The organism is Cyanobium sp. T1G-Tous, from assembly GCF_024345455.1.
Classification (GTDB): domain Bacteria; phylum Cyanobacteriota; class Cyanobacteriia; order PCC-6307; family Cyanobiaceae; genus Cyanobium_A.
This window is the reverse complement of the sequence record NZ_JAGQBD010000001.1, coordinates 1-223,364: the sequence shown is the minus strand read 5'-3', so window position 1 is coordinate 223,364 and position 223,364 is coordinate 1. Positions and strand designations below refer to the sequence as shown.

The 223,364-nt window shown below is 64.4% G+C and carries 209 protein-coding genes, 4 tRNA genes, 1 other RNA gene, 4 pseudogenes and 1 riboswitch (1 of these 219 running past the window's edge); of the genes and pseudogenes, 124 read left to right on the top strand and 94 right to left on the bottom strand.

The genetic code is table 11. The features are described from left to right. The 3 genes from uvrA to recN form a co-directional block, all read right to left on the bottom strand. Nucleotides 1-715, bottom strand: partial view of an excinuclease ABC subunit UvrA gene (uvrA, locus tag KBY75_RS01090; protein WP_255022626.1) — the beginning only. It extends 2,312 nt beyond the left edge of the window; the window shows 715 of its 3,027 coding nt (coding positions 1-715); it begins with the start codon at nt 713-715; the stop codon falls past the left edge of the window. A 147-nt stretch (nt 716-862) separates the two neighbouring features. Continuing rightward, entirely contained in the window at nt 863-1,474 is a 612-nt protein-coding gene (locus KBY75_RS01085; protein WP_255022625.1) for a hypothetical protein, read from the bottom strand. Continuing rightward, nucleotides 1,471-3,159 (bottom strand): DNA repair protein RecN, encoded by a 1,689-nt coding sequence (gene recN, locus KBY75_RS01080; protein WP_255022703.1) that lies wholly within the window; start codon nt 3,157-3,159, stop codon nt 1,471-1,473. The genes KBY75_RS01085 and recN overlap by 4 nt, the downstream gene beginning before the upstream one ends. A 108-nt stretch (nt 3,160-3,267) precedes the next feature. Between recN and KBY75_RS01075 the strand changes: the two genes are divergently transcribed. From KBY75_RS01075 to purF, 7 genes are all read left to right on the top strand, one after another. Then, nucleotides 3,268-5,142 (top strand): AarF/ABC1/UbiB kinase family protein, encoded by a 1,875-nt coding sequence (locus tag KBY75_RS01075; protein ID WP_255022624.1) that lies wholly within the window; start codon nt 3,268-3,270, stop codon nt 5,140-5,142. A 31-nt stretch (nt 5,143-5,173) separates the two neighbouring features. Further along, nucleotides 5,174-5,779, top strand: coding sequence for an alpha/beta hydrolase (locus KBY75_RS01070; protein WP_255022623.1), 606 nt, complete (start codon nt 5,174-5,176; stop codon nt 5,777-5,779). Nucleotides 5,780-5,864: 85 nt separating this feature from the next. Beyond that, nucleotides 5,865-6,923 (top strand): threonine synthase, encoded by a 1,059-nt coding sequence (thrC, locus tag KBY75_RS01065; protein ID WP_255022702.1) that lies wholly within the window; start codon nt 5,865-5,867, stop codon nt 6,921-6,923. Between the two features lie 425 nt (nt 6,924-7,348). Continuing rightward, on the top strand, nt 7,349-8,494 hold the full coding sequence (gene dnaN, locus KBY75_RS01060; protein ID WP_254935320.1) for a DNA polymerase III subunit beta: 1,146 nt from the start codon (nt 7,349-7,351) through the stop codon (nt 8,492-8,494). A gap of 2 nt (nt 8,495-8,496) precedes the next feature. Next, complete coding sequence (locus tag KBY75_RS01055; RefSeq protein WP_255022622.1) at nt 8,497-9,207, top strand: RNA methyltransferase; 711 nt, start codon at nt 8,497-8,499, stop codon at nt 9,205-9,207. Nucleotides 9,208-9,279: 72 nt separating this feature from the next. Continuing rightward, nucleotides 9,280-11,634 (top strand): phosphoribosylformylglycinamidine synthase subunit PurL, encoded by a 2,355-nt coding sequence (gene purL, locus KBY75_RS01050; RefSeq protein WP_255022621.1) that lies wholly within the window; start codon nt 9,280-9,282, stop codon nt 11,632-11,634. 36 nt (nt 11,635-11,670) lie between these two features. Then, nucleotides 11,671-13,131: an amidophosphoribosyltransferase gene (gene purF / locus KBY75_RS01045; protein WP_255022620.1), complete on the top strand. Its 1,461-nt coding sequence runs from the start codon at nt 11,671-11,673 to the stop codon at nt 13,129-13,131. Nucleotides 13,132-13,154: 23 nt separating this feature from the next. On the opposite strand, the gene KBY75_RS01040 is transcribed toward purF, so the two are convergent. The 3 genes from KBY75_RS01040 to queG all read right to left on the bottom strand — a co-directional run bounded on the left by KBY75_RS01040 (nt 13,155) and on the right by queG (nt 17,629). After that, nucleotides 13,155-15,683, bottom strand: a complete 2,529-nt coding sequence (locus KBY75_RS01040; protein WP_255022619.1) for a DNA topoisomerase (ATP-hydrolyzing) subunit A — start codon at nt 15,681-15,683, stop codon at nt 13,155-13,157. 65 nt (nt 15,684-15,748) lie between these two features. After that, nucleotides 15,749-16,657 (bottom strand): tetratricopeptide repeat protein, encoded by a 909-nt coding sequence (locus tag KBY75_RS01035; protein WP_254935315.1) that lies wholly within the window; start codon nt 16,655-16,657, stop codon nt 15,749-15,751. Between the two features lie 24 nt (nt 16,658-16,681). Further along, nucleotides 16,682-17,629, bottom strand: a complete 948-nt coding sequence (queG, locus tag KBY75_RS01030) for a tRNA epoxyqueuosine(34) reductase QueG (protein WP_255022618.1) — start codon at nt 17,627-17,629, stop codon at nt 16,682-16,684. Between the two features lie 47 nt (nt 17,630-17,676). Here queG and KBY75_RS01025 point away from each other — a divergent pair, with 47 nt between their 5' ends. The 7 genes from KBY75_RS01025 to KBY75_RS00995 all read left to right on the top strand — a co-directional run bounded on the left by KBY75_RS01025 (nt 17,677) and on the right by KBY75_RS00995 (nt 24,855). Then, nucleotides 17,677-18,327, top strand: a complete 651-nt coding sequence (locus KBY75_RS01025) for an HpsJ family protein (RefSeq protein ID WP_254935313.1) — start codon at nt 17,677-17,679, stop codon at nt 18,325-18,327. A gap of 56 nt (nt 18,328-18,383) precedes the next feature. Next, nucleotides 18,384-19,109, top strand: coding sequence for a DUF502 domain-containing protein (locus tag KBY75_RS01020; protein WP_106632521.1), 726 nt, complete (start codon nt 18,384-18,386; stop codon nt 19,107-19,109). A 15-nt stretch (nt 19,110-19,124) separates the two neighbouring features. After that, nucleotides 19,125-19,763, top strand: coding sequence for a transcription antitermination factor NusB (nusB, locus tag KBY75_RS01015; protein ID WP_254935312.1), 639 nt, complete (start codon nt 19,125-19,127; stop codon nt 19,761-19,763). Between the two features lie 8 nt (nt 19,764-19,771). Beyond that, a complete protein-coding gene (gene ftsY, locus KBY75_RS01010) occupies nt 19,772-21,253 on the top strand; it encodes a signal recognition particle-docking protein FtsY (protein ID WP_255022617.1) in 1,482 nt (493 codons plus the stop codon). An 84-nt stretch (nt 21,254-21,337) separates the two neighbouring features. Continuing rightward, on the top strand, nt 21,338-22,729 hold the full coding sequence (locus KBY75_RS01005) for a PP2C family protein-serine/threonine phosphatase (protein WP_254935310.1): 1,392 nt from the start codon (nt 21,338-21,340) through the stop codon (nt 22,727-22,729). Between the two features lie 32 nt (nt 22,730-22,761). Then, nucleotides 22,762-24,156 carry an argininosuccinate lyase gene (argH, locus tag KBY75_RS01000; RefSeq protein WP_254935309.1) on the top strand — a complete coding sequence of 465 codons (1,395 nt, stop codon included), beginning with the start codon at nt 22,762-22,764 and terminating at the stop codon, nt 24,154-24,156. Nucleotides 24,157-24,246: 90 nt separating this feature from the next. Then, nucleotides 24,247-24,855 (top strand): RNA-binding protein, encoded by a 609-nt coding sequence (locus tag KBY75_RS00995; RefSeq protein WP_255022616.1) that lies wholly within the window; start codon nt 24,247-24,249, stop codon nt 24,853-24,855. On the opposite strand, the gene dusA is transcribed toward KBY75_RS00995, so the two are convergent. Further along, nucleotides 24,852-25,898 carry a tRNA dihydrouridine(20/20a) synthase DusA gene (gene dusA / locus KBY75_RS00990; RefSeq protein ID WP_255022615.1) on the bottom strand — a complete coding sequence of 349 codons (1,047 nt, stop codon included), beginning with the start codon at nt 25,896-25,898 and terminating at the stop codon, nt 24,852-24,854. The two genes, KBY75_RS00995 and dusA, sit on opposite strands and share 4 nt — an antisense overlap. On the opposite strand from dusA, the gene KBY75_RS00985 reads away from it, so the two are divergent. Further along, entirely contained in the window at nt 25,884-27,152 is a 1,269-nt protein-coding gene (locus KBY75_RS00985; RefSeq protein WP_255022614.1) for an NAD(P)/FAD-dependent oxidoreductase, read from the top strand. The two genes, dusA and KBY75_RS00985, sit on opposite strands and share 15 nt — an antisense overlap. Here the strand turns inward: KBY75_RS00985 and KBY75_RS00980 are convergent. The 3 genes from KBY75_RS00980 to KBY75_RS00970 are packed head-to-tail and all read right to left on the bottom strand — an operon-like array spanning nt 27,140 to nt 31,340. Continuing rightward, nucleotides 27,140-28,399 carry a type II secretion system F family protein gene (locus KBY75_RS00980; RefSeq protein ID WP_255022613.1) on the bottom strand — a complete coding sequence of 420 codons (1,260 nt, stop codon included), beginning with the start codon at nt 28,397-28,399 and terminating at the stop codon, nt 27,140-27,142. The two genes, KBY75_RS00985 and KBY75_RS00980, sit on opposite strands and share 13 nt — an antisense overlap. A 24-nt stretch (nt 28,400-28,423) precedes the next feature. Beyond that, nucleotides 28,424-29,503: a type IV pilus twitching motility protein PilT gene (locus KBY75_RS00975; protein WP_255022612.1), complete on the bottom strand. Its 1,080-nt coding sequence runs from the start codon at nt 29,501-29,503 to the stop codon at nt 28,424-28,426. Nucleotides 29,504-29,510: 7 nt separating this feature from the next. Next, nucleotides 29,511-31,340, bottom strand: a complete 1,830-nt coding sequence (locus KBY75_RS00970; protein WP_255022611.1) for a GspE/PulE family protein — start codon at nt 31,338-31,340, stop codon at nt 29,511-29,513. Nucleotides 31,341-31,428: 88 nt separating this feature from the next. Here KBY75_RS00970 and grpE point away from each other — a divergent pair, with 88 nt between their 5' ends. From grpE to rsgA, 4 genes are read left to right on the top strand one after another with little or no spacing between them, the layout of a single operon-like run. Next, nucleotides 31,429-32,118, top strand: coding sequence for a nucleotide exchange factor GrpE (grpE, locus tag KBY75_RS00965; RefSeq protein WP_255022610.1), 690 nt, complete (start codon nt 31,429-31,431; stop codon nt 32,116-32,118). Further along, nucleotides 32,118-33,233 carry a molecular chaperone DnaJ gene (gene dnaJ, locus KBY75_RS00960; protein WP_254935301.1) on the top strand — a complete coding sequence of 372 codons (1,116 nt, stop codon included), beginning with the start codon at nt 32,118-32,120 and terminating at the stop codon, nt 33,231-33,233. The genes grpE and dnaJ overlap by 1 nt, the downstream gene beginning before the upstream one ends. After that, on the top strand, nt 33,230-33,490 hold the full coding sequence (locus KBY75_RS00955; protein ID WP_254935300.1) for a sulfurtransferase TusA family protein: 261 nt from the start codon (nt 33,230-33,232) through the stop codon (nt 33,488-33,490). The genes dnaJ and KBY75_RS00955 overlap by 4 nt, the downstream gene beginning before the upstream one ends. Further along, nucleotides 33,480-34,577, top strand: a complete 1,098-nt coding sequence (gene rsgA, locus KBY75_RS00950) for a ribosome small subunit-dependent GTPase A (protein ID WP_396097745.1) — start codon at nt 33,480-33,482, stop codon at nt 34,575-34,577. The genes KBY75_RS00955 and rsgA overlap by 11 nt, the downstream gene beginning before the upstream one ends. Here the strand turns inward: rsgA and KBY75_RS00945 are convergent. From KBY75_RS00945 to murC, 3 genes are read right to left on the bottom strand one after another with little or no spacing between them, the layout of a single operon-like run. Further along, a complete protein-coding gene (locus KBY75_RS00945) occupies nt 34,552-34,893 on the bottom strand; it encodes a YbaB/EbfC family nucleoid-associated protein (RefSeq protein WP_254935299.1) in 342 nt (113 codons plus the stop codon). The two genes, rsgA and KBY75_RS00945, sit on opposite strands and share 26 nt — an antisense overlap. A 35-nt stretch (nt 34,894-34,928) precedes the next feature. Next, complete coding sequence (gene murB / locus KBY75_RS00940) at nt 34,929-35,840, bottom strand: UDP-N-acetylmuramate dehydrogenase (protein WP_255022609.1); 912 nt, start codon at nt 35,838-35,840, stop codon at nt 34,929-34,931. Between the two features lie 5 nt (nt 35,841-35,845). Further along, nucleotides 35,846-37,306, bottom strand: a complete 1,461-nt coding sequence (murC, locus tag KBY75_RS00935; protein WP_255022700.1) for a UDP-N-acetylmuramate--L-alanine ligase — start codon at nt 37,304-37,306, stop codon at nt 35,846-35,848. A 191-nt stretch (nt 37,307-37,497) separates the two neighbouring features. Here murC and gap point away from each other — a divergent pair, with 191 nt between their 5' ends. Next, nucleotides 37,498-38,520: a type I glyceraldehyde-3-phosphate dehydrogenase gene (gene gap / locus KBY75_RS00930; protein ID WP_254935297.1), complete on the top strand. Its 1,023-nt coding sequence runs from the start codon at nt 37,498-37,500 to the stop codon at nt 38,518-38,520. A gap of 67 nt (nt 38,521-38,587) precedes the next feature. On the opposite strand, the gene KBY75_RS00925 is transcribed toward gap, so the two are convergent. Next, nucleotides 38,588-39,691: a peptidylprolyl isomerase gene (locus KBY75_RS00925; protein WP_255022608.1), complete on the bottom strand. Its 1,104-nt coding sequence runs from the start codon at nt 39,689-39,691 to the stop codon at nt 38,588-38,590. A 114-nt stretch (nt 39,692-39,805) separates the two neighbouring features. On the opposite strand from KBY75_RS00925, the gene efp reads away from it, so the two are divergent. Both efp and accB read left to right on the top strand, forming a co-directional pair. Beyond that, the gene (gene efp / locus KBY75_RS00920; protein WP_106632504.1) at nt 39,806-40,366 is read left to right on the top strand and encodes an elongation factor P; all 561 of its coding nucleotides are present in this window, start codon (nt 39,806-39,808) and stop codon (nt 40,364-40,366) included. Between the two features lie 5 nt (nt 40,367-40,371). Continuing rightward, nucleotides 40,372-40,851: an acetyl-CoA carboxylase biotin carboxyl carrier protein gene (accB, locus tag KBY75_RS00915; protein WP_254935295.1), complete on the top strand. Its 480-nt coding sequence runs from the start codon at nt 40,372-40,374 to the stop codon at nt 40,849-40,851. Between the two features lie 18 nt (nt 40,852-40,869). Here accB and pdxA read toward each other — a convergent pair whose 3' ends face one another. Together pdxA and KBY75_RS00905 are read right to left on the bottom strand one after the other, a co-directional pair. Further along, on the bottom strand, nt 40,870-41,895 hold the full coding sequence (gene pdxA, locus KBY75_RS00910; RefSeq protein ID WP_255022699.1) for a 4-hydroxythreonine-4-phosphate dehydrogenase PdxA: 1,026 nt from the start codon (nt 41,893-41,895) through the stop codon (nt 40,870-40,872). 108 nt (nt 41,896-42,003) lie between these two features. Beyond that, a complete protein-coding gene (locus KBY75_RS00905) occupies nt 42,004-42,930 on the bottom strand; it encodes an SDR family oxidoreductase (protein ID WP_254935294.1) in 927 nt (308 codons plus the stop codon). A gap of 153 nt (nt 42,931-43,083) precedes the next feature. Between KBY75_RS00905 and KBY75_RS00900 the strand changes: the two genes are divergently transcribed. Continuing rightward, on the top strand, nt 43,084-43,296 hold the full coding sequence (locus tag KBY75_RS00900; protein WP_254935293.1) for a hypothetical protein: 213 nt from the start codon (nt 43,084-43,086) through the stop codon (nt 43,294-43,296). Here the strand turns inward: KBY75_RS00900 and KBY75_RS00895 are convergent. Then, entirely contained in the window at nt 43,242-43,664 is a 423-nt protein-coding gene (locus KBY75_RS00895) for an HNH endonuclease (protein ID WP_255022607.1), read from the bottom strand. The genes KBY75_RS00900 and KBY75_RS00895 overlap by 55 nt on opposite strands. Nucleotides 43,665-43,738: 74 nt before the next feature. On the opposite strand from KBY75_RS00895, the gene KBY75_RS00890 reads away from it, so the two are divergent. Beyond that, a complete protein-coding gene (locus KBY75_RS00890) occupies nt 43,739-45,328 on the top strand; it encodes a DEAD/DEAH box helicase (RefSeq protein WP_255022606.1) in 1,590 nt (529 codons plus the stop codon). A 6-nt stretch (nt 45,329-45,334) separates the two neighbouring features. Here the strand turns inward: KBY75_RS00890 and KBY75_RS00885 are convergent, their stop codons facing one another. Together KBY75_RS00885 and KBY75_RS00880 are read right to left on the bottom strand one after the other, a co-directional pair. Further along, a complete protein-coding gene (locus KBY75_RS00885) occupies nt 45,335-45,715 on the bottom strand; it encodes a hypothetical protein (protein ID WP_255022605.1) in 381 nt (126 codons plus the stop codon). A 70-nt stretch (nt 45,716-45,785) separates the two neighbouring features. Continuing rightward, complete coding sequence (locus KBY75_RS00880) at nt 45,786-46,223, bottom strand: DUF6554 family protein (RefSeq protein WP_255022604.1); 438 nt, start codon at nt 46,221-46,223, stop codon at nt 45,786-45,788. An 87-nt stretch (nt 46,224-46,310) separates the two neighbouring features. Here KBY75_RS00880 and KBY75_RS00875 point away from each other — a divergent pair, with 87 nt between their 5' ends. The 3 genes from KBY75_RS00875 to KBY75_RS00865 all read left to right on the top strand — a co-directional run bounded on the left by KBY75_RS00875 (nt 46,311) and on the right by KBY75_RS00865 (nt 47,349). Continuing rightward, nucleotides 46,311-46,649: a hypothetical protein gene (locus KBY75_RS00875; protein ID WP_315859034.1), complete on the top strand. Its 339-nt coding sequence runs from the start codon at nt 46,311-46,313 to the stop codon at nt 46,647-46,649. Nucleotides 46,650-46,693: 44 nt separating this feature from the next. Then, the gene (locus KBY75_RS00870) at nt 46,694-46,951 is read left to right on the top strand and encodes a hypothetical protein (protein WP_254935287.1); all 258 of its coding nucleotides are present in this window, start codon (nt 46,694-46,696) and stop codon (nt 46,949-46,951) included. A gap of 203 nt (nt 46,952-47,154) precedes the next feature. Beyond that, nucleotides 47,155-47,349, top strand: coding sequence for a hypothetical protein (locus tag KBY75_RS00865; RefSeq protein ID WP_254935286.1), 195 nt, complete (start codon nt 47,155-47,157; stop codon nt 47,347-47,349). Between the two features lie 75 nt (nt 47,350-47,424). Here the strand turns inward: KBY75_RS00865 and KBY75_RS00860 are convergent. Together KBY75_RS00860 and KBY75_RS00855 are read right to left on the bottom strand one after the other, a co-directional pair. Further along, nucleotides 47,425-47,496: transfer RNA gene (locus KBY75_RS00860), tRNA-Gly, on the bottom strand. 71 nt (nt 47,497-47,567) lie between these two features. Continuing rightward, nucleotides 47,568-48,722 carry an alanine--glyoxylate aminotransferase family protein gene (locus tag KBY75_RS00855; RefSeq protein WP_255022603.1) on the bottom strand — a complete coding sequence of 385 codons (1,155 nt, stop codon included), beginning with the start codon at nt 48,720-48,722 and terminating at the stop codon, nt 47,568-47,570. 90 nt (nt 48,723-48,812) lie between these two features. Between KBY75_RS00855 and cbiD the strand changes: the two genes are divergently transcribed. From cbiD to mrdA, 5 genes are all read left to right on the top strand, one after another. After that, complete coding sequence (gene cbiD / locus KBY75_RS00850) at nt 48,813-49,970, top strand: cobalt-precorrin-5B (C(1))-methyltransferase CbiD (protein WP_255022697.1); 1,158 nt, start codon at nt 48,813-48,815, stop codon at nt 49,968-49,970. A 34-nt stretch (nt 49,971-50,004) separates the two neighbouring features. After that, entirely contained in the window at nt 50,005-51,624 is a 1,620-nt protein-coding gene (guaA, locus tag KBY75_RS00845; protein ID WP_255022602.1) for a glutamine-hydrolyzing GMP synthase, read from the top strand. A gap of 94 nt (nt 51,625-51,718) precedes the next feature. Then, nucleotides 51,719-52,300, top strand: a complete 582-nt coding sequence (locus tag KBY75_RS00840; RefSeq protein WP_255022696.1) for a hypothetical protein — start codon at nt 51,719-51,721, stop codon at nt 52,298-52,300. Between the two features lie 52 nt (nt 52,301-52,352). Further along, nucleotides 52,353-52,715: a hypothetical protein gene (locus KBY75_RS00835; RefSeq protein ID WP_255022601.1), complete on the top strand. Its 363-nt coding sequence runs from the start codon at nt 52,353-52,355 to the stop codon at nt 52,713-52,715. A 2-nt stretch (nt 52,716-52,717) separates the two neighbouring features. Next, nucleotides 52,718-54,475 (top strand): penicillin-binding protein 2, encoded by a 1,758-nt coding sequence (gene mrdA, locus KBY75_RS00830; RefSeq protein WP_255022600.1) that lies wholly within the window; start codon nt 52,718-52,720, stop codon nt 54,473-54,475. A gap of 1 nt (nt 54,476) precedes the next feature. Here mrdA and KBY75_RS00825 read toward each other — a convergent pair whose 3' ends face one another. The 3 genes from KBY75_RS00825 to KBY75_RS00815 all read right to left on the bottom strand — a co-directional run bounded on the left by KBY75_RS00825 (nt 54,477) and on the right by KBY75_RS00815 (nt 57,739). Further along, on the bottom strand, nt 54,477-55,613 hold the full coding sequence (locus KBY75_RS00825) for a glycosyltransferase family 1 protein (protein ID WP_255022599.1): 1,137 nt from the start codon (nt 55,611-55,613) through the stop codon (nt 54,477-54,479). A gap of 17 nt (nt 55,614-55,630) precedes the next feature. Next, the gene (locus tag KBY75_RS00820) at nt 55,631-56,827 is read right to left on the bottom strand and encodes an NAD-dependent epimerase/dehydratase family protein (RefSeq protein ID WP_255022598.1); all 1,197 of its coding nucleotides are present in this window, start codon (nt 56,825-56,827) and stop codon (nt 55,631-55,633) included. Nucleotides 56,828-56,908: 81 nt separating this feature from the next. Continuing rightward, on the bottom strand, nt 56,909-57,739 hold the full coding sequence (locus KBY75_RS00815; RefSeq protein ID WP_255022597.1) for a thiazole synthase: 831 nt from the start codon (nt 57,737-57,739) through the stop codon (nt 56,909-56,911). A gap of 105 nt (nt 57,740-57,844) precedes the next feature. Between KBY75_RS00815 and KBY75_RS00810 the strand changes: the two genes are divergently transcribed. Continuing rightward, nucleotides 57,845-58,393 (top strand): hypothetical protein, encoded by a 549-nt coding sequence (locus tag KBY75_RS00810; protein ID WP_255022596.1) that lies wholly within the window; start codon nt 57,845-57,847, stop codon nt 58,391-58,393. 19 nt (nt 58,394-58,412) lie between these two features. On the opposite strand, the gene KBY75_RS00805 is transcribed toward KBY75_RS00810, so the two are convergent. Genes KBY75_RS00805 through rpmI form a run of 3 tightly spaced genes read right to left on the bottom strand, consistent with a single transcriptional unit; the run spans nt 58,413 to nt 59,566 of the window. Then, a complete protein-coding gene (locus KBY75_RS00805; protein WP_254960548.1) occupies nt 58,413-58,955 on the bottom strand; it encodes a tetratricopeptide repeat protein in 543 nt (180 codons plus the stop codon). Nucleotides 58,956-58,974: 19 nt separating this feature from the next. Further along, nucleotides 58,975-59,322: a 50S ribosomal protein L20 gene (gene rplT, locus KBY75_RS00800; protein ID WP_254960547.1), complete on the bottom strand. Its 348-nt coding sequence runs from the start codon at nt 59,320-59,322 to the stop codon at nt 58,975-58,977. A gap of 46 nt (nt 59,323-59,368) precedes the next feature. Continuing rightward, nucleotides 59,369-59,566, bottom strand: coding sequence for a 50S ribosomal protein L35 (gene rpmI / locus KBY75_RS00795; RefSeq protein WP_254960546.1), 198 nt, complete (start codon nt 59,564-59,566; stop codon nt 59,369-59,371). 221 nt (nt 59,567-59,787) lie between these two features. Between rpmI and KBY75_RS00790 the strand changes: the two genes are divergently transcribed. Continuing rightward, nucleotides 59,788-61,245, top strand: a complete 1,458-nt coding sequence (locus KBY75_RS00790; protein ID WP_315859032.1) for a SpoIID/LytB domain-containing protein — start codon at nt 59,788-59,790, stop codon at nt 61,243-61,245. 24 nt (nt 61,246-61,269) lie between these two features. Beyond that, nucleotides 61,270-62,622, top strand: a complete 1,353-nt coding sequence (locus KBY75_RS00785; RefSeq protein WP_255022594.1) for a glycosyltransferase family 2 protein — start codon at nt 61,270-61,272, stop codon at nt 62,620-62,622. A gap of 30 nt (nt 62,623-62,652) precedes the next feature. On the opposite strand, the gene KBY75_RS00780 is transcribed toward KBY75_RS00785, so the two are convergent. From KBY75_RS00780 to tig, 5 genes are all read right to left on the bottom strand, one after another. Then, a complete protein-coding gene (locus tag KBY75_RS00780; protein ID WP_255022593.1) occupies nt 62,653-64,410 on the bottom strand; it encodes a DNA polymerase III subunit gamma/tau in 1,758 nt (585 codons plus the stop codon). A 17-nt stretch (nt 64,411-64,427) separates the two neighbouring features. Beyond that, entirely contained in the window at nt 64,428-65,039 is a 612-nt protein-coding gene (locus tag KBY75_RS00775; protein ID WP_255022592.1) for a lecithin retinol acyltransferase family protein, read from the bottom strand. 14 nt (nt 65,040-65,053) lie between these two features. Beyond that, nucleotides 65,054-66,433: an ATP-dependent protease ATP-binding subunit ClpX gene (clpX, locus tag KBY75_RS00770; RefSeq protein ID WP_255022591.1), complete on the bottom strand. Its 1,380-nt coding sequence runs from the start codon at nt 66,431-66,433 to the stop codon at nt 65,054-65,056. Between the two features lie 78 nt (nt 66,434-66,511). Further along, nucleotides 66,512-67,171: an ATP-dependent Clp endopeptidase proteolytic subunit ClpP gene (gene clpP, locus KBY75_RS00765; RefSeq protein WP_255022590.1), complete on the bottom strand. Its 660-nt coding sequence runs from the start codon at nt 67,169-67,171 to the stop codon at nt 66,512-66,514. A 46-nt stretch (nt 67,172-67,217) separates the two neighbouring features. After that, the gene (gene tig / locus KBY75_RS00760; protein WP_255022589.1) at nt 67,218-68,642 is read right to left on the bottom strand and encodes a trigger factor; all 1,425 of its coding nucleotides are present in this window, start codon (nt 68,640-68,642) and stop codon (nt 67,218-67,220) included. Nucleotides 68,643-68,855: 213 nt separating this feature from the next. Between tig and KBY75_RS00755 the strand changes: the two genes are divergently transcribed. From KBY75_RS00755 to KBY75_RS00745, 3 genes are read left to right on the top strand one after another with little or no spacing between them, the layout of a single operon-like run. Continuing rightward, complete coding sequence (locus tag KBY75_RS00755) at nt 68,856-69,950, top strand: aspartate-semialdehyde dehydrogenase (RefSeq protein WP_255022588.1); 1,095 nt, start codon at nt 68,856-68,858, stop codon at nt 69,948-69,950. After that, on the top strand, nt 69,947-70,852 hold the full coding sequence (gene dapA / locus KBY75_RS00750; RefSeq protein WP_255022587.1) for a 4-hydroxy-tetrahydrodipicolinate synthase: 906 nt from the start codon (nt 69,947-69,949) through the stop codon (nt 70,850-70,852). The genes KBY75_RS00755 and dapA overlap by 4 nt, the downstream gene beginning before the upstream one ends. A 59-nt stretch (nt 70,853-70,911) precedes the next feature. After that, nucleotides 70,912-72,942, top strand: a complete 2,031-nt coding sequence (locus KBY75_RS00745; protein ID WP_255022586.1) for a ribonuclease J — start codon at nt 70,912-70,914, stop codon at nt 72,940-72,942. 17 nt (nt 72,943-72,959) lie between these two features. On the opposite strand, the gene KBY75_RS00740 is transcribed toward KBY75_RS00745, so the two are convergent. Both KBY75_RS00740 and tilS read right to left on the bottom strand, forming a co-directional pair. Beyond that, nucleotides 72,960-73,640, bottom strand: a complete 681-nt coding sequence (locus tag KBY75_RS00740) for a hypothetical protein (protein ID WP_255022585.1) — start codon at nt 73,638-73,640, stop codon at nt 72,960-72,962. Further along, nucleotides 73,637-74,719: a tRNA lysidine(34) synthetase TilS gene (gene tilS / locus KBY75_RS00735; RefSeq protein WP_255022584.1), complete on the bottom strand. Its 1,083-nt coding sequence runs from the start codon at nt 74,717-74,719 to the stop codon at nt 73,637-73,639. The genes KBY75_RS00740 and tilS overlap by 4 nt, the downstream gene beginning before the upstream one ends. Between tilS and KBY75_RS00730 the strand changes: the two genes are divergently transcribed. The 3 genes from KBY75_RS00730 (at nt 74,718) to uvrB (ending at nt 78,037) form a co-directional block, all read left to right on the top strand. Beyond that, on the top strand, nt 74,718-75,518 hold the full coding sequence (locus KBY75_RS00730) for a DUF561 domain-containing protein (RefSeq protein WP_255022583.1): 801 nt from the start codon (nt 74,718-74,720) through the stop codon (nt 75,516-75,518). The two genes, tilS and KBY75_RS00730, sit on opposite strands and share 2 nt — an antisense overlap. Nucleotides 75,519-75,585: 67 nt before the next feature. Next, nucleotides 75,586-76,014 carry a phage holin family protein gene (locus KBY75_RS00725; protein WP_106632469.1) on the top strand — a complete coding sequence of 143 codons (429 nt, stop codon included), beginning with the start codon at nt 75,586-75,588 and terminating at the stop codon, nt 76,012-76,014. 16 nt (nt 76,015-76,030) lie between these two features. Beyond that, a complete protein-coding gene (gene uvrB / locus KBY75_RS00720; protein WP_255022582.1) occupies nt 76,031-78,037 on the top strand; it encodes an excinuclease ABC subunit UvrB in 2,007 nt (668 codons plus the stop codon). On the opposite strand, the gene KBY75_RS00715 is transcribed toward uvrB, so the two are convergent. Genes KBY75_RS00715 through KBY75_RS00705 form a run of 3 tightly spaced genes read right to left on the bottom strand, consistent with a single transcriptional unit; the run spans nt 78,034 to nt 81,676 of the window. After that, nucleotides 78,034-79,887 (bottom strand): aspartate kinase, encoded by a 1,854-nt coding sequence (locus tag KBY75_RS00715; RefSeq protein ID WP_255022581.1) that lies wholly within the window; start codon nt 79,885-79,887, stop codon nt 78,034-78,036. The genes uvrB and KBY75_RS00715 overlap by 4 nt on opposite strands. 36 nt (nt 79,888-79,923) lie before the next feature. Next, nucleotides 79,924-80,916, bottom strand: a complete 993-nt coding sequence (holA, locus tag KBY75_RS00710; RefSeq protein ID WP_254935259.1) for a DNA polymerase III subunit delta — start codon at nt 80,914-80,916, stop codon at nt 79,924-79,926. Nucleotides 80,917-80,932: 16 nt separating this feature from the next. Next, nucleotides 80,933-81,676: a hypothetical protein gene (locus KBY75_RS00705; protein WP_255022580.1), complete on the bottom strand. Its 744-nt coding sequence runs from the start codon at nt 81,674-81,676 to the stop codon at nt 80,933-80,935. 172 nt (nt 81,677-81,848) lie between these two features. On the opposite strand from KBY75_RS00705, the gene KBY75_RS00700 reads away from it, so the two are divergent. After that, nucleotides 81,849-82,556 (top strand): precorrin-8X methylmutase, encoded by a 708-nt coding sequence (locus KBY75_RS00700; protein WP_255022579.1) that lies wholly within the window; start codon nt 81,849-81,851, stop codon nt 82,554-82,556. Here the strand turns inward: KBY75_RS00700 and mutS are convergent. Next, complete coding sequence (gene mutS, locus KBY75_RS00695) at nt 82,505-85,207, bottom strand: DNA mismatch repair protein MutS (RefSeq protein ID WP_261347139.1); 2,703 nt, start codon at nt 85,205-85,207, stop codon at nt 82,505-82,507. The genes KBY75_RS00700 and mutS overlap by 52 nt on opposite strands. 174 nt (nt 85,208-85,381) lie before the next feature. Here mutS and psbZ point away from each other — a divergent pair, with 174 nt between their 5' ends. After that, the gene (gene psbZ, locus KBY75_RS00690; protein ID WP_106632462.1) at nt 85,382-85,570 is read left to right on the top strand and encodes a photosystem II reaction center protein PsbZ; all 189 of its coding nucleotides are present in this window, start codon (nt 85,382-85,384) and stop codon (nt 85,568-85,570) included. Between the two features lie 3 nt (nt 85,571-85,573). Further along, a complete protein-coding gene (gene ribH, locus KBY75_RS00685; protein WP_254935255.1) occupies nt 85,574-86,053 on the top strand; it encodes a 6,7-dimethyl-8-ribityllumazine synthase in 480 nt (159 codons plus the stop codon). A gap of 138 nt (nt 86,054-86,191) precedes the next feature. On the opposite strand, the gene KBY75_RS00680 is transcribed toward ribH, so the two are convergent. Then, complete coding sequence (locus KBY75_RS00680; protein ID WP_255022577.1) at nt 86,192-86,677, bottom strand: GNAT family N-acetyltransferase; 486 nt, start codon at nt 86,675-86,677, stop codon at nt 86,192-86,194. Between the two features lie 29 nt (nt 86,678-86,706). Between KBY75_RS00680 and rfbA the strand changes: the two genes are divergently transcribed. From rfbA to secA, 5 genes are all read left to right on the top strand, one after another. Further along, entirely contained in the window at nt 86,707-87,591 is an 885-nt protein-coding gene (gene rfbA, locus KBY75_RS00675) for a glucose-1-phosphate thymidylyltransferase RfbA (RefSeq protein WP_255022576.1), read from the top strand. Further along, nucleotides 87,581-88,162, top strand: a complete 582-nt coding sequence (gene rfbC / locus KBY75_RS00670; protein WP_255022575.1) for a dTDP-4-dehydrorhamnose 3,5-epimerase — start codon at nt 87,581-87,583, stop codon at nt 88,160-88,162. Before rfbA ends, rfbC begins: the two co-directional genes overlap by 11 nt. Further along, entirely contained in the window at nt 88,159-89,064 is a 906-nt protein-coding gene (rfbD, locus tag KBY75_RS00665; RefSeq protein ID WP_255022574.1) for a dTDP-4-dehydrorhamnose reductase, read from the top strand. Before rfbC ends, rfbD begins: the two co-directional genes overlap by 4 nt. Beyond that, complete coding sequence (gene rfbB / locus KBY75_RS00660) at nt 89,061-90,164, top strand: dTDP-glucose 4,6-dehydratase (protein ID WP_255022573.1); 1,104 nt, start codon at nt 89,061-89,063, stop codon at nt 90,162-90,164. The genes rfbD and rfbB overlap by 4 nt, the downstream gene beginning before the upstream one ends. 69 nt (nt 90,165-90,233) lie before the next feature. After that, nucleotides 90,234-93,020 (top strand): preprotein translocase subunit SecA, encoded by a 2,787-nt coding sequence (secA, locus tag KBY75_RS00655; protein ID WP_255022572.1) that lies wholly within the window; start codon nt 90,234-90,236, stop codon nt 93,018-93,020. Nucleotides 93,021-93,038: 18 nt separating this feature from the next. Here the strand turns inward: secA and cysE are convergent, their stop codons facing one another. Continuing rightward, nucleotides 93,039-93,797: a serine O-acetyltransferase gene (gene cysE, locus KBY75_RS00650; RefSeq protein ID WP_396097730.1), complete on the bottom strand. Its 759-nt coding sequence runs from the start codon at nt 93,795-93,797 to the stop codon at nt 93,039-93,041. Between the two features lie 105 nt (nt 93,798-93,902). Between cysE and KBY75_RS00645 the strand changes: the two genes are divergently transcribed. Next, a tRNA-Gly gene (locus KBY75_RS00645) sits at nt 93,903-93,974 on the top strand. 21 nt (nt 93,975-93,995) lie between these two features. Here KBY75_RS00645 and KBY75_RS00640 read toward each other — a convergent pair. From KBY75_RS00640 to miaA, 3 genes are all read right to left on the bottom strand, one after another. Next, the gene (locus KBY75_RS00640; protein WP_254935248.1) at nt 93,996-94,985 is read right to left on the bottom strand and encodes a GntR family transcriptional regulator; all 990 of its coding nucleotides are present in this window, start codon (nt 94,983-94,985) and stop codon (nt 93,996-93,998) included. 221 nt (nt 94,986-95,206) lie between these two features. Then, nucleotides 95,207-95,806: a translation initiation factor IF-3 gene (infC, locus tag KBY75_RS00635; protein ID WP_254935247.1), complete on the bottom strand. Its 600-nt coding sequence runs from the start codon at nt 95,804-95,806 to the stop codon at nt 95,207-95,209. A 35-nt stretch (nt 95,807-95,841) separates the two neighbouring features. Beyond that, on the bottom strand, nt 95,842-96,762 hold the full coding sequence (miaA, locus tag KBY75_RS00630; RefSeq protein WP_255022571.1) for a tRNA (adenosine(37)-N6)-dimethylallyltransferase MiaA: 921 nt from the start codon (nt 96,760-96,762) through the stop codon (nt 95,842-95,844). Nucleotides 96,763-96,902: 140 nt separating this feature from the next. On the opposite strand from miaA, the gene gyrB reads away from it, so the two are divergent. Both gyrB and KBY75_RS00620 read left to right on the top strand, forming a co-directional pair. After that, nucleotides 96,903-98,873, top strand: coding sequence for a DNA topoisomerase (ATP-hydrolyzing) subunit B (gyrB, locus tag KBY75_RS00625; RefSeq protein WP_254935245.1), 1,971 nt, complete (start codon nt 96,903-96,905; stop codon nt 98,871-98,873). Between the two features lie 14 nt (nt 98,874-98,887). Next, entirely contained in the window at nt 98,888-99,196 is a 309-nt protein-coding gene (locus KBY75_RS00620) for an SH3 domain-containing protein (protein ID WP_255022570.1), read from the top strand. Nucleotides 99,197-99,205: 9 nt separating this feature from the next. Here KBY75_RS00620 and KBY75_RS00615 read toward each other — a convergent pair whose 3' ends face one another. Then, complete coding sequence (locus KBY75_RS00615) at nt 99,206-99,676, bottom strand: glutathione peroxidase (RefSeq protein ID WP_254929218.1); 471 nt, start codon at nt 99,674-99,676, stop codon at nt 99,206-99,208. 87 nt (nt 99,677-99,763) lie between these two features. Between KBY75_RS00615 and mgtE the strand changes: the two genes are divergently transcribed. Both mgtE and KBY75_RS00605 read left to right on the top strand, forming a co-directional pair. Further along, nucleotides 99,764-101,146 carry a magnesium transporter gene (gene mgtE, locus KBY75_RS00610; RefSeq protein ID WP_254935242.1) on the top strand — a complete coding sequence of 461 codons (1,383 nt, stop codon included), beginning with the start codon at nt 99,764-99,766 and terminating at the stop codon, nt 101,144-101,146. A gap of 165 nt (nt 101,147-101,311) precedes the next feature. Continuing rightward, on the top strand, nt 101,312-102,280 hold the full coding sequence (locus tag KBY75_RS00605) for an RpoD/SigA family RNA polymerase sigma factor (RefSeq protein ID WP_254935600.1): 969 nt from the start codon (nt 101,312-101,314) through the stop codon (nt 102,278-102,280). Here the strand turns inward: KBY75_RS00605 and KBY75_RS00600 are convergent. After that, nucleotides 102,265-104,001, bottom strand: a complete 1,737-nt coding sequence (locus tag KBY75_RS00600) for a dihydroxyacetone kinase family protein (RefSeq protein WP_255022569.1) — start codon at nt 103,999-104,001, stop codon at nt 102,265-102,267. The genes KBY75_RS00605 and KBY75_RS00600 overlap by 16 nt on opposite strands. A gap of 51 nt (nt 104,002-104,052) precedes the next feature. On the opposite strand from KBY75_RS00600, the pseudogene mutT reads away from it, so the two are divergent. Next, a pseudogene (gene mutT / locus KBY75_RS00595) lies at nt 104,053-104,522 on the top strand (8-oxo-dGTP diphosphatase MutT); the annotation flags it as partial. Between the two features lie 50 nt (nt 104,523-104,572). Here mutT and tsaE read toward each other — a convergent pair. Next, nucleotides 104,573-105,010, bottom strand: a complete 438-nt coding sequence (tsaE, locus tag KBY75_RS00590; protein ID WP_255022568.1) for a tRNA (adenosine(37)-N6)-threonylcarbamoyltransferase complex ATPase subunit type 1 TsaE — start codon at nt 105,008-105,010, stop codon at nt 104,573-104,575. A gap of 137 nt (nt 105,011-105,147) precedes the next feature. Between tsaE and ahcY the strand changes: the two genes are divergently transcribed. Together ahcY and KBY75_RS00580 are read left to right on the top strand one after the other, a co-directional pair. Beyond that, nucleotides 105,148-106,587: an adenosylhomocysteinase gene (gene ahcY, locus KBY75_RS00585; protein ID WP_254935239.1), complete on the top strand. Its 1,440-nt coding sequence runs from the start codon at nt 105,148-105,150 to the stop codon at nt 106,585-106,587. A 10-nt stretch (nt 106,588-106,597) separates the two neighbouring features. Then, nucleotides 106,598-107,257 carry a DedA family protein gene (locus KBY75_RS00580; RefSeq protein WP_255022567.1) on the top strand — a complete coding sequence of 220 codons (660 nt, stop codon included), beginning with the start codon at nt 106,598-106,600 and terminating at the stop codon, nt 107,255-107,257. Nucleotides 107,258-107,284: 27 nt separating this feature from the next. On the opposite strand, the gene KBY75_RS00575 is transcribed toward KBY75_RS00580, so the two are convergent. Beyond that, nucleotides 107,285-107,686 carry a single-stranded DNA-binding protein gene (locus tag KBY75_RS00575; RefSeq protein ID WP_255022566.1) on the bottom strand — a complete coding sequence of 134 codons (402 nt, stop codon included), beginning with the start codon at nt 107,684-107,686 and terminating at the stop codon, nt 107,285-107,287. Between the two features lie 129 nt (nt 107,687-107,815). On the opposite strand from KBY75_RS00575, the gene KBY75_RS00570 reads away from it, so the two are divergent. From KBY75_RS00570 to KBY75_RS00540, 7 genes are read left to right on the top strand one after another with little or no spacing between them, the layout of a single operon-like run. Next, nucleotides 107,816-108,862, top strand: coding sequence for a rod shape-determining protein (locus KBY75_RS00570; protein ID WP_255022565.1), 1,047 nt, complete (start codon nt 107,816-107,818; stop codon nt 108,860-108,862). A gap of 5 nt (nt 108,863-108,867) precedes the next feature. Then, on the top strand, nt 108,868-109,608 hold the full coding sequence (gene mreC / locus KBY75_RS00565) for a rod shape-determining protein MreC (RefSeq protein WP_255022564.1): 741 nt from the start codon (nt 108,868-108,870) through the stop codon (nt 109,606-109,608). Next, on the top strand, nt 109,605-110,108 hold the full coding sequence (locus tag KBY75_RS00560; RefSeq protein ID WP_255022563.1) for a rod shape-determining protein MreD: 504 nt from the start codon (nt 109,605-109,607) through the stop codon (nt 110,106-110,108). Before mreC ends, KBY75_RS00560 begins: the two co-directional genes overlap by 4 nt. A 4-nt stretch (nt 110,109-110,112) precedes the next feature. After that, nucleotides 110,113-111,450 carry an ABC transporter substrate-binding protein gene (locus KBY75_RS00555; RefSeq protein ID WP_255022562.1) on the top strand — a complete coding sequence of 446 codons (1,338 nt, stop codon included), beginning with the start codon at nt 110,113-110,115 and terminating at the stop codon, nt 111,448-111,450. 54 nt (nt 111,451-111,504) lie between these two features. Beyond that, nucleotides 111,505-112,314: a response regulator transcription factor RpaB gene (gene rpaB / locus KBY75_RS00550; protein WP_396097724.1), complete on the top strand. Its 810-nt coding sequence runs from the start codon at nt 111,505-111,507 to the stop codon at nt 112,312-112,314. Nucleotides 112,315-112,353: 39 nt separating this feature from the next. Continuing rightward, entirely contained in the window at nt 112,354-113,898 is a 1,545-nt protein-coding gene (gene lysS / locus KBY75_RS00545; protein ID WP_255022561.1) for a lysine--tRNA ligase, read from the top strand. 43 nt (nt 113,899-113,941) lie between these two features. Beyond that, on the top strand, nt 113,942-114,205 hold the full coding sequence (locus KBY75_RS00540; RefSeq protein WP_190388593.1) for a hypothetical protein: 264 nt from the start codon (nt 113,942-113,944) through the stop codon (nt 114,203-114,205). Nucleotides 114,206-114,574: 369 nt separating this feature from the next. Here KBY75_RS00540 and KBY75_RS00535 read toward each other — a convergent pair whose 3' ends face one another. Genes KBY75_RS00535 through egtB form a run of 4 tightly spaced genes read right to left on the bottom strand, consistent with a single transcriptional unit; the run spans nt 114,575 to nt 117,402 of the window. After that, on the bottom strand, nt 114,575-115,045 hold the full coding sequence (locus KBY75_RS00535) for a hercynine metabolism protein (RefSeq protein ID WP_255022560.1): 471 nt from the start codon (nt 115,043-115,045) through the stop codon (nt 114,575-114,577). Then, the gene (locus KBY75_RS00530) at nt 115,042-115,278 is read right to left on the bottom strand and encodes a hercynine metabolism small protein (protein ID WP_254935230.1); all 237 of its coding nucleotides are present in this window, start codon (nt 115,276-115,278) and stop codon (nt 115,042-115,044) included. Before KBY75_RS00530 ends, KBY75_RS00535 begins: the two co-directional genes overlap by 4 nt. 17 nt (nt 115,279-115,295) lie before the next feature. Next, nucleotides 115,296-116,261, bottom strand: coding sequence for an L-histidine N(alpha)-methyltransferase (gene egtD, locus KBY75_RS00525; RefSeq protein ID WP_255022559.1), 966 nt, complete (start codon nt 116,259-116,261; stop codon nt 115,296-115,298). Next, on the bottom strand, nt 116,251-117,402 hold the full coding sequence (gene egtB / locus KBY75_RS00520; protein ID WP_255022558.1) for an ergothioneine biosynthesis protein EgtB: 1,152 nt from the start codon (nt 117,400-117,402) through the stop codon (nt 116,251-116,253). Before egtB ends, egtD begins: the two co-directional genes overlap by 11 nt. 81 nt (nt 117,403-117,483) lie before the next feature. Here egtB and KBY75_RS00515 point away from each other — a divergent pair, with 81 nt between their 5' ends. Next, nucleotides 117,484-118,485, top strand: a complete 1,002-nt coding sequence (locus KBY75_RS00515) for a cysteine synthase A (protein WP_255022557.1) — start codon at nt 117,484-117,486, stop codon at nt 118,483-118,485. Continuing rightward, on the top strand, nt 118,485-120,473 hold the full coding sequence (locus tag KBY75_RS00510) for a protein kinase domain-containing protein (RefSeq protein ID WP_254935226.1): 1,989 nt from the start codon (nt 118,485-118,487) through the stop codon (nt 120,471-120,473). The genes KBY75_RS00515 and KBY75_RS00510 overlap by 1 nt, the downstream gene beginning before the upstream one ends. 52 nt (nt 120,474-120,525) lie before the next feature. Here the strand turns inward: KBY75_RS00510 and smpB are convergent, their stop codons facing one another. Continuing rightward, nucleotides 120,526-121,023, bottom strand: coding sequence for an SsrA-binding protein SmpB (gene smpB / locus KBY75_RS00505; protein WP_254935225.1), 498 nt, complete (start codon nt 121,021-121,023; stop codon nt 120,526-120,528). Between the two features lie 62 nt (nt 121,024-121,085). On the opposite strand from smpB, the gene ruvB reads away from it, so the two are divergent. The 7 genes from ruvB to katG all read left to right on the top strand — a co-directional run bounded on the left by ruvB (nt 121,086) and on the right by katG (nt 128,914). Further along, complete coding sequence (gene ruvB / locus KBY75_RS00500; protein ID WP_255022556.1) at nt 121,086-122,168, top strand: Holliday junction branch migration DNA helicase RuvB; 1,083 nt, start codon at nt 121,086-121,088, stop codon at nt 122,166-122,168. Nucleotides 122,169-122,181: 13 nt separating this feature from the next. Continuing rightward, a complete protein-coding gene (locus KBY75_RS00495; RefSeq protein WP_255022555.1) occupies nt 122,182-122,940 on the top strand; it encodes a tetratricopeptide repeat protein in 759 nt (252 codons plus the stop codon). Between the two features lie 14 nt (nt 122,941-122,954). Next, nucleotides 122,955-124,187, top strand: a complete 1,233-nt coding sequence (locus KBY75_RS00490; RefSeq protein WP_255022554.1) for an amidohydrolase — start codon at nt 122,955-122,957, stop codon at nt 124,185-124,187. Next, the gene (locus KBY75_RS00485) at nt 124,184-124,402 is read left to right on the top strand and encodes a DUF3188 domain-containing protein (RefSeq protein ID WP_255022553.1); all 219 of its coding nucleotides are present in this window, start codon (nt 124,184-124,186) and stop codon (nt 124,400-124,402) included. Before KBY75_RS00490 ends, KBY75_RS00485 begins: the two co-directional genes overlap by 4 nt. Then, nucleotides 124,399-124,989 carry a HEAT repeat domain-containing protein gene (locus tag KBY75_RS00480; RefSeq protein ID WP_255022552.1) on the top strand — a complete coding sequence of 197 codons (591 nt, stop codon included), beginning with the start codon at nt 124,399-124,401 and terminating at the stop codon, nt 124,987-124,989. The genes KBY75_RS00485 and KBY75_RS00480 overlap by 4 nt, the downstream gene beginning before the upstream one ends. 101 nt (nt 124,990-125,090) lie before the next feature. Beyond that, nucleotides 125,091-125,198, top strand: a riboswitch (TPP riboswitch). Between the two features lie 42 nt (nt 125,199-125,240). After that, on the top strand, nt 125,241-126,623 hold the full coding sequence (gene thiC / locus KBY75_RS00475) for a phosphomethylpyrimidine synthase ThiC (RefSeq protein ID WP_255022551.1): 1,383 nt from the start codon (nt 125,241-125,243) through the stop codon (nt 126,621-126,623). Between the two features lie 95 nt (nt 126,624-126,718). Further along, nucleotides 126,719-128,914, top strand: a complete 2,196-nt coding sequence (gene katG / locus KBY75_RS00470) for a catalase/peroxidase HPI (RefSeq protein ID WP_255022550.1) — start codon at nt 126,719-126,721, stop codon at nt 128,912-128,914. 90 nt (nt 128,915-129,004) lie between these two features. Here katG and tkt read toward each other — a convergent pair whose 3' ends face one another. The 3 genes from tkt to acpP are packed head-to-tail and all read right to left on the bottom strand — an operon-like array spanning nt 129,005 to nt 132,544. After that, on the bottom strand, nt 129,005-131,011 hold the full coding sequence (gene tkt / locus KBY75_RS00465) for a transketolase (RefSeq protein ID WP_255022549.1): 2,007 nt from the start codon (nt 131,009-131,011) through the stop codon (nt 129,005-129,007). A 34-nt stretch (nt 131,012-131,045) separates the two neighbouring features. Beyond that, a complete protein-coding gene (fabF, locus tag KBY75_RS00460; protein WP_255022548.1) occupies nt 131,046-132,293 on the bottom strand; it encodes a beta-ketoacyl-ACP synthase II in 1,248 nt (415 codons plus the stop codon). Nucleotides 132,294-132,301: 8 nt separating this feature from the next. Then, the gene (gene acpP, locus KBY75_RS00455) at nt 132,302-132,544 is read right to left on the bottom strand and encodes an acyl carrier protein (protein ID WP_106632933.1); all 243 of its coding nucleotides are present in this window, start codon (nt 132,542-132,544) and stop codon (nt 132,302-132,304) included. A 151-nt stretch (nt 132,545-132,695) separates the two neighbouring features. On the opposite strand from acpP, the gene psaC reads away from it, so the two are divergent. Further along, the gene (psaC, locus tag KBY75_RS00450) at nt 132,696-132,941 is read left to right on the top strand and encodes a photosystem I iron-sulfur center protein PsaC (protein ID WP_006042515.1); all 246 of its coding nucleotides are present in this window, start codon (nt 132,696-132,698) and stop codon (nt 132,939-132,941) included. A gap of 82 nt (nt 132,942-133,023) precedes the next feature. Then, nucleotides 133,024-134,943 carry a glutamine--fructose-6-phosphate transaminase (isomerizing) gene (gene glmS / locus KBY75_RS00445; protein ID WP_255022547.1) on the top strand — a complete coding sequence of 640 codons (1,920 nt, stop codon included), beginning with the start codon at nt 133,024-133,026 and terminating at the stop codon, nt 134,941-134,943. On the opposite strand, the gene KBY75_RS00440 is transcribed toward glmS, so the two are convergent. Then, nucleotides 134,930-136,414, bottom strand: coding sequence for a mannose-1-phosphate guanylyltransferase/mannose-6-phosphate isomerase (locus KBY75_RS00440; RefSeq protein WP_255022546.1), 1,485 nt, complete (start codon nt 136,412-136,414; stop codon nt 134,930-134,932). The two genes, glmS and KBY75_RS00440, sit on opposite strands and share 14 nt — an antisense overlap. 72 nt (nt 136,415-136,486) lie before the next feature. Then, on the bottom strand, nt 136,487-137,059 hold the full coding sequence (rimM, locus tag KBY75_RS00435) for a ribosome maturation factor RimM (RefSeq protein ID WP_255022545.1): 573 nt from the start codon (nt 137,057-137,059) through the stop codon (nt 136,487-136,489). A 52-nt stretch (nt 137,060-137,111) separates the two neighbouring features. On the opposite strand from rimM, the gene KBY75_RS00430 reads away from it, so the two are divergent. Continuing rightward, complete coding sequence (locus KBY75_RS00430; protein ID WP_106632954.1) at nt 137,112-137,291, top strand: NAD(P)H dehydrogenase subunit NdhS; 180 nt, start codon at nt 137,112-137,114, stop codon at nt 137,289-137,291. Here the strand turns inward: KBY75_RS00430 and KBY75_RS00425 are convergent. Both KBY75_RS00425 and rnpB read right to left on the bottom strand, forming a co-directional pair. Continuing rightward, nucleotides 137,269-137,988, bottom strand: coding sequence for a ribonuclease III family protein (locus tag KBY75_RS00425; protein ID WP_255022544.1), 720 nt, complete (start codon nt 137,986-137,988; stop codon nt 137,269-137,271). The genes KBY75_RS00430 and KBY75_RS00425 overlap by 23 nt on opposite strands. Nucleotides 137,989-138,005: 17 nt before the next feature. After that, nucleotides 138,006-138,416: RNase P RNA component class A (gene rnpB / locus KBY75_RS00420), an RNA gene on the bottom strand. 20 nt (nt 138,417-138,436) lie between these two features. Here rnpB and KBY75_RS00415 point away from each other — a divergent pair. From KBY75_RS00415 to KBY75_RS00405, 3 genes are all read left to right on the top strand, one after another. Further along, nucleotides 138,437-138,510: transfer RNA gene (locus KBY75_RS00415), tRNA-Arg, on the top strand. 133 nt (nt 138,511-138,643) lie between these two features. Continuing rightward, on the top strand, nt 138,644-138,916 hold the full coding sequence (locus KBY75_RS00410) for a hypothetical protein (RefSeq protein WP_255022543.1): 273 nt from the start codon (nt 138,644-138,646) through the stop codon (nt 138,914-138,916). Between the two features lie 36 nt (nt 138,917-138,952). Next, nucleotides 138,953-139,429 (top strand): hypothetical protein, encoded by a 477-nt coding sequence (locus KBY75_RS00405; RefSeq protein WP_255022542.1) that lies wholly within the window; start codon nt 138,953-138,955, stop codon nt 139,427-139,429. A gap of 13 nt (nt 139,430-139,442) precedes the next feature. On the opposite strand, the gene KBY75_RS00400 is transcribed toward KBY75_RS00405, so the two are convergent. Together KBY75_RS00400 and KBY75_RS00395 are read right to left on the bottom strand one after the other, a co-directional pair. Then, a complete protein-coding gene (locus KBY75_RS00400) occupies nt 139,443-141,965 on the bottom strand; it encodes a glycogen/starch/alpha-glucan phosphorylase (protein ID WP_255022541.1) in 2,523 nt (840 codons plus the stop codon). Beyond that, nucleotides 141,962-144,382, bottom strand: a pseudogene (locus tag KBY75_RS00395) (phosphoketolase). The gene KBY75_RS00400 and the pseudogene KBY75_RS00395 overlap by 4 nt, the downstream one beginning before the upstream one ends. Before the next feature lie 131 nt (nt 144,383-144,513). Here KBY75_RS00395 and KBY75_RS00390 point away from each other — a divergent pair. Continuing rightward, a complete protein-coding gene (locus KBY75_RS00390) occupies nt 144,514-145,869 on the top strand; it encodes a cation:proton antiporter (RefSeq protein ID WP_255022540.1) in 1,356 nt (451 codons plus the stop codon). Beyond that, nucleotides 145,850-146,383 carry an isoprenylcysteine carboxylmethyltransferase family protein gene (locus tag KBY75_RS00385; RefSeq protein ID WP_255022539.1) on the top strand — a complete coding sequence of 178 codons (534 nt, stop codon included), beginning with the start codon at nt 145,850-145,852 and terminating at the stop codon, nt 146,381-146,383. The genes KBY75_RS00390 and KBY75_RS00385 overlap by 20 nt, the downstream gene beginning before the upstream one ends. On the opposite strand, the gene KBY75_RS00380 is transcribed toward KBY75_RS00385, so the two are convergent. Beyond that, nucleotides 146,343-146,690, bottom strand: a complete 348-nt coding sequence (locus KBY75_RS00380; RefSeq protein ID WP_241518349.1) for a hypothetical protein — start codon at nt 146,688-146,690, stop codon at nt 146,343-146,345. The genes KBY75_RS00385 and KBY75_RS00380 overlap by 41 nt on opposite strands. A 15-nt stretch (nt 146,691-146,705) precedes the next feature. On the opposite strand from KBY75_RS00380, the gene KBY75_RS00375 reads away from it, so the two are divergent. Further along, nucleotides 146,706-147,665, top strand: coding sequence for an alpha/beta fold hydrolase (locus KBY75_RS00375; protein WP_255022538.1), 960 nt, complete (start codon nt 146,706-146,708; stop codon nt 147,663-147,665). Here the strand turns inward: KBY75_RS00375 and KBY75_RS00370 are convergent. Then, entirely contained in the window at nt 147,577-148,767 is a 1,191-nt protein-coding gene (locus KBY75_RS00370; RefSeq protein ID WP_261347105.1) for an FAD-binding oxidoreductase, read from the bottom strand. The genes KBY75_RS00375 and KBY75_RS00370 overlap by 89 nt on opposite strands. A 17-nt stretch (nt 148,768-148,784) precedes the next feature. On the opposite strand from KBY75_RS00370, the gene KBY75_RS00365 reads away from it, so the two are divergent. After that, on the top strand, nt 148,785-150,122 hold the full coding sequence (locus KBY75_RS00365; RefSeq protein WP_255022537.1) for a four-carbon acid sugar kinase family protein: 1,338 nt from the start codon (nt 148,785-148,787) through the stop codon (nt 150,120-150,122). On the opposite strand, the gene KBY75_RS00360 is transcribed toward KBY75_RS00365, so the two are convergent. From KBY75_RS00360 to KBY75_RS00350, 3 genes are read right to left on the bottom strand one after another with little or no spacing between them, the layout of a single operon-like run. Beyond that, nucleotides 150,119-151,507, bottom strand: a complete 1,389-nt coding sequence (locus KBY75_RS00360; RefSeq protein ID WP_255022536.1) for an APC family permease — start codon at nt 151,505-151,507, stop codon at nt 150,119-150,121. The genes KBY75_RS00365 and KBY75_RS00360 overlap by 4 nt on opposite strands. Then, nucleotides 151,504-152,802, bottom strand: coding sequence for a (Fe-S)-binding protein (locus KBY75_RS00355; RefSeq protein WP_255022535.1), 1,299 nt, complete (start codon nt 152,800-152,802; stop codon nt 151,504-151,506). The genes KBY75_RS00360 and KBY75_RS00355 overlap by 4 nt, the downstream gene beginning before the upstream one ends. Continuing rightward, entirely contained in the window at nt 152,799-154,244 is a 1,446-nt protein-coding gene (locus KBY75_RS00350; RefSeq protein ID WP_255022534.1) for an NADP-dependent isocitrate dehydrogenase, read from the bottom strand. The genes KBY75_RS00355 and KBY75_RS00350 overlap by 4 nt, the downstream gene beginning before the upstream one ends. Before the next feature lie 83 nt (nt 154,245-154,327). Between KBY75_RS00350 and KBY75_RS00345 the strand changes: the two genes are divergently transcribed. The 6 genes from KBY75_RS00345 (at nt 154,328) to kdsB (ending at nt 161,107) form a co-directional block, all read left to right on the top strand. Beyond that, nucleotides 154,328-154,786, top strand: coding sequence for a hypothetical protein (locus KBY75_RS00345; RefSeq protein ID WP_255022533.1), 459 nt, complete (start codon nt 154,328-154,330; stop codon nt 154,784-154,786). 77 nt (nt 154,787-154,863) lie between these two features. Then, nucleotides 154,864-155,577: a heme oxygenase (biliverdin-producing) gene (locus KBY75_RS00340; RefSeq protein ID WP_255022532.1), complete on the top strand. Its 714-nt coding sequence runs from the start codon at nt 154,864-154,866 to the stop codon at nt 155,575-155,577. Between the two features lie 33 nt (nt 155,578-155,610). Further along, the gene (locus KBY75_RS00335) at nt 155,611-156,660 is read left to right on the top strand and encodes a glycosyltransferase (RefSeq protein WP_255022531.1); all 1,050 of its coding nucleotides are present in this window, start codon (nt 155,611-155,613) and stop codon (nt 156,658-156,660) included. 10 nt (nt 156,661-156,670) lie between these two features. Beyond that, nucleotides 156,671-159,067: a UvrD-helicase domain-containing protein gene (locus KBY75_RS00330; protein WP_255022530.1), complete on the top strand. Its 2,397-nt coding sequence runs from the start codon at nt 156,671-156,673 to the stop codon at nt 159,065-159,067. Then, entirely contained in the window at nt 159,068-160,285 is a 1,218-nt protein-coding gene (locus tag KBY75_RS00325; RefSeq protein WP_255022529.1) for a CCA tRNA nucleotidyltransferase, read from the top strand. A 42-nt stretch (nt 160,286-160,327) separates the two neighbouring features. Further along, nucleotides 160,328-161,107, top strand: a complete 780-nt coding sequence (gene kdsB / locus KBY75_RS00320) for a 3-deoxy-manno-octulosonate cytidylyltransferase (RefSeq protein ID WP_255022528.1) — start codon at nt 160,328-160,330, stop codon at nt 161,105-161,107. Here kdsB and KBY75_RS00315 read toward each other — a convergent pair. The 5 genes from KBY75_RS00315 to galE are packed head-to-tail and all read right to left on the bottom strand — an operon-like array spanning nt 161,104 to nt 166,684. Further along, nucleotides 161,104-161,664 carry a KdsC family phosphatase gene (locus KBY75_RS00315; protein ID WP_396097710.1) on the bottom strand — a complete coding sequence of 187 codons (561 nt, stop codon included), beginning with the start codon at nt 161,662-161,664 and terminating at the stop codon, nt 161,104-161,106. The genes kdsB and KBY75_RS00315 overlap by 4 nt on opposite strands. After that, nucleotides 161,661-162,491, bottom strand: a complete 831-nt coding sequence (gene kdsA, locus KBY75_RS00310) for a 3-deoxy-8-phosphooctulonate synthase (RefSeq protein ID WP_106632223.1) — start codon at nt 162,489-162,491, stop codon at nt 161,661-161,663. The genes KBY75_RS00315 and kdsA overlap by 4 nt, the downstream gene beginning before the upstream one ends. Further along, a complete protein-coding gene (locus KBY75_RS00305) occupies nt 162,488-163,516 on the bottom strand; it encodes an SIS domain-containing protein (RefSeq protein WP_255022527.1) in 1,029 nt (342 codons plus the stop codon). The genes kdsA and KBY75_RS00305 overlap by 4 nt, the downstream gene beginning before the upstream one ends. A gap of 53 nt (nt 163,517-163,569) precedes the next feature. Next, complete coding sequence (gene selD / locus KBY75_RS00300; protein ID WP_255022526.1) at nt 163,570-165,651, bottom strand: selenide, water dikinase SelD; 2,082 nt, start codon at nt 165,649-165,651, stop codon at nt 163,570-163,572. Beyond that, nucleotides 165,641-166,684 (bottom strand): UDP-glucose 4-epimerase GalE, encoded by a 1,044-nt coding sequence (gene galE / locus KBY75_RS00295; protein ID WP_255022525.1) that lies wholly within the window; start codon nt 166,682-166,684, stop codon nt 165,641-165,643. Before galE ends, selD begins: the two co-directional genes overlap by 11 nt. Before the next feature lie 52 nt (nt 166,685-166,736). Between galE and KBY75_RS00290 the strand changes: the two genes are divergently transcribed. From KBY75_RS00290 to KBY75_RS00270, 5 genes are read left to right on the top strand one after another with little or no spacing between them, the layout of a single operon-like run. Next, complete coding sequence (locus KBY75_RS00290) at nt 166,737-168,140, top strand: nucleotide sugar dehydrogenase (RefSeq protein WP_255022524.1); 1,404 nt, start codon at nt 166,737-166,739, stop codon at nt 168,138-168,140. Nucleotides 168,141-168,143: 3 nt separating this feature from the next. Continuing rightward, nucleotides 168,144-169,088, top strand: coding sequence for a UDP-glucuronic acid decarboxylase family protein (locus KBY75_RS00285; RefSeq protein WP_255022523.1), 945 nt, complete (start codon nt 168,144-168,146; stop codon nt 169,086-169,088). Beyond that, nucleotides 169,085-170,104, top strand: a complete 1,020-nt coding sequence (locus KBY75_RS00280) for an NAD-dependent epimerase (RefSeq protein ID WP_254935190.1) — start codon at nt 169,085-169,087, stop codon at nt 170,102-170,104. Before KBY75_RS00285 ends, KBY75_RS00280 begins: the two co-directional genes overlap by 4 nt. A gap of 39 nt (nt 170,105-170,143) precedes the next feature. Further along, nucleotides 170,144-171,442 (top strand): histidine--tRNA ligase, encoded by a 1,299-nt coding sequence (hisS, locus tag KBY75_RS00275; protein WP_255022522.1) that lies wholly within the window; start codon nt 170,144-170,146, stop codon nt 171,440-171,442. A 47-nt stretch (nt 171,443-171,489) separates the two neighbouring features. Then, nucleotides 171,490-172,323 (top strand): LpxI family protein, encoded by an 834-nt coding sequence (locus KBY75_RS00270; protein WP_255022521.1) that lies wholly within the window; start codon nt 171,490-171,492, stop codon nt 172,321-172,323. Here KBY75_RS00270 and hisB read toward each other — a convergent pair. Continuing rightward, nucleotides 172,320-172,910 carry an imidazoleglycerol-phosphate dehydratase HisB gene (gene hisB, locus KBY75_RS00265; protein ID WP_255022520.1) on the bottom strand — a complete coding sequence of 197 codons (591 nt, stop codon included), beginning with the start codon at nt 172,908-172,910 and terminating at the stop codon, nt 172,320-172,322. The genes KBY75_RS00270 and hisB overlap by 4 nt on opposite strands. A gap of 209 nt (nt 172,911-173,119) precedes the next feature. Then, nucleotides 173,120-173,554 (bottom strand): annotated as a pseudogene (locus KBY75_RS00260) (transposase); the annotation flags it as partial. A 563-nt stretch (nt 173,555-174,117) separates the two neighbouring features. Here KBY75_RS00260 and KBY75_RS15360 point away from each other — a divergent pair. Together KBY75_RS15360 and KBY75_RS00250 are read left to right on the top strand one after the other, a co-directional pair. After that, nucleotides 174,118-174,306 (top strand): annotated as a pseudogene (locus KBY75_RS15360) (DUF305 domain-containing protein); the annotation flags it as partial. Between the two features lie 85 nt (nt 174,307-174,391). Beyond that, a complete protein-coding gene (locus KBY75_RS00250; RefSeq protein WP_255022519.1) occupies nt 174,392-174,640 on the top strand; it encodes a DUF305 domain-containing protein in 249 nt (82 codons plus the stop codon). 146 nt (nt 174,641-174,786) lie between these two features. Here the strand turns inward: KBY75_RS00250 and KBY75_RS00245 are convergent, their stop codons facing one another. Continuing rightward, nucleotides 174,787-179,166, bottom strand: a complete 4,380-nt coding sequence (locus KBY75_RS00245; protein ID WP_255022518.1) for a DUF5801 repeats-in-toxin domain-containing protein — start codon at nt 179,164-179,166, stop codon at nt 174,787-174,789. Nucleotides 179,167-179,538: 372 nt separating this feature from the next. Here KBY75_RS00245 and KBY75_RS00240 point away from each other — a divergent pair, with 372 nt between their 5' ends. Continuing rightward, the gene (locus KBY75_RS00240) at nt 179,539-179,937 is read left to right on the top strand and encodes a TA system VapC family ribonuclease toxin (protein WP_255022517.1); all 399 of its coding nucleotides are present in this window, start codon (nt 179,539-179,541) and stop codon (nt 179,935-179,937) included. Nucleotides 179,938-179,947: 10 nt separating this feature from the next. On the opposite strand, the gene fabI is transcribed toward KBY75_RS00240, so the two are convergent. Beyond that, on the bottom strand, nt 179,948-180,730 hold the full coding sequence (fabI, locus tag KBY75_RS00235; RefSeq protein WP_255022516.1) for an enoyl-ACP reductase FabI: 783 nt from the start codon (nt 180,728-180,730) through the stop codon (nt 179,948-179,950). A gap of 26 nt (nt 180,731-180,756) precedes the next feature. Between fabI and KBY75_RS00230 the strand changes: the two genes are divergently transcribed. Beyond that, nucleotides 180,757-181,590, top strand: a complete 834-nt coding sequence (locus tag KBY75_RS00230) for an FAD-binding domain-containing protein (protein WP_255022515.1) — start codon at nt 180,757-180,759, stop codon at nt 181,588-181,590. Beyond that, nucleotides 181,584-182,048: a hypothetical protein gene (locus KBY75_RS00225; protein WP_255022514.1), complete on the top strand. Its 465-nt coding sequence runs from the start codon at nt 181,584-181,586 to the stop codon at nt 182,046-182,048. Before KBY75_RS00230 ends, KBY75_RS00225 begins: the two co-directional genes overlap by 7 nt. Here the strand turns inward: KBY75_RS00225 and KBY75_RS00220 are convergent. Next, complete coding sequence (locus tag KBY75_RS00220; protein ID WP_315859028.1) at nt 181,957-182,478, bottom strand: hypothetical protein; 522 nt, start codon at nt 182,476-182,478, stop codon at nt 181,957-181,959. The two genes, KBY75_RS00225 and KBY75_RS00220, sit on opposite strands and share 92 nt — an antisense overlap. A gap of 165 nt (nt 182,479-182,643) precedes the next feature. Between KBY75_RS00220 and KBY75_RS00215 the strand changes: the two genes are divergently transcribed. Beyond that, nucleotides 182,644-183,852: a DegT/DnrJ/EryC1/StrS aminotransferase family protein gene (locus KBY75_RS00215; RefSeq protein ID WP_255022513.1), complete on the top strand. Its 1,209-nt coding sequence runs from the start codon at nt 182,644-182,646 to the stop codon at nt 183,850-183,852. Here the strand turns inward: KBY75_RS00215 and KBY75_RS00210 are convergent. The 3 genes from KBY75_RS00210 to folK are packed head-to-tail and all read right to left on the bottom strand — an operon-like array spanning nt 183,831 to nt 186,518. Then, nucleotides 183,831-185,303: an FAD-binding domain-containing protein gene (locus KBY75_RS00210; RefSeq protein WP_255022512.1), complete on the bottom strand. Its 1,473-nt coding sequence runs from the start codon at nt 185,301-185,303 to the stop codon at nt 183,831-183,833. The genes KBY75_RS00215 and KBY75_RS00210 overlap by 22 nt on opposite strands. 26 nt (nt 185,304-185,329) lie before the next feature. Further along, the gene (locus KBY75_RS00205; RefSeq protein ID WP_255022511.1) at nt 185,330-185,890 is read right to left on the bottom strand and encodes an NUDIX domain-containing protein; all 561 of its coding nucleotides are present in this window, start codon (nt 185,888-185,890) and stop codon (nt 185,330-185,332) included. Nucleotides 185,891-185,933: 43 nt separating this feature from the next. Then, the gene (gene folK / locus KBY75_RS00200; protein WP_255022510.1) at nt 185,934-186,518 is read right to left on the bottom strand and encodes a 2-amino-4-hydroxy-6-hydroxymethyldihydropteridine diphosphokinase; all 585 of its coding nucleotides are present in this window, start codon (nt 186,516-186,518) and stop codon (nt 185,934-185,936) included. Between the two features lie 23 nt (nt 186,519-186,541). On the opposite strand from folK, the gene KBY75_RS00195 reads away from it, so the two are divergent. Then, nucleotides 186,542-188,689, top strand: a complete 2,148-nt coding sequence (locus KBY75_RS00195; protein ID WP_254935175.1) for a magnesium chelatase subunit D family protein — start codon at nt 186,542-186,544, stop codon at nt 188,687-188,689. Here the strand turns inward: KBY75_RS00195 and KBY75_RS00190 are convergent. Together KBY75_RS00190 and KBY75_RS00185 are read right to left on the bottom strand one after the other, a co-directional pair. Then, nucleotides 188,686-189,612 (bottom strand): MlaD family protein, encoded by a 927-nt coding sequence (locus tag KBY75_RS00190; protein ID WP_254935174.1) that lies wholly within the window; start codon nt 189,610-189,612, stop codon nt 188,686-188,688. The genes KBY75_RS00195 and KBY75_RS00190 overlap by 4 nt on opposite strands. Nucleotides 189,613-189,616: 4 nt before the next feature. Continuing rightward, the gene (locus KBY75_RS00185) at nt 189,617-190,375 is read right to left on the bottom strand and encodes an ABC transporter ATP-binding protein (protein WP_255022509.1); all 759 of its coding nucleotides are present in this window, start codon (nt 190,373-190,375) and stop codon (nt 189,617-189,619) included. Nucleotides 190,376-190,600: 225 nt separating this feature from the next. On the opposite strand from KBY75_RS00185, the gene yvcK reads away from it, so the two are divergent. After that, nucleotides 190,601-191,932, top strand: a complete 1,332-nt coding sequence (gene yvcK, locus KBY75_RS00180) for a gluconeogenesis factor YvcK family protein (protein ID WP_255022692.1) — start codon at nt 190,601-190,603, stop codon at nt 191,930-191,932. Here the strand turns inward: yvcK and KBY75_RS00175 are convergent. From KBY75_RS00175 to ndhC, 3 genes are read right to left on the bottom strand one after another with little or no spacing between them, the layout of a single operon-like run. Continuing rightward, a complete protein-coding gene (locus KBY75_RS00175; RefSeq protein ID WP_254935172.1) occupies nt 191,929-192,504 on the bottom strand; it encodes an NAD(P)H-quinone oxidoreductase subunit J in 576 nt (191 codons plus the stop codon). The two genes, yvcK and KBY75_RS00175, sit on opposite strands and share 4 nt — an antisense overlap. 20 nt (nt 192,505-192,524) lie before the next feature. Continuing rightward, nucleotides 192,525-193,247, bottom strand: coding sequence for an NADH dehydrogenase subunit K (locus KBY75_RS00170; RefSeq protein ID WP_254935171.1), 723 nt, complete (start codon nt 193,245-193,247; stop codon nt 192,525-192,527). Nucleotides 193,248-193,251: 4 nt separating this feature from the next. Further along, complete coding sequence (gene ndhC, locus KBY75_RS00165) at nt 193,252-193,614, bottom strand: photosynthetic/respiratory NAD(P)H-quinone oxidoreductase subunit C (RefSeq protein WP_106632246.1); 363 nt, start codon at nt 193,612-193,614, stop codon at nt 193,252-193,254. Nucleotides 193,615-193,706: 92 nt separating this feature from the next. On the opposite strand from ndhC, the gene KBY75_RS00160 reads away from it, so the two are divergent. From KBY75_RS00160 to KBY75_RS00105, 12 genes are all read left to right on the top strand, one after another. Beyond that, entirely contained in the window at nt 193,707-194,162 is a 456-nt protein-coding gene (locus tag KBY75_RS00160; protein WP_255022508.1) for a rubredoxin, read from the top strand. Next, a complete protein-coding gene (locus KBY75_RS00155; protein ID WP_396097701.1) occupies nt 194,162-195,184 on the top strand; it encodes a photosynthesis system II assembly factor Ycf48 in 1,023 nt (340 codons plus the stop codon). The genes KBY75_RS00160 and KBY75_RS00155 overlap by 1 nt, the downstream gene beginning before the upstream one ends. A gap of 110 nt (nt 195,185-195,294) precedes the next feature. Next, the gene (gene psbE, locus KBY75_RS00150; RefSeq protein ID WP_254935168.1) at nt 195,295-195,543 is read left to right on the top strand and encodes a cytochrome b559 subunit alpha; all 249 of its coding nucleotides are present in this window, start codon (nt 195,295-195,297) and stop codon (nt 195,541-195,543) included. A 3-nt stretch (nt 195,544-195,546) separates the two neighbouring features. Continuing rightward, entirely contained in the window at nt 195,547-195,684 is a 138-nt protein-coding gene (gene psbF, locus KBY75_RS00145) for a cytochrome b559 subunit beta (protein ID WP_106632249.1), read from the top strand. 21 nt (nt 195,685-195,705) lie between these two features. Next, on the top strand, nt 195,706-195,825 hold the full coding sequence (locus KBY75_RS00140) for a photosystem II reaction center protein L (RefSeq protein ID WP_094559111.1): 120 nt from the start codon (nt 195,706-195,708) through the stop codon (nt 195,823-195,825). A gap of 30 nt (nt 195,826-195,855) precedes the next feature. Continuing rightward, nucleotides 195,856-196,056: a photosystem II reaction center protein J gene (locus KBY75_RS00135; RefSeq protein ID WP_094559112.1), complete on the top strand. Its 201-nt coding sequence runs from the start codon at nt 195,856-195,858 to the stop codon at nt 196,054-196,056. 82 nt (nt 196,057-196,138) lie between these two features. Beyond that, entirely contained in the window at nt 196,139-196,795 is a 657-nt protein-coding gene (locus KBY75_RS00130; protein ID WP_255022507.1) for a lysophospholipid acyltransferase family protein, read from the top strand. Then, on the top strand, nt 196,792-198,060 hold the full coding sequence (locus KBY75_RS00125; protein ID WP_255022506.1) for a glycosyltransferase N-terminal domain-containing protein: 1,269 nt from the start codon (nt 196,792-196,794) through the stop codon (nt 198,058-198,060). The genes KBY75_RS00130 and KBY75_RS00125 overlap by 4 nt, the downstream gene beginning before the upstream one ends. Nucleotides 198,061-198,064: 4 nt before the next feature. After that, nucleotides 198,065-199,084 carry a tetraacyldisaccharide 4'-kinase gene (lpxK, locus tag KBY75_RS00120; RefSeq protein WP_255022505.1) on the top strand — a complete coding sequence of 340 codons (1,020 nt, stop codon included), beginning with the start codon at nt 198,065-198,067 and terminating at the stop codon, nt 199,082-199,084. Then, on the top strand, nt 199,077-200,210 hold the full coding sequence (lpxB, locus tag KBY75_RS00115) for a lipid-A-disaccharide synthase (RefSeq protein WP_255022504.1): 1,134 nt from the start codon (nt 199,077-199,079) through the stop codon (nt 200,208-200,210). Before lpxK ends, lpxB begins: the two co-directional genes overlap by 8 nt. Then, complete coding sequence (locus KBY75_RS00110) at nt 200,207-201,955, top strand: ABC transporter transmembrane domain-containing protein (RefSeq protein ID WP_255022503.1); 1,749 nt, start codon at nt 200,207-200,209, stop codon at nt 201,953-201,955. Before lpxB ends, KBY75_RS00110 begins: the two co-directional genes overlap by 4 nt. Then, the gene (locus tag KBY75_RS00105) at nt 201,952-203,475 is read left to right on the top strand and encodes a carotenoid oxygenase family protein (RefSeq protein WP_255022502.1); all 1,524 of its coding nucleotides are present in this window, start codon (nt 201,952-201,954) and stop codon (nt 203,473-203,475) included. Before KBY75_RS00110 ends, KBY75_RS00105 begins: the two co-directional genes overlap by 4 nt. On the opposite strand, the gene rdgB is transcribed toward KBY75_RS00105, so the two are convergent. Together rdgB and KBY75_RS00095 are read right to left on the bottom strand one after the other, a co-directional pair. Then, nucleotides 203,476-204,084, bottom strand: coding sequence for an RdgB/HAM1 family non-canonical purine NTP pyrophosphatase (gene rdgB / locus KBY75_RS00100; RefSeq protein ID WP_255022501.1), 609 nt, complete (start codon nt 204,082-204,084; stop codon nt 203,476-203,478). 4 nt (nt 204,085-204,088) lie between these two features. Then, complete coding sequence (locus tag KBY75_RS00095; protein WP_255022500.1) at nt 204,089-205,558, bottom strand: phosphoglucomutase/phosphomannomutase family protein; 1,470 nt, start codon at nt 205,556-205,558, stop codon at nt 204,089-204,091. A gap of 83 nt (nt 205,559-205,641) precedes the next feature. Between KBY75_RS00095 and KBY75_RS00090 the strand changes: the two genes are divergently transcribed. Then, nucleotides 205,642-207,129 (top strand): TM0106 family RecB-like putative nuclease, encoded by a 1,488-nt coding sequence (locus tag KBY75_RS00090; protein ID WP_255022499.1) that lies wholly within the window; start codon nt 205,642-205,644, stop codon nt 207,127-207,129. 32 nt (nt 207,130-207,161) lie between these two features. Here KBY75_RS00090 and KBY75_RS00085 read toward each other — a convergent pair whose 3' ends face one another. After that, nucleotides 207,162-208,115, bottom strand: a complete 954-nt coding sequence (locus KBY75_RS00085; RefSeq protein ID WP_255022498.1) for a folate-binding protein YgfZ — start codon at nt 208,113-208,115, stop codon at nt 207,162-207,164. Further along, nucleotides 208,112-208,669, bottom strand: a complete 558-nt coding sequence (gene pyrE, locus KBY75_RS00080) for an orotate phosphoribosyltransferase (RefSeq protein ID WP_255022497.1) — start codon at nt 208,667-208,669, stop codon at nt 208,112-208,114. Before pyrE ends, KBY75_RS00085 begins: the two co-directional genes overlap by 4 nt. A gap of 216 nt (nt 208,670-208,885) precedes the next feature. Here pyrE and KBY75_RS00075 point away from each other — a divergent pair, with 216 nt between their 5' ends. From KBY75_RS00075 to KBY75_RS00060, 4 genes are all read left to right on the top strand, one after another. Continuing rightward, on the top strand, nt 208,886-209,371 hold the full coding sequence (locus KBY75_RS00075; RefSeq protein WP_255022496.1) for an Occludin/ELL family protein: 486 nt from the start codon (nt 208,886-208,888) through the stop codon (nt 209,369-209,371). A 12-nt stretch (nt 209,372-209,383) separates the two neighbouring features. Next, nucleotides 209,384-209,456 (top strand) — tRNA-Ile (locus KBY75_RS00070). Nucleotides 209,457-209,548: 92 nt separating this feature from the next. Then, entirely contained in the window at nt 209,549-210,850 is a 1,302-nt protein-coding gene (locus KBY75_RS00065; RefSeq protein WP_255022690.1) for a hemolysin family protein, read from the top strand. Between the two features lie 55 nt (nt 210,851-210,905). After that, complete coding sequence (locus tag KBY75_RS00060) at nt 210,906-211,898, top strand: Gfo/Idh/MocA family protein (RefSeq protein ID WP_255022495.1); 993 nt, start codon at nt 210,906-210,908, stop codon at nt 211,896-211,898. Here the strand turns inward: KBY75_RS00060 and KBY75_RS00055 are convergent. Continuing rightward, nucleotides 211,895-215,155, bottom strand: coding sequence for a glycoside hydrolase family 15 protein (locus KBY75_RS00055; RefSeq protein ID WP_255022494.1), 3,261 nt, complete (start codon nt 215,153-215,155; stop codon nt 211,895-211,897). The two genes, KBY75_RS00060 and KBY75_RS00055, sit on opposite strands and share 4 nt — an antisense overlap. Nucleotides 215,156-215,215: 60 nt before the next feature. Between KBY75_RS00055 and KBY75_RS00050 the strand changes: the two genes are divergently transcribed. Continuing rightward, a complete protein-coding gene (locus KBY75_RS00050; RefSeq protein ID WP_255022493.1) occupies nt 215,216-215,941 on the top strand; it encodes a WecB/TagA/CpsF family glycosyltransferase in 726 nt (241 codons plus the stop codon). A gap of 8 nt (nt 215,942-215,949) precedes the next feature. Here KBY75_RS00050 and KBY75_RS00045 read toward each other — a convergent pair whose 3' ends face one another. Continuing rightward, entirely contained in the window at nt 215,950-216,093 is a 144-nt protein-coding gene (locus KBY75_RS00045; RefSeq protein ID WP_254935149.1) for a photosystem II reaction center protein K, read from the bottom strand. Between the two features lie 29 nt (nt 216,094-216,122). Beyond that, nucleotides 216,123-217,256, bottom strand: a complete 1,134-nt coding sequence (gene tgt / locus KBY75_RS00040; RefSeq protein ID WP_255022689.1) for a tRNA guanosine(34) transglycosylase Tgt — start codon at nt 217,254-217,256, stop codon at nt 216,123-216,125. 49 nt (nt 217,257-217,305) lie between these two features. Here tgt and KBY75_RS00035 point away from each other — a divergent pair, with 49 nt between their 5' ends. Next, nucleotides 217,306-218,085, top strand: coding sequence for an adenosylcobinamide-GDP ribazoletransferase (locus KBY75_RS00035; RefSeq protein ID WP_255022492.1), 780 nt, complete (start codon nt 217,306-217,308; stop codon nt 218,083-218,085). Here KBY75_RS00035 and KBY75_RS00030 read toward each other — a convergent pair. Then, nucleotides 218,042-219,178: a sensor histidine kinase KdpD gene (locus KBY75_RS00030; RefSeq protein WP_255022491.1), complete on the bottom strand. Its 1,137-nt coding sequence runs from the start codon at nt 219,176-219,178 to the stop codon at nt 218,042-218,044. The two genes, KBY75_RS00035 and KBY75_RS00030, sit on opposite strands and share 44 nt — an antisense overlap. Before the next feature lie 431 nt (nt 219,179-219,609). Here KBY75_RS00030 and KBY75_RS00025 point away from each other — a divergent pair, with 431 nt between their 5' ends. Continuing rightward, nucleotides 219,610-219,981, top strand: a complete 372-nt coding sequence (locus KBY75_RS00025) for a DUF3155 domain-containing protein (RefSeq protein ID WP_106632267.1) — start codon at nt 219,610-219,612, stop codon at nt 219,979-219,981. Between the two features lie 43 nt (nt 219,982-220,024). Here the strand turns inward: KBY75_RS00025 and KBY75_RS00020 are convergent, their stop codons facing one another. Then, complete coding sequence (locus KBY75_RS00020) at nt 220,025-220,654, bottom strand: alpha/beta hydrolase (protein ID WP_255022490.1); 630 nt, start codon at nt 220,652-220,654, stop codon at nt 220,025-220,027. Nucleotides 220,655-220,708: 54 nt separating this feature from the next. On the opposite strand from KBY75_RS00020, the gene purH reads away from it, so the two are divergent. Both purH and KBY75_RS00010 read left to right on the top strand, forming a co-directional pair. Further along, nucleotides 220,709-222,280 (top strand): bifunctional phosphoribosylaminoimidazolecarboxamide formyltransferase/IMP cyclohydrolase, encoded by a 1,572-nt coding sequence (gene purH / locus KBY75_RS00015; RefSeq protein WP_255022489.1) that lies wholly within the window; start codon nt 220,709-220,711, stop codon nt 222,278-222,280. A 95-nt stretch (nt 222,281-222,375) separates the two neighbouring features. Beyond that, nucleotides 222,376-222,840, top strand: coding sequence for a DUF4079 domain-containing protein (locus KBY75_RS00010; RefSeq protein WP_106632269.1), 465 nt, complete (start codon nt 222,376-222,378; stop codon nt 222,838-222,840). 45 nt (nt 222,841-222,885) lie between these two features. On the opposite strand, the gene KBY75_RS00005 is transcribed toward KBY75_RS00010, so the two are convergent. Next, nucleotides 222,886-223,364: DUF1997 domain-containing protein (locus KBY75_RS00005; RefSeq protein ID WP_255022488.1), on the bottom strand; the 479-nt coding region annotated here is incomplete at its 5' end.

Below are 223,364 nucleotides of genomic sequence, written 5' to 3'. Positions count from 1 at the left end.
GGTTTTTATCTAGCTCGATGTTGTCGGCGAGCTCACGCACTTCGCCATTGATGCGCACCCGCGCAAAGCCCTCGGCCACCAGGCCGCCCAGCAGCTTGACGTGGCTGCCCTTCTTGCCGCGCACCACCGGCGCCAGCAATTGGTAGCGGGTGCCCTCGGGCAAGGCCAGGATCTGATCCACCATCTCATCGATGGTTTGGGGCCGAATCGAGCGATCGCACTGGGGGCAGTGGGGTTCCCCAGCCCGGCCGAACAGCAGACGCAGGTAGTCCTGGATCTCCGTCACCGTGCCAACGGTGGAGCGGGGGTTGTGGCTGGTGGATTTCTGATCGATCGAAATGGCCGGTGAGAGCCCCTCGATTGCATCCACATCAGGCTTATCCACCTGGCCCAGAAACTGGCGCGCATAGGCCGAGAGGCTCTCGACGTAGCGGCGCTGGCCCTCGGCAAAGATCGTGTCAAAAGCCAGCGAACTCTTACCGCTGCCGCTCACACCGGTGAACACCACCAGGCGATTGCGCGGAATGGTGAGGTCGACGTTTTTGAGATTGTGCTGACGGGCGCCCCGCACCCGGATCACATCCTCAAAAGAGCCGCCGCTGAGCACACGGCTCGGGTCAAGGGCCTTTTCGTGAACGGTCTGGGCGAGGGTTCTGCTGGCGGCTGCACCATTGGTGGCAGAGCTAGAGGCTGCAGAGCTCTTGGCGCGGGGCATCCTGCAGGTTCAGCAACGATGCACTCTAGGAGCAGTGCCCGGCTAGCTGTCAGCCGAGGGTGTTGATGGCACGAGCCAGGATCACGATGAACACGAGAATCATTGAAGAGCTATGGATCAGCTGCAGAGTCTTGAGTTTGGATCCGATTAACAGATGCCCCTCAGGTGCTGCAAAACAGTTACTGGATAATGTTGTGAAGTAGAGATAATCGATTGGCCCGGGGATCCAGTCGGTCGAATTGAAGCGCACATCCTCGATCGCCTCTTCCGGAAACAGAATTCCCAGCGGTAGCCTGGGCTGCTCGGCGGAGTGAGCATCAGCGCTGATAAGGCGCAAGGGGTAATCGAAATACCAGTACCAGAAAAAAAACTCAGATTCACCGAGACATACAACAGCAGACCATCCAGCAAAAGTGCATAGGAAGCGATTCCTAGGCGAACGATGCCAAGGTTCAACGAAGCCAGATTGGCTATCACCTCAGCCGAGCCGAGGGCTCCCAGCAGTGCCAGCAGACGGCGCAAACAGGCTGCGTTTCGGCGCAGCCTGGGTAGATAGGCCCACAACAACAAAGCCAGGTACAGCACCAGGCTGAGGGCGTAGGCCAGCATCAGCCCGTAGATGCATGTTACGAGCCAACTGGAGTAGGCGATCTCCCGGTGCAGAAGATGCTGCAGCAGTTGCCAGCGGATCAGCGCGCCGATCAGCACGGAAGCCAGCAACGCGCTCACATAGGGCAACGCGGCACGGGCGCTACTCATAAACCGTGGGCCTCCAGCAAGCTGGCGGCATAGCTACGGGCCTCGCCGGAATCGCCACCCGCCAGTTCGGCCAGCTCCGCCTGACGGGCCTGGGTGTCCCGCAGCTGGGACACCCGCGTATGGGTGACCCCCTCCAACACCTGCTTGGAGACGCGGAAGTGGTGGTCTGCCGCCGCGGCCACCAGGGGTTGGTGGGTGACGCAAAAGACCTGGCGCTGCTTAGCCAGGCGGGCCAGCAACTCGGCCATGGCACCGCTCACCCGGCCACTCACGCCCGTATCGATCTCATCGAAAAGCAGGGTGACGTGCTGGTCTGCCGCCGCCAGACAGGTTTTCAGAGCCAGCAGAAAGCGCGACATCTCACCGCCTGAGGCCACCTCAGCCAGGGGCGCCAGGGGCACACCCGGGTTGGCGGAAAACTGAAATTGCACCGCATCGGCTCCCTCCTCCCCCGCTGGCGCCGGTGCAATCGCCACCGCGAAACGCACATTGGCCAATCCCATCGGCCGCAGCGCCTGCATCAGTTGCTGCTCCAGGGCAGTGGCGGCCTGGCGGCGAGCGGCGCTGAGCGAGGCATTGGCCTGATCGCGAAGCTGGCGGGCTCGCTGCTCCGCCAACTCCAGGGCCTCCAGGGAAGCTTCGCCACCGCCGGGGGCCAGTTGCTGCCGCAGGCGATCGCGCAGGGCGATCAAACCAGCCAAATCCTGGCCATGGCGCCGCTCCAGGGCCTTGAGCTGGGCCATGCGCTCCTGCAGCTCCGCCAAGCTTTCTGGGTCGCTATCAAGTCCAGATCCGTAGCGATCCAGATCGCGAGCCAGATCCTGCAAAGCCGCCAAACCATCGCTGCAACAACTGCGCAGCTCCCTGACGCCGCCATCTAAGGCCTCCATCTGCAGCAGCTCCTGTTCGCAAGCTGCCAGGTGGTCCAGCACCGAGGGCGCCTGCTCTGCACCCTCCAGCAAGCGGCCCAGCAAAACCATCACCCCCTCCTGCAGCCGCACCCCATGGGCGAGGCGGTTTTCCTCGTTTTGGAGCTGCTGACGCTCCTGGGAATCTTGCAACTGGGCCGCCTCCAAGTCGGCCAGCAGTTGCTCCTGAGCCGCGCGCTGCTGCTCTAGCTGATCCCAGTCGCTGCGAGCCTGCTCCAGCGCCGCCGCCGCCTGTTTCCAATGGCGCCAGGCCGCCGCCACCGGCTCCAGCAAAAGCGGAAGGCTTTCACCGCCAAAGCGATCCAGCCAGCGGCGCTGCTGACCGGGCCGCGCCAGCTGCTGGGTTTGGCCCTGAACGGTGAGATCGAGCAGCAGGGGGCGCAGCTCCTGGATCTGGGCCCGGCTCACCACCACGCCATTAAGCCGATTGCGGCTGCTCAGACGCTCCTCCGTGAGGCGCCACTCGCGCGAAAGCAGCAGTTCGTCCTCCTCAACCTCCAGCTCCTGCTGCTGCAACCAGGCCTGCAAAGGGGGCGAAAGGCTGAAACTGGCCTCGATCGTGCCGCGCTCAGCGCCGCGGCGCAGCAGCCGGGCGCCGGCGCTGCCCTGGGCACCACCCAAAAGGGCATCAAGGGCATCAAGCAGGATCGATTTACCTGCTCCCGTCTCACCGGTCAGCACCGTGAAACCCTCGCTGAAGCTGAGCTCCAGCCGCTCGATCAGGGCGATGTTGCTGAGGCGCAGTCCCGTGAGCACGTCGGCCTCCGCTAACCGGACTGGGGTACCGGCCAGACCGTAGCGGCTGTGGGATTCGTTTAGAAGGGGGTTGGTGCGCCTTAGCGGTGCTTCGCCCGCCCAACTCCCATGGATCCCGACAACAACCAAGCCGAGTTGGGTGACTTTCTGGAGGCCGCTGGCCTGCTGAGCTACGACCCGGCAGCCATCACCAGGATTTACACCGGCCACCCGCAACGGCTATTCCGGCGCCTGTGGCAAACCCTCGTGCCGATCTGTCTCTACCTACTTGGTGTGGGCTTTGATTGGCTCACCGGGCGGCTCAAGGCTACGGAGGTAGCCAGGTGCCGCGCCAAGGAGGCAGCGGATCTAGTGGCTTCGCTCGGCCCCGCTTTCATCAAGGCCGGCCAGGCCCTCTCCACCCGGCCCGACATCGTGCCACCGCTGCTGCTGGAGGAACTTGCCCAGCTGCAAGACCAGCTGCCTGGCTTCGACTCCGCCCTGGCGATGGCCTGCATCGAAGAGGACCTGGGCGCGGCAGTACTCGATATCTACGAGCAACTCGACGCCGAGCCAATCTCGGCCGCTTCGCTGGGCCAGGTGCACAAGGGCGTGCTCAAGGGGGGTCAGGCGGTGGCCGTAAAGGTGCAGCGCCCAGGCCTGCGGGAGCAGATCACGCTCGACCTCTACATCGTGCGCAACATCGCTTCCTGGCTTAACCAAAACGTCGGCCTAATCCGCTCAGACCTGGTGGCCCTAATCGATGAACTGGGCAAGCGGGTGTTTGAGGAGATGGACTACTTCAACGAAGCCGCCAACGCCGAGCGCTTCGCCGAATTACACGCCCACAATCCCCGGATCACCGTTCCACGCATCTACCACCAGGCCACTAGCCGCCGGGTGCTCACCATGGAATGGATCGAGGGGGTGAAACTCACCAATCTCGAAGCGGTGCGCGGCATTGGCGTAGACCCCGACGACATGGTGAACGTCGGTGTTAATTGCAGCCTGCAGCAATTACTGGAACACGGCTTTTTCCACGCCGACCCCCACCCCGGCAACCTTTTAGCTCTGGCAGATGGCCGGCTCGCCTACCTCGACTTCGGCATGATGAGCGAGGTGAGCCGCGAATCACGCACCGGCCTGATTCAGGCGGTTGTACACCTGGTAAATCGCAGTTTCGGCAAGCTGAGTAAGGATTTCGTCAGCCTGGGCTTCCTGGCCGAAGACGTAAACCTCGAGCCAATAGTGCCCGCTTTTGAAAAGGTGTTCGGTCAAGCGATCGAGCAGGGAGTCAGCCGCATGGATTTCAAAGCGGTCACTGATGACCTTTCCGGCGTGATGTATCGCTTCCCCTTCCAGGTGCCGCCCTACTACGCCCTAATCATCCGCTCGCTGGTGACCCTGGAGGGCATCGCCCTCAGCGTTGATCCCGAGTTCAAGATCCTTGGCGCCGCCTACCCCTACTTCGCCCGGCGGCTGATGGAAGACCCCGATCCCACCCTGCGCCAGAGCCTCAAGGAGATGCTCTTCGACGGTGACATCTTCCGCTGGCAACGGCTCGACAACCTGATCGCTAGCGCCTCCCAAGGAGCCCAGCTCGATCTCGAAGGCCTGCTAGATCAGGTGCTGAGCTTTCTTTTCTCAGCAAACGGCGGGCTGCTACGCCAACAGCTGGTAGAGGCCATGGTTGGCCGCATGGATGCCATGGCCTGGCAAACCACCCTGCGCATCGGCAAACGCTTGCCAGAGCGGTTCCAACCTCCAGGTCTGCGCCGTCACCGTTTGAGCGAAGCGGGTGAACCGCTGCTCGACCTCGAGCCAGTGCGCCAGTTGATGGGCATATTGAAAGCCTTGCCCGGCTTTGAACCCCAGATGCTGCTGCGCCGCCTGCCACGCCTTGTGGGAGAACCGGAACTGCGCCAGATGGGAGTTCAACTAGCCAAAGGGCTGGCCGAGCGCAGCATGGTGCGCCTGGTGCGAGATGTGCTCGTCGCAGCCTGAATTTGAAAGCAATCGCCGTAGGCTTATCGCCATGCAAAAAGCGTCGATAGGCCGAAAACGTCAGGCCCTTGTTGCCATCGCCCTGGGCTTAAGCCTGGTAGTTCCTTGGCCTGCGGTCAGTCTGCCGCCAGCTGGTGCTGCTGAAAATCTGGTTTTTGTAAGCGGTGCCTTTCGCCGCTCCATTGCCGTTGCCGACCTGGAGCATCTGGCTAAGACCGGCCAGGCCCGAGGCCTGCTAGCCGATGTTTTGAGCTTCAGCCGCCAAAATCCCCAGGAGATCGCCAAGCTGCTGAATCAGTCGGTGAGCTTGCCTGTAGCACTTGTGAGCAGGCTGCTCAACACCCGAATCGGCGAGGCAATCCTGCAGCGCCTAGCTGTAGTTGTGTTCCCGCTCAAGGCATCCCAGGCCGGGATTCCAGCCATGCGCTCCGCCATGGTACTGGGGGTAGTTGAAGGCAACGGTTCGATATCTGCCCTTTCGTTCTTGCGCGCTTATCCCGCCCAGGAGATGGAAGTGAGCATCCCCGCCTTGATGAACCTGCTCAGCAAAGCCAGCTCGATTACCGAGCTGGTGCGCTTCTTCTCCGAATCACCGCTTGATGGGTTGCGCGGCGACGCGCCAGCAGCTGCGCCGTAGATTCACTGAAGTCACTGTCTAAATCGTGTCCTTGCTCCGTTCTCTGCAGCGTTTGAGCAAGGTCCCCTTTGCTGCCCGTCCCACCATGCAGGACTGGCCTGGCCTGATCGAGGCCTATCGGCGCTGGCTGCCAGTTTCAGAGCGCACACCCGTAATCACCCTGCGGGAAGGTTCCACACCTCTGATCCCAGCCCCTGTGATCGCCGAGCGAATCGGCCGCAGCGTCAAGGTCTATCTGAAATACGACGGCCTCAACCCCACCGGCTCCTTTAAAGACCGGGGCATGACCATGGCGATTTCCAAAGCCAAGGAAGCCGGTTCTGAAGCAGTGATCTGCGCCAGCACCGGCAATACCTCTGCTGCTGCGGCCGCCTATGCCCGCCGCGGAGGCATGCGGGCCTTTGTGCTGATCCCAGATGGCTATGTAGCCCAGGGAAAGCTGGCCCAAGCCCTGCTCTACGGCGCCGAGGTAATCGCCATCCAGGGCAACTTCGACAAAGCCCTGGCGATCGTGCAGGAAGTTGCCAACAAATATCCGGTCACCCTGGTGAATTCGGTGAACCCCTACCGATTGCAGGGCCAAAAAACCGCCGCCTTCGAGGTGGTGGATGCCCTTGGTGAAGCGCCGGACTGGCTTTGCATCCCGGTTGGCAACGCCGGCAACATCAGCGCCTACTGGATGGGATTCAACGAGTACTTAAAAGAGGGCCATTGCCGCAAGCTGCCCCGAATGATGGGCTTTCAAGCGGCTGGTTCTGCTCCTTTGGTGCTGGGACACACGGTTGAGCAGCCAGACACCATCGCCACGGCGATCCGCATCGGCAACCCGGTGAATCGTGAAAAGGCCCTAAACGTGCGCACCGAAAGCGGTGGCAACTTCATGGCCGTCACCGACGCTGAGATTATCGATGCCTACAAGCTACTGGGCAGCGGCGAGGGCGTGTTCTGCGAGCCAGCTAGTGCCGCCTCGGTCGCAGGCCTGCTCAAGCACCACCAGGAGGTGCCTCAGGGAGCCACGGTGGTTTGTGTGCTCACCGGCAACGGCCTCAAGGATCCAACTACCGCCATCGAAAACAATGACGCCCGCTTCCATACCGGTCTGGAGGCGGACACCGCCAAGGTGGCCGAAGTGATGGGTTTCTAAGCAATCCCAGGCCAGGCCCAAGCCCAGGCCTAGCCAAAAGCTTCAACCAATCAGCAAAGCGTCTGCTGAACAGCTGGGGAAAAGTCGCCAGAAACCGCGGAGAAGCTCTCGCCTTAGCCAAGTCCCTCGGCCTCAAAGTTTTCCCCAGCCCCTGGAAACGGCGGAAAGGCTGATTTTTACCCCAGCTGGCCCAGGCCACACCCCAGGGCTGATCCAGACTAAAGCCAGCTGCAGCAAAGAGATTTTCGGTTTTCCCCGGTTTCCTCAACCCCTACTAAAACGGTTTTAATTTCTTTCTTGAGCTTGATCAATCAAACCTTTAGAAGAACGCAGCAAGACGGATCACCGGCGTTGCGGAATCAGCCGCCCTGTGGAAGCGTGGGGTAGCCCTTGATCAAGCCGTCAGGCTCCCCGGCACAAACGCCATGAAGCTGGTCTGCTCCCAGTCTGAACTCAGCTCCAGCCTGCAGCTGGTGAGCAGGGCCGTGGCAAGTCGTCCCACCCATCCGGTGCTGGCCAACGTGTTGCTCACCGCTGATGCGGGCACGGGACGACTCAGCCTCACCGGTTTTGATCTCAGCCTGGGCATTCAGACCAGCATCAGCGCCAGCGTTGAGACCAGCGGCGCCATCACCCTGCCCGCCCGGTTGTTTGGTGAAATTGTTTCGCGCCTCTCGAGTGATAGCCCGATCACGCTGAATTGCGCTGAGGGTTCCGAGCAGGTGGAGCTCACAAGCCTTTCGGGCAGCTACCAGATGCGGGGCATGCCTGCCGATGATTTTCCCGACCTGCCCCTAGTGCAGAGCGGTACGCCGATTCGCTTGGAAGCGGAAGCCCTGGTTAAGGGTCTGCGCGCCACCCTATTTGCCAGTAGTGGCGACGAAGCCAAGCAACTGCTCACTGGTGTGCACCTGGGCCTTGATCCGGCCGGGCTGGAATGTGCGGCAACGGATGGCCATCGTCTGGCCGTGCTCCGGCTTGCCCATGCGACCGCCTCTGGCCAAAACGAAGCCGAGGAGCCTTTTGCCGTCACCGTGCCAGCTCGCTCGTTGCGGGAGCTGGAGCGTCTGCTCTCAGGACGTCAATCTGAAGAGCCCTTAAGCCTGTTCTGTGATCGCGGCCAGGTGGTGTTCCTCTGGGCCGACCAGGTGCTCACCAGCCGCAGCCTTGATGGCACCTACCCCAACTACCGCCAGTTGATTCCAGAGAGCTTCACTCGCACGATCAATCTCGAGCGCCGCGCTCTGGTGTCGGCTCTTGAGCGAGTGGCTGTGCTTGCTGATCAGCACAACAATGTCGTCAAGCTCAGTGCCGAGCCCGCCACCGGTCAAATATTGATTCAGGCCGATGCCCAGGACGTGGGCAGTGGTTCTGAAGGACTCGCTGCCACCATCGAGGGTGAAGCGATTCAGATTGCCTTCAACGTGCGCTACCTGCTCGATGGCCTCAAGGCCATGGCCTGTGATCGGGTGCTGTTGCAGTGCAACGCCCCCACCACGCCTGCGATTTTGACTCCTGCGGAAGGGGATCAATTCACCTACCTGGTGATGCCCGTTCAGATCCGCAGCTGACGGTGACTCCCCTTCCGGAGCAGGTGCTGCTGAGTGAGTTGCTGCGCCGGCATGTCCGCTGTGATCAGGGGCTCGATCACGGTGCCGGCGTGCAGGTGTGGATGCATCCCCTTGTTCACCGGGTGCTGGGTTGGGTTTCAAAGCCGTCGGCTTTTGGCAATCGCCGCGAGGTGTGGCGTCTCAACCAGTTGCGGGGCATTGCCGAGCTGGAAGTACTGGTGCAGGGCGAACCAGCCGAAACCGAGCTTGGTGTGTTGGAGAAGTTGCCGACTTTGATCGATGCGGCTGTGCTGGATCGCCGTCAGCAACCGATCGGCACCCTGGCTGATGCCGCCATCGATTTGCGTAGTGGCCGTATTCGTCATTATTTGGTGAGTCGCAGTGATCCACGTCTGCCGGGCAGTAGCCGTTGGCGATTGAGCTTGGATCGCCTGCTGGATCAGCAGCCAGGCCAGGTGCTCACCGCCCTGGAGAGCATCGACGACCTGCCCCTAGCCCGGGCAAGTGTGCGGCAAGAGTTTTTGCGTCGTTCAAGGCGCTGGCGCGATCAGGTGCAGGAGGCGGGCAACCGATTTGAGGAGAGGCTGGAGGGTTGGCTTGAGGAGCCGCCTTGGCAGGAGCCGGAGGGGTTAGATCAGCCCTACGAAACCGATGCCCCCCCTCGCCGCCGCCGTTCTGAACCTCCTGCTGAAGAGGAAGATCCCTGGATTTGAACCCCGCCTAGACCAGTTCCAGTTGCATTGAGGCCCGCTCGGCGAGACTGCAGTGATCTTGCCCAGCTGCACGTGGTTGCCGCCTCTTTCGAAGCACCGGCCTATTCGGTTCCCGATGCCCTCAAGAAGGAGAACCTCAGCCAGGCCGACTACGACGAGATTTGCCGTCGCCTCGGTCGCGCTCCCAATCGGGCCGAACTGGGCATGTTTGGGGTGATGTGGTCGGAGCACTGCTGCTACCGCAACTCGCGCCCGCTGCTGCAGGGATTCCCCACCACTGGCCCGCGCATCCTGGTGGGCCCCGGTGAGAACGCCGGCGTGGTGGATTTGGGCGAGGGCCAGCGCCTCGCCTTCAAGATCGAGAGCCACAACCACCCCTCGGCGGTGGAGCCGTTCCAGGGGGCGGCCACGGGTGTGGGCGGCATCCTGCGCGACATCTTCACCATGGGCGCCCGGCCGATCGCCCTGCTCAACGCCCTGCGTTTCGGACCCCTGGAGGACGAGCGCAATGTGGGCCTGATGGAGGGCGTGGTGGCCGGCATTGCCCACTACGGCAACTGCGTGGGCGTGCCCACCGTGGGTGGGGAGGTGGCGTTTGACCCCAGCTACTCCGGCAATCCGCTGGTGAACGCCATGGCCCTGGGGCTGATGGAAACCGAGGAGATCGTCTGCTCCGGCGCTGAGGGGGTGGGCTACCCGGTGATCTACGTGGGCAGCACCACCGGCCGCGATGGCATGGGCGGTGCCAGCTTCGCCTCGGCTGAGCTCACCGAGGCCTCTCTCGATGATCGCCCCGCCGTGCAGGTGGGTGATCCCTTTTTGGAGAAGGGCCTGATCGAGGCCTGTCTGGAGGCCTTCCAGAGCGGTGATGTGGTGGCCGCCCAAGACATGGGTGCTGCCGGCCTTACCTGCAGCTGCTCGGAGATGGCCGCCAAGGGCGGCTTGGGCATCGAGCTCGACCTCGACAAGGTGCCCGCCCGCGAGGCCGGCATGACCGCCTATGAGTTTTTGCTGAGCGAATCCCAGGAGCGGATGCTGTTTGTGGTCAAGCCCGGCCGGGAGGAGGCGCTGATGGCGCGCTTCAGCCGCTGGGGCCTGCAGGCCGCCGTGGTGGGCCGGGTGCTGGAAGACAACATCGTGCGGGTGCTCCAGCACGGCGAAGTGGCGGCCGAGGTGCCCGCCAGCGCCTTGGCGGACGACACCCCGATCAATCACCACACATTGATAAGCGAGCCACCGGCTGAGATCCAGGCCCACTGGCGCTGGAGCGAGGCCGAGTTGCCCTCCGAGTTGCCGTTCAGTTGGAACGACGCCCTGCTGGCGCTCCTCGACGATCCCACCATCGCTTCCAAGCGCTGGGTGTACCGCCAGTACGACCATCAGGTGCAGGCCAACACGGTGGTGCTCCCCGGCGGCGCCGATGCGGCCGTGGTGCGGCTGCGGCCCCAGCAGGGTGAGGGCGCCATGGCGGCCGCCAGCCGTGGCGTGGCGGCGGTGGTGGATTGCCCCAACCGCTGGGTGGCCCTCGACCCCGAGCGCGGCGGCATGGCGGCGGTAGCCGAGGCGGCCCGCAACCTCAGCTGCGTGGGGGCCGAGCCCTTGGCCGTGACGGACAACCTCAATTTCCCTTCGCCGGAAACCCCCACCGGTTACTGGCAGTTGGCGATGGCCTGCCGCGGCCTTTCGAAGGCCTGCAGTGCCCTGGACACCCCGGTCACCGGCGGCAACGTCTCCCTCTACAACGAGACCCGCCTGCCCGATGGCCGCATGCAGCCGATCCACCCCACGCCGGTGGTGGGCATGGTGGGCCTGGTGCACGATCTGGCCCAGGTGCGCGGCCAGGCCTGGCGAGCGGCCGGCGATGCCATCTGGCTGCTGGGGGTGCCGCTGGAAACGGGCGAGGCTCCAGCCGATCCACGCTTGAGCCTGGCCGGCAGCAGCTATCTGGAGCGGCTGCATGGAGCCGTCACCGGGCGCCCGCCGGAGATTGATCTGCAATTGGAGCGCGCGGTTCAGGGCTTCCTGCGCCAGGCCATTGCCCAGGGCTTGGTGGCCTCCGCCCACGACCTCAGCGATGGCGGCCTGGCGGTGGCTGCGGCCGAGTGCTGCATCGCCACCATTTCTGTAATGCCTCTGGGGGCCGAGCTGGAGATCCCGGCTAGCAGCGCCCGGTTGGATCGGCTGCTGTTTGCCGAGGGTGGTGCCCGCATCCTTGTGAGCGTGCCCGCAGGCCAGGATGCCTCCTGGCAGCAGGCTCTTGCGGCTGCTGCAGTGCCGGCCGAGCGGCTAGGTGTGGTTACGGCCGCTGCCAGCCTGGTAATCCGCCAAGCAGGCCAGCCTTTGCTTGAGCAGAGCCTGGCGGCACTGGAGGCCTGCTACGAGCAGGCCATCCCGCGGCGAATGGGCGAGGGCGCTCGTGCAGAATGAAATTTCACCGTGATTGTTGATGGGCCTGTGCTGGTGATGCGTCCGGACAAGCCCGAGGAAGCCTGCGGCGTCTATGCCGTGCTGGCGCCGGGGCAACCGGTGGCCAACCTCACTTACTTCGGCCTATACGCCCTGCAGCATCGCGGCCAGGAATCGGCCGGTATCGCTGTGTTTGATGCAGAGCGCAAGGTGCGCCTGCACAAGGACATGGGCCTGGTGAGCCAGGTGTTTGATCAGGCCGTGCTGGAGCGCCTTACTGGCGATCTAGCCATCGGCCACAACCGCTATTCCACCACCGGCAGCAGCAAGGTTTGCAACGCTCAGCCGGTGGTGCTCAACACCCGCATTGGCCCTTTCGCCCTTGCCCATAACGGCAATTTGGTCAATGCAGCCGAGCTCCGCCACGATCTGGCGTCCATTGCCAGCGAGCTCACCTCCACCACCGACTCCGAACTGATCGCTTTTGCGATTCAGCAGGCCGTGAACCGTGGCTTGGATTGGGATGGGGCGATTCGGGCCGCTGCCGAGTGCTGCCGCGGTGCCTTCAGCTTGGTGATCGGCACGCCTGATGGGCTTTTTGCCCTCCGGGATGGCCATGGCATCCGGCCTTTAGTGTTTGGCCATATCGGTGAAACGGAGCAAGCCCAGTGGGTGGTGAGCAGTGAGTCGTGCGGGCTCGACATTATCGGTGCCGCCTTTGATGGCGATGTGGAGCCCGGCGAAATCATCCACTTCCGTCCAGGCCAAGCCGAACCCAGCCGCAGCCGTTGGTGCGAGCAGCCCACCAAGCTGTGCGTCTTCGAGATGATCTATTTCGCCAGGCCTGATAGCCGCTTCTTCGGCGAATCCCTCTATAGCTACAGGGTGCGAATTGGCGAGGCCCTGGCCCGGGAAACACCGGTTGAAGCCGACATAGTCATTGGCGTTCCCGATTCCGGTATTCCGGCAGCGATTGGCTATTCCCAGCTCAGCGGTATCCCGTTTGCTGATGGCTTGATCAAGAACCGCTATGTAGGCCGCACCTTCATCCAGCCCACCCAGGCGATGCGGGAGGCCGGCATCAGGGTAAAGCTAAACCCCCTGCCAGATGTGCTTGCCGGCAAGCGCGTTGTGGTGATCGACGACTCAATTGTGCGGGGCACCACCAGTCGCAAGTTGGTGCAAGCCCTGCGGGATGCCGGTGCCACCGAGGTGCATATGCGGATTAGTTCGCCGCCGGTTACCCATCCCTGCTTCTACGGCATCGATACCGATACCCAGGACCAGCTGATTGCTGCCCGCCTCACCCTGGAAGAAATTGCCGCCCATCTTGGCGTCGATTCGCTCGCCTACCTGAGCAAGCAGGGCATGGTGGATGCGGCCCATGCCAATTCCGCCCACTTCTGCACCGCTTGCTTTGACGGCGCCTATCCCATCGAAATGGACGAGCAGGTGAGCTCCAGCAAGTTGATGCTTGAGCCGGCCGGTATCGCTGCCAAGGTGCTGCAAGAGCTCTAAGGGCTGCCTGGTGCCCTCCGTAGTTAGTTGATAAGAGGTATTAGCTCCTGAATCTGTTGGCCTTGGGGCAGCTTCAAGTTGATGCCTATGCCGCTGGTGTCTTCGCCTTCCAGCTCGTTTAAGTCGATGCGGCAGCTCCAGCCCTTATCGGTCAATAGTCCCAGTACGGCGCTTCCAACCGCAGCACTTGTTGGGCTTTGCAGGTCGACCAGGTAATCGCCCCGCTGTTGCAGCCGCAGGCCGATCTGACCCATGTCGCCCCGCTGACAGGGCCGCAGGCTCGACACCAGCAGCCGCTTCAGTTGACCACTGGCAGTGGCCAGCACCACTGCGCTTTGGTTTGCGCCGTTGGTTTCCCCTTCCGTTGCAGGCAGGCAGGCGGCACCCACCAGCTGCTCTCCGGGCAACAGGCGCATCAATAGGGGGCCTTGGGCAGCGCGCCCCATCAGGGGCAGCTGGCTTTCATCGAGGCTTAGCCGCAGCACGCGGCCGCTGCTGGTCGCCACTACCAAGGTGTCTCCTTCCTGGCCGGCCACCACCCGCCGCAGGGTCACGCCCTCCTTGAGCTTGAGCACGGTGGTGGCCCGGCCAGACAGTTCCTGAAACTCCTCAATCGGCAGCCGTTTGAAGCGCCCGTCGCTGCTTAGGAGTCCCAGGCTGCCTTGGTCGGGTAGGGGAAGCACCTGCACCACCGCTTCGCCTTCGATGCTGTCGGGAAGGAAGCGCTCCAGCTTCCCCGGCTGCTGGCCGGCGAATTCCCAGCGCAATAAGGCCACCCGGCCACTACCCGTGAAGGCCAGCAGCAGCGGTTGCTCGGCGATCGGCAGGATCAGCCGGGCTGGGGCCGGATGCTCTCCTAGTTGGATGGGTTCATCTAGGTGCAGGCGCCCCAGCATTTGGGCGCTGAGGATTTTCACGGCTCCATCGGCCTGGATCAGTAGCCGGCTTTCGGGGGCCAGGGCGCCAAAGGCTTGCTGGCGCTGCAGTTCGGCGTTGGGGCGGATGGCTGCAGCTCGCTGGGCCACCAGGGCATCGCCGCCCTCCACCAGCCGGGTGCGCCGGGGCGTGGCAAAGCGCTTGCGCAGGGCTTTGAGTTCGGCCACCAGGGTGTCAAGCAGCACGGTGCGGTCGTCCAGCAGGTGGCGCAGCCGCTCGCGTTCCACGGCCAATTCGGCAGCTTCCTTGCGCAGGCTTTCCTGTTCAAGGCCCGTGAGGCGCCGCAGTGGCATCGACAACACCGCATCGGCCTGACGCTCGCTCAGGTCGAGTTGCACCTGCAGGGCCGCTCGGGCACTGGCGGCATCGGGTGCTGCGGTGATCAGGGCGATCACCTGCTGCAGGGCATGGAGCGCCTTGAGCAGGCCTTCCACGACCTCAAGGCGGTCTTCGCAGCGCTTGAGGGCGTGGCGGGTGCGGCGGATCAGGGTCAGTTCCCGATAGTCCAGGAATTCCTGCAGTAGGCGACGCAGGTTCAGCTGAACCGGCTGGCCGTTTACCAGGGCCAGCATGATGGCGCCGAAGTTGCTTTGCAGGGCGGTGCGGCGCTGCAGGTCGGCCAGCACGGTTTCGGCGTTGGCGTCGCGGCGGAGTTCAACCACCACCCGCATGCCTTCACGGTCGCTTTCGTCGCGGATATCGGCGATGCCGCCGATCTTGCCGTCATTTACCTGTTCGGCCAGTTTCTCAATCCAGCCGGCTTTGCTGAGCTGGTAGGGCAGCTCGGTGATCACCACGGCGCCGCGGCGATGGCGTCCCTTTCCTGGCTGTACCTCCTCGATGTGGGCGACGCCCCGCATCGGGATGCTGCCGCGGCCCACGAGGTAGGTATCGCGGACCCCTTGCCCCACCAGTACTTCGCCACCGGTGGGAAAGTCGGGGCCGGGCACTAGCTCCAGCAGCTTTTCGTCGCTCAGCTCCGGTTTGCGCACCAAGGCGATCAGGGCATCCACCACCTCGCCCAGGTTGTGGGGCGGGATGTTGGTGGCCATACCCACGGCGATACCGGTGCAGCCGTTTAGCAGCAGGAAGGGCAGCTGGGCTGGCAGCACCGTCGGCTCCTGCTGGGAGCCATCGAAGTTGGCCGCGAAATCAACGGTGTCGGCGCCGATTTCATCGAGCAGCGCTTCGTTGGCGATTGGAGCCAGACGGGTTTCGGTGTAGCGCATCGCCGCCGGCGGGTCGTCGTCGACGGAGCCGAAGTTGCCGTGGCCATCAAGCAGGGGATGGCGGCTGGCGAAAGTTTGCACTTGGCGCACCAGGGCGTCGTAGACGGCCTGATCACCATGGGGGTGGTACTTGCCGAGTACGTCGCCGACGACCCGGGCGCATTTGCGGTAGGGACGATCAGGGGTGAGCCCCAGCTCGTGCATCGCAAACAGAATGCGGCGCTGCACTGGCTTGAGGCCGTCGCGTGCATCCGGCAGGGCCCTACCAACGATCACGCTCATGGCGTATTCGAGGTAGGAGCGCTGCATCTCCAGGTGCAGCGCAATCGGCTCGATGCGGGCGTCGTTGCCCGGTCCGATGGATTCGCCTGGTCGCTCCTCGGCCATCCGGTGTTGGGGTCTGGGGCAGCAAGCTGGGGCTCAGCCTACAGATGCTGTCCAGGCCTCCCCATTTACTCCTCGTCGCTGCTTTCGCCCTCCGGGCTGGCATTGGCAAGGGCCCGATCCACCACCGGTTTGAGTTCGGCCAGCTTGAAGAGTTCGGCGGTGGTGCTGCGCAGCTTCGGACCCCAGAGCTGCTCCTTCTGGTGGCTGTCGAGCACGTAGTTGGGTTCGGTGTCGAGGGCCTTGCCAACCAATTCGACAGCTTCGCTGCGATTTTCCGGACCGTTGGCAAACAGACTGGCTGCCAGGGCCAGGGTTGGTTCAGCCGCATCTGGCTTGATCTTCAACACCTCGCGCCAGCGGCTGATGGCCGCCTTTGTATTGCCCTGCTCGAACAACACCAGCCCCTGGTTGTTGAGGGCTTCCCAGAAGCCTTTGCGCAGGGAAGAGGCCCGCTCAAAGGCAGCCAAGGCTTGGCCGCTCTGGCCTAGCAGGATGCGGGCGTTGCCCAGGTCGAAATAGGCGCCGGCGTTGCGCTTATCCAGTTTCAGGCCCTGCTCCAAAAGGCCGATGGCCTCATTGGGTTTGCTGGCCCGCAGGGCTAGGGAACCCTCGGCAAACCAGATTCCAGGGTTGCGTGGATCGAGTTGCTTGGCCTTGGCCAACGATATGCCGGCCTGTTCAAGCTGGTTGCTGCGCAGCTGGGCCTCGGCCAGCAAGACCCAACCACGAGGATCTTCTGGTAGCAGCTGCACCGTCAGGGCAGCCAGCCTGGCGGCGTCCCTGGCTTGACCAAGTCGCAGCAGCCGGGCCGCCGCCTGGGCGATGCCCAGACCTGCAGCTTCGAGTTCCTGCCGTTGGGGCACGTACACGTAGGGCACCAACGCCCGGGCGGGCAGCCCCGATGTCAGCAGTAGCCCGAGGGCAGCGGGCAGCAGGGCAGTTCTGAAATCAGGGCGCGACCAGCGCGGAGCCATTACGGGGAGACGGGTTTGGCCAGCCTAGGCAGTGCCGCTCCGGCTGGCCCGCAGGTTGCGCCGCCACATCCAGGGTTTGAGTCGGCGCAGGGCCGAGGCTCGCAGCTTGGTATCCCAGTCGGAGTCGCTCCATCCCAGGGCTTCCTCGGCCTGCAGGTTCAGCAGCCAGGGCCGGGGCTGCAAATCTGCATCTTCACTGCTTCGCAGCGGCTGTTGATTCCAGGGACACACGTCCTGGCAGATGTCGCAGCCGGCGACCCAGCCCTCCAATTTGCTGGTGATCGCTTGCGGCAGTTCGGGATCGCGGTTTTCGATGGTGTGAAAGGCCAGGCAGCGGCGGCTGTCCACCACGAAGGGCTCGCTGATGGCGCCGGTGGGACAGGCAGGCAGGCAGCGGCTGCAGCTGCCGCAAAGGGGTGTGGCGGCAGCATCGGCAGGCAGCTCCAAGGTGGTGAGCAGGTGGCCCAGCAGTAGCCAGGAGCCCCGCTCGCGATTGATCAGGTTGCCGTTTTTGCCAATCCAGCCCAGCCCGGCCTGCTCGGCCCAGGCCTTATCCATCAGCGGTGCACTGTCGACGCAGGCCCGCCAACCCACCCCAGGCACCTGCTGCTCCAACCAGCGACCCAGCTGGCGCAGGCGGCCATCGATCACCCGGTGGTAGTCCCGCCCCCAGCCGTAGCGGGCCACCTTGAGCGCCCCCGGTGCCCGATCGGCCTCCACGTAGTAGTTGAGGCCCACCGCCAGCAGGCTGCGCACCCCGGGCAGCAGTTGCTCCACCGCGCGCCGGCGCGGGTCGGCCATCCAGGCCATGTCGGCTTGATAGCCCGCTGCCAGCCAGCGCTCCAGGGCCGCCGTTCGCAGGCCTAGGCGCTCTCCGGCTGGCACGGCGGCGAGGCCCACAGGGTCAAAGCCAAGCTGCTGGGCTTGCTGTTTTAAACGGAGTGCAAGGTCGTGATGGGCGTGCAGCGTCATCGCCCGTACAGTTGCGCCGTTGTCTAAATCTGCCGCGAGACCCTTCTGTGAGCACTGCTTCCTTCGGCCGCCTGGGCCACCTGTTGCGTTGGCTCGGCCTCACCCTGGTCGTGTTGCTGGCCCTGCAGTTGCTGGTGCTGCTGGGCTCTTGGAACTGGGCTGAAGAGGGATATCGCCAGCTGCTGATGGATCGGCTGGTCAACCAGTCGCCGATGGCCTTAGTTGGTTTGTTGCTGATGCTATTTGGCAGTCGCATCGACCATCCGGCCGCTGGCCGCACCCCGCTGCGCTGGCTTGTGGCCGTAGTGAGCATCCTGCTGGCCCTTGCCCTGGTCGTGGCGGTGCCGGTTTCAATCAGCGGCGACCGCAGCCTCTCCGAACAGGCAGACCAGCAGCTGGCTGCTCGCAAGGGTCAGCTGGAAATGGCCCGCGCCCAAATGGACAATCCCCAGGTAATTAACCAATTGATTGCCCAGGCCGCCCAGGCCGGCCAGATCCCCGCTGATGCCACTCCGGAGCAGCAGCAGGCGGCTGCTAAGAGTTTCATGCAGCGCCAGTTGCAGCAGGCCGAAGGTCAGCTGCAGCAGCAACAGCGCGCTCGCGATCTCACGGTCAACCAGCGTCGTTATGGCGGCACTGGTACAGCAGTTGTGCTGGCCATTGGCTTCGTGCTTCTGGCCTTAGTGGCCCTGCTGTGAGGCCGGCTGGCTAAGTTGAAAGCAGATTGCTGAAGGCCGGATCTCCGGATTGTCACTTGGTTCAATCCAGCCCCAGATCGGATCAGCCCCTAGGGGATCGGCTTCAATCCGATCTCAAGAACGATTTGATCGCTGGTTTGCTGGTGGTGATTCCACTGGCAACCACGATCTGGCTGGGCACCACGGTGAGCCGTTTCGTGCTGGCGTTTCTCACCTCTATCCCAAAGCAGTTCAATCCCTTCAACACCCTCAATCCGGTGTTGCAGGAGCTGATCAACCTGGGCGTTGGCCTACTGGTGCCCCTGCTCGGCATCCTGTTGATCGGCCTGATGGCCCGCAACATTGTTGGTCGCTGGCTGCTTGAGTTTGGCGAAGGGACCCTGCTGCGCATCCCCCTAGCTGGCTCGGTTTACAAAACCCTCAAGCAGCTGCTCGAAACTTTTCTCCAGGGCAACTCCAGCAAGTTTCGTCGGGTCGTGCTGGTCGAGTATCCACGCGAGGGTCTCTACGCCCTGGGCTTTGTGACTGGCGCGATCGGCTCTGCCCTGCAGGCAGGCTTCACCGAGCCAATGCTGAGTGTGTTCATTCCCACCGCGCCGAATCCAACCACCGGCTGGTACACCGTTGTGCCAGAGGGTTCTGTTAAGGATCTCGAGATCTCGGTGGAGGATGCTTTCCGCACAATCATTTCCGCCGGCATCGTCAACCCCGACGAGCGCTCCACCCCCAATCGCAGCTTCTCCAGCCTGCTGGCCCAGCTGCGCACTCCCCAACTTTCCTGAGGCAGAACCCACCTGATGCAGAGCCGCACCCTCTCCCGTGAACTGGCCCTGCTGATGCTTGGTCAGACCAGTGATCGCGGTTCGTCTGCCCCGGCCCTGCCAACTGGCATGGAGGGCCTGTTGCAGCAGGTGCTCGCCACCCTCAGCCAGGACGTGCGTGAGTCTCTGGATCGCTCCGCTGAAGACCTGCAGACCGCCCAGCAGCAACTGCTTGATAGCGAGTTGCAGGAGCAGGGTGAGCAGCAGTTGCCCCGGGTGCGCCAGCACCTCAACGCCGGCCTAGTCGCGGCTGAACAGGCCCTTAACCGCCTCTCTGCAAGTCTGGAGTTGCCCCGGCTGCTGATGCTGGCCGACCAAGAAGAGGTGCGCCTCGGCGCCATTGCCCGGGTTGAGGCCGTGCTGCGCGACCGTCAGGCGATCGATGAGCGGCTCGATCGTGTGATGGAAGGGTGGCGTCTTACTCGCCTGCCCCGCATCGATCGGGACATCCTGCGGCTAGCCGCCGTAGACCTCGAGAGCTTCCGCACCCCTCCTGCCGTGGCCTGTAACGAAGCTGTGGAGTTAGCCAATCGCTATAGCGATGAGCAGGGCCGCCGCATGATCAACGGGGTGCTGCGGCGCTTCACGGCAGCTCGTTCAGCGGCGGAGGCCTGAGCAAAGCCATGGTTTACGACTGGTTTAATCGCACCGGCCCATCTCCAGCTGACCCATCAGCAACCCCGGCGCCAGCTTCTGAACAGGTTTCGGGTCAGGCTCCACACCAGGCTCCAGAACAGCCGCTTGAGAGTTCGTCCGATCCCAACGCTGAGGCGCTGGAATGGGCCCGCCAGGCCTATGCCCGCCTCAAAGCCCAGCAGGAGGAGCAAAAGCGGCTGCAGCTTGAGGCCGAATCTGCCGCTGAGTCCCCTCTCCCGGATTCTGTACAGCCTGTACAGGTCAATTCACAGCAACCCGAACAGGTACTTGAGCAGGATCTTGAGCAGGTTGCCCAAGCGGCCACTCCAGTGGCAGCGCCCCTTTCCCTGCTGGAGCAGGCAGCGGCCCAGCGGGCTGAACGCCAACAGGCGATCACCGCGTCAGAGGCTCCTGCCCTTGAAGCCCCTGCAGCGCCAGAGCTAGCTGAGCCCAGCCTGGGCGCTTTCGACACCACCTTCACCTGGTCGGCTGAGGTGCTCGCGGCCCAGGGCAAGCGGGTTGATCAGGTGTCGCTTGAGGAGATCGACTGGCTGGCTCGTTTGCGCCAGGGCCTCGAGAAAACCCGCCAGGGCTTGGTCACCCAACTGCTCGACAACCTCGGTGATGACCCGCTCACGCCAGAGGTGGTTGATGGTCTGGAAACCACCCTGCTGCGGGCAGACGTTGGGGTGGAGGCCACCGACCGGGCCCTTGGCGCCCTTCGCCAGCGGCTCAATCAGGAGGTGGTGGATCCCGCCGAAGGCCTGCGCTTCCTTAAGGAGCAGCTGCGCGCCATCCTCGACCAACCGATCGAGGCCAGTGGCCAGCCCCTGCTAGCCCCCCGCCGCGAGCAGCTCAACGTGTGGCTGTTGGTGGGGGTAAACGGCGTTGGTAAGACGACCACGCTCGGCAAGCTGGCCAACTTGGCGGTGCGCAGCGGCTATAGCTGCCTGATCGCTGCTGCTGACACCTTCCGGGCCGCGGCGGTGCAGCAGGTGCAGGTGTGGGGTGAGCGCAGCAAGGTGCCGGTGATCGCCAATCCCAGCGCCAATGCCGATCCAGCGGCCGTCGTTTACGACGCCATCGGTGCTGCCCAGGCCAAGGGCACTGAGCTGGTGTTGGTGGATACGGCTGGCCGGCTGCAGACCAAGCACAACTTGATGGAGGAGCTCAGCAAGGTGCGCAGGATTGTCGACAAGCTGGCGCCGGAGGCGGTGGTGGAGTCGCTGTTGGTGCTGGATGCCAGCCAGGGTCAAAACGGCCTGCGTCAGGCGATGGCTTTTGCCAAGGCCGCCGGACTAACCGGCGTGGTGCTCACCAAGCTCGATGGCAGCGCCCGCGGTGGTGTTGCTCTGGCCGTCGCCTCTGAAGCCGGGCTGCCAATCCGTTTCATTGGCGCTGGTGAGGGTATTCGCGACCTGCGGCCCTTTAACAGCTTTGAGTTTGTTGAGGCCTTGCTGGCTCGCTGAGGTCCTGCTTGCCTTGGCCGGTAGGTCACTTGCCTGCGTCGCCGCTATCTTGCGAAACCGCCGCGGCCGCACCGTGCCCAATCGGTGAGCAACAAGCCGCCCCCCCATCCGGTTTCTCCCCAGGGTCCGGCCCTGTTGTCGGCTGCAGCCTCGCTGCGGCAGCTACTCGACAGCCTCAGCCGGGAGCAGCGGCGCAACCAGGAGCTGCTGGCTTCCCTGGCTTTTGCCCTGCGCAGTTTCACCAATCTGGGCCGCTTTCTGGAGCTGGTGCCGCTGGTGGCGGCCCGGCTGGTGGAAGCAGAGGGGGCTCTGCTGGTGGTGTTCCACGAGGATGGCCGCCTCTGGCGCGAGTATCTGCAGGCCACGCCGGCGGAGCCCTGCGCCGAGCTGGTGCGCCAGTTGGCGGCGTTGGCGGATGGGGAGTTGGCAGCTCTCAGCGGTGATGCGGCCGTGGCGGCCTTGCTTGATCAGCGGGTGGGCCGGCTGCTGGGTGGAGCCCAGGTGGTGGCCACATCGGTAGTTTCCCGCAGCCTGCAGCGAGGCCGCCTCTATATCTTCAGCAATCGGCAGGGCTTTGCCTGGAGCGAGGTGCATCGCCGCCACCTGCAGCTGGTGGCTGATCTCAGTGCCGTCGCTCTGGAAAACGAGGCCCTGCTTCAGACCATGCGGCGCCATGAGCGGCTCGATCGCCAGCTCAGCATCGGTGCTGAAATCCAGGCCCAGCTGCTGCCCGACCACTGCCCGGTGATCGATGGCGTTGAGCTGGCAGCCCGTTGCCGCCCTGCCTTTCAGGTGGGCGGTGACTATTACGACTTCATCCCCACCCGCCCCCAGCTGCTGGGCCGCCGCCGCGAACAGGCTCGCTGGGCGCTGGTGATGGGCGATGTGATGGGCAAAGGGGTGCCGGCAAGTCTGCTGATGACCATGCTGCGCGGCATGTTGCGGGCCGAGGTGCTGAGCGGCCACTCCCCCGAGCGCATCCTTCACGACCTCAACCAGCTGGCCCAGGAAGACCTGGCCCAGTCGCACCGGTTTGTGACCCTCTTTTATTCCGATTACGACCCCCGCACCCACCTGCTGCGCTACGCCAATGCGGCTCACAATCCGCCCTTGATCTGGCGGCGCCAGCGCAACCAGGTGGAGCGCCTTGACGCCCCAGGCCTGCTGATTGGTTTGCAGAGCGAAGCCGATTACGGCCTTGAGCAAATCGTGCTGGATCCAGGCGATGTGCTGCTCTATTACACCGACGGGGTGACCGAGGCCACCGGCTTCAGCGGCGAGCGCTTCGACGAGGAGCGGTTGGTGCGCCAGTTGCAGGCGGCCTGCCGCTCCGGCATCGGCGCTCAGGGGATTCTCGACCAGCTGTTTGCCCGCTTGGATCGCTTCGTGGGGGCAGACCGGCAGCTCGACGATGACGCTTCGATGGTGGTGCTCAAGGTGAAGGAGGAGCTGATGCTGCCCTCCCTGCCAAGCTGATTCCCTGCCTAGCGCCGCCCGCCGAGCCCCGAATGGCTGTTGATTCCACCGCGTCTACCTGGAGCCAGCGCTTCGAGCAGGGCCTGCATCCGGCGATCGAGCGCTTCAACGCTTCGATCGGTTTTGACATCACCCTGTTGCAGCAAGACCTGGACGGCTCCATCGCCCATGCCCGCATGTTGGGCAGTTGCGCTGTGATCAGCGAGAGCGAGGCGGTTCAGTTGATCGAGGGCCTGGAAAATGTCAGAGCCGAGGCAGCCAGGGGCGAGTTCAATCCCGGCCTGGAGGCTGAAGATGTGCACTTCGCCGTTGAGCGGCGTCTGATTGAGTTGCTCGGCCCCCTGGGCAAGAAACTGCACACTGGCCGCAGTCGCAACGACCAGGTGGGCACTGACCTGCGTCTGTGGCTACGCGGCCAAATTGATGCCATTGACGGGGGCTTGCTGCGCTTCGAGCGGGCCCTGCTGGCTCAGGCTGAGCTGCACAGCACGGTCTTAATCCCCGGCTACACCCACCTGCAGCGGGCCCAGCCGGTGTGTCTAGCCCACCACCTACTGGCTTACATCGAAATGGCCGAGCGGGACCGGGCCCGTTTGGCCGACGTGCGCGGTCGGGTGAATATCTGTCCCCTAGGGGCTGCGGCCCTAGCGGGCACGCCGGTGCCCATCGATCGGCGCCAGACCGCCGCCGAGCTGGGCTTTGACACCATCTACGCCAACAGTCTTGATGCGGTTAGTGACAGGGACTTTGCGGTCGAGTTCATGGCTGCCGCCAGCTTGGTGCTGGTGCACTTAAGCCGGCTCAGCGAGGAGGTGATTCTCTGGGCCAGCGAAGAGTTTGGCTTTATCGGCCTCACCGACCGCTGTGCGACTGGCAGCAGCCTGATGCCCCAGAAAAAGAACCCTGATGTGCCCGAGCTGGTGCGGGGTAAGAGCGGCCGGGTGTTTGGCCACCTGATGGGTTTGCTGACCATGATCAAGGGCCTGCCCCTCGCCTACAACAAGGATTTCCAGGAAGACAAGGAGGCCCTGTTTGATGGGGTGCGCACCTGCCTCGATTGCCTGGAGGCGATGGCGATCCTGTTTGAAGAGGGGCTCGAGTTTCGGCCCCAGCGCCTGGAGGCGGCAGTGGCGGCGGATTTCTCCAACGCCACCGATGTGGCCGACTACCTGGTGGCTAAAGGGGTGCCCTTCCGCGAGGCCTACCAGTTAGTGGGCGGCCTGGTGAAGGGCTGCCTGGCTGAGGGAATCCTGCTCCGCGACCTGCCCCTGGGGCGCTGGCAGCAGCTGCACCCTGCCTTTGAAGCCGACATTTATGAGGCCATCACTCCCCAGCAGGTGGTGGCGGCCAGGCGCAGCGAGGGCGGCACGGGCTTTGACCAGGTTCAGCGGCAGTTGCAGCGAATTCGGATGCGACTTGCCTGCTGAAAGCAGCCAGCTTTGGTTAGTCGTCTTAGGGTGGATCGGTTAGTGGCCCACTGGCCCACATGCATCGGTCCCGCGGCCGATCTTCAGTTCGTGAGTATTTTTGTCGGCAACCTTCCCTTCCGCGCTGAGCAGGAAGACGTGGCGGAATTGTTTGCACCCTTCGGTGAGGTGTCTAGCTGTTCCCTACCCCTCGAACGGGATACCGGGCGCAAGCGCGGTTTCGCCTTTGTTGAGATGGGCGATGAAGCAGCCGAGGCAAAGGCCGTTGAGGCATTGCAGGGTGCTGAGCTGATGGGTCGTCCCCTGCGCATCAACAAAGCCGAGCCCCGCACCGGCGGCGGCGGTGGCGGTGGCGGTGGCGGCGGAGCTGGTGGTGGTGGTCCGCGCCGGGGTGGTTATGGCGGGGGCGGTGGTGGTTACGGAGGTGGAGGAGGTGGTGGCTACTCAGGTGGCGGCGGAGGTGGCTACAACCGCGGCAGTGGTGGCGGAGCAGGAGGAGGTGGTGGTTACGCAGGTGGTGGCGGCGGTTATGCGGGTGGCGGCGATCGGGGATCCGGTGCTCGCGGCTGGGAAGATCGCAGCTATGGCGCCGGCAATCCTGCTGGTGGCGACAGCTTCGATGCTGGGCGCACCCGCCGCCGCCGCAGTGGCGGTGGCGATAGCGGTGGCGGCGACTTCTACGGTGGCGCCGAGGGCTAGTAGCCCCGCTCCGCCAGGGCCAGGGCCGCGGCTGCCAGCACGCCAGCATCCGCGTCCCTTGTCCCTGCTTTTTCGGTGAGTTGCTGGCGCCAGCGTTTGGCGCCGCTCACCCCCTCCACCACATGCACTAGGTGGCGGGCGATAGGCCACAGCCGCCCGCCCCGACTGCGCCATTGCTCGGCGTAGGCAACCAAACCTCCCACCACGCTGGAGGCTGTGGCCAGCGGCTGGCTGTCGTCGGCGTAGATCTGCTGGTCCACCTGCCTCCATTGGAGGGGATGGGCATAAGCAGCCCGACCCACCATGGCCCCGTCCACCAATTCGAGCTGCTGCACGCAGGCGTCCAGGCTTTCCAGACCGCCGTTTAATTCGATGCTCAGATGCGGTCGATCGCGCTTGAGGGAGTGCACCAGGTCGTAGCGCAGGGGCGGGATCGTGCGGTTCTGTTTGGGATCGAGCCCCTCCAGCCATGCTTTGCGCGCGTGTACTGCAAATCGCTGGGCCCCCGCTGCCGCCACCGCATCCACGAAGGCCAGCAACTCGGCGTAGGAGTCGCGCTCATCAATGCCGATGCGGTGTTTGACCGTTACTGGCAAAGGGCAGGCGGCGGCCATGGCGGCAACGCAGCGGGCCACCTGGTGGGGATCGGCCATCAGACAGGCCCCAAAGCGGCCTTTTTGCACCTTCTCGCTGGGGCAGCCCACATTCAGGTTGATTTCGTCGTAGCCCCATTCAGCCGCCAGGGCAGCGGCCTCAGCCAGCAAGCCAGGATCGTCGCCGCCCACTTGCAGGGCCAGGGGTTTTTCGATCGGATCGAAGCCCAGCAGGCGCTCCAACCGCCCCCCCGGTGCGCTGGCATCGGGTGCTTGCCTGGCGTGGTGTAGGGCCTGGGCTACCACCATTTCGGTGTAAAGCAGGCTGCGCCTGCTGATCTGCCGCATCAGCACCCGGAAGTGCCGATCGGTGCAGTCCATCATCGGGGCCACACTGAAGCGATAACTGGCTGGATCGATTTGGCCCATCTCCCCATGCTGCCAATTCATGCTGCCGTTGTCGTGGCCGGTGGCGGTGCCGCCGGCTTCATGGCCGCCATCTGTGCTGCTGAGGCCGGCCTTGGCGACATCGCCCTGCTGGAAGCCACCACCGAGCCGTTGCACAAGGTGTTGATCAGTGGCGGTGGGCGCTGCAATGTCACCCATGCCTGCTGGGATCCTCGGGCGTTGGTGGGGCACTATCCCCGGGGCGGCCAAGCCCTGCGGGGTCCCTTTTCGCGCTTTGCTCCTGGCGATTCCGTCGCCTGGTTTGCTGACCATGGCCTCGAGCTGGTGGAGGAGCCGGACGGACGCCTATTTCCCCGTTCAAACCGTTCCGAATCGGTGGCAGCCACCCTGCGCCGAGCGGCCCTCCAGGCCGGGGTGCAGCTGCACACGGGGGTGAGCTTGCAGCGGGCCGCGGCTGCTGCTGCCGGTGGTTTTGACCTGCTGGTACGGGGCGGCGGGGCGATCAGAGCTGATCGGTTGGTGCTTGCCACCGGCAGCCATCCCAGCGGCCGTCAGCTGGCGGCCGCTTTAGGCCACGGGCTGGTGGCGCCTGTGCCGTCCCTATTCACGTTGGCTTTGGCCGGCGATCCCCTGCTGGAGCTGGCCGGAGTGGTGATGGATCCGGTGGAGCTGGCTTTGCATCTGCCCCAGGAGCCCCAGGCCGCTCGGGCTGGCCAGCCTTTTCGCCAGCGGGGCCCGGTGCTGATCACCCATTGGGGGCTGTCCGGTCCAGCCACCCTGCGGCTCACGGCTTTTGCTGCCCGCGCCCTCAAGGCCAGCGGCTATCGGGGCGAGCTGCGCCTTGATTGGAGTGGCGGCCTGTCCCAGCAGGATCTTGAGGGCTTGTTTGCCGAGGCCAAGCGAGACCAGGCCAAGCGGCAACTAGCCAACTGGCGCCCCTGGCCCGCCCTTAGCCGGCGCCTGTGGCTGGCCCTGTTGCAGCGCCATGGCTTAGACCCTCAGCAGCGCTGGGCTGACCTTGCTAAGCGGCACCAGCAGCTGTTGGTATTGGCGTTGCGTGATACCCGGCTGGCCATTACCGGGCGGGGCCCCTTCGGCGAAGAATTCGTGACGGCAGGGGGCATTCCTCTTGGTGAGGTGAACCTGGCGACGATGGAGAGCCGCCAGCAGCCTGGTCTTTATTTGGTGGGCGAACTCTTGGATGTGGACGGGGTGACGGGGGGGTTCAACTTCCAGCACTGCTGGAGCAGCGGCTGGCTGGCTGGCCAGGCTTTGGCTGAGAGTTATTTGATCTGATCAAATACCGAGAACATCGGTAGATACATAGCCAGTAGGATTGAGGCTACGATGCCGCCTACAAGCACGATCATGGCGGGCTCCAGCATGGAGGTGAGTGCCTTGACGGTGGCTTCCACCTCGTCTTCATAAAAGTCAGCCACCTTGGAAAGCATGGCGTCCATCTCGCCTGTTTCTTCGCCGATAGAGAGCATGCTGATAGACATATCTGGAAAAACGTTCATGCGTCCAAGCGCTACACTTAACGGAATTCCTTGCAATACATCTTGGCGGCTGTTGGTTATTGCATCTGAGATAATTGAATTGTTGGTGATTTCTCGAACGATTTCAAGTGACGATAAAATGGGAACCCCCGCTCGCGATAGGGAGCTAAATGTTCGGCAGAACTGGGCAGTTGCTGTTTTTTGAATTAATTCGCCAAACAGAGGGAGCTTGAGTACAAGAGCGTCTACACGCCGTCTTCCAATCGGTGTGGCATAAAATTTGCCAAATAGGAATATCCCGGCAATAAGTCCTAATACTAGATACAGAGAAAAGGTTGAGCGCAGTAGGCTGCTTAGGTCAACCATCATCTGGGTGAACCAGGGGAGTTCGGCTCCTAGGCCATCAAAAATACCCGCAAAGGTGGGAATGATGAAGATAGTCATTCCCAGGAAGACTGAGATGGCGATGAACAACACAGCCACCGGATAGCCCATCGCCCCTTTGATCTGGTTTTGAAGCTTGGCGTTGTCCTCAAGCAGCTTGGCCAGTCTCTTTAGGGAGTCATCCAGCACACCGCCGGCTTCCCCCGCCTCCACCATGGCGATGCTGAGCTTGTCAAACACTTTCGGCCAGCGCCGTAGGGCTTCGCCCAGGGAGATTCCCTGATTTACTTCTAGGCTGATCGATTGCAGGGCCCGTTTGAACAGGGGCATCTTTTGTTGAGATGCCATTAGGTCGATGCTGCGCACAATTGGTACGCCAGCATTGACTAGGGCCGACATCTTGCTGGCAAATACGGCTTTATCCTTGATGCCAGGCTTGGCCTCTAGCAGCTCATTGAGTTTAGAGAATTTGAGTTTTTCACTTAGTTGGGCTGCGGCACTCGATCCCGTTGCCGTGGCTTTTGGCTTGGCCTTGATTTCAATGGCTCTGATGCCTCGCAGCCTCAAGCTGCGCTTGGCCTGGGCTGGATCGGGCGCCTCAATATCCACAAGCACTGACTTGCCTTGAGGATTGACGTAAGTGGCAACGAAGGCAGGCATGGCTTAGGAGTTCCTAGTAGTGAATCAGCCCAGTTGGTTGACTAAGCGTTTCAGCTCTTCAGGCTTTGAGGTTTTTACTAGGGCTTCATCCATCGTGACTTGGTTGCTGAGCACCAGATCCCCTAGGGCTTTTTCCAGCGTTTGCATTGATAGTTGACCGCCTGTCTGAATTGCAGAGTAAAGCTGGGCGGTTTTACCTTCCCTGATCAGGTTTGCGGTGGCTGGTGTATTGATCATGATCTCCTGGGCCATGACGCGTCCAAATTGGCCGGGGCTTGGATTGTGCCGTTTGCACAGGGTCTGGGCAAAAACGGCCACAAGGCTGCTGCTTAGCTGGACCCGAATCTGGGTTTGCTGGGTGGGAGGAAAAACATCCACCATGCGGTCCACGGTCTGGGCGGCCGAACTGGTGTGCAGCGTGCCGAATACCAGGTGACCGGTCTCAGCTGCCGTAATTGCTAATTGGATGGTGTCCAGATCTCGGAGCTCACCCACCAGGATTACATCGGGATCTTCCCGAAGGGCTGCCTTTAGGGCATTGGCAAAGCTGCGGGTATCATCGTTGAGCTGGCGCTGATGGATGACACTTTTTACCGGTTTGTATGTGAATTCAATTGGATCTTCAATGGTCAATATATGTTCTGCCCTGGTTTGATTTATATGTTCGAGTATGGCCGCCAAGGTTGTGGTTTTGCCTGAGCCGGTAGGGCCTGTTACCAAAACCAGCCCTTTGGGCATATGGCTTATTTCCTCCACAATCGGTGGTAGTCCCAGGCTTTCTAGGGTGGGCACGTTGTTGCCAAGGGCTCGCAGGCAGGCGGCGTAGGTACCCCTTTGGCGATAAACATTAACCCTGAAGCGGGCGATCCCTTTAAGGCCATAGGCGCAATCTAATTCCCAGGTTTGTTCTAGCTGCTTGCGCTGGGCATTATTTAGCATCGAGAAGATTAGTTTATTGCAGCTTTCTTCGTCCAAGGAATCATCATGTATAGGCCTGAGTTGACCGTTGAACCTTCCATAGGGAGGTAGGCCTGCACTGATATGGAGATCACTGCCGCCATCCTTCACAAGCTGGGTCATCAAGTCTTCAATCATCACGGCCATGGGGCGCTCAGCGGCTGGTTAGACAGTAGGGACATTCGAGCCAATCGTCATGGAGCCCGGCGCCGCAGCTGCTGCAGGTGAGGGTGCTCAGTGACTTGGAGCGGCGTTCTGATTCCAGCCCCGAATCAGTGAGCAGCATCCGTTCGACCTCGGCCAGGGTTGTGTGACCTTCGCGCACTAGCTGCAGCCCGTAGCCCAAAAGGGTTTTCATGCCGTTTTCAAGCGCCATTCGCCGCAGTACATCGGTGGTTTCCCTCTTGGCGACAGCTGCTGCCAAGGTGTCCGTCATGCGTAGGATTTCGTAGACACCGATTCTTCCTTTGTAGCCGGCTCCGTTGCAAGCAGGGCAGCAACCTTCCTGGTTGCGGTTCTGGGTGTTGGCCTTGAAGAAGGTCACCGCGGTTTCGTGGCTACTCAGCAGACCAAAACGGGCTAATTCTTCCGGATTGGGGGTGTAACTGATTCGGCAGGCCGAGCACACCCGTCGCAGCAGCCGCTGGGACACGATGCCCAGTAGTGATGCGCTCACCATGAAGGGCTCCACACCCATTTCATCGAGGCGGGCGATGGCGCTGGCTGCGTCGTTGCAGTGCAGGGTTGTCATCACTAGGTGGCCAGTAAGTGCGGCCTCGATCGCTGTTTTGGCTGTCTCCAAGTCGCGGGTTTCACCCACCAGCAAAACGTCGGGGTCCTGGCGCATAAAGGCACGTAGCGCCGTACTGAAATCGAGCCCCTTCTCCCGATTTACTTGGGTTTGGGTGATGCCATGCAGGGTGTATTCGATCGGGTCTTCAACCGTCGAAATGTTGATGCCTGGATCGTTGCGCTCAGCCAGTAGGGCGTAGAGGGTGGTTGACTTTCCCGAGCCGGTCGGGCCCGTCACCAGAATCATTCCGTAGGGCTTAGATCCCAGATCTCGCAGGGTTCTCCGGGCATCCGCATCGGTGATCAGGGTTTCCAGGCCGAGCTGGGTGGCGCCGCTGTCGAGTAGGCGCAAGCATATTTTTTCACCGTTACGGCTGGGTAAAGTACTAACCCGGAAATCCATTTTGCGGCCGCGGAACATCCGCCTGATGCGGCCGTCTTGAGGCAATCGCCGTTCGGCGATGTCCAGCTCCGCCATGATTTTGATGCGTGATGTGACGGCTGGCGTCAGGCTCTTTGGCAGATCCTCAAAGTGCTTCTGCAGTACACCGTCGAGGCGAAAGCGGATTTCCAGGGTGTTTTCCTGGGGTTCCACGTGAATATCACTGGCTCCAGAGGTAAGAGCCTCGATCAGGATCCGGTCCACCAAGCTGACGATTGGTGACGCATTGGCACTGCTGCTGGCAGCTGCCGCATTGATCTCCAGATCTTCGACATCGGCGACCTCTTGCAGCTGTCCTTCGGAGGTGCCCGGGATGCCTAGGTCTTTGGTTAAGGAGCGGGGGGCGTTAAAGCTTGCAGGTGGTCGTGGTTGGGCTGGTCTGGAGGCTGCGGGAGAAGGAGTTGGTGCTTTTGGCGTGAGCGCAGTTGTGAGATTTGTCGCTAAGGCCAACTTCAGCTCCGCGTTGAAGCCGGCACGTTGCAATTCCTCACTTAAATTCTGGCGTTGCTGGGGCCCCCAGTTGCTCGGTACGGCAACTACCAATCTTCCATTGGCTTCTTGAAGGGGCAAGGCGCCCAGTTCGCGCCAGCGCGCCTCTGGCAGCCCTTTGCCCGTAAAAAGTAAGTCTTGACCAAGGGCCTGCAACTCGATTGCTTGCAGCACCGGCTCACCAATCAGTAGCTCAACCTCTAGACGCTGCTGCTCTTCGCTGCTGGCTTCAGGGACGGGGCGGGAAGGGGTGAGGGTCATGGAGCCAGAAGGTGCGGGCTTCCGCCGCTTGTGGGAGGTAGGCCTTGAGCTTCAACATGTCTAGAACCAAAGTCCGACCTTGTCAGCCATGAGCGGTGACACCTCGATGAGCGGTGACAGCAACCTGGGAGCTGGGGCGCCCCAGGCAGCTGATCCCAGCGAGATTCCGGCTACTCCGGAGATGGAGGCAGGCCAGGAGGCAGGCTCTGACCAGATTTCTGATCAGGGTTCCGATCTGGCTGGCCAGCTGGCCGCACTCAAGGCAGAGCATGAGGCCCTCAACGGCCAATACATGCGCCTGGCTGCCGACTTCGACAACTTCCGCAAGCGCCAAAGCCGCGACAGCGAAGACCTACGCCTCCAGATCACCTGCGCCACCTTGGGTGAAATTTTGCCGGTGGTCGACAACTTCGACCGGGCAAGGCAGCAGTTGAATCCCCAGCACGAGGAAGCTCAGGCGTTGCATCGCAGCTATCAGGGCCTCTACAAGCAGCTGGTGGATGTGTTCAAGCAGCTGGGGGTTTCACCAATGCGTGTAGAGGGTGAACCCTTCGATCCCAATTTGCATGAGGCGGTTTTGCGTGAACCCAGCGAGACCCATGCCGAAGATGTGGTGATCGAGGAGTTGCAGCGCGGCTACCACTTAAATGGTCGGGTGCTGCGCCACGCCCTGGTCAAGGTATCGATGGGGCCTGGTTCCGGCGCCGTCACTGCAGGCTCCCAAGCTGCTGGCTGCCAAGCAGCTGAGAATGGCCAGGCTGAGGAGCAGGACGGCTGATGGCCGACTACTACGACCTGCTCGGCACCGCCCGCGACGCCGATCCAGACACTTTGAAGCGGGCCTACCGGCGGATGGCCCGGCAGTACCACCCGGATGTCAACAAAGATCCTGGGGCTGAAGACAAATTCAAGGAGATCGGCCGGGCCTACGAGGTGCTCAGCGATCCCCAGACTCGCGCCCGTTACGACCAGTTTGGTGAGGCGGGTCTAGGTGGCGGCGGCGCGCCTGATATGGGCGACATGGGCGGCTTTGCCGACCTGTTTGAGACCTTCTTCAGTGGCTTTGGGGGGGCGGGTGCTGGAGCAGGTCCGCGGCGGCGTGGTCCCCGTCAAGGCGATGACCTGCGCCTCGACCTCACCATCAACTTCCAAGAGGCGGTATTTGGTATCGAGAAGGAGGTGCAGATTCGGCATCTCGAAACCTGCAGCACCTGCCAGGGCTCCGGTGCCAAGTCGGGCAGTGGACCCACAAGCTGCGGCACCTGTGGCGGCGCCGGCCAGGTGCGTCGGGCCACTCGCACCCCATTCGGCAGTTTTACCCAGGTGGCGGCTTGTCCCACCTGTGAGGGCAGCGGCCAGGTGATTGCCGACCCCTGCGGCGCCTGCGGTGGCCAGGGTCTGCAGCAGGTGCGTAAAAAGCTGCGCATCAACATCCCAGCTGGGGTTGATTCCGGCACCCGGCTGCGGGTGGCAAATGAGGGCAATGCGGGCCAGCGGGGTGGACCCGCCGGCGATCTCTATGTGTTCCTAAGCGTTCAATCGGCTGCCGGCTTGCGCCGCGATGGCATCCACATCCACTCGGAGGTGACGCTCAATTACCTCCAGGCCATTTTGGGCGACACCATCGAGGTAGACACGGTGGACGGCCAGGAGTCGTTAGAGATTCCAGCTGGCACCCAGCCCGGAGCGGTTCTCACCCTGCAGAGCAAGGGGGTGCCCAAGTTGGGCAATCCGGTGGCCCGAGGCAACCACCTAGTCAGCATCAAGGTGCAGCTGCCCACCAAGCTCAATGCTGAGGAGCGGGAGTTGCTGGAGCAGCTGGCCGGCCACCACACCAGCAAGGGCCACAAGCATCCCCATAAGAGCGGTTTGTTTGGGGGCCTCTTCGGTTGAGCGCCGGTTGGGCAGACGGCAACCCAGATGCCCAGCTTGATCTGCGTGGCATTGCTTGTCCGCTCAACTTCATTCGCACCAAGCTGGCCCTGGAGCGTTTGCTTCCTGGCCAGATCCTGCAGGTGGACCTAGATCGGGGAGAGCCCCAGCAGCAGGTGACCCAGGGGCTGGAGAGCTCAGGTCATGGAGTTACCTGTTGCGATCACCCGGAGCAACAAGGAGCCGTGCGGCTGCAGGTTCGTTGTCATGGGGGTTGAGCCTGGGCGATTGCGCCTAATGGGGCAGGTGGTGGCTCTGCTGGCCAATTACTGCTGGGTGGAACTGGATCAGGTAGGGCCCACCGGCCTGAGTCGACTTTTGTGCACCCGGCGCACCCGCCTTGGCAAAAGCGGCCAAACCATCGCCGTGGGCGATCGCGTCTGGGTGGATGGCATCGACTGGCCTGCTGGCCGGGCGGCTGTGGCGGCCCTGGAGCCGCGTCAGAGCCTGCTTGAGCGGCCCGCCGTGGCCAACGTGGCCCTCGTGGTCGTGGTGGTGGCGCTGGCGGAGCCAGAGCTGGACCTGCTCCAGCTCACACGCTTTTTGTTGACGGCTGAGGCGACGGGCCGGCCGGTGCAGTTGCTGTTCTCCAAGGCGGATCTGGTTTCGCCTGACGAGGTGGCCAGTTGGTGCCAGCGAGCTGCTGCCTGGGGTTACGACGCCCTGGCGGTATCTACCAGTAGTGGCGAGGGCATGGAGCCTTTGCTGCAGCGGCTGGCCCAGCCAGGTATCGCGGTGCTTTGTGGACCTTCTGGGGTGGGGAAGAGCAGCGTGCTCAACGGTCTTTGCCCCGAGCTGGGCCTGCGGGTGGCGGCGGTGTCAGGGCGGCTGCAGCGGGGCCGCCACACCACCCGCCACGTGGAGCTTTTCCCCTTGGCACCCGGAGCCCTGCTGGCCGACACGCCTGGATTCAATAGGCCGCGGCTGCCTTCCGACCCCTTTGCCTTAGGCCCCCTGTTCCCGGAGATTCGGCAACGCCTGGGCTTGGGCTGCTGCCGCTTCAGCAATTGCTTGCACCAGGGCGACCCCGGCTGCGCCGTTGGCTCCGATTGGGAGCGGTACCCCCTTTATGCCCAGTGCCTGAGCGACCTGCTGCTGGATGGCGAGCGAACGGGCTGGGTTGCGGACTCCCCAGACGGGTCGGGGCTGCGCCGCCGCGGTCAGGGTCTAGAGCCCCGCCTGGCGCCCGGATTGCGGCAGCTCTCCCGGCGTCGCCAGCGTCAGCAGCTGCTGGATGGGGAAGAGGACGGCCAGGCTGGCACTGGAAAAACGACGGATTTCAGCCGCCCAGACCTGGCAGATTGAGATTCAGGCCACCGGTGAGCTCTTCCATGCGGCCTTTCATCGTGCCGGTGGACAGCTCGTAGGCGGCTTGCAATGCATCCAGCACGGCGGCCTCGCTGGCGGCAGCCCCTTCGGCGATCAGTTCGGGGGCCAGTTGTACTCGCAGCGGTTGCTGGTTGCCCGTGAGCCAGATGCTGGCCCGGCCGTCGGCGCTGCGGCCCTCCAGTTCCATTGCATCAAGTTCTTCCTGGAGCTTCTGGGCGTTTTGCTGCAGCTCCTGGGCCTTCTTGAAGGCCTCGGTGAGCTGACCGAAGTTGGGGAGTCCGAAGCCAGCCATGCCCTAGAAATTGCTCGGCTCAGGCTAAGGGGCAGCTAGTGCTCCGGGCCGAAACCCAGCCGCTTTACCTCAGGGTGGAGGGTCAGGCCGTGGCTGGCCAGCACCCGGCGTTGCACTTCTGCGATTAAGGCATCGATGTCACTGGCGCTGGCCTGGCCAATGTTGACGATGAAATTGGCGTGGATTGGCGAAACTTGGGCATCACCGATCTGCAGTCCTTTTAGGCCCAGCGCTTCGATCAGCTGCCCCGCTTTCTGTGGTTCTGGGTTGCGAAAAACACTGCCGCAGCTGGGCTGTTGATAGGGCTGGGTGCTGGTGCGGCTGTGCAGATTGGCACTGGTGCGCGAGGTGATGGCTGCGGGGTCGTGGCCGGCCTCCAGCTGGAAGGTGGCTGCCAGCACGATCCAGGTCTCCGCCTGGAGGCGGCTGTGGCGATAGGCGAAGTCCAGTTCCCGGGCTTCCAGCTCGAAGGGCGTTGCGGGATTGGCCGGGTCCAGCACCCGCACCGAGTGCAAACATTCGGCCGTGCAGCCGCCTTGAGCGCCCGCATTCATCACCACCGCGCCCCCCACGGTGCCTGGGATGCCCACGGCCCACTCCAGGCCGCTCAGGCCAAGCCGGGCTGCTTTGCGGGCCAGGGTGGGGATCGGTTCTCCGGCTTCCGCTTCCACCAGGCCGCTGGCGGCGTCGAGCCGGCTCCCCTGTAGCCGCCTGTTGCAGATGGTGAGGCCGGGCAGGCCGCTATCGGCGATCAGCAGGTTGGAGCCTGCGCCGATGCAGCGCAAGGACAGGCCCTGGGCCCGGGCCCAGGCCGCCAGAGAAATCAGCTCATCGCGGTCTCCAGGCTCGGCAAACCACTCCGCTGGACCTCCCACCTTCCAGGTGGTGAAGGGCTGAAGCCCAACCCCTTGGCGTAGGCCAGGGTGGCAGCTAGGGGCCGCAATCATCAGGCTCAGGCCGCCAGGGGGGCTGCAGAGGCAGCGTTGGCGCTGTCAACTGCTTGCTGGTGCTGTTCGAGGCGTTCCCAGAGGCTGTTGACGTCCCCTGCACCCATGGCGATCACCAGATCACCCTCTTGACTCTTGGCGGCCACCTGGGCGGCGAGCTCGTCGAGAGTGTTTGCCACCGCTACCGGCAGGTTGGGTGCCAGCTGCCGCACCGCCTCGGCCATGGCGGCGCTGGAGATGCCTGGAATCGGCGCTTCACCAGCGGCGTAGAGGGGCGCGATCAGCACGGAATCGGCTTCCGACAGGGCCGCTGCAAAGCCATCCAGAAACTGGGCTGTGCGGCTGTAGCGATGGGGCTGAAACACTGCAACTAAACGCCGTGGCGCCACGGGCAGGCCGCTGCGGCCGCTGTCCACCATCAGCCTGGCCATGGCCAGGGTTGCGGCCACCTCGCTGGGGTGGTGGGCGTAGTCGTCGACCACCAGCCGGCCCTGCCACAAACCGCGGAAATCAAAGCGCCGTCCTGGGGCCTGGAGGGCGGCTACCGCTTCGCTCAGCTCGGCAAATGAAACCCCCTCCAGCCGGCAGGCGGCCATGGCCGCAACCGCGTTGCTGAGGTTGTGACGACCGGGCAAGGGCAGTTCAAAGCGGCCCACCAGTTCACCGTTTTCAAAGAAGTCGGCAACGGTGCCGTCACCCCTTTGCTCTTGGGCAATCGCTGCAAAGGAGACGCCTGCGGCGCTTTCGATCGACCACCAATGGCTGGCTTTGAACCGCTCGCGCAGCACCGGGTCGTCGTGGTTTGCCAGGAGCCTTGATGTGTTGCCGGCGAATCTTTGCAGGGTGGTGATCAGGGCTTCGAGGTCGGGGTAGTGGTCCGTGTGGTCGAGTTCGACGTTGGTGAGCACGCCGAGGGATGAGCGGAATTTCACCAAGGAGCCGTCCGATTCATCCGCCTCCGCCACCAGCAGCCTGCCCTCGCCATGGCGACCGTTGCTGCCAAAGGCGGGCACGATCCCGCCTATCACTGCGGTGGGGTCGTGTTGGGTGGCCGCTAGCAGGGTGGCGATCAGGGTGCTGGTAGTGGTTTTGCCATGGCTTCCGGCTACGGCGATGGAGTCCTGGCTATTGATCAGGGCGGCCAGCACGTCGGAGCGGTGGCAGATCGCCAGGCCCATGTGACGGGCCTCCAGGAGCTCCGGGTTGGTCTCTGGTACGGCGGAGCTAATCACCACTTGAGGTGAGACCGAGGTTCCACTGCGAATAGCAGCAACCGTGGCGGCATTCTGCTCTAAAAACACCCGCACCCCCAGACGCCGCAAGCGGTCGATCACGGCGTTTTCCCTGGGGTCGGAGCCACTTACCGCGTAGCCCCTTTCCGCCAGGATCCCCGCTAGGGCAGACATGCCGATGCCGCCAACCCCAATGAAGTGGAGCGGTTGGTGACGATCGAGCAGGGGCGCCAAACGCAACTCCAAATCAGGGTTCAGGTGATCACAAAATTAAGCTGACAACAGCCCGAAAACCTTTACGAGATGCTGCGCGTTTGCGCATGGTCCTCGGCGTGCGCCCTTCCTGCAAGAGGGGAGACCGGATCAATTTCTGTATGATCTGCAGCCAAAACCACCTTCGCTAGCGGCTTTTGCCGTGATCGGCCATGACTCTGCGCGTTGCGATTAATGGATTTGGCCGGATCGGTCGCAACTTCACCCGCTGCTGGCTGAGCCGTGGGGCCAACACCGGCATCGAACTGGTGGGCATCAATGGCTCCGGTGACACCAACACCATGGCCCACCTGCTCAAGTACGACTCCATGCTCGGCCCCCTGCGGGGCGTGGAAGTCACCACCACCGAGGACACGATCGTCCTCAACGGCAAGACGATCAAAACCTTCTACGACCGCAATCCCGCCAACCTTCCCTGGAAGGAATGGGGCGTTGATCTGGTGATTGAGTCCACCGGCGTGTTTAACGACGATGTTGGCGCCAGTAAGCACTTCGAGGCTGGTGCCAAAAAGGTAATTCTCACGGCACCTGGCAAGGGCGCAAAAGTTGGCACGTTTGTGGTGGGCGTTAACGCCGATCAATACCGCCACGAAGATTGGGACATTCTCAGCAACGCCAGCTGCACCACCAACTGCATGGCTCCTGTGGTGAAAGTGCTGGATCAAGCATTCGGCATCGTCAAGGGCACGATGACGACCACCCACAGCTACACCGGTGACCAGCGCATCTTGGATGCGGCCCACCGCGACCTGCGTCGTGCCCGGGCCGCTGCGGTCAATATTGTGCCTACAAGTACCGGCGCGGCCCAGGCTGTGGCGCTGGTCTATCCGCCGATGAAGGGCAAGCTCAGCGGTATCGCTATGCGAGTGCCAACCCCGAACGTCTCGGTGGTTGACATGGTGCTTGATATCAGCCGCGACACCACCAAGGAGGAGGTGAATGCCCTATTGAAGGCTTCATCGGAAAATGCCATGAAGGGCATCATTAAGTATTGCGATCTACCTTTGGTTTCCAGCGATCATGCCGGTACCGACGAATCAACGATCATTGATTCTGAGCTCACTCTTGTAATGGGCGGCAACATGTTGAAGGTTATCGCCTGGTACGACAACGAGTGGGGTTATAGCCAGCGGGTTGTTGATCTGGCTGAAATTGTTGCCAAGCAATGGAAGTGAGCTGAGCCAAACGTCCAACTCTTAGGCCGCCCTCAAGGGCGGCTTTTTTAATGCTGAGATTGCAAGTTCAGCTATGGGGCTGGAGATTTTCGGATCCTGATAGCACTCGTGCTTTGACGATGCCGTCGTCAGCGGTGAGTTCTTCAAGAACATCAAAGCCATCCACCACATAACCGAAAGCGGCGTAGCGGCCGTCGATCAGGTTTAGGCCGGCAGGGGTCAGTTCAGGTTCGAACAGGAAGAGGAAGAACTGGGAGGAGCCGTCGTTTAGCACTTCATCGGAGTGGGCCCAGCCCAGGGTGCCCTTGGTGGAGAAGGGCAGTTCTGGTGCGGCCTTGAACATGCCGAGGTCTTCGAAGGTTTGGTTGTAGAAGGGCTCGCTCTGGCCTGGCACCTTGATCTCTAGCGGCACCTTGCGCTCCGTTTTGGTTTTCGGGTCGATGTAGCCATCATTTGGGCCTTCCGGATCGCCGGTTTGCAGCACGTAAAAATCTTCGGCGCGAATGAAGGGCAGTCCGTCGTAGAAGCCGCGTTGCACCAGATCAACAAAGGCGCCGGCGGTGAGGGGCGCGTTGTAACCGTCCACAACTGCGGTTAGGTCGCCTTTAGTGGTGGTGAGCTGCACGGTTGCCCGGCCCAATAGCCTGGGCAAATCGGCAAATTCAGCCGGAATTTGATAAGGGAACGGCCCCACCAGCAGGTCTTCGGCTTTGCCGATGCTGTTGAGGGCCTCACGGCGGGCTGCCAGGAAGGGGTCGCGCTCCTGGCTTTCGGTGGCGGCGGCGAGCACTTGCAGTTGCTCTCCGACCTGCTCCAGCAGAGCTGTGGCCTCGGTTTTCGCTGTGGCATCGAAGCCTTCGAGCATGGCTGCCTTGCGGCTGCCCAGTAGGGAAATGCAGCGCCGCACGGAGCTGGCTAGGGCTGGCCAGCGCTTAGCGCGCAGGTCGTCGCTGGTGGCCTCGAGGCGATGCTGAAGCTCCTGCAGGTCGGGGGCCTTGATTGGCAAGGCATTGCGCAGCAGCGCTGCCGGGTCGGTTACGGCGTTGCCCTGGGGCAGGGCAGCCCAGGCGGTGGGGGCAGCGAGCAGCACAACCAGCATCAAGCTGGCCACACCAGCAAACCAGCGCGCCCACGTTGAGCCATTCGCCCAGCTGGATTGGCCCCGTGCCATGGCAACACCCTGTCGTTGAGCGGACTTTGGCACAACTTCAGGGCCTCCGGAATGGTCCCGTAGAGGCCCGTTCCGGTAGCCAGCCTTACAATCCCCCAGATCTGAACCGCCGGAATGATCTCCAGCAACGACTTTCGAACCGGTACCTCAATTGAGCTGGATGGCCAGGTCTGGAGGGTCGTTGAGTTTTTGCACGTCAAGCCCGGCAAGGGATCGGCGTTCGTGCGCACCAAGCTCAAGGCGGTGCAGAGCGGCAACGTCGTGGAGAAGACCTTTCGCGCCGGCGAGATGCTGCCCCAAGCCATTCTCGAAAAGAGCACCCTCCAGCACACCTACATGGAGGGTGACGACTACGTGTTCATGGACATGGGCAGCTACGAGGAAACCCGGCTGACGGCCAAACAGATTGGTGACAGCCGCAAGTACCTCAAGGAGGGCATGGAGGTGAACGTGGTGGCCTGGAACGGCAAACCCTTGGAGGTGGAACTACCCAACTCGGTAGTGCTGGCGATCACCCAGACCGATCCGGGCGTCAAGGGCGATACGGCCACCGGCGGCACCAAGCCTGCGATCGTTGAAACGGGAGCCCAGGTGATGGTGCCCCTGTTCCTGTCGATCGGCGAGAAAATCAAGATCGATACTCGTACCGACAGCTATCTGGGCAGGGAGAACTGATCGCCATGCAGCTCAACCACGACCAGCTTCAGCACCTTCTCGCCTTGCTTGGCGAGAGCGACATCCAGGAGTTGAAGCTCGAAGGAGACGACTTCCGCTTGGAGGTGCGTCGCAACCTTCCCAGTGCAGCTCCCACGACTGTTTTTCAGGCCAGTGCCGCACCGGCCCAAGTGCTGCAGGCAGCGGCCCCCCTGCCCGTTGCACCCTCGGCTCCACCGCCACCGGCTGCTGCCAGCCGCGGCGACCTGCTTGAGGTCACAGCACCGATGGTGGCCACCTTCTATCGGGCTGCGGCCCCTGGCGAAGCGCCATTTGTGGAAGTTGGTGCCCGCATCAAAGTCGGCCAGACCGTCTGCATTCTTGAGGCAATGAAGCTGATGAATGAGCTGGAGTCTGAGGTGGGCGGTGAGGTGGTTGAAATCCTGGTGGAAAACGGTACCCCCGTGGAATTCGGTCAGGTGTTGATGCGGGTGCGGCCGGCCTGATCGGTTGCGCTGGAATCCTCAGCCCAGATCCCTTGCCGTAACCAGGGCAGCCGCCATGCTGTCGGCCCTGGCTAGGCCTTGGCCAGCGATCGCGAAGCCTGTGCCGTGATCTGGTGAGGTGCGCAAAAACGGCAACCCCAAGGTCGTGTTGACGGCGGCATCAAAGGCCAGCAATTTCACCGGGATCAGTCCCTGGTCGTGATATAGCGCCAGGTAGCCATCAGGGCCTGGTCTGGGGCCCTGCCAGGCGGCGGCTGCGCTAAGCCAGCAGGTGTCTGGTGGTAACGGCCCCTCGAGCTGCACCTCTGGATGCTGGCGGCGCCAGGCTTCCAGTGCTGCCTCCAACCAGGCGCTCTCCTCCTGCCCCAGGCGCCCCGCCTCGCCGGCATGGGGATTGAGTCCTGCCACCACTAGGTGGGGGGCTGGGTTAAAGCGCTGGCAGAAGGCCAGGAGCTTATCCAGCTTGCGTTGCACCAAGGCTCCATTGAGATGTTGGGGTACGGCGGCTAGCGGAATGTGGGTGGTTGCCAGCAGGGTGTTGAGGCGCCAGTGGCCCGCGGGTGCTAGCGCGGTAAACAGCATCGAGGCTTCGGGGCTGCCGCTGAGTTCCGCCAGCCGCTCGGTTTGGCCCGGGTAGGGGTGGCCGGCATCGTGCCAGCTGGCCTTGGCGATTGGCGCTGTCACCAAGGCCCGGCAGCGGTCGCTTTGCACCAGCTCGACGGCGGCGGTGAGCCAGTTGAAGCTCGCTGCTCCGCAGGCCGGGGTGCTGCGTCCTTGCTGGCAGCTCTCCATTAGGGGTAGATCGACAATTTCCAGCTCTGCCGGATCCCGCAGCGGTTCCCTGCTGCTGGGCTTGAGCAGCTGATAGCTGGTTTCCAGCCAGCGGCGGCAACCCACCAGTAGGGGCTGCTGGGAGCGCCATTCCTCTCTGGCCAGGGCCTTGAGAGTTACCTCAGCGCCGATGCCGGCAGGATCCCCTAGGGCAATGGCAAGCCGGGCTGGGGTGGGGTTGGATGGGGCCTGGCCGCTTGTGGTGGAGCCCATGCTGCGCTGGTTGTTGCTGGGGGGTCTGTTGCTGGGTCTGGGCACGGGGCTCAGCAAGGGCTGGATCGAGCTGCGTTGGGGGCGGTTGCTGGCTGATTTCGGCCTGCCCTACGTGGTTGATCCCGGGGATCTGCGGGACTGCCCGCCACCTAGCTCCTCCACTAAGCAGGCCCGGTAGCCCTCCCGGTAGTTGGGATAGCGCAGCTCGTAGCCCAGCTGATGGGTCAGCAGCTGGTTGCTGACTCGCCGGTTTTCGCTCCAGAAGCTGCGGGCCATGGGGCTCATGCTGCCGGCGATCTCGGTGTAGTGCTCCATTGCTGGCAGTTTGTGCCCCAGCAGGTGGGCCGCATAGCCCAGGGTCTCGCTGGAGGGGCAGGGGCAGTTGTCGGTCACATTGACCACGGTCGGGCGCTCCCCCTGCGGCCGGGCCAGGCAGTGCAGCAGGCAGCCGACGATGTCGTCGACATGTACCCGGCAAAACACCTGACCGGGCTTGTGAATGAGACGGCTCTGCCCCGCTTGCAGGGCCGCAAATGGCGAGCGGTTGGGTCCGTAGATGGCTGGCAGCCGGAATATTTGCACGGGTAGCCCTGTAGCCAGCCACGCCTGCTCCGCCGCCAGCCGGGCCTGACTACGGCCGGCTCTGGCTGGGGTTGGGGCGGTTTCGTCAACCCAGGCCCCAGCGGTGTCGCCATAGACGCCGGTGGTGGAGAGATAGCCCAGCCATTGCAGGGGCAGCTCTTGCAGGCTTGGTCCTAGTAAGCGCAGCACCGGATCGCCCTGGTCTGGATCCGGGGGCACGCAAACCACCACATCCGTGATGCCGGCCAGGGCGCCAGGGGCTGGCAGGGAGACGCCGTCTGAAGAGCTGTTGAAGGGGAGCCACTCCAGGCCGCCGCTGCTGGAACGTGGTTGGCGGCTGGTGAGGCGAACCGCCATGCCGCTGCGCTGGGCGGCCTGGGCAAGCCGCAGGCCCGTGAATCCGCCGCCGATAACCAGCAGTTGGCGGGCGGGCTTGACAAGTGCCCGGATCATGAGTACACCTGTATTATTCCTGAAGTGATCGCCATGACGGTCTCGGTTTTCACGGTCCCAGCTTTTACGGTCCCAGTTTTCACGGTCTCAGCTTTTCCGGTCTCAGCCTTTCCTGGTACAGGTTCTCGTTCCGCAAGCTCCATTGCGCCAGGCTTGCGGGCTGCTCTTGACTTCCCGGCACCAATCTCTAAGACGCCGGTCTCCCCAAGGCAACGGTCCCGCTCCAGTCGTCGTGAGATCGCCGTGCCGGCGGTGTTGGCGGGGGTGCTGCTGCTGCTGGCTTTGGTGGTTGCCCCTGAGGGACCCCAGGTTCAGGAGGCCATCTGCCAGCGCCACAACGGCGCCGAGGCCTGCCGGGTCTGGTGAGGTTCCACCAGTTCTTCCAATTGGCCGGGATGTACCCACTGCAGCAGCCGCATCGCTAGGCGCAGGTCTCCATCGGTCCAGGCACGAATCGCCATGGAGCGGCGGGGGTCGTAAAAGGTCTGCCGCCGATACCAGGCAAAGGCATCCGCATCTCCCTTGTCGCCATTACAGGCCAGACAGGCTGGCACGCAGTTCTCGGTGACACTGAGCCCGCCCCGACTCTGGGGGTGCACGTGGTCGATTGATTCCGAGCGCTCACCGCAGTAAATGCAGTGTTGGTCGGTGATGCGATGTAGGGATTGGCGCCAGCGTCTGACGCGCAATTTGGGACAGAGATCCTCTAGGAACACCCCATCCCTGGTCTGCATCAGCGCGACTCGGTTGACCAAAGTTTGCCCCCACCACATGGGGTGTCAATGTGTCGACGATTGCACTTCCGCGGATGCGCTGTCTGCTGCGGCTGGGGGCGACGGGTTTGATTGAGGTAGTTAGCCCCTACGACGCGGTTACCCAGGCCCAGTTGCGGGCGATCCGCCCCCGGGGGAGTTGGTCGGGTCGGCAGCGTTGCTGGTCATTTCCCCTAGAAGCTGCCGTCGCTTTGCAGCACGCTCTGGCAGGCCGGTTTCCTGTGCAGCCCGAGCTGGCCCAGTGGCTCGCCTGGCTGGAGCAGCCCCTGCCCCCCCTGCCGCCCCATCGGCAGTTGGTGGCGTCGGCAGATTTGGAGCAGCCCCTGCTGGATGGCCGGCTCCTCTTTGCCCATCAGCGGGCCGCGGTGCGCTGGCTGCTGGCCCGTCGCGGCGCCGTGCTGGCGGATGCCATGGGCTTGGGTAAGACGCTCACGGCCCTGATGGCGGCCCGGGCCATGGTGCGCCAAGCCGATTGCCGCATCCTGGTGATTGCCCCGGTTGGTCTGCACGACCATTGGCAGGGTGAGGCGGCCAGCCTTGGCCTGCATCTGGAGCTGCACAGCTGGGCCCGGCTTCCCGACGCCTTGCCGCCCGCCGGCACCGTGCTGATCGCCGATGAGGCCCACTTCGCCCAAAACGGCCATACCCGCCGCAGCCAGGGGCTGCTGCGCCTGGCCCGCCACCCCCGGCTGCGAGCCATCTGGCTACTGACCGGCACGCCGATGAAAAATGGCCGCCCAGCCCAGTTATTTCCCCTGCTGGCGGCGATCGGCCACCCCCTGGCTCGCGATCAACGGGCCTTTGAAGAACTCTTCTGCCAGGGTCATTGGCGCGAGCAGGGCGGACGGCGCCTCTGGCAGGCGAATGGGGCCAGCCACTTGGAAGACCTGCAGCGGCTGGTGCGGCCCTTGGTGCTGCATCGGCGTAAGCAGGATTGCCTCGACCTGCCCCCCAAGCGGCGCCAGCTCTGGCCCGTGGAGCTGGATGAGCCCTCGGCTCGAGGCTTTCAGCACCGCTTGCAGGTCAAGGTTGACGACTATCGCCGTCGGGCTGCCCTCGGTGAGGTGCGCCGCGATGCCGAGCTGCTGGCCGTGCTCACGGCCCTGCGCCAGATCGGCTCCGATTACAAACTTCCAGCCACCCGGGCCCTGGTGGCACCGTTGCTGGCCAAGGGCGAGGCGGTGGTGGTGTTTACGGCCTTCGTGGCTACGGCCGAGATGTTGCACCGCAGTTTCGAAGACAGTTGTGTCCTCACCGGCGCCCTGCCGCCGGCCCAGCGCCAGGCGCAGGTTGATGGTTTTCAGCGCGGTGACCATTCCCTGCTGATCGCTACTTATGGCACTGGGGGCCTGGGCTTCACCCTGCACCGGGCGCGGCATGTGGTGCTAGTTGAGCGCCCCTGGACCCCAGGGGATGCGGAACAGGCAGAAGATCGCTGTCACCGCATTGGCATGGGGGCCTGCCTGACCAGCCATTGGCTGCAGCTGGGCGTTGCCGACCAGTTGGTGGACGGCTTACTGGCCAGTAAGGCCGAGCGCATCTCCGTGTTGTTGCAGCGCCGCTCCCAGCTGCTGGAGCGCCGCAGTTTGCCGGCCATGATGCGAGATCTGATGGGTCGCTGGTGAGGCTGCTCAGGGTTGGGGGCGGGCTTTGCCACTGTCCACGGCTTTGGTACTGCCTTCCCTGCAGAGCTGTTGACGCAGATTCAGATCGGTGCGCAGTTGGGGATCCAGGCTGGCAGGCGGTTTAGAGCGGGCAAGGGCTGCAGCCCGGTTGATATCAGCGCAGGCTGCTATCTCGTTGCCCGCCAGGCTGTGCAGCAAGTAGCGGTCGTTGAGAGGGCCTGGGTTGGTTGGAAATGCCGCCACCACGGCATCGCAGCGGCGGATCTGCTCCTTTAGTTGGTCGAGCTGCACGGTTTGCAGGCAGTCATCGCTGCGTACCTGGCGCTGGGGTAGGGGCTCTTCAGCGCAGCCACCTGCAAGCAGCAGCAGTCCGGCCAGGGCGGCCAAGCTGCCCCCCGCTCGGCATCCGCTTCGGCATCCGTCTTGGCATCCGGCTCGGCATAAATATTGGCGCGCCTTATTGGCCCAGCCGCTCACTGCGGGAGGTGCCGCTAGGCGCTGGGCTGGTGCTTGCTTCGGGCTTGGCTTCGGGCTTTGCGAACAGGTCACCTAGGTAGCGGCCGCAGTCGGGAAACACGCTGGGGTTCTGCACCACAGCTTCCGTGATCATCACCGCGGCGTGCTCCGGGGAGGTCTTGAACAGTTTGTCGTTTTGGCGTTTGATCACCGCGTAGGCGGCATCCCAGCTCACCTGGTGGTTGTTGCCGCTGTTGCGCATAAAGCAATAGATCTGAGCCCCCTTGCCGCCTGAACCGGTGTTGGCGGCGGCGGTGTTGGCCTCAGCTGTCTGGGCCTGGCCGGGTAGGGCGAGGCTGAATCCAGCCGCGCTGCAAACCAGGATCAATAGGGCACGGCGCAGCCCGGGAATCTGCTGCGAAGTAATTTTTAGTGCCATGGCCTGGGGCGTCAACGGGGATACCGGGGCCCAACGTATCGATCTCTTTGGCCTAAGTCGAGTCTGGGGCAGGGAAGAGCCCTGGCCTTGGCTGCTGCTGGTTTGTGTGTTGTGATCGGCTCCCATGCCCTGATTGCCATGGCTTACGAGTCGGTTTCCTTCCGCATCAGCCGTAATGCTGAAGATTTGGCCCAAACCGTGCACGCCCTCTCCCAGCGGCTGGTGAGGCTGGAGCAGCGTTTGGAAGCCACGGAGCTGCAACTTGATCGCCACGAGGAGTGTGATCCCCAGGAGATCACCAGTCTCGACAACGTTGAACGACTGCTGGTTGACTGTCGCGCCTTGCTCGAGCTCACCGACAACAACGAGCTCACTGATCAAGATGAGCTCACCGACCAAAACCACGAAATGGCCGCAGCGGCTTGATCCCGGGGGCTGGCCAACGGTGTCAGAATGGGAAGAAAGCAGTTATGGCATACCCCACACCCTCCCAAAACAGTTCCACCAATCGCTGCTCACAAGCCTCGGGCTTAGCTCCGTCAGTTACCAACCAGGCTCCTTCCGGCCGCAGTGGCTACCCACCTACCTCTGGAGAGGGGGAGCATCAGCTGGAGAAGCTGGAGTTTGCACTTGCAGTGGCCCTCACCCGGGGTGATGAGCAGCGATCCCAGGCTTTGCGTGATCAAATTGCCGCGTTGGGTGGCAATCGGGAAGAGCCAGGAACCTGAAGCGCGGAGGTGGCCTGGGTTGGCTAGGTGATGTTTTCACTGGTCATGTTCGGCCTGGCGTATGATCAAAAGGAATGCTTTGATCTTGCAAGGGATATATCAACCCTTGTCAGGATGGCTAAAACCGATTTTGCGTGGGCCATTTCCGTTCAGATACCGTTGAAATGACTGCCATTTTTGCTAGTCCTGCGCGTACTTCTTCGTTGGCCGCACCCTCGGCTGATGCGCGTGAACAATTCCTTGTTTCGATTCGGGCCGATGAGGCTCGGGCCCGCCTTGCCGCTGAGCAAGGAGATTTGCCCCAGGCCGCGCGCTTCATCATTGCGGCTTTGGATGGCGAGCGTCGGATGGCGGCCACCGGCCCCCAGGTTTTGCAGCTGATCAAGCCTCGTGGCTGAATTAGGCTAATTTCTCTGGCCTAATTCGCCTCTGATCCAATTCGGCTCTGTTCCAATTCGAGGGCCTACGAATAAAGCGGGTGACCGGACTCGAACCGGCGACGTTCAGCTTGGGAAGCTGACATTCTACCACTGAATTACACCCGCAAGGTGTATAAATCAAATTAGCAGAGTCTTGGGGAGAACGGCGCAAAGGCTTGCTCTCCCCTGACGTTTGCTCAGCCCTGGGCCAGGGCTGCTGCACAGGCGGCTACGCCAGCACCGGCGCTGCCTTTGTGTAAGCCCAGATCCTGCAGGGTTGCTTCGATGGCAGCTACGGCTGTGAGCACGTCGCGATCACAAACAAAGCCCAGGTGGCCGATGCGGAACACCTTGCCCTTGAGGTGATCCTGGCCACCAGCCAGCAGAATGTCGAATTTTTCTTTCACGGCTTTGCGCATCGCTTCGGCGTCGATGCCTTCTGGTGCCACAGCGGTGATGGCCGGGCTGCCACAGCCCTCCGCGGCATAGAGGGGCAGACCAATCGCCTGCATGCCTGCTTGGGCCGCCGCCCGATGACGGGCATGGCGGGCGAAGATTTTTTCAAGACCCTCTGCCTGCATCATTTCCAGGGCTGCTTCGAGGGCGAAGTAGAGGTTGATGGCCGGGGTGAAGGGGTTGCTGTCGGCGTGGGCCGATTTGCGGTATTTGGCCAGATCCAGATAAAACTTCGGCAGATCGGAGTGCTTGCAGGCTTCCCAGGCCCGGTCGCTCATGGCCACGAAAGCCAACCCCGGCGGCATCATGTAGCCCTTCTGGGAGCCGGAGCCGATCACGTCGATGCCCCAGTCCTCCATGGGCACATTGCAGGCGCCCAGGCTGGTGACGCAGTCGGCGATGCAGAGGGCGGTGCCGTGGGCCTTGACGTGCGAGGCGATGGTCTGCAGATCGTTGATCACCCCAGTGGAGGTTTCCGAGTGGGTGAGGATCACGGCCTTGATCGCTTTGGCAGTGTCGGCTTCAAGGGCAGCGCGGAAGGCCTCCGGATCCAGGGGCTGGCCCCATTCGGCCTGGACCACCTGCACGTTCAGGCCATAGGCCTTGGCCAGCTTTACCCAGCGCTCGCCAAACTTGCCGTTATCGCCGCAGAGCACTGTGTCGCCCTTGCTCAGCACGTTGATGATTCCAGCCTCCATGGCAGCGGTGCCGCTGCCCGTGATCACCAGCACGTCGCCCTTTGTCTGATGCAGCCACTGCAGTTGTTGGGTGGTGCGTTTAACGATTTTCTGAAAGTCGGCGCTGCGGTGGCCGATCGGATGGCGGCCCATGGCAAGCAGGACGCGCTCCGGCACCGGGGTGGGGCCGGGGATCATCAGGCTGAGTTTGTCCTGCATGGCTAGGGGGTACAGCGGGCGGCGGCGGACCGCACAATCAACCACCATAAAAAACCAGTGTTCTTTCGCCCGTTGCTTGAGCTGACCCAAATCGAGGCTTCTTCGGCGGATGCCACTGCCGGATACACCGTGCCGGTGTGGCTCACGGCAGCAGCCCGGGCGGCCCTGGTGACCCTGCTCGGCCAGCCTTGGCAGCGTTACCAGCCCCTTTGGCTCCATCCCGAAGCCGAGGCAGCCGGCGAGCTGCCCGCCCAGGTGCCGGTGCAAGCGGCCGCGCCCTTGGCCGATGGCTGGGTGCTGGCCATGGCCAGCTGTGATCCGGGGCCGGAGGTGCTCGACCTCACCCGTGGCCTGCAGCTATGGGTGCAATTGCGCTGGCTGGAGGGGCCAGGCAAATGGCTCGAGTTGAGGGCTGGCGAGGGGGTGGGGGTGCTGCAGGCCAGTGGTGAGGCGTGTGTGTCGGCCTATGCCGAACAGCTGCTCGAGTGCAACCTGCGGCCCCTGCTGCCGCAGGGACGGCGTTTGGAGTTGCAGGTGGTGATTCCAGAGGGCAGGCGTCTGGCCGAGCGCACCAGCAATGCCGCCTTTGGCGTGGTGGATGGCCTGGCCTTGATCGGCACCCAGGCTGAGGTGCAGCGCAGCGCCGGCCCCGACCAGCTGGCCCAGGCCCTTGCGGCTCTGCGCGAACGCGCCGCAGCGCCTGCTTTCTGCGGCGATCTGGTGCTGGTGATCGGTGAGAACGGGCTAGATCTGGCGCCCAGGCTGGGTTTGCCGCCTGAGCTGCTGCTCAAGGCGGGCAACTGGCTCGGACCGCTGCTCGTGGCGGCGGCTGAGGCCGGTGTGCGCCGCCTGCTGCTGCTGGGTTATCAGGGCAAATTGATCAAGCTGGCGGGCGGCATCTTCCACACCCACCACCACCTGGCCGATGGCCGCGCCGAGGTGCTTACGGCCCTGGCGGCCTTGGCCGGGCTGGGCGGGGAGGCCCTGAAAGCCCTCCACGACGCCCCCACCGTGGAGGCGGCCCTCGCAGAGCTGGCCCAGCGGGACGCTCCGCGAGCCGAGCGCCTGCGTCAGGCCATTGCTGCGGCGGTGGAGCAGCGCAGCCTGCGCTACTTGGCCCGCTATGGCCAGGAGTCGATGGCGGTGGGGGCCGTGCTGTTCGATCGCTCCCGCCAGATCTGCGGCCAGGGCCCGGTTGGCTTGGAGTTGCTCACGGCTTTACGCAGCCCTGCCCGGAGCGACGCCTAGGCTGGTCCGAATGCTCCAGGGTCCAGCGTTGTCGATGTCTTCCACCGCTTCCCCTACCGCCCCAGTGCCCCAGCTCGACGCCACCTCCCAGTCGACGCGCTATCCGGCGATCGTGATTCTTGATTTCGGCTCCCAGTATTCGGAGTTGATCGCCAGGCGGGTGAGGGAAACCGAAGTCTTCTCCCTGGTGATGGGCTACACCACCACGGCCGAGGAGCTGCGGGCGATTGCCCCCCGGGGCATCATTCTCAGCGGCGGTCCCAGTTCGGTCTATGAGCCGGGGGCTCCCGTGTGCGACCCGGCTATCTGGGAGCTAGGAATTCCGGTGCTGGGCGTTTGCTACGGCATGCAGCTGATGGTGCAGCAGCTGGGGGGCTCGGTGGTGGCCGCCGGTCGGGCGGAATACGGCAAGGCTCCGCTGCACGTTGACGACCCGATCGATTTGCTCACCAACGTCGAAGACGGCTCGACGATGTGGATGAGCCACGGCGACTCGGTGGAACGGCTACCCGAGGGCTTCTTGCGGCTGGCTCACACCGACAACACCCCAGAGGCCGCCGTCGCTGATCACCAGCGGCGCTTATACGGCGTGCAGTTTCATCCCGAGGTGGTGCACTCCACCGGCGGCATGGCCATGCTGCGCAATTTCGTTTACCACATTTGTGGTTGTGAGGCCGATTGGACCACAGCAGCTTTCATAGACGAAGCGGTGGCTGATGTGCGCGCCCAAGTCGGCGATAAGAAGGTGTTGCTGGCTCTCTCGGGAGGCGTTGATTCCTCCACCCTCGCCTTTTTGCTGCACAAGGCGATTGGCGACCAGCTCACCTGCATGTTCATCGATCAAGGCTTCATGCGCAAAGGCGAGCCTGAGTTTCTGGTGGAGTTTTTCGACAAGCGCTTCCACATCAACGTGGAATACATCAATGCCCGCGAGCGCTTCATCAGCAAGCTCGATGGCATCACCGACCCGGAGGAGAAGCGCAAGCTGATCGGCACGGAATTCATCCGGGTGTTTGAAGAGGAGAGCAAGCGCCTCGGCCCCTTCGACTACCTGGCCCAGGGCACCCTCTATCCCGATGTGATCGAGAGCGCCGGCACGGGTATTGATCCCAAAACCGGTGAGCGGGTGGCGGTGAAGATCAAAAGCCACCACAACGTCGGCGGCCTGCCCAAGGATCTGCAGTTCAAGCTGGTGGAACCCCTGCGTCGTTTGTTTAAAGACGAGGTGCGCAAGGTGGGCCGCAGCCTGGGCCTGCCCCAGGAAATCGTTGGCCGGCACCCCTTCCCCGGTCCTGGTCTGGCGATTCGCATCCTCGGTGAGGTCACCAGCGAGAAGCTCAACATCCTCCGTGACGCCGACCTGGTCGTGCGCGAGGAGGTGAAGGAGGCGGGCCTCTACAACGAGATCTGGCAGGCTTTTGCCGTGTTGCTGCCGGTGCGCAGCGTGGGGGTGATGGGTGATAAACGCACCTATGCCTTCCCGATCGTGCTGCGCTGTGTCTCCTCGGAAGACGGCATGACGGCCGATTGGTCTCGCCTTCCCTACGACCTACTCGAGAAAATCTCCAACCGCATAGTCAATGAGGTCAAGGGCGTGAACCGGGTGGTGCTCGACATCACCAGCAAACCGCCGGGCACCATCGAATGGGAGTAGCCCGGGACGCCGACTTTCGATACCATCGGCTCCCAGCCCATACGTCGTGACTGCCGCCTCCGCGCCCCCCAGCCCGACACCCCCCGATCCCGACATGCAGCGACGGCTGCAGCAGGACAGCATCGTCCTGGCCGGCAAAACCATCTATCTCAATCCCTTTCTGTATTGGCGCCGTTTCGATGCCAATACGGACCGCTGGCTGCGGGAGCCAGGCCAGTTGATGGAAGAGCAGATCGCCAGCAACCGGCTGCGCTTCTATCCCGAGGTGGACTGGGAGCTGCTGGAGGAGGGCGAGCGGGCCGCCAAAGATGGCGCCGTCGAGATGTTCCTCAAGAGCCTGGAGCTGATCAGCACCTTCAACCCTGAGCTCTCGGCCGGCCATCTGCTCGAGGTCGAGCGCAAGATGGCCGTTACCAAGAAGAAATCATTTGAGCGCTGGGTGACCCGCTCCCTGCGCCGGCGCCAGCAGGAGGAGGAGAAGGCCCGGCGGCGCTTCGACCGGGAGCGCACCCTGCGGGGCTGGGGCGAATGGCTGACCCTTGACGTCACCCGCCAGGCCTTGGTGCCGTTGGCCTCGCTGCTGGTGATCGCCGTGGCGGCGGGCTGGTGGTGGGGTAGCCAGCAGAACTGCCGCCAGGTGATCCTTGATCCAGGGATCCAGCGGCTGGCTCCCTGAGCACCGGGCTGCAGGCAGGTCAGACTGTGGTTCCTGAGCCAGGAACGCCGCCATGGCCACCGACCCCTTTGATGCTCTCCGGCTCACCTTGATGCAGGACGTACTGCCCGTGGGTTTGGCGGTGGTGGAGCGGGCCCGTAAGGGCGGGGCTCGCGAGGTAATGGCAGCCTTTGACGGCCAGGAGGCCGATCCCCTCGGCAGCCTGCGGCAGGAGGGCGAGCCCGCCGCTAGTCAGCTGCGCCAGGGTTTGGATCGGGTCAGCCCCGGCCTGGGCAACCCGGTGATGAAGGTGGAGGTCCACGATGTGGCCACCGAGATGGCCGATCCCCAGGATGCCTTAGAGCTGCAGCAGGGTCTGGCCCGCATTGCTGCTCGACTGGAGCAGCTGGAGCAGCGACTCGAGCCCAACGCCTGACCATGGCATTTGGTCCAACCACCTCCCGTCACACCGGCATGGGCCGTCAGTCGGCCCTGCTGCTGGCTGTGGTGTTGCTGTTCAGCGGTGCCATGGTGGCGCGGTTGGCCTGGTTGCAGTTGCTGCATGGCGCTGAGAACCGCGCCAGGGCCGATGAAAACCGAATCCGGCTGCTGCCCCGCAACCCGATCCGGGGTCGCCTTTTGGATCGTCATGGCCAAGTGATGGCCACCAGCCGGCTCACCTACAACCTCTACATCCAGCCGCGGGAGGTGGGTGATGCCCAGTGGCCGGCCCTGCGGGACCGTCTGGCGACGGTGGTTGGGTTGCCTGCGGCCCTGCTGGACGAGAAGCGCCGCAGCGGCGCCAATGCGCAGGGGTTCCGCATCGCGTTGGCCAGTGGCCTCAAGTCGGAGCAGGTGCTGCGCTTCCGGGAGCAGGCCGCCGGGCTCCAGGGCGCCGAGGTGGATGTGGACATCCTGCGCAGCTATCCCCACGGCCGCCTAGCAGCCCACGTGCTCGGTTACACCAGCGGAATCACGGAAGAGGAATACACCCAGCTCCAGCCCAAGGGCTACCGGATCCAGGATCGGGTGGGCCGTAGTGGGGTCGAGAAGCAGTTTGAGGGGCACCTGCGCGGCGAGTGGGGCGGCCAGCAGGTGGAGGTGAACGCCGCCGGCCAGGTGCAGCGCATCATTGGGGAGAAGTCTGCTAAGGCTGGCCAGGATCTGCGCCTCACCCTGGACCTAGCCCTGCAGCAGGCGGCAGAGAGGGCCCTCGATGGGGTGCGCAAGGGGGCGATCGTGGCGCTCGATCCCCAAACCGGTGCAATTCGTGCCCTGGCCAGTCGGCCCACCTTTGACCCCAATGTTTTTTCGCCAGCGCCAAGTTCAAGCCAGTGGAGCAGCCTCAATTCCCCCGATGCTCCCCTGCTGAATCGCGCCTTTCAGGGCTTTCCACCGGCCAGCACCTTCAAGATTGTCACCTCTGTGGCGGGCCTGGAGTCGGGCCGCTACACGGTCGACTCGAAGGTGATGACGATGAATTCGTTCTGTTATGCGGGCCTTTGCTACAGCGACCATGGCGCCCATGGGGCCATCGGTTTTCCTTTCGCCCTGGCCGTGAGCAGCAACACCTTCTATTACCAGGTGGGGCTGAAGGTGGGCCCCGATGAGCTGTTCAAAGCCGCCCGGCGCATGGGCTACGGCCAGGTCACCGGCATTGAGCTGGTGGAGGAGGAGACCCCGGGCTTGCTGGGCGATCAGGCCTGGAAACAGGAGGTGCTGGGTGAGGGCTGGACACCCGTGGACACCATCACCTCGGCCATTGGCCAGGGGGCCCTGCAGGTGACCCCGATCCAGATGGCGCGGCTTTATGCCGCGGTGGCCAACGGTGGTTGGCTGGTGACGCCCCACCTGGTGGAGCGCCCCACGAAACGCACCTGGATCGGCCTTAAGCCGGCCACCCTGCAGGTGTTGCGGGATGGGCTGCGCCAGGTGGTGACCATCGGCACCGCCAAGCTCCTCAATGATCCCAACCTGCCTCCGGTGGCTGGCAAAACCGGCACTGGCGAGGATCCACCCCGGCCGGATCACGCCTGGTTTGGTGGTTATGCCCCAGCTGATAAGCCCACCTTGGTGATCATCGCTTTCGGGGAAAACTCCGGCGGCTATGGCGGCACGGTGGCAGCTCCCATGGTGAAGGCTTTGATGAATACCTGGTTCCGGGGCAGCCTGCCGGGGCAGCCGCCCCAGTCCTGATTCAGGCCACCAGTTGCAGGTCGGGCTTGGCCAGCAGGCGCTGGTAATAGCCGCGCAGTTGTTCGGTAGCTCCAGCCCAACCCCAGCGCTCGGCCTCCTCGCGGGCGTTGTTGCGCAGTTCGGCCCGCTGACTGGCATCGCCAAGCAGGCGCTGCACCGCTGCAGCCAGGCTGCCTTCCTGGTCTGGTTCGTAAAGGCAGCCATTGATCCCATCGCTGACGATGTCGGGGATGCCACCGCGGTTGGCACCCACCACCGGGCAGCCGGCCGCCATGGCCTCCAGCAGCACCAGGCCCAGGGTTTCGGTGCTGGAGGGGAATAGAAAAGCGTCGCCGCTGGCATAGGCAGCCGCCAGCTCTTGCCCGGCTAGGTAGCCCACGAAATGAGTGGGGGTGCCGGCAAAAATCTTCTCGAGTTGCAGGCGGTAGGGACCATCTCCTACTAGGGCCAGCCGGGCATCGGGCATTGCTTCAAGCACGGGCCGGATCCGCTCGATCTGTTTTTCCGCAGATAGCCGGCCGATGTAGAGCAGCAGCTTGCCGGTGTCGCTCTGGCCATTAAGCAGCCGCTGGCGCATGGCATCGGAGCGCAGCGACGGCTGGAACAGCTCAGTGTCTACGCCGCGTTGCCACAAATCGGTGTGCTGGATTCCTTTCTCACTTAGCTCTTGCACCATGGCGGTGGAGGTGCAGAGGTTGAGCCGGGCCTGGTTGTGGGCAGCTTTGAGCAGTTCCCACAGCAGCGGCTCCAGCATGCCCATGCCGTAGTGCTCGAGGTATTTGGGCAGATGGGTGTGGTAGCTGGCTACCAGTGGATAGGCCTTGGTTTTGGCCAGCCAGATGCCGCCGAGCCCGAGGACGGCGGGATTGACAACGTGGACAAGATCGGGCTTGAAGCGATCCAGGGCTTCTGCCACCGCCGGACGAGGCAGGGCGAGTTTGAGTTCGGGGTAGAGGGGCAGGGGCATGGCTGGCACCCCCACCACCTGGGCTCCCATGTAGGTCTCCGGGGCGCCTTCCGGGCAGAAGATCAGCACCTCATCGCCAGCCGCCACCAGATGCTGCACCGTCTTGGTGAGCCGGGTGACGATGCCGTCCACCTTGGGCAGAAAGGTTTCGGTGAAAAAGGCGATCTTCAAGGGTCTGGAGTCGCGCCTCAGGCCGTCTTTTGGATGGCCTGAGCCTGGGTTTGGGTCCAGGCGGATTGGCAGGGGATGCGACTGCGGTCGCAGCGATCAGCCCAGCGGCGGGCCACATCAACCACTTCAGCCAGCAGGCCGTCATCGAGGGTGGTGGGGTTGAGACCCAGTTCGATGAAGCAGCGGTTGTCCACGATCAGATCGTTTTCGACGGCTTCATTGCGCGGATTGGGCAGGTAATTGATCTGGGCGTCGGTGAGAGCCGCCACCTTGCGGGCCAGTTCACCCACCTGGTGGCTTTCAGTCATCTGGTTGAAGATCTTCACCCGCTCGCCCCTGGCCGGCGGATTTTCCAGGGCCAGCTGCACGCATTTCACCGAATCGCGGATGTGGATGAAGGCGCGGGTCTGGCCGCCGGTGCCGTGCACCGTGAGCGGGTAGCCAATAGCTGCCTGCATCAAAAAGCGGTTGAGCACTGTGCCGTAGTCGCCGTCGTAGTCGAAGCGGTTGGTGAGGCGTGGGTCGCGCTCGGTGGCCTCGGTGTTGGTGCCCCAGACGATCCCCTGGTGCAGGTCGGTGATGCGGATCTGATCGTTTTTGTTGTAGTAGAGGAAGAGCAGCTGGTCCAGCGTCTTGGTCATGTGGTAAACGCTGCCCGGGCTGGCCGGGTGCAGGATCTCCTCCTCGAAGCGGCTGCCGTCGGGCTGGGGCACTTCCACCTTGAGGTAGCCCTCGGGGATGGTGGCGCCGCGGTGGGAGCCGTAGCCGTACACACCCATCGTGCCTAGATGCACGATGTGGATGTCGAGGCCGCTCTCCACGATCGCGGCTAGCAGGTTGTGGGTGCCGTTGACGTTGTTGTCGACGGTGTAGCGCTTGGTGGCGCTGCTTTTCATCGAGTAGGGAGCTGCGCGCTGCTCGGCGAAATGAACCACCGAATCGGGTCGCTCGTGGCGTAGCAGCTCCAGAAGCCGGTCGTATTCCCTGGCGATGTCCAGATGGACAAACCGCATTGGCTTGCCGCCCACCTGTTCCCAAGCCTTGAGACGGTCGCCCATGGTGGCGATCGGCGTCAGCGACTCCACCTCCAGGTCGACGTCGATCTTGCGCCGGCTGAGGTTGTCAATGACCACCACCTCATGGCCCGCATCTGCCAGGTTCACCGCGCAGGGCCAACCGCAGAAGCCGTCGCCACCGAGAACGAAGACCTTCATTGCAACGCCCATTCCGAAAACCCCAGACCCCTGCAGGACGAGCGGATGCTCCGCTTCGCAAGCTACTACAGGCGTTCAGCTTCAGCTCCCTACCCGGCCAACCTCGGGTGAGCTGGAATTGGCGTTTGCCCGTATGGGCAGCCGACCGGCGTGGAAGGCGCTGCGGCCGGCCTCACAGGCCATGGCCATGGCCCGCGCCATCGCCGGGGGGTCTCCTGCCAGGGCAATGGCGCTGTTGATCAGCAGGGCGTCTGCGCCCATTTCCATGGCCTGGGCGGCCTCGCTGGGCACGCCGATACCGGCGTCTACCACCACGGGCACCTTGGCGTTTTCGATGATCAGGGCGATGTTGGCGGCGTTGCGGATGCCCTGGCCCGAGCCGATCGGCGAGCCCAGGGGCATCACGGTGGCGCAGCCAGCCTCTTCGAGTCGCTTGGCCAGGAGTGGATCGGCATTGATGTAAGGCAGCACCGTGAAGCCCTCCTTCACCAGTTGCTCAGCAGCTGCCAGGGTGCCGAATGGATCGGGCAGCAAATGACGAGTGTCTGGAATCACCTCCAGCTTCACGAAGCAGTTGTCCTCCTGGCCTGCCAGCTTTGCCAGCTCCCGTCCCAGGCGGGCCACCCGGATCGCCTCCTCGGCGGTGGCGCAGCCGGCCGTGTTGGGCAGCATCCAGATGCGCTGCCAGTCGATGGCCTCCAGCAGGCCTGCATGGCCGGCAGCCTGGCTCTGCACCCGACGCACGGCAACGGTCACGATTTCGCAGTCGCTGGCGCTCAGGCTGGCCTGCATGGCCGCCAGGCTCGGATATTTACCGGTGCCGGTCATCAGGCGGCTGCGGAAGCTGCGCCCACCGATCACAAGTGGATCCTGGTGGGTGTGCGGTTCGCTGGTGGGAGCGGTGGTGACCACGGGGCAGGGCCAGATCTCGGCAACGGTCCTAGCCTCCCACTAGTCGGTTTTGTTGTTGTGTCTTTCGCCGTTCTTCGTGCTGCCCTGCCTCTGGCGCTGTTGCCAATGGGTTTGTTCCCGGCGCAGGCTGCTACACCCCTGGCCAGTGAGGCCTTTGTGCCTTTTACTGCTCCCGCGGCTGCCAGCGTTGGTGGTGAGTCGCTCAGTGGTCTGGGAGGTGCGGAGACCTTTGATCCAGTTGGCCGGGCCCAGCTGCTGGCCGGGGAGATGCCGCTCGTATGGAGTGGTACTTATCAATCCTTTGATAATTCCCAGATTGTGAGTGCTGAGCTGCGGCTTGCCTCGGTTAAGCCGATGGGCCAGATGATCGACCTGCGCGGCGAACTTACGGTGGGTGGGGTTACCACTCCCGTGCAGGGCAACCTCAATGCCGAATCAGACCAGCTTGACCTGCTGATGCTCTGCCAGTGCGAGGTGTCGGGCCTGGAGATGGGAGGGGTATTTACGGGTCTGCAGGGCCTGCAGTTGTCAGGCTGGCAAGCCCCCCGTCTCACCAGCCGTGGCGGCCGCCTGGATCTGCGCCCCCTATCAAGTGCAAGTGCTAGCCGCGTCGTTGCACCAACCCGCGGTGCTGCAGTGCGCGGGCTTTGGTGAAGGTTGACTAGATAATCGCTTAGGCCGCCCGATTCAGGCCGGCCTTGCGATCGAGAAGTTTTAGACGTTTGCGGGCGGTTTTGTTGTTGGCGTCAAGGGCAATCACCTGCTCATAGGTCTGCTTGGCCTCTTCCAGCTTCAGCTGCTTTTCTAGGGCGAAGGCAAGATTATTGAGCGCTACCGGGTAGGCGGGCTTGGCTTCCAATGCCAGCCGGTAATGGCGAATTGCCGTTTTGTAGTTGTTTTGAGCGGCCAAGGCAAAGCCCAGGGCGTTTTGAATCACTGCTTGGGCTTCAGCCGGTTCTTTAGCGGCTTCGGCTTTCTTTAGAGCTTGCTTGAGTGATTCGGCGGCTTGGCCGTACAAGCGCTTACGTAATTGCACTGAGCCAAGCTCGTACAACGTGGCCGCGTTTGAGGGTTTAGGGCCCTCGCTACGCTCAAGCTTGGCCAGGGTGACTTCATCTGAGCGCACTCGCCAGATTTGACGGGCCACTACAACAGCAGCGACCCCCAGCAGAACGATCAGCCCAATTAGGTAGGCCTGGGGAAGGAGGGCGTCCAAAAAGACCTACCAGTGGAACTCAGTTTGAAGCAGCACCCACGACGCTGGTGAAGCTGCCGGGGTCGACCACGGCAAGCTGGGCCAGCATTTTGCGGTTGATGCGGACGTCTGCTTTCTTTAGGCCACCCATAAAGCGGCTATAGCTCAGGCCATTGAGCCGAGCTGCTGCGTTGATCCGGGCGATCCAGAGACGGCGGAAGTCGCGCTTGCGACGACGGCGGTCCCGGTAGGCATTGCAAAGCGCCTTCATCACCCGCTGGTTGGCGGTGCGGAAGAGGGAGCCATTGCCGCCGCGGAAGCCACGGGCTAGGCGAAGAATCTTGTTACGGCGTTTGCGGGCAACATTGCCCCTCTTGACGCGTGACATAGCAGTAGATCAGGAAGATAGAAGTGAAAATCGGCCGAGGTCGCGCTCAGGCGTAGGGGAGCATCGCCCTCACGTTGTCCGCATCGCGCTCATCAACAAGAGCCATTGTGCCCAGATGACGCTTGCGCTTCGGGCTCTTGTGATCGAGCAGGTGGTTGAGGAAGGCCCGGCGCCGCAGAAACTTGCCGGTGCCGGTGGCCTTGAACCGCTTGGCGGCTGCTTTGCGGGTCTTGAGCTTCGGCATTTCTCGGGTTGCGGCGGGCACAAACAAGCAGAGTACGACGTGGCAGTGCCCTCCTCCAAGACCCCTCTTTTTAAGCAATGTTTTCAGTCCGGTCCTCTTCGGCCCAATCGTTGTTGCCGTTAGCCGTTTGGGCCAGCACGCTGCTGCTCGCGGGGGGATGTCGGGCCGCCGCACCTCCCAGTTCACCTGGATCCGGCCCTGGTTCCGCGCTGCATTGGCCCGTGCAGCCTCCGCCGGCAGTGGCGGCCACAGCGCCGGTGCTCTGGGTGGCCCTGGCAGCCCATTTGGGTCCGCCTACTCCCTTGGAGCTACGCAGCGCGGCTGGAAACCTCACCCTGCTGAGTGCGACGGGCCAGCGGTTTCAGGCGCCCCGGTTGCAGTTGCACTGGCGCAGGCTGCCGTTGGCCCAGCCCTTAGCGCTGCGCCGTCAGGTGTGGGGGCCCTTTGCCAGCTACGAGAGCGCCCAGGAGGCTGCTGGCCGTTGGCAACTGGCCGGTGCTACGCCAGTGATTGCCCACCCGGCCGAGTGGGAAGTGTGGGCCGCGCCCGATGCCCATGCGCCCGCTGGAGTTAGGCCGCGGCTGGTGGAGCAGCTGCAGCGCGATCGCCTGGTTTTGGAGCTGCGGCGCCCGGATGGCCCGATTCGCCTCGAGGGCCCCTTGCGCTTGGAGGCCCCGGGGGGGCTGCGCTGGCAGGGGGGGGTGTTTGCAGGTCCGTTCCGGCTGAAGGGAGATGCCTACGGCAGCTGGTCATTGGTGGAGGAGGTGCCCTTAGAGCGCTACCTACTTGGGGTTGTTCCCCATGAGATCGGTGCAGGCTCCCCCGCGGCGGCCCTGGCTGCCCAGGCGGTGCTGGCCCGCACCTGGGCCCTGCGCAACCAGGAAAGATTCGTGGTGGATGGCTACCACCTATGCGCCGATACCCAATGTCAGGTGTACGCAGACCCCCGCCAGGCCGGAGCAGCCGTACGCCAGGCGATTGCCACCACCCAATATCAAGTGTTGAGCTGGCAGGGTGCGCCGATTCACGGCGTGTATCACGCCACAAATGGGGGGATTGCGGCCGGGTTTGAGGAGGTGTGGAGTGGGGATGCCCTGCCCTACCTGAGGCCGCGGGTGGATGGTCCGCCGGCCGTTGCAGCCGCTGTGGTTTTGCCGTTGCAGCCGGCCCGGCTCGGAGCGGCCCTGGCGTCTACCGCCCGCGCCTATGGCTTCGACCATCCCCGCTTCCGCTGGTCTCGCCAGCTCAATTCGGCCCAGATTCAGCAGGCCTTGAGCCGCGCTGCCCTGCCCTTGGGCCTGCCGCCCACCCGGCTGGCGGTGCTGGAGCGGGGCCCTAGTGGACGGGTATTGGCGCTGGAAATCCAGGCGCAGGGAGCCGGCGGAGTTCGGCAGAGCGTGGTGCTGCGCCGTGATGCGATTCGCCGCACCTTGCGGAAGTTGCCCAGCACCCTGTTTCTGTTGCGGCCCGACGGCCCGGGTCGCTGGATTTTTGAAGGGGGAGGGTTTGGCCACGGCGCCGGCCTGTCCCAAGCTGGAGCTATCGACTTAGCCCGGCGTGGCTGGAGCCTGGCTCGCATCCTCGATCACTACTATCCGGGCACCAGCCTCCAGTCCCTCAGGGCGTTGCCAGCCATCAGCCCCCTGTCCCAGCCCGGCTCGGCCGCCAGTTCCCCTTAGAGTTCGGCGACTTTCGGGATCGCCATGGCTGCGGGTGGCCGTACCACCGATCACCGTCGCGGCAAGTCGGCCCTGTTCCTGATCGGCTGCGGCTGGGCGGGAATAGCTCCCCATTGGCTGCATGAGTCGCTGCGCCTGCTCCCGGCTCTCACCCTGGCCGTGCTGCTTGGGGGCTACAGCCTGCGCACCGTGTTGCGCCAGGTTTTTGGTTCGGTAGGCAGCTCAGAGCCAGCTCAAGCCGCCGCTGCTCAAGGGGCTGAACCCCTGCCCGCAGTGGACGTGGTGGTGGCGGCCCGCGATGAGCAGGCAGTGATCGGCCGCCTGGTGGAGCGCATTGCTCAGTTGAACTACCCGAAGGGGCAGATGCGGCTCTGGGTAATTGACGATGCCAGCAGCGATCGCACTCCCCAGGTTTTGGCTGAGCTGCAGGAGCGTCATCCTTTTCTGCAGGTATTGCGGCGGGAGCCTGATGCCGGTGGCGGCAAATCGGGCGCTCTGAATTTGGTGCTGCAGCAGCTTCAGGGCCGCTGGATGTTCGTGCTCGACGCTGATGCCGATCTTCAGAGCGACACCCTGGAGCGGCTGATTCCTTTTGCTGAAGCTGGTGGCTGGTCGGCGGTGCAGCTGCGCAAAGCTGAGGTGAATGCCACCGCCAATTGGCTGACCCGGGCCCAGGCCATGGAGATGGCCCTCGATGCCGTGATCCAGCAGGGTCGCTTAGCGCTGGGAGGCGTAGCCGAGTTGCGCGGCAATGGCCAGCTGCTGCGCCGGGAAGCCCTGCTCAGTAGCGGTGGTTTCAACGAGGACACGGTCACCGACGACCTAGACCTCAGCTTCAGGCTGCTGCTCGACGGCCAGCCGATTGGCATCCTCTGGGATCCGCCGGTGCAGGAAGAGGCCGTGCTGAGCGTGGCTGCCCTGTGGCGCCAGCGTCAGCGTTGGGCTGAAGGCGGTTTGCAGCGCTTCTTCGATTACTGGCCCGGCCTGATTTCGGAGCGTCTCAGCGCCAGCCAGAAGCTTGATCTAACCAGTTTCTTCCTGCTCCAATACTTTTTGCCGGTGGTGGCGATTGCCGATTTGATGGGCGCCGTGATTACGGGCACCAGCCCAACCATCTGGCCCCTTTCCTTTGTTGCCTTTGGGCTCTCTGGAGGAGCGATCCTGGCCGGTTGTCGTCGCCCTAGCGAGGGCCCGGCCCTGCCGGCCATGAACGTCTGGAACCTGCTCCTGGGCATTGCCTATTTGAGCCACTGGTTTGTGGTGATTCCCTGGACCACTCTCCGCATGGCCCTGCTTCCCAAGAGCCTGGTTTGGGCCAAAACCATGCACCTCGGCGAGGAGGAAGAGTCCCAAATCGAAGATCCGGCCACCGCCTGATTACCCGTTCCACAATTGTGCTGGCCCCGCTCAGGCAGCCGCCTCCTCTGCATCGCCAGTCAATGCATCGCCAGTTAATTCATCGAGCGGCCCATCAAGTTCAACTACTTCGCCATTGAAGAACTCCGCCAGTCTTTTGGCCTTGTCATCGAGGGGCGCGGCTAAGGGGGGCGCAGTTGCGGCTGGGGCTGCTGGTGTTGGTAGGGGTGCTGGGGCTGGTGCTGGCGTTGGCGGTGGTGGTGCCGGTCTGGGGGTGGCGGCACTGGGGGCGGTGATCGTTGGTGCGGAGCTCTCCCCACCCCCTTCCAATGTGAGCTGGCGCGGGCTGCCTAGGGCCTTAGCTACCGCTGCTTCCAGCAGGGGCAGGCGGCTCTGCACCATGGCCATCCAGTTGCCGGCAACCTGCACCACGGCACGGCGCTCATCGAGGCGCACCAGCCGGGCTTGTTGGGAAAGCAACATTCGCGTAGAAGGCAGCTCCAGGCCCGCCAGGATTTGCTGCCAGAGCTCCGGCAGGTTGGCGGAGCTGGTGGGCTCGACGCTGACTGGAGTTGCAGCTGGAGCCGGCGCTGGAGCTGGGATTGGGGCGGCGGCTGGGGGGGCAACTGCCGCGACCGCCGGTGCAGCTGCGGTGGAGGCTGCGGCAGGCGCTGCGGCAGCGATTGGCTGGGCGGCAGCTACCGGCTCGGCCAGCAGGCCTAATAGCAGCACCTCTAGCCACAGGCGCGGGTTGACGCTGTGGCGCAGCTGCTGCTCGCTGCCCCTTAGCTGGGCCTGCCACTGAAGCAGGCGGGCTTTGCCGAGGGAGCGGGCCAGATCGGGTAGGGCTTGGCGGAACTGGGGCGACACGCTGGTGAGCTCTAGGCGGTCGGGCGCCGTGCCAGCTAGCACCAGATCCCGCAGCAGGCTCACCAACCCCTGCAGCACGGCGGCGGGCTCCCGGCCCCGCTCCAGCAGCTCGCGGCAACCCTCCAGCAGGGCGAGGGGATCGCAGCTGGCTAGGGCACCAGCCAGGGCCAGTAGCTCCTGCTCGGGCACCGCTCCCAGCAGCTCCCACACCGCCGTGGCCTCGATCGGCGCCGGCAGCAGGCTGAGCTGATCGAGCAGGCTCTCCGCATCACGCAGGCCCCCCTGGGCCCGCTGGGCCACCACGTGCAGGGCTTCTGGAGTGATGCCGATCCGCTCCTGCTCGGCGATCCAGCTGAGGTGTTGCTCGAGGGCCTGCAGGGGGATGCGGCGGAAATCGAAGCGTTGACAGCGGCTCAGGATCGTGGCGAGTACCCGCTGGGGGTCGGTGGTGGCCAGCACAAACACCACTCGCGGCGGTGGCTCCTCCAAGGTTTTGAGCAGGGCGTTGAAGGCGGCGGTCGAGAGCATGTGGCACTCGTCCACCACGTACACCTTCCAGCGGGCCTGCACCGGAGCGAAGCGGGAGCGCTCGATCAGCTCGCGGATGTTGTCGACACCGGTGTTGGAGGCGGCGTCGATCTCGATTACATCGAGGGCATTGCCGGCGGCGATGGAGGTGCAGAGCTCGCAGACGCCACAGGGCTCGGGGGTGGGCCCATCGCTGCCGATGCAGTTGAGCGAGCGGGCCAGGATGCGGGCGCTGGAGGTTTTACCCGTGCCGCGAGGGCCACAAAACAGATAGGCCGGTGCAATCCGGCCGGTGCGCAGGGCGTTGCCCAGGGTGGCGGCGATCGCCTCCTGCCCCACCAGCTGGTCGAAGCGCTGCGGACGGTATTTGTGGTGGAGGGGTTGGTAGCTGGAGATCGCCGTTGGGCTCATGAAGCTGAGGCTTGAGATTAGTGGCCCTGGTCCGGTTCAAGCTGGCGCCTTAGCCGCTCTTCCAGTTCTTCCACGGCCGTGAGTTGGTCGGCCAGTTTCTGGGCTGCTAGCCGCAGGCTTTCGAAGCGGTCTTGGCCCCAGCGCGCTTCAGCCTTACCAAGCTCCTGCTCCAATTTCTGCTGCAGGCCTTGGCGCAGCTTGTCGAGTTCGGCCAGGTTGCCCTGGCGCAGCAGCATTCGGGCCGCACTGAGCATGGCCGCTGGCACCCACTGACCGATGGCCAGGGCCCCGAGGCTGCCGGTGTGCAGCAAATCCTCGACCTGGGCGCTGCGATGCCGGCCGGTCTTGCACCAATGGGCGAAGTGTTCGCAGTTGTTGAAAAGCAGGTTGTAATTCTGTTCGCCCAGGCGCCCCATGGCCCGCCGCAGGGTCACGCCGGCCGGGGAGCAGTCGCCTGCTGCATAGGGAACCACCGCTACAGGTTCGCCGCGGCTGAAATCGACCAGGGGGCTGCGCAGGATTTCGCGCCCTTCCAGGTAGTGGGCCACGCTGCCGTCGCCTAGATCGATGCCGTGGTGCAGGAACAGACCGTGCTGGCGCGGCACCTGCAGGTGGTCAGCTGCGGCCATCGTTTCGCGCCCGATCAGGCGCTGGCCTGCTGTGGCGAATCCAGGCTGGTGCTGCCGAGGGGCACCACCTTGCCCTTGCTGCGCTGCTCCACCAGCTCCCGGGTCACGGTGAAGCTCTTGACGTCGTTGCGGGAGGGCAGGTCGTACATCAGGTCGAGCATCAGCTCTTCGACGATGCCGCGCAGGGCCCGGGCGCCGGTCTTGCGGCGATGGGCTTCGATAGCAATCGCTTCAACAGCGCCGGCTTCGAAATCGAGTTGCACGTTGTCCATGCTCAGCAGGGTTTGGAACTGCTTGATCAGGGCATCCCGGGGCTCGGTGAGAATGGCCTGCAGGGCCGGCGTATCGAGGGGCTCAAGCACCGCACTAACCGGCAGCCGACCAATGAATTCGGGGATCAGGCCGTAGCGCACTAGATCTTGGGGCTCTAGATGGCGCAGCACCTCGGCCCCATGGCGATCCTTGCCGCTGCGGGGCCGGCTGCTGCCATCGGCACTGAGGAAACCGATGGAGTTGCGGCCCAGCCGCTTCTGCACCACATCTTCGAGGCCGACGAAGGCACCACCGCAGATAAACAGGATCTGACTGGTGTCGATCTGAATGCATTCCTGGTAGGGATGCTTCCGGCCTCCCTGAGGCGGCACGTTGGCCACGGTGCCTTCGAGCATCTTCAGCAATGCCTGCTGAACCCCTTCTCCGGAGACGTCCCGGGTAATAGAGGGGTTTTCGCTCTTGCGGGCGATCTTGTCGATTTCGTCGATATAGATAATGCCCCGCTGGGCCTGTTCCACATCCTGATCCGCTTTCTGCAGCAGCCGCAGCAGGATGTTTTCCACGTCTTCACCGACGTAGCCCGCCTCAGTGAGGGTGGTGGCGTCGGCCACCGCAAAGGGCACATCGAGCATTTCGGCCAGGGTCTGGGCCAGGAGCGTTTTGCCGCAGCCGGTGGGGCCGATCAGCAGGATGTTGCTCTTGTGCAGCTTGGTGGCTGTCTGGTCGGTTTCGCCCTTGCCATCGCCTTGCCAGGCGAGGCGTTTGTAGTGGTTGTAAACAGCTACGGAAAGATTTTTCTTGGCTTCGTTTTGGCCCACCACCTGGCGGTCGAGAAAGGCCTTGATCTCTTGAGGCTTGGGCACCTCCGCCAGGATTGGAGCTGGTTTGGTTGTTTTTTTGCTGGGGGCCTTACCGCGGCTGGAGTCGGCGGCATGGCGGCCGCTCCCGCCGCCGCTGGCTGTGCCGCTGTGGCCGTCTACCAGCTCCTCATCAAGGATCTCGTTGCAGAGATCGATACATTCATCGCAGATGTAGACACCCGGGCCGGCGATCAGCTTGCGCACCTGTTCCTGCGACTTGCCGCAGAACGAGCACTTCAGGTGGGCGTCGAACTTGGCCATGGGCAGGGGAGTCCTGATTCCAGGATCGACAGGAAATAACGGATCGTCAGCTGACCTTAAGGATCAAACCGGAAGGAATCACTCAGCAGCGGTGGCTGCAGGGGATTCGGTAACGACCCGATCGATCAGGCCGTATTCAACCGCCTCTGCGGGGGAAAGGAAGTAGTCGCGGTCGGTGTCTTCGGTGATTTTTTCGAGGGGCTGACCGGTGTGTTCAGCCATCAGACCGTTGAGAGTGTCCTTGAGAAACAGGATCTCCTTGGCCTGGATTTCAATGTCCACCGCCTGGCCCTGGGCGCCGCCGAGGGGTTGGTGAATCATGATCCGGGCATTGGGCAGGGCTAGCCGCTTGCCCTTGGTGCCACCCGAGAGCAGGAAGGCACCCATGGAGGCGGCCAGGCCGTAGCAGATGGTCACCACGTCTGGGGACACCTGCTGCATCGTGTCGTAGATCGCCAAGCCGGCGGTCACCGAGCCGCCTGGGGAGTTGACGTAAATCTGGATGTCCTTCTCCGGATCCTCGGCTTCGAGGAACAGCAGCTGGGCGACTAGGGAATCGGCCACCTGATCGTCGATGCCGCTGCCCAGGAAGATGATCCGCTCGCGCAGCAGGCGCGAATAGATATCGAAGGCGCGGTCGCCCTTGCCCGACTGCTCCACCACCGTGGGCAGCACCCCGGGGGAGCCACTGGGGCTCCAGCTGCTGTGGACGGGATGGCGAAGGGTGGCGTCGATCACGCGCGGGGAAGCTCTCGGAGGACCAATCTATTGGTCCTGGCTGTGGCTATTGGGCCTTGGCCGGTTTGGCCTTGGCTTTCGCTTTGGCCTTTGCCTGCTCCTCGCCTGCAGCGTCAGGGTCGGCGTCGGCTGGGGTGGCAGCCTTTTCGGTGATGATGCTGTTGGACTCAAGCCACTCCAGCAGCTTGTCGCGCAGCAGGTCGTCAGCAACGGCCAGACGCAATCTTTCAGGATCGATGTTGCCCTGCTGGCTCAGGCCGCGGCTGATCTCCTTGATCTTGGCTTCAAGCTCCTTGGCTTCCACCTCGATCGCCTCGGCGGCGGCGAGGGCCTTGAGGGCCAGGCTGCGGCGCAGGCGCTCCTCAGCCTCGGGCCGGGAGGTGTCCATCAATGAGCGCACCAGGTCGGGGGTGAACAGCTTTTTGACGTCCATGCCCTGCTGGGCGATCTGTCCTGCTGTCTGCTCCACCAGGTTGCGGATTTCCTGTTGAACCAGGGTTTCGGGCAGCTCCACCTCGAGCTCCTCGACTAGGGCGGCGAGCAGGGCGTCGTGGCGGCTGGCCTTAGCCCGGCGCTCGGCGTCGTCCTTGAGCCGGGTTTCCAGATCGCTGCGCAGTTCGGCCAGGGTGGCTTTGTCGCTGGCCTGCTGGGCAAAGGCGTCGTCGAGGGCGGGTAGTTCCCGGCACTTGAGGTCTTTCAGGCTGATCTCGAAGCGCGACTGGCGGCCAGCGGCATCTTCTTGGGGGTAGGTATCGGGGAACTGGCAGTCGATGGTCTTGCTAGCGCCGATAGCCATGCCGATTACGCCCTCGACGAAGCCAGGAATCATCCGGCCCTCCTCCAGCTCGACTTCCATGGCATCGCTGCTGCCACCACTGATGGCCTCGCCGCTATCGACGTAGATACCGCTGAAGCTGAGCACCGCTACATCGCCGCTGGCCGCAGGGCGGCCCTCTACGGGCACCAGGGTGGCCAGCTGCTTGCGCGACTGCTCGATCAGTTCATCGATGCGGGCCGGATCGAAGCTGATTGCCTCGGCTTCAGCCTTTAGCCCTTTGGTGGACTTGAGTTTTGGTGTGGGCTCAACGTCGAGCTCCAGGGTGATGGTGAGGGCGCTGCCGGGCTCAAAGCGTTCCAGCACTACCTCGAAGCCTTCGGTGAGCTCGGGCCGGCCGATGGCTGCCACCATTTCTTGGCTAACAGCATCCCGGAAAGCGGCCTCCACCAGATCCTCTAGGGCGGTGGCCCGGATGCGTAGGGGGCCGATCTGCTGGAGCAGCACGGGCCGGGGCACCTTGCCCTTGCGAAAGCCGGGAAGCTTGATGCTGCGACTCAGCTTGTCCACGGCGGCGTCAAAGCTGGCCTGGCTGCGGCCGCCGGGGATGGCCACCTCGAGGGCCACGCGGCTGCCCGGACGGGGACTGGCCTTTATCGATAGCGGGCTGGCGGCTGGGGCGGCGGCAGAGCTCATGGAAAACAGTTGCAGACCCCGATCCTAGAAAGCGGCCGTTCCGAGCTCTCAGCGCGTATTGTCGTATCGGCGCACGACGAAGGCGATAGGTCCCAAATCAGCAAAGAACGGCTTCGACGACGGCCGGCCTCTTTGTTGCAGCTTTCCGCCCCTAGCTGGCTTGACGTTTGACCCCCAGCTCCGCCACCAATTTTTGATTCCTTTTCCGCTCCCTTGACCGCCGCCCAGACCGTCCCTGCCCCGCCATCTGCCTGCCTGCCCAGCCGCCCCTTGCGGGTTGTGGTGCTCGGTGCGACGGGCGCAGTTGGCCAGGAATTGCTCGAGTTGCTCGCTGAGCGCAACTTTCCTGTGGCCGAGCTGATCCCCCTGGCGTCACCCCGCTCCGCTGGCCAAAGCATTGCCTGGCAGGGCACATCGCTGGCGATCCGCCCCGTGGAGGCACCAGCTTTTGAAGGGGTGGACGTGGTGCTGGCTTCAGCCGGCGGCTCGGTGTCGCGCCAGTGGGCTCCGGTGGCGGCCCGGGCTGGTGCGGTGGTTATCGACAACTCCAGCGCCTTCCGAATGGATCCGGAGGTGCCGTTGGTGGTTCCAGAAGTGAACCCCGAGGCTGCTTTTGCCCATCGGGGCATCATTGCCAACCCCAACTGCACAACAATCCTGCTCACCCTGGTTTTGGCCCCGTTAGCGGCCCGGCGGGCAATTCGGCGTGTGCTGGTGAGCACTTATCAGAGCGCCAGCGGCGCCGGTGCCCGGGCGATGGAGGAGCTGCGCCAGCTCAGCCGCACCGTGCTCGATGGTGGTGAGCCCGTCAGTGAGGTGCTGCCCCACTCCCTGGCCTTCAACCTTTTTCTGCACAACTCGCCGCTGCAGGACAACGGTTATTGCGAGGAGGAGCTGAAGATGCTCAACGAAACCCGCAAGATCATGGGCACGCCGGAGCTGCGACTTTCGGCTACCTGTGTGCGGGTGCCGGTGCTGCGGGCCCATTCAGAGGCCGTAAATATTGAATTTCATGAGCCCTTCCCAGTGCAGGAGGCCAGAGCCCTGCTGGCTGAGGCCCCCGGTGTGGAGCTGCTGGAAAACTTTGAGGCCAACCGTTTTCCGATGCCCACCGATGTGACGGGCCGCGATCCGGTGGCGGTGGGACGTATCCGCCAGGACCTCAGTGACGCCAATTCTTTGGAGCTGTGGCTCTGCGGTGATCAGATCCGCAAGGGTGCGGCTCTCAATGCGATCCAGATTGCCGAGCTGTTGATCCAGGGACCGGCCGCTGGAACTGGACCGGTTTTGCCCGGAGGTGCTGCTTGATCCCTATCCAGCCAGCCACTCCGCCATTTGGCCGCGTGCTGACGGCGATGGTGACCCCCTTTGCCGCCGATGGTTCGGTGGATCTGGGCCTTGCGGCCCAGCTGGCAGAGCACCTGATCAACCAGGGCTCCGATGGAATCGTGGTGTGCGGCACCACCGGCGAATCACCGACCCTCAGCTGGGACGAACAGCACGCGCTTTTAGTTGCCGTGAAGCAAGCGGTTGGGCATCGGGCCAGCGTGCTGGCGGGCAGCGGCAGCAATTGCACCGCCGAAGCGGTGGAGGCCACGCGGCAGGCGGCGGCCCTCGGTGCCGATGGCGCCCTAGTGGTGGTGCCCTACTACAACAAGCCCCCCCAGGACGGCCTTGAGGCCCATTTCCGCGCTGTGGCAGCGGCGGCACCCCAGCTGCCCTTGATGCTCTACAACATCCCGGGCCGCACCGGCACCAGCCTGGAGCCAGCCACCGTGGCCCGGCTGCTCGACTGCCCCAACGTGGTGAGTTTCAAGGCTGCCAGCGGCAGCACCGAAGAGGTGAGCGCCCTGCGGGCCCTGTGCGGCGACCGTCTGGCGATTTACAGCGGTGATGACGCCCTCACCCTGCCGATGCTTGCCGTTGGTGCTGTGGGAGTGGTGAGTGTGGCCAGCCACCTGGCCGGCCCTGAGATCAGCGCCATGGTGCGCGCCTTTTACGCGGGGGATTTGGCCCAGGCCCTGGCTCTGCACGACCAGCTGCTGCCGCTGTGCAAGTCCCTTTTTTGCAGCACCAATCCGATCCCCGTCAAAGCCGCCTTGGAGCTCAGCGGCTGGCCCGTGGGTGCACCCCGTCTTCCCCTGCTTTCCGCCACCACCGACGTGCGACAACGCCTCTCCGAAACCCTGGCCGCCCTGCGTCCTACCTGACGCCAAGGCTTGAGACCAGATCGATTCAGTTTGTTCCTTTTCCCTAAAACTCCTTCTCCATGACCAGTTCCAACGGCAGAGCCCAGGGCACCAGTCAGAGCGCCACCAAGCCGCCCCACCTGAGGGTGATCCCCCTGGGCGGCCTGCACGAGATCGGCAAGAACACCTGCGTGTTCGAGTACGGCGACGACATCATGTTGGTGGATGCCGGATTGGCCTTCCCCAGCGATGGCATGCATGGCGTCAATGTGGTGATGCCGGATACCAGCTATCTGAAGGAAAACCAGAAGCGGATTCGCGGCATGATCGTGACCCACGGTCACGAAGATCACATCGGTGGCATTGCCCACCACCTCAAGAACTTCACCATCCCCGTGATTCATGGGCCGCGCCTAGCGCTGGCCATGCTCACCGGCAAGATGGAGGAGGCCGGTGTGATGGATCGCACCATCCTTCAAACCGTCGCGCCTCGCGATGTGGTGAAGGTGGGCCAGCACTTCTCGGTGGAGTTCATCCGCAACACCCACTCGATGGCAGACAGCTTTTCGCTGGCCATCACTACCCCTGTGGGCACGGTGATCTTCACCGGCGACTTTAAATTTGACCACACGCCGGTGGATGGCGAGACCTTTGATATGGCACGCCTAGCCCATTACGGCGACAAGGGCGTGCTTTGCCTGTTCAGTGACTCCACCAACGCTGAGGTGCCGGGCTTCTGCCCGCCTGAACGCTCGGTTTTCCCCTGCCTGGATCGCCACATCTCCCAGGCTGAAGGCCGGGTGATCATCACCACCTTTGCCAGCTCGATTCACCGCGTCTCGATGATCCTGGAGCTGGCCCTCAAGAACGGTCGCAAGGTGGGTCTGCTGGGCCGTTCCATGCTCAACGTGATCGCCAAGGCGCGGGAGTTGGGTTACATGCGCGCCCCCGATGATCTGTTTGTGCCGATTAAGCAGATCCGCGATCTGCCCGACCGCGAAACCCTGTTGCTGATGACCGGTAGTCAGGGTGAGCCCCTGGCAGCCCTAAGCCGCATCTCCCGTGGCGAGCATCCCCAGGTGCAGGTGAAAAGCACGGACACGATTATTTTCTCGGCCAGCCCGATCCCTGGCAACACCATCTCGGTGGTCAACACGATCGACCGGCTGATGATGCAGGGAGCCAAGGTGGTTTATGGCAAGGGCGAGGGTATTCACGTCTCTGGCCACGGCTTCCAGGAAGACCAGAAGCTGATGCTGGCCCTCACCAAGCCCAAGTATTTCGTGCCGGTGCACGGCGAGCACCGCATGCTCATTGCCCACAGCAAAACTGCCCAGTCGATGGGCATTCCGGCCGACAACATCTTGATCATCGACAACGGCGACGTGGTCGAGCTCAGCCCCGACTCCATCCGCACCGGTGATCCGGTGAAGGCAGGCATTGAATTGCTCGATGCCTCCCGCAATGGCATCGTCGATGCCCGGGTGCTGAAGGAGCGCCAACAGCTCGCTGAGGATGGGGTGATCACCCTGCTTGCGGTGATCAGTACCGATGGTGTGATGGCGGCTCCACCCCGGGCCAACATCCGGGGAGTGGTCACCACTGCTGATGCCCGCAGGCTTTCGATGTGGGCTGAGCGCGAAATCGGCTGGGTGCTGGAAAATCGTTGGAATCAGCTCTGCCGCAACACCGGTGGCAAGGCCCCTGAGGTGGATTGGGTGGGTGTGCAGCGAGAGGTGGAGGTGGGTCTGCAACGCCGCCTGCGCCGCGAGCTGCAGGTGGAGCCGCTGATCATTTGCCTGGTGCAGCCAGCCCCTGCCGGTACGCCGGCTTACAAGGGCCGCGCCGACGCCGAACCCGACAGCCGACCCGCTCCCCGGGGTCGCTCTGCCCGTGATGGAGGTGGCCGTGGCCGCGACGGCGCCGTGCCGGCACCCCAGCGTCAGCTGGTTGCCGTTGGAGCCGCCGCCCCTGCCGCCACGCCTGTGTCTGCTCCTATTGCCGCTGCAGTTGCTGAGGTTTCGGCCCCAGCAGTCCCAGCCCCAGCAGAGCTCGAGCCGGAACCCGCCGGCCGTACCCGCCGCCGCCGTTCAGCCGCTATTGCGGGCTGATCGGCCCCAGCACCAGCTCAGCGGATCACCACTCGCAGCAGCCCCTTGGAGAGTTCGGCTAACTCCTCGGGGCTTGGTCCGCCGACTGGCTCGGCAATCCGTTCTTCACGCCCAGCCAGGGTCTCTTCACTCAAGTCGAACCACAGTTCTTCGGCGGAAGCAGCATCTGCCTGGGCCACCTCGATCAGCTCTGGCTCATTGACCACTTCAACTACCAGATTCGGCACCGGCGCCTGAGCCTCCGCCGCCTCGATGCCGCCAAGTTGCTCCATCCAGGGCATGGCTGAGCCAGCGCTGGTGATTACTGTTCCGCCCGCTACTGGCTCATTGCCGAAGGGGAAGGCTTGGCCTCCACTGCTTGGCGCATTCGAGGCTTGTACCGGTGCAACTTCCAGTTGTGCTGCCTGGCTGGCGCATTGCTCCAGCCCCTGGTCGGCGATATCCCGAAGTACGGGTTCTTGGGTGGCTGCGCGAACGCGGCTGTAAAAACCGGTTGCTGTAGCTCTGTCTTGGTAGCCGTAGAGGTAGGTGTGGCCTAGTAGAAGCTGCAGTCTTTGGCGCAGGGGGTCGGCGGGTTCGTTGGGCAGCTCGAGCAGCAGCTCCTCGCTTAAGCGGGCCACATCGTCCCATTGGCGTTCGCTGTAAACCCGCTCAATGGCCTCATAGCGCTGTTGTAGCGAGTGCGGCGAGGTTGTCATTGCGGCAGCTGGGCGGCGGGATGGTGCAGCCACAGTGTGCAGCGATCCCAGCGCAGCTGCCAACCCGCTCCTAGGTCTGCCTGGCCTGGGGGATGGCCCGGTTGCAGCCGCCGCAATAGTTCTTCGAGTTGCCTGGCTGGGAGCGCCAGCCCGGTGCCTTGCTCAAGCCAGTGATGCAGCAGTTGGCGCTGGTTGGCTACGGCTAGGTCGCCCAACTCCTGGCGCTGCAGTCCTGGTGCCGCATCGTGGCTGGCGACTGTCTTTAGAGATTGCAGGGCCAGATTCACCAATTCGTTGCTGCTCTCCACCTCCTCCACCAGCCTCTCGGCTTGGGCGCTGATCCTCTGGGCAGCGCCGGGATGGAGCTCCTCGAGCACGGGCACCACCTCGGCCCGGATTCGGTTTCGGCTGTAGCGGCGGTTGGTGTTGCTCGGGTCTTGCCACACGGGCAGCTTCAGTTGCTGGCAAAGCCGGGCGGTGTCGGCCCGGGAGAAGGGCAGCAGCGGCCGCGCCAGCGCGATTGGCTCGCATGGATCGGTGGTTGGGCTCGATGGGATGCTGAGGGGGCGAAGGCTGCGCAGGCTGGCCAGGCCGCGGCGATGGCTGCCTCGGGCTAGGTGCAGCAACAGGGTTTCGGCTCGATCGCTGGCGGTGTGGGCGGTCACCACATGGCCCACCCCCAGACATCCGGCCTGCTCAGCCAACTGGCCATAGCGCCAGTGGCGGGCGTCAGCTTCGCTGGTTGCCTCCGGCGGCCTCAGCCAGGGGGAAACGTGCAGCTTGAGCCCTTGGTCGCTGCACCAGCCGGCCAGCTCCGCTGCCACCTGGCCCGACTCCGGTCGCCAGCGGTGGTCGCCGTGCCAGAGGTGCAGGGGCCACTGGTGCAGGCGCTGCAGGTCGCGCAGCAGGGCCAGCAGGGCCATGGAATCTTGACCACCCGAGATGGCCAGCAGCAACGGCGCTCCTGCTGGCAACAGCTCGGGATGGTGCCGCAGGTGGCGATGCAGCCGCAGGTGGTCCGGGCCCCAGCGCGGCCTGGGTGGGAGAATCGATTCACTATTCAAATCTTGCGTTTCCATGGTTGCGAAGTCGCGTCTTGAGCAGCTGCCCTCCGCCCTGCAAGCCGCGCTTGCTGATCGCCGCCTGCTCAAGGTGATCGCTGGCCTCACCAATTTTGATGCTGCCAGTGTGGAGCGGATCAGCCGGGCCGCTGGCCAAGGCGGTGCCGATTTGATCGATGTGGCCTGTGATCCGGAGCTGGTGCAGCTGGCCGCTGCAGTGAGCGGCTTGCCGATCTGCGTGAGCGCAGTTGAGCCCGAGCTGTTTGCCGCTGCTGTGGCTGCCGGGGCGGCAATGGTTGAAATTGGCAACTACGACGCCTTTTATCCCCTCGGTCGCATCTTCGACGCCGCTGAAGTGCTTGAGCTCACCCGCCGCACTCGCAAGTTGCTGCCTGAGGTAGTGTTGAGTGTCACCGTGCCCCATGTGCTGCCCCTCGATCAGCAGGAGCAGCTGGCGGTGGATCTGGTGGCCGCCGGTGCCGACATCATCCAAACCGAGGGCGGCACAAGCGCTAAGCCCTTCAGCGCCGGCAGCCTCGGCTTAATTGAGAAGTCGGCTCCAACCCTGGCCGCTGCCCACAGCATCAGCCGCGCCTTGGCTGCGGCGGACAGTGTTGAAGCGGGTAGTGCTGCACCGGTGCTGTGTGCCTCTGGCCTCTCCGCTGTAACCGTGTCGATGGCAATCGCCGCCGGTGCCGCCGGTGTGGGGGTTGGTTCAGCGATCAACAAGTTGAACGACCCCCTGGCCATGGTGGCCGTCGTGCGCGGTCTACGCGAGGCCCTTGGTAAGCCTGTAGGCGCAATCGTTGTTGGTTGACGCCAAGCTCAGTGGTTTCTGCCTGAACCCATGACTATTTTGCGGCAATGATCACCGCATCTTTTTCATGGGTTCTCTGATGTGGCTATTGCAGTGGCCGATTCGGGCCATTGTGCTGTTGATTGTGGCCTGGCTTCCCTTGGGAGTGGAGGTGAGCAGTTTCCCGATCGCCATGCTTTCCGCTGTGGTGATTGGCTTGCTAGGCACCCTGTTGATCTGGCCGCTGAAACTGCTGCTGGGGCCGGTGTGGGCGGTCACCAGCCTGGGAGGACTGATCAGTCCAGTGAGCCTGCTGTTCAACTGGGCGATCACGGTGGTGCTGTTTGGCCTGGCAGCTTGGTTGATCAAGGGATTCCGCCTCAAAAACGGAGTGGTGAGCGCAATTCTCGGCGGCGTTGTCTATGCCGTGTTGTCGGCCGTGATCCTGCGGATCCTTGGCCTTGATGTCGACTTCACTCGCGCAGCTGCCCTGATCACCACAGCTCCGGTGGTTTGACCCCGAGAATGGGGGCATGGTTCCGTTTGAACTCCACGCCCCTTACCAACCAAAGGGAGATCAGCCCACGGCCATTGCCGGGCTGGTGCAGGGCGTTGATGGGGGCGAGCGCTACCAGACCCTGCTAGGCGCCACCGGCACCGGCAAGACCTTCACGATCGCTAACGTGATCGCCCAGACCGGGCGCCCTGCTTTGGTGCTGGCCCACAACAAAACCTTGGCGGCCCAGCTCTGCAATGAGCTGCGGGAGTTCTTCCCGAATAACGCTGTTGAATATTTCATTAGCTACTACGACTATTACCAGCCGGAGGCATATGTGGCTGTCTCCGACACCTACATCGCCAAAACAGCTTCGATAAACGAAGAGATCGATATGCTGCGCCACTCGGCGACCCGCTCGCTGTTTGAGCGCAACGATGTGATCGTGGTGGCCTCTATTAGTTGTATTTATGGTTTGGGTATCCCCAGTGAATATCTAAAGGCTGCAGTCAAGTTTAAGGTGGGCGAGACCCTGAATTTGCGAGGCTCTTTGCGGGAGTTGGTAAACAACCAGTATTCCCGCAACGACCTGGAGATTTCCCGCGGTCGTTTTCGGGTGCGGGGGGATGTGCTGGAGATCGGCCCTGCCTATGAAGACCGGCTGGTGCGGATTGAGCTCTTTGGTGATGAGGTGGAGGCGATCCGCTACGTGGATCCCACTACTGGGGAGATCCTGCAAAGCCTCGACACAATCAATATCTATCCGGCTAAGCACTTTGTGACGCCAAAGGAGCGGCTGGCGGACGCGATTTTGGCCATCCGCAATGAGATGCGTGAACGGCTCGATGTACTCAACGGTCAGGGGCGGCTCTTAGAGGCCCAACGGCTGGAGCAGCGCACCACCTATGACCTGGAGATGCTTGAGCAGGTGGGCTACTGCAATGGCGTGGAGAACTACGCCCGCCATTTGGCTGGCCGAGAGGCGGGCACGCCGCCGGAATGCCTGATCGACTATTTCCCTAAAGACTGGCTGCTGGTTGTGGATGAGAGCCACGTCACCTGCTCCCAGCTGCAGGCGATGTACAACGGCGACCAGTCGCGTAAGCAGGTGCTGATTGAGCACGGCTTCCGCCTCCCTAGTGCTGCCGACAACAGGCCGCTCAAGGGTTCGGAGTTCTGGGAGAAGGCCCAGCAGACGATCTTTGTGAGTGCCACTCCTGGTAACTGGGAGATGGAGCAGAGCAGTGGCCAGATTGTGCAGCAGGTGATCCGCCCCACCGGGGTGCTCGACCCGATTGTGGAGGTCCGTCCTAGTGAGGGTCAGGTGGATGACCTGCTCGGCGAGATCCGGGTGCGGGCGGAGAAAAACGAGCGAGTGCTTGTAACCACGCTCACTAAGCGCATGGCCGAAGATCTCACCGATTATCTGGCCGAAAATGGCGTGCGAGTGCGCTATTTGCACTCCGAGATTCATTCGATTGAGCGGATTGAGATCATCCAAGATCTCAGGAATGGTGAATACGACGTGCTGGTTGGCGTTAACCTCCTGCGGGAAGGATTGGACTTGCCCGAGGTATCGCTAGTGGCGATTCTTGATGCTGACAAGGAGGGCTTCCTGCGGGCCGAGCGCTCCTTGGTTCAGACCATTGGCCGGGCTGCCCGCCACATCGAGGGCAAGGCCATCCTCTACGCCGACAATCTCACCGATTCAATGGCTAAGGCCATCTCTGAAACCGAGCGCCGCCGCGCCATTCAGCATGCCTACAACGTTGAGCACGGCATCACCCCCACCCCTGCAGGCAAGCGGGCCGGCAATTCGATTCTCACCTTTCTGGAGATGTCACGGCGGCTCAACGACGACCAGCTGGAGGAGGCCACCGAGCAGGCCGAGCACAACAATGTGCCCCTGGATGCCCTGCCGGAGCTCATCCAGCAGCTTGAAGAGAAGATGAAGGGTGCCGCCAAGAACCTTGAATTTGAGGAGGCCGCCAACCTGCGCGACAAGATCAAAAATCTGCGCCAGAAGCTGGTGGGAAGGGCTTAATCAGGGGCCTCGGTCTTGACAGGTGACTCAGTTTCGCCAGGCGACTCAGTGCCCTCGGCCCGATGTTGCGCGATGCCACCCAGTGCAAATGCGGCGTGCACCGCCCGTAGAGCTGCTACCCCATCGGTTTCGGCTACGACGCAGCTGGTGCGGATCTCGCTGGTGGCGATCAGTTCAATGTTGATGCCTGCGTCGGCCAGGCAGCGGAACATGCGGGCCGCGGTGCCCGGGGTGAATGGCATGCCGGCCCCTACGGCGCTGATTCGGGCTATGGCGGGCCCCTCCTCGAAGCTGGAGCCGGGCCATTGGCGCAGTAGGGGCGCCAGGGTCTGTTGCGCCCGCGTCAGATCGTCGCGTTTGAGCACGAAGCTCATATCGCGGCTTGGCCCGACGTGGGTGCGCTCGGATTGCACGATTGCGTCGAGGCTGATGCTGGCGTCGGCCAGGGTGCGGCAGACGGCCGCGGCGGTGCCGGGGCGATCGGGCAGGCGCCTAACTGCGACCTGGGCTTGATCGCGGTCGAGGGCAACGCCGCGAACAGCCGGATCCCCCTGATGGCAGGGCCTGGGATTGCGGCGCAGCTGCTGATCAGGCAGCTCAAAGGCTTCGGCTGCGGCCCGCAGGGCCCGATCCGCCTGGTCTCCAGCCACCAGGCAGCTCACCTTCACCTCGCTGGTAGCAATCAGGCGCAAGTTGATGCCCGAGCGGGCCAGGGTGTCAAACAGCCGGGCAGCTACCCCTGGCCTGCCCATGATTCCGGCGCCCGAGATGCTCAGCTTGGCCAAGCCGGCTTCGGCGCTCAGCTGGGCGCCGCCATCGTTGAGGGTCGCGCCCATGGCGGCCAGCACCTCGCGGCACACCAGCTGGGCCCGGTCGCATTCAGTGGCGGCCAGGGTGAAGGCGATGTCGTTCGAGCTGCCCTCGTGGGTGGCTTGCACGATCAGATCCACGTTGAGACCGGCGGCACCGAGGGCCTCGAACAGCTGGGCTGCCACTCCGGGCCGGTCGGGCACGTGGGCGAGGGCCAGCACGGCTTGGTCTGTTTCGAGTTCGGCGCCATCCACTGGTTTGCCCAGCTCCAGACCTTCATGGCGAATCGGCCTGGGGGCGCCACTGGTGAGCAGGGTGCCGGTCTTCTCGCTCCAGCTGGAGCGCACCACTAGGGGCACGCCGTAGTTGCGGGCGATCTCCACCGCCCGCGGGTGCAGCACCGAAGCCCCCAGGCTGGCCAACTCGAGCATTTCATCGCAGCTCACCTGTGCCATCAGCTGGGCGTCGGCCACCTTGCGGGGGTCGGTGGTTAAGACCCCAGGAACATCCGTATAGATCTCGCAGGTATCAGCGCCCAGGGCTGCTGCCAGGGCCACCGCCGAGGTGTCGGAGCCACCGCGGCCCAAGGTGGTGATCTCGGGGGTGCCGCCAGCGCCACTGCTGGTGCCCTGGAAACCAGCCACCACCACCACCTGACCATCAGCGAGTAAGCGCCGCAGCCGTTCGGTGCGGATCTCCAGGATGCGGGCGCGGCCATGGGCCGATTCGGTGACGATGCCAGCCTGGGTGCCTGTCATCGACACTGACGGCACGCCCTCGGCGTGCAGTGCCATGGAAAGCAGAGCGATCGACACTTGCTCGCCGGTGGCTAGCAGCATGTCCATCTCCCGCTGGGGTGGGTTGCTGCTGATGGCGCGCGCTAGGCCGGTGAGCTGGTCGGTGGTGTGGCCCATCGCTGACACCACAATCACCAGCTCGTGGCCCTGCTCACGGCTGCGGGCGATGCGGCGGGCCACTGCCTGAATGCGCTCCACATCGGCCACCGAGGTGCCGCCAAACTTCTGAACCAGCAGGGCCATGGCGGGGTGCGGCGGTGAGCGTCAGTGAAAGAACGGCTAATTATCCGTCCTGGTTCCTGAGGGGTTGAGCAGGAAGCCGTCGCGGAAGGCATCGCCGGCTTCACTGCCCCGCTTGAGGGCAGCCTCCACTGAGAGCAGCTGGCTGAGCAGGCGCAGAAATACGGCGGGCTGGCGGCCGCGGATCTGCTTTCGCATCACGTAGATCCGTTTTGGATTGCCGATGCCGGCCGCTTTAGCGATCACGGCTACGTCGCTTTCACCTTGCTGGTCGAGCAGGGTGACCCAAAGCCAGCCGCGGATTTGGCTGCTGAGAGCGGCAACGATGCGCAGGGCCGGTTCGTTGGCCTCCAGCAGGGCATCGAGCCGGGCAATGGCGTCGGCTGGCTGGCCAGCCAGCAGGGCATCGCCCACGGCGAGGGAGCTGGTGGCCTGACCGCCCACCAGGGCTTGCACGGCGGCGAGGCTGATGGGATTGGCGTAAAGGCTGAGCTTTTCAAGCTCGCTGGCGAGGCGGGCGCTGTCGTTGCCGATGGCATCGGAGAGGGCTGCAGCTGCGGCTGGCTCGAGCTTCAGCCCCAGCTCCCGGGCCGTGCTGCTCACCAGCTCCACCTGGCCGGCGCCGTCCCAGATGGCTGGCAGGGCAAAGCTTTGCTCGCTGGCCTGGCCAGCCTTCACCAACTTCTGCAGGGCCTTGGTGGTGCGCAGCCGGGCATCCGGCTTGCCGGAACTCACCAGCACCAGATGGCAGCCATCCGCCACCTGGGCTAGGGCGGCCTCGAAACGCTCGGCCAGCTCAGCTGGGCACTGGCTGCAAAACGGACTGCGTTGCAGCACCACCATGCGGCTGCCGGCGCCAAAGGGCGGCGTGCGGGCCTCCTCGAGGGCCTGGGCCGCCTGGCCGGTGTCGTTGCCATCGAGGCGGCTGAGGTTGATGGTGGCCCAGCTGGGATCCACCTGCGCCTGCACCAGCGCCTCTACGGCACGGGTGCGGGCAGCTTCGTCGTCGCCCCAGAGCAGGTGAATGGGCATGGGTGGTGTGCGGGGCTCAGATCCGCAGGGCGCTGAGCACCGGATGCAGCCCAGTCTGGGCCAGGGCCGGATGGTCGGTGACTAGCACCACTGCGCCGGACTGGATGGCAGTGGCAAGTTCGATGGCGCAGCTGTCGTCGAGCTGGGGTTCCTGGCGGCGCAGACGCACGGCCGCAGCAGCGATGGCGCCATCGCTGGGGATCAGTTGCCAGTGGTGGGGATTCTCGAAGGCCTGGATGTAGCGCTGGGCCAGGGCCTCGTCGCCCCGGGCCAGGGGCCCCTCGAGCACTCGCATCAGGCTCAAGCTGCTAACAACCCCAATCCAATACCCAGCCCCTATTCCCTGCATCAGTGGCTCGAGGTGTTTGCCGGCGCCCTTGGCGTCTGCCAGAAAGGCCACCAGCGCGGTGGCATCGAGGGCGATTCGGGAGCCGTGGGCTAGCAGGCGGGGGTTGAAGGCCTCTGTGTGGGGCAGGTTCTGTACAGGTTGTACAAAAGCTGGCGGTGGTGGTGCTGGCCGGGCTGGTTGGCGTTGCTGGGGATCCCAGCAGCCCCTGCCGCTGCCTTGTAGGGCCATCAGGCTCTGGATTTGACGTTGGCGGAGCAGGGGATCAACCGGTGCCCGCCCTGCCAGCGGCACCAGGGCGGCCATGGGGGTGCGGTGGCGCTGGATCACGATTCGTTCGCCGGCCGCCGCTCGCTCCAGCAGTTCCGGTAGGCGGCGCCTGGCCGCTTCGACGCCCATGGTGGTGTCAGGCATGGGTGTGCACGAATCTGTACAGACCGTACATGCTGTACAACCTGTACAGAATTAAGGACAGCGCTGCTGGTGATTGATGCACCGCTCAGAAATGGGTCAACAGACATGGGTCATGAGAAATGGGTCATGAGAAATGGACCAAGAAAAATGAACAAAAAAAATGAATCGAACCATGAGTAATGCTGAAACTGCGGCCTTTCGCGGAGTGCCTTCCCTGGATCACCCGATTTTTTGCGAGAGCTTGCGGCTGATCCGGCAGTTGCCGGGCACGGCGGCGGCGCTGGCGGCGCTCAGCCCCCTGCAGCAGGACGTGTTGCTGCGCCTGATTCACAGCAGCGGCGATCCGGGCCTGGCGGCCGATCTGGTTTGCCCCGCGACCGCCTGTGGCGCCGGCTTGGCGGCCCTGGCTGCTGGGGCGCCAATCCTCACGGACACGGCAATGGCGGCCGCGGCGGTGGCGCCGATGGCGCGGCGCACCTTCGCCAATCAGGTGCGCCGCGTGCTCGATTGGGCCCCCGCCGCGGCCCCGGAGGGTTCCACGCGCACGGCGGCCGGGATGGCGGCGGCGCTGGCCGGGCAGGGTGAGCCAGGCGTGGTGTTGATCGGCAGCGCCCCCACGGCCCTGGAGGTGCTGCTGGAGCTGGTGGCATCAAAAGCGGTGCCGGCGCCGGCCCTGGTGATCGGCATGCCGGTGGGGTTTGTGGGGGTGGCCCAGAGCAAGCGTCACCTGGCTGACAGTGGCCTGGTGCATATGCGGCTCGAGGGCTCCAAAGGCGGAGCTGGACTGGTGGCAGCGGCCTGCAATGCCCTGCTGCGGGCTGCCTGGCTTCAGGCGGCGAGCGCCCCGTCTGGCCCGACTCCCGCCTCCTCTGGCTCCTGATTCACTCGCACGACGCTGTTGGATTCGATGCGGCCCAGCACCTGGCGGGCGCGCAGCACCACCGCGGCGGGTACGCCGGCCAGGCGGGCGGCCTCGATGCCGTAGCTGCGGCTGGCGCCCCCCGGGGCCACCCGGTGCAGGAACACCAGGGCGTCGCCGGTTTCCTGCACCAGCACCTGGGCGTTGGCCACGTTGGGTAGCTGGTCGGCTAGGGCATTGAGCTCGTGGTAGTGGGTGGCGAAGATCGAGCGGGCGCCGATGCCGCCGCCCTCGGCTGGGGTGGCCAGGTGCTCGGCCACGGCCCAGGCGATCGAGAGGCCGTCGAAGGTGGCGGTGCCGCGGCCGATCTCGTCGAGCAACACCAGGGAGCGCGGCGTGGCGTGGTGAAGAATGTTGGCCGTCTCGGCCATCTCCACCATGAAGGTGGACTGGCCGGCGGCCAGGTCGTCGCCGGCGCCGACGCGGGTGAAGATCCGATCGGCGATGCCCAGGCGCGCCGAAGCCGCTGGAATCCAACTGCCCATCTGGGCCATCAGCTGCAGCAGGCCGCTCTGGCGCAGGTAGCAGCTCTTGCCGCTGGCGTTGGGGCCGGTGAGGATGATCAGGTCGGGGCGGGGATCGGAGTCGGGGGCTGCCTCGGGGATGGCACCTAGCACCACGCTGTTGGCGGTGAAGGGCTCTTCCACCAGCAATTGCTCCACTACTGGGTGGCGGCCGGCTTCGATCTGCAGCAGGCGGGCCTCGGGACTGGCGGGGTCGGTGATTTCGGGACAGCAGTAGCCGCTGGTGGCGGCCACCTCGGCTAGGGCCCCGAGGGCGTCGAGCTCGGCCACCAGGCGCGCAGCTGTGCGGATGGCGGCAGCCTGCTCGCCGACCCGGGTGCGCAGGCCGCAGAACAGTTCGTATTCGCGCTGGGCGGCGCGGGCTTTGAGCTGCTGGATGGCGCCCTCGCGGTTGCGCAGGGCTGGGGTGACGAAGCGCTCCTCGTTGGCCAGGGTTTGGCGGCGGATCCAGTGCTGTGGCACCGCCGCCGCCTTGGCCTTGGACACCGCTAGGAAGTAGCCGAAGGTGCGGTGGTACTGGAGTTTGAGGCTGGCGAGGCCGCTGAGCCGGCGCTCCTCGGCTTCCTGCAGGGCCAGCCAGGCGTCCTGGTCGTCGAGTTGGTTGCGCAGCTCATCGAGGTCTGGATCAACGCCGTCGTGGATCAGGCCGCCCTCGGTGAGGGAGAGGGGCGGGGTGTCGAGCAGGGTGTGGCGCAGGTCGGCGGCGAGGGTGTCGAGCTCGGGCCAGGGGCGGGCCAGGGCCTGCAGGGGGGCGCTGCTGGCTTGGGCGAGCTGGCCAGCCAGCTGGGGCAGGCGCTCCAGTCCATCGGCCAGGGCCACCAGATCCCGGGCCGAGGCGCTGCCGGCGCCGGCCCGGCCCGCCAGGCGCTCCAGGTCGCCCATCGGGCGCAGCAGGCGGCGCAGGGCCAGCCGTAGGCCGCGATTGGCCACCAGCTCACTGACGCCGCCCTGACGCTCGAGGATCGCCGCGCGCTCCACCAGCGGCGCCTGCAACCAGCGGCGCAGGCAGCGGCCGCCCATGGCGGTGTGCGTGCGATCCAGCGCCCAGAGCAGGGAGCCGTGCACGCTGCCGCCCAGCTGGGTTTTGGTGAGCTCCAGGTTGCGGCGGGTGGCCGCATCGAGCACCAACTGGTCGCCCGCCTGCCAGGTGGTGGGCGGATCTAGGGGCACCCGGGCCTGGCTGGTGTCGTCGAGGTAAGCCACCAGGCCGCCCGCCGCGCGCAGGGCCAGCGGCGCTTCGCCGAGCCCCAGGCCATCGAGGCTGGCCAGGCCGAAGCGCTGCTTGAGGGTGGCGGATGCTTCCGGTGCCTCAAAGGGGGTGCGGGGCAGGGGCGTCAGCCGCAGGGCCTCGGGGCACCAGGTGGGGCTGGGGCTGGCGCTGGCACTGGCGGTGGGCCAGAGCACCTCGGCGGCCTCCACCTGCAGCAGCTCCTGGTGCAAGCCGGCGCTGCCGGCCCGCTCGGTGACCCGGAATTCACCGGTGCTGACATCGGCCACCGCCAGGCCCCAGCACGCGCCCTCCATCACCACGGCGCAAAGCCAGTTGTTGAGGCGGGCCGCCAGCAGGCCCTCTTCAAGCACGGTGCCGGGGGTTAGCACCCGGGTGATGCCGCGCTTGAGCAGTTCGCCTTTGGCCGGGGTGCTTTCCAGTTGGTCGCAGAGGGCGACGCTGAGGCCGCGGCGCACCAGCTCAGCGCAGTAGCGCTCGGCGGCATGGTGGGGAATGCCCGCCATCGGCACCCGACCGACCGCTTTGCCGCCCTCCTTGCCGGTGAGGGTGAGCTCCAGGAGGCGCGAGAGGGTGATGGCGTCTTCGAAGAAGCACTCGAAGAAGTCGCCGAGGCGGTAGAGCAGCACCCGATCGGGATGGGTGGCCTTGAGCTCCACGTAGTGACGCAGCATCGGCGTCAGCTGCTCGGCGCTCACCAGGCTGTGGTGGTGCCAGGGGGGCAGGTCGGAGTCGGGGCTTGAGCTTGCTGTGGTTGCCGCCGGTGGGGCAGCTGGGGCGGCTTGGCGCTGACGGCTGCGGGGCCGGGTTGGGCCGGGCTCGGGTGCGGGTTGGGGTTGAGGTTCCTCGGCCAGGCCCAGGGCGGCGGTGAGCGAAAGCTGTTGTTCGGCTTCCGCGGCCACGGCCCTTTCCTGGTGAGGTTGGATCGTAGGTCGACTTGCCGGTGGGCTTCATGTTGTGAAGCGGGGCCCCGGCTGACCTGGGTCTGCGTGTGAGAATCTCGCAACCGATCGGCGTGTAGCCGCTGCTAATCCATGCAGATCCTCAACACCCTCACCGTTTTGGCTCTGGTGGTGCTGTCGTTCGCCTTGATTGTGGCGGTGCCGGTGCTGTACGCCAGCAGCGAAGATTCAGGTCGCTCCAATCGCCTGATCCTGCTTGGCGGCCTCGCCTGGGTGGCCCTGGTGCTGCTCAACTGGGGCATGAGCATCTTTGTGGTCTGAAGCGTGGCGATTTTTGAAGGGCGGTTCACCGACACTGCTGGTCTGCGTATCGCGGTGGTGGTTGCCCGTTTCAATGACCTGGTTACCGGCAAGCTGCTGAGCGGCTGCCTCGACTGCCTCTCGCGCCACGGCGTTGACACCAGTGATGCCAGTGCCCAGCTGGATGTGGCCTGGGTGCCCGGCAGCTTTGAGATCCCCCTGGTGGCCCAGCGCTTGGCGGCCAGCGGTCGCTATCAGGTGGTTATCACCCTGGGTGCGGTGATTCGTGGCGACACCCCCCATTTCGATGTGGTGGTGGCCGAGGTGAGCAAAGGCGTGGCTGCCGTGGCCCGCGACACCGGCGTGCCGGTGATCTTCGGGGTGCTCACCACCGACACCTTGCAGCAGGCCCTAGAGCGGGCCGGCATCAAGAGCAATCTGGGCTGGAACTACGGCTTGCAGGCCCTAGAGATGGGCAGCTTGATGGCGGCTATTCCCGACTGAGAGTGCCGGGTAGTTGGTTTTGAGTTGGACGACTTTGCGATGGTGCGCCACCGCCGGCGCTATTCGCCTGGCATTGCCGCCCTGCCTCTTTTGTTGGAGCTCCATACGGGATCTGGCTGAGGCTGCTGGCGCGCTTTTTTATCCGGTTGAAACCCCTGAGCCCCCTGAAACTCCTTGTTTCACCAGTAGGGCCTGGGGGGCTGCGTCGCGGAAGCCCAGCTGCTCGTAGAAGCCGGCGCTGTTGGTGGTCATTAGGTAAACGCGCTCGACACCCCGCAGGGCCGGGGCGGTCAGCAGGGCCTCCACTACCCGGCGGCCGAGTCCCTGGCCGTGCAGGTCGCCGGCCACCACCACATCCCAGAGCACGGCGCGATAAACGCCGTCGCTGCTAGCTCGGCCGAATCCCACTAGGCGCTTGCCCTGCCACAGGCTCACCACCACGCTGCTGCTGGCGAGCAGCCTGCGCAGTTGGGTGTGGCTGCGCTCTTGGGCCCAGAAGGCGTGCTTGTTAAACAGGCGCTGCAACTTCCATAAGCCGCGGCTGGGCCGCAGGCCCGGGCCGAGGCCGAACCAGCGCAGGCCAGGGGCGCCAGGTGCGTGGATCAGGAGGCGCAGTGCTGCCATGGCAGCATTCTCCCAGCGGAGCGTTCCCTATGACCCGTAAGGGAATTATTTTGGCGGGAGGCAGCGGCACTCGGCTGCATCCGATCACGCAAGCGGTGAGTAAGCAGCTGCTGCCGGTGTACGACAAGCCGATGATCTATTACCCGCTCAGCACGTTGATGCTGGCTGGAATACGGGAGGTGCTGGTTATCAGTACGCCCCATGATTTGGCATCTTTTGAGCGTTTGCTGGGAGATGGCAGCGCTTGGGGCATGGAGATTCGCTATGCCGTTCAGCCGAGTCCGGATGGGTTGGCTCAGGCGTTTTTGATCGGCGCTGATTTTTTAAGTGGTGCGCCGGCGGCACTGGTGCTGGGCGACAACCTCTTCCACGGCCACGATTTGATTCCCCAACTGCAGGCCAGTAATGGCGGAGGGGCTGGAGCCACGGTGTTTGCCTATCCGGTGCGGGATCCCGAGCGCTACGGGGTGGTGGAGTTTGCGCCGGATGGTCAGGTGCTGAGCCTGGAAGAGAAGCCAGCGCAGCCCCGTTCGCGCTACGCGGTGACCGGCCTTTACTTCTATGACGATTCTGTGGTGGATCGAGCTCGCCAAATCCAGCCGTCGCCACGGGGAGAGCTGGAGATCACCGATCTCAATCGCCAATACTTAGAGGAGGGGTTGCTGCGGGTGGAGCTGATGGGCAGGGGTATGGCTTGGCTGGATACGGGCACCTGTGATTCGTTGCATGAGGCCGGCAGCTACATCCGCACCCTGGAGCACCGCCAGGGCCTGAAGGTGGGCTGCCCGGAGGAGGTGGCCTGGCGTCTGGGCTGGATCAGCGCTGAGCAGCTCGCCGGATTAGCGGGGCCGCTGCGCAAGAGTGGCTACGGCGACTATTTGCTGCAATTGCTGGAGACTTCAGATGCAGGTTGAGCAGCTGAGTACAGCCTCCGGTGTGGTGATTGAGGGTCCGCTGCTGATCACGCCCCAGATTTTTGGCGATGGGCGGGGCTTTTTCTATGAGAGTTGGAACCAGCGCCGCTTTGATGAAGCAGTGGGCTGCCCCACCACCTTTGTGCAGGACAACCATTCGCGCTCTTGCCGCGGGGTATTGCGCGGCCTGCACTACCAGCTGGAGCCAGAACCCCAGGGAAAACTGGTGCGCTGCCCGGTGGGTGTGATTTTTGATGTAGCGGTAGACCTGCGCCGCAGTTCCGCCACCTTTGGCCAGTGGGTGGGAGCGGAGCTCAGCGCTGACAATCAGCAGCAGCTGTGGGTGCCGGTGGGCTTTGGCCACGGCTTCCTAACCCTCAGCGAGAGCGCTGAGGTGCTCTACAAGGCGAGCGGCTACTGGAGCAAGAGCTGCGAGCGCTCCCTGCGCTGGAGCGATCCTGATCTCGCCATCGCCTGGCCCCTGGAAGGCATGGAACCGTTGCTGGCGCAGAAGGATGCTGATGCCCCTGAGCTTGCGGCAGTGATGGCGGCTGGGGAGGTATTTGCGTGAAGGTACTGCTCACCGGCGCTGCCGGCCAACTGGGTCAGGCGCTGCGCCAGCAGGTGCCTGCGGGAGTGGAGCTGATCGCCACCTGCCGCAGCGGTGGCAATGGTTTGCTGGCCCTGGATCTGGCTGATGCCGGCGCCTGTCGCGCAGCCATCCGTGATCACAGGCCCGATTGGGTGCTCAACGCCGGCGCCTACACGGCGGTGGACAAGGCCGAAAGCGAGCCAGAACTGGCCTTGGCGGTAAATGGCGGCGCCCCAAGGGCCTTTGCCGAGGCGCTGCTGGAAACGGGTGGACGCTTGCTGCAGGTGAGCACCGATTTTGTTTTTAATGGCAGCCAGGGCAGCCCCTATCGCCTGGAGCAAAAGCGCGATCCCCTTGGGGTTTATGGCTGTAGCAAGGCCGCTGGCGAGGAAGCGGTGGAGCAGCTGCTGGGCCCCGCTGCTGGCGGCGTAGGGGCAGGGCGGGGAGTGATTTTGCGCACCAGCTGGGTGATGGGGCCGGTGGGCAAGAACTTTGCCCTCACCATGCTGCGGCTGCACCGGGAGCGCCAGCAGATCGGCGTGGTGGAAGACCAGGTGGGTTGCCCCACCAGCACCCATACCCTGGCGGCGGCTTGCTGGCGGGTGATAAGCGCTGGCATGAGCGAGCCGGTGCTGCATTGGAGCGATGCGGGAGCCGCTAGCTGGTTTGACGTGGCTGTGGCAGTGGGCGAGTTGGCTCAGGAGCTGGGGCTCTTGGAGCAGCCTGCTCTTGTGAATCCGCTCACTACGGCGGAATATCCACTGCCGGCTAAGCGGCCCAGTTACTCGCTGCTGGATTGTTCAGGCAGCAGGCGGCTGCTGGAGCTTGCTCCCACGCCTTGGCGGCAGGCGCTGCGTCAACTTCTCGTAACCCTCCTATGACCAACCCACCCGACGTTTCAGCGCTCCTGGCCGGCCGCCGCCGCATCCTGGTGACCGGTGGGGCCGGCTTTATCGGCGGGGCGGTGGTGCGCCGGCTGCTGAGCGAAAGCGAGGCGCTGGTGTTCAATCTCGATAAATGTGGCTACGCCAGCGACCTCACCAGTATCGAGGCGCTGCCGCAGGCGGAGGCACGCCACCAACTCCTCAAGGTGGACCTCACCGATGCGGCGGCTACAGCAGCGGCGGTGCAGCAGGCCGATCCCGACCTGGTGCTGCACCTGGCGGCCGAGAGCCATGTGGACCGCTCGATCGAGGGGCCGGGGGCCTTTATCGAGAGCAATGTGAGCGGCACCTTTCAGCTGCTGCAGGCGGTGCGGGCCCACTGGGAAGGTCTGAGCGCTGAGCGCAAGGCGGGTTTTCGTTTTCATCACATCAGCACCGATGAGGTGTTCGGCTCGCTGGGGGCTACGGGGCGCTTCTCGGAGAGCACCCCTTACGACCCACGCAGTCCCTATTCAGCGAGCAAGGCGGCCAGTGATCACCTGGTGAGCGCCTGGCACCACACCTATGGCCTGCCGGTGGTGCTCACCAACTGCAGCAACAACTACGGCCCCTGGCAATTTCCCGAGAAGTTGATTCCGGTGGTGATCCTCAAGGCAGCGGCTGGCGAGCCGATTCCGCTTTATGGCGATGGCGCCAACGTGCGCGACTGGCTCTATGTGGAAGACCACGTGGATGCGCTGCTGCTGGCGGCAACCCAGGGGCAGCTGGGCCGCAGCTACTGCGTGGGAGGCCATGGGGAGCGCACGAACAAAGAGGTGGTGGAAGCGATCTGCAACGCGCTCGATGAGCTGCGCCCGGCCGGCGCCCCCCACGCGCGTCTGATCACACCGGTGACGGATCGCCCTGGTCACGACCGGCGGTACGCGATTGATCCAACCCGGATCAGCAACGAGCTGGGCTGGCAGCCGCGCCACAGCTTTGAGGAGGGTTTGGCAGCAACGGTGCGCTGGTATCTGGAGCACCACAGCTGGTGTGGGGCTGTGCGCGAGCAATGCGGTTATAGCGGTGCTCGCCTGGGCCTTATTTCTGGTGGCTGATCACGGTTCAGCGGTGTTGGCCTTCTGTGCTTCTCAGTAGGCTGACTGCAGCGCTGATTAGCTTTCTCCATGCTCAAGCTCCTGCTGGGTGACCCCAATGCCCGCAAGCTGAAGCGTTACCAGCCGATCGTTTCCGACATCAACCTGCTCGAGGAGGAGATTGCCCCCCTCTCCGACGATGAGCTGCGCGGCCTTACGGGTGAGTTCCGTCAGAAGTTGGAGCAGGTGGCTGGCAATGCCGCCAAGGAGCGGGCCCTGCTTGATGAGCTGCTGCCCCAGGCCTTTGCCGTGGTGCGTGAGGCGGGCAAGCGGGTGCTGGGCATGCGCCACTTCGATGTGCAGCTGATCGGCGGCATGGTGCTGCACGACGGCCAGATCGCCGAGATGAAGACCGGCGAGGGCAAAACCCTGGTGGCCACCCTGCCCGCCTACCTCAACGCCCTCACCGGTCGGGGCGTGCACGTGGTGACGGTGAACGACTACCTGGCCCGCCGCGACGCCGAGTGGATGGGTCAGGTGCACCGCTTCTTAGGGCTATCGGTGGGCCTGATCCAGCAGGAGATGGCGCCAGCAGCCCGCCGGGCCAACTACGCCTGCGACATCACCTACGCCACCAACAGCGAGCTGGGCTTCGACTACCTGCGCGACAACATGGCCAGCGACATCGCCGAGGTGGTGCAGCGCCAGCCCAACTACTGCGTGATCGATGAGGTCGATTCGATCCTGATCGATGAGGCCCGCACGCCGCTGATCATCTCCGGCCAGATCGAGCGCCCCCAGGAGAAATATCGCCGGGCCGCCGAGGTGGCTGAGCTGCTGGAGCGTTCAGCCGAGCTGGGTAAAGACGGCATCGACCCTGAGGGTGACTACGAGGTCGACGAGAAGCAGCGCAATGTGACCCTCACCGACGAGGGCTACGCCAAGGCCGAGCAGCAGCTTGGCGTGAGCGATCTCTTCAACCCAGAAGACCCTTGGGCCCACTTCATTGGCAATGCCCTCAAGGCCAAGGAGATGTTTGCCCGAGACGTGAACTACATAGTGCGTAACGGCGATGCGGTGATCGTTGATGAATTCACCGGCCGGGTGATGCCGGGGCGGCGCTGGAGCGACGGCTTGCACCAGGCGATTGAGGCCAAAGAGCAGCTGGAGATCCAGCCCGAAACCCAAACCCTCGCCTCAATCACCTACCAAAACTTCTTCCTGCTCTACCCGCGCTTGGCCGGCATGACCGGTACCGCCAAAACCGAAGAGGTGGAATTCGAGAAAACTTACAAGCTCGAAGTGGCAATCGTGCCCACCAACCGGGTGCGCTCCCGCTCCGACTGGACCGACCAGGTGTACAAAACCGAAACGGCCAAGTGGCGCGCCGTGGCCCTGGAAACCGCCGAGGTGCATAAGGGCGGCCGGCCGGTGCTGGTGGGCACCACCAGCGTGGAGAAATCGGAGCTACTCAGTGCCCTGCTGGCCGAGCAAGACATCCCCCACAACCTGCTCAACGCCAAGCCCGAAAACGTGGAACGGGAGGCCGAGATCGTGGCCCAAGCAGGCCGGGCCGGTGCCGTAACCATCGCCACCAACATGGCGGGCCGTGGCACCGACATCATCCTGGGCGGCAACAGCGATTACATGGCCCGCCTCAAGTTGCGCGAGGTGCTGCTGCCCAAGTTGGTGCGCCCTGAAAACGAGCACAGGCCCATCCCCTCAGCCAAAGCTGCCCGTGAGGCTCGCAGTTTGGGGAGCCTCTATCCCTGCAGCCTCAGCGAAACCAGCGAGCAAGAGCTGGTCACCCTCGCCAAATCCCTCGTGAATGCCTGGGGCGACCGGCAGCTCACCCTGCTCGAGTTGGAAGACCGCATTGCCCAGGCAGCTGAAAAGGCCCCCAGCGAGGACCCCCAGATCCAGGCTCTGCGCGACTGCATCGCCCAGGTGAAGGCTGAATACGACGCCGTGGTCAAGCAGGACGAGCAGCAGGTGCGCGAGGCCGGTGGCTTGCACGTGATCGGCACCGAGCGCCACGAATCCCGCCGCGTTGACAACCAGCTGCGCGGCCGCGCCGGCCGTCAGGGTGACCCGGGCTCCACCCGCTTCTTTCTGTCGCTTGAAGACAATCTGCTGCGCATCTTTGGCGGCGACCGAGTGGCCGGCCTGATGAATGCCTTCCGGGTGGAGGAAGACATGCCGATTGAATCGGGCATGCTCACCCGCTCGCTGGAAGGGGCCCAAAAGAAGGTCGAAACCTACTACTACGACATCCGCAAGCAGGTATTCGAGTACGACGAGGTAATGAACAACCAGCGTAAAGCCGTTTATACTGAGCGGCGCCGAGTGCTCGAAGGCCGGGAGCTAAAGGCCCAGGTGATCGGCTACGGCGAGCGAACCGTAGAAGACATCGTGGAGGCCTACGTCAATCCCGAGCTGCCGCCGGAGGAGTGGGACCTCACCCGCCTGGTGGAGAAAACAAAGGAGTTTATTTATATCCTGGAAGATCTCACCGCAGACCAGCTCCAGGGTTTAGGGGTAGAGGAGCTAAAGGCCTTCCTGCAGGAGCAGCTGCGCAACGCCTACGACATCAAGGAGGGCCAAGTTGAGCAGCAGCGCCCTGGCCTGATGCGGGAAGCGGAGCGCTACTTCATTCTCCAGCAGATCGACACCCTCTGGCGTGAGCACTTACAAGCAATGGATGCCCTGCGCGAGTCGGTGGGTCTGCGCGGCTATGGCCAGAAAGATCCCCTAATTGAATATAAAAATGAGGGCTACGATATGTTCCTCGAGATGATGACCCAGATGCGCCGTAACGTGATCTACTCGATGTTCATGTTCCAGCCGGCGCCGGCACCCCAGGGGGCGACTGCTTAATCGCAGCTGCCCCTGAGTTCAGCTGGTGATGCCAGGGTTGTCTCCCAAGAACTCCAGGATTTCGCGGTCTTTGAGGTTTTGAGCGGCCCCGGTGCAGGGCTCCAGCAGGGGGCGGCCGGCGGCCAGCTCCCGCAGGCAGCCCTGGGTGCGGGCTAGTTCCATTTCCAACACGTCGATGCGCTCCATCAGGTTGCGGATCACATTCGCTTCCGTGTCGGGCAGGGCTGAGTGGGCTAGGGGGTCGATGCGTACCCCGCTCTGATGGATCACCCGGCCCGGGATGCCCACCACCGTGCTGTCGGCTGCCACATCGCGCAGCAGCACCGAGCCGGCGCCGATGCGGGTGTTGGCGCCCACGGTGATGGCACCCAGCACCTTGGCGCCGGCGCCTACCACTACGTTCTCGAGCAGGGTCGGGTGGCGCTTGCCGTGGGCTTTGCCGGTGCCCCCCAGGGTTACGCCCTGATAAAGCAGGCAGCGATCCCCGATTACGGCTGTTTCGCCCACCACTACCCCCATGCCGTGGTCGATGAACACGCCGTGGCCGATCCGGGCGCCGGGGTGGATTTCAACTCCGGTTGCCAACCGCCCCACCTGGCTCAGCAGCCGCGCTACCAGGGGCAAGGGCGGCAGTTGCCGCCCCCAGAGCCAATGGCTGAAACGGTGCAGGGTCAGGGCGTGCAGGCCCGGGTAGCAGAGCAGGATTTCCAGCGTGCCTCGGGCCGCAGGATCTCGCTGCTTGATGATTGCCAGGTCGGCCTGCAGTGCCTTGAGCATTGAGCCATCCTGCCGGAGCCAGGGGCGCCTGGCTGGGGTTTGCCCAGCGTTTGACCGAGGGGCACCCTGTCATGCATGATCTTCAAACCGGCAACGCCGGTAATTGCGGATGTAGCTCAGTGGTAGAGCATCTCCTTGCCAAGGAGAGGGTCGAGAGTTCGAATCTCTTCATCCGCTTGAATTAACTGGTCCTTTGGTTCACTGAGCCAGTAGGCCGATTTCTTTGCGCAGGCCGTCGATGGTGGCGGTGCCTAGGTAGCTCTGGGCGCAGTGCACTACCGGCATCCGTATTAGTTGGGCCCTGTTTTGGCGCAGGCTCTGCTCCACCAGAGGCAGGCTGGGGCGGTCGCAGAGCACGTGGCTGGCGGCCCGCAGCAGGGCCAGCAGGCGGCTGCCGGTGTCGGGGTTGGCGGTCATCACCAGCAGCTCGTTGCCGCGCATGCTGTGCAGGATCACCTCGGCGGCCCTCAGGATGCCTGGGCTGATGCTCACCAAGCCCACGCAGCTGCCCTGGCGCAACTCCTTGAGCAGGTCGAGCTCGTGGCGAAAATCGTTGAGATCAACGGCCACCGCCCGCACGCCGTGCTGCTTGGCAATCTCCTCCACCGGCTGTAGGAAGTAGCGGCTGGTGACCACCGTGCCGTTGTTGGATTCGGTGAGCACCGCCGCCAGCTCCTCCATCGGCACCACCTCCACCGGCACCTCCAGGCTGGGGCTGAGCTCCTCGGCGATCAGCATCGATGCGCCGATGTCCTCGCGGGGGGTGCTGACCAGCACCCGGGCGCCGCAGCGCAGGCGCCAGTCGATCTCGCGGGTGAGCAGGTCGCGGCCCTGCTGCAGGGTGCAGCCGGCATTGAGTAGGCCATCGACGCTTTGGCGCACCTGACGGTCGATGTCCGGTAGGGGCCTGCCCCTGGGGCCCGGCGGCGGCTTGATTTCCCGCGGCTTTTGCTGGTCGCGCACATAGATGCCAGACCCAGCCATCGCCTCAACGACGCCGTCGGTTTCCAGCTGGCGATACACCTTGCTGATCGTGTTGCGGTGCAGGCCTGTTTGCATCGCCAGCTGCCTGGTGCTGGGCAATCGGTGCCCCGGCGGGTAGTGGCGGGCCGCAATGGCGAAGCAGATCTGGTTGTAGAGCTGCGTCGACGCCGGGATGTCGCTTTCCTGCTGGATGTGGAATCGCACGCCGGGGTTGGGCCAATTGGGCTGGTGGCCACCATAAAGAGGCTTGGCCCTGGGGACAATCCCCCTGTTGGCATAAGCGCGTGTGCCGGTTGGGGGAGTGCGGCTGCTCTGGCTGGTTTGAGTGGTGTGCGTAAGAAAAGTTCCTGAATTCTGTACGGCCTGTACAAAACTCTGGACACAAGCTCAATGCCCCAGCGCTTCCGCTTTTTCTGCCCGCAGGTTTAGCTGGCTGTTTCGGCTGCGGCTGCGGCCTTGCTGTTGCCCTTTGGAGCGGCGGCCTTGCGGGGGCTCAGGAACATGATCATGTTGCGGCCTTCCCGCTTGGGGGGCTGCTGGATCTCGGCGTTGTCCTCGAGGTCCTTGGCCATGCGGTAAAGCAGCACTTCAGCCAGGGCTGTGTGCTGGATTTCGCGGCCGCGGAAGATCACGGTGCACTTCACCTTGTCGCCGTCCTTAAGGAAGCGCTGCGCCTGACCGATCCGCACTTGATAGTCGTGCGAGTCGATCTTGTAGCGCATCTTCACCTCTTTTACTTCCGTCTGATGCGACTTCTTCTTGGCTTCTTTGGCCTTCTTTTCCTGTTCAAACTTGTATTTGCCGTAATCCATGATCCGGCACACCGGCGGATCGGCCTTCTCGCTCACCAACACCAGGTCGAGCTCGCGGTCCTTGGCCACTTCAAGGGCCTCCTCGCGGGTGATCACCCCCAGTTGACTGCCATCGGCATCCACCACCCGCAGGTTGGGGTAGCTGATGCGGTCGTTGATGTTGGGCAGCTCCCGCACGGGAGCACGGCGGTCAAAACGGGGACGTGGAGGCATTCAGGGGTGTGAAGGATCGCGAAATCGCTAACGCTTCACCCTAGTCCGCGCTCGACCACTTGCAACGCCTGAGCCAACTGCCCCTCGGTGCTGCGCTCTTCCAGCCAGATCGGCGCATGGCGCCGCCTAAACCAGGTGCGTTGCCGTTTGGCGAATTGGCGGGTGCGCTGCTCGCAAAGGGCGATCGATTCAGTTTCGCTGAGCTCGCCGGCCAGCTGCCGCCTCGCTTCGCCATAGCCGATGGTGTTGAGCAGGGGCAGCCCAGCCCCGTAGCGCTTGATCAGCGCTTCGGTTTCAGCTACCAGCCCCGCAGCAAATAGGCCCCGGGTACGGCTGGCAATGCGGGCTGTTAGGTCGGTCGGGTTTAGGCCCAGCTCCAGCACCCGCCAGGGCGGCGGCGTGGCCCCCTGCTGGCTGGAGAGGGGCCGCCCTGTGGCATAGAGCACCTCCATGGCCCTTTGGGTGCGCACGGCATCGGCGGGGGCGATGCGGGCGGCGGCCACCGGATCGCCCTGGCGCAGCAGCTGGTGGCAGAGGGGCTGGCCGAGGGCTGCCAGCTGGGCGCGCAGCTGGGGTTGGGGTGGCACCGCTGGGGGCTCCAGCCCCTGGGTGAGGGCCTGAAGGTAGAGGCCGCTGCCGCCAGCCAGCAGGGCCAGGGGCTTGCGGGCAAGTTCGGCCTTGAGCTGGTCCTCGGCGATGGCCCGAAACTCCTGCAGGTTCATCGGCTGGTCGGGATCGCGCAGATCCAGCAACTCGTGGCGCGCCTGCCCCCGCTGGGCGGCCGTGGGCTTGGCGGTGCCCACGTCCATCTGGCGGTAGAGCTGGCGCGAATCCACGTTGAGCACCGCTAGATCCAGGGTCTGAGCCAGGGCGATCGCCAGGTCTGTTTTGCCGCTGGCCGTTGGACCCAGCAAGACGATGACGAGCGGTTGGCCTGCGGACTCAGTGGGGCTCATGGGTCCACCTTGCCAGGGGGTGTCAGCCCGGGTTGGCGGTGGTAAATTGCTTATTGCAAAAGGGCTTTTGGGCTCGTTTGCGCCTTACTTGCCCCGGGATTTCGCCGTCCTGTGCCGAATCCCTGGGGAGACCTTCCTGCATGAGCGCTGAAAGCCAAGCTTCCACAAAAATTCAGGCCGCCTATGGCGCCGAGCAGATCCAGGTTCTGGAGGGCCTGGAGCCGGTTCGCAAACGGCCTGGCATGTACATCGGCTCCACCGGCCCCCGAGGCCTGCACCATTTGGTGTACGAGGTGGTCGACAACGCAGTGGATGAGGCCCTAGCCGGCCATTGCGACCAGATTCTGGCGGTGCTCAACGACGACGGCTCTTGCGCCGTCACCGACAACGGCCGCGGCATCCCCACAGATATCCACCCGCGCACCGGTAAGAGCGCCCTTGAAACCGTGCTCACGGTGTTGCACGCCGGCGGCAAGTTTGGTTCCGGTGGCTACAAGGTTTCTGGCGGCCTGCACGGCGTTGGTGTTTCGGTGGTCAATGCCCTCTCAGAGTGGGTGGAGGTCACGGTTTACCGCCAAGACCAGGTGCACACCCAGCGCTTTGAACGCGGTGCTCCGATCGGCATCCTGCAATCAGCCGCTGGTGAGAAGGGCCGCACCGGAACATCGGTGTGCTTCAAGCCCGATATCGAGATTTTCTCGACCGGCATTGAGTTCGACTACCAAACTCTCTCTTCGCGTTTGCGCGAGCTGGCCTACCTTAATGGTGGGGTGCGGATTGTCTTCCGTGACGACCGCGCCGCGGCCCGCAATGCCGCTGGCGAAGCTCACGAAGAGATCTATTTCTACGAAGGCGGCATCAAGGAATACGTCGCCTATATGAATAAGGAGAAGGATCCTCTCCACCCCGAAATCATCTACGTCAACCGCGAAAAGGACGGCGTACAGGTGGAAGCGGCACTGCAGTGGTGCGTGGATGCCTACTCAGACAGCATTCTTGGCTTTGCCAACAACATCCGCACCGTCGATGGTGGCACCCACATCGAGGGCCTCAAAACTGTGCTTACCCGCACCCTCAACACCTTTGCCAAAAAGCGCGGCAAGCGCAAGGATGCCGATACCAATCTGGCTGGCGAAAACATCCGCGAGGGCCTCACCGCGGTGCTTTCGGTGAAGGTGCCCGACCCGGAATTTGAGGGTCAGACCAAAACCAAGCTGGGCAATACGGAAGTTCGCGGCATTGTTGACACCCTTGTGGGTGAAGCCCTCAGCGAATATCTTGAATTCAATCCCTCGGTGATCGATCTGATCCTCGAGAAGGCGATTCAGGCCTTTAATGCTGCTGAGGCTGCTCGCCGCGCTCGCGAGCTGGTGCGCCGCAAGAGTGTGCTCGAGAGCTCCACCCTGCCTGGCAAGTTGGCAGATTGCTCCTCCCGCGACCCGGCCGAGTCTGAGATCTACATCGTGGAGGGGGATTCAGCTGGTGGCTCTGCTAAGCAGGGGCGCGACCGTCGCTTCCAAGCGATCCTGCCATTGCGGGGCAAAATTCTCAATATCGAGAAAACAGACGACGCCAAGATCTATAAAAATACCGAGATTCAGGCGCTGATTACAGGATTAGGCCTGGGGATCAAGGGCGAAGAATTTGACGAGAAAAATCTGCGCTACCACCGGATCGTGATCATGACCGACGCCGACGTCGACGGCGCCCACATCCGTACCCTGATCCTCACCTTCTTCTTCCGTTATCAGCGGGCACTAGTTGAAGGCGGCTACATCTACATTGCCTGCCCACCTCTCTATAAAGTGGAGCGCGGCAAAAACCACACTTACTGCTACAACGAAGACGATCTCAAGACAACGATCGCATCATTTGGTGAAAAGGCGAATTACACGATCCAGCGTTTCAAGGGCTTGGGTGAAATGATGCCCAAGCAGTTATGGGAAACCACCATGGATCCCACCACTCGCATGATGAAGCGAGTCGAGATTGAAGATGCTCTCGAAGCCGATCGCATCTTCACAATCCTGATGGGCGACAAAGTTGCCCCGCGCCGGGAATTCATCGAGGCTCATAGCGCCACCCTCGATCTAGCTCAGCTCGACATTTGATGGCGGGCACCCGCATGACGCAGTCGTCTGCAGCTTGGCGCTGGGCGGCCCTGCTGGGTTTCGCCCTGATCACCCCCGTGGGTTTGCCCGCCGGAGGGGCTGATCGGAGGCCCCATGAGGTGCGGCGGCGTAGCGCCAGCGATCCCTTGATTTCCTCTCGTGCTGTGGCTTTGCGGGTCGCTCCTGAACAACGGGCGCCTGCCCTGCAGCAACTTGGGCCAGGTGAGCCCCTGCGGGTGCTGCGCAGCTGGCGGGGCAGCTCCGGCCAGCGCTGGTTGCAGGTGCAGGTCGCTGATCGCCGTGGCTGGGTGCCGGCGGGTTGAGTCTGCCGCTCAGGCGGCCAGGGCAGCTTCGATGGCGCCCTTCAGCTCAGCGGAATCGGGCTCCACATTGCTCTTGTAGCGGCCCAACACGGTGCCATCCTTGCCCACTAGAAACTTCTCGAAGTTCCAGGCCACGGGGCCAGCGGGCTCGCTTTGGCTGAGGGTGGTGTAGGGCTCTTCAGCCATTACCACCTTGTCGAGCAACTCAAAATCAGCGCCGTAGGTGCTGGAGCAGAACTGCTGGATCTCTGGCAGCGTGCCGGGCTCTTGGGCGCCGAAATCGTTGCAGGGGAAGCCGAGCACCGCCAGGCCCTGGGGGCCGTAGCTCTCCTGAAGCGCCTGCAGGCCTGCGTATTGGCGGGTGAAGCCGCAGCGGCTGGCTACGTTCACGATCAGCAGCACCTTGCCGGCCCATTCGCCCAAAATGCGATCGTCGCCTTTGGCGTCGCGCACGGCCACATTGCTCACGGAGATAGCCATTGGTGCGGGTGTCATCAAGTGGGCGGACCATAGCGAGCCGAGGGCAGCTGCGACCCATAAACTCATTATTGCGGCGTCGCGGTGCCCATGAGCGAAGCCAACGGGATTCAGGTGGCCGAGGTGGTCGCCCAACAGCTGGAAAGCCTGCTTGAGGCCGGTAACTACGACGGCGCCAAGTTGCTGCTCGGCCCCGTGCAGGAGGTTGATGCGGCAGAAGCGATCGGCAGCTTGCCGCGCACCCTGCAGGCCCTGGCCTTTCGGCTGTTGCCAAAGGACGAAGCCATCGAGGTCTACGAATACCTCGATGCAGCGGTACAGCAGACCTTGCTGGAGCGGCTGCGCTCCGGCGAGGTGCTGGAGCTGGTGGAAGAAATGTCACCCGATGATCGGGTGCGGCTTTTTGATGAGTTGCCCGCCAAGGTGGTGCGGCGCCTACTGGCTGAACTCAGTCCAGCGGAGCGGCGGGTCACGGCCCAACTTCTTGGCTATGAGAGCGAGACGGCAGGCCGGCTGATGACCACCGAATTCGTCGACCTCAAGGAGTTTCACAGCGCCGACCAAGCCCTGGCGATAGTGCGCCGCCGCGCCCGCGACACCGAAACCATCTACTCGCTATATGTCACTGATGGCTCTCGTCACCTCACCGGCATCCTGTCGCTGCGCGATCTGGTCACGGCCGACCCCGAGGCGCGCATCGGCGATCTGATGACCCGCGATGTGGTGAGCGTCGGCACCGACACCGACCAGGAGGAGGTGGCGCGCGCCATCCAGCGCTACGACTTCCTGGCCGTGCCGGTGGTGGACCGGGAGCAGCGGCTGGTGGGGATCGTCACCGTGGACGACGTCATCGACGTGATCGAGCAGGAGGCCACCCGCGACCTTTATGCCGCCGGCGCCGTGCAGGCTGGCGATGAAGACGACTACTTCCAAAGCAATCTGTTCACCGTGGCGCGGCGCCGGGTGGTGTGGCTGCTGGTGTTGCTGGTGGCTAACAGCGGCACCTCGGCGGTGATCGCTTCCCAGGAGTTGGTGCTCAAGCAGGTGGTGGTGCTCGCCGCCTTTATTCCGCTGCTGATCGGCACCGGCGGCAATGTGGGAGCCCAGAGCTCCACCGTGGTGATTCGGGGCCTGAGCACCCAGCGCATTCAGGCGATGGGCGCCTGGCGGGCGATTTGGCGCGAGGCTGTGGCCGGCGCCCTGCTGGGCTTGTTGATGGTGCTGGCGGTGGTGCCGTGGGCTGCTTACGTGGCAGGCAGCTGGGTAGTGGCCATGGCCGCCGGCCTGAGCCTGGTGGCGATCACCACCCTCGCTGCAACGGCCGGCGCGGCGCTGCCGCTTCTGTTTGACCGTCTAGGCCTGGATCCGGCCTTGATGTCAGCCCCTTTTATTGCCACCGCTACCGACGTCGCTGGTGTGTTCATCTACCTGCAAACCGCCTCCTGGCTGCTGCAACGCGCCGCGCCTGGCTAGGTGGCTGCTTGGAGTGGCTTGAGCTGTCGCCGCAGTTTTGGGGTTTCTGAGAGGGGTTAACACTTCTTCAGGTTAGGCTTTACACATCTTCAAAGCCCTAACGCCGTGGTCGTCGCCATCGCTACTGCACCCAGCGCAGCTGCTCCCGACAAGGCTGCCCGCTCCATGCCCGCGGCCGACGGCGACCTAGTGCGCAGCTACCTGCGGGACATCGGCCGAGTGCCGCTGCTATCCCACGAGCAGGAGATCACCTTGGGCCGCCAGGTGCAGGAGCTGGTGGGTTTGGAGGAGCTTGAGCAGGAGCTGGAGGTGCAGCTGGGTAACAAGCCAAGCCAGGTGGAATTGGCCCAGGCCGCTGGTCTGAGCGCGCCCCTACTTAAGAAGCGCTTGCAGGCTGGCCGGCGTGCCAAGGAGCGGATGGTGGCTGCGAATTTGCGGCTGGTGGTGAGCGTGGCTAAGAAGTACACGCGTCGGAATATGGAGCTGCTGGACCTGATTCAGGAGGGCACGATCGGTTTGGTGCGCGGCGTTGAGAAGTTCGACCCAACCCGTGGGTACAAATTTTCAACTTATGCGTATTGGTGGATTCGCCAGGGGATCACGCGGGCAATCGCTGAGAAGAGCCGGACGATCCGGCTGCCAATCCACATCACCGAAACGCTGAACAAGCTGAAGAAGGGCCAGCGTGAACTGAGCCAGCTGCTGGGGCGCACGCCGACGGTGACGGAGCTTGCCGAAGCGGTGGAACTGCCGGAAGAAGAGGTGAAAGATCTGCTGTGCCGTGCGCGCCAACCGGTGAGCCTGGAGACGAAGGTGGGCGATGGGGATGACACCGAACTGCTGGACCTGCTGGCAGGAGATGCGGAGCTGCCGGAGGAGCGGGTGGATGGTGAGTGCCTGAAGGGCGACCTGCGTGCGCTGCTGGAGCAACTGCCGGAGCTGCAGGGGCGGGTGCTGAAGATGCGTTATGGCATTCCTTGCTCCGACAACCCCGAGGGCGGCGAGCCGATGAGCCTCACCGGTATCGGCCGCATCCTCGGCATCAGCCGTGATCGGGTGCGCAACCTGGAGCGTGACGGGTTGGCCGGCTTGCGCCGCATCAGCGATGCGGTTGAGGCTTACGTGGCCGGTTGAGCCTGGGTTGCTGCGATCAGGCAGTAGGCAAGCGACATGGCACCGGGATCTGGATGTCCGAGGCTGCGGCTGCCATGGGGGCGTGCTCGCCCCAATTTTGGCAACATTTCTGCGGTTGCTTGTGCTGCCAGTAGGCAATTCGCCGCAGCGTTCTGCAGGGCTTGATCGAGGGCTACGCCGGCCTCCAGCTCAGAGCGCAGCTTCAGGCAGTAGGGCTGGAGGGCATCCACCATGGTTTTGTCGCCGGGAGCCGCCTGTCCGAGGGCGACTACGGCCTGCAAGGCGGAGTCGAAAGCTGCCGCAATTTCTTTAGCTCCTATTTCGCTTGACCTGGCTAACGAATTGCCGGCTGCCAGCAGGGCCCCACCCCACAGGGCTCCAGAGGTGCCCCCGCCGTGGTCAGACCAGGCTTCTCCTGCTTCCATCAGCACCTCCCCGGTGCTGCAGCCTCGGGTGCAGGCGTGGATGGCGCTCTGCCGGGCGCCCCGAATGCCCCGCAGCATTCCCAGGCCATGGTCACCATCGCCGGCCACGGCATCGAGAGCCCCGAGTTCCTCAACCCGCTGCTCCAAGGCCTTTTCCACAGCCTCGAAGCGTCCCAGTAGGGCGTTTTGGGCTGCTGTGAACTCTGTACTGTCTTGAGTAGCAGTCTTCCTGACAGATGTTTGCTGTTTGGACTCCAGTTCCGCTACGGGATCTGCCGCCGGGATAGGTCCAAGGGCGCCGCGGCGGTAGGCAGCGCTGTCGGCGGGGGCGCTCCAGAAGCCTTCCAGCTCCGCATCCAACCAGCAGAGGCTGAGGGACACCCCGGCCATATCCAGGCTGGTGACCAGCTCGCCGCACTCACAGTCGGCCAGCACCACCCCCCTGGCCAGGAGCTCCTGGTTAACGGCCCCGAAGAGCACGAACAGCTCCTCGTATTTGAAGCTGCCCAGCCCGTTCAGCAGCACCACCAGCCGTTGCTGGTCCTCGGGCACATCCGCCGGCCGTTCGGCCAGCAGTCGTTCCACGAGTAGTGCTGCCAGGCTGTCGGCATCGGTGAGGGGCCCTTCCGACAGGCCCGGTTCGCCGTGCAGCCCCATGCCGATGGCCATGCGGCCGCTGGGCACATCAAATAAAGGCTGGCTAGCGCCCGGCAGGGTGCAGCCACTGAAGGCCACCCCCAGGGAGCGGATGCGGCCATTGGCTTTGCGGGCCAGCCGCTCCACCTCGTCGAGGGGCAGTCCGGCTTCGGCAGCGGCACCTGCCACCTTGAATACAACCAAGCCACCGGCAATGCCACGCCGCAGTTCTGGTTGGTCAATGGGGGCGCTGGCGATGTCGTCGGTGACCGTCACGATGCGCAAGTCGATTCCCTGTCGCCGCAGCCGTTCGGCTCCGAGCGTGAAGTGCAACACGTCTCCGGCGTAGTTGCCGAAGCTCAGCAGAAGGCCCGCTCCTCGTTCCACGGCTAATCCCACCCGCATCACCTGACCTGCCGAGGGCGAGGCAAAAATGTTGCCGCAAGCGGCCCCGGCGGCTAAGCCCCGGCCCACCAGGCCGGCAAAGGCCGGATAGTGACCGGAGCCGCCGCCCACCACGACACCCACCTGGCCGCTGGGGATCGGCGCTATGCGGATCACGCCGCCATCGATGCGCTGAACGTGGCGGGGATGGGCAGCTACAAAGCCGTCGATGGCCTTGCTGGCGAAGTCGGAGGCGTCTGTCGGCAGGTAGCTCATGGCTCCAACTTATTCAGGCCCGATTGGCCAAGCAATTAACGTTCACCGGGCGCTGTCTACGCTGCCGCCGATGCCGCTGCCACGCCGTGATGGATGCCCCCAGCGAGTTGCCGTTCCAGGTGATCGGCGTGGGGCTTGTGCGCAACGGCGCCGGTGAGGTGCTGATCGATCAGCGGCTCAATGAGGGTTTGCTGGGGGGCTTGTGGGAATTCCCCGGCGGCAAGCAGGAGCCGGGTGAGCCGATCGTTGAAACGATCCGCCGTGAGTTGGAGGAGGAGTTGGCGATTGAGGTGGCGGTGGGCGAGGAGCTGATCGTGGTGGAGCACGCCTACAGCCATAAGAGGTTGCGCTTTGTGGTGCATCTGTGCACCTGTTTGAGCGGCGAGCCCCAGCCGCTGGCCTCCCAGCAGGTGCGCTGGGTGCGGCCTGAGCAGCTGGGCGAATATCCCTTCCCGGCGGCCAACGCCCAGATCATTGCTGCGCTGTTGGGGGCGGGCACTTCATTCGCGGCAGATAGCTAAGCCAAGACTTAGCTAGCCAAATAAAACAGCAAGCTGCCCCTGCCGGTCGATCAGCGCGGCGAACGCACCTCGATCAGACGTCCAGCTTCTGGGTTCAAGGGGTCGCGCAAGCTGAGCTGGATCTGCCAGCAGCCGGCCGGTGCGCTGCTGAGTCGCTCGGGCCACTCCACTGCCAGCAGGGCGCCTAGGGCTCGGGCTTCCTCCTCCTCCTGGGCGAATAGTTCGTCGGCGGCGGCGGGTAGCTCCAGCCGGTAGAGATCGAGGTGCACCAGCCCGCCGCTAGGCGTTAGCGGGTAGTGCTGGGCGAGGGCGAAGGTGGGGCTGGTGATTGGTTCCTCAATGCCGAGGCCGGCGGCCAGGCCCTGCACCAGGCAGGTTTTGCCGGCCCCCAGGTCACCTGCCAGCAACAGGATGATGCCAGCGGGTAGACGCAGCGCCAGTTGCCGACCGAAGGCCTTGGTGGCGGCGGCATCTCTCAGGGCTTGCATCACAGGGCTTGTGTCACGAGGAATGAGGGGCTCCTTGTAGATTGCATTTTCAGCGAGCCCGAAGCCTCGGCGTCTCCGCAGATATTTCCAAACCACGCCCTCCCAGCCGGGAGCGAGCAGTACCCCAAGCAAAACCCATGGTGGCTTCACCGGCCTCAACGGCTTCCGCGCCCGTGCTGCAAAGCACTAATACCTATGTGATTGCCGATCTCGGCCTGGCCGATTTTGGCCGCAAGGAGATTGCAATTGCTGAAACTGAGATGCCTGGCCTGATGGCCCTGCGCTCCAGGTTTGGCGCTGAGCAGCCCCTCAAGGGCGCCCGCATTGCGGGTTCCCTGCACATGACGATTCAGACTGCAGTTCTGATTGAAACTTTGGTCGCCCTCGGCGCCGAAGTGCGCTGGGCCAGCTGCAACATCTTTTCAACCCAGGATCACGCTGCCGCCGCGATTGCTGCGGCCAATGTGCCGGTTTTTGCCTATAAGGGCGAAACCCTTGATGAGTATTGGGCCTTCACCCACCGCATCCTTGAGTGGGGCGATGGCGGCACACCTAACATGATCCTCGATGACGGTGGCGATGCCACTGGACTCGTGGTGTTGGGTACGAAGGCCGAGAGCGATCTTTCAGTTCTCGATAACCCCTCCAACGAAGAGGAAACCGCCCTTTTCAACAGCATTCGCCAAAAGCTGGCCGCCCAGCCAGGCTTCTACTCCCGCATATACGCCGAAATTCAGGGCGTTACCGAGGAGACCACCACTGGTGTGGCCCGGCTATATCAAATGCAGAAGAGCGGCGAGCTGCCCTTTCCTGCGATCAATGTCAACGATTCGGTCACCAAGAGCAAGTTTGACAACCTTTATGGTTGCCGCGAATCCCTGGTGGACAGCATCAAGCGCGCCACTGATGTGATGGTGGCCGGCAAGGTTGCCCTGGTGCTTGGCTACGGCGACGTGGGCAAGGGCTCAGCTCAGTCGCTGCGCGGCCTTGGCGCCACGGTGATGATCGCTGAAGTTGACCCCATCTGCGCCCTGCAGGCGGCGATGGAGGGCTACCGCGTCGTGCGTCTTGACGACGTGGTGGGCGATGTGGACATCTTCGTGACTGCCACTGGCAACTTCAAGGTGATCCGCCACGAGCACCTGATTCAGATGAAGGATCAGGCGATCGTCTGCAACATCGGTCACTTCGATAATGAGATCGATGTGGCGTCCCTCAAGCAGTACACCTGGGACAACATCAAGCCTCAGGTTGATCACATCGTGCTGCCCAGCGGCAACAAAATCATCCTGCTGGCTGAGGGCCGTTTGGTGAATTTGGGTTGCGCTACAGGCCATCCCAGTTTTGTGATGAGCGCCTCCTTCACCAATCAGGTGCTGGCTCAAATTGAGCTGTTCACCAAGGGTGACCAGTACGCCAAGCAGGTGTATGTGCTGCCTAAGCACCTCGATGAGATGGTGGCTCGTTTCCACCTCGACAAGATCGGTGCCAAGCTCACCGAGCTCTCCCAGGAGCAGGCTGATTACATCAACGTGCCGGTAGCCGGGCCCTACAAGCTCGACCACTACCGCTACTGAGACGAGCCCAATGGGGATTGGCGAACTGGTGCAACAGCTGCCTCAGCTGATCGGTGCGGCAGTGGAGGCCAATCCCTGGCTTGGCTATGGAGCGATTTTTGCGGCGATGTTCCTTGAGAACCTCTTCCCGCCGATCCCCTCCGAATTGATCATGCCCCTCGGGGGCTTTTATGTGCAGCAGGGCCAATTGGCTCTGCTGCCAGTAGTTGTGGCGGGGCTGCTCGGCACGGTGCTGGGTGCTTTGCCTTGGTATGGCATCGGCCGGCTGATCAACGAGCAGCGCCTTGAGCAATGGCTGGCGCGCCACGGCCGCTGGATTGGCATCAGCCCCAAGGAGCTGCACCGCAGCCGCGATTGGTTTGCCAAATACGGCACCGCTTTGGTGTTTTGGGGCCGGCTGGTGCCTGGCATTCGCACCTTGATATCGGTGCCTGCGGGCATCGAGATGATGCCCATAGCGCCTTTCCTGCTCTGGACCACGGCCGGCAGCCTTATCTGGACCCTGCTGCTCACCTTGGCGGGCCTGGCACTGGGCGAGGGCTACACAAACGTGGAGCAGTGGATCGAGCCGGTGGCCCAGGCTGTGAAGTTGGTGCTGGTGCTGGCCCTCGCCGCCGGCGCCGTCTGGCTGGGGCTGCGCATCTGGAAGAAGCGCAGCGATTCCCACTGAGCCAGATCAGGTCCGTCGCCATTTGGCTCAGAAGGGCACTTCCTCTTCGCTTGGGGAGCCACCACCGAAGCTTCCTCCCATGCCTGCTCCCATGCCACCCCCCCCTTCGCCGTCGCGCTTGGAGCCGAGCAGCTCCAGCCGGTCGACCCGGATCACAGGCTTGGTGCGCTCCTCACCGCTGGCCCGGTCGGTCCAGCGGTCGAGCTTGAAGCTGCCGATGATGCCCACCAGGGCTCCTTTGCGGACATAGTCAGCGGCTACCTGAGCTTGTTTGCCCCAGATTTCGAGGTTGAACCAGTCGGGCTCGTCGTCACGGCTGCGGCGGTTGACGGCGAGGGTGAGGTTGGCGACCACACTGCCTGACTCGAAATAGCGGACTTCGGGGTCGCGGCCGGCCCGGCCGACAAGGGTGATGGAATTCACGCCCATGGTTGATGTCTCCTGTTGTTGATGGATCAATGATGCGGCACCCGGTTCGGCTGCCACCTTTCATTAGTTCCACCGTTAGAGCCGTCTGTAACACCCTCGTATGATTCGGCCCTTGCAGGCCGGGCGTCCGTGTTTTTCCGTCGTTTCCAGTTTTCGCGCGATATCGGTATTGATCTGGGCACCGCCAACACGCTGATCTTCGTGTCTGGCAAAGGCATCGTGCTCCAAGAGCCTTCCGTGGTGGCCATGGATCTGGAGCGGGGCGTGCCCCTGGCCGTGGGCGATGAGGCCAAGATGATGCTGGGCCGCACCCCCGGCAACATTCGCGCCGTGCGGCCCCTGCGTGACGGCGTGATCGCCGACTTCGACGCCGCCGAGCAGATGATCAAAACCTTCATTCGCAAGGCCAATGAAGGCCGCGGCATCGTGGCGCCCCGGCTGGTGATCGGCATCCCCAGTGGAGTTACAGGTGTGGAGCGCCGTGCCGTGCGGGAAGCCGGCCTGGCCGGCGCCCGTGAGGTGCACCTAATCGATGAGCCGGTGGCGGCCGCCATCGGCGCGGGCCTGCCCGTCACCGAGGCAGTGGGCACCATGATTGTTGATATCGGCGGCGGCACCACTGAAGTGGCGGTGCTCAGCTTGGGCGGAACCGTGATTAGTGAGTCGGTGCGCGTGGCTGGCGACGAACTAAGCGACGCCATCGGCCTCTACCTCAAGAAGGTGCACAACCTGGTGGTGGGTGAGCGCACTGCCGAAGACATCAAAATCCGCATCGGCTCCGCCTTCCCAGACGACGCCCACGACAACACCTCCATGGATGTGCGCGGCCTGCACCTGCTCTCCGGCCTGCCCCGCACCATCAACGTCCGCGCCGGTGATATTCGCGAGGCGATGGCCGAACCCCTCAATGTGATCGTGGAAGCCGTTAAGCGCACATTGGAGCGCACGCCGCCTGAGCTGGCCGCCGACATCGTCGATCGCGGCATCATGCTGGCTGGCGGTGGTGCCCAGGTGCGGGGCATCACCGACCTGATCAGCCACGAGACCGGCATCCTTACCCATGTGGCAGAAGACCCGCTGCTGTGCGTGGTGAACGGCTGCGGCATGGTGCTTGAGGACTACAAGCGGCTGCAGCGCGTGCTCGATACCCCTGACTTCGTGCGTCAGCACGCCTAATTCTGATGCCGGCCGGCCGCAGGCTTCGCCTTCCCTCCCTGGGCGCTGTAGTGCAGGCCTGGCCTTGGGCCTTGCTGGCGCTGGCCCTGCTGGCCGTGCGGCTGAGCAAAGGAGCGGGTTTCACCGATGTCTACGCCCTGTCGAGCCGTCCTTTCTGGCCCGGCAGTGCCCAGGGTGAGTGGGTGCGCAGCGGCCAGGCTCTCAGCGATCAAAACCGCTTGCGCCAGCTGGATGCCGACAACCGCAGGCTGCGCAGCTTGTTGGAGTTGCAGGGACGCGGTGGCCGCGAATTGGCGGCAGCGGTGATCTCGCGCCAGGCAGGGGGCTGGTGGCAGCAGCTCGTGATTGGCCGCGGCGAGTTGCAGGGCCTGCGGCCCGGCATGGCGGTGACGGCGCCGGGGGGTCTGATTGGCAGAATTGCCAGCGTTACTCCCACCACCGCCAGCGTCACCCTGCTCACCGATCCGGGCAGCCGGGTTGGCGTCTGGGTGGGACGGGTTCGGCGCCATGGCTTGCTCACGGGCATCGGCACCAGCCGCCCCTTGCTGCGCTTTCTGGAGAAGGATCCAGGCGTGCGCCCGGGGGATGTGGTCGTCACCTCGCCCGCCAGCACCCTGGTGCCTCCCAACCTCACGGTGGGTGTGATCCAGTCGGTCGACGACCGGGCCGTGCCGGCTACCGAGGCCGTGGTGCAGCTGAGTGCCCCGGTTGAGGCGGTCGACTGGGTGCAGGTGCGGCTGCCATGAGTCGGCTGGCCCGTCACGGTTGGTGTGTGGCTACGGCCTTAGTAGTGCCCTGGCTGGTGCTGGCTGCGCCCGGGCCTTTGAAGTTGGCGGGCATTCCCCCGGCTTGGTCCGTGCTTTGGCTGCTGCCCTGGGCCCTGGCTGATGGACCCCTCTCCGGCGCCCTGGCGGGGGCAGGGCTGGGCTTGTTGCTCGATGCTTTGCACCCTGGGGCGATAACGCAGATCCCTGCCCTAGCCCTGCTGGGCTGGTGGTGGGGTCGGCTGGGCCGCCAGGGGCCGCCGATCGAGCGCAGCTTCAGTCTTGGCCTGCTGGCCCTGCTGGGTGCGGCCCTGCTGGGCGGCAGCCTGATTTTGCAGAGCCGGCTGCTGGGCCCCTGGCCCCTGGAGCCCGCATTGCACACCTGGCTGGCCCAAACCCTGCTCACGGCCCTGCTGGCACCGCTGCTTTGCTCCCTGCAGCTGCTGCTCTGGCGCCAGCAGATCCAGGGCGGGCGAGGCTGAGTAGATGGCATTGATCCAGAGCCGGCGGCGTTTCCTTGAGCTTCTTGGCGGCGGCTCCGCTGCTGCCCTGCTGGCAGCGGGCCTGGGCAGTTGTGGCAGGTCTGGTCCGGGGGCTGATTCCGCGGCGGCCAAGGTGCTGAATTTCTGGACCCTGGACCTGGCCCCCAAGTTCAACGGCTATCTGCGGGAGCTGATCGCAGCCTGGGAGGGCCAGAACCCCGGCCTGCAGGTGCGCTGGACCGACGTGCCTTGGAGCTCGGTGGAGCGCAAGTTGCTGGCGGCGGTGTTTGCCCGCACCGCCCCCGACCTGGTGAATCTCAACCCCCCCTTCGCGGCCAACCTGGCTAGCAAGGGGGGGCTGCTCGATTTAAGTGATGTGCTGCCGGCCGGGGCTGCTGAGTCCTATCTGCCGGCGATCTGGGAGGCGGGCCGCCAAGGCGCGGAGCAGTTCGCCATTCCTTGGTATTTGACCGCCCGGATCACCATGGCCAACCGCCAGCTGCTTGAGCGGGCCGGCTATAGCGCCCCCCCGAGTGCCTGGGATCAGGTGCCGGCCTTTGCCGAGGCGGTGCGCCGCCGCACGGGCCGCTACGCCTTGTTTGTCACCGTGGTGCCCGACGACTCCGCCGAGCTGCTGGAGACCCTGGTGCAGATGGGGGTGAAGTTGCTGGATGGGGAGCAAAGGGCGGCCTTCAATAGCCCCGCGGGGCGGCGGGCCTTTGCCTTCTGGAGTGACCTCTACCGCCGCGGCCTGTTGCCACGGGAGGTGGTGAGCCAGGGCTACCGGCGAGCCATCGAGCTCTACCAATCGGGGGACCTGGCCCAGGTGGCAACGGGCCCCGACTTCCTGCGCAACCTGCAGACCAATGCTCCCGGAATTGCAGCGGTTACGGCGCCCTTTGCGCCGCTCACGGGCGCCAGCGCTGAGGCCAACGTGGCGGTGATGAATCTGGTGGTGCCCAAGCAGAGCGCCCTGGCGGCCGAGGCGGCCCGCTTCGCCCTATTTCTCACCAATGGTCCTAACCAGCTGGCCTTCGCCGAGCAGGCGCGGGTGCTGCCCTCCAACCGGCAAGCCCTGCAGCAGCTGGAGGCCAGCCTGGCGGCTGCTCCTGCCCCTGGGGCTGGGGCGCAGGAGGCTCTGGTGCAGCGGGCCCGGTTGCTGTCGGCCCAGACCCTTCGCCAGGCCAGGGTGCTGGTGCCGGCGAGCCCGGGTGTGAAACGGCTTCAGGCGATTGTGTATACCCAGCTGCAGCGCGCCATGCTCGGCCAGGTGGGTAGTGATGCGGCCCTGGCTGCTGCAGCTGACGAGTGGAACCGCTACTCCCGGGCCCGTTGGGGGTGACCCAAGGGGGCATCGAGCGTTATGGTTGCGATTCTTCATCCCGGCGCACCGCCCATGCCTTCGGAGGACAGGCCCATTTCAGACGCCTTCTCCGATTCCCTGGGGCCTGCCCCGGTTGAGCCCAAAGCCACCGTGATGGTGGTGGACGACGAAGCCGCCGTGCGCCGGGTGCTGGTGATGCGCTTGCAGCTGGCTGGCTACCGGGTGATCTGCGCTGAAGACGGCGAGGAAGCCCTCAGCCTGTTTCACCAAGAGCAGCCCGATCTCGTCGTGCTCGACGTGATGCTGCCCAAGCTTGACGGCTTTGCGGTTTGCCGCCGGCTGCGGGCCGAATCCTGCGTGCCGATCATTTTTCTTTCGGCCCTTGATGCGATCGCTGAGCGGGTGTCGGGCCTAGATCTCGGTGCTGACGACTACCTGCCCAAGCCCTTCAGCCCTAAGGAGCTCGAAGCCCGCATCGCCACAATCCTGCGACGGGTTGGCCGCGGTTCAGCTGCCACTGAGCCCCGCGAGGTGCCCAGTGGCAGCGGCGTGTTGCGGGTGGGGGATCTGGTGGTGGACACCAACCGCCGCCAGGTGACCCGTGATAGCGAGCGCATCGGGCTTACCTACACCGAATTCAGCCTGCTGGAGCTGCTGTTCCGGGAACCGGGTCGGGTGGTGCCCCGGGCTGAGATCCTTGAGCAGCTTTGGGGCTACCCCCCCCGCCGCGCCGCCGACTTGCGGGTGGTGGACGTGTATGTAGCTCGCCTGCGCGGCAAACTCGAGCCCGACCCCCGCAATCCGGAGCTGATCCTCACGGTGCGCGGCACTGGCTACGCCTCCCAGCGGATGGCGGAAGCAAGCCTGGCTGCAAACGGCTAGCGCTCCTGCAGGATGGGCCGATTCAGCCCCCTGTCTGCCTTGTCGGATCTGCGCGAGACCCGTCTGGAGAAAGCCGCAGCCCTAGCCGCCCTGGGCCAGGGACCCTATGCCCTGCGCTTCGAGCCCAGCCACCGCACCGCTGAGCTGCAGCAGGCCCACGCCGATCTGGCCAACGGCGAAGAGCGCGATGTGGCGGTGGCCGTGGCCGGCCGGGTGATGACCCGCCGGGTGATGGGCAAGCTCGCCTTCTTCACCCTGGCCGATGAGAGCGGCCCGATCCAGCTGTTTATCGAGAAGGCCACCCTGGCGGCCTCGCTGCCGGACGACCCCGAGGCTTTTGCCCACCTCACCTCCCTGGTGGATGCCGGCGACCTGATCGGCGTGCACGGCACGCTGCGCCGCACCGATCGCGGTGAGCTGTCCGTGAGGGTGACCGGCTGGCAGATGCTCAGCAAGAGCCTGCAGCCTTTGCCAGACAAGTGGCATGGCCTGGCGGATGTGGAGAAGCGCTATCGCCAGCGCTACCTCGATCTGATCGTCTCGCCCCACACCCGCGACACCTTCCGCCGCCGTGCCCTGGCGGTGAGCTCCATGCGCCGCTGGCTGGATGAGCGCGGCTTCCTGGAGATCGAAACGCCGGTGTTGCAGAGCGTGCCCGGTGGCGCCGACGCCCGCCCGTTCGAGACCCACCACAACGCTCTCGACCTGCCCCTCACCCTGCGCATCGCCACCGAGCTGCACCTCAAGCGGCTCGTGGTGGGCGGCTTCGAACGGGTCTACGAGCTGGGGCGCATCTTCCGCAACGAGGGCATCAGCACCCGCCACAACCCCGAGTTCACCTCGGTGGAGATCTACCAGGCCTACGCCGACTACACCGACATGATGGCGCTCACGGAGCAGCTGATTGCCCACGTGTGCCTGCAGGTGTGCGGCACCACCTCGATCAGCTACCAGGGCACGGAGATTGATCTGGCGCCCCCCTGGCGCCGGGCCACCATGCATGAGCTGGTGCAAGCCGCCACCGGCCTGGATTTCAATTCTTTTGATAGCCGCGAGGCAGCTGCTGCAGCCATGGCAGCCCAGGGGCTGGAGGTGCCAGCCCTGGCTGATTCCGTCGGCCGATTGTTGGTGGAGGCCTTCGAGCAGCGGGTGGAGGCTGAGCTGATCCAGCCCACTTTCGTGGTCGATTACCCGGTGGAGAACTCACCCCTGGCCCGGGCCCATCGCAGCAAGCCCGGCATGGTGGAGCGCTTCGAGCTGTTCATCGTGGGCCGTGAAACCGCCAACGCCTTCAGCGAGTTGATTGATCCGGTGGACCAGCGCCAGCGGCTTGAGACCCAGCAGGAGCGCCGCGCTGCCGGCGACGACGAGGCCCAGGGTGTTGACGAGGACTTCATCCAAGCCCTGGAGGTGGGTATGCCCCCCACGGGCGGCCTGGGCATTGGCATTGATCGGCTGGTGATGCTGCTCACCGACAGCCCCTCGATCCGTGATGTGATCGCCTTCCCGCTCTTACGTCCGGAGCTGCGTCCTGAGGCGCGTTCGGAGTCTCGTCAGGAGGCTGGGCCAGGCGCAATGGGATAATCCCTCTAGTAGGCAATCTTCCCCATCCGGGGTCAGCGATTCCATGAGTGGCGAGCGCGTTGGTTTTCGCTTCAAACACGCGGATGCTGTGGTGAAGCGCAACCCCCAGGGCCGCTCGCGCCGGGGCTGGGTGATGGAGCCGGTGGAGCAGACCACCAGCCGCGGCACCAAGATGCCCGCTTACAGAATCCGTTGGCGGGACAGTGAACGTCCCGAGATTGTGCTGCAGCACATGCTGATCGCCGATCCCGACCCCACTCCGCCGCCAGAAGGAGTCAGCCTGGTGCCGCCGGCTCCCAAGGCTTGAAAGTCAATAGGCTTGAACGTCAATAGGTTTGAACGTCAACAGGCTGGACCACAAGCCAGCTCGACCAACTTCAGCCCCGTAGCTGATAGAGCGCTTTGGCGTCGGGCAACAAACTTTTGAGTGTGTTGCCCAAGGTGGGTTTGCCGTAGTGGGCACCACCGACTGGCCGCTGCGCTGCCGGGAGGTGGCCAGGGAGCGGGGCATGTGAAAGGCCACCAGTTTGGACAACAGAAAACCCATGGCGGCAGTTGGTTGAGCTGGGCGTCAGGGGGTGTGATTCTGCGCTCTCCTGAATTCTGTACAGCTTGTACGGAATACAGCAGGGCTCGGGCTTGGGACACGTCGACCGGCGTAGCTCTGCCTCTGTTTTCAGCCCTGGCGCCGGCGCAACGCCTCCAGGGCCTGTTCGGCCTCGAAGCTGGCCCAGTCCTGCTCGAGGCTGGAGGCCCGTGGCGGGCGGGGACGGCTCTCCAGTTCGCCCAGTTCGCGCTCTACGGCCGCGAAGCTCACCCCCAGTTCCCCGAGGCGTTGCCAGCGCAGCCGGCCCTGTTCCATCAGGCCCAGTTGGTGGGCTTCAGCCCGCTCGGCCAGGGCTGTGGCGCCGGCGGCGCGGGCCTTGGCTAGCCGTTCCTGCCAGCAGCGGATTTCAGCGGCCAATTGCAGCAGGGTCTGGCGCTCCTGTTCCGCCTGCCTTTGCAACTGGCGCCGCTGCCCCACCAGTCGGGCCTGGCGATCCCGCGCTTCCTGCTCGCCAAGCAGGGCTTCCTGGCTGGGGTTGGCGGCGAGAAAGGCCGCCAGTTGCTGATCTAGCTGCGCCTCCAGCTCGTCGAGCCAGCTCACGGGGCGGGCTGCCCGGCGGGCGTGGTGATCAGCGGCGCCTCGATCTCCTGCTGCAGCGGTGTGATCGCCGCTTCGCGGGAGCGCAGCAGCAGCTGGGTGAGTCGGGCGATTGCCCCCTCGCCCAGGTCCTGGCTGCCGATGCGATCAAAGGCGCCCCGATACAGCTCCTCCAGCTCTGCGATCAGGCCCTCGCGCACCTGCCGCATGGCAGCCCGTTGCTCCTCACGACCCATGGTTCTCCTGCCTGATGTCAGGAGTCTGCCGTCACCAGCAGGTGCAGCGAAAGGTCGTCGGCGGGATCGCTCCAACGCCCCAGCGGTCGCCAGCCGGCCCGTTCAGCTAGGGCGGTGAATTCCGCCGGGCCGTATTTGACGCTGTACTCGGTGATCAGCGGCTCCCCTGCGGCGAAATTCCAGATCTCGCCCGCCAGCTGCACCGACTGGGCCTGGCGGCTCATCAGGGCCATGGCGATGCGGCTGTGCTCGGGTTGCCACCGCGCGCTGTAGGCGAAGGCGTCGGGGTTGAAGTTGCCCGCTAGGTCGCGGTTGAGGCGCACCAGCAGGTTGCGGGCAAAGGCTGCTGAAACTCCGGCGGCATCGTTGTAGGCGGCCTCCAGCCGCTCCACGGCTTTGGGTTGGTCGATGCCGATCAGCAGCCTGGCGCCGGGGCCCAGCAGTTGGCCCAGCTGCCGCAGCAGCGCCTGCGCTTCCTCGGGGCTGAAGTTGCCGATTGAGCTGCCGGGATAGAAACCCAGGAGCCGCCGGCCGCTGAGTAAGGGGTGCTCGGGCAGCTGCCGCAGGGCGCTGTAGTCGCAGCAGATGCCGAGCACGGGCACTGCCGGGTGGCGCGCCTGCAGGTCCACGCAGCTTTGCTGGAGATGGTCGGCGCTGATGTCAAGGGCTACGTAGGCCGGTGGCAGCAGCGCCTTGAGCAGGGGCCCCACTTTGCGGGCATTGCCGGCGCCAAACTCCACCAGCACCCCTGCTCCCAGCGCTGCTGCCAGCTCAGGCGCCCGCGCTTCCAGCAGGGCGGTTTCGGTGCGGGTGAGCCCGTATTCCGGCTGCTCGCAGATCGCCTCAAACAGCCGTGAGCCTTCGGCGTCGTACAGCAGCCAGGCCGGCAGCTGACGCGGTTGCTGGGCCATGCCCTCGCGCACTAGCCGCCGCATGTCTGCCGGTTCGGGGTGGAGGTCGATTAGTTGCATGTCAGCCGCCATCGCGGGCTAGGCGTAGGCCACCGGCCAGCCAACGGCTCGCCGGTGGGTAGAAGTTGCGGTAGGTGAGCCGTTCGTGGCCAGGCGGGGTGAGAAAGCAGCTGCCGCGCAGCACCATCTGGGAACTCATGAACTTGCCGTTGTATTCCCCCACCGCCCCGGCTGCCGGCGCGAAGCCCGGGTAGGGCCGGTAGGGGCTGGCGCTCCACTGCCAGAGCACCCCGAAGGCCTGCTCCAGTTGGGGTGCCAGCAGCTCCCATTCGGCTTCGCCTGGCAGCCGGGCACCCGCCCAGCGGGCGTAGGCATCGGCTTCAAACCAGCTCAGGTGCCGCACCGGCAGCTCGGAGCGCCGCGGCTGACGCCCCGCCAGCGAAAATTCCTCGCCGTCGCGCCAGTAGCGCGGTCCCTGCCAGCCCCGGGCTTGCGCCACCGCCCAGCCCTCGCTCATCCATAGCTCCGGCCTCTTGTAGCCGCCATCGCCAATAAAGGTTGCAAATTCGCCGTTGCTCACTAAACGGGAGCTAAGCGCAAAGGGTTCGAGCCACTGGCGGTGCCTGGGCGCCTCGTTGTCGAAATGAAAACTGCCACCTGGATGGCCGATCTCCACCAGCCCCCCCTGGTGCTGCAGCCAGGTGGGTTCTTGGGCAACGCTCGCTTGATAGGCAGCTTCCGGATTCGGGCCATATGCCGGCTCGAGCGGGTTGCGGCTGAAGCCATCCAGCAGGTCCATCAGCAGCAGCTCCTGGTGCTGCTGCTCGTGCTGCAGCCCCAGTTCCACCAGCTCTAGCCGGGGATCGCCCGGCTCAAGCTGCTCCAACAGGCTGAGCAGGGCCCCATCCAGCCGCTGCCGCCAGGCCAGCACCTCGGCCAGGGCTGGCCGGGTGAGTAGGCCCCGCTGGGGCCGGGGGTGGCGGGCTCCTACTGAGTCGTAATAGCTGTTGAAAAGAAAGCCCCAGGCGTCCGGCGACACTGGGCTACGCAGCACAAACTGCTCAAAAAACCAGGTGGTGTGGCCCAGGTGCCACTTGGGCGGGCTGGCATCGGCCATGCCCTGCAGGCAGACGTCTTCGGGCTGCAGGGGAGCCACCAATTCGACGCTGCGTTGGCGCACCTGCGCGTAGCGCGCCTTCAGCTCCTGCCCCATGCCGCTGCCGCCAATCTGGGGCTAATTCAGGCCCGACCTTAGGGACCTTGCCTACGATCCCGCCACGCAACGCACGCGGATATGGCCGGCATCACTTCAGGGTTCGTGGGCGCCGTTGGCAACACGCCCCTGATCCGGCTCAACGCCCTGAGCGAGCAAACGGGCTGCGAGATCCTCGGTAAGGCCGAGTTCATGAATCCTGGGGGGTCGGTGAAGGATCGCGCCGCTCTGGGGATCCTGCTGGAGGCGGAGGAGCAGGGGCTGCTTCAGCCTGGAGGAACCGTGGTGGAGGGCACCGCTGGTAACACCGGCATTGGCCTCACCCACCTCTGCAACGCCCGCGGCTATCGGGCCCTGATCGTGATCCCCGACACCCAGTCGGCCGAGAAGATCGGCCTGCTGCGCAGCCTCGGCGCCGAGGTGCGCACGGTGCCGGCGGTGCCTTACCGCGACCCCAACAACTACGTGCGGCTTTCGGGCCGTATCGCCGCTGAAACGCCCGGGGCCGTGTGGGCCAACCAGTTCGACAACCTGGCTAACCGCCGCGCTCACTTCAACTCCACCGGTCCGGAGATCTGGCAGCAAACCGATGGGGCGGTGGATGCCTGGGTGGCGGCCACTGGCACCGGCGGCACCTATGCCGGTGTTGCCCTGTATCTGAAGCAGCAAAACCCAGCCGTGCGCTGCGTGCTGGCCGACCCCCACGGCAGCGCCCTACACAGTTGGGCCAGCCGGGGTGAGCTGGTCAGTGAGGGAAGTTCGATTACCGAGGGGATTGGCAACAGCCGCGTTACCGCCAACCTGGAGGGTGCTCCCATCGATGATGCCGTGCGCATCGACGACCAGACCGCGCTCGAGTCGATCTATCAGCTTCTGTGGCAGGAGGGCTTGTTTTTGGGCGGCTCGGTGGGCATCAATGTGGCCGCGGCGGTGGAAACGGCCCGGCGGCTTGGTCCTGGCCACACGATCGTGACCGTGTTGTGCGATAGCGGTGATCGCTACCGATCTCGGCTCTATGACGCCGATTGGCTGGCGGGCAAGGGGTTACACCAACCCCTGCGGCCCTCGCTGGAGGTGGGCTGATGGCGGTGCAGGTGGGTCAGTTGATCGGCGAGCGCTACCGGCTCGAGCAACGCCTCAGCTCCGCCCCGCCGGCAGAGGCTCCCCAGGGGGAACTCTGGCGCGCTAGCGATCAGCTAGCCGCCGAGGCGCCGATGGCCTTGCGGCTGCTGGGTCCAGCTATCGACCCGGCTCGGGCGCGCCAGCTCTGGGGCCGGCTGCAGGGGCTGCTCCATCCCCAGGTGCCCCGGCTCGGGGCGGCCATCCAGGCCCAGGAGGGTTTGTGGCTGGTGCGCGAATGGCAAGCCGGCCGCACCTACCAACTGCTGCTGCAGGCCCGTGCCGAGCGCCAGTTGGTGTTTGGTGCCGGTGAGGTGCTGCTGCTGCTGCGCCAGCTGCTGCCGGTGCTGGCCGTGCTGCATAGCCAGGCACTGGTGCACGGCGACCTCAGCCCCGCCAACCTGTTGCGCCGCGACAGCGACGGGCTGCCGGTGCTGCTCGATTTCGGCCTGGTGGCAGGCACGGCCGCCGCCACCCCGGGCTACGCCCCACCCGAGCGGGCTCGGGTCGCCGATCCCGAGCCCTGGATGGATCTGCATGCCCTCGGCGTGGTGGCCCTGGTGCTGCTCAGCGGCGAGGAGCCCGCCCGGCTACTGGATCCGGTCACCATGGCCTGGCGCTGGCCGGCGGCCCTCACTGCTGAACCGGCCTTGCAGGCCCAAATCAGCCGCCTGCTGGAGCGCCAGCCCGGCGAACGCTTTGCTTCCGCCTCCCAGGCCCTGGCTGCCTTCCAGGCCATACCCATGCCAGAGAGCACCGGTCCGGTGCCCCGCGCCGACCGCACCGTCGCTTTGGTGCCACCACCACCTCCAGCACCAGCACCTGAAGCGCCTGCAGCACCTGAAGTTCCTGTTGAATCCTCTCCGGAGCCGGTCCAGCTGCCCCCACCGCCTTCTCCCGTGCTGCGTAGCCGCTTGGAGGAGCGCGAGGAGGTCGCTGAAGGCGGCGTCTGGCCGGTTGTGATTGCCCTGGTGCTGTCGGCGGTCGTGGGCACTGCCCTGGGCTGGTGGTGGCTGAGCCGCGGTCGCTTGACCATGCCCGTTCCCGATGCGGCCCTGCAGTTGCCCAACAGCCTGCCGCCGGCGGAGGTGGATCAGCGCCAGCAGCTGCTTAACCGGCTGCGGGCCATGCAGGTGGATCGGGGCTGGTTCTTGAAGTTGGTGGATGCCAGCCTGCTGGCCCAGTTTCCGGAGCGGGGCGGTCGCCTGCCCAGCGATTCTCTCGACGACTCTCCTCTGCGCAAGGTTTGGAATGAGCTTGCAGAGGAGTGGCTGGCTCGGGTGGAGCAGCTACCCCTCGAGATTCGGCGCCGTCTGGGTTCCTACACAAACGGTGACTGGGAGAGGCGTCAGCAGGCCCTGGTTAATCAGGGACTTAGCTCAGCGGTGTTGCGCCAGCTGGTTTCGGGCAGTGCCCAGAGCCTGCTGCCCGGCCGCCCCGGCGCTGACATCCCGGCCGAGCCCTTTCGCCAGCTGTGGTTTGCCGCGGCGGAGCAGGGCCTGGCCAACGTGCAGATCGAGGCGATTCAGGCCCAGGCCCAGGCAACCCAGGTGATTTCAGCCCAGGTAGAAGCTGGTGGTGCCCGGCTGTTCCCGGTGCGGTTGCCGCCGGGCTATCGCCTGGTGCTGGGCGTGAATGGCTCGCCCTTGATGCAAATGAGTGTGTTTAGTGCCGATGGCGAGCTGCTGGAAGCCAAGGGGCCCCTGCGGGTGGTCAGTTTGGGGGAGCAGAAGAACTCCCCAGTGCAGCTTCTGGTAACCAACGAGGGCGTGGCGCCGGCCCTGATCACCCTGTCGTTGCGGGCCGATCCGCCCCCTGTCGAGACGCCGCCGGTGACCGTCCCCGAACCATCACCGCAGGCGCCGGCGCCCCAGCTAGAGCCTCCCCAGGCTCCGGCCGTGCCCGCGCCCGCCGCCGATCCCCTGCCGCCCGTACCACCGCCAGTGAACTGACTCCAGCCGGAAGGCGTATGGGCGGGTAGGTCGGGCGCTCCGGCCCCCCAATTCAGAGCCGGGCGATTGCGGCCTTGGCGTCCTTGATGTCCTGCTTGCGCCGCTCCTCGTGACGCTTGTCGTGCAGCTTGCGGCCCTTGGCCAGACCGATTGTCAGCTTGATCCAGGAGCCCTTGAGGTGCAGGTTCAGGGGGATCAGGGTGAGGCCTTTTTGATCTAGGCCAATCCGCAATTTGTCAATTTCGCGGCGGTGGGCCAGCAATTTGCGCACTCGCAACGGCTCATGGTTGAAAAACGCGCCCGCGTGGCTGTGGGGCGAAATGTGCACGTTGTGAAGCTGCAGTTCTCCTTTGCGAATCAGGCAGAAGCCATCGCGCAGGTTTGATTGCCCAGCCCGGATCGACTTCACCTCGGTGCCAAATAGCTCGAGGCCGCACTCCAGGGTTTCGAGGATTTCGTATTGGTGCCGCGCAAAGCGGTTGTCGGCCAGCAGCTTGTTGGCGGCATCGCGCTGGGCCTTAGCGCTCTTCTTGCCCCCGCCCTTGGCCATCGCTGCTCCGCAACCGTCCCCTTGATCTCCCGACCCTAGGGAGCCCCCGGTACCCTCGCTGCATGGCCATCGTCTCCTCGGGATCCTCGGCGCCCCGCGGCCGCCCCAGCCGCGACGAGCCACCAGCGCGCCTTGTGGATCCCGCTGCCGTGCTCGAGGAGGTCCCCGCCGCAGCCAGTGGCCTGCCTCGGGAGGACAGTCTCCGCCCCAAGCGCCTTGCCGATTACATCGGCCAGAGCGAGCTCAAGCAGGTGCTGGCCATCGCGGTGGAGGCCACCCGCGCCCGCCAAGAGGCCCTCGACCACGTGCTGCTTTACGGCCCACCGGGCCTGGGCAAAACCACCATGGCTTTGGTGCTTGCTGAGGAGTTGGGCGTGCGCTGCCGCATAACCAGCGCCCCGGCCCTGGAGCGCCCCCGCGACATCGTTGGCCTGCTGGTGAACCTGCAGCCCCATGAGCTGCTGTTCATTGACGAGATTCATCGGCTCAACAGGGTGGCCGAGGAAATTCTTTATCCAGCGATGGAGGATTACCGCCTCGATCTCACCGTGGGTAAGGGCACGACGGCCCGCACCCGCAGCCTGGATCTGCCACCTTTCACGCTTGTTGGCGCCACCACCCGGGCCGGATCGCTTAGTTCACCGCTGCGGGATCGCTTCGGCCTGATTCAGCGGCTTGAGTTTTACGGACTCGATGAGCTTCAGCAAATTGTGGAGCGGGCTGCTGGCCTGCTCCAGATCAAGCTGGAGGGCGGGGCCGCCCTGGAAGTTGCCCGCCGCTGTCGCGGCACCCCCCGCATTGCCAATCGCCTGCTGCGTCGGGTGCGTGATGTGGCTTCAGTGCGGGGTCATGGCTGCATTGGTGCGCCCCTGGTGGCTGAGGCCCTCAGCCTGCACCGCGTTGACGACCGCGGTCTCGATGCCAGTGACCGGCGTTTGCTCACCTTGATGCTCGAGGGCTATGGCGGCGGCCCCGTGGGCCTCGACACCCTGGCCGCCGGTCTCGGCGAAGATTCCGCCACCCTCGAAGCGGTGGTGGAGCCCTACCTGTTGCAGCTGGGTTTTCTGCAGCGCACCCCCCGGGGACGGCTGGTTACCCCGGCGGGCCGCAACCACTTGGGCTGGCCGGCCGGGGCGGCCGCATGACCAGTAGCCAACCATGATTTCTACGTTGTTTGCCTTGCTGCTGGGCCTGCAGCTGCTGCTGCCCCAGCTGTTTGATCAGGCTCTCAGCGCCAGCCGGCAGGGGCGCTTTGATGAGGCTCTACCCCTCTGGAACCAGGTGCTGGAGGTGGCCCCGGAGGACGCGGCGGCCTGGAGCAATCGGGGCAATGTGCAGCTGGCCCTGGGCGATCCCCGCGCCGCCATCGCTGACCAGACCAAGGCGATGCAGCTCGACGGCGAGAGCCCCGATCCCCACCTCAATCGCGGCACAGCCGAGGAGGCCTTGGGCCAGTGGGCTGCCGCCGAAGCCGACTACCGCTGGATCCTGGAGCGCGCCCCGCAGGACGCGGGTGAACCGCGCGCCTCGGCCCTCTACAACCTCGGCAATGTGCAGGGCTCCCTGGGTGACTGGCAGGAGGCGCGAAGTTGCTTTGAGGCCGCTTCCCTGGCTAGGCCAGGCTTCGCCATGGCCCGCTCCAGTGCTGCCTTGGCGGCCTTCCAGCTGGGCGATCGCGCCGAGGCCGAGCGGCAGCTGCGCAACCTGATCCGCCGTTATCCCCTGTTTGCTGATGCCAGAGCTGGTCTCACGGCGCTGCTCTGGCAGAAGGGGGCTCGCGGTGAGGCCGAAAGCAACTGGGCGGCCGCCTCTGGCCTCGATCCCCGCTACCGGCAGCAAGAATGGTTGCTTGCGACGCGGCGCTGGCCCCCCGAGCCGGTGGAAGCTTTGGCGCAATTCCTCGCTTTGGCCCCCTGAACGATGGCCCTCGAATGACGGCAACACCCTGCAGCTTGAATTGGCAGGCCCTGGGGCTTGAGCAGGCCCTGGCCGAGGTGCTGCCGGAGCTGATCCAGTTGCGGCGTCATATCCATCGCCACCCCGAGCTCAGTGGCCATGAACAGCAGACCGCTGCCCTGGTGGCAGGTGAGCTGCGGCGCTGGGGTTGGCAGGTGCGCGAGGGGGTCGGTCGCACCGGCGTGCTGGCGGAGCTGGGGCCAGAGCAGGGGCCTGATGGCTTGCCCGCCCCCCTGGTGGCCCTGCGGGTGGATATGGATGCCCTGCCGGTGGAGGAGCGCACCGGCCTCGACTACGCCTCCACCCAGCAGGGCTTGATGCATGCCTGCGGCCACGACCTGCACACCGCCGTGGGACTGGGGGTGGCCTACCTGCTGGCTGAGCTTGCCGAGCGCCACCCCGAGCTGCTCACGGCCCGGGTGCGGCTGTTGTTTCAGCCCGCTGAGGAAACGGCCCAGGGGGCGGCCTGGATGAAGGCCGATGGCGCCATGGAAGGCGTGGCAGCCCTGTTTGGTGTGCACGTGTTTCCCAGCCTGGCGGCGGGCACGATCGGCGTGCGCAGCGGCAGCCTTACAGCGGCGGCCGGTGAGCTGGAGGTGGAGGTGCTGGGCGAGGGCGGCCACGGCGCCCGGCCCCACCAGAGCACCGACGCCATTTGGATTGCGGCGCGGGTGGTGAGTGGTCTGCAGGAGGCGATCAGCCGCCGCCTTGATGCCCTGCACCCGGTGGTGGTGAGTTTTGGGCGGATCGAGGGCGGTAAGGCTTTCAATGTGATCGCCGACCATGTGCGTCTGCTGGGCACGGTGCGCTGCCTCGACACCGACGTGCACGCCCAGCTGCCGGGCTGGATTGAAGACACGGTGCAGGCCCTCTGCCGCGGCCATGGCGGCGAGGCCCGGGTGCGCTATCGGGTGATTTCACCGCCTGTACACAACGACCCTGCCCTCACCGAGCTGGTGGCTGAAGCTGGGGTGGAGTTGCTTGGCCGCCAGCAGGTGCAGTGGCTCGAGCAGCCGTCTTTGGGAGCAGAGGATTTCGCCGAATTGCTCGATGGCACCCGCGGCACCATGTTTCGCTTGGGGGTGGCGGGGCCTCAGGGCTGCACGCCTTTGCACAGCAACAGCTTTGCTCCCGACGAAGAGTCCCTGCCGGTGGGCATTGGCGTGCTCACCTTGAGCCTGCTGCGCTGGATGGAGCGGCGCCCGTGAAGCAAAGGCCCTGGCTGCGGGGGTTGCTGGCCCTCTCCTCGCCCCTGTTGATCCTGCTGGCGCTGCTGGTGCTGCTGCAGCGCCGCGGCGTCGATCGGATTCCAGCCCTGCCAGCTCTGCTGATCGGCACGGGCCTGCTTGTCACCAGTGCTGTGGGGTGGCGGCGGCGGCGGCGTGAGCTGCTGGCGGCCCTGCGCCACGATGGGGATATATGAGCAATCCGTCTCCCGATCTATCGGCCCTGCGTGAGGCCATTCTTTGCGGAGACCCCAGCCGGGCCATGCCGGCCCTGGTGGGTTTGCGGGAGGTGGCGTTGGAGCAGGCCGTGCCGTTACTGCTGCTCGGGCTGGAGCAGAGCATGTTCATGGTGCGCTCGCTCAGCTGCGCCGGCCTTGGGGTGAAGCAAAACGAGGCCGGCTGGCAGGCGCTGGTGGCCGCGATGCAGGGCGATGAGGACGCCAATGTGCGAGCCGAAGCTGCCAACTCCCTAGTGAGCCACTGCCTTGAGCGGGCCTGGCCCCTGCTGCGTGATGTGTTCGCATCCGATCAGCAGTGGCTGGTGCGCTGCAGCATCCTTTCGGCTCTTGCTGAGCAGCCAGCCATTGATCCGGCTTGGTTGCTGGAGCTGGCTTCGATGGCGATCACAGACGCAGATGGCACGGTGCGGGTGGGCGGCGCCGAGATCCTGGCCCGCTTGGTGCGGGAGCAGGGCGCTGCCGAGGCCCGGGTCTTGTTGCAGCAGCTCCAGGCCGATCCAGACCACCGGGTGGTGGCCGCGGCGCTCAATGGTCTGCAGAGCTGAGGCTTGGGGACGCATTCCTGGATGTGTACAGAGTCTGTACAGATGTACAAACTCTGTACACGGCGCCAGCACCCTGATGGTGCCTGCTCTTGCTAGCTTTCACTTGTCACTAGGGGTGCCCCGCTGCATTACTGCAGCTTCGGGCTGAGATCACACCCTCCGAACCTGATCCGGGTCATGCCGGCGCAGGGAAGTGGAATTGGATTGTGAAACCACTCTCAGGCTGCGCCCCGCCCTATCTGCAGCCTCAAATGCGTAGCGCCTGGATTGAGAAGCGTCGCGGCACCGCGAATTATTCCCAGATGTATTACGCCCGCCAGGGCGTAGTGACTGAGGAGATGGCCTATGTGGCCAAGCGGGAAAACCTGCCCGAGTCGTTGGTGATGGAGGAGGTGGCTCGGGGACGCATGATCATCCCGGCCAACATCAACCACCTCAATTTGGAGCCGATGGCGATCGGCATCGCCAGCCGCTGCAAGGTGAACGCCAATATCGGCGCCTCCCCCAATGCTTCCGATCTCGATGAGGAGGTGGCCAAGCTGCGCCTAGCGGTGAAATACGGCGCCGACACGGTGATGGATCTCTCCACCGGCGGCGTCAATCTCGATGAGGTGCGCACGGCGATCATTAATGCCTCGCCGGTGCCGATCGGCACGGTGCCCGTCTATCAGGCGCTCGAGAGCGTGCACGGCTCAATCGAGAAGCTCGACGCCGACGACTTCCTGCACATCATTGAGAAGCACTGTCAGCAGGGCGTTGACTACCAAACGATTCATGCCGGTCTGCTGATTGAGCACCTGCCGCTAGTGAAGGGTCGCCTCACCGGCATCGTTAGCCGCGGCGGCGGGATCTTGGCCCAGTGGATGCTGTATCACCACAAGCAGAATCCCCTGTTCACCCATTTCGATGACATCATCGAAATCTTCAAGCGCTACGACTGCAGCTTCTCCCTTGGCGATTCGCTGCGGCCAGGTTGCCAGCACGACGCCTCCGATGCGGCCCAGCTGGCGGAACTGAAAACCCTGGGCCAGCTCACCCGCCGCGCCTGGGAGCACGACATCCAGGTGATGGTGGAGGGTCCAGGCCATGTGCCGATGGACCAGATCGAGTTCAACGTCAAAAAGCAGATGGAGGAGTGCAGCGAGGCGCCCTTCTATGTGCTCGGTCCGCTGGTCACCGACATCGCCCCCGGCTACGACCACATCACCAGCGCCATTGGCGCAGCGATGGCCGGTTGGTACGGCACGGCGATGCTCTGCTACGTGACCCCGAAGGAGCACCTGGGCCTGCCCAACGCCGAAGATGTGCGGGAGGGCCTGATCGCTTACAAGATCGCGGCTCACGCCGCAGACATCGCTCGCCACCGCCCCGGCGCTCGCGACCGCGACGACGAACTCAGCCGGGCCCGCTACGCCTTCGACTGGAACAAGCAGTTCGATCTTTCGCTGGATCCGGAGCGGGCTCGCGAGTATCACGACGAAACCCTGCCCGCTGACATCTACAAGCAGGCCGAGTTCTGCTCCATGTGCGGCCCCAAGCACTGCCCAATGCAAACCAAGATCACCGATGAGGATTTAGCTGGGTTGGAGCAGGTGCTGGCGGAGCAGAAGGCGGGCCAAGCCGCCGCCGTCTGAGCCAGGCGGGCGGCCCGCTAAGGACTGTGACCCTTGCCGGTTGCCCCTAATCGTCCTGGCTACGGTTCAGCCAGTGCGATTAGGCAGGCAACACCATGACTGAACTCGGCAAGTGCCCCTTCAACCACGGCGAAACTTCAGTGGCGGGCCGCGGTCCCGCGCCGCGCGACTGGTGGCCCCAGCAGATCAACCTGGCGATCCTGCGCCAGCACAGCCCGGCCTCCAATCCGCTCGGTGAGGCTTTTCACTATGCCGAGGCCTTCCAGCAGCTCGATTACCCGGCCCTCAAGGGCGACCTGATCGCCCTGATGACCGACTCCCAAGACTGGTGGCCCGCCGACTGGGGCCACTACGGCGGGCTATTCATCCGCATGGCCTGGCACAGCGCCGGCACCTACCGCACTGCCGATGGCCGCGGCGGCGGCGGCACCGGCAACCAGCGCTTCGCGCCGATCAACAGCTGGCCCGACAACGGCAACCTCGACAAGGCCCGCCGCCTGCTCTGGCCGATCAAGCAGAAATACGGCAACAGCATCTCCTGGGCCGACTTGATGATCCTGGCTGGCAACGCCGCCCTCGAATCGATGGGGCTGCGCACCTTTGGCTTCGGCGGCGGCCGCGCCGACATCTGGCAGCCGGAGGAAGACATCTACTGGGGCAACGAAAAAACCTGGCTCGGCGATGAGCGCTATAGCGGCGATCGCCAGCTGGAAAACCCACTGGCTGCCGTGCAGATGGGGTTGATCTACGTGAACCCTGAGGGCCCTAATGGGGTGCCCGATCCGGTGGCGTCGGGGCGCGACGTGCGCGAGACCTTCGCCCGCATGGCGATGGACGACGCGGAGACCGTGGCCCTCACCGCCGGCGGCCATACCTTCGGCAAGGCCCATGGTGCCGGCAGCGAAGAGCTGATGGGCCCGGCCCCGGAAGGCGCTCCCCTGGAGCAGATGGGCCTGGGTTGGGCCAATCGCCATGGCAGCGGCAAGGGGGCCGATACCACCACCAGCGGCATTGAGGGCGCCTGGAAACCCAACCCCACCCGCTGGGACATGGGCTATTTCGACATGCTGTTTGGCTACGAGTGGGAGCTGATCAAGAGCCCCGCCGGTGCCTGGCAGTGGCAGGCGAAAGACTGCCGCGAGGAGCACCTGATCCCCGACGCCCACATCCCCGGGCTCAAGCATCCGCCGATGATGACCACGGCGGATCTGTCGCTGCGCTTCGATCCGATCTACGAGCCGATTTCACGCCACTTCCACCAGCACCCGGAGGCCTTCGCCGATGCCTTCGCTCGCGCCTGGTTCAAGCTCACCCACCGCGACATGGGGCCCAGGAGCCTCTACCTCGGCCCCGAGGTGCCCGCCGAAGAGCTGATCTGGCAGGACCCGATCCCAGCGGTTGACCATCCCCTGGTGGATGGGGCCGCCATCGCCGATCTCAAGGCGCGTGTGGCCGCCTCCGGCCTGAGCGTGGCTGAGCTGGTGAGCACCGCCTGGGCTTCGGCCTCCAGCTTCCGCGGCTCCGACAAGCGCGGCGGCGCCAACGGCGCCCGGGTGCGGCTGGCGCCGCAAAAAGACTGGGCCGTCAACGAACCCGAGCAGCTCCAGCGGGTGTTGGCGGTGCTCGAGGGCATCCAGCAGGCCTTCAACGCCTCCCGCACAGATGGCGTGCGCGTGTCGCTGGCCGATCTGATCGTGCTAGCCGGTGGCGTGGGCGTGGAGCAGGCGGCGGCCGCTGGGAGCCACACCGTCGATGTGCCGTTCACACCGGGGCGGATGGATGCCAGCCAAGAGCACACCGATGCGGCCTCGTTTGCGGTGATGGAGCCCCAGGCCGACGGCTTCCGCAACTGGCAGAAGGCTCCGATGAGCGTGAGCGCCGAGCACCTGCTGGTGGACCGGGCCCAGCTTCTCGGTCTCAGCGCCCCCGAAATGACCGTGCTGGTGGGTGGCCTGCGGGTGCTGGGCGCCAACACTGGCGCCCAGCACCATGGCGTGTTCACCGAGCGGCCGGGGGTGTTGAGCAACGACTTCTTCGTGAACCTGCTCGACATGGCTACCAGCTGGAGCCCCACCGATGAGACCGGCGAGCTGTTTGAAGGGCGCGATCGCCGCAGCGGCGCGCTGCGCTGGAGCGGCAGCCGGGTGGATCTGGTGTTCGGCTCCAACTCCCAGCTGCGGGCGATCGCCGAGGTGTATGCCCAGGGCGATGGCGCCGGCCGCCTCGTGGGCGACTTCGTGGCCGCCTGGGTGAAGGTTATGGAGGCCGATCGCTTCGACCTCAAGGGTTGATCGGCGGCTGCACTCCTGCCGAGCTGCCATTAAAAAAGCCCCGCCACATTGGCGGGGCTCCTGGCTAAGTGGGGGCTCAGCCGTTGGGAATCATCCCAGCCCTTTGGCAGTGGCCACCACGTTGTCGACGGTGAAGCCAAACTTCTCGAGGCAAACCGGACCAGGTGCCGAAGCACCGAAGCGGTCGATCGAGATGCAGGCGCCATCAAAGCCGGTGTACTTGTGCCAGCCGAAGGAGCTCGATGCTTCCACCACAACGCGCTTGCGCACGGCGGCGGGCAGCACGCTTTCGCGGTAGGCGGCATCCTGCTCTTCGAACAGCTCGACGCAGGGCATCGAAACTACCCGCACGTTTTTGCCTTCGGCGCGCAGCTGGGCGGCGGCTTTGGTGCAGAGCTCCAGCTCGGTGCCGGTGCCAATCAGGATTAGTTCCGGGGTGCCATTGCTGTCTTCTAGGATGTAGCCACCTTTGGCTACATGGGCTGCAGTCGAACCAGGCTGGTTGGCCATGGCCTGACGGCTGAGGGCCAGCACGGTGGGGCGCTTGCGGTTGGTGACGGCCACCTGATAAGCACCCATGGTTTCGTTGCCATCGCCGGGGCGCATCACCAGCAGGTTGGGGATGGCGCGCAGGTTGGCGAGGGTTTCCACAGGCTGGTGGGTAGGGCCGTCTTCGCCCAGACCGATCGAGTCGTGGGTGAGCACGTAGATCACGCCCAGCTCGCTCAGGGCTGAAAGGCGCATGGCGCCGATCATGTAGCCGGCGAACACCAGGAAGGTGCCGCCGTAGGGGATCAGGCCGCTGCCGTGGTAAGCGATGCCATTCATGATCGCTGCCATGGCGTGCTCGCGCACACCGAAGTGCAGATAGCGGTTGGCCTCACCACCCTTCTGGAAGCTGGCCTCGCCCTTGATATCGGTGAGGTTGGAGTGGGTGAGGTCGGCGGAGCCGCCGATCAGCTCGGGCAGGTTGGGGCCGAAGGCGTTAAGGGCGTTGTAGGAGTGCATGCGGGTGGCCAGGCCCTTGTCTTCGGGGCTGAAGCTCGGCAGGGAAGCGTCCCAACCCTGGGGAAGCTCGCCGCGCAGCTGGCGCTCAAATTCAGCCGCTTCAGCTGGGTACTGGCTGCGATAGGTGGCCAGGCTGGCGTTCCAGGCGGCTTCTAGTGCTTCACCGCGGGTAATCGCTTGGCGCCAGTGGTCGTAGGCATCCTGAGGAACCTCAAATTCGCCGTAGCTCCAGTCGAGGGCTTTGCGGGTGAGCTCTGCCTCGTCGGCGCCTAGGGCTGCGCCATGAACTCCAGCGGTATTGGCCTTGTTCGGTGAGCCGTAGCCGATCGTGGTGGTCACCTTGATCAAGCTGGGCTTGTCGGTGACGGCCTTGGCGGCCTCGATGGCTTGGGCAATGGCGGCCACATCGGTGTTGCCATCCTTGACGTGGATGGTGTGCCAGCCATAGGCCTCGTAGCGCTTCAGCACGTCCTCGGTGAAGGACACCGAGGTGTTGCCGTCGATAGTGATGTGGTTGTCGTCGTAGAGGGCAATCAGCTTGCCCAAGCCCAGGTGGCCGGCCAGGGAGGCGGCTTCACCGCTCACTCCTTCTTGGTTGCAGCCGTCGCCCATGATCACGTAGGTGTAGTGATCAACCAGTTCGCAGCCGGGCTTGTTGAACTTGGCAGCCAGGTGCGCTTCGGCGATGGCCAAGCCCACGGCGTTGGAGATGCCCTGGCCTAGAGGTCCGGTGGTGACCTCAACTCCTGGGGTTTCGAAGGTTTCAGGGTGACCAGGGGTGCGGCTGCCCCACTGGCGGAACTGCTTGATGTCTTCGATGGTCACCGAGTCGTAGCCGGTGAGGTGCAGCAGCGCGTAAAGCAACATGCAGCCGTGGCCAGCCGAGAGCACGAAGCGGTCCCGGTTGAACCACTTGGGGTTCTTGGGGTTGTGCTTGAGCAGCTTGTCCCACAGGGCGAAGGCCATGGGGGCGCAGCCCATGGGCAGGCCGGGGTGGCCCGAATTGCTCTTATTGATCGCGTCAATCGCTAAGAAGCGGATGCTGTTAACGCAGAGCGATTCGACGGATGTGGAAGGAGCGGCGACCATGGCTAAGGCAGGTGGGGGAGTGGGAGGAGGAGGCTCACGCCATGCGGCGGAACGCCAGGCAGACGTTGTGACCGCCAAACCCGAAGGAATTGGAGAGCACCACGTTGAGGGTGTGTTCCCTGGCCTGGTTGGGAACCACATCCAGATCGCAGGCCGGATCCGGATTTTGGTAATTGATGGTAGGTGGCACCAGGTTGTGCTCAATAGCCAGCACCGCTGCGACCGCCTCAATGCCGCCGCTGCCACCTAGGAGGTGGCCGGTCATCGATTTCGTGGAGCTCACGGGTATGCGGTAAGCCCGATCCCCAAGGGCACTCTTGATGGCGGAGGTTTCGTTGCTGTCGTTGGCCTGGGTGCTGGTGCCGTGGGCATTGACGTAGTCGACGGCTTCTGGCTCAAGCCGGGCATCCTTGAGGGCAAGACGCATGGCTTCGGCGCCGCCGACCCCTCCAGGGGTGGGTGAGGTGATGTGGTGGGCGTCGCAGGTCATGCCGTAGCCCACCACCTCGGCCAGGATCTGGGCACCGCGGGCCCGGGCGTGCTCCAGGCTCTCGAGCACAATTACTCCGGCGCCTTCGCCGATCACGAAGCCGTTGCGCTCGGCGTCAAAGGGACGACTGGCCGTGGTGGGGTCGTCGTTGCGGAAGGACAGCGCCTTAGCGCTGGCAAATCCCGCTACTCCCAAAGGGGTAATGGCCGATTCGGCACCACCAGCGACCATCACGTCGGCTAGGCCCATCTGGATCAACCGGTAGGCATCACCGATGGCATTGGAGCCGGCGGCGCAGGCGGTGGCTACCGCACTGCTGGGACCCTTGGCGCCCAGGGCAATCGCCGTCAGGCCAGTGGCCATGTTGGGGATCATCATCGGCACGCAGAACGGACTCACCCGATCCGGGCCCCGATCCTTGAGCACGTGGGCCTGGGTTTCCATCATCAGCAGGCCGCCCACGCCGGAGCCGATGGCTGTGCCAACCCGATGTTGGTTGGACTCATCAATGGTGAGCCCCGCATGGGCAACTGCTTGCTTGGCGGCGATTACCCCAAACTGGCAAAAGCGATCCCAGCGCTTGGATTCCTTTGGCTCTAGCCAGCCGGAGGGATCAAAATCTTTAACTTCAGCTGCAAAGCGACAGGCGTGACGACTGGCATCAAAAAGAGTGATGCCCGCCACGCCATTGCGCGCCGTGCTCAGACCCTCCCAGTAGCTGGAGACGTCGTTACCGATCGGTGTGATCGCGCCGAGACCGGTGACGACGACGCGCTGGAGACCCTGCACCATGGGGTGGCTCAGGCCTGCTTGTCCTGAATGAACTTGACGGCATCGCCAACGGTGGTGATGCCTTCGGCAGCTTCGTCTGGAATTTCGATGTCAAAGGCTTCTTCCAGAGCCATTACCAGCTCGACGGTGTCGAGGGAATCGGCACCCAGATCATTTTGAAAGTTTGATTCGGGCTTCACTTCCCCAGCGTCAACGCTGAGCTGCTCGGCAACGATCGAGCGCACTTTCTCGTAGATCGCTTCCTGGGACATGGCCGCTGTGAGAGTCGATGCACTCTACGGGTCACCCCGCTGGGCTCCCCCCGGCGTATGAACAAGGGTGACGGGCTGAGGGCTGCGTGGGTGCGTGTCCGGAGGCTGTGGGTACGTTGGGCTCCACGCCGTTTGTTCCCGGCTCAGGCCCATGTCCCACGCCGTCAAGATCTACGACACCTGCATCGGTTGCACCCAATGTGTGCGCGCCTGCCCACTCGATGTGCTCGAGATGGTGCCCTGGGATGGCTGCAAAGCCGGCCAGATTGCTTCCTCTCCCCGCACTGAAGATTGCGTTGGCTGTAAGCGCTGTGAAACTGCTTGCCCCACCGACTTCCTCAGCATTCGCGTCTACTTGGGTGACGAAACCAGTCGCTCGATGGGCTTGTCCTACTGAAGATCATTGGCGCTATTGCCAATAAGCTCAAGCCCGGCCCTTCGCCGGGCTTTTTTGTTGCGCTCCTCGCTGGCCCAGGCCTATGTGCGGCATTGTTGCCCTGATTGGATCGCGGGAGGCGGCTCCCCAGCTGCTGGAGGGTCTGCGACAGCTGGAATATCGCGGCTACGACTCCGCCGGCATTGCCACCGTTGACGGGGCTGGCCTCCATTGCCTCAAGGCAGAGGGCAAGCTTGTAAATCTCACGACCCGCTTTGAGGCCCAGGGGGCCCCGGGCCAGTGCGGCATCGGCCATACCCGCTGGGCCACCCACGGCAAGCCGGAGGAGCGCAACGCCCACCCCCACCTCGATGGCTCTGGTCGTTTGGCGGTGGTGCAAAACGGCATCATCGAGAACTACCGCGGCTTGCGGGAGCAGCTGCAGGCGGAAGGCGTGGTTTTCCTCTCCGAGACGGACACCGAGGTAATCCCGCACCTGCTGGCTCGGGAGCTGGAGAGCCGCCGGGAGGCAGGTGAGCAGGCTTCAGCGGCGCTCCTACTTGCTGCTTTGCAGTCGGTGTTGCCTTTGCTGCAGGGGGCCTACGCCCTGGCGGTGGTGTGGGCAGAAGCCCCTGGAGCTCTGGTGGTGGCCCGTAAGGCGGCGCCCCTGCTGATCGGCCTGGGGGAGGGGGAGTTTCTTTGCGCCAGCGACACCCCGGCCCTGGCGGGCTTCACCCGCACGATTTTGCCGATGGAAGACGGCGAGGTGGCCATGCTCACCCCGCTGGGCATCGAGCTTTATGACGCCGCGGGCCAGCGGGTGCAGCGCAGTCCCAGCCTGCTTAGCGGCACCGAGCACGTTGCGGATAAGCGCAGCTTCCGCCATTTCATGCTCAAGGAGATCCACGAGCAGCCTGAAACGGCTGCCCTTTGGGTGGCCCGGCACCTGCCCGAGGTTGTGGCAGGGGAAGCGACGCCACTGGTGGCGCTGCCTCTGGCGGCTGAGGTGTTTGAGGGGGTGGAGCGGATCCAGATCCTCGCCTGCGGTACCAGCCGCCACGCCGCCCAGGTGGGCGCCTACCTGCTGGAGCAGCTGGCCGGTATCCCCACAAGCGTTTTTTATGCCAGTGAATTTCGTTATGCGCCTCCGCCGCTGAGCCCCCACACGCTCACGATCGGCGTCACCCAGTCGGGGGAAACCGCCGACACCCTGGCGGCCCTGGCAATGGAGCAGGAGCGTCGCCGGCTGGTGGCCGATCCGGCCTACCGGCCGCGGCTGCTGGGCATCACCAACAGGGCAGAAAGCTCCCTGGCTCGGATGGTGGACCACATCCTTGATATTGGCGCCGGCATTGAGGTGGGGGTTGCGGCCACCAAGACTTTCCTTGGCCAACTGCTGGCTTTCTATGGGTTGTCCCTGGCATTTGCGGAGCGGCGAGTGGGCCAGCGGCAGGGTGGCGTGAGCTCGGGCCGCAGCCGCGAGGAGCTCAAGGCGCTGGTGGCCCAGTTGCGGCTGTTGCCCCAGCAGCTCGAAGCCCTGGTGGCAGACCACGACCAGCGCTGCGCTTCCCTGGCCCACCGCTTTGAGGGCACCCAGGATGTGATCTTTCTGGGCCGTGGCATCAACTACCCGATTGCCTTGGAAGGTGCGCTCAAGCTCAAGGAGATCAGCTACATCCACGCCGAGGGCTATCCGGCCGGCGAGATGAAGCACGGACCGATCGCCCTGCTTGATGCCAAGGTGCCGGTGGTGTCAATCGCCATGCCAGGTGCGGTGTTCGACAAGGTGCTCAGCAATGCCCAGGAGGCCAAGGCCCGTGATGCCCAGCTGATTGGAGTGGCGCCCGAATGTCCAGATGCGGAGTTGTTTGATGTCTTGCTGCCGGTGCCGGCGGTAGACGAGCTACTCAGCCCGCTGCTAACGGTGATTCCCATGCAGCTGCTCAGTTATCACATTGCCGCCCACCGGGGCCTGGATGTGGACCAACCCCGCAACTTGGCCAAGAGCGTCACTGTGGAGTGAGGGTCGGAGTGAGGCTGGCGTCGCTGCGTCCGTAGCGATCTTCAAAGCGGACGATGTCGTCTTCGCCTAGGTAGGGGCCGCTCTGCACCTCGATCAGCTCCACCGGAATCTTGCCCGGGTTGGAGAGACGGTGGCGGCAACCCAGGGGGATGTAGGTGCTCTGGTTTTCGCTGACCATCTCCTGGCGACCGTCTTTCTCCACCAGGGCTGAGCCCTGCACCACGATCCAGTGCTCGGCGCGGTGGTGGTGCATCTGCAGCGACAGGCTGGCCCCTGGGTTGACCACGATCCGCTTTACCTGCCAGCGCTCACCCTCGGTGACGCCGTCGTAGGAGCCCCAGGGGCGGTAGATCTTGCGGTGGGCCTTGCTCTCTGGCGCCCCCTCCCTCTCCAGCAGCCCCACTATTGCTTTGACCTCCTGGGCCCGGTCGCGGTGGGCTACCAGCACGACGTCATCGGTTTCCACCACCACCAGATCCTCTACACCGAGCCCCACCACCAGCCGATGCTCGCTGCGTAGATAGCAATTGCTGCTTCCCTCGCTGATCACCCGGCCCCGCAGCACGTTGCCGTCGCTGTCTTGATCGGCGGTTTCCCACAGGGCGCTCCAGCTGCCCACATCACTCCAACCTGCCTCCAGGGGCAACACGGCGCCGCGGTCTGTGCGCTCCATCACCGCCACATCCAGCGCCACACTTGGGCAACTGGCAAAGGCCTCCCGCTCCAGCCGCAGGAAGTCGAGATCGGCGCTGTCTTGCTCCAGCGAGGAACGGCAGGCGCTCACAACCTCAGGTGCGAGCCGCTCCAATTCCGCCAGGATCGCGCTGGCTTTGAACAGGAACATGCCGCTGTTCCAGGTGAAGCGCCCCGTGGCAAGAAATTGCTCGGCGGTAGCCCGATCCGGCTTCTCCACAAACCGGGCGATCGGTACCGGTGCGTTGGCACCCAGCAGCGACTGGGCGGCTTCGATGTAGCCGTAGCCGGTTTCTGGCGCCGTGGGCACGATTCCAAAGGTGACCAGCTGGCCGGCCTCAGCTGCTGCCATCCCCGCCGCCACCGTGGCGCGGAAGGTTGCGGCATCGCGGATCACGTGGTCTGCCGCGAGCACCAGCAGCAGGGGATCATCCCCATGGGCCGTGGCCTGCAGCGCTGCTACCGCCACCGCTGGAGCGGTGTTGCGGCCGATCGGCTCCAGCAGGATCGCTTGGGGCTCCACGCCGATCTGGCGCAATTGCTCGGCCACGATGAAGCGGTGGTCTTCATTGCAGATCAGCAGGGGTGCGCCGAGGCTCGGCAAGCCCTTTAGGCGCTGCTGGGTCTGCTGCAGCAGGGTGTCTTCTCCTGTGCCTGCCAGGGGCCAATACTGCTTGGGGTAGCTAGCTCTCGAGAGCGGCCATAGCCGCGTACCCGTGCCGCCGCACAGGATCACCGGCACAAGTGCACTGCTTGGGGAGCTAGGGCTATTTGTCATGGACCGGACTGGGTTGCTCCCATTCAAGGTCACCTTTGGCTACCCAGCCAAAGGCAGCCTTTTAAGAGTCGCCTAAAGCTCCAGCAGCCCGGGGGGCGGGGTGATGCCGATCCAGCCTTCCTCGAGATGGACTTCCGGCACGATCGCAGTCACGAAGGGGATCAGCAGTCGCCGCGGGCCATCGGGGGTTTCCTGCTCTACCTCCAGCAGGTCGTTGCCAGCGTGGATCAGGTCGCGAACCCGGCCAATGGGCCGTTGATCCTCCAGCAGCCGCACTTCGGTGCCCACCAGGTCGAGCAGGTGAAATTCGCCTTTGGCCAGCTTGGGGCGGTCGGCTAGGGGCACCAGCAACTGGTCACCCACCAGGGCTTCGGCCGCTTCCCGGCTGTCGATGGCGGCGAGCCGCACCACAAACAACTCCTTGCCTGGCAGTTGCCTGCCGCTTAGCAGCTCCACCTGCCGCGGCGCCTCTTCCCGCCGCTGCAACCAGCGCCGGCCGGCCCGGGTAAACCGCTCCGGGAAATCGCTCATGGGCAGCACCCTCAGCTCGCCCTGCAGCCCTTGGGCAGACACCACTTTGCCGACCACAAGTAGATCGTTGGGGGCAGGAGTGGCGATCTGGCTGCTGCTGGTTTGATCGGCCATGGCCAGCTACTTCCCGCGTCACCCGATAATGGCCCTACGCCTCGCCTAAATCATGGCCGACCTGCCGATCCTGCCGGGCTCCACCGTGGTGGTGCGTGACGGCCGCTCGATTTACAACGGCTATCGGGGCTTCGTGCAACGGATCAGCGGCCAGCAGGCCGCCGTGCTGTTTGAGGGCGGTAACTGGGACAAGCTCGTAACCATGCCGCTCAAGCTTCTCGAGCAGGCTTGATAACAGCGAGGGCGGCCCGGGCTGCCTCCTGTTCGGCGCCGCGCCTTGAAGGCCCCCAGCCCGTGTAGTTTGCCTGGCCCGCAATTTCCACTGCGCAATGAAAGCGGCGCGGGTCAGCGTGGACTTGGCTGCGCTCCTGGCAGTCGTAGTGCGGCAGACCCAGCCCGGCTGCCTGGGTCCACTCTTGCAGGGCTGATTTCCAGTTGTGGCGGTCTGGATCGGCCAGTAATTCGCTGCTGCTGCGCTGCCAGTGGGGATTGAGCCAGCGGTGCACCGGCTCCAGTCCGCCCTGGCCGGCGCCCCAGGCTTCATAGAGGCCACCAAGCAGGGCTTCACAGCATTCCGCCCGCACCGTGGCCCGTCCGGCCTGGTCGCCGCTGGCCATTGGGCCGAGGTGCAGCACGGATTCGATCTCGCAGTGCTCGCCCAGTTCGGCCAGCCAGCGGTCGCTAACTAGTTGGGCTCGCAGGGCAGAGCAGCGCCCCACGCTCAGGTTTGGAAAGTGCCGTTGCAAGAACTCGGCTGCGGCTAGGCGCAGCACGGCGTCGCCCAGGAATTCCAGGCGCTCGTGGTTGCGGGCCAGGCCCGCTGAGGTGTGGCTGAGGGCCTCCTCTATGGGGGCAAGGTCGCGGTCGCCAACCTCCAGGCCCAGGGAGCGCAGGAAGGCAACCAGCTGCTGGTGGCGTTCGGGCCGCATGGACTGACGGGGAAAAGGGGTGAAAGCAGGACGTAAGCCGGGTTCTGTTCTCCCACCAGCAAGCCGGTGGGGGGTGATCATCTGTCTGGGACCGCCGTTGCCGGCGGCCTCGAGCGGCGCACTTGAAGCGGGACGGGTGTCATGGCCAACCGTTGTCCCTGGGCCTTGCTCCTAGCTGGGGTTTACCTAGCCAGCACCTCTCGATGCTGCTGGTGCGCTCTTACCGCACCCTTGCACCCTTGCCTGTGCGGGGGGCGAGCCCCCTGCCATCGGCGGTGTATTTCTGTGGCACTGTCCTCACGGTCACCCGCACTGGGCGTTACCCAGCAAGCCTGGCCATTGGGGAGCCCGGACTTTCCTCAACCAAGCGCTCCAGCCACCTCCGCGGAGGTGCCGCAGCCCTGATCGCGATCACCTCGCCTGCTTTCGCATTCCATAATGCCGGTATGGGGCTGTAGCTCAGCCGGATAGAGCGACGGTTTCCTAAACCGTAGGTCGTGGGTTCGAGTCCCGCCAGCCCCGTTCTTTAAAAGCCCAGTCACGCGATAAAGCTTCGCCAAGCCACCCCTTCACGGGTATGGGTAGCGAGCGCTACAGGTGGTGGCCTACCCATTCGCAGCACCGGGGCTAGCGTGGTTCCAGTCGTTTGACCGCGATGACCCAGCTTCACGATCTGCGTCTGCGTCTGCTGGTGCAGCAGGAGAGCGAACGCATCGCCGATAGCCAGCCCGATGAACTCGACCTGTCGGTTGTTCAAGCCCGCTGCCTTTGCTGGCTGGCCCTGCTAGCTGAGGCTCACGAGGAGCAGGCCACCGACGCTGAGCGGACTGGTGACACCGAGCAAGCCATGGGCTGGTTTGCCGATTCGATGCGGCTGCGCGACGTAATCAACGTGGTGACCTCGATCGAGATCCCCTTGGCGGCGTGAGTGCCATGATGGGGACTGAGATCCAAAGGGAGTGCGGTGCCAGAAGAGCCCTGCCAATGCCCTGATTGCCAGCGGTTCTATCGGGAACATGACCGATTGATCCGTGAAAATCCCACCCTGCGCCAGCAGCAGGAGCTCAATTGGGCTGCCTTGCAATCTTTTCGCACCCTGGCAGGCCGGGTGATGGAAGAGTTGCAGAAGCAGCAGGAGGCAACAGAGGCTGCCAGTCAGGCCAACGTCGCTCCTGGCGGCCAAGGGGCAGGTACAGGGGCTGTTGAGGATCAGGGCGCTGAGCCCGATGCCTTCCAGCAGGCCATGGCTGATCTGGAGAACATCAATGCCCACCTCTTCTCCATAGAGGCGCTGATGGAGCGCATCTTTGACGTGCGGGTGCCCGATGAGGTGGAGCAAAAGTTTCGGGAGGTGGCTGGTGAGCTGGCCCCTGATCCACTTAATGCCGATCGCCTAAGGCTGAATCGGCTGCTCCACCAAACTCCAGATCTTCCCGGTTAGACCATCTACCTGCTCAATCCAGCTCGCAGGTGATCGTGACTGGGAAGCTTTCAGCTTTCCAGATCCGATCTGCGTAGTCGCGGATTGAGCGATCTGAAGAGAAGAAGCCACTGCGGGCTGAATTCAGCAGCGACATGCGGTTCCAGCGTCCCCTATCGGCCCAGGCCAGGTCGACCTCGGACTGGGCCCGCAGATACTCGTTGAAGTCGGCCAGCACGAAGAAGGGATCACGGCCGGTGAGGTTTTGCAGCAGCGGCCTAAATAGGTCGCTATCCCCGTTACTGAAGTGGCCCTGCTCCACCAGTCGCAGGATCTCGGCCAACTCGGGCATCCCGCCGATCAGCTCCCAGGGGCGATAACCCGACCGGGACAGCTCGGAGATCTCCTCAGCGGTCTTGCCAAACAGGAAGAAGTTCTCAGCACCCACCTGTTCGCGGATTTCCACGTTGGCGCCATCGAGCGTGCCGATGGTCAGCGCCCCATTCATGGCGAACTTCATGTTGCCGGTGCCGGAGGCTTCCTTGCCAGCGGTGGAGATCTGCTCCGAGAGGTCGGAGGCGGGATAAACCCGTTCCCCCAACTTGACGTTGTAGTCGGCCAGGAAGATCACCCGCAGCCGGCCCTCCATGTCGGGGTCGGCGTTGATCGTTTCGGCGATGCCGTTGATGAAACGAATAATGAGCTTGGCCATGTAATAGCCCGGTGCCGCCTTGCCGCCGAAGATCACCGTGCGTGGGGCCATACCCTCAGCCTGACCATTCTTGATGCGCAGGTACTGGGCCACCACCTGCAGGGCATTGAGGTGCTGGCGCTTGTATTCATGGATCCGCTTCACCTGTACATCGAACAGGGAGCTGGGATCGACCAGCACACCCGTGTGGCGATGGATGTAATTACTCAGCTGGCCCTTAACGCCCAGCTTGGTGGCCTCCCAGCGCTCGAGGAAGCTGCTGTCGTCGACGAACTGCTCCAGGCGGCGCAGCTCATCGAGATGGTTAATCCAGCCGGTGCCAATCGATTCATTCAGCAGGGCCGACAGCTGGGGATTGGCCAGGGCCACCCAGCGCCTCGGGGTGACGCCGTTGGTGACATTGGTGAATTTCTCGGGCCATAGGGCCGCGAATTCAGGAAACAGCTCGGTTTTGACCAGTTCGCTGTGCAGGGCTGCTACGCCGTTGACGTGGTGGGAAGCAACGGTGGCCAGATTGGCCATGCGGACGGCCTTATCGCCCTCCTCATCGATGATCGAGACCTTGCGCAGGATCTGCTCGTTGCCCGGATATTTCAGGCGCACCTGTTGCAAGAAGCGGCGGTTGATCTCGTAGATCAGCTCCAGGTGGCGGGGTAGCAGGGAGCCAAATAACCCCAAGCCCCACTTCTCGAGGGCTTCCGGCAGCAGGGTGTGATTGGTGTAGGAAAGGGAGCGACTGGTGATGTTCCAGGCGACCTCCCAGTCCAGGTGCTTGTCATCGAGTAGCAGGCGCATCAGCTCTGCCACGGCGATGGCCGGGTGGGTGTCATTTAGCTGCACCGCCCAGTGATCGGGGAAATCCGTGATCGGGATGCCGCGGGCATCGAGGTTGCGGATCATGTCCTGCAGGGAGCAGCTCACGAAAAAGTGCTGCTGCTTCAGGCGCAGACGCCGACCCTCATCCGTGCCGTCGTTGGGATAGAGCACCTTGGAGAGGGTCTCGGAGCCCACCTTCTCCTCTACGGCGCCGTAGTAGTCGCCGCTGTTGAAGGCGTAGAAGTCAAACGATTCGGCGGCATCGGCTCGCCATAACCGCAGCCGGTCGCAGGTGTTGACCCGATAGCCCAGCACCGGCACGTCGTGGGGAATGCCGATGGCGTGCTCGGCCGGAATCCAGCGCACCCGGTGGGTGCCGTGCTCATCGCGGTAGCTCTCAGTGTGGCCGCCGAAACCCACGAAGCAGGCTTGATCGGGGTGGGGCAGCTCCCAGGGCCAGCCGCTCTTGAGCCACTTATCGGTGATCTCCACCTGCCAGCCATCGCGGATCAGCTGGTCAAAAATGCCGAATTCGTAGCGGATGCCGTAGCCGGTGGCTGGGATTTCCAGCGAGGCCAGCGACTCCAGGAAGCAGGCCGCCAGCCGACCCAGGCCTCCGTTGCCCAGGCCAGGCTCCTCCTCAACATCGAGGATTTCGTTGATGTCGTTGATGCCGAAACGGCGCAGGGCTTCTGCCGCTTCCTGCTGGATGCCCAGCATCAACAGGTTGTTGCCCAGTTGGGGCCCGATCAGAAATTCAGCGGAGAGATAGGCCACCACTCGAGTCGGGGTGGCACTGAGCGCCTCAATGCCAGCCAGGTATCGGGTCATCAGCCGGTCGCGCACCGCGTAGCTGAGGGCCATGTAGAGGTCGTGGCGGCTGGCCGTGGGGGCGAGCTTGCCGAGCGTGTAAAAAAGGTGCTCGGTCATGCCGTCGAACACGTTGTCCGCGGTCAGGCCACTGCGATCTGGATCGGCGTAGCAGCCCGGGGTGGGCAGACGCAGGTTGCTGGGTTGGAGGTCGCTCATTGGCGTAATTCTCCCGCATGGGCCGCTGCAGGCAGTGGGTTCCATCGCCAGTTGGTGACATCCTCCGCATCCATGCCGTGCTCATGGGCGTGGGCCCGGTTGGCCAAAATCGCCTCCTTCATGCGCTCCTTGACGTGGGCGGCGCGGGAGCCCAGGCCCGCAACCCGGTCAATCACATCAATAACCAAGTTGAAACGGTCGATCTGATTGTTCATCGCCAGCTCCAGAGGGGTGTTGATGTTGCCTTTTTCCTTATATCCGCGCACATGGAAGTTGACGTGGTTGGTGCGGTGGTAGGTGAGTCGGTGGATTAGCCACGGGTAGCCGTGAAAATTGAAGATTACCGGTCGGTTTGTGGTGAACAGGCTGTCGAAGTCCCGATCGCTGAGGCCGTGGGGGTGTTCGCTCGGAGTGGTGAGAGCAAATAGCTTCACCACATTGAGCACTCGGATTTTTAGGCTCGGAATTTCACGCCGCAGAATTTCAACTGCGGCAAGGGTTTCCTTAGTAGGGATGTCGCCCGCGCAGGCCATCACCACATCAGGCTCATCTGGTTCGGTGCCGCACTCGTCGTTGCTCGCCCAGCTCCATAGGCCTATGCCTTTGGCCACGTGGGCCCGGGCCTGCTCCAGAGTTAGATATTGCAGGTGTTTCTGTTTGTCAGAAACGATGATGTTGCACACGTTCGTTTCCTGTAGTGCCTGTTCAGCTACCGCCAGCAGGCTGTTGGCATCGGCCGGCAGGTAGACGCGCACCACCTCGCCACTTTTGTTGCCGGCGAGATCGATGAAGCCAGGGTCTTGGTGGGTGAAGCCGTTGTGGTCTTGGCGCCACACGGTGCTGGAGATCATGCAGTTCCAGGGGGAAATCGGTGCGCGCCAGGGGGCGTGGTGAATGCAGGATTCCAGCCACTTGGCGTGCTGGTTGAACATCGAGGCAATCACATGGGCGAAGGCCTCATAGGTGTGGAAAAAACCATGGCGGCCGGTGAGTAGGTAGCCCTCCATCATTCCCACCAAGGTGTGTTCGCTCAACATCTCGACAACGCGGCCGCTGCGGGAGAGCTCACTGCCGTTGAGGTCTTCCGGCAGAAATTCCTCCATCCACACCTTTTTGCTGACCTCGTAGATGGCTTGCAGCCGGTTGGAGGCGGTTTCATCCGGTCCGAACACCCGCACGGAATCGGGGTTCAGGGCAATGGCATCGCGCAGCAGCTCCCCTAGGGGAGCGGTGTTTTCGGCCTCGTGCCTGCCCGGCTGCTCGACGGGCACGGCGTAGTTTTTGACCGGCGGCAGGTGCAGGCGGCGGCGCAGCAGCCCACCATTGGCATGGGGATTGGAGCCCATGCGGCGCTGGCCGCTGGGCGAGAGGGCCCGCAGCTCGGGAATAAGGCTGCCCTGTCCATCAAAGAGTTCGTCGGGGCGGTAGCTCTGCAGCCAGGCCTCCAGCATCTGCAGCTGCTCCGGATCCCCCTTGGGGTTGGCCAGGGGCACCTGGTGGCTGCGCCAGAAGCCTTCCAGCTTTTTGCCATTTAGCTCAGCCGGCCCTGTCCAGCCCTTAGGCGATCGCAACACGATCATGGGCTAACGGGGCCGGTTGACGTTGCTGGGATCGCCGCTGCGGCGGGCCTCCGCCTGCACCTCTTGAATGCGGTTTATGGCGCTGTCCATGGCGGCTGCCATGGCTTGGTGCATCGCCATCGGCTCGCTGCCTTCCACAAACAGGGGCTCCCAGCCGTAGCCCCGCATCAAGCTGGCGAGTTCCTGCCTGGGGATGCGGGCCAGCAGGGTGGGGTTGGCGATTTTGTAGCCGTTGAGGTGCAGCACCGGCAGCACGGCGCCGTCGGATGCGGGGTTGAGGAACTTGTTGATGTGCCAGCTGGTGGCCAAGGGCCCGGTTTCCGCCTCGCCATCGCCGACGCAGGCCAGGGCGATCAGGCTGGGGTTGTCGAACACCGCCCCGCAGGCGTGGGAGAGCACGTAGCCGAGCTCGCCGCCCTCGTGGATCGAGCCAGGGGTTTCCGGTGTGCAGTGGCTACCGATGTGGCCGGGGAAGGAAAACTGCTTAAGGAAGCGCTGCATGCCGGCAGCATCCGTCGATTTGTCGGGATAGATCTCGCTGTAGGAGCCATCGAGGTAGGTGGGCGCCAGTACCCCAGGGGCGCCATGGCCCGGGCCCGACAGATAAATCATGTCGAGCTCGTGGGACCGGATCACCCGGTTGGCATGGGCCCAGATGAAGGATTGACCCGGGCTCGAGCCCCAATGCCCCAGCAGCCGACTTTTGATATGGGCAGGTTGGAGCGGTTCGGCCAGCAGGGGGTTGTCCTGCAGGTAGATCATCCCCACCGCTAAGTAGTTGGCGGCCCTCCACCAGGCATCAAGACGCTGCAGTTGCTCTGCCATTGCCCGCGTCATCTACTCAATATTCAGACCGTAGCGATGGTTGCCAAATCCCAACCCCACGCCCGAATAGAGATCAGGGTCCAAACACCTTGGCGCGGGCGGCTTTAAGGTCGCGCCTCCCACTACCGCGCACCCACCTTTCCATGGTTCTGCCAGCGCTTTTGCTTGAAATCGGCAGTCACCAAGCCGAAGTTGCTGAAACCCTTATCTCGGTGGGCGAGTTTCTGGTGATCTTCGTGGCGGCCAGGCTGCTGGCGGAGCTGATGGTGCGGGTGCAGCTGCCCACAATTTTGGGAGAGCTGGTAGCTGGCGTTCTGATTGGCGTTTCCGGCCTGCATTTGATCGTGCCGCCCGAAACCCAGGTCCAACTCAGCAGTTGGGGCTTGGGCTTGCTCAGCTCCCTGGCCGATCTTTCACCGGAAAAGGTGCAGGAGATCTACGCCGAGACCTTCCCGAATCTGCAGGCGGTCTCCCAGATCGGCCTGTTTGCCCTGTTGTTTCTCACCGGACTGGAAAGCGAGCTCGATGAGCTGGTAGCGGTGGGTGCCCAGGCCACCACCGTTGCCGTAACCGGGGTGGTGCTTCCTTTTGCCCTAGGCACTGCGGGCCTTTATTACATCTTCCACGTGCCCCTGATTCCGGCGATCTTCGCCGGTGCGGCGATGACGGCCACCAGCATCGGCATCACCGCCAGTGTGTTTGGTGAGTTGAAGTTTCTGCGCACCCGCGAGGGTCAGACGGTGATCGGCGCGGCCGTACTCGACGACATTCTCGGCATCGTGATCCTTGCGGTGGTGGTGAGCCTGGCTGGCGGCGAGGGCTTCAGCCTTGGCCCGATCCTGAAGTTGGTTGCGGCGGCAGCGGTGTTTGTGGCGGCGGCCCTGTTCCTGAGCCGCACTGCTGCTCCTGGGTTCGACTGGCTGCTCGATCAGCTCAAGGCCCCTGGCGAAGTGGTGGTGGCGGCCTTCGTGGTGTTGTCGCTCTGCTGTTTTGTGGCCCAGGCGATCGGCCTAGAAGCCGCTCTTGGCGCTTTCGCTGCAGGCTTGATTCTCAGCTCTTCTAAGCACACCCATGCGATCCAGGACACCGTTAAGCCCCTGGTTGCCCTGTTTGCCACGATCTTCTTTGTGCTGATTGGCACCGGCATGGATCTGTCGGTGCTCAATCCGCTGAACCCTGAGAACCGGGAGGGATTGATCGTGGCGGCCTTCCTGCTCACCGTGGCGATTGCCGGCAAGGTGGCAACCGGCTGGAGCTATTTCAGCAAGGAGAAAACCAACCGCTTGGTGGTGGGTTTGGGGATGATGCCCCGCGGCGAGGTGGGCTTGATTTTTCTCGGCCTGGGTACCCAGGCTGGCCTGCTTACCAAGCCGCTGGAGGCCGCAATCTTGCTGATGGTGATCGGCACAACCTTCCTGGCGCCGATCCTGCTCAGACTGGTGCTGGGTGGCAGCGCTGGAGGTCCGGATCTTGATCCACTTGCCGAAATTCCAACCTGAGCGCTGGGGCCTGAGTTGGGGGGGCTGGCTAGACAACCGCCACGGTGAGTGGTGGCTGCTCGCCCAGCTGGCCCTGATTGCCGCCCACCTGCTGCCGCCCTGGCCTGCCCCCGGCGCCTGGGGTTATGCCTGGCCCCTCCCCCTAGCTTTGGCCGGCGCCCTGCTGCTGCTGGTTGGTCTGGTGTTGGCGGTCCAGGCGTTCTGGGGGCTGGGTTCCAGCCTTACGCCCCTGCCTGATCCGATTCCTGGCGCCCCATTGGTGACAAGCGGGGCCTACGGCCGTTGCCGTCACCCCCTCTATCAAGCGGTGCTGCTTTGTTCCTTAGGGGTGAGTTTGGCCCTTGGCAGCCTGCTGCATCTGGCCTTGCTGCTGGCCCTGGTGGCCGTGCTGGGCGGTAAGGCGCGCCGCGAGGAGCGGGCCCTTGAGCTTGCCTATCCCGATTACGCCACCTACCGGGCCCGCACACCAGCAATCATTCCCCGTCTTCCCTGGCTCGACTGGCGAGCGCTGTGAACAGCCCCCAGCCTGCGGCGATCAGGCCGAGGCTGCTGGCCCAGTCGGGGCCCAAAGCCCAGCTCAGGCCTAGGTCGGCCAGCACCCCGATGGCCAGGGCCAGCAGCAAGCTGCTAATCACCAACATCACCTGCTGGACAGGGCTCGGCAGGGAGCCCGCGGCCAGGGCTTCCTCCAGGCGCCCCAGGGGGCCGCTCAAGGGGAGGTACAGAGCTAGGGCCCACAGGGCGATCCCAGGTAGGAAGGGGCTCCAGTCAGGGCTGGTGAGGGGCAATGGCGCGCCGCAGATCTCCCTAGCATCGACCACCCTGGACAAATCAAGGTGGCTTCCTTGTCTGCACTACAGCCCTGGAGCTACGCCGGCCATCCAGTACATGCCATCGCGGCTGCGCCGGCTGAGCCCGAGGGCCCCGCGATTCTGCTGGTGCATGGCTTCGGCGCCTCCACTGATCACTGGCGCCACAACATTCCCGTGCTGGCCCAGCGCCATGAGGTGCACGCCATCGATCTGCTGGGCTTTGGCCGCAGTGCCAAGCCGGCCGAGCTGGCCTACGGCGGCTCCCTATGGCGTGATCAGCTGGCCGCCTATGTGCACGAGCGCATCGGCCGGCCGACGGTGCTGGCGGGCAATTCCCTTGGCGGTTTTTCAGCCTTGGCGGCTGGCGCTGCCTTGGGGGACCAGGCGGCCGGGGTGGTGCTGTTGAATGCGGCAGGGCCGTTCAGCGATGAGCAGGCGCCGCCTAAGGGCTGGGGAGCGATCACCCGCCAGACCATTGCGGGAGCCCTGCTCAAAAGTCCGGTGCTGCAGCGGTTGTTGTTTGAAAATTTGCGCCGGCCGGCCACGATTCGCCGCACCCTCAACCAGGTGTATGTCGACAAGACCAACGTCGATGAAGCCTTGGTGGAGGCGATCCGGCGGCCGTCGCTGGATCCGGGGGCTTTCGGTGTCTTCCGCACCGTGTTTGATATCCCCCGCGGCCAGCCCCTCGATGAGTTGTTTGTCCAGCTGACATGTCCGTTGCTGTTGCTCTGGGGCATCCGCGACCCCTGGATCAACGCCGTGGGCCGGCGGGCTGCTTTCCAGCGCCATGCTCCTGCAGGCACCAGCGAAGTGGTGCTCGAGGCGGGTCACTGTCCCCACGACGAGGTGCCAGATCAGGTGAATGCTGCCCTGCTCGACTGGATCGCCGGCCTTAGCTCCGGGGCGGCTCCACTCCAGGCAGATTCACTCCCGGCAGGCGACCGCGCGACAGTTGCTGCTTCGGGTCAAACTGCCGTTTGATCGCTTCGATCAGGGGCCGCGATGGGGCATCCAGCCAGGCTGGCAGTTTGCTGCTGGCCGGCTGGCGTAGCACCGTCAGGTAGCCGCCACCCTGCTGGCAATAGCGCCTGAGCGCCTCCACCTTGTAGGTAGGTAGGGCTGAGGCAGTTGCCCAGGCGATACCTAGGCCACTGCCAGCCCCCAGGACCACCGGCAAGCCGGCCAGGGCTGGATCTTTGAGCAGGGCAGTCGCCTGGTTGGGGCGCACCGCCAGCCGCAGCAACCAGTCGCTGGACCCAGTTTCAGACCCTTGGCTTTGGCCTACCAGGCTTGCGAGTTGGGCAGGTTCAAGAGTTTTGGCCGTGATTGCCAAGGGAGCAGCCTTGGCGGCGATGCAGCCGATTTGCTCATTGAGAGTGAGGGCGTTGATGCTGGCCAGGCTGATCAGCAGTCCGGTGCCGTCTTCTTGGGGGGCAGGGGGGCGCCACCAGTCGATCCGCTCCGGGCTGAGGCTTGAGCCCAGCAGCCAGGCGGCCAGTTGGCCGAGGGCTTCGAGCGGCCCCTCCAGCTTCAGGCCGCGCCGCTGGGGCGGCTCCGGCATGGTGCGCAGCGTGAGGCTGCTGATCAGGCCTAAGGACCCCCAGCTGCCCGCCATCAAGCGCATCAGGTCGTAGCCGGCCACGTTTTTCACCACCTTGCCCCCGGCCCGGGCGCGGGTGCCGTCGCTGCGGATCAATTCCAGGCCAATGATCTGGTCGCGCACGCCCAGGTAGCGCTGGCGCAGACCTCCGGCCAGGCCCCTGGCCACCAAGCCGCCCAGGCTGCCGCTGGCTTGGCCGCTCATGCCACTGCCCCAGGGCCAGTCAACGGCTAGCCATTGCCTGTGGCGGGCCAGTTCGGCTTGCAATTCGACCAGGGGCGTGCCGGCTAGGGCCGTCACAGTGAAATCGCCAGGGCTGTGTTCAACGATGCCGCTCAGCCGCCTACAGCTCACTGTGGCGCTGGCGCCCACAACTGGTGGCCCCCAGTTGAGTCGGCTGCCCAGGCCCGCGGGTTGCCAGGGCGCAGCCTGCTGGTGCAGCTCGCGCACCAGCTCCTGCAGCTCCCTGGGCTCCGGAGTCATCACGGCACGATGGTGCCATGGCCGCCTCCTCCAAAATCATCGTCATCGACGATGACCCCACCGGCTCCCAGACGGTGCACAGCTGCCCGCTGCTGCTGCGCTGGGATGCCGCCACCTTGGCGGAGGGGCTGCGGCACCCTTCGCCACTGCTGTTTCTGCTGGCTAACACCCGGGCCCTAGCGCCGGAAGCGGCCGCGGAGCGGGTGCGCCAGATCTGCCGGGCCCTGGCTGCGGCCCTGCCCCTGGCAGGCATTGAGCGTTGGTGGCTGGTGAGTCGCGGCGACTCCACCTTGCGGGGCCACTTTCCTTTGGAGGTGGAGGTGATAGCGGCCGAGCTCGGCCCCTTTGCGGCCACCTTGTTGATCCCGGCTTTTTTTGAGGGGGGACGCACCACCGTGGAGGGGGTGCATCGCCTGCACGGCCAGCCCGTGCACGAAACCGCCTTCGCCCGCGACCGCCTGTTTGGCTACGCCAGCAGCGATCTACCGGTTTGGGTGGAGGAAAAAAGTGGGGGCCGTATCGCCGCTCACCAGGTCCAGCGTCTGACGGGCGCCGAGTTGGATTACGCCCTAAGCGATGGCGGCCAGGCCCTGGCGGAGCGATTTGCGGCCCTAGATGGCGGGCCTGTGGTGGCCGTTGACGGGGAGCGACCTGAGCAATTGGCCGCCCTGGCCCAGGTGGTGCGCCAGGCCTGGCCGCGGGCGGTGCTTTCCCAGTCGGCGGCCAGTTGGATCCAGGCCTTAGCGGCTTTGCCGCCCCAGCCCCTGGCTGGAGCTGCCCTGGCCCGGTTGCGCCGCCCCAAGCCAGGGCTGGTGCTGGTGGGCTCCCACGTGCCTTTGGCTGATGCCCAGCTTACCCAGCTGCTGACGGAGCCCCGCTGCGTGGGGCTGGAGCTGCCCGTCGCCAAGCTGGCGCGGCTGCTGGAAGGCCCCCTGCCGGAGCCCCTGCTGGCTTCCCTGGAGGCCGACTGGTTGGTTCAGTTGCGGCGGGTGCTGGCTCAGGGGCAAACGCCGGTGCTGTACACAAGCCGGGGTGAGCTCCAGTGCTCATCAGTGGCGCAGCGCCGCCGCTTAGGCGACGCTCTGGCGGCGCTGATGGCCCGGTTGGCTGCTGCCCTGGCCCCCCAGCTGGGTTATCTGATCAGCAAGGGGGGCATCACCACCCACACCCTGCTGGCCGATGGTCTGGCTCTGGCGGCTGTCGAGTTGCAAGGCCAGCTGCTGCCGGGGCTTTCCTTAGTGCTGGCTGATCTGCCAGAGCCTCTGCCGGTGCTCACCTTCCCTGGCAACCTCGGTGATGGGGACACGCTGCAGCTGGCCTGGCGCTGGATGGAGGGCTTGGAAAGCGCGGATTAATTCGTCTCCTCGGCTAGGGGTCGTCGCTCCGCCAACAGGCAGACGCCGTAGCCCATGGCCACCAGGGTTACGGAGGCAAGGCTGCTTAGCCAGTCGTTGGCCGTACTGCCGATCAGGAAGGCCAGGGACACCGCCGTGATCAGTAGGGGGGACACGGGGTAGCCCCAGGTGAGAAAGGGGCGGGGCAGCTCCGGCTCCCGCTGGCGCAGGGTCACCAGGGAGGCAATGCCCGCCAGCGGCAGGCTCACGTAGAACACGGCGCCCATGGTCAGCAGCCGCTCGAAGGAGCCGGCCAGCACTAGGGCCGCGGCGGCCGTACTGGTGAGCAGCAGGGCCGCGCTCGGGGTGCCGCCCCCTTTCACTTGGGCAACAAAGCTCGGCAGCAGGCCGTCGCGGCTGAGGCCAAACAAAATCCGTGGGGCGGCCATCACCACGGTGTTGATCAGGCCTAGCAGGGACACAAGCGCTAACGCGGTGATCAGCAGGCCACCCAGCGGTCCAGCCAGGGCCCGTGCCGCGTCCGCGGCCGGCAGGCGTGCGCTGGCCAGCTGGGCGATGGGCAGCACATGCAGCAGGGCCAGGTTGATCAGCAGATAAAGCACCAGCACCGCCAGTACCCCGCCGATCAGGGAGCGGGGCAGATCTCGCCCCGGCTCGCTGAATTCTTCAGCGAAATAAACGGGGCTGGCCCAGCCGTCGTAGGTGGTGATCACTGCCTGTAGGGCCAGTACCACTGCCAGGCTCAGGCTCCGCCAGCCCGCGATCGCCATGGGCGCAGGCGGTGATAGCGCGATAGGGGGCGCCGCCTGGATGGGCAGCAGGAAGCACGCCGCCACTAGGGCCAGAAAGGCCACCGCCTTGGCGAGGCTGAGTAATTCCTGGCTGGCGCTGCCGGCCCGCAGGCCCCGTAGCTGAATCAGGCTGAACAGGCCGATGGCCAGCAGCGCCAGGATTCGGACCGTGTAGGGCTCCTGGGGGATCGCGGCGGGCAGCAGGGCCTGGCCGTATTCCCCCACTGTGGTGGCTACCCAGGCCAGGCCGATGCAGTGGGCCAGCCAGTCGGTCCAGCCCACCAGAAAGCCCACTCGCTTGCCGAAGGCTCGCTCGGCGTAGACGTACCAACCGCCGGCCTTTGGCAAGGCTGCCGCCAATTCGGCAACGCACACCGCCCCCAGCAGGGCATAGAGCCCGCCGGCCAGCCAGGCGGCCAGCACCAGCTCCGCCGAGGGCAATTGGGCTGCCACCAGGCCCGGAGTGCGCAGGATGCCGGCCCCGATCGTGCCGCCCACGGCACCGGCCAAGCCAAAACCAACTCCCAGAATGTTCAGCAGGCGGCCTTTAGGGGCCTTGTTGATTGGCGGCTGGTCGGGGATGGGTTGGCTCAACCGCTGTAGCTCTGCTCCAGCAACTGCATCGGATGCAGCACCGGGATTGGCTGGGGCAGCTCCTGCAGGTGGCGCCGGATCTGCAGGCTGCAGCCGATGTTGGCGCTAACAGCGAGCTCGGCACCGGTGCCAGCTAGGTCTTTGGCCTTGAGCTGGCCAAGGGCGGCGGCCTCCTCAGGCTGCACCAGGTTGTAGATGCCGGCGCTGCCGCAGCACACTCCCGCTTCCGTCGCTTCGCGCAGCTGGATGTGGGGGATGGCATTGAGCAGGGCCCGGGGCTGGCTGCTGATGCCCTGGCCATGCAGCATGTGGCAGGCGTCGTGATAAGCCAGTTGGAGCGGGCGTTTGGCGCTGGCTGGCTCGCCGTCAGCGTGGCTCAGGGGCTTGAGGGCGGCGAGGAATGGCTGGCTTAGGCCGAGCTCGGCTAAGAACTCCTGTATGTCCGCGACCGGGGCAGAGAAGCTGCTGCCGGTGAGCCGCCCGTAGGCCTTCATGGTGTGGCCGCAACCGGAGGCTGCCACCAATACGGCGTCGAGAGGCTCGGCTCCGGCGGGCTTGCCTGGGCCCACTACGGCCTCAAAGCTTTGGATTAAGCCGATTGCCAGCTCGTTGGTCTGGCTGAGTTCCCCCTGGTGGTGGGTCACGGCGCCGCAGCAACCCTGGGCTGGCGGGATCACTACCTCGATGCCGTTGGCGCTCAGCACCTGCACGGCGGCCTGATTCACGGCTGGATCAAACAAACGCTGCACACAACCCAGCACCAGCCCTACCCGGGCGCGGCGAGGACTCTGGGCGGGCACTACTAGGGGGAAGTCGTCGCGGAAGCCAGCCGGCACTAAGGGAGGTAGCAGCTGATCGAGGGCCTCCAGTTGGGGGCCGAACAGGCGGGTGAGCCCACTGCGGCGGGCCAGGGCCTGCAGGGGGGTGCCGGCGTAAAGGCGCAGCGGCGTGAGCAGGGCCCGAAGCCGCGCAGGGTAGGGAAGCAGGGCAAACAGCAGCTTGCGAAATGCTTGCTGGGCGGAGCTGCGCAGTTCCGGGGCGTTGAGCTGGGGGCGCGTCGCCTCGATCATTTGGTCGTAGCGCACCCCTGAAGGACAGGCGGTCACGCAAGCGAGACAGCCCAGGCAACTGTCGAAGTGTTTCGCCACGGTGGCGTCGAGGCTCAGTTCACCGTTGGCGATCGCCTTGAGGGTGTAGATGCGGCCCCGGGGTGAATCCATCTCCGTTCCCAGCACCCGGTAGCTGGCGCAGGTGGGCAGGCAGAAGCCGCAGTGCACGCAGGGGTCGGTGTTCATCCGCCGAAGTGGCGGATCACAGCATCAGCAAAGCCACTGCAGCTCACCGGCTCCACGGGAGGCTCCATCAGGCGGGCTAGGTCGTAGGTCACCTCGCCATTGGCGATGGCGGCGCTCAGGCCCGCGGTGATTAGGTCGGCGGCCTCCTGCCAGCCCATGAACTCGAGCATCATCACGCCGCTGAGGATTACTGAGCCGGGGTTGATGCGATCGAGGCCGGCATGCTTGGGAGCGGTGCCGTGGGTGGCCTCGAAGATCGCAGCGTTGTCGCCGATGTTGGCGCCGGGGGCCATGCCCAGGCCTCCCACCACGGCTGCGGCCGCATCGGAGATGTAGTCGCCGTTGAGGTTGAGGGTGGCGAGGATCGAGTAGTCGGCGGGGCGGGTTTGGATCTGCTGGAAGATGCTGTCGGCGATGCGGTCGTCAACAAGCACCATCTGCTTCCACTTACCACCGCCGTGGCTGGTGCCGATGGCATCGAGCACGCCCTGCACCTCGGCATCAATGGCGGCTTTCTTCTCGGGGGTGAGGCTGTCGTAGCCGGGCTCGATCATGCGGGCATTGGCCTCGATGCTCAGGCCGGGATCCTTTTCGAGGTTGCCGAGAATCCAGCTTTCCCGCTCGGTGATGCAGACATCGCGGAATTCCGTGCTGGCCAGTTCGTAGCCCCAGTCGCGGAAGGCACCCTCGGTGAATTTCATGATGTTGCCCTTGTGCACCAGGGTCACGTGGCGCTTGTCGCCCTCTAGGCGCAGGGCGTGCTGGATCGCCTTGCGGATGTGGCGCTGGCTGCCGTGCTTACTCACGGGCTTGATGCCGATGCCGGAGCCCGCTGGGATCTGGCGCTGGCCCAGCTTGCCGTTGGCTGGGATCACCACCTCATTGAGGTGCTTGATCAGATCGAGGCACACCGGATCGCCCGCTTCCCACTCGATCCCCATATAGATGTCTTCGGTGTTTTCGCGGTACACGATCACATCCAGGTCTTGAGGGCGCTTGTGGGGGCTGGGGGTGCCCTCGTAGTAGCGGCAGGGGCGCACGCAGCAGTAGAGATCGAAGATCTGGCGCAGGGCCACGTTGAGGGAGCGAATGCCGCCGCCGATCGGTGTGGTGAGGGGCCCCTTGATCGCCACGCCGAACTGCTTGATGGCGCTCAGGGTGTCTTCCGGCAGGTACTGGTAGGTGCCGTAGAGGTCGCAGGCCTCGTCGCCGGCGTACACCTTGAACCACTCAATGCGGCGCTCACCGCCGTAGGCCTGGGCCACCGCCGCATCCAGCACTTTCTGGGTGGCGGGCCAGATGTCTACGCCCGTGCCATCACCGCGGATGAAGGGAACAATCGGATCGTTGGGCACGATCGGCTGACCATTTTCGAAGCGAATTGCGGTGCCGTTGGCAGGGGCGGTGAGCTTCTCAAAGCTGGCGGCGCTAGGGGTTGCCATGGGCTGTTACGGACCTGTTCGGCCTGAGCGGTGCGGCGAGCCTAGGTTTCAGGCATGTTGCGGTTCTGCTCAGGGGAAACGGCATGAATGCCGCCGATCAGGCCCGATCCCTGGAACTTGCCCAGGCAATCGCTGCGGCGGCGAGCCTGTTTCGCGTCCACTTCCCCGATGCCCGAGCCAACCTCACCCCCTGGCGCGACGACGCTCTGACCCGTGCCTTTGCCGAGCAGGAGAGCCTGGATCTCGCCTTTCATCTACCGGGTTGGAGTCCGCGCAGCCAGTGCCGCTCATTTCTGGTGCAGCTGCGCCTGGACGGGGCCCCGGGGCGGAGCAGGCCTGAACGCCCTCGCCTGCTGGGGGTGACGATCCGGGGCCTCACCTACGAGAGCGAGCGCTGGCGGCTGGCCACCGTGGGCGACTGGCAGCCGTCGGGCAGTCACCTGCCCCAGGCCGAGGTGGCGCAGAAGTTGCAGCAGTTTTCCCGGGAGCTGTTTGATCTCTTCGGTGGCGCCGAGCAGGCCGATCAGAACCTGGCGGCGTAACCCTTCGCAACCTTGCCAGGCGCCCCGGTAAAACTCCCGCCTAACTTGGCGCCTCGCCCGTACAACGCCCCCGTCAGATGGCCGTCGCCCTTGCTTCCCAACTGCGTGAAGGCACTAAAAAGGCCCACACGATGGCGGAGAACACCGGCTTCGTGAGCTGCTTCCTCAAGGGGGTGGTGGATAAGGCCAGCTACCGCACCCTGGTGGCCGACCTTTATTTCGTGTACTCCGCCATGGAGGAGGAGTTTGGCCGGCTTAGGGAGCATCCGGTGGTGGGCCCGGTGGCTTTCCCAGAGCTGAATCGGCGCGAAAGTCTCGAGCAGGATCTTGCCTTTTACTTCGGTGGCGACTGGCGCAATGCGGTCCAACCCACCCCTGGCGCCCAGCAATACGTAGAGCGTCTGCACCAGGTGGCGCGGGAGTGCCCGGAGCTGCTGGTGGGTCACCACTACACCCGCTACATAGGTGATCTTTCCGGCGGCCAGATCCTCAAGAACATCGCCCAGAAGGCGATGGGCCTGGGCGAGCACGATGGCCTGCGTTTCTACGAATTCGCTGCTATCCCCGATGAGAAGGCTTTTAAGGCCAACTACCGCACCACCCTCGACGCCCTGCCAATCGACCAGGCTATGGCCGACCGCATTGTGGAGGAGGCCAACCACGCCTTCCACCTCAACATGACCATGTTCCAGGAACTGGAAGGCAATCTGATCGCCGCCATTGGCAAGGTGCTGTTTGGTTTCCTTACCCGCCGTCAGCGTTCCGGCAGCACGGAAGTGGCGGCGGCCTGAGCCAGAGTTGGCGGGCCGCAGCCTCTGAGCGTCTTGCGTCCCCTTCGCTTTTTGGTGCCAGGCACCAGCGGTCGCTACCGCTGCGGCGGCCTGCTGGTGGAGCAGCAGACGGCCCGGCTGCTGGCCGAACTGGTGCCAACAGAACTGGTCACCTATCGGCAGCGGGAGCCCGGATTGCCCTACCTGGACGATCTGCTCCGTGCTGAACCCCTAGGCAGCCCCGCCGCCACCGCCGCCCTGTGGATCGTGAGCTGGGGCTTTGATGTGCCGCGCCAGTTGGGGGCCTTGCGGGGCCGGCCGGTGGCATACCACGCCCACAGCAGCGGCTACGGCTTCCGCTTGCCACCTGGGGTGCCGGTGCTGGCAGTGAGCCGCAACACCCTGGGCTACTGGGGCCAATGGGCTAGCCGCAATCCGCTGTTCCTGGTGCCCAACGCCCTGGAGGCCAGTTGGATCGCCCGCGGTGATCGCCCCCACAACTTCGGCGCTGAGCCGGCGCCGGGCGGCCGCTCGATTGATGTGCTGATCCAGCGGCGCAAAACCAGCGCCTATGTGCTGGAGCAGCTGGTGCCAGCCCTGCGGGCCCGGGGGCTCACGGTGCTGGTGCAGGACGGCTGGGTGGAGGATCTGGTGGGGCTGTTCAACAGCGCCAAGGTGGTGGTTTACGACTCCGCCGACCACTGGCGCTGCAGTGGTGTGAGCGAGGGCTTTGGTCTGCCGCCGATCGAGGCCCTGGCCTGTGGCTGCGTGCTGTTCAGCAGCCTTAATCACGCCCTGGCTGACAACCTCGACCCCGGGGACCTGGCCCACCAGATCGGTATGGGCAGCCTGGCCGCCGACGGGGAGCGGATCGCTGCGGCGGTGGCCGATCCAGCCGCCTGGCTGCCTGGGCCGCGCCGCTTGGAAGAGCTGCTTGATGAGCTCAGTGAACCGCGGCTGCGCCAGCGCTGGCGCCAGGCCCTGGAGGCGATCAACATCCACATCGATCGGCTGCAGGCCGGTGAGCCACCCCTCAGGCCCCCTTCCCTGCTCCAGCTGCGCTTGGAGCGGTGGCGGCAGAGGTTGGCTCGTCGCCTTGCCTAGGGTCTCAGGAATGAGCGCATTTCTCGCCGGCCTCAACGACGCCCAGCGCAAGGCGGTGGACCACCACACCGGTCCGCTGCTGGTGGTGGCCGGTGCGGGCAGCGGCAAAACCCGCGCCCTCACCCACCGCATCGCCCACCTGATCGGCCACCACGGCGCCGATCCGGCCCATCTGCTCGCGGTCACCTTCACCAATAAGGCGGCCCGCGAGATGAAGGAGCGGCTGGAGCTGCTGCTGGCTCAGAAGCTGGCCCAGAGCCAGTTTGGCCAGCCCTGGAGCACCCTGCCGGCGGTGGAGCAGCGCCAGCTGCGCTCGCGCATCTACCGCGAGGTGATCAAGGAGCTGTGGATCGGTACGTTCCACGCCCTGTTCGCCCGGCTGCTGCGCTTCGACATCGACAAGTTCAAGGATCCCGAAGGCCTCAGTTGGACGCGCCAGTTCTCGATCTACGACGAGAACGACGTGCAGAGCCTGATCAAGGAGATCGTCACCCAGGAGCTGCAGCTAGATCCCAAGCGCTTTGAGCCCAAGAAGGTGCGCTGGGCGATCAGCAACGCCAAGAACCAGGGCTGGATGCCCGAGCAGCTGGAAGCCGATGCCGGCGGCCAGCGGGGTCGGTTGATGGCGGAGACCTACCGGCGCTACCGGCGCGCCCTGGCCGCCAACAACGCCCTCGATTTCGATGATCTGCTGCTGCTGCCGGTGCAGCTGCTGCGTCAGAACGAGCAGGTCCGCGACTACTGGCACCGGCGCTTTCGCCATGTGCTGGTGGATGAATACCAGGACACCAACCGCACCCAGTACGACCTGATCAAGCTGCTGGTGACCAACGGTCGTGAACCCTCCGACTACGACGACTGGGACGGGCGCTCGGTGTTTGTGGTGGGTGACGCGGACCAGAGCATCTACAGCTTCCGCGCCGCCGATTTCACGATCCTGATGGGCTTTCAAGACGACTTCGGTGACGGGGCCGCCAGTGAGACCACCGCCACGATGGTGAAGCTGGAGGAGAACTACCGCTCCACCGCCACGATCCTGGAGGCGGCCAATGCCCTGATCGCCCACAACTCCGAGCGGATCGACAAGGTGCTGCGGCCCACCCGAGGCGAGGGTGAATTGATCTCCCTCACCCGCTGCGATGACGAGATCGCCGAGGCCGAGGCGGTGGTGCATCGCATGCGCATGCTCGAGGCCGCCCACCCCGATCTCAGCTGGGGCGATATGGCGGTGCTGTATCGCACCAATGCCCAGTCGCGGGCGATGGAGGAGTCGCTGGTGCGCTGGGGCATCCCCTACATCGTGGTGGGGGGGCTGCGCTTCTACGACCGCCGTGAGATCAAGGATGTGCTCGCCTACCTCAAGCTGCTGGTGAACCCCGCCGACACCGTGAGCCTGTTGCGGGTGCTCAATACCCCCAAGCGCGGTATCGGTAAAACCACGATCGAGCGACTCACCGACGCTTCCAACCAGCTCGGCATTCCCCTCTGGGAAGTGGTGCGTGATGCTGAAGCAGTGCGTTCTTTGGGCGGCCGCTCGGCCAAGGGGTTGCTGCAGTTTTGCGAGCTGATTAACGGCTTGCAGGCCTGCGCTCAAGACATCGCCCCGTCTGAACTGGTGCAGCGGGTGATGGAGCAGAGCGGCTATGTGGCCGAGTTGATCACCGAAGGCACCGATGAAGCGGAAGACCGGCGCCGCAACCTCAATGAGCTGGTGAATGCCGCCCTCCAATACCAGGAGGAAAACGAGGAGGGCTCCCTGGAGGATTTCCTGGCCTCAGCCGCCCTGGCCAGCGACGCTGACAGCAAGGACACCGAGCAGGACCGGGTCACCCTGATGACCCTGCATGCCAGTAAGGGCTTGGAATTTCCGGTGGTGTACCTGGTGGGCATGGAGCAGGGCCTCTTCCCCAGCTATCGCTCCTTGGAAGACCCCTCTGCTCTCGAGGAGGAGCGCCGCCTCTGCTACGTGGGCCTCACCCGGGCTAAGGAGCGGCTGTTTCTATCCCATGCCAGTGAGCGGCGGCTTTGGGGTGGCATGCGCGAGCCGGCGGTGCCCTCGGTGTTTCTTTCGGAGCTGCCCAGCGCCCTGATCCAGGGGGATATTCCCCATAGCGGTGGAGCTTCCATTCGCCGTGAGCAGCGCCTGGAGCGGCTCACCCGCGTGGATCGCGAGGATTCACGCCAGGTGGCCGGTGGCGGTGTGGCCGGTGCTCCCGCCAATGCGGTGCGGCGCCGGGCGGCTGCCAAAACCTGGGCGGTGGGGGACCGGCTGCGCCACAGCAGCTTTGGCGAAGGTCAGGTGACCCACCTGTTTGGCAGTGGTGAGAAGGTGTCGATTGCCGTGAAATTTCAGGGGATGGGGCCCAAAATCCTTGACCCGCGTCTGGCGCCGATCGAGCCGGTCTAGGTGGAAATCCCCGGCATTTCAGCGCCCCTGCTGACAGCCCTGAGCCGGGCAGGGGTTGGGCCGGTGGCATTGGTCGGTGGGGCGGTGCGGGATTTGTTGCTGCACCGGCTGCACAACGATCCCTGGCGGGGGCTGCCCGATCTGGACCTGGTGGTGCAGGGCCGGGCTTCAGAGCTGGTTAAGGACCTGGCTGGCCAGCTGGGCGAGGGTGTGGTGCAGCGCTGCCAGGAGCACGGGGCATACGGCACCGTTGAGCTCGAACTCAGCCTGGACGGCCAGCAGGTGCTGCTGGATGTGGCCACCGCCCGCTGCGAGACCTACCCGGTGCCAGCCGAAAATCCTCAGGTGAGCTTCGGCTCTCTGGCCGATGACCTGGCCAGGCGTGATTTCAGCATCAACGCCATGGCCTTGGATCTGGTCAGTGGCACCCTGCTCGATCCCCATGGAGGCCAGGCGGATCTGGAGCTGCGCCAGCTGCGCTTTTTGCATCACGGCAGCGTTCGCGACGATCCCACCCGGCTGGTGCGCGGTGCCCGCTATGCGGCGCGGCTAGGTCTGGAGCTTGAGGCGCTGAGCGCCGAGCAGGCGGCGGCCACCCTGGCCCAGTGGCCTTGGCCTTGGCGCCAGGGTGATCCGCCGGCTGAGGCGCCGTCAGCCCTGGGCACGCGCCTGCGGATGGAGTTGGAGTTGCTGCTGGAGCGCGAGCCCTGGCCGGCGGCGCTGGGGGCCCTGCAGCGCTGGGGCGCTCTGGCGCTGCTTGATCCGGCGCTGCAGGCGGATACCCAGTGGCCGCGGCGGTTGCGCTGGGCTGCTCGGCTGGGGTTGCCGCTGCTGGTGGCCCTGGTGGCGGGAGCGCGCCAGCCCCTTGCCCTGGCGGAGCGGCTGCAGTTGCCCCACCGCCAGCACCGCCTGCTGGCGCAATGGTTGGAGTTGCGGCGCCGGCTGGTGGAGCACCAGCTCGAGGGATCTCCGGCGCTGCCCGAGCACTGGTGCGCCCTGCTGGAGGCTTCTGGTTGCAGTCCAGAAGCGGTGGCCCTGGCCCTGGCCTGTGGCAGCGGCCCGCGCCGGCCCCTGCTGCGCTGGCTGCTGCGCTGGCGCCAGGTCAAGGCCGAGCTCACCGCCGCCGACCTGCTGGCTGCTGGCATGAGGCAAGGCCCCGAGTTGGGCCAGCGGCTGCGCCAGTTGCGGGCCGAGCGGCTGCGCTTGGAGCGGATCTGAGCGCGGCAGACCCCTCGTTAGCGTGGCGGGATGACTGACCAGATGTCTGCTCCCCGAGTGGTGGTGGCCGTACCGGCCCGGCTGGAATCGGCGCGGCTGCCCGGCAAGCTGCTCGCCGATATTGCCGGCAAGCCCATGCTCCAGCATGTGTTGGAGCGCTGCCGGCAGGCCCAGGGTGTGGCGGCCGTGGTGGTGTGCACAGACAGCGACCAGGTGCGCGCTGTTGCCGAAGGCTGGGGCTTCCCGGTGCTGATGACCTCGCCTGATTGCAGCTCCGGCAGTGAACGCCTGGCCAGCGTGGTGGCGGAGCTGGTGGCCGCTGCGGGGGGTGCGGCCTCTGATTTTGACCAAACCCTGGTGATCAACGTCCAGGGCGACCAGCCGCTGCTGGATCCGGCGATTATCGAGGCGATGGCGGCTGAGTTTGCCCAGCTGCAGCGGCCGCCGGTGCTCACGCCCGTCTATCCCCTCACAGCCGACAAGTTGCACGATCCCAATGTGGTGAAGGTGCTGCGGGCCCGCGACGGCCGCGCCATCACCTTCTCCCGCAGTGCCCTGCCCCATTTGCGCGGGGTGCCGTCGGAGCAGTGGGCCCAGCACACCACCTATTGGGGCCATGTGGGCCTCTATGGCTATCGGGCCGACGTGTTGGCTGGCTGGGCGGCCCTGCCCCATTCCCGGCTCGAAGACCTGGAGAAGTTGGAGCAGCTGCGGCTTATCGACGCCGGTATCCCCCTGCTCACCTACGAGGTGGCGCAGGACTGCCTCTCGGTGGATACCCCGGAGCAACTGGAGCAGGCCCGCGCCCTAGCCGGCGCCTAGGCGTTGCCGTCTCGCCAGCCCTCGCGGTTGAGGCTTTGCAACAGCCCCCGCTGCAGCAGCAGGGCTTCAGCTAGTTCACGCACGGCCCCATCCCCCCCCCGGCGGCGCAGCACCCAGTCGGCCTGGCGGCGCAGGCCGCGGGCGCCGTCGGCGGGGCAGATCAGCAGACCCGTAGCCGGGCGCACTGTTAGGTCGTTGAGGTCGTCGCCGATGAAGGCGGTTTGCTGGCGCTCCAGCTGCAGGTTGGCCTGGAGCTGGCTTAGGGCGCTGAGCTTGTCGCCGACGCCCACCAGACAGTGATTGACGTGAAGATGCCGGGCCCGCTGCTCGATGGCGCCGCTGCGCCCGCCGCTTAGAAAGGCCACCTCAATGCCTGCTTGCTGCAGCATCCGGATCGCCAGGCCGTCGCGCACGTCGAAGCGCTTCACCACCTGGCCCTGCTCGTCGTAGTGCAAGCCGCCATCGGTGAGGACACCGTCAACGTCACAAACCAGTAGTTCAATCGCTGCAAGATTCCGGCGCCGCAGCAGGGTTCGTTGCAGCAGCTGGCGGATCACAGGCTGCTTGGGGCCACACCGGCTGCCACTACTTGACGCAGGGCCAGCAGCTGGCTGAGCAGGGCCTCGAGCCGGTGCAGCGGCACCATGTTCGGCCCGTCGCTCAGGGCGTTGTCGGGGTCTGGATGGGTCTCCATAAACAAACCGTCCACCCCCACGGCGACGGCAGCTCTGGCAAGTGGTGCCACAAACTCCCGCTGCCCGCCGGTGCTGGTGCCACGACCGCCGGGCTGCTGCACGGCGTGGGTGGCATCGAAGATCACCGGGCAACCCAGGGCTTGGAGCTGGGGGAAGCTGCGGTAATCGACCACAAGGGTGTTGTAGCCAAAACTGGTGCCTCGCTCGGTGAGCCAAAGGCGGCCGCTGGCGGGATCTAGCCCGCATTCCTGCATTTTGTTCACCACCTGGGCCATGTCCCAGGGCGCCAGAAACTGCCCCTTTTTGACGTTCACCACCTTGCTGGTGCCGGCCACTGCCTTGGCGGCGGCTTCGAGCAGGTCGGTCTGACGGCAGAGAAAGGCGGGGATCTGCAGCACATCCACGGCCTGGGCCGCCGCCGCCGCCTGACAGCTCTCGTGGATGTCGGTGAGCACGGGCACCCCGAAGCTCTGGCCCACCTCCTGGAGGATCTTCAACCCCTCATCGGGGCCCGGGCCGCGAAACGACTTGCCGGAGCTGCGGTTGGCTTTGTCGAAGCTGGCTTTGAAGATGTAGCGGATGCCGACGCGAGCGCAGATCGTGCTCACTTGCTCGGCGATCTGCAGCACCAGATCGCGGCTTTCGATTACACAGGGCCCGGCGATCAAGGTGAAGGGAATGGCCGTCATGGGCGCTCCGCGGCGGTACTGCTGAACCCAGCCTGCACCAGATCGTGCAGCCGCAACAGGCCAAGCAGCTGGTGAGGTTGGGAGGGCTCCACAACTGGCAGCACCGAAATGGCTTTACGAGGATTGCGCTCCATCAGCTCTAAGGCTGCGACTGCAAGTGTTTGGGGCGTAACCGTGATCGGGTCAGCAGTGGCCATGGCGTCGGCGCGGATGGTGCCCCAGCTGGCCGGGTCATGGTGCTGCAGGGTGCGACGCAGGTCTCCGTCCGTGATCAGCCCGGCCATCAGTTCGGGGTTTGCGCTGGCTCGCACCCAGGCAGCCCCAAGACTGCCTTTGCCGTTGCTGCCTTCGGTGAGCCGCCCTATCACCTCAGCCAGGGGTGCCTCGGGAGAGAGCCCGTCCAGAGCTGTTGCCGGCACCATCAGATCGGCCACGGTGAGGGTGAGCTGGCGGCCGAGGGAGCCGGCTGGATGGTTGATGGCGAAGTCTTCGGGCGATATGCCTGCCCGCTCCATCCACACTGCCGCCAGGGCGTCGCCAATCGCCATAGCTACCGCCGTGCTGGCTGTGGGAGCCAGGTTCAGCGGGCAAACCTCCCGATCCACCGAGCTATCCAGCACCACGTCGCAGCCATTAGCCAGGCTGGACTCCAGACGCCCCACCAGGGCGATCAGGGCCGTGCCGCGGCGGCGCAGGTGGGGCAGGATCGCTAGCAACTCTTCGGTTTCACCGCTGTTGGAGAGCAGCAGGGCGACGTCGTCGGCAGCCACGATGCCGAGATCGCCGTGCAGGGCATCGACCGGATTGAGAAATACGGCCGTAAGGCCGATAGAGGAAAAGGTGGCCGCAATTTTGCGGGCGACTATGCCGCTCTTGCCCACACCCGTAAGGACAAGCTTGGCGCGGCGTTGGCGGCACCCCTCCAGCAGCTCCAGGGCTGCTTCCACCTGTTCGCTGCTGAGGCGCTGGGCGGCGGCGGCAATGGCAGCTGCTTCTTCTTCCAGGCAGCGGGTAAGGGCAGACAAGACGCAGGTCTCGCAGATAAGCCATTGTCGCTGGCGGTTCGGCGCGCTGCCTTTTAGGTGTGCACTTGGCCGATCACAGCGGCTTCGCCAAAGCCTGCTTGCTGCAGATCGCTCAGGGCCGCAGCCAGCTGGTCGCCTGGAAGCGCCGCCAGCAGGGGTCCGCAGGTCTGGGGATCAAGCAGCAGGGCTTGATGCGCTGCATCGGCTTGCCCCTGGAGCTCAATCCGCTCCCCCAGTAGGGCCAGGGCGCTGGCATTAGAAGGGGCCAGGCTGCTGGCCCAGCCTGCGCCCAGCAGGGCTAAGGCCCCAGGTAGGGCCGGGATAGCTGCTGCCGCCAGCGTCACGCGGCAGTTTGCTGGGCTGGCGGCCAGCATTTCGCCCAGATGGCCCAACAGCCCGAAGCCGGTCACGTCGGTGCAGGCCCGGCAGCCGCGGCGGTTTAGTAGCTCCACCAGGCTTGCCTGGCATTGCTGCATTTGGGCTAGGGCGGCATCTATCCACTGGGGCTGGGCGGCTCCAGCCATGGCCGCGGCAAAAAGCACCCCAGTGCCGATGGGCCGGCACAGCAACAGCCCATCGCCGCTGCGCAAGGGCCCCTTGCCCCAGTGCCGCCCAGCGGCTGCCCTGCCGTTCACGCTCAGCACCAAGCTCAGGCCAGCGGGGTTGGCCGGGCTGGTTTGACTGTCGCGGGCCTCCAGGCTGTGGCCGCCGATCAGGCGGGCCCCGAGCGGTTGCAGCACCGATTGGATGCCGGCCAGGGTGTCGCTGAGCAGGTCTGCCTGCAGGGCGGGAGCCAGCTCAGGCAGGGTGACCACCGCTTGCAGGCTTTCCACCTGGGCGCCACTGGCCCAGATATCACTGCAGGCATGCAGGGTGGTGAGCCGGGCATTGAGCCAGGCGTCGGCCACCAGCGCTGGAAAGCCATCGACGCTCTGCAGCAGCAGGGACCCATCGCCTGCCTGGGCGATCACCGCGGCGTCCTCGGCGCTGCCCGGGGTGCCGCCGCCGAGGCCATTGCGCGCCAGGGCGTCTTGCAGGGGGCTGGCGGCCAATTTGGCGGCGCAGCCCCGGCATGCCATCGCTGCGCCCCCATCTGGGTCCATGGCCTTCAGCTCGCTGAAACCGGCCATGAAGCGCCGATCCACGGCCTGCTTCCAACGCCACAGCAGCGGGCTGGGGCCCAGGGCCCATGGACCCCAGAAGGCCACCGCCTGGGGCCTGGTGTTGCTGCCATCGCCCAGCAGCTGCAGCGCCCAGCGCTGGGGCCGCCAGGGCCGCAGCTGGCGGCCTGCCACCACTGCCGTCAGGTTGTGGGCCAGGGTTTGGGCGCAGCGCACAGCCCAGACACCGGAGGCGGGCCTGGGCTTGCTGGCGATCACGCCGCAGTCGCCGCTGGCGAACAACCTCGGCTGCTGCCGTACCTGCAGGCAGGCCTCAGTGAGCAGGCGCCCCTCGCTGTTGCAGGCCAGGCCTGAGGCGGCGAGCCAGCGGGGTGCGCGGCTGCCAGTGCAGGCCAGGTCGGCGGCGGCGGCGTCCGGGCAGTTGGCCTCGATGGCAATGCCGGCGCTCTCCAGTAGCTGCCCCCCCAATCGGTTGGCTGCCTTTGAGCCCAGATTCAGCTGGGTGCCGCGTAGCTGCAGCTTGGGCTGCTGGCCCCTCGCCCGTAGGGCCAGGGCCACCTCTACGGCTGCGGCACCGCCACCGCGAATGCGGACGCTGCCTGATTTGGGCTGGCTGCACCAGAGCAAGAAGGGCTCCAGGGGCTTTACCGCCATGGCCGCATGAGTTACGGCGCTGGTTTCTGCGCCCACATCGAGGCTGAGCCAGTCCCAGCGCAGGTTGGGCCGCCCCGCCAGTGCCAGCTCCCGACCTTCGGGGTCAATCGCCGTGATCTCTGCCTGCACAAAGGTCACCCCCGCCAGCAGGCAAAGGCGGCGCAGGTCGATGGCGCAGTCGGCTGGCTCATAAAGACCGGCAACCAGCCCCGGCACCATGCCCGAATAGAGGGTGGTGCTGTGGCGGCTCACCAGAGTGATCCAGGCGGCCGGCCGCTGCCGGCCCATCGCCCACATGCGTAGCACCAGGGCGTGGCTATGGCCGCCACCGGCGAGCACCAGCCTTGCTTCAGCTGCCATAACCCTCGGGATTGGCCTGCTGCCAGGTCCAGCCGTCGCGGCACATCTCCTCCAGGGAGCGGCGGGTGCGCCAGCCGAGTCGTGTAGTTGCCAGGCGCGGATCGGCCACGGTGCTGGCCGCGTCTCCGTCTCGCCTTTCCACAACGGTGTAGGGAACTGAACGGCCACTGGCGAGCTCGAAGGCCCGCACCACCTCCAGCACCGAGTGGCCCTGGCCGCTGCCCAGGTTGAGGCTGAGCAGCTGGGGGGGCTCGGCCAGCAGCACGTCCAAGGCGGCCCGGTGCCCCTCAGCGAGGTCCATCACATGGATGTAGTCGCGGATGCCGCTGCCATCGCGGGTGGGCCAGTCGCCGCCAAATACCTGCAGGCAGTCGCGACGCCCCACCGCCACCTGGCTCACAAAGGGGAACAGGTTGTTGGGTATGCCCCTGGGGTCTTCGCCGATGCGGCCACTGGGGTGGGCGCCCACCGGATTGAAGTAGCGCAGCCGGGCGATGCGCCAGCCTGCTTCGCTGGCCGCCAGATCGGCCAGCAGCTGTTCCACCGCGGCTTTGCTGTGGCCGTAGGGGTTGATCGGCTGGATGGCGGCAGATTCACTGATCGGTGTTTGTTCGGGTAGGCCGTAAACCGTGCAGCTGCTGCTGAACACCAGGCTGCGGCAGCCATGGGCCTGCATTGCCTCCAGCAGCTGGCGCGAGCCACAGAGGTTCACCTCCCAGTAACGCAGCGGCTCTCGCACCGATTCACCCACCGCCTTGAGGCCGGCGAAGTGGACCACGGCTGTGATTGGCTGGCCGGCCGGGGCTGCCTCGAAGGCCCGCTCCAGATCTGCAGCGGAGCGAATGTCGCCCTCCACCACCTGCAGCCGGCTTGCTGCGGAGGGGCCGGCGAGCTCGAGCACGCGCTTCAGGCTCTCGGGTGAGCTGTTGTCGAAGTTGTCGAGCACCACCAAGTTGTGGCCCGCCTCCAGCAGCATCAGACAGCTGTGGCTGCCGATGAAGCCAGCACCTCCGGTGATCAACAGCTGGGCCATGGAGGTAATTCGTGCTTACGGAATAGTCTCTCGTTCTGGCTATGTGAGTTCCATGGGATTGCCCACCATCCACTCCATCTGCTGCATCGGAGCGGGCTATGTGGGCGGCCCGACGATGGCGGTGATTGCAGATCGCTGCCCGGATGTGCAGGTGACTGTGGTGGACCTCAGCGCTGAGCGGATTGCAGCCTGGAATGGCGCCGATCTCAGCCGTCTACCGGTGTACGAGCCGGGTCTTGATGCGGTGGTGGGCCGCTGCCGGGGCCGCAATTTGCACTTTTCCACGGCTGTGGAGGAGGCAATCGCTGCGGCGGATCTGGTGTTCATCTCGGTGAACACACCCACCAAAACGAAAGGGCTTGGTGCCGGCCAGGCCAGCGACCTGAAGTGGGTGGAGGCGAGTGCCCGCACGGTCGCAAAAGCTGCCCGCGGTCACACGATCGTGGTGGAGAAAAGCACGCTGCCGGTGCGCACCGCTGAGGTGATTCAGCAAATCCTCTCCGCATCTGAGGGCAGTGATGTAGGTGAAACCCAGCCGGCCAAGAGCTTTTCGGTGCTCTCCAATCCGGAGTTTCTGGCGGAGGGCACAGCTATTGCCGATTTGGAGAAGCCAGATCGGGTGCTGATCGGCGGCCAGGACCCCGAGGCGATCGAAGCCCTGGCGGCGATTTACGGCCAGTGGGTGGCGCCCCAGAAGATCCTGCGCACCAACCTCTGGAGCAGCGAGCTCTCAAAACTCACGGCTAATGCCTTTTTGGCGCAGCGGATCAGCTCGATCAACAGCATTGCGGCTTTCTGCGAGGCCACTGGCGCCAATGTGCGCGAGGTGGCCCGGGCGATTGGCGCCGACAGCCGCATTGGCGAGAAGTTTCTGCAGGCGGGTCCGGGCTTTGGCGGCAGCTGCTTTCAGAAGGACATCTTGAATTTGGTCTACCTGTGCCGGCACTACGGGCTGGAGGAGGTGGCGGCCTACTGGGAGCAGGTGGTGAGGCTGAACCACTGGCAGCAACAGCGCATAGCCCGGCTGGTGATCAGCAAGCTGTTTGGCACGGTGAGCGGCAAGCGCATTGGGGTGCTGGGGTTTGCTTTTAAGGCCGATACCAATGACACGCGGGAATCACCGGCGATCCGGATCTGCCGGGACCTGCTGGAGGAGGGGGCGGTGCTGCAGATCGTCGATCCCAAGGTGAGCGAGAGCCAGATAGCTCAGGATCTGGGTCAACCGGCCGGCGCTGGCGAGGGCAGCTGGCAGCAGGTGCCGGAGGTGCAGCAGGCGGCCAGCGGCGCCGATGCCCTGCTGCTGCTCACCGAATGGCAGCAGTTTGCTGTGATCGACTGGCTGCAGGTGGCGGCGGTGATGCGCCAGCCGGCCTGGCTGTTTGATGCGCGCGCTAAGGCCGACGGCGCCCTAGCCCGTGCCGCGGGGCTGCAGGTGTGGACCGTGGGGGAGGGCTGAGCCATGCCCGCCTCCCTTACCCGCAACCTGATCACCGGCGGCGCCGGTTTTGTGGGCTCGCACCTGGTGGACCGGCTGATGGAGGCCGGCGAGGAGGTGATCTGCCTCGACAACTTTTTCACTGGCCGCAAAGCCAATGTGGCCCAGTGGATCGGCCATCCGCGCTTTGAGCTGATCCGCCACGACGTCACCGAACCGATCCGGCTGGAGGTGGACCGGATCTGGCACCTGGCCTGCCCGGCTTCGCCGGTGCACTACCAGCACAACCCGATCAAGACCGCCAAAACCAGCTTCCTGGGTACTTACAACATGCTGGGCCTGGCGCGGCGGGTGGGGGCGCGGTTGCTGCTGGCCAGCACAAGTGAGGTGTATGGCGATCCGGAGGTGCACCCCCAGCCTGAGAGCTACCGGGGTTGCGTGAACACGATCGGCATCCGTAGCTGCTACGACGAGGGCAAGCGGATCGCCGAAACGCTGTGCTTCGACTACCGGCGCATGCATGGGGTGGAGATCCGGGTAGCGCGGATCTTCAACACCTATGGGCCAAGGATGCTGCCCGATGACGGCCGGGTGGTGAGCAACTTCATCGTGCAGGCCCTTAAAGGCCAGCCGCTCACCCTCTATGGCGATGGCAGCCAGACCCGCTCTTTTTGCTACGTGGATGATTTGGTGGAGGGGCTGATCCGGCTGATGAACGGGGAGCACACCGGCCCGATCAACATCGGCAACCCGGGTGAATTCACGATCCGCCAGCTGGCCGAGCTGGTGCGCTCCCGGATTAATCCGGAGCTGCCACTCACCTGTGAACCGCTGCCGGCGGATGATCCTCTGCAACGTCAACCGGTGATCGAGCTGGCCACCCGCGAGCTGGGCTGGCAGCCGACGGTGGCGCTGGAGCAGGGGCTGGAGCCCACGATCGCTTACTTCCGCCAGCTTTTGGCCCCATGAGTCGCCCCGTGCTGGTGACCGGTGCGGCCGGCTTCATCGGTGCGGCGGTGTGTGAGCGGCTTTTGGCCCGGGGTGAACGGGTGGTGGGGATAGACAACCTCAACAGCTACTACGACCCCGCCTTGAAGCAGGCCCGGCTGAGCCGGCTCGAGGCCTCTGCCCCCAGGGAGTCCTGGTGCTTTCAGCGTTTGGAGCTGGAGGACGGATCTGCCATCGCGGACCTCTTCGCCCGCGAACGACCCCGGCTGGTGATCCACTTGGCAGCCCAGGCCGGGGTGCGTTACTCCCTTGAGAACCCTGCGGTGTACTTGCAGAGCAACCTGGTGGGGTTTGGTTCGATCCTGGAAGGTTGCCGGCACCACGGCGTTGAGCATCTGGTGTATGCCTCCAGTAGCTCGGTGTATGGCGGCAACACCAACCTGCCGTTTACGGAGCACCAGCCGGTGAACCACCCGGTGAGCCTGTACGCGGCCACTAAGAAGGCCAGTGAGCTGATGGCCCACACCTACAGCCATCTCTATGGGCTACCGGCCACGGGGCTGCGCTTTTTCACCGTGTACGGCCCCTGGGGCCGGCCCGACATGGCGCCGATGTTGTTTGCCAAGGCGATCGTGGCGGGGGAGCCGATTCGGGTGTTCAACCAGGGCCGCATGCGCCGCGATTTCACCTACATCGACGACATCGTGACCACGGTGATCGCCTGCGCCGATAAGCCGGCCAGCGCCGATCCCAGTTTTGACACCGCGGCTCCAGACCCTGCCACCAGCTGGGCGCCGCACCGCTTGTTCAATATCGGCAACAGCCAGCCGGTGCAGCTGCTGTATTTCATTGATCTGCTCGAGCGGGCTTTAGGTAGGCAGGCGATCCGCGACCTGCAGCCCATGCAGCCCGGCGATGTGGAGGCCACCGCTGCCGATACGAGCTTGCTCGAGGCCTGGGTGGGCTTTAGTCCCTCCACCTCTATTGAGGTGGGGGTTGAACGCTTCGCCCGTTGGTATCAAGCCAGCTACGCCTGAGCGCCGGCAGGCAGACTCACCCCACTTGCTGCTTTCGGTTTGGCATCGCTGCAGAGCCTGCGGGGCATGGCCGATCTGCTGCCAGAGCAGATTCGCCTGTGGCAGCACGTGGAAGCTACGGCCCGCGAGCACTTCCGCCGCAGTGCCATCACTGAGATCCGCACCCCCCTGCTGGAGGTCACCGAGCTGTTTGCCCGCGGCATCGGCGAGGCCACCGACGTGGTGGGCAAGGAGATGTACACCTTTCTCGATCGCGGTGAGCGCAGCTGCACCCTGCGGCCGGAGGGCACGGCGTCGGTGGTGCGGGCGGCGATCCAGCACGGCCTGCTGAGCCAGGGCCCCCAGCGCCTCTGGTATGGCGGGCCGATGTTCCGCTACGAGCGCCCCCAGGCGGGCCGGCTGCGTCAGTTCCACCAGATCGGGCTGGAGCTGCTCGGTTTTGGCGATGCCTGCAGTGACGTGGAGGCCATTGCCGTGGCCTGGGATCTGCTGGCCGAGCTGGGGGTGGGCGGGTTGGAGCTGCAGCTCAATTCCCTCGGCAGCAGCGAAGACCGGGCCCGCTACCGCGAGCTGCTGGTGGCCTGGCTGGAGCAGCGGCGCGACCAGCTCGATGCCGATTCCCAGGCCCGCATCCACAGCAACCCCCTGCGGGTGCTGGACAGCAAGAACCCCGATACGCAGGCCCTGCTGGCGGCGGCCCCCAGCCTGGCGTCCGCTCTCAGCGACGCGAGCCAGGCCCGCTTTGCGGCGGTGCAGCAGGCCCTCTCGGCCCTGGGGATTCCTTTTGTGCTCAACCCCCGGCTGGTGCGGGGCCTGGACTACTACAGCCACACCGCCTTTGAGATCACCAGCAGCCAGCTGGGGGCGCAGGCCACCGTGTGCGGTGGTGGCCGCTACGACGGCCTGGTGCAGCAGCTGGGCGGGCCGGCCACGCCGGCGATCGGCTGGGCCCTGGGGATGGAGCGGCTGGTGTTGCTGCTCAGCCAGGCCGAGGCCCCGCTGGCTGCCGCCCCCGCCCTCGATCTTTATGTGGTCAGCCGTGGCGAGGCCGCGGCAGCGCTGGCTCTGGCCCTGGCGCGGCGCTGCCGCCAGGCCGGACTGGCGGTGGAGAGGGATGCCAGTGGCGCGGCCTTCGGTAAGCAGTTCAAGCGGGCCGACCGCTCCGGTGCCCGCTGGGCGGCGGTTATCGGCGAGCAGGAGGCGCTAGAGGGGCTGGTGGGGCTCAAGGATCTGCGCGCTGGCACTGAGCAAGCCGATCAGCGACTCACCCCTGAGGCCCTGCTTGAGGCCATGACGCCACAGGACCTGTCCACCGATGGGGGCCAGGCCAGGGTGTAGGGCCTTTGACTAGCCAAGCAACAAGCCGCGGAGCAGTTTCGGCCCTGATGGGTGATCCGACCGTCGCGATCATTGCTGGTGAGGGCGTGTTGCCTCGGATGCTCTCGGAGGCTCTCAGCCGTGCGGGACGGCCCCACATCGCCTGCTATCCCCATGGCCTAGAGGTGGAGGTGCCGGCGGCTGAGGAGTTTTTCTTCGAGCGCTCGATCGCCTTCATCAAGTCGCTGCAGCAGCGCGGCATCGAGCAGATCGTGATGGTGGGCAAGTTTGTGCGGCCGCGCTCGCTCAACTTGCTGCGCTTCGAGGGCTCCACCTTGATGGCGGCGCCGCGCATCCTGGCGTCGCTGCGCAATGGCGACGATGCCTCCCTGCGGGCCCTGGCCCAGATCATCGAGGAGCACGGCCTGAAGGTGGTGGGCATCGAAGATGTGGCTCCAAATTTGCTGCCGGAGCCGGGCCTGTATGCCAGCACCGTGCCCAGCGATCTGGATCGGGCCGATGTGGAGCGCGCCGCCTACATCGTGGAGGCCATTTCCCAGGTGGATGTGGGCCAGGGAGCGGTGGTGGCTAAGGGGCTGTGCCTGGCCACCGAAGCGCTGCCCGGCACCGACGCCATGCTCGAGTGGGTAGCCGCCACGCGCCCGGAGCGACCGGAAACGGGCCGCTCTGGCGTGCTCTACAAGGCCCCCAAGCTCAACCAGGACCGGCGCATGGACCTGCCCGGCATCGGACCCACCACCGTGGCTAAGGCCGCGGCGGCTGGTTTGGCGGGCATCGCCTGGGAAGCCCGCAGCGCCCTGCTGCTGGATGCGGAGCAAACGATGGCGGACGCCGAGCGGCTGGGGTTGTTTTTGTGGTCGCGGGAGTCTAATCAGGGTTAAGCCAGCATTCCCTTGCTGCTCGGCACCGCACCTGCCCGGCGCGGATCGAGCTCCGTCGCCTGGCGCAGCGCCCGGGCGAACGCCTTGAAGCAGGCCTCCACGATGTGGTGGGAATTCACCCCATCGAGCTGGCGGACGTGCAGGGTGAGGCCGGCGTTGTTGGCCACCGCCACGAAAAACTCCTTGACCAGCTCGGTGTCGTAGCTGCCGATCTTCTGGGCCGGGATCGTTAGCCCGTAGCTGAGGTGGGGCCGGCCGGAGCAGTCGAGCGCCACCTGCACTAGGGCCTCATCCAGCGGCGCCACGAAGTGACCGAAGCGGTGGATGCCGCGGCGGTCGCCCAGGGCCTGGGCCAGGGCCTGGCCCACGGCAATGCCTACGTCTTCGTTGGTGTGGTGATCGTCGATGTGGGTGTCCCCCACCGCCTTGATCTCCAGGTCGAGCAGGCCGTGGCTGCTGATCTGGTGGAGCATGTGGTCGAGGAAGGGCACGCCGGTGCTCACCTGGCAGCGGCCCGTGCCGTCGAGGTTGAGCTGCACGCGCACATCGGTTTCGCCGGTGACGCGGTGGATCTCGCCTGTGCGCATGGTGCGTGTTCACGCTGGCACTATCATGGCCGAGTACGGCGGTGACTGTCATTCGAGCCTGCGCCAGGAGCCCCAGGGTGGGCAAAAAAAGGGGGCTTGGAGCCCCCCTGATCGATTTCTGACCTCATAGGCCTGCCGGCCTGTGATCGCTGGCTTCAGAACAGCTATGGCGGCCCCAGCACCATGTCACCGGTCGAGGATCCGGGGCGCCTCTGGGTATTGCGGTGTTGACCTGTCAACCGGCATGCACGCCGCTTGGAAACCCGGAATCGATCCTGCAGAACCACCACAGCCCTGCGACGACGCTCCGGGCTCAGAAGTTTCCCGTTGCACCGCAAGGTGCGCCTCACGGCGCAACAAGCTCCTTAAGCATCGCCTTATCGAGTTCTGCGTCTGCCAATAAACGCTTTAGCCGTGTGTTCTCCAGCTCAAGCTCCTACTCCTTCGGAGAAGCCTTACGGCTTGAGGCGTTTGGCCTCAGTCGCTTTCATCCCGCCATATAGCTGCTGCCAGCGGTGGTAAGTCGCCGGAGAAACGTCTAGGGCTCTACAGACATCAGCGACGGTTTGGCCTTGGTTAAGCAGTTGTTCCGCGGTGCGCAGCTTGCGGATGATCTGCTCGGGGTTGTGGCTTTTGACTTTCATGGAGCTTCTCCTGGCCAATTTTGGCCGTTAGCGAAGCTCTCATAAGGGCTGGCTCAGTTTTTGGGGTCCACGTCACTTCGCCGGATTCCGCCGCGATCGCTCCAGAGTCCGTAGGTCGCCTCGTGATCGAGGTGCTGTTGATCCAGCCATTGGGCCGAGGGTTTGGCGCACGCCCTCGGCGCGGGAGAGGCTCCAATGCCGGCTGAGGGCACCATGCCTGGCAAGTTCGCTACTGCAGAGGAGGTCGATGGATAGGAGTCACTGGGTGGCAGGGCAGAAGGCCTCGGCTTCGGACCAAGGAATGGCCACGTCTGCTGAAGCTCCGGCCCAGTGATCCAGCACGCACCCTGGCCGTGATCGGCCCCAACCTCAACAGCGTGGGGCCCTGCCGCGCCGGCATCGCATGAACAATCGCGTAGGCGGCCTAACCCTTCTCATGAGCCTGACGAGCATGGGAAGTGAGCCCATGGAACTGGGAGAAAACCGATGAGCAACACCGATCGGCCCCGTCGACTGGACTGGCGGCCCCCTCTTCCTGGTCGCAGGCTTGGGGTGGTGCCGGCATGCCTGGCCCGGGAGGCGCTGCAGGTGGCCCCGGCCGGATGGGGATGGGCTATTCGGATCAGCACTTCATCGTGATGATGATTCCCCACCACGACGGGGCGATCGCCATGGCCGATCTCGCCCTCACCCGTGCGCAGCGCCCCGAGATCAAGGAGCTGGCCAAGAGCATCAACGCCAGTCAGACCCGGGAGAACGCCCAGATGCGCGCATGGTACAAGCAGTGGTACGGCCAGGATGTTCCCAGCTGGGGCCTGGGCTCGCGCTGGGGTTGGCATGGGGATGGGGAATATGGGTGGCGGCACCAACCTGTTGGCGCTGCGTCAGGCCGCCGATTTCGATCGTGCCTTCCTCGAGCAGATGATTCCCCACCATCAGATGGGCGTGATGATGGCCTCGATGGCCCAGATGCATTCCCAACACCCGGAGCTGCGCCAGTTGCAGCAGGCCATGGTGCGGGTGCAGAGCGATGAGATCCAGCAGATGGAGCAGTGGTATCGAACCTGGTACCCCGCCCCACGCTGAGTAGCGCAGCGACGGGGCATCGCCCGACGACGACCTGATCAGCCGGGGGCTTGGACATTGGCCTCGCTTGACGGCCTGGGATGGCGCCCTGGGTTGCGCCCAGCAGAAAGGGCTGACGTTGTTGGCGTCAGCCCCTGGGGATGGGCTCAGCCGAGCAGTTGTTCCATGCCGGAATTCATGGGGTCGTAGGTGGTCAATGGGAACCGCGAATGGTCTTCAAAGGGTGTGATGCCGGGAGATGGGTTGGCGGGAGGTGTGAAGGAGTCGCCCTCGCCCTTCCAAGGGGCGGCATGCCGTTGGGCTTGCTCATTGGCAGGTGGGGAGATTGGTAAGGGTGGAGGGGTGAGGGGATCGGTGGTGCCGAGCGGGCTAGGCGGTTCCGGAGTGGGTGGGGGAGAGAGCGGATCGGTGCCGCCGGCGACAGTGCTGCCGAGGGCGGCTGCGGTGGTGGCTTCAGTTGGGGTGGTGCTGGTGACCGAGCTGGGCAGGCCCGTAAGCGGATCGGTGGGGGTGCTGGAGCCGCTGCCGCCCTGGGTTCCCGCGGTGGTGGTCAGGGTGATGGCGTTGCCGGTGATCGCGTCGTCTGCCGTGAGATGTTGGGTGGTGGTGAGTGGGGCGAGGGGGGCTAGAGGGGCTTCTGGAGAAAGTGCCGCTGTTGTGAGCGTGCCTTCATCGGTTCCATCGATGGTGGTGGATACCGTCATCGTTGACGCATCCTGATCGCCATCCAGAAGGGTGAGATCAAAGCTGTAGTTGAAGTCGGGAACCACTTCCGTCTGGGAGCCTGCGGAATAGAAGCGCGGGTTGGTGACATTGAAGCCCTCGGCGTTGAGCTTCGATGGAAGCTCGTTGTTTTCAATCTCAACAGCTACGATCCCGATTATGCTGTCCCATGCGGTAAAGGTTTCGGAAAGGACCACATCAATATCCCAAGTCCCATTGGGGGCTTCTTCATTGTCGTAGACAGAATTCAAATCCAGAAGTGGATCGGTATTGCGGTCGATCCAGCTGATGCCCCCCCAGCCTTCAGTTAGAATATTGGTATCGGGATTATAGCCAATGAAAATCTTCGAATAGTTGGCACCCGGCTTGGCATCCTCGGCGACACCCTGGAATTGATAATAGATGTCTGCGTAGTCAAATGTGTCACTGTTGTTCCACTGATAGGTTACTTTCATGACGAAGTCGCCTGTCTTTGGGCCACCCGTTAGCTTTGTGAAGTCGAATCCGAAGCCGGCTACAGGGTGGTAGGCAGACAACTCGTCATCAACGCCAAGTCCAACATCAGGTTCGTCATAAGCGCCTGTGCCAAAGTCTGCAGCGGCGGTAGCTGAAAGACTGGCGTAGTAACTGGCAGGCTCATCATAGCCTACGAAGGTAAACTTAATGGCCTCCTTCCTGTCATTCTCGCCACTGACGCCCTTAGATGTTGCATCGATGTATTCGAGATTCTGGTCACCATCGCCGGAGGCATAGCCCTGGGCGCTGGTGTTGAGCAAGCCGGGAAAGTAATCGACATCTGTGTCCGTGGTGCCAGCCCGGGTGCCACCTGAGACCATAACCGCTAAATCTTCGGCATCAAACAGCTTGAATTCAATCGGATGCGGTCCACCAGGTTGGACGGCGGCACCCGCTTCCAGCTCTGTTGGAGTGATCTCGATCTCACCTTGGTAGTCGAAGGTCGCGAAGATGTCGTAACCATCGGCGTTGAACACATACTGAGCAATGGTCTGTGGATCGCTATCTGTGCCGGCACCATCGGCGTCGTAGGTGATATTGATGGTGACTGTTGATGTTGGCGTGGTGGGAGATCCCGGATTGATGATGCTGTATCCATAGAGCCCTCCTGTATCTGGAGGAGTTCCTTGTAAGTTGCTCACACTCAGACTGCCGTAGCCATCCGAGCCTGGATCCCAGGAGATGAATTCTCCGGTCAACGGCGACGGGTCTGAGCCTCCAATCGCCGATTTGAACAAGATTGTCGATGGGTCTGGGTCACTGACCAAGGCCGATTGGAGGATGGGCCCGTCATCCTCGATGGAGAAGGCGCCAGTGAGATCGACGGCGGCGCTCTCGGAGTCGCCGTCGGCATCGACGACGGTCTTCTCGAGGGTGAGCGCACCGACGGCGGTGCTCAGGGTTTCGGCGTCATCGTCGGAGGTGGTGTCGCTGTGCCAGATGTTGTTGGACCTGGCGAAGGTGACGGTTCCGAAGCTTGTTTTGGTGGGGTCGTTGTCGACGGAGAGGCGGAAGTATTCGGTGCCGCCGGCGGTGCCGACGATATCGCCAGTGACGGCCTCGGTGTTGAGGACGATTTGGGCACCCTGTCCGATGCCATCCGGATCGACAGCCTCGCTGGCGGTGGTGTCGGCCGGATCGAGGGCATAGAGGCCGGAGGGGACATCGGAGCCGTCGAGGACGAGTGCATAGCTGACGCTGCCGGCGCCATCGGTGCCGTAGTCGGTGGGTCCGGCGGAATCGAAGTTATCGGCGAAGTTGGCGGAGGCAGAGACGCTGCCAGCCGCAGCTTTGCCAGGGCCATCGGGATCAGTTCCGGCGGCACTTTCGTCGAGGACGAGGGTGTCGGCGGGCGTGTCGTCGGCGGTGACGGTGGGCCCGTCATCCTCGATGGAGAAGGCGCCAGTGAGATCGACGGCGGCGCTCTCGGAGTCGCCGTCGGCATCGACGACGGTCTTCTCGAGGGTGAGCGCACCGACGGCGGTGCTCAGGGTTTCGGCGTCATCGTCGGAGGTGGTGTCGCTGTGCCAGATGTTGTTGGACCTGGCGAAGGTGACGGTTCCGAAGCTTGTTTTGGTGGGGTCGTTGTCGACGGAGAGGCGGAAGTATTCGGTGCCGCCGGCGGTGCCGACGATATCGCCAGTGACGGCCTCGGTGTTGAGGACGATTTGGGCACCCTGTCCGATGCCATCCGGATCGACAGCCTCGCTGGCGGTGGTGTCGGCCGGATCGAGGGCATAGAGGCCGGAGGGGACATCGGAGCCGTCGAGGACGAGTGCATAGCTGACGCTGCCGGCGCCATCGGTGCCGTAGTCGGTGGGTCCGGCGGAATCGAAGTTATCGGCGAAGTTGGCGGAGGCAGAGACGCTGCCAGCCGCAGCTTTGCCAGGGCCATCGGGATCAGTTCCGGCGGCACTTTCGTCGAGGACGAGGGTGTCGGCGTCAGCGGTGTCGGTGACAGTGGGTCCATCGTCATAGATGCCGATACCGCCCAGCGCCAGAGCCGCGGTCGTGGAATCGGCAATGGTGTACCCGGTGACACCAAGGTCAAAGGTGTAATTGCTACTGGAGGTGTTGTTGTCCACCACCATGCGGTCAAAGCTGGTGTCGCCCTCCACCTCGAACCGGTCGCCCGTCTTCAGGCCATTGATCTGGACATACTCATAGCCATCACTAGCACCATCACCGGAATCCACGAAGGTGATGCTGTAACCCGCCAGGGCATCAATTCCGATCCAGGGGGTTGCACTGGCCTGAACAGTGATCGCCGGCGTCTCATAATTTCCGTTCAGATAGATCGAAGCCGACTTGACGCCGATGTTGTCGTCTTCAGCATCAAACGGTGCGTCTCGCAACGCCTGCCCCTCTGGGGTAGAGATAGTGTTGCCTTCTGCCATGCCACTCACATTGAGCAGCCAGACCTTCACATCCGCACGGGTTTTGACATTGCCGGGGTTCAGCTGGGTGACTGTACTGAACGCCGTGCTGACCAGCACGTGTGAATCATAATCGAGCGTAGCGATATCCTTGGTGTCCACCCCAGTCGCTACATTCTTGACAAAGTCATAAATTACCAACTCATTGTTGTTGACAGCCTGACTGCCAACCCCGATGGCTGAGGCCACACCGGCCACATTGCTGGTGTTAATCGTTCCATCGACCCACGACGAACCGTTGTAGTTCTTGCTGGTGACGACCACGTCGAACGTGTTGTCCGGGTCGGGTCCGTTCGGGGGCTCACGCAGCACCCCAAAAGCGTTCTGGCCTGGTGGGATTCCCGTGAAGTCGGTGAACTCCAGCGTGAAATTGGTGGTCAGTGAAGCCGACACCAACGATGCCATCTCCACCAGATCGTTGGAATCGTTGGTGTCGCCGTGCCGGATTGGGGCGTCGTCGTTGTACAGGAGGGTGTACAGGGTGTAACTCGTCACCTGGCCGTCGTCGTTCAGGGTGCGCACGTACACCAGCCGGAAGGCCACCTCTCCGCCGTAGCTGCCACCGGCCACGACGGCGTCGAAGTAGGTGTCGCCGTTGTCAGCGGTCATCGCCGCGCTGAGCAGGATCGGAGATCCGTCCAGGGAGGTCAGGCCGGTGTCGGTGGTGGTGCTGTCCTGCAGCTGGAAGCTGATGAAGTCGGAGGGCTGTCCGAAGCTCTCGGTCTTGGATGCGAAGTCGGTGGGCGCTGCCAAGCCCCACGCCTTCAGGAGCGTCAGGTTCGGTTCTGTCTCGTCGTACTGGTTGCCTGTGGTCTGGTCTACATAGAGAACTGTGGTGGGGGGGGGTGTCATGGCTTGCAGCTCCCAGGAAGGATCGAGGTCTTCCTTCGTTATGGAGTTGGGCCGATTCCCGGCATGGATGCCACAGCATTTCCGCCGCGCGTTCCCATGAGGCCACAGCATTTCCGCCGCGCGTTCCCATATCGGGACAGGTAAGTTCCTGGCCCTGAGCTAGATCCGCACGACACCCTGAGGGCCGGGCTCCAGCAGGCAGCGCCGTCCCGGCGGGAGCCCTATCGCTGCCCCACGTTCTCCATCAGTGCCCTGGCTCCCGGGGTGGATCTCAGCAGGGCCAATCAACTGGCGGCGGCCCTGGATGATGAGCTCCTGATCGAGAAACTGCGGCAGGGCCGGTGATCCTGATCGACGCCAACCTCTGGCTGTATGCCGCCCTGCAGGAGAGCTCGCAGCACAGGCAAGCCAAGGCCTGGCTGGAGGCCAGCTTCAACGGCGACGAAGCGATTGCCCTGCCCTGGAGTGTGGTGTTGGCCGTACTGCGTGATCAGCACCCAGAGCCGGCTGATGCAAATGCCGCTCACTACCGCCCAGGCGCTGGAACTCGAAGCTGGCTGGCGGCAGCATCCCCTGGTGGCGGAGCTGCAGCCGGGCCCAAGCCACTGGAGTGTGCTCCGGTTGTTGCTCCAGGAGGCCGGAACGGCAGGCAATCTCACCAGCGATGCCCATCTGGCCGCCCTGGCCATTGAGCACAACTGCACGCTCTGTTCAGCCGACAGCGACTTTCGCCGCTTTCCGGGCCTGCGCTACAGCAATCCGTTGCGCTGAGCCCCAGCCCTCACATCCCCGTAATGCAGTAGCCGGCGTCCACATAGATCACCTGGCCGGTGATGCCGGAGGCCAGGGGGCTGGCCAGGAAGGCGGCGGTGCTGCCCACTTCCTCCTGGGTCACGGTGCGCTGCAGAGGCGCTTTGGCCTCCACGTTGTGGATCATGTCGAGGATGCCGCCGATGGCGCTGCTGGCCAGGGTGCGGATCGGTCCGGCGCTGATGGCGTTGACGCGCACCTGCTTCTCGGGGCCCAGCTCAGCCGCCAAATAGCGCACCGAGGCCTCCAGGGCAGCCTTGGCCACTCCCATCACGTTGTAATTAGGGATGGCCCGTTCGGCTCCTAGATAGCTCAGGGTGATCACGCTGGCGCCGGGGTTGAACAGGGGTTTGGCGAAGCGGCACAGGGGGGCCAGAGAGTAGGCGCTCACCTCCAGGGCCCGGGCGAAGCCCTCGGGGCTGATGGCGGAATAGTCGCCGATCAGCTCCTCCTTGCCGGCGAAGGCCAGGCAGTGCACCAGCACGTCGATCGAGCCCCATTGCTCCTTGACGCGATCGAACACGGCTTCGATCTGGGCGGGGTCCTGCACGTTGAGGGGCTCGAACAGGCTGGGTGCCAGCGGCGCGGTGAGCTCGCGCACCTTGCCCTCGAAGCGGCCCTTCTCATCTGGCAGGTAGGTCACGCCCAGCTCCGCTCCGGCGGCATGCAGCTGCTGGGCGATGCCCCAGGCGATCGACTTGTTGTTGGCGATGCCGGTAACCAGGGCCTTTTTGCCGCGCAGATCGAGGAGCATGGGAGCAGTGGCCAGGAGCCGGAACGATGCGATCGGGCGATTCTCTCCCACCCGGCGATCTGCCCCGCCAGTTCGCCAATCGCGATGCGCTGGAGGCGACCCTGCGCCAGCTGTTTCCCCAGGCCCCAGGTGGGTTGAGCCCGATTCAGGGCGGGCGCCGGGCGGCTGAAACGGCGCTAGCCGCCATCGATCCGGCCGCCTATGGCCGCAGCCGCAACCACCTCGATGGGGCGGTGACGCGCCTCTCGCCCCATATCCGCCACGGCGTGCTCAGCCTGGTGGAGGTGCGTGAGGCGGTGTTTGCCTGGCTGGAGCGCAGCGGCCAGCCGCCGGTAGCGGCCCAAAAATTAATCAACGAGCTGGGCTGGCGCGACTACTGGCAGCGGCTCTGGCGCCAGCTGGGCGATGGCATCTGGCGCGACCAGGAGCCGCTTAAGACCGGCCATCCCCCCGAGCGCTACGCCGCCGCGCTGCCGGCCGACCTGCTCGAGGCCCGCACCGGCCTGGCCTGCATGGATGGCTTTGCCACTGAACTGATCCACACAGGCTGGCTGCACAACCACGCCCGCATGTGGCTGGCGGCCTATGTGGTGCACTGGCGGCGGATCCAGTGGCAGGCGGGTGCCCGCTGGTTTCTGCAGCATCTGCTCGATGGCGATCCGGCCAGCAACAACCTCAGCTGGCAGTGGGTGGCCTCCAGCTTCAGCAGCAAGCCCTACATGTTTAACCGGGAAAACCTGGAGCGCTTCAGCTCCGGCCGCTTTTGCCGCGACTGCGCCCTGGCTGGTGCGGGCTGCCCCTTTGAAGCCAGCTACGAGCAGTTGCAGGCAGACCTATTCCCAGGAGCCAGCCCGTGTTGAAGCCCGTGCTCTGGATCCATGGCGAGGCCCTAGGGCCCACTAACCCGGCGCTGCTGGCCCATCCGGCGGCACCGGCGGTGTTTGTGTTTGACCGGGAGCTGATCGAGACCCAGCGCCTCAGCCTCAAGCGGCTGGGCTTTCTCTATGAGTGCCTGCTGGATCTGCCGGTGACCCTGCGTCACGGCGACGTGGTGGAGCAGGTGCTGAGCTTCGCTCGCCGCCATGGGGCTGATGGCGTGGTCACCAGCGCTGCGGTGGATCCGCGTTTCGCCGTGCTGCGGGAGCAGATCGCCGCCCAGTTGCCGCTGCAGGTGCTCGAGCCTGAACCCTTCGTGGCGCTGCCGGAACCGCTGGATCTGCGCCGCTTCAGTCGCTACTGGCGCCGGGCTGAGCCGGTGCTGTGGGGGCGGGGTTCAGCAGCCGCTCCTCCTGCTCCAGCACGTCGTTGGGATCGCTGAGCAGGTCGGCTTCCTCCAGCAGCGGGTAGGGCTCTGGCTTGATTTCGGCGGCGTTGCGGGGAGGCTCCAGCCAGCTGAAGCTGCTGCGGGGGGACTGTTGCTTACAGAGGGCCTCGCTCTGCTGGCGCAGGGCCCGGCGCACGTCCTGGCGGGCGACGGCCTGAAAGAACTCTTGGCGTGGCGCCAGGCCCGAGCTGAACGGGGCCGTGCCGTTGCCGTTGAACAGCCGGGCCGCATCGGCGCTCCAGCGGGGCTTGCAGCTGCCACTCTGGCGGGTGTCGGTGTCGATCCAGATGTGCAGGCCGTAGCCATCGGGCTGACTCACCACCGCCAGGCCGTCATTGGGCAGGCGCCGCGGCAGCGGATAGATCGCCCAGCTGGGGTGGCGGTGGGCCGGCACGCAGGCGCTCAGTAAGGCGGTGCCGACCACGCTGGCAAGGCCACTGGCCAGGACATGTTGTCTTCGCCGAGCTGGGATCATCGCCGGGGTCCCGTGGCGCATGGTGAGCTGATCATGGCCCGGCCCCACTTGGCTCAACCACCAACTGGCATCCGGCCACCAAGGCGTAGGCCTGAAAGGCGTAAATTGCCCGCTATGCAAGTGCCCCCGTTCAGCCTTAGCGAGCAGCTTCAAGGGCTGGGAGCAGCTCTAGATCAGGCTGTGCTCGAGGTTTTGCGCAGCGGTCAATACATCGGCGGCGCCACGATCGCCCGCTTTGAGCAGGATTTTGCTGAGGCCTGTCGAGTTCCCCATGCCATCGGCTGCAACAGCGGCACCGACGCCCTAATTCTGGCCCTGCGGGGCTTGGGCATCGGTCCAGGCGATGAAGTGATCACCGCCTCGTTCAGCTTTTTCGCCACCGCCGAAGCGATCAGCGCCGTGGGTGCCACGCCGGTGTTTGTCGATGTGGAGGAGAGCAGCTACCTGATCGATCTCGATCAGCTGGAAGCGGCGATCACGCCGGCCACTCGGGCCCTGCTGCCGGTGCACCTGTTTGGGCGGCCCGTGGACATGGAGCGGGTGTGTGCCATCGCTGAGCGCCATGGCCTCAAGGTGGTCGAAGATTGTGCCCAGGCCACCGGTGCTAGCTGGGCGGGCCGGCCGGTGGGCAGCTGGGGGGATGTGGGCTGTTTCAGCTTCTTTCCCACCAAGAATCTGGGTGCCGCTGGTGATGGAGGGGCGATCACCTGCCGCGATGCCGAGCTGGCCCAGGCCATGCGGGAGCTGGCGGTGCACGGCATGCCCCGCCGCTACCTGCACACGGCTCTGGGCTACAACAGCCGCCTTGACGCCATGCAGGCGGCGGTGCTCAACGTCAAGCTGCCCCACCTGCCTCGCTGGGTTGAGCGCCGCGGTGCTATTGCCCGGCACTACCGCGAGCATTTGGCCGCCCTTTCCGGTGTGGCCTTGCCAGAGCTTGGCCCAGATGGCCATAGCTGGAACCAGTTCGTTCTGAGGGTGCCCCGGTGCGCTGCGGCCCAGGCCTGTGCTGACTCCGGTGTCTCCTGTACGCCAGCTGCCGATAGCGCCAGTTTTGGCTTGCCGGAGGCCTGCTGCCGCGACTGGCTCAAGCAGCAGCTCCAGGATGCTGGGGTCAGCACGATCATCTATTACCCAATCCCAATCCACCGCCAGCCGGCCTATGCCGATCTGGGCTACGGGCCCGGATCCCTGCCGGTCACCGAGCGTCTCTGCACTGAAGTGCTGAGCCTGCCGATCTTCCCGGAGCTCAGCGGCGAGCAGCAGCAGCGGGTGGTTGAGGTGCTGCGCACCGTGGTGGCTCAGCCCTTGATAGTGGCGTAAAGCGCCTTGAAGCGGGCCTGCTGGATCTTGTGGTTCACCAGAGGTGCCGGGTAGCCTCGGCGCTCCAGTGGGGCTATCTCCCCAGTGATCAGGTCGCGGGTGGCCACATGGCGCAGCTCCGGCAGCCAGGTGCGGATGTAGGTGCCCTCGGCATCGAATTTTGAGGCCTGGGTGGCCGGGTTGAAGATGCGCAGCGGTTTGGGGTCCATGCCGCTGCTGGCGCTCCACTGCCAGCCGCCGTTGTTGGCGGCCAGGTCGCCATCCACCAGGCGCGCCATGAAGGCCGCTTCGCCCCAGCGCCAGTCGCAGATCAGGTCCTTCACCAGGAAGGAGGCCACGATCATGCGGCAGCGGTTGTGCATCCAGCCGCTCTCGTTTAGCTGGCGCATGGCGGCGTCGATGATCGGCATGCCCGTGAGCCCCTCGCGCCAGGCCTCAAACCAGCCGCGGTCGTTGTCCCAGGGGAAGGCGCGCCATTGGGGCCGGTAGGGCCCTTCGGCCAGCTCCGGAAAGTGAAACAGTGCCTGCTGGTAAAACTCGCGCCAGGCCAGCTCCTGCTCCCACACCTGGATTGAGTGCAGCTCCTCCTCGCTGCGTGCTAGCAGCCGGGCCTGCTGGGCGGCGGCCCAGGCCTGCCTTGGGTTGAGCGTGCCGAACTTGAGGGCGGCACTGAGCCCTGAGGTGCCCGCATCGCCTGGGATGTTGCGTCCTGGTTCGTAGCCAAGCAGCGCAATGGAGCGGCCATCGCCATCGCAGAAGGCTTGCAACTGCTGTTGGGCCGCTTTTTCGCCGGGCCGGCAGGGGCAGAGATCGGCGCCGGCAAAACCGTGCTCCAGCTCCGGGCTGGCGATTGGCAGGCCCTTCAGCGCCTCGGCAAGCTGGGCGGGATCGCAATCCATCAGGGCGCTCGGCGGCGGCAGGGGATCCAGGCCACCCGAGGCGGCGGAACCCAGGGCGCTCGCCTCCTCCACCCAGCGGCGCCAACTGCGCCAGTAGGGCCCGTACACCCGGTATGGATCGCCGGCGCCGGTTTTGATGGCCTCCGGCGCCACCAGGAGCTGGTCCCAGTCGGCCAACACCTTGCGCCCCTCCGCCTGCAGCGCCCGCGCCACCCGCCGGTCGCGCTCGCGCCCGAAGGGTTCCACGTCCCGGTTCCAGGCCACCACTTCGGCGCCCAGGCCAGCGGCCAGGCGGGGTAATAGCTCGGCGGGGTCGCCGCTCAGGATCACCAGCCTGCTGCCGGCCTGCTGCCAGGCCTGTTGCAGCTCCCGCAGGCTCTCAGACAGAAACCACAGCCGCGCCGGGGCCATGCTGGGCTCCGAGAGGATGGCGGGATCCAGCACGAACACTCCGGTCACCGCTGGAGTGGCGGTGGCGGCAGCGGCGAGCCCCTTGTTGTCGCTCAGGCGCAGGTCGCGGCGATGCCAGAACAGCCAGCGGGGTGAGGTCATTGGCTTGGGGAGGATCTGGACAGGATTCAGAGACCCAGCAGTTGCTTGGCCCGCAGCCAGGCGGTGACGCTTTTGCCGTCGAGGTACTCGTCGCCGCTGGCCAGGGCCCGATCCAGTTCGCCGGGTTCCATCAGCAGCACCTCCAGGTCCTCGTCGTCATCGCCGGCGGGCGGCTCGGCCAGGGGGCTGAGGTCGCGGGCCAGAAATAAGTGAATCACCTCATCGGAGTAGCCCGGGCAGGGCAGCATTGCTCCGAGCGGATCCCAGCGGCTGGCGCTGTAGCCGGCCTCCTCCTGCAGCTCCCGCTGCATGGTGCTGAGCGGGTCTTCGCCCTCATCGAGGGTGCCGGCGGGAAATTCCAGCAGCCGGGTGGCCACGGCGAAGCGGTATTGGCGCAGCACAACCACCCGGCCGTCGTCGAGCACCGGCACGGCCAAGGAGGCGCCGGGGTGGCGGATCAAGCCAAAAGTGCCCACCACGCCCATCGGCAGCTCGACGCGGTTCACCTCAAAGCGGATCTTGCGGGCATCGAGCACCGCGGTGGTTTCCAGGTGACGCGAGGGCTCAGGAGCGGGGAGGGGCGCCATGGCTGGGCTTGTCGCGGGTCGGTGGGGCCAGCATCGCGCAGGGCTACCCCAGCTGCTCGAGCCAGCCGGGTCTGCCAGCAAGCGCCATCACCGCGCACCCATGTTCTGGGGCCAGGCCTGCCAGGGCAGCCAGCGGCGCCAGCACAAAGTCTCGCTGCCGCCAAAGCGGGTGGGGCAACTGGAGGCGGGGGGTGTGGCAGTTCAGATCCCCCCACCAGAGCAGGTCGAGGTCGAGGCTGCGGGGGGCCCAGCGCGCCTGACGCTCCCGGCCGAAGTCATGCTCCAGCGCTTGCAATTGCTCCAGTAGAGCTTCACCGGCCGCTGCCCTTGCCCCATCAGCTCCCAGCCCTGCCACCAGGCCGTCCGCCACTAGGACCGCATTGATGTAGGGCGGCTGGCCTGGGGGGCCGCCCACGGGTTCGGTCTCAAACAGAGGCGACCAGCGGAAGCCGGTGGGCCCCGAGCTGAGGCCCTGGCCCCACTGGCGCAGGCTGGCTTCTAGTAGGGGCCGCACGGCGATCAGGGTGGCGATCGGACCACCGCAGCGGCTGGGCAGGTTGGCGCCTAGGGCGATGGCCAGGGCTGCCGCTTCACTGCCTCTGGGCTGATCAGCGAGACTGGCTGGCACGTGAATCGGGTCTTAGCCCTCCCATGGTTGCAAGCGGAGTTGCCAGTAGGGCCTTTCCCCTCGCCGCCATCACCGGCCACGGCACCCTCAAGCTGGCCCTGCTGCTGGCCGCGGTCGATCCAGGCCTGGGCGGGGTGGTGATCGCCGGTGGTCGTGGTACTGGGAAATCGGTGTTGGCTCGCGGTCTGCACGCCCTGCTGCCGCCGATCGACGTGCTCGATGTGGGCGGCCAGGCCCTCAACATCGATCCCCAGAGACCCGATGACTGGGATGAGGCAACTTGCATTCGGCTTACCGAATTGGGTGCCGATCCCACGGGAGCGGATACCAGCGCCTTGTTGCCAACCGCAGTGGTGCCGGCGCCCTTCGTGCAGGTGCCGTTGGGCATCACCGAAGACAGGCTGGTCGGCTCGGTCGATGTGACGGCTTCGCTGACCAGTGGCCAGGCTGTTTTTCAGCCAGGGCTACTGGCTGAAGCCCATCGGGGTGTGCTCTACGTCGACGAGCTCAACCTGCTCGACGACAACGTCACCAACCTGTTGTTGGCGGCGGTGGGCAGCGGCGAAAACCGGATCGAGCGGGAGGGCCTCAGCCTCAGCCACCCTTGTCGCTGCCTGCTGATCGCCACCTTCAATCCTGAGGAGGGGCCGGTGCGCGATCACCTGCTCGATCGCTTCGCCATCTGCCTAAGTGCCAATCAGGTGCTGGAGCTTGAGCAGCGGGTGGAAATCACCCGCTCGGCGATGGATCAGGCCGAATCCAGCACCGGCTTTGGGGCACGCTGGCAGGAGGAAACCGATGCTCTGGCCACCCAGCTGCTGCTGGCGCGGCAGTGGCTACCGGATGTGCAGATTGCCCGCGAGCAGATCGTTTATCTGGTGAATGAGGCTTTGCGGGGTGGGGTCGAGGGCCATCGCAGCGAGCTCTATGCCGTGCGGGTGGCCCGGGCCCATGCAGCCCTCAGCGGCCGCGATCGAGTCGAGGCCGACGACCTTCAAGTAGCAGTGCGCCTGGTGATTGCACCTCGTGCCCTACAAATGCCGCCCCCCGATCCCGACCAGCCTCTTGAACCCCCGCCGCCACCGCCCCAGGGAGAGACACCGCCCCAGGGGGAGCAGGCGCCGGAGGATCCCGACCAGCCTGAGAACGGGCAGGAGCCCGAGCAAGACAAAGACGGTCAAGAAGACGAAAGTTCCAAAGAAGACGAACCTGAAGAAGACGAATCCCAAGACGACGAATCCCAAGACGACAGTCCCGAAGACAAGGCGCCTCCCCAGGTGCCAGAGGAGTTCCTGCTGGATCCGGAGGCCATCGCTATCGATCCCGACCTGCTGCTGTTCTCCTCGGCCAAGGCCAAGAGCGGCGGTAGTGGCAGCCGGGCGGTGGTATTCAGCGACTCTCGCGGCCGCTACGTGAAGCCGATGCTGCCCCGCGGCCCGGTGAAGCGCATAGCTGTCGATGCGACCCTCCGGGCCGCAGCGCCGTACCAGAAATCTCGCCGTGAGCGGCAGCCCCACCGCACCGTGATCGTGGAGGACGGTGACCTGCGCGCCAAACAGCTGCAGCGCAAGGCCGGTGCCCTGGTGATCTTCCTGGTGGATGCCAGCGGCTCGATGGCTCTCAATCGCATGCAGAGCGCTAAGGGGGCCGTGATTCGCTTGCTCACCGAGGCCTACGAAAATCGCGACGAAGTGGCCCTGATTCCCTTCCGCGGCGAGCAGGCCGAGGTGCTGCTGCCCCCCACCCGCTCGATCACAGCTGCGCGCCGGCGTCTGGAGGCGATGCCCTGCGGTGGCGGCTCACCCCTGGCCCACGGGCTCTCCCAGGCCGCCCGGGTGGGGGCTAACGCACTGGCCACGGGCGATCTGGGCCAGGTGGTGGTGGTGGCGATCACCGATGGCCGTGGCAACGTGCCCCTCAGCCGCTCCCTGGGTCAGCCCCAGCTGGAGGGGGAGGAGCCTGTGGACCTCAAGGAGGAGGTGAAGCAGGTGGCCAGCAAGTACCGGGCCTTGGGCATCAAGCTGCTGGTGATCGACACGGAGCGCAAGTTCATCGGCAGCGGCATGGGCAAAGACCTGGCTGAGGCCGCCGGTGGCAAGTATGTGCAGCTGCCCAAGGCCAGCGATCAGGCCATCGCCGCCATAGCCATGGAGGCGATCAACGGGATTTAGGGCTTTGCCTGCGCGGCTTTCTCTCGGGCGGCCTTGTCCCGGGCGGCTTCGGTCTGGGCCGGGTACAGCTCATCGAAGAATTTGCCCAAGCCCACGGCCACGCTGCGGATGCCGTCCATGAAGCGGGGATCGTCGGTGAGTTTGGTCACATCACCCCCCACCGCATTCCATTTGGCGGTGAGCTGCTCGGCATTGCTGACGGTGGCCTTGAGATCCTTCAGGGTCTGGGGATTGTCCAGGGCAGCGAGCACCCGGCGTAGGTGGGCGCTGCTGCTGTTGAGGTTGGTGATCGTGGGCTGGGCTGCCTTAACCGACGTTTCGAGTTCTTTGGCCAGGGTCTGGCCATCCTTCATGAAGGCCGAGGTGTCCTTGGCGGTGCGCTCGAAGCTGCTGGCGGCGGTTGAGACCTTGCTCAGCAGTTTCATCTGGTCGGTTTCCACCAGCATCTTGTGCATCAGCGTGGTCACGCTGGTGAGACTTGGCCCCTGAATTCCCTCAATGGTGGCGCCATTGCAAATGGCTACGGTCGAATTGCAGGCCTTGGAGCGTGGCTTGGCAGAGCCTGGCGGCAAGGGCGGGCCGCTGCTGATCAGGGCAACTTCGGCTTCGCCCCCAAGTAAGGAGGCTTCGCCAATCTCCGCCCTAGTAGGCCGCGCCAGATTTAAATCGCCATGGTTGATTTCCAGCTCAGCAACCACCGCCTCGGGTGTCACGGTTACGCGCCGCACGCTGCCAACCAAAACCCCCCTGTAGGTCACAGGTGAGCGCTCTGCCAGGCCAGATGCTTCGGCGAAGCTGGCTTTGACGCTCCAGTTTTGCCTGCTTAGGGAGATGCCTCGCAACCAGAAGGAGAGACCAACGGCACTGCTAATAGCGGCTAACAGGGAGAAGCCGACAACTGCTTCGCGGATGCTGCGGCGCATGGATTCAGAGCTCCGCAGGCTGCATTGGTCCGCGCAGACTACCGCTCCTGAACTGCACCACGTAGGGATCGCTGCAGCTGCGGTATTCCTCAACCGTGCCGCTCCAGCGGAATTGACCGTCGTAAAGCAGCACAACCCGCTCCGCAGAGCGTTCGATGGTGCTGTGCACATGGCTCACCACCACAGAGGTGGCCCGGGCCACCTCTGTGGTGCGCACGATTAGATCTTCGATTCGGGTACAAGCCATCGGATCCAGGCCGGCCGTCGGTTCGTCGAACAGCAGCAGGGGCATCTGTTCATTTGGCTTGGCCGGGTCGTCGATTAGGGCACGGGCAAAGCTGACCCGCTTCTGCATGCCGCCGCTGAGCTCCGCAGGCATTTGCTCCTCGATGCCTTGCAGCCCCACCGCCTGCAGGGCTGCGCCCACTCGCTCCCTTATGTCTCGTTCAGCTAAGCGGCCGTGGCGATAGAGCAGGAAGCCGACGTTTTCACGCACGGTGAGGGAGCCAAGTAAGGCCGGGTTCTGAAACACCAGCCGTACGTCCTGAGGCCGACGCTGGTCTAGACGCAAGTAGGTCTGAGGGATGCCATGGAGACTCAAGCTGCCGCTGCTGGGCAGCTGCAGTCCTGCCAGCAGACGCAGGATGGTTGACTTACCCGCTCCGGAAGGCCCAACCACCACTAGGCGCTCGCCGGGGGCGACGTGCAGGTTTACCTGGTCAAGAACGCAGCGGCTGCCCCAGCGCACGCTGAGGTTCTCCATTGCGGCCAGCGGTGCTGCTGAGGAAGCCAGAGGGGGCTCATGAAGAAGGTTTCCATTCTGGCTGTTTGCGAGGCCGATGGCTCTCCTTAAAGTTCAGCCAATTGAGGCAGCGTCCTTCCCCGCCCTTTGCGCTCCTCCGCTCCGGTTTCCCGATTGCGGCGCTCCCGCCGACCGCTGCCGAAACCGGGTTGGCTGGGCCGCGGCGATCTGCGCCGCAAGGACTTGATGAGTCGCTCCCGGCGAGCGGCCCGCTGGTTGCAGCCAGGTCTGGTGGTGAAGCGCTGGGTGCTCACCTCCGGGTTGGGGTTATTGGTGGCCCTGCTCGGCGCGGCGGTGTGGGCCGATCTGCAGCCGATCTACTGGATGCTCTCCAGTATTCAATGGCTGCTGGCTCAGGTCACCGGGGTGTTGCCCCGCAAGTTCACGGGCCCGTTGGTCTTGCTGGTTGGGGCAGTGCTGATCTGGCTGGGCCAGAGCCGCAGTTTCGGCTCCATTCAGCAGGCCTTGGCTCCTGAAAAGGACACATTGTTAGTGGATGCCCTGCTGGCTCAGCGGCGCCTCAACCGCGGTCCAAGCATCGTCGCCATTGGCGGCGGTACCGGTCTTTCCACCCTGCTCAGCGGACTAAAGCGCTACAGCAGCAATCTCACGGCCATCGTCACGGTTGCTGATGACGGCGGTAGCAGCGGGGTGCTGCGGCGGGAGCTGGGCGTGCAACCACCCGGCGACATCCGCAACTGCCTGGCGGCCCTGGCTCGGGAGGAGCCCTTGCTGACCCGGCTGTTCCAATACCGCTTCAAGGCCGGGAGCGGCCTGGAGGGCCACAGCTTCGGCAACTTATTCCTTTCAGCCCTCACGGCGATCACTGGCAATCTGGAATCGGCGATCACCGCCAGTAGCAGGGTGTTGGCGGTGCAGGGGCAGGTGGTGCCCGCCACCAACGCCGACGTGCGTTTGTGGGCTGAGCTTGAGAATGGCGAACGGATCGAAGGCGAGTCGAAGATTGGCCACGCCTCCAGCCCAATCGTGCGGCTGGGCTGCACGCCCGAGCGTCCCCCGGCCCTACCCCGAGCCTTGGAGGCAATCGCCAATGCCGATCTAATTGTGTTGGGTCCGGGCAGTCTCTACACCTCGCTGCTGCCCAATCTGCTCGTACCCGAACTGGTGCAGGCCATCCGTCGCAGCAGGGCACCACGCCTTTATATCTGCAACCTGATGACCCAGCCGGGCGAAACCGATGGGCTCGATGTAGAGGGACATTTGCGGGCCCTTGAGGCCCAATTGGCCAGCCTCGGGGTGGAGGAGCGACTATTTACCGCTGTGCTGGCCCAGGAAGATCTGGGCGATTCCGCCTTGATTGACCACTACCGGCACCAGGGCGCTGAGCCAGTGGCCTGTGATACGCGCCAGCTGCGCCGCCAGGGCTACGAAGTGATGTTGGCACCGCTGCAAGGGGCAAGGCCTACGGCCACGTTGCGCCACGATCCCCGCAGCGTCGCTCTAGCGGTGATGCGTTTTTTCCGTAATCACCAGCGGGGCAGTGGTTCCGCTTCCTAGTAGGCGTCCTGCATTTCGTAGAAATCGGGCTGCACGTAGTCCTTGCGCATCGGAAAGCCTTTCCAGTCTTCCGGCATCAACAGCCGCTTGGGATGGGGGTGGCCAGCAAACTGAATGCCATACATGTCGAAGGTTTCCCGCTCCTGCCAGTCGGCACCGCGGAACAGGCCATAGAGAGTGGGAATGGTGAGATCGCCGTCGCGCTCCAGAAATACCTTGATGCGCACTTCTTCAGGGGCTTCCCCTGGGGGCATCACTCCAGCAGTACAGCGATCTGAAATGGCTGCCAGCTTGACCAGGTTGTAGAAGCTCACCAACCGGCCACCGGCTCCTTCGTCGTAGCCCCCTTGGCATTGCAGGTAATCAAACCCTTGGCTTTTGAGTGCCGTAGCGATTACGGGCAGAAACACCGCTTCCACGCCGATCATTTCGATGCCGAGATGGTCGCGGCCAAGCGCAACATGATCAAACCCCTGGCTGCCAAGCCAGCTGCCAACCGCGCCGGGAGCTGGGGTTTCAAGCGCCGTGCTGCTGGGGTTGTCGCCGGCTTTGGTTTGGATTGCGTCAGGCATGGCGGGCGTGGAGGTGGTGCTCAGGCTTCGACTGGAGCAGGAATGGCCGCAGCTGGTGCGGGCATGGGAAGGGAGCTGGAGGCGGCTAAGGCCTGTCTTTGGGTTTCGGCCGCTAAGTATTGGCCATTGACGATCGGGGCCACCGCTTTCATCTGGTGGGAGACCGTGCAATAGCGATGCGATTGCTGCAGATTGCCGCGCTCGACCAAGGCTTCGTTGCCCACTTTTTTACGCAGCTTGATCACCGCATCAAAGATTGCTTCCGGGCGAGGAGGGCAGCCGGGCAGGTAGAGATCTACGGGAATCAACTTGTCCACGCCCCGCACGGCGGTGGTGGAATCGGCGGAAAACATGCCGCCAGTGATGGTGCAAGCGCCCATGGCGATCACATATTTCGGCTCCGGCATCTGCTCATAGAGACGCACAAGGGCAGGGGCCATTTTCATGGTCACTGTGCCGGCCACGATCAGCAGGTCGGCCTGGCGCGGACTGGAGCGGGGCACTAGACCAAAGCGGTCGAAATCGAAGCGGGAGCCAATCAGGGCGGCAAATTCGATGAAGCAGCAAGCCGTGCCGTAAAGCAGGGGCCAGAGACTAGAGAGGCGCGCCCAGTTGTGAATGTCATCCAGGGTGGTGAGGATGACATTTTCAGAGAGATCTGAAGTGATCGTTGGCGTGCCAACCGGGTTGCAGCTAGCCGCCCGCAGATCCTTTAAAGCTTCTATTGAGGGTGTGTTGGTCATGGGTTCAGCTCCACTCAAGGGCGCCTTTGCGCCAGGCGTAGGCGAGGGCAACTACCAGGATGGCGATGAAGATAAGGGCTTCGATGAAGGCCAGCAGGCCAAGGCGGTGGAATGCCACGGCCCAGGGGTAGAGAAAGACGGTCTCCACGTCAAAGATGACGAAGACCAAAGCAAACATGTAATAGCGAATATTGAATTGAATCCAGGCGCCGCCAATCGGCTCCATACCCGATTCATAGGTGAGCTCGCGCTCGCCTTTGCGGCTCTGGGGTGACAGCAGTTTGTTGGCCAGCAACGCCAGTACTGGCACCGCCGCCGAAATCAGCAGGAAGCCAACAAAAGCGTCGTAGCCGGAGAGCACGAACATTCGAGCCATACCAACCTGGTGATCAGTCTGGCATCTGTGCCCTGGCCCTGGGGTGGCACCGATAAAGTGACTACACCACCTGAGGCCCAGGGATGAGTTCTGATCAAGTGCCTGGGCCCCAGCCCGAAGCCAGCGAACCCAGCGAGGTCATTGAGGCCGAGCCAGGCCCCCAAGCGGAAGCTGCGGTGTCAGTTGATCTGTCGGTTGATTCGTCAGTTGATCCAGTGGAGGATCCAGATACGCACCGATTTGAATGCCGCAGCTGCGGTTTCGTCTACGACCCGGCTGAGGGGGTGCGCAAGCTGGCCATCGCCCCCGGCACGCCCTTTACCCAGCTTGATCCGATCGGCTTTCGCTGCCCCGTCTGCCGCAGTCGGGTTGGGGCCTTTAAGGACATCGGGCCCCGCAATAAGCCCAGCGGCTTCGAAGAAAACCTCAACTTCGGCTTGGGCGTCAACAGGCTCACCCCAGGCCAGAAGAATGTGTTGATCTTCGGGGGCTTCGCTTTGGCTTTTGCCTTCTTCCTCTCCCTCTACTCCCTGCGCTGATGACCAGTCTTCCCCTGACCCGCCAGCTTCAGGCCCTAATGCGGCCCCTAGTGAGCTTGCTGCTCGTTGCTGGGCTGGGCTTTGGCCTATCTGGTTGTGTCACCACTGGGTTGCCTGTGGCAGCCGCAAGCCCCTGGCAAGCGGTGCCTTTGGCCACCAAGGCCAATCCCCTGGATGTGGCCTTCACCGATGACCGCCACGGTTTTCTGGTGGGTAGCAACAGGCTGATCCTCGAAACCAACGATGGCGGTGCCAGCTGGGCTGAGCGGGCCCTCGATCTGCCGGAGGAGGAAAACTTCCGTTTGATCAGTCTTGATTTCCGCGGCGATGAGGGCTGGATTGCCGGCCAGCCTGGTTTGTTGCTGCACACCACAGACGGCGGCCAAAACTGGAGCCGTCTTTTCCTCGATACCAAGCTGCCGGGCGAGCCGTACCTGATCACGGCCCTGGGGCCAAATCAGGCCGAGCTGGCCACCAACGTGGGTGCGATTTATCAAACAAGCGATGGCGGCACCAATTGGCAAGCCGATGTGGATGACGCTGCCGGGGCCGTGCGGGAGCTGCGCCGCTTTGGAGATGGTCGCTACGTAAGCGTCAGCGGCCTGGGCAACTTCTTCTCCACTTGGAAGCCGGGGGATGGCACCTGGCAGCCCCACCAACGGATGAGCAGCCAGCGGCTCCAGTCGATGGGGTTCCAGCCCGACGGCTCTCTCTGGATGTTGGCCCGGGGAGCCCAGATCCGCTTCAACCCTGATGCCAGCAACGTTGAGGAGTGGGGCAAGGCGGTGGTGCCGATCACTAATGGCTTCGGTTATCTCGACATGGCCTGGGCTCCTGATGGCTCGATCTGGACCGGCGGCGGCAGCGGCACCTTGTTGATCTCCAGAGATGGGGGCAAAAGCTGGCAGAAAGATCCGGTGGGCGCCCAGCAGCCCTCCAATTTCACCCGCATCAGCTTTGAGTCAGATGGCAAGGGCTTCGTGCTGGGTGAACGGGGATCCCTGCTGCGCTGGGTGGGCTGATCCCACCCCTTCTGGCTGCTGCGGCCGCCAACTTCTGTAACCAAGGGGCCATTTCGGCCCCGTCCTCCCCCGGCTCACCCTTAAGATCAACGAGCTGAACGCTTGTCGCTATGGCTGCCGGCTCAACTGGAGAACGCCCGTTCTTCGAGATCATCACGAGTATTCGTTACTGGGTAATCCACGCGGTTACCCTGCCCGCCATCTTTTTGGCTGGTTTCATGTTCGTGTCTACGGGCTTGGCCTATGACGCCTTTGGGACCCCTCGCCCTGACGCCTATTTTCAGGCTCAGGAGAGCAAGGCTCCAGTGGTGAGTCGGCGTTACGAGGGCAAGAGTCAACTTGACCAGCGCTTGCAATAAGCCATGACCCAAGCACCTGTTTCCACCACTCCCCGCAACTATCCGATCTTCACGGTTCGGTGGCTGTCGGTGCATGCCCTCGGCGTCCCCACGGTTTTTTTCCTGGGATGTCTTGCGGCTATGCAATTTGTTCGCCGTTGAGTCGGTAATTGCTCGTCAGCCATGCAACGCTCTCCCAACCCCAATAATTTGCCGGTTGAACTAAACCGCACCAGCTTGTTTCTGGGCCTGTTGTTCGTTTTCACGATCGGCATCCTTTTTTCCAGCTATTTCTTTAACTGACCCCTCTTCACGTAACCCGGAGAGCTCCCGATGAGCGGCAAGAAGTCCAACCTGCCTGATGGCCGGATTCCAGATCGTCTGCCAGATGGTCGTCCTGCAGTTGCTTGGCGCTCTCGCTGGACCGAAGGGGTTTTGCCCCTGTGGCTGGTCGCAACAGCCGGCGGTATGGCAGTTATTTTTGTGGTTGGGCTGTTTTTCTACGGCTCCTACGTGGGCGTTGGTTCCGCCTGATTTGGCTGCCGATCTGATTCGTGATTCCCTGCAGAATTGCCGTTTCCGGCAGATCTGTAGGGTTTTTTGATGGGTCGTTTTGGTGAAAAAACGAACCCTGCTCAACAACCGACTGCTGGCCAGCCTTGCCGGTGCTGCTCTCAATTGCTACGGGGAGCTGTTTGTGCGTACCTCGCGGATCCGCATTCAGGCCCATCCCGACACCTATCGGTTGGTTCAGGAACAGGGGGGCGCAGTGATTTACGCCCTCTGGCATCGCCACGCTTTTTTTATACCCCTACTGCGTCGCTTTGATCGGCGCCGGGTGGCTGTGCTGCTCAGTAGCCATCGGGATGCCCAGATCGTGGCCGTGGCAGTGCGCTTACGCGGTTTGGAGGTGGTGGAGGGTTCCTCCACCCGGGGTGGCCTGCAGGCCTATCACTTCCTGCGCCGCGCTCTGCAGCAATGCCAGCCTGTTTGCATCACTCCAGATGGGCCTAAGGGCCCCGCTGAGTTGGTCAAAAGTGGGGCGATTCATCTTGCCCAGCAATCGGGCTGCCCGATTGTGCCGGTTTCTGTTTCCTGCTCCCGCAGCTATCGCTTGCGCTCTTGGGACCGGTCGGTGTTGCCCTTGCCCCTGTCGCGAGTGGTAGTGCAGCTGGGCGAGCCGCTGTGGCTGCACGACAGCTTGGTGGATAGCCAGGAGCTGCTGGCGGAGCGATTGCGTCAGGTGGCCAGCCTGGCTGGTGAGTGCCTGTGAAGCGAGCTCAGGCCTGGTTGCTGCTGGGGCTCTATCGACTGCTCTCCCTTGGCCTGACCCCGTTCTGGCTGATCTTGTTGCTGGTGCGCCTGGCCCAAGCCAAGGAGGATCCCCGCAGGCTGGGGGAGCGCCTGGGTTGGCCCAGCCGCCGCCGCCCAGCTGGGACGCTGCTGTGGTTTCACGCCGCCAGTGTGGGCGAACTCAACAGCCTGCTGCCCGTGTTGCGAGCGCTGGGCCAGGGTGCAGGAGCGCCAGTGCTACTGGTGACCACGGTGACACGCACCTCCGCCGCCCTGGCTGGCCGGGTATTGCCGCCTGCTGCGATTCACCAATACGTGCCGATAGATCATTGGCTGGCCCTGTTGCCCTTTCGCTGCTATTGGCGGCCCTGCCTGGGGGTATTGGCGGAGGCGGAGCTCTGGCCTGAGCTGGTGCAGGCGATGCCCCATCTGCATTTGATCAATGCCCGCATGAGCCAACGCTCCTACCGGCGGCATCGGCGGCTACCCATTTATGCCGGCTGGTTGCTGGCGCGGGTGGAGCTATGCCTGGCCCAGTCCCAGGCCGATGCCGAGCGCTTTCGGCGCCTGGGGGCCCGCGATGTGCGCGCCCTGGGTTCCACCAAGCTCGATGCCGATCCGCCGCCGGTCAATAGCGTTTACCTAGAGGTGGTGCAGCAGGTGTTTGCTGGTAGATCGGTGCTGCTGCTGGCCAGCAGCCACGCTGGTGAAGAGCGGCAATGGCTTGAAGCCTGGGCAGAAAACCAGCTGACGCAGCGCCCATTTGGACTGCTGTTGGCACCGCGCCATCCCCAACGGGCCCAGGAGGTGCTTGCTCAGGCGCGGCAGCTGGGCCTTTCGGCGGCGCTCTGGAGTGACCTGGCTGGCGGGGGCTTGGCTCCTAATCCCGATGTGCTGGTGGCTGATGTGATTGGCGAGATGGGCACCTGGATCAGCGCCGCGGCCGTGGTCGTGATGGGGGGTAGCTTTTATCCGCAGGGCCGGGCCCTTGGTGGCCAGAACCCCCTGGAGCCCGTGGCCCTGGGGCGTCCCGTGTTCTGCGGCCCCGATATGGCCAACTTTTCTGACCTGCTGGAGCCCTTGCTGGCGACTGGCTGCCTGCAGCAGTGCGCCGATGTGGCAGCAACCCTGGCGGCTGCCCTGCCCCTGCTGGTTCAGCCATTGCCGCGGGGGCATGGGGAGGGCCTGCGCTTGCGCGGCCCCTCCCAGCTGCTTGCTTCACTGCTGCTGAAGCGGTGTCGCTGATTCGATGCCATTAACTACGCCGCGTTTTTGGTATCAGCGCCGCCGTGGCTGGCAGGCCTGGCTGCTCTGGCCACTGGGCTGGCTTTATGGCTGCGCCGCGACCCTGCATCGGCGCAGTACCCGCCGCTGGCGTTGTTCGGTGCCGGTGCTCTCGATCGGCAACCTCACCCTGGGGGGTACGGGCAAGACCCCTCTGGGGATTGCCTTGGCCCAGGGCCTTGAGGAGCGGGGCTGGCGGGTGGCGGTGCTGCTGCGGGGCTATGGCAGCCGGCGCCGAAACTCGTGCCCCGTTTCTGCGACCAGCTCCTGCGCGGAGGTGGGGGATGAGGCCCTGGAGTACGCCCAAAGCCTCGGAGAGGGTGTGGCCTGGGTGGGCTCGAACCGCTGCCAGAGCGCGGCGTTGGCGGTGGCGGCTGGGGCCACTGTGATCTTGCTGGACGATGGTTTGCAGCACTGGCGTTTGGGCCGTGATTTGGACCTGTCCCTGCTGGATCGAAAGCACGGACTGGGCAACCGTCTGGTGTTTCCGGCGGGCCCGCTACGCGAGCCCCTGGATCAATTTGCCCGGGCCGATGGGCTGGTGTTCACCGGTGCAGAGCCTGTTGAGCCGTTGCCGCCTATCCCCGTGGGTTGGCCGAGCCACAAGCCACGGTTTGATGTGCGCTTCTGTTTGCTGCCGCCACCCCAGCTCCAGCAGGAGCGTCTGTTGGCCTTCTGCGGTATTGGCTTGCCGGAGAAGTTTTTTTCAGGTCTGCGGGCCTGCGGACTCGAGCTGGTGGCAACGGAATCCTTCCCGGATCACCACGTTTATGCTGAATCAGACCTGAAGCGTTTGTTGGATTTGGCCCACGCCAATGGCGCACGGTTGGTCACCACCGTCAAGGATGGCCAACGCCTGCCCCAGCGTTTTCGCCAGGAGGTGAGCTTGGTTTCGCTTCAGGTGGATAGGGCCAGTCTGGCTCCCTTACTGAATTGGCTGGATCAGCGTCTTTGTGCTCTGTCGGGTGTTCGCTTCCATGGCTGATCTGGGACGGCGGCGGGTTTTGTTTGTGGCAGGTGAGGCGTCGGGAGATCTCCATGGCGGCTTCTTGGTGCGCGAGCTGCAGCGCCAAGTGCCGGGGGTAGAGATAGCAGGGGTGGGCGGTGACCAACTGCGCGCCTGCGGCATCGACATCCTGGCCGACGTGCGAGTGCTTTCTGCGGTTGGCTTGGTGGAGATCATCAGCAGTCTTCGCCGTCACCACCGCGTGATGGAGTTGTTGAAGCATCAGATGGACAACCATCGCCCGGATGTGGTGGTGCTGGTTGACTATCCCGGCTTCAATATGTTTGTGGCTAAGGAGGCGAAGAAGCGCGGCATTCCTGTATTTTTCTACATCGCGCCCCAGGTATGGGCCTGGGGCCAGGGAAGGGCCAAAAAGATGGAGCGGCTAATTGAGCGCCTGGCCGTAATTTTCCCGTTTGAGGAGCCCATCTTTAATGCCCATGGCCGCGACTTTGCTCGCTATGTGGGCCATCCACTGGTGGATGAGCTCCAAGTCAGTTGCTCCCGTGAGCAGACGCGGCTTCGCCATGGGTTATCCCTAGAGCAGCCCTTGCTTGTGCTGATGCCTGGCAGTCGCCGGGCTGAGGTGCGGATGCTGTTGCCCGCCATGCTGAAAGCTGCCAACCAGCTCAAACTTGATGGTTGGCAGGTTGTCTTACTTAAGGCGCCCACCATCGATCGCTCCTATTTGGAGCAGGCGAATGGCGGAGAGGCACTGCCGGTTTCCCTAGTTGACGGCGACGCCCATAACCTGCTGCACGCTGCCGATGCTGGTGTGATCGCCTCTGGCACAGCCACGCTCGAGGCGGCCTTGCTGGGCTGTCCCCATGTGATTCTTTATCGCTTCTCCTGGCTCACCTATTTAATTGCCAGGCTGGTAATCGGTCAGCGCTCTATGGGCCTGCCCAATGTTATTCTCGGGCGCCAGTTATTTCCTGAGTTGGTTCAGAGGCATGTGACGGCTGACAAAATAGTGAGATCCCTACGCAGCCTCGACGCTAATCGGGAATTGTTTAATCAATCTGTGCAGGAGTTGCAGGCAACCATGGGGCCTCCTGGTGCATCCAGGCGAGCGGCTGATGAATTAGTGGGTTTGCTTACGTGAGCACGCAAATTTATCAACGGCTGGCTTTTTATGGACGCCGCCATTTGTGGCCGGGCTTTTCTCTAGCCCTATTCTTTAATTTTTTATATGGCGCATCTACCGGCTTCGTACCGCTGGTAATTCGCTATCTTTTTGATGATATATTGCCTTCGAGCGATCGAAGTCGCTTGTACTTAGCGCCTGTAGTTATACTTGTTGTAATAGTGCTTAGGGCGGTGTCTCAATATTTAGGGGCCTATCTAACTGAAACTGTGGGCCAGTCAATCACGGCCGACTTGCGCCATCAACTTGCTGAGCGAATATTGGATTTGCCCCAGTCCTATGTGGATCGCAATTCCTCCACCGTGTTGGTGTCTCGAGTGCTCACTGATGTGTCACTGGTTAAGAGCGGAATTGTTGATGGTTTTTCATCTATATTTAAAGATTCCCTAACTCTCCTGGTTTTAGTTTGCGTGGCCTTTTATCAAGATTGGCTGCTGTCGTTGATCGCTTTCATTCTTTTCCCGTTGGCGATTTTACCGATTCTTAATTCATCTAAAAAAGTCAGGCGTCACTCTAGTAAAGGGCAGCTCAGCTTGGCCAAGCTGGCTTCATTCCTCCAAGAGTCGGTAATCGGTTTGCGGGTGGTCAAGATCTTCGGCATGCAGGCCTATGAGTTGTCGAGGTTTGATCAAGAGAATCAATCGGTTTTAAGGGCCGCCCTAAAGACAACTAGGGCCAAGCTTGCTAACCAGCCCCTAATGGAAGTAATAGGCGCGATTGGTTTTAGTGCGGTTTTGGTGTATGGCGGTGAAAATGTAATTGCTGGCACGCGTACTACTGGCAATTTCTTTGCCTTCCTAACCTCTCTCTATCTGTGCTATGCCCCCTTCAAGGGAATTGCTAGATCAAATTCCACATTGCAGCAAGGCGTCTCTGCTGCCAGTGATTTATTCAATATTCTCGATACCAAGCCTGAGCCTCCTGAGGCTTCCAGTCCCAAGTCCTTAAACAACGTTTCTGAAGGCCTTGTGGCCAGGAATGTCTGTTTTGCTTATGGCGATGATCTGGTTATCGATGACTTGTCTTTAGATCTGCCCTGCGGCAGCACTGTCGCTTTGGTTGGATCTAGTGGTGGCGGCAAAAGTACCATAATTGATTTATTCTGCCGCTTTTACGACCCCAGCTCAGGCGTTATATCGATTGATGGCATTGATATTCGTCAGCTTTCCCTCGCATCGTTGCGCTCCTTGATTTCAGTTGTTGATCAAAATACATTTCTTTTTAACGACACTGTTGCTAATAACATTGCCTATGGATTGGCGTCAGCTTCGGCGCCCCAAATTGAGGCTGCTGCGCGGGCTGCGAATGCACACGATTTTATTATTCAGCTGCCCGAGGGTTATGCCACCCTTATTGGCGAAAATGGCACGATGCTCTCCGGCGGCCAGCGTCAGCGGATTGCAATTGCGCGTGCATTAATTAAGGATGCGCCCTTGCTGTTTTTGGACGAGGCCACCTCTGCCCTCGACTCAGCTTCTGAGCAGGTGGTGCAAGAAGCCCTAGATCGATTGATGGCTGACCGCACCACCTTGGTAGTGGCCCATCGCCTCTCCACCGTGGTTAACGCCGACTGCATTTGTGTGATTGCGGGTGGCCGAGTGGTTGAGGCGGGAAATCACGCCACCCTGCTGGCTCGCGGCGGCCCTTATGCCGACCTATTTTCGACACAATTCGCAAACGCTGACGCGGGATCGCCAGGATGACAGCTACCGCCTCTCAGCCCACCGGTTTTCAGCCTGCCTATGAGCGCCACGATTGGTCCAGCGCCTTTCGCAACGTCGGTGTTGAACTAAGCGACGTTCCCTTGGAACCCGTGCGCGGCACGATCCCGGCCGAGCTCAAAGGCACTTTGTTCCGCAACGGGCCAGGCCGGCTTGAGCGGGGTGGCCAGTGGGTTCATCACCCATTTGATGGCGACGGCATGATCAGCGCCTTCCGGTTCGAAGGGGGGCAAGCCCGACTCACCAACCGCTTTGTGCGCACCGAGGGCTGGCTGGAAGAGGAGCAGGCCGGCCGCTTCGTTTACCGGGGGGTCTTCGGCACTCAGAAGCCTGGCGGGCCACTCGCCAATGCCTTCGATCTGAGGCTCAAAAATATTGCCAATACCCATGTGGTGCAGCTGGGTGACCAGCTGCTGGCGCTCTGGGAAGCGGCCGAGCCCCACGCCCTTGATCCCCGCACTCTCGAGACCAGGGGGCTCTCGCGGCTGGAGGGTCTGCTCAAACCAGGCGAAGCTTTCAGCGCCCACCCTCGCTTCGATCCTGGTCACCACGGCGAGCCCCGCATGGTCACCTTTGGCGTCAAGGCGGGCCCCACCAGCACCATTCGCCTGATGGAATTTGCCAGCGCAGACCAGCCAGATGGTGTGCGCGCCGGCGATCTGGTGGCTGACAGCCGCCACAGCTTCAAAGGATTTGCCTTCCTGCACGATTTCGCAATCACACCCAGCTGGGCTGTGTTTCTGCAGAACGCTGTCGCGTTCAATCCCCTGCCGTTTGTGCTTGGCCAGAAGGGGGCGGCCCAATGCCTGGCTTCCAAGCCCGGCGAAGCCGGCCAGTTTTGGTTGGTGCCCCGCCAGCCGGGTCACCACGCTGGCGCCCGGCCGCTGCTGCTACCTGCTCCTGAAGGCTTTGTGTTCCACCACCTCAATGCCTTTGAGGATCCGGCCACCGGCGAGGTGGTGGTGGATTCGATCTACTACGACGATTTCCCTTCCATAGGCCCCGAGGTTGACTACCGCGAAATCGATTTCGACTCCATACCTGAAGGGCAGTTGCGCCGTTGCCGGATAGACCCCCGCAGCGGCACGGTGCAGAGCGAGTGGCTGGAGCAGCGCTGCTGTGAGTTCGCCATGGTTAATCCGGCAAAGCAGGGCCTAAATGCACGCTTCGCCTGGATGGCTGTAGCGCAGCGAGAGCGGGGTAATGATCCGCTCCAGGCGATTGAGAAGCTCGACTTGCAGACCGGCGAACGCCTGGTTTGGAGTGCGGCCCCCCGCGGTTTTGTCACCGAACCGGTGATGGTGCCCCGCCTAACTGATGGCTCACCCGAAGACAGTTCTGCAGAAGATAGGGGCTGGGTGTTGGTGCCGGTTTGGAACGGGGCTCGCTGCGCTACGGATCTGGTGATCCTCAACGCTGCCGATATGACAGAGCAAGCCGTGCTCGAGCTTCCCCTGGCGATTCCCTATGGGCTGCACGGCAGTTGGTCTGCGACTGCTTGATCAGCTGCCCAGCAGGGCGCGCAGCTGGGGCTCCAGCTGCGCAAAAGCCCGGCCCCTGTGGCCGATCTCGCTTTTGAGGCTTTTGTCCATCTCGGCGTAGGTGAGCCCCGTATGCGGCACAAAGAACACTGGGTCGTAGCCGAAGCCCCCACTACCTTGCGGCGTTGGCAGGATCAGGCCAGCGCAGCGACCCTCCACCTGCAGCCGCACCCTGCCGTTGGGATCGGCCACCGCTAGGGCGGCGATGAACTCGGCGCTGCGGTCGCTAGCGCCCTCCAGTTCTTGCAGCAGCCTGGCGATACGGGCTGCGTCGCTGCTTGCGTAGCGGGCTGAGTGCACCCCTGGCGCGCCGCCTAAGTCATGCACACTCAGCCCTGAGTCGTCGGCCAGGGCCCAGCAGCCGGTGGCGCTGGCCACGGCCACCGCCTTGAGGCGCGCGTTCTCGGCAAAGGTGCTGCCGGTTTCCTCCACCTCCAAGCCATCGGGCTGGGCTTCGATTGCAAGCTTGAGTCCGGCGAGCAGGTGCTGGAACTCGCGCACTTTGCCGGCGTTACCGCTGGCGATCACCAGCTTGCTGACGGGTGAGCAGACCGTATCTGTTGTGTGCATGGCGTCAGACCGACTCCGCCAGCTCGCGCGCCCAGCCCAGCACCTCAGCCACCCGGGCTTCGCTGGGGGCTTCGCAGTAGAGCCGCAGCAGCGGTTCGGTGCCGGAGAAGCGCAACATCAGCCAGTGGCTGGGGCCTAGGCGCAGCTTCACCCCATCGGTGGTGATCACCTCAAGCACGGGGCTGCCGGCCACCTCGCTGGGAGGTGCTGCGGCCAGCTTTGCCTCGAGGCGCTCGCGGGCTGCCATGTCTGGCAGGCGCAGGTCGAGTCGGTCGTAGGCGGCGGCACCACCGCAACGCTGCTGCAGGGCATCGATTCGCTCCCCCAGGGGCACGCCCCCCTCCACCAGCGCTTCGATCAGCAGCAGGGCCGCAAAGGGCGCATCCCGCTCTGGCAGATGCATGCCGAAGCCCACGCCTCCCGATTCTTCGCCGCCCACCAGCACCTCGCCGCTCAGCATCTCTGCAGCTATGTATTTGAAGCCCACGGGCTTTTCCAGCACCTGGCGCTCCAGCCCTTCTGCCACAAGCTGCATCAGGTCGGAGCCGCTTACGGTTTTGATTACGCAGCCCGGCAGCTGGCGGGCCCGGGCCAGGTGGTCGATGAATAGGGGCATCAGCAGCTGGGTGCTGCAGAAGCGGCCGCGCTCATCCACGGCGGCGATGCGGTCGCCGTCACCGTCAAACACGATGCCCATGGCGGGCCGGCCAGCTGCGGTGCTGGCGGTTACGGCCTTGATCAATTCCTGCAGGTAAGGGGCCAGCGGCTCGGGAGGGTTGCCGCCAAATAGGGGGTCCCGGTTTGCCCGAATTTCGCGGATGACGCCACTTGATCTGGCCCCATCGCCCAGCAGGGCCGGCAGCACACCGGCTGCTGAGCCGTGCATTGGATCGACAATCACCGTGAGCCCCAGGCGCTCTAGGCCTGCCGCCAGTGCCGCAGTGTCCACCTTGGTCAGCAGGCCCGCCACGTAGGTGCCAAGGGCATCGAAGCGTTGGGGGTCGCCCGGGATTGGCACGGTGATGCCGCCGGCTTCTAGGCGGGTTTCAACTCGGCGGGTGAAGTCGCCTTCCACCGAGCCGCCGAATGGCCCCTTGATTTTTAAGCCGAGCCATTCCGGCGGGTTGTGGCTGGCGGTGATCACCAGGGCGCCCAGGGCCTGGCGCTCCACCACGGCCCAGCTGCTGGCAGGGGTGGGAGTGGCTGTGGCCGAAAGCAGGGGCTCCAGGCCGCAACCTCTAACGGCGCTGCAGATCGCCTCAGCTAGTTCGGGCGCCAGAAAGCGGCGGTCGTAGCCGATCACCACCTCGCGGCTTTTCAGGCCTTCGGGGGCTGAGTGGGCCAGCTCCCGGGCTGCAGCGGCAGCTACCGGCAGCAGTCGATCCAGGGTGATGTCCACGCCGAGGATGCCGCGCCAGCCATCGGTGCCGAAGGCGATCGGGCTAGCCTCCAGGGGCAGGGGGGCTGAGGCCATGGGGGGTGGGCATGCCGAGCTGGGGCAATTCTGCGGTGCCGGCGGCGCTCCAGCCCTAGCGTCGGCGTCTGTGGACGCCAGCATTGACTTCCCGGCCCCAAATTGAACGTTCAGGGCCCGAGCCGGCTCTCACGGATCGCTTGCTGCGCAGTTGGCTGCGATGCAGGCGCCGCGCCTGGCTGGATCGCTTTGGGGTTGCCAGCGAGCGGCAGTGGAATGCCCACCGGGCCCTGGCCTTGAGCGACCAGCTGCGCAGCTTTCAGACCCTGCTGCCCCAGCGGCCGGGCCACGGCGAGGCGGCCTGCGCCGCAGGGGCGGCTGGGGTGGTGGGCTTGCGGCTGCGGGGGGCTGGTCCCCAGGGAGTGCGATTGGAATCCCATCCCTCCCTGCTGGAGCGCATCGCTGGCCAAAGCCGTTGGGGTGCCTATGCATACCGGCCGGTATTGGCTCGCCAGGGGCGACGTCTAACCCGGGAAGCGCGGGTGGTGCTGGCGCTTTGGGGGCGCCTGTTGGCGGAGCACCAGCAGGCAGCAGTGCCCCATGGTCTGGTGGTGGCCGGTGAAGGCAGGTTCCTGCAGCGGGAGCGCCTGGCATTGGCTAGCGGCCTGCAGCACCAGCTCGATGAGAGCCTGCAGCGCCTGGCGGCTGATCTTGCCCAGTCCACGCCACCGCCCTTGGTGAGCGATCGCAAAAAGTGCACCCTGTGCAGCTGGCGAGGCGTCTGCGATAAGGAGGCCGCCGCCATGGGGCATCTCAGCGAGGTGAGTGGCATCGGCGGTAAGCGCCGCGAGATGTTGCTGGAGCAGGGGGTAACCAGCCTGCCGGACCTGGCTGCCCGCGATCCAGAGCTGTTGGCCGAGGCCCTTGCCGCCTACGGAGAGCAGCATCGCGAGATTGCCGCTGAGTTGGTGGCCCAGGCCCGGGTGCAGGCCTCTGGCCTGCCGCAGCGCCTTGGCCGTGGGCCGGTCTTGCCCGAGTTGGCAACAGCACCTGGTGTGCTGCTCTACGACATCGAATCCGATCCCGATGCCCGCGATGATTTCCTGCACGGTTTTGTGGTGCTGGAGAGCGACGGGGCGGGGGGCTGGCTAGAGCAGTCCACCCGCTACCAGCCCCTGCTGGCCTTGCAGGAGCATGGTGAGCAGCGCCTGTGGCAGCGATTGCAGCGTTTGCTCGCCCGCTATCCCGATTGGCCGGTGCTGCATTACGGCGAAACCGAGGTGATTGGCCTGGTGCGCCTGGCCCAGCGCCAGGGGGCCAGTGAGGCTGAGGTGGCCCGGTTGCGGGGCCGGATGCTGGATGTGCACGCCCGGCTGCGGCGCCACTGGCGTCTGCCGGTGAGCAGCTACGGGCTCAAGGCAGTGGCCGGCTGGCTTGGCTTTGCCTGGAGCCAGAAGGGGGTAGACGGGGCCCGCTGCCTGCTTTGGTGGCGCCAGTGGCGTCAATGGCACCGCCAAGACGGCAGCCGGGGCCAGGCCAGTCGCTATCAGTTGCAGCGGATATTTCTCTACAACCGCGATGACAGCCTGGCCACCTGGGCCGTGGTGCGCTGGCTACTGGCTCAGCCCTGACGCTTCAGCCCTTCAGATTCAGGACTTCAGATTCAGGATTTACGGCCGGCACCGACCGGTGGATCAACGCAGGCTGGCGGGCGAGATAGCTCCAGCAGCGCGCCATCGGGATCGGGGCCGGCGCGCAGGCAGGTTTGTTCAAGCGACTGGCGGCGCACCAGGGCTAGGCCAATCCAGAGGCCATCTTCCAGGGCCAGGCTGGAGGTGATCAGGCCCGCCCGCTGGCTGCTGCTCTCCTCGCCCGTTTTGGCGCCATACAAGACCGTGCCTGGCTCTCCTGGGCCCTGGGTTCCGCGCCAGAACCAGCGCCGCAGCTGTTGTTTAACGCCGTCGTAGGTGGCGAGTTTGGCCAGGGTTTCCTGGCCCACGTAGCAGCCCTTGCTGAGGCTCACCCGATCGGCGAGCCCTACTTCGAAGGGGTTGGTGTCGTCGTTGATCTCCCCTGGGGCCGCCGGCACCCCCTGCTGGATGCGCCAACGCTCCTGTTCCCTGGCCGGCAGGGGCGCTCGATCGGCTAGCCAGGCGGGCAGCTCGGCGTTGGCCAGCAGGACCAACTGGCGGCCTAGCAACCAACCGCTGCCATCTTCCAGAGCAATCCAGTGCCCATCAGCAACCTGGGGCAGGGCGTCGCAGCCATCCCCCAGCGGTGTGATCCAACGCACCGCCGTTACCGGACCCAGTTGCACCCGATCGGCGGGGAACAGCACCCGCTCAAGGGCCTGCCAAAGGGCGGTGCCATCAGCGCCGCGCAGCAGCAGCCAGGCCCCATCCCTATCCACCAACACCTCAGCGAGGGCCCGCAGACGACCGGTGGCGGTGGTGCAACAGCTGGGTATCCAGCTGCCGGCAGGCAAGCCTTCGATTGCGGCGCTGGTTTGGCCGTGTAGAAATCTGCCCGTATCGGGGCCATCCAGGCGGATCAGGCAGCCCGCTTGCTCGCTTCGACACGGGCCGCTGGGCTGCCAGCCCCAGGGATCGGAGCTCATGAGTTGGCCAGGCTCGCGGCGGTGGCAGCCACCTCGTCCAGCAGAAACAGGCTGCGCAGCTCCAGCCCGGCAGCCGTCATCGCCTCGACGCCCCCCTCCTGGCGATCCACGATTGTCACTACTCGGTTCACTGTGTAGCCAGCCTCCCGCAGCTGCTGCACAGCCTTTAGGGAAGAGCCGCCAGTGGTGACTACGTCTTCAAGCACGGTGATGGTGCTGGCCGGTTCCGGCAGCGGCCCCTCCAGCCAGGCACCGGTGCCGTGGCCTTTGGCCTCTTTGCGCACGATCAGAGCATTGAGCTCCCGGCCATCCAAGGCAGCCCTCATCGCCACTGCGCTCACCAGGGGATCTGCCCCCAGGGTGAGGCCGGCCACCGCCCGCGCTTCCGTTTCCACCTGGTCGAGCATCAGGGCGCCGAGCAGGGCCAAGCCGGTGCCACTGAGGCTGACTGGCTTGCAATTGACGTAGTGGTGGCTGCTGCGCCCGGAGGCCAAGGTGAAATTGCCGTGGCGGTAAGCCTGGGTGGCGAGCAGGGGAAGCAGGGTCAGGCGCATCTCTGCGGGGCTGGCAGCCAATGACGTGGCAGCCAGGGAAACGGTCGACAAGATCTGGTGCATTCGCGATTGGTTGACTAGTTTGCGACCATCACGACAGGATCAGCTGCTGGGCTGATGGGATCCATGGCTAACAGCACCAAATTAAGGTCCAATTTTTGTTTCGCCGTAGCCGCAGGGTCCTCTGCCGTAGCCGCATGGTGCTTGGTTGGAGCCTTGGTCTCGGCCCCCGCAGAGGCGGGCCCTGTGGTTTGCACCACCACCTTGGAGGCCCCAACCAGCAGTGGGCAGGCAGTCGATGGGGGAGCTGCCGGACCCGTTGAAGTCACCCGTTGCGGCGTCGTACAGACCACGCCCCAACTGATGGAGCAGCGTTTTTACAGCTACACAGCACCCTTTGCCCGCGGCGTCAGCCTCACCAATCAAATCACCGATCTATTTGGCATCGCCATGGGTGGTGGTGATGGCACCAGGGTGATGGGCTTTGGCTTCCCCGATCAAACGATCATCTGGGATGGCACCGCAGTGGAAAATACCTATCAGGTATTGCTTCAGCAGCAGAGTGATCCCATGCCCTGGCGTACGGGTGATGTGTCCAACGGCTATTCCGGCAGCCTGGGCTCTACTGGCTCCCAGCCTGACGGCCGCGGCTGGCAGGATGGCGGTGCCAGCTACAGCGCTCCAGTGCGCGGCCTCTGGTAGCCCTGCTGGCACGGGGGTCTAGCAATCTGGTGAATGCAGCGAACTCATAATTCGCCTTAGCCGAGTTCGATCCTCGGGACCCCCATTTCACCTTGGTTCAATCAACCCCAGCGGTCTGATTGCCCAGCAACCCCTATCGTTTGAGCACTGATGGCTCTCCTGGCGGGGCTTCCTGTGATTCAAGTCCTGGCGCTGGCCGTTTTGCTGGCTCTGCTGGCTTTTTTTGCCGCTGGGGAATTCGCCCTGATTCGCCTGCGGCCTAGCCGGGTGCAGCAACTGCAGGAGGCGGGTGAGCCCGGTGCCCAAGCCGTTGCCAAGCTGCAACACCGGCTCCGGCGCGTGCTGGTGGCTACCCAGCTGGGTACGGCGCTCGCTTTGGTGGCATTGGGCTGGGCCGGTCGCGGCTTGGCTGAACAGCTGGGTGGGGCCCTGGCAGCCAGCCCTGGGGCCATTCCCCAGGTTTGGCTTGATGCCGGCTTATTTCTTGTACTGGTATTGCTTGCCACCGTGCTGGGCGGCTTACTGCCCAAGGCCTGGGTGTTGCATCGTCCCGAAAGCTCGGCACTGCGACTGGCGCCGTTGTTGGCTGCGGTGAGTCGCAACCTGGCCCCCTTGCTTTCCCTGATAGAGCGCTGCAGCGGCGTGCTGCTGCACCTGCTGGGCTTACCCCGCAACTGGGATGAGCTGGTGCCTGCCTTGTCGGCTGGCGAGCTTGAAACCTTGATCGAAACCGGCAACGTCACGGGCTTAATGCCCGACGAACGCAACATTTTGGAGGGAGTCTTTTCGCTGCGGGACACCCTGGTGCGGGAGGTGATGGTGCCCCGCTCCGGCATGGTCACCCTGCCCCTGGATGTGAGTTTTGCCGAGCTGATGCGCGAGGTCCATGACACCGCCCACGCCCGCTTCCCGGTGATCGGCAGCTCCCTCGACGACGTGCGTGGCGTGCTTGACCTGCGGCGTCTTGCTGATCCCATTGCCAGGGGCCTGCTAAGCGCCGACACTCCCCTGGCTCCCTACATCACCCCCGTGGCGCTGGTGCAGGAGAGCACTTCCCTGGCGGAGCTCCTGCCCCTGATTCGCAGTGGTCAGCCCCTGCTGGTGGTGGTCGATGAGCATGGTGGTACGGAGGGGCTGGTCACGGTGGCCGACCTCACCAGCGAGATCGTTGGCGAGGAAGAAGATTCCCTCGAGGCGGCCCAAGACCTGCAGCAACTCGGCGAAGGCTGCTGGTCGGTGGCAGGGGACCTGGAAATCTTCGAACTCAATAGGCAGCTGGCGTTGCAGTTGCCTGAGGCGGAAGGGCATCACACGCTCGCTGGCTTCCTGCTTGAGCGCTTGCAGCACATTCCCTCGGCCGGTGAAGGTTTGCGCTGGAAGGGCCACCAATTTCGGGTCCTGGCCATGGATGGCCCGCGCATTGAGCGAGTACAGATCGAGCGTCCAGTCGTCGAACCGGAGCGCACCGAGGGCGCCTGATCAGCGGTCTGGGCCCCCGTACCCCCGATAATGGCCACAGTCGAGAGCCCCTGCCTTGAACCCTGTGCGCGTGGGTGTCATCGGCATCGGCAACATGGGTTGGCACCACGCCCGGGTGCTGAGCCTGATCAAAGACGCTGAACTGGTGGGGGTGGCTGATCCAGATGGGAGCCGCGGACAGCTAGCTACCGAGCAGTTTGGTTGTCGCTGGTTCCCCTCCTGCGAGGAAATGTTGCCAGAGGTGGACGCTGTTTGCATCGCCGTTCCCACCCTGCTTCACCATCGCGTTGGCATGGCCTGCCTGAAGGCCGGGGTGCATGTGCTGATCGAAAAGCCGATCGCAGCCAGTCAGGAGGAGGCAGCTGAGTTGATTCAGGCGGCCGAGCAGGCCGGTCGTTTGCTGCAGGTGGGCCACATTGAGCGCTTCAATCCCGCCTTCCGGGAACTGCGCAAGGTTGTGGCTAATGAGGAGGTGGTGGTGCTTGAAGCGCGCCGTCACAGTCCCAACCCAGACCGCGCTAACGACGTGTCGGTGGTGCTCGACTTGATGATTCACGACATCGACCTTGTGCTGGAGCTGGCTGGGGCGCCGGTGATTCGCTTGGCGGCGGCCGGTGGTCGCAGTGCTGAGGGTCCGATCGACTATGTCAACGCCACCTTGGCCTTTGCTAATGGTGTGGTGGCTAGCCTCACGGCCAGCAAGATGGCCCATCGCAAGATTCGCAGCCTTAGTGCCCACTGCCGCGGCAGCTTGGTAGAGACGGATTTTCTTAATCGCACCTTGCACATTCATCGCCGCGCCCACGAGTCGGTGAGCGCAGATCACGGCGAGCTGGTGTACAGGTCAGATGGAGTAATTGAAGAGGTTAGTACCACTTCCATTGAGCCCCTTTACGCCGAACTAGAGCATTTCCTCCAGTGCGTACGGGGTGTTGAGATCCCGGCGGTGGATGGTTTGCAGGCTTCCCGGGCTTTGCAGCTGGCCGACCTGATTGAGCAGTGCGTCGAGCAGCCCAATCTCTGCATGAGCCTGGAAGCGCCGATCTAGGTCGTCGAAGCTGGCGTGGCTATTTCCGGGCTAGTGAGCTGGCGCAGAGCTGCCAGCTGCCAGCGGCGGCAATCAGCTGGCGAAGCCAAATAAAACTGATCCCAGGCATCTGCCTTATGCAGGCCGTATTGGGATTCAGGAATATTGGGGTGGCGTTGTTGCCAGCCGACCCGCACGGCGTGACCGATCACCACGTCTAACACCAGGTCGTCGTCAAATACCACCTCGGGATTAGCACCCATAAAGGTGATCAAGGTGAGCAGGGTTTCCGTGCAGAGCTGGCGATAGTCGGGCGCTTCGATTTTGCTGAGCAGGTGATCGACAAGGGCGGCGAAATTACGTTCGCCAGGTGTCTTTTCACTCAATAGGGGTCCGCTGTCCAGGCGGTTGCGCTTCTCCAGCTTGTCGCCGATGACGATGCCGTGGCAGTGGTGCAGTAGATCCCAGATGCCGGGATAGAAATCGCGGGGCACGCGCCCTAGGGCCCCGAGCCGTAGCCGGTGTTGCAGCCAGCAGCCGCCCTTGGGTAGCTCTGCCAGGGGATCGGGAACGTCCCAACGCACCCTGCCGCTCACATGCAGTTGCTCCTGGCGCTGCAGGGAGGCTTTGGCATGTTCCAGGTCAGCCAGCACGGTCCGCAGCCGGCGCTGGATGGCGTGGGGGGGCTGATCGCAAAGGGCCTCGAAGGCGTCGATGGGGTTGAGCTCGGCTTCGCTGGCCAGTTCGCCGGTGAGCAACAGCAGTAGCTGGCCCAGTTGCAGGGTGAGGCTGCCGCTCAGCAGGGCTGGCTCGTGGCGGGCCAGGCTGTCGAGGGCAAGTAGCAATTCCTGCTGCAGCATCCATTCGCGGCCGTCTTCGCCGCTGAAGCGACGGATCATGGCGGCGATGCTGGCGCTGCCCTGGGGCTCGCTGATGCGCGAATCGCTGGTGTAATTACGTCCCACCACCACCTGCTTCTGGCGCACCAGCAGGTCGGTGAGGGCATCTTCCAGCTGGGGATGGACCAGATCGAGGGCCCCAGCCACCCGCCGCACCACGTTCCAGTCGGCTTCGGCCAGGGCGCGGCGGTAGACCTCCTCCAATAGGTCATGCAGGCGCACTGGTTGGCTGCCGGCCGGTCCCTGCAGCCGGGAGTCGGGACCTAGGCGCCGCACCAGCTGCTCCAGCAGCTCGCCCTGCTCTTCCAGGGAGGAGCTGCGCCAGAGCCGATCGGCGAGTTCGCCAATGCTGATGTCCTCCCGTTCGAGCTCTTGCTCCTCCTTGGCGCTAAGGGGGGTCTGGCTGGTACCAGCCCGCAACGGGGTGGGTATGGGCGCAGGCGGTAGAAGCACGGCCCCCGGCGCTTGGGCGGGCAGCTCTACCCAGCTGCCCTGGTCGATGAGTTCTGCCAGCGGGGCCAGCTGCACGGGGACGCCGTCCAGCAAACCTGCCTGCAACTGCTGCCCCAGCCTCAGGAAGGCATCTGGGTTGGCCTGGAAGGCCCCCTCGGCGATCGGCAGCAGCAGCAGCGGCGAGCCGCTTCCGCGCCAGTGGCGTTGCAACAGGCGCAGTTCGGCGGTCACGGCGTCCACGAGCTGCTCAGGATCGTCTGCCAGGTAGAAGGTGTCTTCCTCCAGCACGGCTGGGAAAAACGCAAAACAGCTGCTTCCTTGCCGGTAAAGGCGAGCCGTAGCCATGGTTTCCATCCGCACCGGTGGATGGCCGCTGAGACCGAGGGCGGGGTTTGCACCTACCTGGGCCATCCGTATCGCCAGCTCCTGGGAGCCGCCGATGCGGATGGCCGTATTGGTGCTGTTGGGGCCATGGGCCAGGGGCAGCCCAGCTGCCTCCAGGCTGGCCGCGATAGCCGCATTGGCTGGCACCAGAGCCACCAGCACTCGGTCGGCGCCGAGAGTGCTGGGCCGGCGTCGCCCGGTTGGATCGAGATCTTCCGGACTGATTAATCCGGCCAGCAACAGGTCGGAGAGCCAGGTGAGGCTCTGGGTCCACAACAAGGGAACGTTGGGGTTGGCCAGCCGGCTCTGGCTGCCGGGCTGTTGCCGTTCGGCTGCGATGGCTGCCTTCGGAACCAGGTAGAGCTCGGGGAGCAGGCCGCCCTCCGCTTGCTCCAGACTCACTTCACGCAGGCGCTGGCGCCATTGGCGGGCCTCCTCCCAGCGCTCCTCACAGCAGGCCGTGATTAGTTCATAAGCCCAAAACAGGGGCCATTCGCATTCGATGTGCTCAAACTGCGCCAGTTCCTCCCGTTCGTAGTGCAGGCGGGTGTGGTCTTCGACCACGGTTTGGTGGCCATCGCGGCGGAAGCGCTTATATCCGTAGGCCCCACCCAGTTCGGCGCGAATCTTGGCGCGGGTGCGCCGCCGCAGCTCTGGGTCGTCCACGGCCCAGGCGGGATAGCCGATCACCGCTAGGCAGGCGCTGTCAACCTCCTTGCTCGCTGATTCCCGCGGCAGCAGGGAGTTTAGAGCCCGGCGCAGCCGCACGATGGCGTCGTGGGGGATCACCAGACAGCTGCGGCCATCACCGTGGGGTCCGTAGAGATCGAGTCCCTCCAGGGATTCCAGAGCGGCCTTGACCAGGCCAATCGAGCTGGCGTTGCGCTCTGGGAGGCCGTGGTTGCCTTTGTCGCCCCTTTCCCAAATGCCGTAGTCGGCTACGCGGTAGGCGCGGGCCACGTAGTACACCAGGTTTTGCACGAAGTCGCGCTCGTGGCTGCTTTGCACCACCACCAGGCCTGAGCGGGTCAGCTGGGCGAGTTGGAGCAGAAACAGCGCCGTGGCATCGAGTTGCAGATGCCCCCAGCCGTCATCGGCCACCACCGCAGCGCCGGTGGCCGTGTCGAACTTGGCGTGGATGGCATGCAGGCGATGCAGGCTGTGCTTGAAGCGCTCCACCTTCGGGGCCTGGCGCAGCATGGCGTTGAGCAGGCCGCGCATCAGTTGCAGCACCCTCGCTTCAAGCTCATATACGCGGCGACTGGCCCCCCGCAGGCGGCGATGGGCCAGGGCAAGTCCCCAGACGCATTGGATTGAATAAACGCAGTCGCGCACCCAGGCGTCTGCGTAGTTGCCGTGCACGGTATGGGCGGTGCTGGCGGGCAGCAGTCCCGTAATCGGGTGTTGGCGGCTCAACACCACCCGATCAATCTGACTATCCAGGTCCTGCAGCAGGGCCCAGGCCTGAGCCGGATCCAAGGCGGCTGAAACGGTGGGTTCCGGCGGTTGGGCCGGATTGTTCAGTGGCAGGGATTGCGCCATGAATGTCCCTATGCCAGTGGTAGGCCAGCCATATATTCTCCACCCCCACCTCACCCCCTGATGGCATCAACAGCAACTGAGCCACTGCGCACCAGGGTTCTGGGGGTGCCGGTGAGCGTGTGTCCAGATGTGTTTGCAGCGGCCTTGGCCCTGCGGCAGCGCAGTGGTGGGCAGATCGTCACCCTCAATGCTGAGATGACAATGGCGGCAAAGGCCGATCCAGCCTTGGGGGCTGCCATCGCCGCGGCGGCCCTGGTGATTCCGGATGGTGCCGGCGTGGTCTGGGCCCTAGGCCGCCAGGGCTACCGGGTGCGGCGTAGTCCTGGGATTGAGCTGGCCCGTGATTTGCTCACTCACGCGGCTTCCCATGGCTGGAGGGTGGCTTTGGTGGGGGCCTCACCGGAGGTGATGGAGCAGCTCACCGCGCGCTTGCGCCAGGAGCTTCCCGGGCTAAAGCTGGTGCTCCATGCCCATGGCTACCAACCGGCTGAAGCCTGGCCTGGCCTGGAGCAGCAGCTGCTGGCGGCTCGGCCCGATCTGGTGCTGGCGGCCCTAGGCGTACCCCGCCAGGAAACCTGGATTCAGCAGCTGCCTGGGCGCAGTGGCGGCCTCTGGATGGGTGTGGGCGGCAGCTTTGACGTTTGGGCTGGGGTCAAAAAAAGAGCCCCCGCTTGGATGGGAGCCCTGCAGATCGAATGGTTGTACCGGCTGATGCAGGAGCCCAGTCGCTGGCGCCGCATGCTCTCTCTACCCAAATTTGCCTGGGAGGTGCTCAGGCAGGGCTGAGGGCGGATTCAGCGAAAGCCGACGGAGGCTTGCCACACGAAGGCAAGCAGCAGAAAGAACAGGGGAATGATCGGCAGGATGTCGACCAGTGGTCCGAAGGCTTGGTAGGCCTCGGGGAGTTGGGCCAGGGTTTGCAGGGCGTAGGAAGCCATCCCGGAATTCACTGAGCTAGGGGCGGACGTTACCACGTGTGGGCGGCTGGGGAGTCCGGTTCCCAGGGAGCGAAATCCTCTGCAAAACAGCCGTCGCGGATGGCCTGCCCCATGGCGGTTGAGAAGCGCACCAACTGGGTGATGTTGTGCAAGCTCAACAGAATCTTGCCCAGCAGCTCCTCGCTCTTGATTAGGTGGTGCAGGTAGGCCCTGCTGTGCTGGCGGCAGGCTGGGCAGGGGCAGCTGGCATCCATGGGGGTGTGGTCGTGGCGGAAGCGGGAGTTCTTGAGGTTCCAGCGTTCGCCGCCCACCAAGGCCGCGCCATGGCGGCCGAGGCGGGTGGGAATCACGCAATCAAACAGGTCGAAGCCGTTGGCCACGGCGATGGCCATTTCCCGCAGGGTGCCTATGCCCATTAGGTAGTGGGGCACGGCATCAGGCAGCAGCGGCCCCAGCTGGCGCACGATCCGGTGCATTTCGTCGGTGGGCTCGCCGACACTCACGCCGCCCACTGCTATCCCGGGCAGGCCCATGGAGGCCACCACCTGGGCCGACTCCTGGCGCAGGTGGGGGAAGCAGCCCCCTTGGACGATGCCAAACAGGGCCTGGTCGGCCTTGGTGTGGCTGGTGATGCAGCGCTCCAGCCAGCTGTGGGTGCGCCGGCAGGCGGCGGCTACGTCTGCCTCACTGGCGGGATAGGGGGGGCATTGGTCGAAGGCCATGGCCACATCGGCCCCCAGGGCCATCTGGATCGCCATCGAGCGTTCGGGGGTGAGCTCGATGCGGGCGCCGTCGCGCGGGGAGCGGAACACCACGCCGTGGTCGTCGATGGTGTTGATATCGCCGAGGCTGAAAACCTGGAAGCCGCCGGAATCGGTGAGCATCGGCCCGTCCCAAGCCATGAAGCGGTGTAGCCCCCCGGCATCCGCCACGATCTGCTCGCCCGGCTGCAGATGGAGGTGATAGGTGTTGGAGAGCACCATCTGAGCGCCGGTGTCCCGCAGTTGGGATGCCGTAACCCCTTTCACCGTGGCCAGGGTGCCCACGGGCATGAACCGGGGCGTGGTGACAACGCCATGGGGGGTGTGAAAGCAGCCGCAGCGGGCCCGGGTGCGGCTGCACTGGGCCGTGATGTCGAAGGAGAACGCTGGTGGGAAGCTGATTGCGCCGAACAGGTGCTGTTCCGACGCTAGGTGTCGCTTGCTAAAGCCCGTGCCGAAGTCTTTTTCTGGGCCGATTCCCGGCTGGTTGGGCGATCTGGCCGGTGCCTGGGTGTTTTATTCGGTGCTGCCCGCCTGGCCAGGAGTGCCGCCGCGCTTTGAGCGCATTGCCCGTTTCGCTCCCCTGATCGGCCTGGTGCTTGGCGGGCTGCAGGGCCTTTTCTGGTGGCTTGCCGCTGGCTGGCTGCCCCTTGGAGCCCAGGTGGCCTTGGTGCTGGCCCTTGGGCTGGTGCTCACCGGTGGCTTGCACGTTGATGGCGCAATGGATACGGCCGATGGCTTGGGCGCTGGCCCTAGGGCCTTGGAGGCGATGGCAGATAGCCGGGTGGGCGCATCGGGGGTGCAGGCCTTGGTGGTGGTGCTACTGCTCAAGGCAGCAGCCCTGCTTTGCCTAGGGGCCGCTGCCCCGCTGGCCTTGCTCTGGTCTGCTTACTGGGGCCGGGTGGCACCGCTTGTGGCCATGCAGTGGTTTCCATATTTGAGGCAGCAGGGCAGTGCTGCTTTTCACCGGCAGCACTGGCGTGGTCTGGCCGCGGAACTGGTGCCGGCCCTGCTGGTGTTCTCCCTGGCCCTGGGGCTAGCGGCCTGGACCCGCGGGCCCTGGCCCCAGGGGCTGGGTTTGCTGCCAGCGGTGCTCGTGCCCCTATGGCTCGGCCGCCGGCTCGGCGGCCATAGCGGCGATAGCTACGGAGCCTGTGTCGAATGGACCGAAGCCCTGGCCCTGCTGCTCATGGGCCTGCTGCTGGGCTTGGGGCCGCGGCTGGCAACCTGAGGCAAAAGGCGTTGCCCCGCTCGGGCAGTTGCCGGGCAACGGCTGCCGGCGGCAACACCAGGTTGAGCTCGCCACCGAGGCTGCGGGCCAGATCCCTGGCCAGAGCCAGTCCCAGCCCCGTCCCCGGCCGCCCCTGCCCCTGCCGCCCCCGGAAACCTTGCTCAAAGATGGCCTGGCGCTCGTTTTCGGCAATCGGCTCGCCGCCATCCCACACCGTCAGTTGCCAGTCCCCTGACGCCAGGGCTTGGCAGTCCAGGCCGATGGCCGTGCCGCTAGGGCTATATCGAAAGGCGTTGTTTAGCAGGTTGGCCAAAATTTCCGCCACGGCGCCACTGTCCCCGTGCCAATTGGGCAAGCAGGATGGCGGATGCCAGGGGCGGCCCTGCAGAGAGGCCGTCGCGGCAGCTCGCTGCACCAAGGGCTCAAGCCAGTCGAGCAGGGGCTGGCCCTCGGGCCCCACCAGCCCAGGGGGAAGTAGCAGGGGCGGCGCCGCTTCGCCGCCGACGGCGGCTTGTTCGTGGCGGCCCAGCTGGCTGAGGGCATCCACGTAGCGGTTGAGCTGGCGCTCTTCCGCCAGCAAGCCTTCCACTAGGGGTCGGTTCTGCTGGTCTTGTTCGAGGCGCCGCAGCAGTAGTTGGCCGAAGGTGCGTAGGGCGGCGAGGGGGTTGCGCAGCTGGTGCAACAGCAGGCCCAATTCGGCTTGCTGTTGCTCGAGGGTCTGCTGCAACTGCTGTTGTTCCAGATCAAGGCAGAGCGCTTCGGTAAGACAGAGGGCGACGGCTTGGAGCCGCTGCCCGAGGCTGTCTGGCCAGGGCACCACGCTGGTTTCCACCTGGATCGCGCCCAGCAGCACCCTTTGGTGGCGCAGCGGCAGCCAGCGCCGCTCCTCGGCGGGCAGGCTCAGCGGGCTGCCAGCTTCCACCGCAGGCAGGGCGCGGCCGTCACTTGGCCACTGACCAATCGGTACAAGGATTGGGGCGTTGGCTTCGCCGGGCTGGGTGACGTAAACCACCAGGGAGCTGAGGTCGCTGCGATCAGCGAACTGGGCTAGCTGGAAGCGCAGTAGGGCGAGAAAGCGGTTGGAGACTTGCATCTGCTGCCCTCAGCCCTGGCCGTGTTCCAAAAAGTTTGGATAAGGCGTGGGAAAACCAGAAAAAAGTCTTAAGATGAGCGGTATCGACCAATACGGCGCGGTCCGCAAGCGGGCAGCGGTTCGTCGTCGTGACGCCCTCACCCTTTGTTGCCCATTTCGGCAATTCAGGCTACAGCAGTGACAGATCCGACTTACGCCGATCTTGCTTCCTGTTGTTCTGCACCCCGAATGGGCGGGGTGTGGCGTCACTGACCCCTGGGCCTGCTGACTCTCTCGGACAACAGAACGTTTGGGCGTCGCCCTGCTCTCCGAATTTTGGGGGGTGCGGGTGGGCTGAGTCACGGACCCTGCGCATGTTTTGCGCTCCCACTGTCCGTTCCCCCTCCGGTTTCTCTTCCTCCTCTTAATTCCTCCTTCTCGGGAGCAGTTCAATGTCCAAAAAGCGCAAGCGGATTAGCCGTCGCCGGCTCGCAGGCCAGCGGGTGCTGGCGCATGTCCCCACCTTTAATCTCGAGACCGGCTCCCACAAGCCGGTCACGGCAGCACGCCGCTTCATTGCTGAGGAGCTGTTGGTGCCCCCAGCAATTCTCAACGTGCGCCGCAACGAGCACACCACTGATCGCTTCTTCTGGGGCGAAAAGGGCCTGTTCAGCGCCCAATACGCCGAGGAAAACCATTTCCTGTTTCCCTCACTGCGCACGATCGTCGACCGCATCGGTGAGGAGGTGCTTTTCGAAGGCATCGAAGCCCTCGCCGCCGACGACTGGGAAGAAATGGAGGAGTACGAATACGCTTTCGTCTGAGCTTGGCTTTGCCCTGGCGTAACTCAGGTGGGCCCCTGGTTGTTCAGCATGACCACTGGCCCGCCAAGTAGCTCCTCAGGGCAGGAAACAGGCCGCTGTCAATTGTGTGGCCGCCTTTAAAGCCAATCAGTTCGGTGTCGATGCCACCGAGTTGCAACTGCTCTTTCAGGGCCTCACTGGCTCCGTAGGGCACCACAGGATCCTGTTCGCCATGGGTGAGCAGGATTTTTGGCAGGGATGCTGCGGTTGGTTGCCAGCCGGGATGGGGGTAGCCGCTGCAGCCGATCAGAGCGGCCAGGGGGAGGCCGCTGCCGGCTGTGGCCACATCAAGGGCCATTGCTGCGCCTTGGGAGAAGCCCAGCAGAGCCGTTTGCTGCAGGGGCACCTCTACGGCTAGGGCCTGGAGCCGCTCTAGGAGCTGGGTTCGAGCGGCAGGCAGCTGGGGCCAATTTGGCTGTTGCAGGTCGTACCACTGCCGGCCGCTACCGCTTGGATGCGGCAGTGGTGCCCGCAGGGCCACCACGCTCACCGCTGGCCCCACCAGCAACTCGGCCAGGTCGAGCAGGTCGTCGGCATCCGCTCCCCAGCCGTGCAGCAGCACAAGGCGCCGGTCGCACAGGTCCGGGCCACTGCGGATTAGTTGGTCGTTGGGCCGGCTGGTTTGGCTGCTCATGACGGGGGATCTGTTGCTGCGTAGGTTGGCCCTAAACCTGCACGTTTGGCAGCCATGGCCCCCACGGCCCTTCTCAGCGTCTCCAATAAGGAGGGCCTGGTGCCCTTGGCCGAGGGGCTGCTGGAGGCTGGCTATCAGTTGATTTCTAGTGGTGGCACCGCTGCGGCCCTCAAGGCGGCCGGGCTTGAGGTCACCAAGGTGGCGGAGCACACCGGCGCCCCTGAGATCTTGGGCGGCCGGGTCAAGACCCTGCACCCACGCATCCATGGGGGCATCCTGGCCCGCCGCTGCGAGCCCAGCCACCAGGCTGATCTGGAGGCCCAGGGCATTGCGCCGATCGACGTGGTGGTGGTCAACCTCTACCCATTTCGAGAAACCGTTGCCAACCCGGAGGTGGCATTCGATACCGCCATCGAGAACATCGATATCGGCGGCCCGGCCATGGTGCGGGCAGCGGCCAAAAATCACGCCGATGTGGTGGTGCTGACCAGCCCCAGCCAATACGGACCCTTCCTTGAGTCTCTGCGCACCGGAGCCATAAGCGCCGCCCTGCGGCGCCAGCTGGCGCTGGAAGCTTTCCAGCACACCGCTAGCTACGACACGGCGATCAGCAGCTGGCTGGCAGGCCAGCTAGCCGGCGTAGTCGAGGTCCCATCTGCGGTCCCATCAGCGGTGGCGGCGCCCCTGCGACTGGAACTGCCCGCTCGCCAGAGCCTGCGCTACGGCGAAAACCCCCACCAACAGGCCACCTGGCACAGCGAGCCCGCTGCCGGCTGGGGCGCCGCGGTGCAACTGCAGGGCAAGGAGCTCAGCTACAACAACTTGATCGATCTCGATGCGGCCCTAGCCACCGTGCGGGAGTTTGGCTACGGCCCCGGAGCCCAGCCCGCGGCGGTAGTGGTCAAGCACACCAACCCATGCGGCGTGGCCATCGGCCACAACGGCGCCGCTGCCCTCAGCCGGGCCCTTGACGCCGATCGGCTTTCAGCCTTCGGCGGCATTGTGGCTATCAACTGTGTGGTGGATCTAGCCACCGCCGAATTGCTGACCAGCCTGTTCCTTGAATGTGTAGTGGCGCCTGGCTTTGATGGACCGGCATCGGAGCGGTTGGCGACGAAAGCCAATCTGCGCCTGTTGGAATTGAATCCTGCGGCGATCGCTCTAGCGTCCAGGCGCCAGCTGCGCACCCTGCTGGGCGGGGTACTGGTACAGGAGCTAGACGATCAACCGGTTGATGGAGCGGCCTGGCAGGTGGTGAGCGAACGCCAGCCCACAGCCCAGGAGCTCGACGACCTCGGTTTTGCCTGGAAGCTGGCCCGCCACGTGCGCTCCAATGCCATCACCGTGGCTAAGGGTGGTCAAAGCCTGGGCATTGGCGCCGGCCAGATGAATCGGGTTGGCTCGGCCAGGCTGGCCTTGGCAGCGGCCGGGGATCGGGCCCGGGGCGCGGTGCTTGCTAGCGATGGCTTCTTCCCCTTCGATGACACCGTGCGGCTGGCCGCTGGTCAGGGCATCACTGCTGTGATTCAGCCTGGCGGCAGCGTGCGCGACGCCGATTCGATCACTGCCTGCAATGCCCTTGGCTTGGCGATGGTGGTAACCGGTCGCCGTCATTTTCTGCATTAACGCCCTTGCTGGGGCGCAGTGAGTTGTAGTTTCGATTCATAAGTCCTGTTCTGCTGCGCACTTGCCGCAGCCATCCTTTGGCCCCTTCTGACGCCCTGCCCGAAGCCCTCGCCTACAACCTCAACTTCCTCCATCCCCTGTTGATGCTGGGTCTGCTGGCCCTCTCCAGCTACGGGATGCTGCTTGGCATCAAGGCAAAGAAAACCCGCACCGCGGATGCTGAGACCCGCAAGCAGCTGATCAAGGGGCAGTTTGCTAAGCGCCATTTCCAGATCGGCAGCCTGATCCTGGCGCTCACCGTGCTGGGCACCTTTGGCGGCATGGCCGTTACCTATCTCAATAACGGCAAATTATTTGTAGGCCCCCACCTGCTTGTGGGCATTGGCATGACCTGCTTGATCGCCCTGGCGGTATCGCTTACCCCCCTGATGCAGCAGGGCAATCTGATCGCCCGCAAGGTCCATGTGGGCCTCAACATGGCAATGATGACCCTGTTCCTGTGGCAGGCGGTAAGTGGCTTTCAGATCCTCAATAAAATCTGGGAAAACCGCCCTGCTTGATGAGGGTTAGGCGAGGTTCCAAATTTGAAAGACAGCCCAGTTGATTTAGAACTGGGCGCTTCGCCGGGGCGGGCACTCAAGATCGTGGCTGCCGTGAAAATCTTCCTGCACCTTCCAGGTGAGGCGGCGAGAGATCTGCCTCACGATCTGACGCAGCAGGTGGTCGCCGCTCGACTGCACCAGCCCGTCAGGCAGCAGGGTGATCACCCCGGGTAGGCGCACCCAGACGCTCAAGTCGAGCTCCCAGCGCACCAAAGTTTGGAGCCGGGGATCGTTTGAAGCGACGGCAGCATCGTTGGCTTGGTCCAGTTGCAGCGAGGCGTTGAACTCGACGTCGTAAAGCCCTTCAAGCTTGGGATCGCCGCCGGGGTGGGGCACGGTCAAGATTCGGTACAGTCCCTGGTCTTGGGGCAGCAATTCCAGGCCGATGGTGGGCTCCACCTCGAAGCCGAAGTTGCCAAAGGTGCCCAAAGTCAGGGCGTAGCCCCGCGTGCCCAGGGCTTCCACACTCATCGGGGCAGCGC

What these genes read in the sequence shown, in the direction of transcription:
- KBY75_RS00490 (WP_255022554.1), top strand. Translation starts at nt 122,955, where the DNA reads ATGACGGCAACACCCTGCAGCTTGAATTGGCAGGCCCTGGGGCTTGAG.
- KBY75_RS00355 (WP_255022535.1), bottom strand. Translation starts at nt 152,802, where the DNA reads ATGAACACCGACCCCTGCGTGCACTGCGGCTTCTGCCTGCCCACCTGC.
- KBY75_RS00740 (WP_255022585.1), bottom strand. Translation starts at nt 73,640, where the DNA reads ATGACAACCTCGCCGCACTCGCTACAACAGCGCTATGAGGCCATTGAG.
- KBY75_RS00890 (WP_255022606.1), top strand. Translation starts at nt 43,739, where the DNA reads ATGCGCTGTCTGCTGCGGCTGGGGGCGACGGGTTTGATTGAGGTAGTT.
- KBY75_RS00170 (WP_254935171.1), bottom strand. Translation starts at nt 193,247, where the DNA reads ATGACCAACACACCCTCAATAGAAGCTTTAAAGGATCTGCGGGCGGCT.
- KBY75_RS00975 (WP_255022612.1), bottom strand. Translation starts at nt 29,503, where the DNA reads ATGGCCGTGATGATTGAAGACTTGATGACCCAGCTTGTGAAGGATGGC.
- gyrB (WP_254935245.1), top strand. Translation starts at nt 96,903, where the DNA reads ATGAGCGCTGAAAGCCAAGCTTCCACAAAAATTCAGGCCGCCTATGGC.
- katG (WP_255022550.1), top strand. Translation starts at nt 126,719, where the DNA reads ATGACTGAACTCGGCAAGTGCCCCTTCAACCACGGCGAAACTTCAGTG.
- psaC (WP_006042515.1), top strand. Translation starts at nt 132,696, where the DNA reads ATGTCCCACGCCGTCAAGATCTACGACACCTGCATCGGTTGCACCCAA.
- tsaE (WP_255022568.1), bottom strand. Translation starts at nt 105,010, where the DNA reads ATGCAAGCCCTGAGAGATGCCGCCGCCACCAAGGCCTTCGGTCGGCAA.
- KBY75_RS00835 (WP_255022601.1), top strand. Translation starts at nt 52,353, where the DNA reads ATGGCCACCGACCCCTTTGATGCTCTCCGGCTCACCTTGATGCAGGAC.
- KBY75_RS00725 (WP_106632469.1), top strand. Translation starts at nt 75,586, where the DNA reads ATGGGTTCTCTGATGTGGCTATTGCAGTGGCCGATTCGGGCCATTGTG.
- KBY75_RS00210 (WP_255022512.1), bottom strand. Translation starts at nt 185,303, where the DNA reads ATGACCTCACCCCGCTGGCTGTTCTGGCATCGCCGCGACCTGCGCCTG.
- KBY75_RS00945 (WP_254935299.1), bottom strand. Translation starts at nt 34,893, where the DNA reads ATGGCTGGCTTCGGACTCCCCAACTTCGGTCAGCTCACCGAGGCCTTC.
- psbZ (WP_106632462.1), top strand. Translation starts at nt 85,382, where the DNA reads ATGCAGATCCTCAACACCCTCACCGTTTTGGCTCTGGTGGTGCTGTCG.
- mgtE (WP_254935242.1), top strand. Translation starts at nt 99,764, where the DNA reads ATGAGCGAAGCCAACGGGATTCAGGTGGCCGAGGTGGTCGCCCAACAG.
- secA (WP_255022572.1), top strand. Translation starts at nt 90,234, where the DNA reads ATGCTCAAGCTCCTGCTGGGTGACCCCAATGCCCGCAAGCTGAAGCGT.
- lpxB (WP_255022504.1), top strand. Translation starts at nt 199,077, where the DNA reads ATGGCTGATCTGGGACGGCGGCGGGTTTTGTTTGTGGCAGGTGAGGCG.
- glmS (WP_255022547.1), top strand. Translation starts at nt 133,024, where the DNA reads ATGTGCGGCATTGTTGCCCTGATTGGATCGCGGGAGGCGGCTCCCCAG.
- queG (WP_255022618.1), bottom strand. Translation starts at nt 17,629, where the DNA reads ATGACGCTGCACGCCCATCACGACCTTGCACTCCGTTTAAAACAGCAA.
- KBY75_RS00020 (WP_255022490.1), bottom strand. Translation starts at nt 220,654, where the DNA reads ATGAGCAGCCAAACCAGCCGGCCCAACGACCAACTAATCCGCAGTGGC.
- nusB (WP_254935312.1), top strand. Translation starts at nt 19,125, where the DNA reads ATGCAGAGCCGCACCCTCTCCCGTGAACTGGCCCTGCTGATGCTTGGT.
- rfbA (WP_255022576.1), top strand. Translation starts at nt 86,707, where the DNA reads ATGACCCGTAAGGGAATTATTTTGGCGGGAGGCAGCGGCACTCGGCTG.
- argH (WP_254935309.1), top strand. Translation starts at nt 22,762, where the DNA reads ATGGCTGTTGATTCCACCGCGTCTACCTGGAGCCAGCGCTTCGAGCAG.
- KBY75_RS00345 (WP_255022533.1), top strand. Translation starts at nt 154,328, where the DNA reads ATGAATGCCGCCGATCAGGCCCGATCCCTGGAACTTGCCCAGGCAATC.
- KBY75_RS00160 (WP_255022508.1), top strand. Translation starts at nt 193,707, where the DNA reads ATGAGTTCTGATCAAGTGCCTGGGCCCCAGCCCGAAGCCAGCGAACCC.
- KBY75_RS00155 (WP_396097701.1), top strand. Translation starts at nt 194,162, where the DNA reads ATGACCAGTCTTCCCCTGACCCGCCAGCTTCAGGCCCTAATGCGGCCC.
- fabF (WP_255022548.1), bottom strand. Translation starts at nt 132,293, where the DNA reads ATGGTGCAGGGTCTCCAGCGCGTCGTCGTCACCGGTCTCGGCGCGATC.
- KBY75_RS00715 (WP_255022581.1), bottom strand. Translation starts at nt 79,887, where the DNA reads ATGGCCCTGCTGGTTCAGAAGTTTGGCGGCACCTCGGTGGCCGATGTG.
- KBY75_RS00055 (WP_255022494.1), bottom strand. Translation starts at nt 215,155, where the DNA reads ATGGCGCAATCCCTGCCACTGAACAATCCGGCCCAACCGCCGGAACCC.
- KBY75_RS00780 (WP_255022593.1), bottom strand. Translation starts at nt 64,410, where the DNA reads ATGAGCCCAACGGCGATCTCCAGCTACCAACCCCTCCACCACAAATAC.
- rpmI (WP_254960546.1), bottom strand. Translation starts at nt 59,566, where the DNA reads ATGCCGAAGCTCAAGACCCGCAAAGCAGCCGCCAAGCGGTTCAAGGCC.
- KBY75_RS00285 (WP_255022523.1), top strand. Translation starts at nt 168,144, where the DNA reads ATGCCCGCCTCCCTTACCCGCAACCTGATCACCGGCGGCGCCGGTTTT.
- guaA (WP_255022602.1), top strand. Translation starts at nt 50,005, where the DNA reads ATGTCTTCCACCGCTTCCCCTACCGCCCCAGTGCCCCAGCTCGACGCC.
- selD (WP_255022526.1), bottom strand. Translation starts at nt 165,651, where the DNA reads ATGGCAGCTGAAGCAAGGCTGGTGCTCGCCGGTGGCGGCCATAGCCAC.
- KBY75_RS01085 (WP_255022625.1), bottom strand. Translation starts at nt 1,474, where the DNA reads ATGAGTAGCGCCCGTGCCGCGTTGCCCTATGTGAGCGCGTTGCTGGCT.
- KBY75_RS01035 (WP_254935315.1), bottom strand. Translation starts at nt 16,657, where the DNA reads ATGGCTCCGCGCTGGTCGCGCCCTGATTTCAGAACTGCCCTGCTGCCC.
- KBY75_RS00280 (WP_254935190.1), top strand. Translation starts at nt 169,085, where the DNA reads ATGAGTCGCCCCGTGCTGGTGACCGGTGCGGCCGGCTTCATCGGTGCG.
- KBY75_RS00400 (WP_255022541.1), bottom strand. Translation starts at nt 141,965, where the DNA reads ATGAGCGACCTCCAACCCAGCAACCTGCGTCTGCCCACCCCGGGCTGC.
- KBY75_RS00480 (WP_255022552.1), top strand. Translation starts at nt 124,399, where the DNA reads ATGAGCAATCCGTCTCCCGATCTATCGGCCCTGCGTGAGGCCATTCTT.
- pyrE (WP_255022497.1), bottom strand. Translation starts at nt 208,669, where the DNA reads ATGCGCCTGACCCTGCTTCCCCTGCTCGCCACCCAGGCTTACCGCCAC.
- rfbC (WP_255022575.1), top strand. Translation starts at nt 87,581, where the DNA reads ATGCAGGTTGAGCAGCTGAGTACAGCCTCCGGTGTGGTGATTGAGGGT.
- lpxK (WP_255022505.1), top strand. Translation starts at nt 198,065, where the DNA reads ATGCCATTAACTACGCCGCGTTTTTGGTATCAGCGCCGCCGTGGCTGG.
- KBY75_RS00330 (WP_255022530.1), top strand. Translation starts at nt 156,671, where the DNA reads ATGAGCGCATTTCTCGCCGGCCTCAACGACGCCCAGCGCAAGGCGGTG.
- dnaJ (WP_254935301.1), top strand. Translation starts at nt 32,118, where the DNA reads ATGGCCGACTACTACGACCTGCTCGGCACCGCCCGCGACGCCGATCCA.
- cysE (WP_396097730.1), bottom strand. Translation starts at nt 93,797, where the DNA reads ATGCTCAAGGCACTGCAGGCCGACCTGGCAATCATCAAGCAGCGAGAT.
- fabI (WP_255022516.1), bottom strand. Translation starts at nt 180,730, where the DNA reads ATGCTCCTCGATCTGCGCGGCAAAAAGGCCCTGGTTACCGGCATCGCC.
- ahcY (WP_254935239.1), top strand. Translation starts at nt 105,148, where the DNA reads ATGGTGGCTTCACCGGCCTCAACGGCTTCCGCGCCCGTGCTGCAAAGC.
- KBY75_RS00370 (WP_261347105.1), bottom strand. Translation starts at nt 148,767, where the DNA reads ATGACTCCGGAGCCCAGGGAGCTGCAGGAGCTGGTGCGCGAGCTGCAC.
- KBY75_RS00840 (WP_255022696.1), top strand. Translation starts at nt 51,719, where the DNA reads ATGCAGCGACGGCTGCAGCAGGACAGCATCGTCCTGGCCGGCAAAACC.
- KBY75_RS00580 (WP_255022567.1), top strand. Translation starts at nt 106,598, where the DNA reads ATGGGGATTGGCGAACTGGTGCAACAGCTGCCTCAGCTGATCGGTGCG.
- KBY75_RS00140 (WP_094559111.1), top strand. Translation starts at nt 195,706, where the DNA reads ATGCAACGCTCTCCCAACCCCAATAATTTGCCGGTTGAACTAAACCGC.
- egtB (WP_255022558.1), bottom strand. Translation starts at nt 117,402, where the DNA reads ATGGGGCAGGAGCTGAAGGCGCGCTACGCGCAGGTGCGCCAACGCAGC.
- efp (WP_106632504.1), top strand. Translation starts at nt 39,806, where the DNA reads ATGATCTCCAGCAACGACTTTCGAACCGGTACCTCAATTGAGCTGGAT.
- KBY75_RS00050 (WP_255022493.1), top strand. Translation starts at nt 215,216, where the DNA reads ATGGCATCAACAGCAACTGAGCCACTGCGCACCAGGGTTCTGGGGGTG.
- thrC (WP_255022702.1), top strand. Translation starts at nt 5,865, where the DNA reads ATGCAGGACTGGCCTGGCCTGATCGAGGCCTATCGGCGCTGGCTGCCA.
- KBY75_RS00620 (WP_255022570.1), top strand. Translation starts at nt 98,888, where the DNA reads ATGACGCAGTCGTCTGCAGCTTGGCGCTGGGCGGCCCTGCTGGGTTTC.
- KBY75_RS00810 (WP_255022596.1), top strand. Translation starts at nt 57,845, where the DNA reads ATGGGTTTGTTCCCGGCGCAGGCTGCTACACCCCTGGCCAGTGAGGCC.
- KBY75_RS00600 (WP_255022569.1), bottom strand. Translation starts at nt 104,001, where the DNA reads ATGAGCTACCTGCCGACAGACGCCTCCGACTTCGCCAGCAAGGCCATC.
- KBY75_RS00440 (WP_255022546.1), bottom strand. Translation starts at nt 136,414, where the DNA reads ATGACAAATAGCCCTAGCTCCCCAAGCAGTGCACTTGTGCCGGTGATC.
- KBY75_RS00185 (WP_255022509.1), bottom strand. Translation starts at nt 190,375, where the DNA reads ATGGAGAACCTCAGCGTGCGCTGGGGCAGCCGCTGCGTTCTTGACCAG.
- KBY75_RS00980 (WP_255022613.1), bottom strand. Translation starts at nt 28,399, where the DNA reads ATGCCTGCCTTCGTTGCCACTTACGTCAATCCTCAAGGCAAGTCAGTG.
- rplT (WP_254960547.1), bottom strand. Translation starts at nt 59,322, where the DNA reads ATGTCACGCGTCAAGAGGGGCAATGTTGCCCGCAAACGCCGTAACAAG.
- KBY75_RS00270 (WP_255022521.1), top strand. Translation starts at nt 171,490, where the DNA reads ATGGGTGATCCGACCGTCGCGATCATTGCTGGTGAGGGCGTGTTGCCT.
- infC (WP_254935247.1), bottom strand. Translation starts at nt 95,806, where the DNA reads ATGCCTCCACGTCCCCGTTTTGACCGCCGTGCTCCCGTGCGGGAGCTG.
- ruvB (WP_255022556.1), top strand. Translation starts at nt 121,086, where the DNA reads ATGGCCATCGTCTCCTCGGGATCCTCGGCGCCCCGCGGCCGCCCCAGC.
- KBY75_RS01070 (WP_255022623.1), top strand. Translation starts at nt 5,174, where the DNA reads ATGCAAAAAGCGTCGATAGGCCGAAAACGTCAGGCCCTTGTTGCCATC.
- mreC (WP_255022564.1), top strand. Translation starts at nt 108,868, where the DNA reads ATGCCGGCCGGCCGCAGGCTTCGCCTTCCCTCCCTGGGCGCTGTAGTG.
- KBY75_RS00190 (WP_254935174.1), bottom strand. Translation starts at nt 189,612, where the DNA reads ATGCGCCGCAGCATCCGCGAAGCAGTTGTCGGCTTCTCCCTGTTAGCC.
- KBY75_RS00515 (WP_255022557.1), top strand. Translation starts at nt 117,484, where the DNA reads ATGGCCGGCATCACTTCAGGGTTCGTGGGCGCCGTTGGCAACACGCCC.
- tilS (WP_255022584.1), bottom strand. Translation starts at nt 74,719, where the DNA reads ATGGAAACGCAAGATTTGAATAGTGAATCGATTCTCCCACCCAGGCCG.
- KBY75_RS00605 (WP_254935600.1), top strand. Translation starts at nt 101,312, where the DNA reads ATGCCCGCGGCCGACGGCGACCTAGTGCGCAGCTACCTGCGGGACATC.
- KBY75_RS00855 (WP_255022603.1), bottom strand. Translation starts at nt 48,722, where the DNA reads ATGCAGGACAAACTCAGCCTGATGATCCCCGGCCCCACCCCGGTGCCG.
- KBY75_RS00030 (WP_255022491.1), bottom strand. Translation starts at nt 219,178, where the DNA reads ATGCAAGTCTCCAACCGCTTTCTCGCCCTACTGCGCTTCCAGCTAGCC.
- KBY75_RS00510 (WP_254935226.1), top strand. Translation starts at nt 118,485, where the DNA reads ATGGCGGTGCAGGTGGGTCAGTTGATCGGCGAGCGCTACCGGCTCGAG.
- kdsA (WP_106632223.1), bottom strand. Translation starts at nt 162,491, where the DNA reads ATGACGGCCATTCCCTTCACCTTGATCGCCGGGCCCTGTGTAATCGAA.
- KBY75_RS00350 (WP_255022534.1), bottom strand. Translation starts at nt 154,244, where the DNA reads ATGGCAACCCCTAGCGCCGCCAGCTTTGAGAAGCTCACCGCCCCTGCC.
- KBY75_RS00085 (WP_255022498.1), bottom strand. Translation starts at nt 208,115, where the DNA reads ATGAGCTCCGATCCCTGGGGCTGGCAGCCCAGCGGCCCGTGTCGAAGC.
- KBY75_RS00820 (WP_255022598.1), bottom strand. Translation starts at nt 56,827, where the DNA reads ATGAAGGTCTTCGTTCTCGGTGGCGACGGCTTCTGCGGTTGGCCCTGC.
- KBY75_RS00870 (WP_254935287.1), top strand. Translation starts at nt 46,694, where the DNA reads ATGGCATACCCCACACCCTCCCAAAACAGTTCCACCAATCGCTGCTCA.
- KBY75_RS00250 (WP_255022519.1), top strand. Translation starts at nt 174,392, where the DNA reads ATGGGGATGGGGAATATGGGTGGCGGCACCAACCTGTTGGCGCTGCGT.
- KBY75_RS00025 (WP_106632267.1), top strand. Translation starts at nt 219,610, where the DNA reads ATGTCCAAAAAGCGCAAGCGGATTAGCCGTCGCCGGCTCGCAGGCCAG.
- psbE (WP_254935168.1), top strand. Translation starts at nt 195,295, where the DNA reads ATGGCTGCCGGCTCAACTGGAGAACGCCCGTTCTTCGAGATCATCACG.
- accB (WP_254935295.1), top strand. Translation starts at nt 40,372, where the DNA reads ATGCAGCTCAACCACGACCAGCTTCAGCACCTTCTCGCCTTGCTTGGC.
- KBY75_RS00785 (WP_255022594.1), top strand. Translation starts at nt 61,270, where the DNA reads ATGGCTGCGGGTGGCCGTACCACCGATCACCGTCGCGGCAAGTCGGCC.
- grpE (WP_255022610.1), top strand. Translation starts at nt 31,429, where the DNA reads ATGAGCGGTGACACCTCGATGAGCGGTGACAGCAACCTGGGAGCTGGG.
- murB (WP_255022609.1), bottom strand. Translation starts at nt 35,840, where the DNA reads ATGATTGCGGCCCCTAGCTGCCACCCTGGCCTACGCCAAGGGGTTGGG.
- dnaN (WP_254935320.1), top strand. Translation starts at nt 7,349, where the DNA reads ATGAAGCTGGTCTGCTCCCAGTCTGAACTCAGCTCCAGCCTGCAGCTG.
- thiC (WP_255022551.1), top strand. Translation starts at nt 125,241, where the DNA reads ATGCGTAGCGCCTGGATTGAGAAGCGTCGCGGCACCGCGAATTATTCC.
- purH (WP_255022489.1), top strand. Translation starts at nt 220,709, where the DNA reads ATGGCCCCCACGGCCCTTCTCAGCGTCTCCAATAAGGAGGGCCTGGTG.
- ndhC (WP_106632246.1), bottom strand. Translation starts at nt 193,614, where the DNA reads ATGTTCGTGCTCTCCGGCTACGACGCTTTTGTTGGCTTCCTGCTGATT.
- hisB (WP_255022520.1), bottom strand. Translation starts at nt 172,910, where the DNA reads ATGCGCACAGGCGAGATCCACCGCGTCACCGGCGAAACCGATGTGCGC.
- KBY75_RS00390 (WP_255022540.1), top strand. Translation starts at nt 144,514, where the DNA reads ATGGTTCTGCCAGCGCTTTTGCTTGAAATCGGCAGTCACCAAGCCGAA.
- KBY75_RS00700 (WP_255022579.1), top strand. Translation starts at nt 81,849, where the DNA reads ATGAGTAATGCTGAAACTGCGGCCTTTCGCGGAGTGCCTTCCCTGGAT.
- KBY75_RS00290 (WP_255022524.1), top strand. Translation starts at nt 166,737, where the DNA reads ATGGGATTGCCCACCATCCACTCCATCTGCTGCATCGGAGCGGGCTAT.
- ftsY (WP_255022617.1), top strand. Translation starts at nt 19,772, where the DNA reads ATGGTTTACGACTGGTTTAATCGCACCGGCCCATCTCCAGCTGACCCA.
- KBY75_RS00175 (WP_254935172.1), bottom strand. Translation starts at nt 192,504, where the DNA reads ATGCCTGACGCAATCCAAACCAAAGCCGGCGACAACCCCAGCAGCACG.
- KBY75_RS00730 (WP_255022583.1), top strand. Translation starts at nt 74,718, where the DNA reads ATGGTTGCGAAGTCGCGTCTTGAGCAGCTGCCCTCCGCCCTGCAAGCC.
- KBY75_RS00105 (WP_255022502.1), top strand. Translation starts at nt 201,952, where the DNA reads ATGACAGCTACCGCCTCTCAGCCCACCGGTTTTCAGCCTGCCTATGAG.
- rsgA (WP_396097745.1), top strand. Translation starts at nt 33,480, where the DNA reads ATGGGGGTTGAGCCTGGGCGATTGCGCCTAATGGGGCAGGTGGTGGCT.
- KBY75_RS00615 (WP_254929218.1), bottom strand. Translation starts at nt 99,676, where the DNA reads ATGGCTATCTCCGTGAGCAATGTGGCCGTGCGCGACGCCAAAGGCGAC.
- pdxA (WP_255022699.1), bottom strand. Translation starts at nt 41,895, where the DNA reads ATGGGCTCCACCACAAGCGGCCAGGCCCCATCCAACCCCACCCCAGCC.
- KBY75_RS00045 (WP_254935149.1), bottom strand. Translation starts at nt 216,093, where the DNA reads ATGGCTTCCTACGCCCTGCAAACCCTGGCCCAACTCCCCGAGGCCTAC.
- gap (WP_254935297.1), top strand. Translation starts at nt 37,498, where the DNA reads ATGACTCTGCGCGTTGCGATTAATGGATTTGGCCGGATCGGTCGCAAC.
- egtD (WP_255022559.1), bottom strand. Translation starts at nt 116,261, where the DNA reads ATGGCGGCTGACATGCAACTAATCGACCTCCACCCCGAACCGGCAGAC.
- KBY75_RS00705 (WP_255022580.1), bottom strand. Translation starts at nt 81,676, where the DNA reads ATGCCTGACACCACCATGGGCGTCGAAGCGGCCAGGCGCCGCCTACCG.
- KBY75_RS00365 (WP_255022537.1), top strand. Translation starts at nt 148,785, where the DNA reads ATGGCCGCCTCCTCCAAAATCATCGTCATCGACGATGACCCCACCGGC.
- KBY75_RS00230 (WP_255022515.1), top strand. Translation starts at nt 180,757, where the DNA reads ATGCGATCGGGCGATTCTCTCCCACCCGGCGATCTGCCCCGCCAGTTC.
- KBY75_RS00095 (WP_255022500.1), bottom strand. Translation starts at nt 205,558, where the DNA reads ATGGCCTCAGCCCCCCTGCCCCTGGAGGCTAGCCCGATCGCCTTCGGC.
- KBY75_RS00680 (WP_255022577.1), bottom strand. Translation starts at nt 86,677, where the DNA reads ATGGCAGCACTGCGCCTCCTGATCCACGCACCTGGCGCCCCTGGCCTG.
- KBY75_RS00775 (WP_255022592.1), bottom strand. Translation starts at nt 65,039, where the DNA reads ATGGCCGCAGCTGACCACCTGCAGGTGCCGCGCCAGCACGGTCTGTTC.
- tig (WP_255022589.1), bottom strand. Translation starts at nt 68,642, where the DNA reads ATGAGCTCTGCCGCCGCCCCAGCCGCCAGCCCGCTATCGATAAAGGCC.
- KBY75_RS00430 (WP_106632954.1), top strand. Translation starts at nt 137,112, where the DNA reads ATGGCCGACCTGCCGATCCTGCCGGGCTCCACCGTGGTGGTGCGTGAC.
- tkt (WP_255022549.1), bottom strand. Translation starts at nt 131,011, where the DNA reads ATGGTCGCCGCTCCTTCCACATCCGTCGAATCGCTCTGCGTTAACAGC.
- galE (WP_255022525.1), bottom strand. Translation starts at nt 166,684, where the DNA reads ATGGCCCAGCTGTTGATCACCGGAGGTGCTGGCTTCATCGGCAGCCAC.
- yvcK (WP_255022692.1), top strand. Translation starts at nt 190,601, where the DNA reads ATGAGTCGCTCCCGGCGAGCGGCCCGCTGGTTGCAGCCAGGTCTGGTG.
- KBY75_RS00970 (WP_255022611.1), bottom strand. Translation starts at nt 31,340, where the DNA reads ATGACCCTCACCCCTTCCCGCCCCGTCCCTGAAGCCAGCAGCGAAGAG.
- dusA (WP_255022615.1), bottom strand. Translation starts at nt 25,898, where the DNA reads ATGAATTGGCAGCATGGGGAGATGGGCCAAATCGATCCAGCCAGTTAT.
- rimM (WP_255022545.1), bottom strand. Translation starts at nt 137,059, where the DNA reads ATGGCCGATCAAACCAGCAGCAGCCAGATCGCCACTCCTGCCCCCAAC.
- KBY75_RS00530 (WP_254935230.1), bottom strand. Translation starts at nt 115,278, where the DNA reads ATGGGTCGTGAGGAGCAACGGGCTGCCATGCGGCAGGTGCGCGAGGGC.
- KBY75_RS00575 (WP_255022566.1), bottom strand. Translation starts at nt 107,686, where the DNA reads ATGGGCGTGAATTCCATCACCCTTGTCGGCCGGGCCGGCCGCGACCCC.
- KBY75_RS00240 (WP_255022517.1), top strand. Translation starts at nt 179,539, where the DNA reads ATGCCGCCCTGCAGGAGAGCTCGCAGCACAGGCAAGCCAAGGCCTGGC.
- KBY75_RS00495 (WP_255022555.1), top strand. Translation starts at nt 122,182, where the DNA reads ATGATTTCTACGTTGTTTGCCTTGCTGCTGGGCCTGCAGCTGCTGCTG.
- KBY75_RS00560 (WP_255022563.1), top strand. Translation starts at nt 109,605, where the DNA reads ATGAGTCGGCTGGCCCGTCACGGTTGGTGTGTGGCTACGGCCTTAGTA.
- rpaB (WP_396097724.1), top strand. Translation starts at nt 111,505, where the DNA reads ATGCCTTCGGAGGACAGGCCCATTTCAGACGCCTTCTCCGATTCCCTG.
- KBY75_RS00410 (WP_255022543.1), top strand. Translation starts at nt 138,644, where the DNA reads ATGACCCAGCTTCACGATCTGCGTCTGCGTCTGCTGGTGCAGCAGGAG.
- uvrB (WP_255022582.1), top strand. Translation starts at nt 76,031, where the DNA reads ATGGTTCCGTTTGAACTCCACGCCCCTTACCAACCAAAGGGAGATCAG.
- rdgB (WP_255022501.1), bottom strand. Translation starts at nt 204,084, where the DNA reads ATGCACACAACAGATACGGTCTGCTCACCCGTCAGCAAGCTGGTGATC.
- acpP (WP_106632933.1), bottom strand. Translation starts at nt 132,544, where the DNA reads ATGTCCCAGGAAGCGATCTACGAGAAAGTGCGCTCGATCGTTGCCGAG.
- KBY75_RS00245 (WP_255022518.1), bottom strand. Translation starts at nt 179,166, where the DNA reads ATGACACCCCCCCCCACCACAGTTCTCTATGTAGACCAGACCACAGGC.
- psbF (WP_106632249.1), top strand. Translation starts at nt 195,547, where the DNA reads ATGACCCAAGCACCTGTTTCCACCACTCCCCGCAACTATCCGATCTTC.
- KBY75_RS01075 (WP_255022624.1), top strand. Translation starts at nt 3,268, where the DNA reads ATGGATCCCGACAACAACCAAGCCGAGTTGGGTGACTTTCTGGAGGCC.
- holA (WP_254935259.1), bottom strand. Translation starts at nt 80,916, where the DNA reads ATGCCCATTCACCTGCTCTGGGGCGACGACGAAGCTGCCCGCACCCGT.
- rfbB (WP_255022573.1), top strand. Translation starts at nt 89,061, where the DNA reads ATGACCAACCCACCCGACGTTTCAGCGCTCCTGGCCGGCCGCCGCCGC.
- KBY75_RS00340 (WP_255022532.1), top strand. Translation starts at nt 154,864, where the DNA reads ATGGCCGTCGCCCTTGCTTCCCAACTGCGTGAAGGCACTAAAAAGGCC.
- KBY75_RS00135 (WP_094559112.1), top strand. Translation starts at nt 195,856, where the DNA reads ATGAGCGGCAAGAAGTCCAACCTGCCTGATGGCCGGATTCCAGATCGT.
- KBY75_RS00215 (WP_255022513.1), top strand. Translation starts at nt 182,644, where the DNA reads ATGCAAGTGCCCCCGTTCAGCCTTAGCGAGCAGCTTCAAGGGCTGGGA.
- KBY75_RS00540 (WP_190388593.1), top strand. Translation starts at nt 113,942, where the DNA reads ATGAGTGGCGAGCGCGTTGGTTTTCGCTTCAAACACGCGGATGCTGTG.
- KBY75_RS00925 (WP_255022608.1), bottom strand. Translation starts at nt 39,691, where the DNA reads ATGGCACGGGGCCAATCCAGCTGGGCGAATGGCTCAACGTGGGCGCGC.
- miaA (WP_255022571.1), bottom strand. Translation starts at nt 96,762, where the DNA reads ATGAGCCCCACTGAGTCCGCAGGCCAACCGCTCGTCATCGTCTTGCTG.
- kdsB (WP_255022528.1), top strand. Translation starts at nt 160,328, where the DNA reads ATGTCTGCTCCCCGAGTGGTGGTGGCCGTACCGGCCCGGCTGGAATCG.
- KBY75_RS00555 (WP_255022562.1), top strand. Translation starts at nt 110,113, where the DNA reads ATGGCATTGATCCAGAGCCGGCGGCGTTTCCTTGAGCTTCTTGGCGGC.
- KBY75_RS01040 (WP_255022619.1), bottom strand. Translation starts at nt 15,683, where the DNA reads ATGGCCGAGGAGCGACCAGGCGAATCCATCGGACCGGGCAACGACGCC.
- purF (WP_255022620.1), top strand. Translation starts at nt 11,671, where the DNA reads ATGCGTCCGGACAAGCCCGAGGAAGCCTGCGGCGTCTATGCCGTGCTG.
- KBY75_RS00895 (WP_255022607.1), bottom strand. Translation starts at nt 43,664, where the DNA reads ATGCAGACCAGGGATGGGGTGTTCCTAGAGGATCTCTGTCCCAAATTG.
- smpB (WP_254935225.1), bottom strand. Translation starts at nt 121,023, where the DNA reads ATGGCCAAGGGCGGGGGCAAGAAGAGCGCTAAGGCCCAGCGCGATGCC.
- KBY75_RS00205 (WP_255022511.1), bottom strand. Translation starts at nt 185,890, where the DNA reads ATGGCGCCCCTCCCCGCTCCTGAGCCCTCGCGTCACCTGGAAACCACC.
- KBY75_RS00985 (WP_255022614.1), top strand. Translation starts at nt 25,884, where the DNA reads ATGCTGCCAATTCATGCTGCCGTTGTCGTGGCCGGTGGCGGTGCCGCC.
- mrdA (WP_255022600.1), top strand. Translation starts at nt 52,718, where the DNA reads ATGGCATTTGGTCCAACCACCTCCCGTCACACCGGCATGGGCCGTCAG.
- clpX (WP_255022591.1), bottom strand. Translation starts at nt 66,433, where the DNA reads ATGGCCAAGTTCGACGCCCACCTGAAGTGCTCGTTCTGCGGCAAGTCG.
- KBY75_RS00880 (WP_255022604.1), bottom strand. Translation starts at nt 46,223, where the DNA reads ATGGCACTAAAAATTACTTCGCAGCAGATTCCCGGGCTGCGCCGTGCC.
- KBY75_RS00745 (WP_255022586.1), top strand. Translation starts at nt 70,912, where the DNA reads ATGACCAGTTCCAACGGCAGAGCCCAGGGCACCAGTCAGAGCGCCACC.
- KBY75_RS00905 (WP_254935294.1), bottom strand. Translation starts at nt 42,930, where the DNA reads ATGATCCGGGCACTTGTCAAGCCCGCCCGCCAACTGCTGGTTATCGGC.
- KBY75_RS00195 (WP_254935175.1), top strand. Translation starts at nt 186,542, where the DNA reads ATGGTTGCAAGCGGAGTTGCCAGTAGGGCCTTTCCCCTCGCCGCCATC.
- KBY75_RS00425 (WP_255022544.1), bottom strand. Translation starts at nt 137,988, where the DNA reads ATGCGGCCCGAACGCCACCAGCAGCTGGTTGCCTTCCTGCGCTCCCTG.